Origin of the sequence: Cystobacter fuscus (assembly GCF_002305875.1) — a bacterium.
GTDB classification, from domain to species: domain Bacteria; phylum Myxococcota; class Myxococcia; order Myxococcales; family Myxococcaceae; genus Cystobacter; species Cystobacter fuscus_A.
Genome location: NZ_CP022098.1, coordinates 1,148,849 through 1,379,534, shown reverse-complemented (window position 1 = coordinate 1,379,534; position 230,686 = coordinate 1,148,849). Strand labels below are relative to the sequence as shown.

Annotated in this window: 192 protein-coding genes, 1 tRNA gene and 3 pseudogenes (2 of these 196 cut by a window edge); 94 read left to right on the top strand and 102 right to left on the bottom strand. The window is 68.6% G+C overall.

The window, feature by feature from the left end:
- Window positions 1-102 carry the beginning of a monovalent cation/H+ antiporter subunit A gene (locus CYFUS_RS05800; protein WP_095984320.1) on the bottom strand. The gene continues 2,790 nt to the left of window position 1, outside the view, so only the first 102 of its 2,892 coding nucleotides appear in the window; the start codon lies at window positions 100-102; the stop codon falls past the left edge of the window.
- A gap of 113 nt (window positions 103-215) precedes the next feature.
- Window positions 216-533, bottom strand: a complete 318-nt coding sequence (locus tag CYFUS_RS05795; protein WP_095984319.1) for a DUF1330 domain-containing protein — start codon at window positions 531-533, stop codon at window positions 216-218.
- Window positions 534-928: 395 nt separating this feature from the next.
- Here CYFUS_RS05795 and CYFUS_RS05790 point away from each other — a divergent pair, with 395 nt between their 5' ends.
- Window positions 929-1,747 (top strand): slipin family protein, encoded by an 819-nt coding sequence (locus tag CYFUS_RS05790; RefSeq protein WP_157758263.1) that lies wholly within the window; start codon window positions 929-931, stop codon window positions 1,745-1,747.
- A 47-nt stretch (window positions 1,748-1,794) separates the two neighbouring features.
- On the opposite strand, the gene CYFUS_RS05785 is transcribed toward CYFUS_RS05790, so the two are convergent.
- The 4 genes from CYFUS_RS05785 to CYFUS_RS05770 are packed head-to-tail and all read right to left on the bottom strand — an operon-like array spanning window position 1,795 to window position 4,753.
- Complete coding sequence (locus CYFUS_RS05785; protein WP_095984317.1) at window positions 1,795-2,337, bottom strand: GNAT family N-acetyltransferase; 543 nt, start codon at window positions 2,335-2,337, stop codon at window positions 1,795-1,797.
- 52 nt (window positions 2,338-2,389) lie between these two features.
- Entirely contained in the window at window positions 2,390-3,766 is a 1,377-nt protein-coding gene (locus tag CYFUS_RS05780; protein ID WP_095984316.1) for a sensor histidine kinase, read from the bottom strand.
- Window positions 3,753-4,430 (bottom strand): response regulator transcription factor, encoded by a 678-nt coding sequence (locus CYFUS_RS05775; protein ID WP_095984315.1) that lies wholly within the window; start codon window positions 4,428-4,430, stop codon window positions 3,753-3,755. The genes CYFUS_RS05780 and CYFUS_RS05775 overlap by 14 nt, the downstream gene beginning before the upstream one ends.
- A 23-nt stretch (window positions 4,431-4,453) precedes the next feature.
- On the bottom strand, window positions 4,454-4,753 hold the full coding sequence (locus CYFUS_RS05770) for a PepSY domain-containing protein (RefSeq protein ID WP_095984314.1): 300 nt from the start codon (window positions 4,751-4,753) through the stop codon (window positions 4,454-4,456).
- 405 nt (window positions 4,754-5,158) lie between these two features.
- Between CYFUS_RS05770 and CYFUS_RS05765 the strand changes: the two genes are divergently transcribed.
- Together CYFUS_RS05765 and CYFUS_RS05760 are read left to right on the top strand one after the other, a co-directional pair.
- Window positions 5,159-5,656, top strand: a complete 498-nt coding sequence (locus CYFUS_RS05765; protein ID WP_157758262.1) for a hypothetical protein — start codon at window positions 5,159-5,161, stop codon at window positions 5,654-5,656.
- An 85-nt stretch (window positions 5,657-5,741) separates the two neighbouring features.
- Window positions 5,742-6,224, top strand: a complete 483-nt coding sequence (locus tag CYFUS_RS05760; RefSeq protein WP_232537392.1) for a hypothetical protein — start codon at window positions 5,742-5,744, stop codon at window positions 6,222-6,224.
- Window positions 6,225-6,270: 46 nt separating this feature from the next.
- On the opposite strand, the gene CYFUS_RS05755 is transcribed toward CYFUS_RS05760, so the two are convergent.
- Both CYFUS_RS05755 and CYFUS_RS05745 read right to left on the bottom strand, forming a co-directional pair.
- Window positions 6,271-6,711, bottom strand: coding sequence for an isochorismatase family protein (locus CYFUS_RS05755; RefSeq protein WP_269770264.1), 441 nt, complete (start codon window positions 6,709-6,711; stop codon window positions 6,271-6,273).
- A 192-nt stretch (window positions 6,712-6,903) separates the two neighbouring features.
- On the bottom strand, window positions 6,904-8,007 hold the full coding sequence (locus tag CYFUS_RS05745) for a hypothetical protein (protein WP_157758261.1): 1,104 nt from the start codon (window positions 8,005-8,007) through the stop codon (window positions 6,904-6,906).
- A 119-nt stretch (window positions 8,008-8,126) separates the two neighbouring features.
- Here CYFUS_RS05745 and CYFUS_RS05740 point away from each other — a divergent pair.
- Window positions 8,127-8,393: pseudogene (locus CYFUS_RS05740) on the top strand (AAA family ATPase); the annotation flags it as partial.
- 176 nt (window positions 8,394-8,569) lie between these two features.
- Here CYFUS_RS05740 and CYFUS_RS05730 read toward each other — a convergent pair.
- The 4 genes from CYFUS_RS05730 to CYFUS_RS05715 all read right to left on the bottom strand — a co-directional run bounded on the left by CYFUS_RS05730 (window position 8,570) and on the right by CYFUS_RS05715 (window position 12,140).
- Entirely contained in the window at window positions 8,570-9,742 is a 1,173-nt protein-coding gene (locus CYFUS_RS05730) for an amidohydrolase family protein (RefSeq protein ID WP_157758260.1), read from the bottom strand.
- Between the two features lie 145 nt (window positions 9,743-9,887).
- The gene (locus CYFUS_RS05725) at window positions 9,888-10,280 is read right to left on the bottom strand and encodes a hypothetical protein (protein ID WP_157758259.1); all 393 of its coding nucleotides are present in this window, start codon (window positions 10,278-10,280) and stop codon (window positions 9,888-9,890) included.
- 382 nt (window positions 10,281-10,662) lie between these two features.
- Window positions 10,663-11,418 carry a DUF5953 family protein gene (locus tag CYFUS_RS05720; RefSeq protein WP_095991824.1) on the bottom strand — a complete coding sequence of 252 codons (756 nt, stop codon included), beginning with the start codon at window positions 11,416-11,418 and terminating at the stop codon, window positions 10,663-10,665.
- Complete coding sequence (locus CYFUS_RS05715) at window positions 11,415-12,140, bottom strand: DUF6310 domain-containing protein (RefSeq protein ID WP_232537389.1); 726 nt, start codon at window positions 12,138-12,140, stop codon at window positions 11,415-11,417. The genes CYFUS_RS05720 and CYFUS_RS05715 overlap by 4 nt, the downstream gene beginning before the upstream one ends.
- 454 nt (window positions 12,141-12,594) lie before the next feature.
- Between CYFUS_RS05715 and CYFUS_RS05710 the strand changes: the two genes are divergently transcribed.
- Complete coding sequence (locus CYFUS_RS05710) at window positions 12,595-14,940, top strand: recombinase family protein (protein ID WP_095984307.1); 2,346 nt, start codon at window positions 12,595-12,597, stop codon at window positions 14,938-14,940.
- A gap of 26 nt (window positions 14,941-14,966) precedes the next feature.
- On the opposite strand, the pseudogene CYFUS_RS52370 reads toward CYFUS_RS05710, so the two are convergent.
- A pseudogene (locus CYFUS_RS52370) lies at window positions 14,967-15,257 on the bottom strand (hypothetical protein); the annotation flags it as partial.
- Between the two features lie 531 nt (window positions 15,258-15,788).
- Complete coding sequence (locus CYFUS_RS05695) at window positions 15,789-17,786, bottom strand: S46 family peptidase (protein ID WP_232537768.1); 1,998 nt, start codon at window positions 17,784-17,786, stop codon at window positions 15,789-15,791.
- Between the two features lie 252 nt (window positions 17,787-18,038).
- Between CYFUS_RS05695 and CYFUS_RS05690 the strand changes: the two genes are divergently transcribed.
- Window positions 18,039-19,217: a hypothetical protein gene (locus tag CYFUS_RS05690; protein ID WP_095991822.1), complete on the top strand. Its 1,179-nt coding sequence runs from the start codon at window positions 18,039-18,041 to the stop codon at window positions 19,215-19,217.
- 91 nt (window positions 19,218-19,308) lie between these two features.
- Window positions 19,309-20,442 carry an esterase/lipase family protein gene (locus tag CYFUS_RS05685; protein ID WP_095984304.1) on the top strand — a complete coding sequence of 378 codons (1,134 nt, stop codon included), beginning with the start codon at window positions 19,309-19,311 and terminating at the stop codon, window positions 20,440-20,442.
- A 1-nt stretch (window position 20,443) separates the two neighbouring features.
- Here the strand turns inward: CYFUS_RS05685 and CYFUS_RS05680 are convergent, their stop codons facing one another.
- Window positions 20,444-21,229, bottom strand: a complete 786-nt coding sequence (locus tag CYFUS_RS05680; RefSeq protein ID WP_095984303.1) for a hypothetical protein — start codon at window positions 21,227-21,229, stop codon at window positions 20,444-20,446.
- Between the two features lie 138 nt (window positions 21,230-21,367).
- On the opposite strand from CYFUS_RS05680, the gene CYFUS_RS05675 reads away from it, so the two are divergent.
- The 4 genes from CYFUS_RS05675 (at window position 21,368) to CYFUS_RS05660 (ending at window position 25,076) form a co-directional block, all read left to right on the top strand.
- Window positions 21,368-22,087 carry an esterase/lipase family protein gene (locus CYFUS_RS05675; RefSeq protein ID WP_157758258.1) on the top strand — a complete coding sequence of 240 codons (720 nt, stop codon included), beginning with the start codon at window positions 21,368-21,370 and terminating at the stop codon, window positions 22,085-22,087.
- A 147-nt stretch (window positions 22,088-22,234) separates the two neighbouring features.
- The gene (gene dps, locus CYFUS_RS05670) at window positions 22,235-22,795 is read left to right on the top strand and encodes a DNA starvation/stationary phase protection protein Dps (RefSeq protein ID WP_198316469.1); all 561 of its coding nucleotides are present in this window, start codon (window positions 22,235-22,237) and stop codon (window positions 22,793-22,795) included.
- An 84-nt stretch (window positions 22,796-22,879) separates the two neighbouring features.
- Window positions 22,880-23,770, top strand: a complete 891-nt coding sequence (locus tag CYFUS_RS05665; RefSeq protein ID WP_095984301.1) for a CHAD domain-containing protein — start codon at window positions 22,880-22,882, stop codon at window positions 23,768-23,770.
- A gap of 52 nt (window positions 23,771-23,822) precedes the next feature.
- On the top strand, window positions 23,823-25,076 hold the full coding sequence (locus CYFUS_RS05660) for an Hsp70 family protein (protein WP_095984300.1): 1,254 nt from the start codon (window positions 23,823-23,825) through the stop codon (window positions 25,074-25,076).
- Between the two features lie 18 nt (window positions 25,077-25,094).
- Here the strand turns inward: CYFUS_RS05660 and CYFUS_RS05655 are convergent, their stop codons facing one another.
- From CYFUS_RS05655 to CYFUS_RS05640, 4 genes are all read right to left on the bottom strand, one after another.
- The gene (locus tag CYFUS_RS05655; RefSeq protein WP_157758257.1) at window positions 25,095-26,450 is read right to left on the bottom strand and encodes a hypothetical protein; all 1,356 of its coding nucleotides are present in this window, start codon (window positions 26,448-26,450) and stop codon (window positions 25,095-25,097) included.
- A 145-nt stretch (window positions 26,451-26,595) separates the two neighbouring features.
- Window positions 26,596-27,189 carry a peptide deformylase gene (gene def / locus CYFUS_RS05650; RefSeq protein ID WP_095984298.1) on the bottom strand — a complete coding sequence of 198 codons (594 nt, stop codon included), beginning with the start codon at window positions 27,187-27,189 and terminating at the stop codon, window positions 26,596-26,598.
- Between the two features lie 62 nt (window positions 27,190-27,251).
- Window positions 27,252-27,653: a helix-turn-helix domain-containing protein gene (locus CYFUS_RS05645; RefSeq protein ID WP_095984297.1), complete on the bottom strand. Its 402-nt coding sequence runs from the start codon at window positions 27,651-27,653 to the stop codon at window positions 27,252-27,254.
- A gap of 115 nt (window positions 27,654-27,768) precedes the next feature.
- On the bottom strand, window positions 27,769-28,347 hold the full coding sequence (locus CYFUS_RS05640) for a chalcone isomerase family protein (RefSeq protein ID WP_095984296.1): 579 nt from the start codon (window positions 28,345-28,347) through the stop codon (window positions 27,769-27,771).
- A 113-nt stretch (window positions 28,348-28,460) separates the two neighbouring features.
- Here CYFUS_RS05640 and CYFUS_RS05635 point away from each other — a divergent pair, with 113 nt between their 5' ends.
- The gene (locus tag CYFUS_RS05635) at window positions 28,461-29,240 is read left to right on the top strand and encodes an alpha/beta fold hydrolase (RefSeq protein ID WP_095991821.1); all 780 of its coding nucleotides are present in this window, start codon (window positions 28,461-28,463) and stop codon (window positions 29,238-29,240) included.
- An 87-nt stretch (window positions 29,241-29,327) separates the two neighbouring features.
- Window positions 29,328-30,185 (top strand): general secretion pathway protein GspE, encoded by an 858-nt coding sequence (locus tag CYFUS_RS05630; RefSeq protein ID WP_095984295.1) that lies wholly within the window; start codon window positions 29,328-29,330, stop codon window positions 30,183-30,185.
- Window positions 30,186-30,209: 24 nt separating this feature from the next.
- On the opposite strand, the gene CYFUS_RS05625 is transcribed toward CYFUS_RS05630, so the two are convergent.
- Together CYFUS_RS05625 and CYFUS_RS05620 are read right to left on the bottom strand one after the other, a co-directional pair.
- Window positions 30,210-32,489, bottom strand: a complete 2,280-nt coding sequence (locus CYFUS_RS05625; RefSeq protein WP_095984294.1) for a fused MFS/spermidine synthase — start codon at window positions 32,487-32,489, stop codon at window positions 30,210-30,212.
- Window positions 32,486-35,251, bottom strand: coding sequence for a hypothetical protein (locus CYFUS_RS05620; protein WP_095984293.1), 2,766 nt, complete (start codon window positions 35,249-35,251; stop codon window positions 32,486-32,488). The genes CYFUS_RS05625 and CYFUS_RS05620 overlap by 4 nt, the downstream gene beginning before the upstream one ends.
- Before the next feature lie 235 nt (window positions 35,252-35,486).
- Here CYFUS_RS05620 and CYFUS_RS05615 point away from each other — a divergent pair, with 235 nt between their 5' ends.
- From CYFUS_RS05615 to CYFUS_RS05600, 4 genes are all read left to right on the top strand, one after another.
- Window positions 35,487-35,957 carry an Lrp/AsnC family transcriptional regulator gene (locus CYFUS_RS05615; RefSeq protein ID WP_095984292.1) on the top strand — a complete coding sequence of 157 codons (471 nt, stop codon included), beginning with the start codon at window positions 35,487-35,489 and terminating at the stop codon, window positions 35,955-35,957.
- Window positions 35,958-35,960: 3 nt separating this feature from the next.
- The gene (locus tag CYFUS_RS05610; RefSeq protein WP_095984291.1) at window positions 35,961-37,172 is read left to right on the top strand and encodes a PLP-dependent aminotransferase family protein; all 1,212 of its coding nucleotides are present in this window, start codon (window positions 35,961-35,963) and stop codon (window positions 37,170-37,172) included.
- Between the two features lie 123 nt (window positions 37,173-37,295).
- Window positions 37,296-37,640 carry a hypothetical protein gene (locus CYFUS_RS05605; RefSeq protein WP_095984290.1) on the top strand — a complete coding sequence of 115 codons (345 nt, stop codon included), beginning with the start codon at window positions 37,296-37,298 and terminating at the stop codon, window positions 37,638-37,640.
- Between the two features lie 33 nt (window positions 37,641-37,673).
- Window positions 37,674-38,552, top strand: coding sequence for an ATP-grasp domain-containing protein (locus tag CYFUS_RS05600; protein ID WP_095984289.1), 879 nt, complete (start codon window positions 37,674-37,676; stop codon window positions 38,550-38,552).
- Between the two features lie 24 nt (window positions 38,553-38,576).
- Here the strand turns inward: CYFUS_RS05600 and CYFUS_RS50345 are convergent, their stop codons facing one another.
- The 4 genes from CYFUS_RS50345 to CYFUS_RS05585 form a co-directional block, all read right to left on the bottom strand.
- The gene (locus CYFUS_RS50345; protein ID WP_157758256.1) at window positions 38,577-39,044 is read right to left on the bottom strand and encodes a hypothetical protein; all 468 of its coding nucleotides are present in this window, start codon (window positions 39,042-39,044) and stop codon (window positions 38,577-38,579) included.
- Between the two features lie 335 nt (window positions 39,045-39,379).
- Window positions 39,380-39,742, bottom strand: coding sequence for a hypothetical protein (locus CYFUS_RS50340; protein ID WP_157758255.1), 363 nt, complete (start codon window positions 39,740-39,742; stop codon window positions 39,380-39,382).
- Complete coding sequence (locus CYFUS_RS05590; RefSeq protein WP_095984287.1) at window positions 39,708-40,976, bottom strand: hypothetical protein; 1,269 nt, start codon at window positions 40,974-40,976, stop codon at window positions 39,708-39,710. The genes CYFUS_RS50340 and CYFUS_RS05590 overlap by 35 nt, the downstream gene beginning before the upstream one ends.
- A gap of 154 nt (window positions 40,977-41,130) precedes the next feature.
- Window positions 41,131-41,421 carry a hypothetical protein gene (locus CYFUS_RS05585; RefSeq protein ID WP_095984286.1) on the bottom strand — a complete coding sequence of 97 codons (291 nt, stop codon included), beginning with the start codon at window positions 41,419-41,421 and terminating at the stop codon, window positions 41,131-41,133.
- Between the two features lie 127 nt (window positions 41,422-41,548).
- Between CYFUS_RS05585 and CYFUS_RS05580 the strand changes: the two genes are divergently transcribed.
- Window positions 41,549-41,764 carry a hypothetical protein gene (locus CYFUS_RS05580; RefSeq protein WP_002621833.1) on the top strand — a complete coding sequence of 72 codons (216 nt, stop codon included), beginning with the start codon at window positions 41,549-41,551 and terminating at the stop codon, window positions 41,762-41,764.
- Here the strand turns inward: CYFUS_RS05580 and CYFUS_RS05575 are convergent.
- The 3 genes from CYFUS_RS05575 to CYFUS_RS05565 are packed head-to-tail and all read right to left on the bottom strand — an operon-like array spanning window position 41,761 to window position 44,914.
- On the bottom strand, window positions 41,761-42,675 hold the full coding sequence (locus CYFUS_RS05575; RefSeq protein WP_095984285.1) for an AEC family transporter: 915 nt from the start codon (window positions 42,673-42,675) through the stop codon (window positions 41,761-41,763). The genes CYFUS_RS05580 and CYFUS_RS05575 overlap by 4 nt on opposite strands.
- A gap of 10 nt (window positions 42,676-42,685) precedes the next feature.
- Window positions 42,686-43,723 (bottom strand): serine/threonine-protein kinase, encoded by a 1,038-nt coding sequence (locus CYFUS_RS05570; RefSeq protein ID WP_095984284.1) that lies wholly within the window; start codon window positions 43,721-43,723, stop codon window positions 42,686-42,688.
- Between the two features lie 42 nt (window positions 43,724-43,765).
- Complete coding sequence (locus tag CYFUS_RS05565) at window positions 43,766-44,914, bottom strand: hypothetical protein (protein ID WP_095984283.1); 1,149 nt, start codon at window positions 44,912-44,914, stop codon at window positions 43,766-43,768.
- 157 nt (window positions 44,915-45,071) lie between these two features.
- On the opposite strand from CYFUS_RS05565, the gene CYFUS_RS05560 reads away from it, so the two are divergent.
- From CYFUS_RS05560 to CYFUS_RS05545, 4 genes are all read left to right on the top strand, one after another.
- A complete protein-coding gene (locus CYFUS_RS05560; RefSeq protein ID WP_095984282.1) occupies window positions 45,072-46,334 on the top strand; it encodes an MDR family MFS transporter in 1,263 nt (420 codons plus the stop codon).
- Window positions 46,335-46,528: 194 nt separating this feature from the next.
- Window positions 46,529-47,971, top strand: coding sequence for a TolC family protein (locus CYFUS_RS05555; protein ID WP_095984281.1), 1,443 nt, complete (start codon window positions 46,529-46,531; stop codon window positions 47,969-47,971).
- Window positions 47,959-49,212 (top strand): efflux RND transporter periplasmic adaptor subunit, encoded by a 1,254-nt coding sequence (locus tag CYFUS_RS05550; RefSeq protein ID WP_232537388.1) that lies wholly within the window; start codon window positions 47,959-47,961, stop codon window positions 49,210-49,212. The genes CYFUS_RS05555 and CYFUS_RS05550 overlap by 13 nt, the downstream gene beginning before the upstream one ends.
- 6 nt (window positions 49,213-49,218) lie before the next feature.
- On the top strand, window positions 49,219-52,395 hold the full coding sequence (locus tag CYFUS_RS05545) for an efflux RND transporter permease subunit (RefSeq protein ID WP_095984280.1): 3,177 nt from the start codon (window positions 49,219-49,221) through the stop codon (window positions 52,393-52,395).
- Between the two features lie 99 nt (window positions 52,396-52,494).
- Here the strand turns inward: CYFUS_RS05545 and CYFUS_RS05540 are convergent, their stop codons facing one another.
- From CYFUS_RS05540 to CYFUS_RS51600, 4 genes are all read right to left on the bottom strand, one after another.
- Complete coding sequence (locus CYFUS_RS05540) at window positions 52,495-53,643, bottom strand: Kelch repeat-containing protein (RefSeq protein WP_095984279.1); 1,149 nt, start codon at window positions 53,641-53,643, stop codon at window positions 52,495-52,497.
- Between the two features lie 256 nt (window positions 53,644-53,899).
- Window positions 53,900-55,027, bottom strand: a complete 1,128-nt coding sequence (locus CYFUS_RS05535; RefSeq protein WP_095984278.1) for a serine hydrolase domain-containing protein — start codon at window positions 55,025-55,027, stop codon at window positions 53,900-53,902.
- Window positions 55,028-55,132: 105 nt separating this feature from the next.
- Window positions 55,133-56,029, bottom strand: a complete 897-nt coding sequence (locus tag CYFUS_RS05530; protein WP_198316468.1) for an acyl-CoA dehydrogenase family protein — start codon at window positions 56,027-56,029, stop codon at window positions 55,133-55,135.
- Window positions 56,030-56,048: 19 nt separating this feature from the next.
- Entirely contained in the window at window positions 56,049-56,369 is a 321-nt protein-coding gene (locus CYFUS_RS51600) for an acyl-CoA dehydrogenase family protein (RefSeq protein WP_198316467.1), read from the bottom strand.
- Between the two features lie 208 nt (window positions 56,370-56,577).
- On the opposite strand from CYFUS_RS51600, the gene CYFUS_RS05525 reads away from it, so the two are divergent.
- From CYFUS_RS05525 to CYFUS_RS05495, 7 genes are all read left to right on the top strand, one after another.
- A complete protein-coding gene (locus CYFUS_RS05525; protein WP_095984277.1) occupies window positions 56,578-57,777 on the top strand; it encodes an aminotransferase class I/II-fold pyridoxal phosphate-dependent enzyme in 1,200 nt (399 codons plus the stop codon).
- 83 nt (window positions 57,778-57,860) lie between these two features.
- Complete coding sequence (locus CYFUS_RS05520; protein WP_095984276.1) at window positions 57,861-60,464, top strand: U32 family peptidase; 2,604 nt, start codon at window positions 57,861-57,863, stop codon at window positions 60,462-60,464.
- A gap of 264 nt (window positions 60,465-60,728) precedes the next feature.
- Window positions 60,729-61,718: a hypothetical protein gene (locus tag CYFUS_RS51595; protein WP_232537387.1), complete on the top strand. Its 990-nt coding sequence runs from the start codon at window positions 60,729-60,731 to the stop codon at window positions 61,716-61,718.
- 78 nt (window positions 61,719-61,796) lie between these two features.
- The gene (locus CYFUS_RS05510) at window positions 61,797-62,852 is read left to right on the top strand and encodes a prephenate dehydrogenase/arogenate dehydrogenase family protein (protein WP_232537386.1); all 1,056 of its coding nucleotides are present in this window, start codon (window positions 61,797-61,799) and stop codon (window positions 62,850-62,852) included.
- Window positions 62,853-62,866: 14 nt separating this feature from the next.
- On the top strand, window positions 62,867-63,397 hold the full coding sequence (locus CYFUS_RS05505) for a hypothetical protein (protein ID WP_095984275.1): 531 nt from the start codon (window positions 62,867-62,869) through the stop codon (window positions 63,395-63,397).
- Window positions 63,394-64,404 carry a M28 family peptidase gene (locus tag CYFUS_RS05500; RefSeq protein WP_095984274.1) on the top strand — a complete coding sequence of 337 codons (1,011 nt, stop codon included), beginning with the start codon at window positions 63,394-63,396 and terminating at the stop codon, window positions 64,402-64,404. Before CYFUS_RS05505 ends, CYFUS_RS05500 begins: the two co-directional genes overlap by 4 nt.
- Window positions 64,401-64,919 (top strand): hypothetical protein, encoded by a 519-nt coding sequence (locus tag CYFUS_RS05495; RefSeq protein WP_095984273.1) that lies wholly within the window; start codon window positions 64,401-64,403, stop codon window positions 64,917-64,919. Before CYFUS_RS05500 ends, CYFUS_RS05495 begins: the two co-directional genes overlap by 4 nt.
- 3 nt (window positions 64,920-64,922) lie before the next feature.
- On the opposite strand, the gene CYFUS_RS05490 is transcribed toward CYFUS_RS05495, so the two are convergent.
- From CYFUS_RS05490 to CYFUS_RS05475, 4 genes are all read right to left on the bottom strand, one after another.
- Window positions 64,923-65,999, bottom strand: a complete 1,077-nt coding sequence (locus CYFUS_RS05490) for a peptidylprolyl isomerase (protein WP_095984272.1) — start codon at window positions 65,997-65,999, stop codon at window positions 64,923-64,925.
- A gap of 29 nt (window positions 66,000-66,028) precedes the next feature.
- Window positions 66,029-67,132 (bottom strand): hypothetical protein, encoded by a 1,104-nt coding sequence (locus CYFUS_RS05485; RefSeq protein ID WP_157758254.1) that lies wholly within the window; start codon window positions 67,130-67,132, stop codon window positions 66,029-66,031.
- Window positions 67,133-67,303: 171 nt separating this feature from the next.
- Window positions 67,304-68,365: a DUF6929 family protein gene (locus tag CYFUS_RS05480; protein WP_198316466.1), complete on the bottom strand. Its 1,062-nt coding sequence runs from the start codon at window positions 68,363-68,365 to the stop codon at window positions 67,304-67,306.
- 50 nt (window positions 68,366-68,415) lie between these two features.
- A complete protein-coding gene (locus CYFUS_RS05475; RefSeq protein WP_095984270.1) occupies window positions 68,416-68,751 on the bottom strand; it encodes a TerB family tellurite resistance protein in 336 nt (111 codons plus the stop codon).
- 560 nt (window positions 68,752-69,311) lie between these two features.
- Between CYFUS_RS05475 and CYFUS_RS05470 the strand changes: the two genes are divergently transcribed.
- Entirely contained in the window at window positions 69,312-71,411 is a 2,100-nt protein-coding gene (locus CYFUS_RS05470; RefSeq protein WP_095984269.1) for a hypothetical protein, read from the top strand.
- Between the two features lie 37 nt (window positions 71,412-71,448).
- A complete protein-coding gene (locus tag CYFUS_RS05465; protein ID WP_095984268.1) occupies window positions 71,449-72,198 on the top strand; it encodes a hypothetical protein in 750 nt (249 codons plus the stop codon).
- Window positions 72,199-72,210: 12 nt separating this feature from the next.
- Here the strand turns inward: CYFUS_RS05465 and traC are convergent, their stop codons facing one another.
- Complete coding sequence (gene traC / locus CYFUS_RS05460) at window positions 72,211-74,019, bottom strand: outer membrane exchange accessory lipoprotein TraC (RefSeq protein ID WP_198316465.1); 1,809 nt, start codon at window positions 74,017-74,019, stop codon at window positions 72,211-72,213.
- 200 nt (window positions 74,020-74,219) lie between these two features.
- On the opposite strand from traC, the gene CYFUS_RS05455 reads away from it, so the two are divergent.
- The 5 genes from CYFUS_RS05455 (at window position 74,220) to CYFUS_RS05435 (ending at window position 78,106) form a co-directional block, all read left to right on the top strand.
- Window positions 74,220-74,462: a hypothetical protein gene (locus tag CYFUS_RS05455; RefSeq protein WP_095984266.1), complete on the top strand. Its 243-nt coding sequence runs from the start codon at window positions 74,220-74,222 to the stop codon at window positions 74,460-74,462.
- Window positions 74,463-74,703: 241 nt separating this feature from the next.
- A complete protein-coding gene (locus tag CYFUS_RS05450) occupies window positions 74,704-75,573 on the top strand; it encodes a PIG-L deacetylase family protein (protein WP_095984265.1) in 870 nt (289 codons plus the stop codon).
- Between the two features lie 38 nt (window positions 75,574-75,611).
- Window positions 75,612-76,421 carry an FRG domain-containing protein gene (locus tag CYFUS_RS05445; RefSeq protein ID WP_095984264.1) on the top strand — a complete coding sequence of 270 codons (810 nt, stop codon included), beginning with the start codon at window positions 75,612-75,614 and terminating at the stop codon, window positions 76,419-76,421.
- A 543-nt stretch (window positions 76,422-76,964) separates the two neighbouring features.
- Window positions 76,965-77,525: a hypothetical protein gene (locus CYFUS_RS52365; protein ID WP_232537385.1), complete on the top strand. Its 561-nt coding sequence runs from the start codon at window positions 76,965-76,967 to the stop codon at window positions 77,523-77,525.
- Window positions 77,522-78,106, top strand: a complete 585-nt coding sequence (locus CYFUS_RS05435) for a head protein (RefSeq protein ID WP_095984263.1) — start codon at window positions 77,522-77,524, stop codon at window positions 78,104-78,106. Before CYFUS_RS52365 ends, CYFUS_RS05435 begins: the two co-directional genes overlap by 4 nt.
- A 214-nt stretch (window positions 78,107-78,320) precedes the next feature.
- Here CYFUS_RS05435 and CYFUS_RS50335 read toward each other — a convergent pair whose 3' ends face one another.
- The 4 genes from CYFUS_RS50335 to CYFUS_RS05420 all read right to left on the bottom strand — a co-directional run bounded on the left by CYFUS_RS50335 (window position 78,321) and on the right by CYFUS_RS05420 (window position 83,291).
- Window positions 78,321-78,482, bottom strand: a complete 162-nt coding sequence (locus tag CYFUS_RS50335) for a hypothetical protein (RefSeq protein ID WP_157758253.1) — start codon at window positions 78,480-78,482, stop codon at window positions 78,321-78,323.
- Window positions 78,483-78,559: 77 nt separating this feature from the next.
- Window positions 78,560-79,723, bottom strand: a complete 1,164-nt coding sequence (locus tag CYFUS_RS05430; RefSeq protein WP_095984262.1) for a hybrid sensor histidine kinase/response regulator — start codon at window positions 79,721-79,723, stop codon at window positions 78,560-78,562.
- Window positions 79,724-79,731: 8 nt separating this feature from the next.
- On the bottom strand, window positions 79,732-80,181 hold the full coding sequence (locus CYFUS_RS05425; protein ID WP_095984261.1) for a response regulator: 450 nt from the start codon (window positions 80,179-80,181) through the stop codon (window positions 79,732-79,734).
- On the bottom strand, window positions 80,178-83,291 hold the full coding sequence (locus tag CYFUS_RS05420) for a PAS domain-containing protein (protein WP_095984260.1): 3,114 nt from the start codon (window positions 83,289-83,291) through the stop codon (window positions 80,178-80,180). The genes CYFUS_RS05425 and CYFUS_RS05420 overlap by 4 nt, the downstream gene beginning before the upstream one ends.
- A 167-nt stretch (window positions 83,292-83,458) precedes the next feature.
- Here CYFUS_RS05420 and CYFUS_RS05415 point away from each other — a divergent pair, with 167 nt between their 5' ends.
- Complete coding sequence (locus tag CYFUS_RS05415; protein ID WP_095984259.1) at window positions 83,459-85,468, top strand: TonB-dependent receptor family protein; 2,010 nt, start codon at window positions 83,459-83,461, stop codon at window positions 85,466-85,468.
- A 7-nt stretch (window positions 85,469-85,475) separates the two neighbouring features.
- Here CYFUS_RS05415 and CYFUS_RS05410 read toward each other — a convergent pair whose 3' ends face one another.
- Both CYFUS_RS05410 and CYFUS_RS05405 read right to left on the bottom strand, forming a co-directional pair.
- Complete coding sequence (locus tag CYFUS_RS05410; RefSeq protein WP_095984258.1) at window positions 85,476-86,210, bottom strand: Imm52 family immunity protein; 735 nt, start codon at window positions 86,208-86,210, stop codon at window positions 85,476-85,478.
- A gap of 12 nt (window positions 86,211-86,222) precedes the next feature.
- A complete protein-coding gene (locus CYFUS_RS05405) occupies window positions 86,223-87,965 on the bottom strand; it encodes a restriction endonuclease fold toxin 5 domain-containing protein (RefSeq protein ID WP_095984257.1) in 1,743 nt (580 codons plus the stop codon).
- 201 nt (window positions 87,966-88,166) lie between these two features.
- Here CYFUS_RS05405 and CYFUS_RS05400 point away from each other — a divergent pair, with 201 nt between their 5' ends.
- Entirely contained in the window at window positions 88,167-89,972 is a 1,806-nt protein-coding gene (locus CYFUS_RS05400) for an acyl-CoA dehydrogenase (RefSeq protein WP_095984256.1), read from the top strand.
- A 1-nt stretch (window position 89,973) separates the two neighbouring features.
- Window positions 89,974-90,783, top strand: coding sequence for a hypothetical protein (locus CYFUS_RS05395; protein ID WP_095984255.1), 810 nt, complete (start codon window positions 89,974-89,976; stop codon window positions 90,781-90,783).
- 45 nt (window positions 90,784-90,828) lie between these two features.
- Here the strand turns inward: CYFUS_RS05395 and argS are convergent, their stop codons facing one another.
- Window positions 90,829-92,607: an arginine--tRNA ligase gene (gene argS / locus CYFUS_RS05390; RefSeq protein ID WP_095984254.1), complete on the bottom strand. Its 1,779-nt coding sequence runs from the start codon at window positions 92,605-92,607 to the stop codon at window positions 90,829-90,831.
- Window positions 92,608-92,898: 291 nt separating this feature from the next.
- Here argS and CYFUS_RS05385 point away from each other — a divergent pair, with 291 nt between their 5' ends.
- Window positions 92,899-93,510, top strand: coding sequence for a hypothetical protein (locus CYFUS_RS05385; RefSeq protein ID WP_095984253.1), 612 nt, complete (start codon window positions 92,899-92,901; stop codon window positions 93,508-93,510).
- Window positions 93,511-93,573: 63 nt separating this feature from the next.
- Here CYFUS_RS05385 and CYFUS_RS05380 read toward each other — a convergent pair whose 3' ends face one another.
- The 6 genes from CYFUS_RS05380 to CYFUS_RS05355 all read right to left on the bottom strand — a co-directional run bounded on the left by CYFUS_RS05380 (window position 93,574) and on the right by CYFUS_RS05355 (window position 103,523).
- Complete coding sequence (locus CYFUS_RS05380; RefSeq protein WP_095984252.1) at window positions 93,574-98,118, bottom strand: PilC/PilY family type IV pilus protein; 4,545 nt, start codon at window positions 98,116-98,118, stop codon at window positions 93,574-93,576.
- A gap of 11 nt (window positions 98,119-98,129) precedes the next feature.
- Window positions 98,130-98,636: a hypothetical protein gene (locus tag CYFUS_RS05375; protein WP_095984251.1), complete on the bottom strand. Its 507-nt coding sequence runs from the start codon at window positions 98,634-98,636 to the stop codon at window positions 98,130-98,132.
- 6 nt (window positions 98,637-98,642) lie between these two features.
- Complete coding sequence (locus CYFUS_RS05370) at window positions 98,643-99,836, bottom strand: prepilin-type N-terminal cleavage/methylation domain-containing protein (protein WP_095984250.1); 1,194 nt, start codon at window positions 99,834-99,836, stop codon at window positions 98,643-98,645.
- An 11-nt stretch (window positions 99,837-99,847) separates the two neighbouring features.
- Complete coding sequence (locus CYFUS_RS05365; protein WP_157758252.1) at window positions 99,848-100,462, bottom strand: type IV pilus modification PilV family protein; 615 nt, start codon at window positions 100,460-100,462, stop codon at window positions 99,848-99,850.
- 15 nt (window positions 100,463-100,477) lie between these two features.
- Entirely contained in the window at window positions 100,478-101,179 is a 702-nt protein-coding gene (locus tag CYFUS_RS05360) for a pilus assembly FimT family protein (protein WP_095984248.1), read from the bottom strand.
- Between the two features lie 184 nt (window positions 101,180-101,363).
- Entirely contained in the window at window positions 101,364-103,523 is a 2,160-nt protein-coding gene (locus tag CYFUS_RS05355) for a M4 family metallopeptidase (RefSeq protein WP_095984247.1), read from the bottom strand.
- Between the two features lie 272 nt (window positions 103,524-103,795).
- Between CYFUS_RS05355 and CYFUS_RS05350 the strand changes: the two genes are divergently transcribed.
- Window positions 103,796-104,857 (top strand): DUF1615 family protein, encoded by a 1,062-nt coding sequence (locus tag CYFUS_RS05350; RefSeq protein WP_332468340.1) that lies wholly within the window; start codon window positions 103,796-103,798, stop codon window positions 104,855-104,857.
- 15 nt (window positions 104,858-104,872) lie between these two features.
- On the opposite strand, the gene CYFUS_RS05345 is transcribed toward CYFUS_RS05350, so the two are convergent.
- From CYFUS_RS05345 to CYFUS_RS05325, 5 genes are all read right to left on the bottom strand, one after another.
- Window positions 104,873-106,336 (bottom strand): M16 family metallopeptidase, encoded by a 1,464-nt coding sequence (locus CYFUS_RS05345; RefSeq protein ID WP_095984245.1) that lies wholly within the window; start codon window positions 106,334-106,336, stop codon window positions 104,873-104,875.
- Window positions 106,333-107,733, bottom strand: a complete 1,401-nt coding sequence (locus tag CYFUS_RS05340) for a M16 family metallopeptidase (protein WP_095984244.1) — start codon at window positions 107,731-107,733, stop codon at window positions 106,333-106,335. Before CYFUS_RS05340 ends, CYFUS_RS05345 begins: the two co-directional genes overlap by 4 nt.
- Before the next feature lie 43 nt (window positions 107,734-107,776).
- Window positions 107,777-109,423: a bifunctional 3-(3-hydroxy-phenyl)propionate/3-hydroxycinnamic acid hydroxylase gene (locus CYFUS_RS05335; protein WP_095984243.1), complete on the bottom strand. Its 1,647-nt coding sequence runs from the start codon at window positions 109,421-109,423 to the stop codon at window positions 107,777-107,779.
- Window positions 109,424-109,588: 165 nt separating this feature from the next.
- Window positions 109,589-110,332, bottom strand: a complete 744-nt coding sequence (locus CYFUS_RS05330) for an Imm52 family immunity protein (protein ID WP_095984242.1) — start codon at window positions 110,330-110,332, stop codon at window positions 109,589-109,591.
- A 9-nt stretch (window positions 110,333-110,341) separates the two neighbouring features.
- Window positions 110,342-111,277, bottom strand: coding sequence for a Tox-REase-5 domain-containing protein (locus CYFUS_RS05325; protein ID WP_232537384.1), 936 nt, complete (start codon window positions 111,275-111,277; stop codon window positions 110,342-110,344).
- 235 nt (window positions 111,278-111,512) lie between these two features.
- Between CYFUS_RS05325 and CYFUS_RS05320 the strand changes: the two genes are divergently transcribed.
- The 3 genes from CYFUS_RS05320 to CYFUS_RS05310 all read left to right on the top strand — a co-directional run bounded on the left by CYFUS_RS05320 (window position 111,513) and on the right by CYFUS_RS05310 (window position 117,310).
- Entirely contained in the window at window positions 111,513-113,450 is a 1,938-nt protein-coding gene (locus CYFUS_RS05320; RefSeq protein WP_095984241.1) for a fibronectin type III domain-containing protein, read from the top strand.
- Between the two features lie 65 nt (window positions 113,451-113,515).
- Entirely contained in the window at window positions 113,516-115,348 is a 1,833-nt protein-coding gene (locus CYFUS_RS05315) for a fibronectin type III domain-containing protein (protein WP_095984240.1), read from the top strand.
- Window positions 115,349-115,465: 117 nt separating this feature from the next.
- Window positions 115,466-117,310 carry a glycosyl hydrolase family 18 protein gene (locus CYFUS_RS05310; protein ID WP_232537383.1) on the top strand — a complete coding sequence of 615 codons (1,845 nt, stop codon included), beginning with the start codon at window positions 115,466-115,468 and terminating at the stop codon, window positions 117,308-117,310.
- 66 nt (window positions 117,311-117,376) lie between these two features.
- Here CYFUS_RS05310 and CYFUS_RS05305 read toward each other — a convergent pair whose 3' ends face one another.
- From CYFUS_RS05305 to CYFUS_RS05280, 6 genes are all read right to left on the bottom strand, one after another.
- Window positions 117,377-117,940, bottom strand: a complete 564-nt coding sequence (locus tag CYFUS_RS05305; RefSeq protein WP_095984239.1) for an RNA polymerase sigma factor — start codon at window positions 117,938-117,940, stop codon at window positions 117,377-117,379.
- A 165-nt stretch (window positions 117,941-118,105) separates the two neighbouring features.
- A complete protein-coding gene (locus CYFUS_RS05300) occupies window positions 118,106-119,881 on the bottom strand; it encodes a glycosyl hydrolase family 18 protein (RefSeq protein ID WP_095984238.1) in 1,776 nt (591 codons plus the stop codon).
- 203 nt (window positions 119,882-120,084) lie between these two features.
- Window positions 120,085-122,766, bottom strand: coding sequence for a family 20 glycosylhydrolase (locus CYFUS_RS05295; protein WP_095984237.1), 2,682 nt, complete (start codon window positions 122,764-122,766; stop codon window positions 120,085-120,087).
- Window positions 122,767-122,895: 129 nt separating this feature from the next.
- On the bottom strand, window positions 122,896-124,638 hold the full coding sequence (gene nagE / locus CYFUS_RS05290; RefSeq protein WP_095984236.1) for an N-acetylglucosamine-specific PTS transporter subunit IIBC: 1,743 nt from the start codon (window positions 124,636-124,638) through the stop codon (window positions 122,896-122,898).
- A 29-nt stretch (window positions 124,639-124,667) separates the two neighbouring features.
- The gene (ptsP, locus tag CYFUS_RS05285; RefSeq protein WP_095984235.1) at window positions 124,668-127,250 is read right to left on the bottom strand and encodes a phosphoenolpyruvate--protein phosphotransferase; all 2,583 of its coding nucleotides are present in this window, start codon (window positions 127,248-127,250) and stop codon (window positions 124,668-124,670) included.
- The gene (locus CYFUS_RS05280; protein ID WP_232537382.1) at window positions 127,238-128,149 is read right to left on the bottom strand and encodes an N-acetylmuramic acid 6-phosphate etherase; all 912 of its coding nucleotides are present in this window, start codon (window positions 128,147-128,149) and stop codon (window positions 127,238-127,240) included. The genes ptsP and CYFUS_RS05280 overlap by 13 nt, the downstream gene beginning before the upstream one ends.
- 251 nt (window positions 128,150-128,400) lie before the next feature.
- Between CYFUS_RS05280 and CYFUS_RS05275 the strand changes: the two genes are divergently transcribed.
- From CYFUS_RS05275 to nagA, 3 genes are read left to right on the top strand one after another with little or no spacing between them, the layout of a single operon-like run.
- Entirely contained in the window at window positions 128,401-129,192 is a 792-nt protein-coding gene (locus tag CYFUS_RS05275) for a GntR family transcriptional regulator (protein WP_095984233.1), read from the top strand.
- Window positions 129,189-130,247 (top strand): SIS domain-containing protein, encoded by a 1,059-nt coding sequence (locus CYFUS_RS05270; protein ID WP_095984232.1) that lies wholly within the window; start codon window positions 129,189-129,191, stop codon window positions 130,245-130,247. Before CYFUS_RS05275 ends, CYFUS_RS05270 begins: the two co-directional genes overlap by 4 nt.
- Entirely contained in the window at window positions 130,247-131,410 is a 1,164-nt protein-coding gene (nagA, locus tag CYFUS_RS05265; protein WP_095984231.1) for an N-acetylglucosamine-6-phosphate deacetylase, read from the top strand. Before CYFUS_RS05270 ends, nagA begins: the two co-directional genes overlap by 1 nt.
- A gap of 9 nt (window positions 131,411-131,419) precedes the next feature.
- On the opposite strand, the gene CYFUS_RS05260 is transcribed toward nagA, so the two are convergent.
- Together CYFUS_RS05260 and CYFUS_RS05255 are read right to left on the bottom strand one after the other, a co-directional pair.
- The gene (locus CYFUS_RS05260) at window positions 131,420-131,749 is read right to left on the bottom strand and encodes a hypothetical protein (protein ID WP_095984230.1); all 330 of its coding nucleotides are present in this window, start codon (window positions 131,747-131,749) and stop codon (window positions 131,420-131,422) included.
- Window positions 131,750-131,890: 141 nt separating this feature from the next.
- Window positions 131,891-132,628, bottom strand: a complete 738-nt coding sequence (locus CYFUS_RS05255) for an SDR family oxidoreductase (protein ID WP_198316463.1) — start codon at window positions 132,626-132,628, stop codon at window positions 131,891-131,893.
- Window positions 132,629-132,757: 129 nt separating this feature from the next.
- Here CYFUS_RS05255 and CYFUS_RS05250 point away from each other — a divergent pair, with 129 nt between their 5' ends.
- Window positions 132,758-133,663 carry a LysR family transcriptional regulator gene (locus tag CYFUS_RS05250; RefSeq protein WP_095984228.1) on the top strand — a complete coding sequence of 302 codons (906 nt, stop codon included), beginning with the start codon at window positions 132,758-132,760 and terminating at the stop codon, window positions 133,661-133,663.
- A 28-nt stretch (window positions 133,664-133,691) separates the two neighbouring features.
- Window positions 133,692-134,645 carry a sigma-70 family RNA polymerase sigma factor gene (locus CYFUS_RS05245; protein ID WP_095984227.1) on the top strand — a complete coding sequence of 318 codons (954 nt, stop codon included), beginning with the start codon at window positions 133,692-133,694 and terminating at the stop codon, window positions 134,643-134,645.
- A gap of 16 nt (window positions 134,646-134,661) precedes the next feature.
- Here CYFUS_RS05245 and CYFUS_RS05240 read toward each other — a convergent pair whose 3' ends face one another.
- Complete coding sequence (locus CYFUS_RS05240) at window positions 134,662-135,594, bottom strand: SDR family oxidoreductase (RefSeq protein ID WP_095984226.1); 933 nt, start codon at window positions 135,592-135,594, stop codon at window positions 134,662-134,664.
- Between the two features lie 100 nt (window positions 135,595-135,694).
- On the opposite strand from CYFUS_RS05240, the gene CYFUS_RS05235 reads away from it, so the two are divergent.
- The 4 genes from CYFUS_RS05235 (at window position 135,695) to CYFUS_RS05215 (ending at window position 140,606) form a co-directional block, all read left to right on the top strand.
- Window positions 135,695-136,324: a TetR/AcrR family transcriptional regulator gene (locus CYFUS_RS05235; protein WP_095984225.1), complete on the top strand. Its 630-nt coding sequence runs from the start codon at window positions 135,695-135,697 to the stop codon at window positions 136,322-136,324.
- A gap of 170 nt (window positions 136,325-136,494) precedes the next feature.
- Window positions 136,495-137,232 carry a transposase gene (locus tag CYFUS_RS53795; protein ID WP_095984224.1) on the top strand — a complete coding sequence of 246 codons (738 nt, stop codon included), beginning with the start codon at window positions 136,495-136,497 and terminating at the stop codon, window positions 137,230-137,232.
- A gap of 581 nt (window positions 137,233-137,813) precedes the next feature.
- Window positions 137,814-139,877 carry a 7TM diverse intracellular signaling domain-containing protein gene (locus CYFUS_RS05225; RefSeq protein WP_095984223.1) on the top strand — a complete coding sequence of 688 codons (2,064 nt, stop codon included), beginning with the start codon at window positions 137,814-137,816 and terminating at the stop codon, window positions 139,875-139,877.
- A gap of 432 nt (window positions 139,878-140,309) precedes the next feature.
- Window positions 140,310-140,606 carry a hypothetical protein gene (locus tag CYFUS_RS05215; protein ID WP_095984222.1) on the top strand — a complete coding sequence of 99 codons (297 nt, stop codon included), beginning with the start codon at window positions 140,310-140,312 and terminating at the stop codon, window positions 140,604-140,606.
- A gap of 469 nt (window positions 140,607-141,075) precedes the next feature.
- Here CYFUS_RS05215 and CYFUS_RS05205 read toward each other — a convergent pair whose 3' ends face one another.
- From CYFUS_RS05205 to CYFUS_RS05190, 4 genes are all read right to left on the bottom strand, one after another.
- A complete protein-coding gene (locus CYFUS_RS05205) occupies window positions 141,076-141,648 on the bottom strand; it encodes a prephenate dehydratase domain-containing protein (protein ID WP_095984220.1) in 573 nt (190 codons plus the stop codon).
- A gap of 7 nt (window positions 141,649-141,655) precedes the next feature.
- The gene (locus CYFUS_RS05200) at window positions 141,656-141,949 is read right to left on the bottom strand and encodes a Dabb family protein (RefSeq protein ID WP_095984219.1); all 294 of its coding nucleotides are present in this window, start codon (window positions 141,947-141,949) and stop codon (window positions 141,656-141,658) included.
- Window positions 141,946-143,241: a PLP-dependent aminotransferase family protein gene (locus CYFUS_RS05195; protein ID WP_095984218.1), complete on the bottom strand. Its 1,296-nt coding sequence runs from the start codon at window positions 143,239-143,241 to the stop codon at window positions 141,946-141,948. Before CYFUS_RS05195 ends, CYFUS_RS05200 begins: the two co-directional genes overlap by 4 nt.
- Window positions 143,242-143,441: 200 nt before the next feature.
- Window positions 143,442-144,095 (bottom strand): hydrolase, encoded by a 654-nt coding sequence (locus tag CYFUS_RS05190; RefSeq protein WP_095984217.1) that lies wholly within the window; start codon window positions 144,093-144,095, stop codon window positions 143,442-143,444.
- 148 nt (window positions 144,096-144,243) lie between these two features.
- On the opposite strand from CYFUS_RS05190, the gene CYFUS_RS05185 reads away from it, so the two are divergent.
- Both CYFUS_RS05185 and CYFUS_RS52355 read left to right on the top strand, forming a co-directional pair.
- Window positions 144,244-145,137 carry a LysR family transcriptional regulator gene (locus CYFUS_RS05185; RefSeq protein WP_095984216.1) on the top strand — a complete coding sequence of 298 codons (894 nt, stop codon included), beginning with the start codon at window positions 144,244-144,246 and terminating at the stop codon, window positions 145,135-145,137.
- 300 nt (window positions 145,138-145,437) lie between these two features.
- Complete coding sequence (locus CYFUS_RS52355; protein WP_232537381.1) at window positions 145,438-146,256, top strand: transposase; 819 nt, start codon at window positions 145,438-145,440, stop codon at window positions 146,254-146,256.
- Here the strand turns inward: CYFUS_RS52355 and CYFUS_RS05175 are convergent.
- From CYFUS_RS05175 to CYFUS_RS05145, 5 genes are all read right to left on the bottom strand, one after another.
- A complete protein-coding gene (locus tag CYFUS_RS05175; RefSeq protein WP_095984214.1) occupies window positions 146,251-148,359 on the bottom strand; it encodes a recombinase family protein in 2,109 nt (702 codons plus the stop codon). The genes CYFUS_RS52355 and CYFUS_RS05175 overlap by 6 nt on opposite strands.
- Window positions 148,360-148,957: 598 nt before the next feature.
- Window positions 148,958-150,103: an FHA domain-containing protein gene (locus tag CYFUS_RS05165; RefSeq protein ID WP_095984213.1), complete on the bottom strand. Its 1,146-nt coding sequence runs from the start codon at window positions 150,101-150,103 to the stop codon at window positions 148,958-148,960.
- 204 nt (window positions 150,104-150,307) lie between these two features.
- Window positions 150,308-152,773, bottom strand: a complete 2,466-nt coding sequence (locus tag CYFUS_RS05160; protein WP_157758251.1) for a hypothetical protein — start codon at window positions 152,771-152,773, stop codon at window positions 150,308-150,310.
- Between the two features lie 390 nt (window positions 152,774-153,163).
- Window positions 153,164-154,015, bottom strand: coding sequence for an alpha/beta fold hydrolase (locus tag CYFUS_RS05150; protein WP_095984210.1), 852 nt, complete (start codon window positions 154,013-154,015; stop codon window positions 153,164-153,166).
- 4 nt (window positions 154,016-154,019) lie between these two features.
- Window positions 154,020-154,430, bottom strand: a complete 411-nt coding sequence (locus tag CYFUS_RS05145; RefSeq protein ID WP_095984209.1) for a helix-turn-helix domain-containing protein — start codon at window positions 154,428-154,430, stop codon at window positions 154,020-154,022.
- A 612-nt stretch (window positions 154,431-155,042) separates the two neighbouring features.
- Here CYFUS_RS05145 and CYFUS_RS05140 point away from each other — a divergent pair.
- From CYFUS_RS05140 to CYFUS_RS05130, 5 genes are all read left to right on the top strand, one after another.
- Window positions 155,043-155,300 carry a hypothetical protein gene (locus CYFUS_RS05140; RefSeq protein ID WP_232537380.1) on the top strand — a complete coding sequence of 86 codons (258 nt, stop codon included), beginning with the start codon at window positions 155,043-155,045 and terminating at the stop codon, window positions 155,298-155,300.
- Window positions 155,301-155,515: 215 nt separating this feature from the next.
- Window positions 155,516-156,283: a class I SAM-dependent methyltransferase gene (locus tag CYFUS_RS05135; protein ID WP_095984208.1), complete on the top strand. Its 768-nt coding sequence runs from the start codon at window positions 155,516-155,518 to the stop codon at window positions 156,281-156,283.
- A gap of 163 nt (window positions 156,284-156,446) precedes the next feature.
- Entirely contained in the window at window positions 156,447-156,698 is a 252-nt protein-coding gene (locus tag CYFUS_RS50330) for a hypothetical protein (protein WP_157758250.1), read from the top strand.
- Window positions 156,692-157,354: a hypothetical protein gene (locus CYFUS_RS50325; protein WP_157758249.1), complete on the top strand. Its 663-nt coding sequence runs from the start codon at window positions 156,692-156,694 to the stop codon at window positions 157,352-157,354. Before CYFUS_RS50330 ends, CYFUS_RS50325 begins: the two co-directional genes overlap by 7 nt.
- Window positions 157,351-157,575, top strand: a complete 225-nt coding sequence (locus CYFUS_RS05130) for a hypothetical protein (RefSeq protein ID WP_095984207.1) — start codon at window positions 157,351-157,353, stop codon at window positions 157,573-157,575. The genes CYFUS_RS50325 and CYFUS_RS05130 overlap by 4 nt, the downstream gene beginning before the upstream one ends.
- 10 nt (window positions 157,576-157,585) lie before the next feature.
- On the opposite strand, the gene CYFUS_RS51580 is transcribed toward CYFUS_RS05130, so the two are convergent.
- A complete protein-coding gene (locus CYFUS_RS51580; RefSeq protein WP_095984206.1) occupies window positions 157,586-157,810 on the bottom strand; it encodes a hypothetical protein in 225 nt (74 codons plus the stop codon).
- 183 nt (window positions 157,811-157,993) lie between these two features.
- Between CYFUS_RS51580 and CYFUS_RS54465 the strand changes: the two are divergent.
- From CYFUS_RS54465 to CYFUS_RS05105, 3 genes and pseudogenes are all read left to right on the top strand, one after another.
- A pseudogene (locus tag CYFUS_RS54465) lies at window positions 157,994-158,206 on the top strand (hypothetical protein); the annotation flags it as partial.
- Window positions 158,207-158,730: 524 nt separating this feature from the next.
- A complete protein-coding gene (locus CYFUS_RS05110) occupies window positions 158,731-159,264 on the top strand; it encodes a hypothetical protein (protein WP_095984204.1) in 534 nt (177 codons plus the stop codon).
- Between the two features lie 56 nt (window positions 159,265-159,320).
- Window positions 159,321-159,536, top strand: coding sequence for a hypothetical protein (locus CYFUS_RS05105; protein ID WP_232537379.1), 216 nt, complete (start codon window positions 159,321-159,323; stop codon window positions 159,534-159,536).
- A gap of 86 nt (window positions 159,537-159,622) precedes the next feature.
- Here the strand turns inward: CYFUS_RS05105 and CYFUS_RS05100 are convergent, their stop codons facing one another.
- A complete protein-coding gene (locus tag CYFUS_RS05100) occupies window positions 159,623-162,022 on the bottom strand; it encodes a Kelch repeat-containing protein (RefSeq protein ID WP_157758247.1) in 2,400 nt (799 codons plus the stop codon).
- Window positions 162,023-162,219: 197 nt separating this feature from the next.
- On the opposite strand from CYFUS_RS05100, the gene CYFUS_RS51575 reads away from it, so the two are divergent.
- The 3 genes from CYFUS_RS51575 to CYFUS_RS05080 all read left to right on the top strand — a co-directional run bounded on the left by CYFUS_RS51575 (window position 162,220) and on the right by CYFUS_RS05080 (window position 163,512).
- Window positions 162,220-162,438, top strand: coding sequence for an ATP-dependent helicase HrpA (locus tag CYFUS_RS51575; RefSeq protein WP_198316461.1), 219 nt, complete (start codon window positions 162,220-162,222; stop codon window positions 162,436-162,438).
- 213 nt (window positions 162,439-162,651) lie between these two features.
- A complete protein-coding gene (locus tag CYFUS_RS50315) occupies window positions 162,652-162,999 on the top strand; it encodes a cytochrome P450 (RefSeq protein ID WP_157758246.1) in 348 nt (115 codons plus the stop codon).
- Between the two features lie 198 nt (window positions 163,000-163,197).
- Entirely contained in the window at window positions 163,198-163,512 is a 315-nt protein-coding gene (locus CYFUS_RS05080; protein ID WP_095984202.1) for a hypothetical protein, read from the top strand.
- A gap of 102 nt (window positions 163,513-163,614) precedes the next feature.
- Here CYFUS_RS05080 and CYFUS_RS05075 read toward each other — a convergent pair whose 3' ends face one another.
- Entirely contained in the window at window positions 163,615-164,160 is a 546-nt protein-coding gene (locus CYFUS_RS05075) for a WbuC family cupin fold metalloprotein (protein WP_095991810.1), read from the bottom strand.
- Between the two features lie 303 nt (window positions 164,161-164,463).
- Here CYFUS_RS05075 and CYFUS_RS54460 point away from each other — a divergent pair, with 303 nt between their 5' ends.
- On the top strand, window positions 164,464-164,739 hold the full coding sequence (locus CYFUS_RS54460) for a hypothetical protein (protein ID WP_420042702.1): 276 nt from the start codon (window positions 164,464-164,466) through the stop codon (window positions 164,737-164,739).
- Here CYFUS_RS54460 and CYFUS_RS05070 read toward each other — a convergent pair.
- The 5 genes from CYFUS_RS05070 to CYFUS_RS05050 all read right to left on the bottom strand — a co-directional run bounded on the left by CYFUS_RS05070 (window position 164,682) and on the right by CYFUS_RS05050 (window position 168,280).
- Window positions 164,682-165,158 carry a DoxX family protein gene (locus tag CYFUS_RS05070; protein ID WP_095984201.1) on the bottom strand — a complete coding sequence of 159 codons (477 nt, stop codon included), beginning with the start codon at window positions 165,156-165,158 and terminating at the stop codon, window positions 164,682-164,684. The two genes, CYFUS_RS54460 and CYFUS_RS05070, sit on opposite strands and share 58 nt — an antisense overlap.
- Window positions 165,155-165,877: a hemerythrin domain-containing protein gene (locus CYFUS_RS05065; protein WP_095984200.1), complete on the bottom strand. Its 723-nt coding sequence runs from the start codon at window positions 165,875-165,877 to the stop codon at window positions 165,155-165,157. The genes CYFUS_RS05070 and CYFUS_RS05065 overlap by 4 nt, the downstream gene beginning before the upstream one ends.
- Before the next feature lie 121 nt (window positions 165,878-165,998).
- Complete coding sequence (locus CYFUS_RS05060) at window positions 165,999-166,808, bottom strand: VOC family protein (RefSeq protein WP_095984199.1); 810 nt, start codon at window positions 166,806-166,808, stop codon at window positions 165,999-166,001.
- A 145-nt stretch (window positions 166,809-166,953) separates the two neighbouring features.
- Window positions 166,954-167,832 carry a sigma-70 family RNA polymerase sigma factor gene (locus CYFUS_RS05055; protein WP_095984198.1) on the bottom strand — a complete coding sequence of 293 codons (879 nt, stop codon included), beginning with the start codon at window positions 167,830-167,832 and terminating at the stop codon, window positions 166,954-166,956.
- The gene (locus tag CYFUS_RS05050) at window positions 167,819-168,280 is read right to left on the bottom strand and encodes a carboxymuconolactone decarboxylase family protein (RefSeq protein WP_095984197.1); all 462 of its coding nucleotides are present in this window, start codon (window positions 168,278-168,280) and stop codon (window positions 167,819-167,821) included. The genes CYFUS_RS05055 and CYFUS_RS05050 overlap by 14 nt, the downstream gene beginning before the upstream one ends.
- A gap of 116 nt (window positions 168,281-168,396) precedes the next feature.
- Between CYFUS_RS05050 and CYFUS_RS05045 the strand changes: the two genes are divergently transcribed.
- Window positions 168,397-169,008, top strand: a complete 612-nt coding sequence (locus tag CYFUS_RS05045) for a pyridoxamine 5'-phosphate oxidase family protein (protein WP_095984196.1) — start codon at window positions 168,397-168,399, stop codon at window positions 169,006-169,008.
- A gap of 3 nt (window positions 169,009-169,011) precedes the next feature.
- Here the strand turns inward: CYFUS_RS05045 and CYFUS_RS05040 are convergent, their stop codons facing one another.
- The gene (locus CYFUS_RS05040) at window positions 169,012-169,251 is read right to left on the bottom strand and encodes a hypothetical protein (protein WP_198316460.1); all 240 of its coding nucleotides are present in this window, start codon (window positions 169,249-169,251) and stop codon (window positions 169,012-169,014) included.
- 192 nt (window positions 169,252-169,443) lie between these two features.
- Window positions 169,444-170,334, bottom strand: coding sequence for an alpha/beta fold hydrolase (locus CYFUS_RS05035; protein ID WP_095984195.1), 891 nt, complete (start codon window positions 170,332-170,334; stop codon window positions 169,444-169,446).
- A 969-nt stretch (window positions 170,335-171,303) separates the two neighbouring features.
- On the opposite strand from CYFUS_RS05035, the gene CYFUS_RS05030 reads away from it, so the two are divergent.
- Entirely contained in the window at window positions 171,304-171,819 is a 516-nt protein-coding gene (locus tag CYFUS_RS05030; RefSeq protein WP_095984194.1) for an SHOCT domain-containing protein, read from the top strand.
- 72 nt (window positions 171,820-171,891) lie between these two features.
- Here the strand turns inward: CYFUS_RS05030 and CYFUS_RS05025 are convergent, their stop codons facing one another.
- The 4 genes from CYFUS_RS05025 to CYFUS_RS05010 all read right to left on the bottom strand — a co-directional run bounded on the left by CYFUS_RS05025 (window position 171,892) and on the right by CYFUS_RS05010 (window position 178,219).
- Complete coding sequence (locus CYFUS_RS05025; RefSeq protein WP_157758244.1) at window positions 171,892-173,244, bottom strand: right-handed parallel beta-helix repeat-containing protein; 1,353 nt, start codon at window positions 173,242-173,244, stop codon at window positions 171,892-171,894.
- 243 nt (window positions 173,245-173,487) lie between these two features.
- Window positions 173,488-175,110, bottom strand: a complete 1,623-nt coding sequence (locus CYFUS_RS05020; RefSeq protein ID WP_157758243.1) for an immunoglobulin-like domain-containing protein — start codon at window positions 175,108-175,110, stop codon at window positions 173,488-173,490.
- A 324-nt stretch (window positions 175,111-175,434) separates the two neighbouring features.
- Window positions 175,435-176,535 (bottom strand): fatty acid desaturase family protein, encoded by a 1,101-nt coding sequence (locus tag CYFUS_RS05015; RefSeq protein ID WP_095984191.1) that lies wholly within the window; start codon window positions 176,533-176,535, stop codon window positions 175,435-175,437.
- 217 nt (window positions 176,536-176,752) lie between these two features.
- Window positions 176,753-178,219: a peptidoglycan-binding domain-containing protein gene (locus CYFUS_RS05010; protein ID WP_095984190.1), complete on the bottom strand. Its 1,467-nt coding sequence runs from the start codon at window positions 178,217-178,219 to the stop codon at window positions 176,753-176,755.
- A gap of 292 nt (window positions 178,220-178,511) precedes the next feature.
- On the opposite strand from CYFUS_RS05010, the gene CYFUS_RS05005 reads away from it, so the two are divergent.
- From CYFUS_RS05005 to CYFUS_RS04955, 11 genes are all read left to right on the top strand, one after another.
- Entirely contained in the window at window positions 178,512-179,852 is a 1,341-nt protein-coding gene (locus CYFUS_RS05005; RefSeq protein WP_232537378.1) for an amidohydrolase, read from the top strand.
- A 347-nt stretch (window positions 179,853-180,199) separates the two neighbouring features.
- Complete coding sequence (locus CYFUS_RS05000) at window positions 180,200-180,874, top strand: hypothetical protein (protein WP_157758242.1); 675 nt, start codon at window positions 180,200-180,202, stop codon at window positions 180,872-180,874.
- Window positions 180,874-181,926, top strand: coding sequence for a type VI immunity family protein (locus tag CYFUS_RS04995; RefSeq protein ID WP_332468339.1), 1,053 nt, complete (start codon window positions 180,874-180,876; stop codon window positions 181,924-181,926). Before CYFUS_RS05000 ends, CYFUS_RS04995 begins: the two co-directional genes overlap by 1 nt.
- 260 nt (window positions 181,927-182,186) lie before the next feature.
- Entirely contained in the window at window positions 182,187-182,414 is a 228-nt protein-coding gene (locus tag CYFUS_RS04985) for a hypothetical protein (protein ID WP_002625854.1), read from the top strand.
- Window positions 182,411-182,800, top strand: a complete 390-nt coding sequence (locus CYFUS_RS04980; protein ID WP_095984187.1) for a type II toxin-antitoxin system death-on-curing family toxin — start codon at window positions 182,411-182,413, stop codon at window positions 182,798-182,800. Before CYFUS_RS04985 ends, CYFUS_RS04980 begins: the two co-directional genes overlap by 4 nt.
- Window positions 182,801-182,913: 113 nt before the next feature.
- Window positions 182,914-183,045 carry a hypothetical protein gene (locus CYFUS_RS53790; RefSeq protein ID WP_269770213.1) on the top strand — a complete coding sequence of 44 codons (132 nt, stop codon included), beginning with the start codon at window positions 182,914-182,916 and terminating at the stop codon, window positions 183,043-183,045.
- Window positions 183,046-183,360: 315 nt separating this feature from the next.
- On the top strand, window positions 183,361-184,035 hold the full coding sequence (locus tag CYFUS_RS04975) for a hypothetical protein (RefSeq protein WP_157758241.1): 675 nt from the start codon (window positions 183,361-183,363) through the stop codon (window positions 184,033-184,035).
- Window positions 184,035-185,087 (top strand): type VI immunity family protein, encoded by a 1,053-nt coding sequence (locus CYFUS_RS04970; protein ID WP_232537377.1) that lies wholly within the window; start codon window positions 184,035-184,037, stop codon window positions 185,085-185,087. Before CYFUS_RS04975 ends, CYFUS_RS04970 begins: the two co-directional genes overlap by 1 nt.
- A 40-nt stretch (window positions 185,088-185,127) precedes the next feature.
- On the top strand, window positions 185,128-189,051 hold the full coding sequence (locus CYFUS_RS04965; RefSeq protein ID WP_095984185.1) for a serine/threonine-protein kinase PknK: 3,924 nt from the start codon (window positions 185,128-185,130) through the stop codon (window positions 189,049-189,051).
- Between the two features lie 84 nt (window positions 189,052-189,135).
- Complete coding sequence (locus CYFUS_RS04960) at window positions 189,136-189,639, top strand: hypothetical protein (protein ID WP_095984184.1); 504 nt, start codon at window positions 189,136-189,138, stop codon at window positions 189,637-189,639.
- A gap of 13 nt (window positions 189,640-189,652) precedes the next feature.
- Window positions 189,653-190,702: a hypothetical protein gene (locus tag CYFUS_RS04955; protein WP_095984183.1), complete on the top strand. Its 1,050-nt coding sequence runs from the start codon at window positions 189,653-189,655 to the stop codon at window positions 190,700-190,702.
- A 9-nt stretch (window positions 190,703-190,711) separates the two neighbouring features.
- On the opposite strand, the gene CYFUS_RS04950 is transcribed toward CYFUS_RS04955, so the two are convergent.
- From CYFUS_RS04950 to CYFUS_RS04940, 3 genes are all read right to left on the bottom strand, one after another.
- Window positions 190,712-191,077, bottom strand: coding sequence for a hypothetical protein (locus tag CYFUS_RS04950; RefSeq protein WP_095984182.1), 366 nt, complete (start codon window positions 191,075-191,077; stop codon window positions 190,712-190,714).
- A gap of 52 nt (window positions 191,078-191,129) precedes the next feature.
- A complete protein-coding gene (locus tag CYFUS_RS04945; protein ID WP_095984181.1) occupies window positions 191,130-192,467 on the bottom strand; it encodes a hypothetical protein in 1,338 nt (445 codons plus the stop codon).
- 354 nt (window positions 192,468-192,821) lie between these two features.
- Window positions 192,822-192,894: transfer RNA gene (locus CYFUS_RS04940), tRNA-Phe, on the bottom strand.
- Between the two features lie 178 nt (window positions 192,895-193,072).
- Here CYFUS_RS04940 and nhaR point away from each other — a divergent pair.
- A complete protein-coding gene (gene nhaR, locus CYFUS_RS04935; protein WP_095984180.1) occupies window positions 193,073-193,966 on the top strand; it encodes a transcriptional activator NhaR in 894 nt (297 codons plus the stop codon).
- Between the two features lie 13 nt (window positions 193,967-193,979).
- On the opposite strand, the gene CYFUS_RS04930 is transcribed toward nhaR, so the two are convergent.
- Window positions 193,980-195,569 carry an amidohydrolase gene (locus CYFUS_RS04930; RefSeq protein ID WP_095984179.1) on the bottom strand — a complete coding sequence of 530 codons (1,590 nt, stop codon included), beginning with the start codon at window positions 195,567-195,569 and terminating at the stop codon, window positions 193,980-193,982.
- Between the two features lie 321 nt (window positions 195,570-195,890).
- On the opposite strand from CYFUS_RS04930, the gene CYFUS_RS04925 reads away from it, so the two are divergent.
- Both CYFUS_RS04925 and CYFUS_RS04920 read left to right on the top strand, forming a co-directional pair.
- Window positions 195,891-196,388: a helix-turn-helix domain-containing protein gene (locus CYFUS_RS04925; RefSeq protein WP_095991807.1), complete on the top strand. Its 498-nt coding sequence runs from the start codon at window positions 195,891-195,893 to the stop codon at window positions 196,386-196,388.
- 4 nt (window positions 196,389-196,392) lie between these two features.
- A complete protein-coding gene (locus tag CYFUS_RS04920; RefSeq protein WP_095984178.1) occupies window positions 196,393-198,930 on the top strand; it encodes a VIT domain-containing protein in 2,538 nt (845 codons plus the stop codon).
- A gap of 16 nt (window positions 198,931-198,946) precedes the next feature.
- On the opposite strand, the gene CYFUS_RS04915 is transcribed toward CYFUS_RS04920, so the two are convergent.
- From CYFUS_RS04915 to CYFUS_RS04885, 7 genes are all read right to left on the bottom strand, one after another.
- Window positions 198,947-199,219, bottom strand: a complete 273-nt coding sequence (locus CYFUS_RS04915; RefSeq protein ID WP_095984177.1) for a YkvA family protein — start codon at window positions 199,217-199,219, stop codon at window positions 198,947-198,949.
- Window positions 199,220-199,347: 128 nt separating this feature from the next.
- A complete protein-coding gene (gene gyrA, locus CYFUS_RS04910; protein ID WP_095984176.1) occupies window positions 199,348-202,110 on the bottom strand; it encodes a DNA gyrase subunit A in 2,763 nt (920 codons plus the stop codon).
- A gap of 160 nt (window positions 202,111-202,270) precedes the next feature.
- Window positions 202,271-203,425, bottom strand: a complete 1,155-nt coding sequence (locus tag CYFUS_RS04905) for a hypothetical protein (RefSeq protein ID WP_095984175.1) — start codon at window positions 203,423-203,425, stop codon at window positions 202,271-202,273.
- Window positions 203,426-203,447: 22 nt separating this feature from the next.
- A complete protein-coding gene (locus tag CYFUS_RS04900; protein WP_095984174.1) occupies window positions 203,448-204,269 on the bottom strand; it encodes a tetratricopeptide repeat protein in 822 nt (273 codons plus the stop codon).
- A 51-nt stretch (window positions 204,270-204,320) separates the two neighbouring features.
- Entirely contained in the window at window positions 204,321-205,004 is a 684-nt protein-coding gene (ung, locus tag CYFUS_RS04895) for a uracil-DNA glycosylase (RefSeq protein ID WP_198316457.1), read from the bottom strand.
- A 182-nt stretch (window positions 205,005-205,186) separates the two neighbouring features.
- Window positions 205,187-205,633 (bottom strand): hypothetical protein, encoded by a 447-nt coding sequence (locus CYFUS_RS04890; protein WP_232537376.1) that lies wholly within the window; start codon window positions 205,631-205,633, stop codon window positions 205,187-205,189.
- A 159-nt stretch (window positions 205,634-205,792) separates the two neighbouring features.
- Window positions 205,793-206,257, bottom strand: coding sequence for a hypothetical protein (locus tag CYFUS_RS04885; RefSeq protein WP_232537375.1), 465 nt, complete (start codon window positions 206,255-206,257; stop codon window positions 205,793-205,795).
- Between the two features lie 182 nt (window positions 206,258-206,439).
- Between CYFUS_RS04885 and CYFUS_RS04880 the strand changes: the two genes are divergently transcribed.
- From CYFUS_RS04880 to CYFUS_RS04840, 9 genes are all read left to right on the top strand, one after another.
- Window positions 206,440-210,138 carry a WGR and DUF4132 domain-containing protein gene (locus tag CYFUS_RS04880; protein WP_095984173.1) on the top strand — a complete coding sequence of 1,233 codons (3,699 nt, stop codon included), beginning with the start codon at window positions 206,440-206,442 and terminating at the stop codon, window positions 210,136-210,138.
- Window positions 210,139-210,149: 11 nt separating this feature from the next.
- Window positions 210,150-211,271, top strand: a complete 1,122-nt coding sequence (locus tag CYFUS_RS04875; protein WP_095984172.1) for an AAA family ATPase — start codon at window positions 210,150-210,152, stop codon at window positions 211,269-211,271.
- A gap of 4 nt (window positions 211,272-211,275) precedes the next feature.
- Complete coding sequence (locus CYFUS_RS04870; protein WP_198316456.1) at window positions 211,276-213,603, top strand: DUF5682 family protein; 2,328 nt, start codon at window positions 211,276-211,278, stop codon at window positions 213,601-213,603.
- On the top strand, window positions 213,593-214,711 hold the full coding sequence (locus CYFUS_RS04865) for a VWA domain-containing protein (RefSeq protein ID WP_095984171.1): 1,119 nt from the start codon (window positions 213,593-213,595) through the stop codon (window positions 214,709-214,711). The genes CYFUS_RS04870 and CYFUS_RS04865 overlap by 11 nt, the downstream gene beginning before the upstream one ends.
- Entirely contained in the window at window positions 214,708-216,732 is a 2,025-nt protein-coding gene (locus CYFUS_RS04860; protein WP_095984170.1) for a hypothetical protein, read from the top strand. Before CYFUS_RS04865 ends, CYFUS_RS04860 begins: the two co-directional genes overlap by 4 nt.
- An 84-nt stretch (window positions 216,733-216,816) precedes the next feature.
- Window positions 216,817-218,589, top strand: a complete 1,773-nt coding sequence (locus CYFUS_RS04855; RefSeq protein WP_095984169.1) for a CpaF family protein — start codon at window positions 216,817-216,819, stop codon at window positions 218,587-218,589.
- Window positions 218,590-218,682: 93 nt separating this feature from the next.
- A complete protein-coding gene (locus CYFUS_RS04850; RefSeq protein WP_095984168.1) occupies window positions 218,683-219,600 on the top strand; it encodes a hypothetical protein in 918 nt (305 codons plus the stop codon).
- Window positions 219,601-219,608: 8 nt separating this feature from the next.
- Window positions 219,609-221,153 (top strand): PE-PGRS family protein, encoded by a 1,545-nt coding sequence (locus CYFUS_RS04845; protein ID WP_095984167.1) that lies wholly within the window; start codon window positions 219,609-219,611, stop codon window positions 221,151-221,153.
- Window positions 221,154-221,240: 87 nt separating this feature from the next.
- Window positions 221,241-223,010: a serine/threonine-protein kinase gene (locus tag CYFUS_RS04840; RefSeq protein WP_095984166.1), complete on the top strand. Its 1,770-nt coding sequence runs from the start codon at window positions 221,241-221,243 to the stop codon at window positions 223,008-223,010.
- A gap of 19 nt (window positions 223,011-223,029) precedes the next feature.
- On the opposite strand, the gene CYFUS_RS04835 is transcribed toward CYFUS_RS04840, so the two are convergent.
- The gene (locus tag CYFUS_RS04835; protein ID WP_095984165.1) at window positions 223,030-223,794 is read right to left on the bottom strand and encodes a transglycosylase domain-containing protein; all 765 of its coding nucleotides are present in this window, start codon (window positions 223,792-223,794) and stop codon (window positions 223,030-223,032) included.
- Between the two features lie 59 nt (window positions 223,795-223,853).
- Here CYFUS_RS04835 and CYFUS_RS04830 point away from each other — a divergent pair, with 59 nt between their 5' ends.
- Window positions 223,854-224,546, top strand: coding sequence for an NAD-binding oxidoreductase (locus CYFUS_RS04830; protein WP_095984164.1), 693 nt, complete (start codon window positions 223,854-223,856; stop codon window positions 224,544-224,546).
- Here CYFUS_RS04830 and CYFUS_RS04825 read toward each other — a convergent pair.
- Both CYFUS_RS04825 and CYFUS_RS04820 read right to left on the bottom strand, forming a co-directional pair.
- Complete coding sequence (locus CYFUS_RS04825) at window positions 224,543-226,102, bottom strand: WD40 repeat domain-containing protein (protein ID WP_095984163.1); 1,560 nt, start codon at window positions 226,100-226,102, stop codon at window positions 224,543-224,545. The two genes, CYFUS_RS04830 and CYFUS_RS04825, sit on opposite strands and share 4 nt — an antisense overlap.
- 41 nt (window positions 226,103-226,143) lie before the next feature.
- Complete coding sequence (locus tag CYFUS_RS04820) at window positions 226,144-228,306, bottom strand: penicillin-binding protein activator (protein ID WP_095984162.1); 2,163 nt, start codon at window positions 228,304-228,306, stop codon at window positions 226,144-226,146.
- A gap of 296 nt (window positions 228,307-228,602) precedes the next feature.
- On the opposite strand from CYFUS_RS04820, the gene CYFUS_RS04815 reads away from it, so the two are divergent.
- Complete coding sequence (locus CYFUS_RS04815; RefSeq protein ID WP_095984161.1) at window positions 228,603-228,806, top strand: hypothetical protein; 204 nt, start codon at window positions 228,603-228,605, stop codon at window positions 228,804-228,806.
- A gap of 34 nt (window positions 228,807-228,840) precedes the next feature.
- Here the strand turns inward: CYFUS_RS04815 and CYFUS_RS04810 are convergent, their stop codons facing one another.
- Window positions 228,841-230,686: the 3' portion of a protein kinase domain-containing protein gene (locus tag CYFUS_RS04810; RefSeq protein ID WP_269770211.1), read on the bottom strand. 392 nt of this gene lie beyond the right edge of the window; the window shows 1,846 of its 2,238 coding nt (coding positions 393-2,238); its start codon lies beyond the right edge, outside the window; its stop codon occupies window positions 228,841-228,843.

Genomic DNA, 230,686 nt, shown 5'->3' with positions numbered 1-230,686 from the left:
GAGGCCCGAGAGCCCCGCCGCGCGGTTCCGGGCACTCGTGGGCAGCAGTGCCGCGATGACACCGGAGACCCAGGGAATGACCAGGAGAGCAAGGAGCGGCATCAGGAGCCAACCATCGCCCCAGCCTGTTGGTTTCCACCAGAGAAAGAAAGGCGACAGCCGTATGGCGTTGGGTACTTGGCAGATGGAAGGTGTCCCAGCGCCGCGACACGTGCCTAATTCTTGCTGGCGGGAGGCATCCCCAGAGGCAATCCCTCCACGAGCAGCAGGTGCGTGTGGCTGCTCGCCTGACGCATCGCCTTGGCGGGAGCGTACTCGGGAGAGTTCCACCACTCCCGGGCCCGTTCCACGGTGGGGAACTCGAGGAGGACGATCCGCGTCGGGCTCCACGTACCCTCGAGCGTCTCCGTCGCGCCCCCACGCACCAGGTATCGGCCTCCGTAGGCGGCGACCGCTGGCGGCGCGAGCTGCTTGTACCGCTCGAAGGTCTCCGCGTCCTTCACGGTAATGTCGATCATCAAATAAGCAGGCATTCGTTGTCCTCTTGTCGGGTCGGGAGCCCGTGTTCCAGGTGGCTGACGCCGTCAGGATACCCGCGACGAGCCGCGGCATCTCGTCATCGACGAGATGCACTGGCCTCTTCGAGGTGGAACCCGGCATGCCCGTGTCAGGGCCGCCGGGTCAGGTGCGTCCACGCGCGGCGGGGAGTCCTCTCCAGCGCCCGTGGACATCGGTCCGGGGGTGTCCTGGGCTCGGGGCCTCCCCTTCCAGGAAGCTCCAAAGGGCTGGGGTTCAAATCCCCAACGAAAGCTCCGGGAGCCAGCGCCTTTCGAGGCGCACCGTGCGGAACGGCCATGCGGGTGAACAGCCCCCGCCGCGCCGCCGGGGCTCCCGGAGCCGTCGTCTTTGGCTGAACGAGGTGGGACCGGTGGACATCTTTCGAATCTTCCCGCTGTTGATGCTGGCATTCGTGCTGGGGGCGTTGGCCTACTGGCTGCTCGTGCTCAAGGTGGTCGTCCCCGAGGGCTTCACCGCCCTGCTCTACCGCCAGGGCCGTTTCGTGCGCGTGCTGAACCCAGGAGCCCATTGGATGCCGCGCTGGGGCCACGACACGCAGCGGGTGGACATGCGTCAGCGCAACCTCACCGTGCCCGGCCAGGAGGTGCTCAGCCAGGAGCAGGTGGGCCTCAAGGTGAGCATCGCCGTGCGCTTCGCGGTGACCGAGCCCGAGCCAGCCCTGCACCGCGTGCAGGATTTCACGGAGGCGCTCTACCTGGTCGTGCAGCTCGCGCTGCGCGAGGAAGTGGGCCGTCATCCCCTGGAGGAGCTGGCGGCGGGCCGCGTCGACCTGGGCCAGCGGCTGCGCGAGCGGGTGGCCGGCGAGGTGCGCACGTTCGGCCTCTCGGTGGGGGCGGTGGAGGTGAAGGACGTGATGCTGCCAGCGGATCTGCGCCGCGCCTTCTCCGAGTTGCTCAAGGTGAAGAAGGAGGCACAGGCCATGCTGGAGAAAGCGCGGGGCGAGTCGGCGGCCCTGCGCAACCTGGCCAACGCGGCGAGGCTGGTGGAGCAGCATCCCTCGCTGCTCGACCTGCGCATGCTGCAGACGCTCGGTGGCGCGAGCACCACGCCCGGCAACACCTTCGTCCTGGGCGTGGGCGCGGAGCTGTCACCCCGCGCGCGCAAGCGTCCGGCCCCGGGGGGAGCGCCGGTGCCACCTCCCGAGGAAGACGAGCCCGGCTCCGCCTGAGCGTCGGCTACCGTGTCTGTCGCGCGAATTCTTTGACACCCTATCGGCTACTTCTTCCTGGCCCGCCAGTCCTCACGGCTCTGCCCCCAGAGTTCTATCGGAGAATTCTCATGGGGCGGCGGCAGCTTCCCAGGTCCCAGCAGGGGCGAGCCCAGGCGACGGGCAACCTCTTGCGAGGGTTTGTTGTCCGGAGCGATGGAGTGAATCACCCGCGTCCAGCCGAGGTGATCGAACGCCCAGTCCATGGACGCCGCCGCCGCCTCGGTGGCGTAGCCGCGCCCCCAGAACTCGCGCAGCAGACCCCAGCCGACCTCCGGCCCCGGCCACCCCTCGGGCATCCACGGACCCACCCGTCCCACCCAGCGGCCCGTCGTCTTCTCCAGCACGGAGAACATGGAGAATCCCTGCAGCGCCCACGCGCCCGCCATGGTGCTCATGACCCGCCAGGCCACCGAGCGCGGCTGCACGCCACCCAGGAAGCGCGCGGACTCCGGATCTCCACTGAGGGCTGCGAAGCCATCCAGGTCTTCCAGCGCGATGGGACGCAGGATGAGGCGCGCGGTTTCGAGCGTAGGTCCAGGGGCAATCACCTTCGGCCTCCAAAGCAGGCGGGAAAGAGCGCCAGGATCCCGCCGGAGTTCTTCAGTGGCAAGGACGGGATGCGAGCCGCTCCCCGGTGACCGTCACCTTCAAACCGGGCCGGTTGTCTCCGAGCGACAGCGAGAGACCGTGCAGGGAGGCGATGGCCGCCACCAGACTCATCCCCAGTCCACTGCCCTGGCGGGTGCGGCTCGCATCCAATCGGTAGAAGGGCTTGAAGACATTCTCGTACTCGGCCGCGTCGATCCCCGGGCCCGTGTCGGACACGGTCGCCGCGAAGCCCCCGTCCGAGACGTCCAGGCCCAGGTGGATGGCGCTGCCCGGCCCCGAGTGACGCAGGGCATTCTCCACCAGATTGGCGAAGAGCTGCGTCAACAAGCCGCGATCGCCCCGCATCTGGAGCGCGGGATGGATGTTCGCCGAGAGGCGCTGCCCGTTGTCCTCGGCAACGGGCTGGTAGACCTCCACGAGGCTCTCCAGGATGTCGGAGAGGCACACGGTCTCGAAGCCAGCGCGGCGTGAGCCGGACTCCACCTCGGCGATGCGCAGCAGGGAGGAGAAGGTCTCGAGGATGGCATCCAGTTGCCGCGAGGCCTCGTCAAGCAGCACCTTCCGCCGCTCGGGGGTCACGGAGTCCTCGCGCATCGCCTCCAGCTTCTGCCGCAGGTGCCCGAGCGGCGTGCGCAGATCATGGGCGATGCTGGTGCCCACCTGCCGCACGCTCTCCAGGAGTTGATGGATGCGGTCCAACATGCGGTTGATGACGGCGGCGAGCTGGTCCAGGTCATCCCCCGTCCCCAGGGAGGGAAGCCGCCCCGTCACATCCCCCTTGCCAATCCGGTCCGCGGCCCGGGTGATCTCATCCACCTGGGCCAGGAAGCGCTGGCCGATCCACAGCCCCCCCACGGCCCCCGCCACCAGGGTGAACAGGAAGGCCCAACCAAATGCCTGACGTATCGCCCGCTCGGCCTCGTGAAGCAGTGAGAGGTCGGCGGCCACCGCCAGCTTGTATCCCCCGTCCAACGTGAGCGCCCGGAGCAACACCGACGTCTTGGCGCCCTTCCCTCCCTCGACCCTCACCCGCACGGTGTGCCAGCCATCGGGAGTGGGAATGGCGCGCAACGGATCGAAGACCACTCGGCCGTCCGGGCTCTGCATGTAGTAGTGCAGCCGCCGGGCGGGGTTGGCATCGATCCGCTCCCGGATGTCATGGCTGAGCTCTTCCAGCCCGTCGTCCCGGTAGTCCATCAGGATCTGGCCGATCTCCGCGTCGATCTCGCCGCGCAACTGCTGCTCGAGGGAAGCGCGCACGCCGAAGAAGACGATCATCCCCAGGAGGAAGACGGACAGGCCGAAGACCGCCGCGTAGCTCAGGGCGAGGCGGAAGTTCGCCGTCCGGAGGACCCTAGGACGCCACATCGAGCTTGTATCCCGCGCCTCGCACCGTGTGGAGCAGCTCCGAGCCGAACCCCCGGTCCAGCTTGGCGCGCAGGCGGCTGATGTGCGTCTCGACGACGCTCGTCTTCGGGTCGAAGTTGAAGTTCCAGACGTGCTCCAGCAGCATCGTGCGCGTGACGACGCGGCCAGCATGGCGCAGCAGGTACTCCAGCAGCCGGAACTCCGTGGGTTGCAGCTCGATCACCTTGCCCGCCCGCACCACCGTGCGCTTGAGAAGGTCCATCTCCAGGTCGGCGAGCGTGAGGATGGTGCGCACCTCCTGCAGGGGCGGACGGCGGCACAGCGAGACGAGGCGGGCGTGGAGTTCGGAGAACGCGAAGGGCTTCACCAGGTAGTCATCACCCCCCGACTCCAGCCCCTTCACCCGATCCTCGATGCTCCCCATGGCGGTGAGGAAGAGCACCGGCGTCCGGGTGCCGCCCTCGCGCAACACCTTGAGCAGGGAGATGCCATCGAGCTTGGGCAGCATCCGGTCGATGACGAGCACGTCGTAGCCGCTACTCGTCGCCATCATCAGGCCCTCGTGGCCATCCTTCGCATGATCGACCCCGTGGCCGAGCTCGCCCAGGCCACGGCGGATGTACTCCGCAGTCTCCGTGTCATCCTCGATCAGCAGCACGCGCACCGGGAATCTCCCACCCGCGAGGTCTAATCCTTCACGTCCTCGCGGACACCGAGCACCTTACCATCCACGCCATCTACCCAGACGTCGAAGACACGGTTGTCCTTGACGATGCTGACCTCGTAGACAGGCTTGAAGCTCTCATCATCGATCGACGCCTCGAGCGCCTGCCCGCCCTGATGCCGCTGGGCGGCGTCAATGGCCTGCTGCAGGCTGATCTTCGTCTGCGCGAGCATCCTGAGCTCGCTCGCAGGGGAAGCGACGACCACGTCCGCCACGAGACCCACTCCCAGCAAGCACACGACAAGAAGGTTGTTCATCCGCATGATCCGACTCCTTCGAGGAACTGAAGCGGTCCGTGCTCCATGCCCGGACGATGGAATCATGCACACCCCGGTTTGCCGCTCCTCCGCCGCGCTCCATACGGATTCGTAAGGTGCCCGGCCTGGCCGCCCCCTCCCAGGAGCGTGACTGGCGAATGACTGGAATCACGCCGAGGGAGGACCCTGACAGGAACGTCGCGGTTCCCCGCGACACCGCCGTGCTCCGTCCTCTGAGCGCCCGATGGCATCTCGGTTGCTAAGGCGACCCGCGCATCCCGACGACAGTCTTCCCCCCCGGGAAGGAGCCCCATGATGCAGCCCCCTTCATCGAATCACTCGACGCCGTCCGTCCCCCGTTACCGCCGCTGGGCGGCGCACCTCGCCCTTGTCGTGGCGTGCATCGGCTCAGTGGCCACATCAGTTGCCTCACCAGCTGTCGTCTCGGAGTACGAGGGTCCGCCCCTGCACCTGACGACTCAAGCCCCCACCACGACGCGCCACCTCAAGGTCCGGCTCACCTCGGAGGAGTATTCCTTCAATCTGGCCGAGGTGAGCCTGACGGCCCAGCTCACCGTGCGCTGGAAGCCAACGGACCCCAACCGCACGGAGAAACCCCGGTTTCTCATGCGGCTGTACGTCCAGCCCGACCACTACGGCGCCGACGTTGCCGAGGTGCTCGTCCTCGAAGAACCCGGGCAACCCATGACGCTGCAGACCTACAGGTACATGAGCCCCGAGTGCAAACCCGAGCAGGACTGTGAATGGACCATCCCGATGGAACTCGAGCTCCAGCCGAACGCCGCCGAGGGCTCCGTCGATGTGGAATGGAAGGTGACGGCCGAGGCGAGCGCCAAGGGCACCTCCACACTGCCCAAGGGCTTCACCGTGCACGTCTCGGAGCAGTGAGGCTCCGCCCCCAGGCCTGTTCTTCAATGACAAACAAGGCAGCGACATCGAGGTCCTCCTGGTCCGCCCGCAGGAGCCCTGAACCATGACCGCCCCCGTTCCGGGCTCGTCGAGGCCTTTTCCCGGCAGCGCGATGCTGCACCCGCTCGTGCTCGGAGCGGTGACGGTGCTCATCGTCAATGACCACCTCCTCAAAGCCCACTGGCCATCGTGGTGGACGGGGAAGCTCTCGGATGTGGCCGGGCTCGCCATGTTCCCCCTGCTGCTCCAGGCGCTCTGGGAGCACGTGAGCGCGCGAGGTGAGCGGTCCTTCCGTCCGTCTCGCGCCGTGCTCGTGGGCTGCGTGCTGCTAACGGGACTGTGCTTCTCCGCGATCAAGCTCTCACCGCTCGCGGGGGCGGGATGGCAGTGGGGGCTGGGCGCGCTGCAGTGGCCCTTCCGCCTCCTCCATGCGCTCCTGTCGGGCCGTCCGCTTCCCCCGGTCCTGCCCGTCGCGCACACGCTCGATGTCACCGACCTCCTCACGCTGCCAGCCCTGCTCGTCTCCCTGCTCACGAGTCGAAGATGAACGGCTGACAGGAACGTCGTGGTATGAGGCAGCCCCCTTCACTGGCTTACCCGACGTCCACGACGCCCCCAGTCCCCGCCAGGAACTCGTCGGTGGACTGGGTCTTGGCATAGGCGAAGCTGAGCGCCGCCATGAAAGCGGCATGAACCTGAGCGGCGGGTACGCGCACGCCTCCGAATTCCAGATCGCGGCTGGCGCAGGCATCGTGGATCAGGGTGCAGCGGGAGCCCAGATCGGCCGCCGCCCGCACCCCGCCATCGATGCACATGTGGCTCATGGCGCCACAGATGATGAGTTCCTCGATCCCGTGGCGCTCGAGGATTGTCTTCAGCTCGGTTTCGCGGAAGGAGTTGACGAAGTGCTTCAGCACCACCGGCTCCGCCGCCGCCGGGGTCACCTTCTCATGGATCGCGGCCCCGCTCGAGCCTGGAGTGAAGAAGGGAGCGTCGGCGGGCTGGACACGGAGCGGGCGGCGGCCAACCGGCAGGCCCGCGCGGAGCTGGAGCTACAGGACGACCGCGAGCGCATCCTCAACGGGCGAACCCCGGCCAACCTCCAGGCGCGGCCGGTCGAAGGTGTCAAAGGACTCGTTCCGACATCTCGCCTCCTACGAATCGTCTGACACCTTCTTCGGAGGCCTCCCCCGCCTGCCCGCTGGGCCTGGGGCCGCACCCCGCATCTAATTCATGGCATGGATCTCAGTGAACCGTCCTGAGTCCTGCAATACCTTGTTCTCCTGGGTCACCAGATCATAAACACCGGTGATGGGATGACCCGTGCTGTCTTCCGCGAGATAGTAAACACGATTTTCACTCGTCGAAATAGAAGTGACGTTATAGCCTGACAAGATAAAGACAGGATTGGGTTCACCTCGCTTAACGACAGTCACCTTGCTGAGCTCGCGCACGATGAAATAATCACCGGTCTTATGCAGCACGGAATTCGAGCTGCAACTCATGCACGGGGAGCCGGGTTGGAATCCGTATTCATTGACAAGTGTGAGACCACCGTGAACGTCAACTTCACCGAGATAAAAAAGGTTGAAGTCGCTTCCCAACCCCTGAGCAAGCACCACGGCTCCGTTCTCACTGCGTACGCCCTCATGGTTCAACGCGCGGACGCCACCTTCCGTGCGCTCGCCGGTAGCCATGTCGATCACTGTCTTGGGTTGGCAATCATCAATCACCGCGTGGGTGGCATCCAAAGCCATGACATGCGGTCCGTTACAGCTCATGACGTTGTAGCGCACTCCGTCAACAGTGTTGAGGATCTGGTGAATGGACCTATCACTAATAATGACAAAGTTGCCAGACATGGCGTCCACGAGCGGACGGGTGAGCGTGGTTTGTATTGGCTCCAACGTCAAGGTCGACTTTCTAAGCACTGTGCTGGTGACAAATACAACATCGCCGTTATCGTTCTCCCCAATGAATCTCCCGATGTCCGCTGGGAGTTCGCCGGAGGTGTTGTCAGGCTTTACATAGAAAGTCCGGAGGTCATCCGTTCCTGTGGCACGAGTCGTGACTATCATGCCCCAGGAGATTGCATTGACCCTCACCACTTCCGATCCTTCAAGTACGGGAGTGACATCGCCATTCGCTTCAATCTTGAAAAGGTTTGATTCCGCAGCCTTTGAACGCCCGGAACTGATGCCCTGCTGGCTATAGAGAAGCGCCTTTGCACCCTTGAGGTTGAAGGTCAGGTCCGTGGATCCAGAGCCTTCATCACTGCAGGAGATGACAACGGCAGAAAGAACAAGAAGTGAGGCAAGAGTCTTTTTCATGGGTGTATGCAAAGGTAAGTCACGAAGGTGAGGGCTTGACTCTAGCACTACTGCGTCAGGGGTAGGCGAGCATAGGAAGGACAGGAGCCCTCTTGGGCGTAGCGGACGGGAGCAGAGCGTTCGTGGTCGCCACGCAGAACCCGCTGGAGTTCGAGGGCACCTATCCCCTGCCCGAGGCCCAGTTGGATCGCTTCCTCATGCGCGTGCGCGTGGGCGACCCGCCGCCCGAGGCGGAGTTGGACATGGTGCGCGCCTTTCACCAGCGACAGGGCCGCCCGCCCCAGGTGGAGCGCGTGCCCGACGCCCCCACGCTGCTGGAGTTGCAGGCGCGCGCGGCGAGCGTGGCGTGCGACGACTCCATCCTCGACTACACCGTGCCATCGGTGGCGGGAGGCGCCGTGTCCGGTGTGATGTTGAGCATCCTCGACACACGGTCCGTGGTGGTCGCGTCGTTGTGTTCTCCGAATGTTTCGAGCTCTTCCAACAGCTCGCGAAGGCCTGGAGGGTAGGAGATGGACATGGCCGAGACATCGCCCACGCGTCGCCCGTAATGCATCGGTACTCATCGATGGAGCGTGTCCTGGCGGAAGACGATCTTCCCCTGCCTCAACACCAGGCGCACGTTGGCGAGCGCCTCGATGTCCCGGGACGGGTCTCCGTCGATGACCACCACATCCGCATCCAGTCCCGGCGCGAGCCGACCAGTCCGCGCTTCCTGGCCAAACTGTGTCGCGGGGTTCGTCGTCAGGCTCGCCAGGATGTCCCGCAGGTCGAGCCCCGCTCCCCGCAGCAGCACGTACTCGCGCCGTGGATCGTCGTCGGTCATGTAGCCTACGTCCGTGCCGAAGAGGATGCGGCCTCCGAGCCGGGCGTGGTTGCGGACCTGCTCGGCTCCCGCCTGGGTGAAGCGCTCGAGCACGATGGGATCCTCGTTGGCGCGTTTCAGCTCCCACTCGAACAGGGCGAGCGTCGGCACCAGCGCCACCTTCCGGCGCACCATCGCCTCGTGGAGTGAGTCCGATAGCGGACCGGCCATCGGCGCCGTGTGCACCACCACGTCCACACCTCCCTCCACGGCCGCGCTCAGTCCCGCCGCGTTCGTCGGGTGCGCGAAAACGGGCTTGCCGTGCGCATGAGCTTCCTCGGTCACCGCCTGCACGATGGCGAGCGGCATCACCGGATAGGGTGGGTGTGCCGTGAGGGAGCCGGTGAAGAGCTTGATGGCATCCGTGCCGCCCCCGAGCTGCTCCTTCACGATCGCCCTGGCCTGCTCCGGCGTCCGGAGCTCCGGCAGCTTCACCGGAACGTACCGAGGTGTGCCATCCACCGGGGCCAGTGGAACACCCGCGGTGATGATGCTGGGACCCATCAGCTCGCCGGCCTCGATGCGCCGCCGCAGGGCCAGCGTCGCCTCCGGGAACGAGCCGGTATCGACGACGTGGACGAAGCCGTGGCGCAGCAGCATGTCCCGTAGGTGTTGCTCGAGCTCGGACGCGGGCAGGGTCGCCGCGCCCTGTCCCCATGGCTCGGTGAAGTGGACATGGCTGTTCCAGAACCCGGCCAACAGCGTCTGGCCCGAGGTGTCGAGGACGGTCGCCCCCGCTGGAATCTCCACCTCCGCCCGAGGCCCCACCGCGGAAATCCGTCCCGATGAGATCAGCACGACCCCATCCGCGATGGGAGTCGCCTCGGGGGACGGGTAGACCGTGCCGCCAACGAGCGCCAGGGTGGGCATTTCTGAGTCCGTGACCCTCCCAGAACTGGCTGGCGTCCTGCACCCCATGAGACCCAGCACTCCGGCGACGAACAACACCTTCCAATCCATGCGCTCCTGCCCTCCGAAGTCAATGCTCCGTCCTCCGTACGTCCACGGGGAGGGGTCATTTCCTGCGAGGACCGAGTGAGGGGATTGAGTCCCGTTGAAGGAACACGGAGGCGGTGAGTCTCACCAGCAGCGGGGCCACCTCCGCGCTTCCTCCGATCAGCCCCAGGGCCTCGTCGAGCAGCCGCGCCTGCAAGTCCTCCTCGTACCTCGACTGGCGGGGCGCCACGGGTATCTCTGCCTCCGGCACCTCTTCGAGCGCCTCATCCGGAGGCGGAGGCGGTTCCACCGGGTACAGCACCGGTGGGGGCTCCATCTGGAAGCGCCTCCCCGACGTCAGCGGAACGATGTCGATCAGGGAATCGCTCCGCGCCCCCACCCACTCCTCGATGGACGAGCGGCGCGCGGGGAAGACCCGGCCGAAGAGATGGGCGATGTCGAGATGATCCACGCGGAGCTCTCGCGCCACGAGGAAGCCGCGCAATGTGTTCGCGAACACTCGCGCCGAGGGAAACCGGATCTCGGGTTCGGCGGCGATCGCTGAAAAGGTGTCAAAGAACTTGGTGCGACATCTCGCGCTCGCCGAATCGTCCATCCGAGTCGTCTGACACCCTACGAGGACACCCTACGAGGGCAAGAGGCCCCCCATCGCTGCGAATGGTGCCGGTGCCGTTGCGTAGGCACCGAGGGGGAGCCCGCGCAACCCGGCTGCCCCTGCACGCTCAAGCTGTGGGAGGCAGGGGGGCCGCGCACTGTCACCCTCGGGAACGTCACATTCCCGGTGAGCCAGAAGGCGGAACCCTGAGTACGGCCATTGCGAGCCGTGCCGAGCCTCAAGGGGTGGAGCGCCCGCCGATCTCCGGGAAGCGCTCGTAGGCCCGTTTAAGTGCGTCCAGGTGGGCGGGGTTGTCCAGGTCGAGCGGCGCATCGGTGAGCTGCACGACCCACCCGCCCGTCGCGGTACGCCGTGCACGTGACAGCAGCTCCGCGTCGCGGGCCGGGTCCGGGAACCCGATGGCGCGTGCGGCAGCGGGCGACCAGTAGTTCAGCCACCCAAGGAACCAGGGAATCTCAGGCGCGGGAAGCTTCTCTGGCAGGTAGAGCATGGGAAGCCCATGGGGTGAACACTCTGGTCCATGAGGCGAGCGGCGAAACTGCTGTGCGACTTCCGAGCCGTGACCATACGGCGACGCGTGCCCCCAGAACGAGTGCACCCCCTCCGCCACGCCCTCAAGCAAAGCCGCCGCTGCCGCGATCACGGGCTCGTCCAGTGGCAGTTCTGCATGCACTTCAGACAGGGGCTGACCGCCTGGGCTGAGGAGTCCAGGTCTTCCCCTCCCGTTAACCGTCACGGGGTAACTCTCGTCCCCGTTGCACAGAAGAGGGAATCTCCCGTCCTCAACCCTTTCCGCGAGCCACGCATCGCGCTGCGGCAATGCGATGGGGCGCCCGCCGTCTGAGAGCCGCCACTCCAGGCGCAAGCCGGGGAGCGCCTTTTCCATTCCATGGACGCTATCGAGCGCGCGGCGGTCGTTGCCCACAAGCGCAGGCGCGTAGACGATGAGGGTGAGGGCTTTACGCTTGGTCATCGTTTGCACCCCGTGACGACGACGTCAAGCGAGGAATCCGCTTCGAGCAGCGCGTCTTTGTGCGCTTGGGTGCTCACCCCAACGACGAAGTCGTATCCACATGCCGCCGCAGCAGTTCGTTCCCTTATCATTTGCTCCAATTCCTTCTCAATCTCCCGCCTCCGGATGAAGTCAGGGTACGTGTCAAATTGATGGGTCTTGATTTCCCACAAAACACGCACGCCGACTTGCAGTGCATCGAAGCTCACGCCGTCCACGAGCACATCCATTCCTGGATAGCGGTTGGGCGGAAACTGATCGGCGCACTTGTTGTGCGCGTCATCCTTGCCCTCGTGCGGCACCGGGATGGGTTCGCACCTGCGACGGCGCTCTCGCTCCGTGACTTCGGTTGGCCCCACGGGAGGGAAATCCGGCCCTTTTGGCTCCGGCTTGGGCCTTTTTTGGGGCAAGGGCTTCGGCGGGGCGGGCTTCGTTACAGGCACGGGCTTCACTTCTGGCACGGGGCGCGTTTCAGGCACGGGCCACGCTTCCGGCACAGGCCGCGTCTCCGGCACCGGCAGCGTAGGCGGCGGCCGAACCTGGGGACGGCCCCTCTTCTCGTAAGCCTCCAGCGCCTCTGAGATCGCGAAGCCCACCACCACCACACCCGCCACAACTACCGCCCCCACGATGATCTCAGGTGCCGCCAGCACGCAGAAACCCATCTCAAAAGACCCCGTCATGGACGCAGCCGCCGTTAGATTCGGTGAGCATCACCCACCCGCTCCATCCATTCGCAGGCCGTGAGCTTGCGCTGCTGGGGTACCAGCGCAAGCTCGGCCGCCCCTGTGTCCGCGTGCTCTTCCCGGACGGACATCCGGCGTTGCTTCCTGTTGACTGGACCAACCTACGCCCCCGGCCACCGCCGCTCAAGGTCGGTAGGAAGTGTCCAAAGCTGCACCCGGGCGCACTGCGCGAACTACGCGCCCTCGTCGATGACCTAAGCAACAGGTCCGATGGGAAAGGCCAAGAGGCCAGCGCGGCGCACGAGCGGCACCGGGAGTCCGCCCCGGGCGGGCTCACCCGGAGCGCTCTACGCCGCACTCCCGGAACCGATGAAGCACGAGTGGCTCGGCGTCGTGGCCAGCGTGCTGCTGAAGGCCCTGGCAAGGCCCCACTCCCGACGCGAGGCATGCGATGAGCGAAAAGGTTCGGCCGAAGCACCTGGACAGGCCGGCGCTGGTGTACATCCGCCAATCCACCCTGATGCAGGTCCATGAGCACCAGCAGTCGACCGAGCGACAGTACGACCTGGTCGAGTTCGCCAAGAAGCTTGGTTGGGATGCCGCTCGGATAGAGGTCATTGATGAGGACCTCGGCCAGAGTGGCACCAGTGCCGCTCAGCGCGCTGGCTTCCAGCGGCTGGCCGCCGACGTCAGTCTTGGGAAGGTGGGGGCCATTTTCTCGCTGGAGGTGTCGCGCCTGGCGCGCTCCTCTGCCGACTGGCACCGACTGATGGACCTGTGTGCACTGTCGGACACGCTCATCGTCGACGAAGAGGGCATCTATGACGCCAGCGACTTCAACGACCGGCTGGTGCTCGGCATGAAGGGAACCATGAGCGACGCCGAGATTCACCTCATGCGCCAGCGGCTGCGGGGTGGCATCCTGCACAAAGCGAAGAAAGGCGAGCTGGCCTTCCCCCCACCAACAGGCTACGTCTTCGACAACGGCGCTCTCGTCCTCGACCCAGACGAACAGGTGCAAAAGGCCATACGCCTTCTGTTCGAGCGCTTCCGCCTGGATGGCAGCGTGGCCCGCGCCGTACGTTATTTCACCCGCCATGGGCTGCTCTTCCCCTCGCACCATGCCCATCGAGACGGCCACGCCGAAATCCAATGGCACCCGCTCACCACCCACCGCGCGCTGACCATTCTGCGCAATCCCACCTATGCAGGTGCCTACGCGTGGGGACGAAATCGCGAGCGGTGTGCCCTCATCGATGGAGCGGTGCGGTGCAAGCAAGAGAAGCTCGCCGCGCCCGAGCAGTGGCAGGCCTTCGTGAAAGACGCCCACCCGGCGTACATTACCTGGGAGGAGTACACGGAAAACTTGAAGCGCATCGAGGAGAATGCGACTCGCATCCCTGGAGTCTACATGCGCGGTGCGGCTCGCAGTGGCAAGGCGTTGCTGCAGGGACTCGTCCTCTGCGGCAGGTGTGGACGGAGGATGCACTCGAGCTTTCCCGTTGCCAGTACCCCAGTCTACGAGTGCATCCGGACTGAATACGGTGAAGGCCGCTGCTGGTCCACCGGCGCTCGCCGCATTGACGACAAGGTAGTTGAGACCTTTCTCGAGGCGATGGCCCCGCCCGAGTTGGACCTCTCGCTCGCCGTCCTCAAGGAGGTGGAGCGACAGGCCAACAGCCTGGCCCGGCAGTGGAAGCTGCGTCTGGAGCGGGCGCGCTACGAGGCCCAACGCGCCGAGCGCCAGTACAATGCCGTCGAGCCGGAAAACCGAATCGTCGCACGCACGCTGGAGGCGCGTTGGAACCAGAAGCTCCAGGAGCTTGCTCAGGTGGAGCAAGAGTACGAGGAGGCCAAAGGCAAGCAGAAGCTCGAGCTGTCGGCCCAGGACAAGAAGGCCATCCTCGCGTTGGCGCGAGACCTGCCAGGGCTGTGGAACGCCCCCACCACCACCACCGTGGACAAGAAGCGGATGCTTCGGCTCCTCATCCAGGATGTCGTGCTTTCGCCAGTGGACGCGCCTGAGCGAGCAGTCCGCATCCGCATTCTCTGGAAGACGGGGGCCATCAGCGAGTTGCAGACACCCCGGCCCACCGCGGCGGATTCCCGCAAGGCGCCCGAGCCAGTCATTGCTGTCGTGCGTGAATTGGCCGGCAAGAAGTACAGCGACCCGCAGATAGCGGCTGAGCTCAACCGGCTTGGCCTGAAAAACAGCCTGGGCCGTGCCTTCACGAGCACGACCGTGGGGCCGCTTCGCCGAGGACACGCAATCCGCGCGGGGCGCCCCCCTGGGGTGTCCGCCAGTCCCCTGCCCGAGCAAGATGAGCAGGGGCGCTATTCCATGCGGGGTCTGATTTCGCGCTACGGGGTATCGGCTCCGATGGTCCGCTACTGGGTGAAGCAAGGGCGTATCACACCGGTGCGCGACAAAAAGAGGGGTGCTTTCTGGTTCGAGATGACGCCCGAACTGCAATCGCTGCTGGCCATGGCGCGCAGTCGTGGCTACAGACCAGGAAGGCAGCCGGGCCGCTCTGGCAACCCGCGATTGCCAGCGCGCCTCCCAGATGGCCGTTACACCACCCGTGGGCTCATTGAGAAATACGGGGTTTCTGAAAGCACGGTGCGTTACTGGGTGAAGGCCCACATCCTCACTCCCGAGCGCGATCTGCCAGGGGGGTTTTTGTGCTTCCGGCTGACCCACGCGCACGAGCGGCGCATCAAGGAGGCTCTCGCCAGAGGACGGAGCGCACGAACTCGCAGACAACGCCACCGTAGTCACCCCCATTCCAACGAATAGAGGTATTTCAATGCAGGCTCCCAGACCCCGAGCCCCACGGCAGCGGCCCCAGCAGAGGCCACCGAGCATTTTCCCGTGAGGTCGTGAAACTCGATCCGGTCATGGTCGAGGGCCTGATAGCACCGCTCCGCCAGCACGGGCCAGGGCTCGGAAGCTTCGCGGACGGCGCACCGCCCCCCGTCCGTCCAAGGCAGCGTTGCCGCTCGCTGGAGGTTGGCATACCTCGGGCCCCAGTCCACGGGCATTTCCGGGCTCGGCGCTGACGTCGCGCAGGCGGAGACATAGAGCAGAAGTGCGATGCACGCTCGGAGACGCATGAACGGGTCCTCTCTCGGAGCTAGGACCCAAAGGGTCCTGGCGGGGCCACTCGGAGCATGACAGCGCGCCCCAACAGCCACGAACGAGCGCGCCAGGCTCACGGCAGGGGGCCGGGGTGCAGCAGCCGCAGCTCGGGCCAGGGCAAGCGCCAAAGTATAAGTATAGGACGGATAGGAGCCCTGTTGAGAGGAGGCGGCCTGGAGCGGAGGTGGCGAGGAGGGCCGCTGACGGGGGCCCGCCCGAGCAGTGAGCCAGGCGGGTGGAGAAGCCGCGTTGCCCCTTGGGGTACACGCCGGCCCAGGCCGCCCTCCCATGAGGTGCGCGGCAGGCGCCTGGCTCGCTTGTGGGGTCGAGGCCTACGAGAGCAGGGTGCGGAGGAGGGTCGCAGCCCGCGCCGGGTTGCCCTCCTCCAGGGCCTCCAACGCCGCCACGAACCTTCGGCCTTCAAGGCAGGCGGGAAAGGGCGCCAGGATCCCGCCGGACCTCTCCAGTGGCAAGACCGGTGGAAGACCGCGCCTTCCCCCAGGAACTCAGCGCTGGTGCTCGCGCAGTTCCTTCACGAGCCGCCCGGCTCCGTAGACGTGCTCGAGCGCGCGCAGCAGGCCCTCGCCATGGACTCCCACCGCGCGGTTGGTCTCCGGCACGTAGGCATACCGGCCACCGAGAGATGGCAGGTTGCCGTCGAAGATGAGTCCCACCACCCGGCCCTCGCGATCCACCAGGGGGGAGCCCGAGTTGCCGCCGATGATGTCGTTGGTGGTGGCCACGTCCAGCGGCGTGTCGTCGGGCACCTTGCCCTTGGCCTTGAGCCACGTGTCCGGCAGCCGGAAGGGCTCCTTGCCCGTGTGACGCGCATAGGCCCCCGCGAACGTCGTCAACGGCGCCACGGTCTTCGTGTCCTCCCGCCAGCCCTTCACCACGCCGTAGTTCAGGCGCAGGGTGAAGGTGGCATCCGGGTAGCCCGTGGTGCCGTAGGCCGCCAGCCGCGCCTTCGCGAGCAGCTCGCCATTCTTCTTGAGCATCGACTCCACCGTGTCCTCGTAGCGCGTGCGCACCTCGCGAGACAGGCCATCCACCCGGCGCGCCAGGAGGATCATCGGATCCTTCGACGCCGCGATCGCCGCCGCGCCACCCTCGAACAGCCGCTTACGCTCCTTCACGTCGAACAGCCGCGTGCCCTTCACCAGCGCGCGCGCCAGATCCTCCGGCGCCTCGCGGCCAAGCACCTCGTGCACGAAGGCGTCATCCGCCCCCAGCGTCTCGCGCAGCTTGTTGAAGCCGAAGGTGAGCAGCCGCTCCTCCAACTCCGGGGTGATGGGCGCCTCGCGCAGGAGCTGCTGGCGCAGGCCGGGCAGCTGGCCCTCGGTGTACTCGCGCAACCGATCGGCGTTGGGCTTGGGCAGCTCCTCCGCCGCGCGCACGAGCTGCCGGGCCAGGGAGAACAGCTCCGAGGGAAAGCCGTCTCCCGCCTCCTTCAGCCGGTAGCTCGCGAGCAGGGGCCGGTAGGACTCCAGCGCGCGCGCCGTGGCGTCCCAGGCGTCCGCCGTGGTGGCCTTGAGCGCTGGCGTCGCGTTCACCTTCGCGCGCAGGTCCGCCTCCGCCTGACGCTTGCCGACGAGCAGCGAGGGCTCGGCCAGGGCCTGATGCCGGCCGCGCAACGCCTTGAGGCTGTTCTCCACGGAGCGCAGCTTCGCCCGGGTCGTGCGCCAGCGCTCGGGCGAGCCCGCGGCGTACTCGCGCAGCATGCCGCGCATCTCCGCGAGGTGCAGGAGTGTGTACGGCAACGCCACGTCGCGCTGGAACTCCAGCTCCGCCACGGTGCTCTGGCGCTCGGTGCCGCCCGGGTGGCCGGAGACGAAGACCAGGTCGCCCTCCTTCGCTCCCTCCTTCGCCCAGGGCAGATAGGTGTCTGTCTTCAGCGGCTGGCCCGTGGTGTCCCATACGCGCAGGAAGGCCGCGTCGAAGCCGTAGCGGGGGAAGTTGAAGTTGTCCGCGTCGCCACCAAAGGCGGCCATGGAGAACTCGGGCGCGAAGACCAGGCGCACGTCCTGGAAGCGGCGGTACTTGTAGAGCTGGTAGCGCCCCCCGTGGAACAGCGTCACCACGTCGCAGCGCCACTCGGGCCCGGTGGCGCACTCGCCCTCGATGCGCGACATCTCCGCGTTGAGCGCGGTGTTGAAGGCCGCGCCCTCCAGGCCCTTCGTCACGCCCTGGAGCCGCGCGGTGACGTCCGTCATCTCCACGAGCTGGTTGGCCTCCACCTTGGGACAGCGCAGCTCGTCCTTGGGCTCCCTGGCGAAGAACCCCGTGGCGAGGTAGTCGCGCTTGGGCGAGGACAGGTCCTCCACGCACGAGCGGATGCAGTGGTGGTTGGTCATCACCAGGCCCTCGGGCGACACGAAGCTCGCGGAGCATCCGCCCGCCAGCCGCACCGAGGACAGCCGCACCCGGTCGAGCCAGTCCTGGGAGGGCTCGAAGCCGTAAGCGGCCTTCACCGCTTCCCGGGGAAAGGCATCATAGGTCCACATGCCTTCCTCCGCGGCGGCGGGGAGGGCCAACAACGAGCCAAGGGCGAGCAGACGTTTCACGGTGGGAGTTCCAGACTGTCGAGGGGGTGGAAAGGGAACCCGGTTCTTGCCTGGGAGGGCCGGGACGTCAACCAGAGAGGAGGGGGCGAGTGGGTGTCGCCGAGGAGCGAGCAGCGGCCTCCTCGGCGGAGCGCCCCCGGGTGCCGTGACCAGACAGTGGTGCGCAATCTCGAGTCACGGGAGGCGCGCGACATGGACACGGTGGAATACGGCATTGCCCACGCGAGCCGTCTCATGACGGACTTCGCCGAACGCACCGGACTGGTCGGCTCCCAGCAGTCCCCACGGCGCTACCTGTGGACAGACGCCTTCGCCGTCTGCAATTTCCTCGGGCTCGCACGCCTGACAGGCCAGTCGCGCTACCTGGAGCTCGCTCGCCACCTCGTGGATCAAGTGCATCATGTCCTCGGCCGCTACCGGGCGGACGACGCGCGCACCGGATGGCTCAGCGGCCTGGACGAGCAGGAGGGCGAGGCACATCCGACGCGAGGAGGCCTGCGCATCGGAAAGCCCCTTCCGGAGCGCCAGCCGGAAGAGCCGCTCGATCACCAGCTGGAGTGGGATCGGGATGGCCAATACTTTCACTACCTCACGAAGTGGATGCACGCGCTCGACCAGGTCTCACGCGCGACCGGTGACCCGCGCTTCAACCTCTGGGCAAGGGAGCTCGCCGAGGTGGCCCACGCCGCCTTCACCCACGGCCCGCCCGGACGACGCCAGATGGTCTGGAAGATGAGCACGGACCTGTCCCGGCCCCTCGTCTCGTCCATGGGGCAGCACGACCCGCTGGACGGGCTCATCACGTGCGTGCAGCTCGAGACCACGCGCGTCCTGCTCTCGGGCACGGCGGCGGGACCCGATCCGCGGCGAGCCATTGAAGACTTCGCCGCGATGCTCCACACCACGGAGCTGCGGACGGACGATCCGCTCGGGCTCGGTGGACTGCTCTCGGATGCCGGTCGCATCGCGCAGCTCGGGACCCAGGAGGCCTTCCAGGACGGCGCGCTCCTCGAGAGCCTGCTCACCGCCGCCCTGGAAGGACTGTCCCTGTATTCGCTGTACGGAGATAGGAGTCAGCCCGCGTCCCGGCGTCTGGCGTTCCGGGAGCTCGGGCTCGCGATCGGGCTTTCGTCCATCGGGTTGATTCAGCCAGCCGTGGACGAAAGGACAGCCCGGCAACTGAGGAGCGCCGCCGCGCTCGGAGCCGAACTCGTCTCGTTCTGGCTCGCTCCCGAGCACAGGGTCGTGCGCTCCTGGATCGAGCACCGCGACATCAACGAGGTCATGCTCGCCACGAGCCTCATCCCCGAGGGGTACCTGGTCCTCGAGGGGTTCGGCGGGTCGCGGGCGGACGCCACGGACCCCGCGTGAAGTGCCCGCGAGCGCCGGGACGTCAACCAGCGCAAGGGGAAATGCACATGGGACTTGAGTTGAGGGCCCGGACCCCTGAAGGTTGGGCGGAATGGCGACGAAGCATTACATCCTCTTGGTTCCCGGCTTCTTCGGCTTCGCCAACCTGGGAGAGCTGCTGTACTTCGGGCACGTGCGCGACTACTTCGTCGCGGAGATGAAGGCCCGGGGCGTGGACGTCGAGGTGGTGCAGGTCCTCACCCACCCCACCGGCTCCATCCGCACGCGGGCGGGGGACCTGCTCAAGTCCATCGAAACCCACGTGAAGGACGACGACTGCCCCATCCACATCATCGGCCACTCCACCGGAGGGCTCGATGCCCGGCTCTTCGTCAGCCCCGGGGTGCTCCTGGGCGATGACATGGACGTGGAGCGCTTCGCCCGCCGGGTGCGCACGGTGGTGACGGTGTCCACGCCCCACTCGGGCACGCCGCTCGCGTCCTTCTTCCTCGGGCTCTTCGGCCAGAAGCTGCTGCAACTGCTGTCGCTCTTCACCGTGTACGTGTTGCGCTTCGGTCGGCTGCCCTTGAGCGTGGCCTTCCGCTTCGGCAGCCTCATCACCCGGTGGGACGAGCAGCTCGGCTTCCGCCCCACCCTGTTGGATCAGCTCTTCGAGCAGCTCCTGGGCGACTTCTCCGCCGAGCGCCGCGAGGAGCTGGTGCGCTTCCTCGGGGACGTGGGCAATGACGCGTCGCTGGTCCCCCAGCTCACGCCCGAGGGCATCGACCTGTTCAACGCGAGCTGCCAGGACCGGCCCGGGGTGCGCTACGGCTCCGTCATCACCCAGGCCCGGCCTCCCTCGCTGCGCACGCGCCTGGGCGCGGGGTTGGACCCCTACGCGCAGATCACCCACACCGTCTATTCCTTCCTGTACGGGCGCACCCAGCGCATGCCCCTCACCGCCATTCCGCCACCCACGCCCGCGCAGACCGCGGCGCTGGTGGAGGCCTACGGAGCCCTGCCAGGCCCCCAAGCGTGTGATGGCATCGTCCCCACGCGCTCGCAGGTCTACGGCCGGGTGCTGGCGGCCGTGCGCGCGGACCACCTGGACGCCATCGGCCACTTCGATCAGCCCGCGCACCGGCCGCCCCATGTGGACTGGCTCATCTCGGGCTCGGGCTTCCGCCGGCTCCACTTCGAGCGCCTGTGGCGCACCGTGGTGGACTTCATCCTCCTGCAGACGTGAGTCAAACGAGGCGCCGCTGCCGCGACACGCCCGCGCCGCCTCCCGACTCCCGATGGATGCGCGCCACGGACAGGGCCAGGAAGACGAACAGCCCCACCAGCAATCCACCCCCGAAGGCGACGACGAGCAGCACGGGTTGAGCGGCCTTGAACATGCCCCGGACGAGTCCTCCGCCAATGGACTCGCTGAGCTGGGACATCCGCGCCTCCCTGCATCCCCGGGCTGCTTCCCCATCGAGCCCCTCGCACTCGGGGAAGATCGGGCCGAGCTCGTCCTTGGATTGCTGGATCACCGAGGCGGCCACCTGACCAGCCGCCGCCGACATGCTCCGGGCCAGGGGCCCCGAGCCATCCGCTCCGAGCTGGCGCTCGAATTCCGCGCTGAGCCCCCGGGCGAGCTGCGCGGACAACACGGACATGGGCCCCCGCGACCCGAGGCCCGAGCCGCCCGTTCCCGTGGCAGCCATCGCTCCGCCAGCGGGAGCCGGTGTTCCGCCCCCGCCGCCACCCGCCGCGCCTCCACCCGAGGCCACACTCCCGGGGTTCTCCTCGAGCTGTTGTGCCTTGGGCGGAGGCTCGCCGGTGATGAGCGCGTCCAAGGCGCCCCGGGTCACCTGTCCCGCCGTGCCCCGCGTGAGGGAGTCTTCATGCTCCTGGTCCACCTCTTCCTTCTGCTGGCGGATCGCATCCAGGGCCCCCCGGGTGCTCTCGCGCACCACCGCGGCACAGCCCAGGACCCCCGATAGCTGCACGAGCATGAGCAGACCCAGGAGGTTCTTCTTGGACATGAGCGTCTCCTCACCGGGGTTGCATCCGGCCAGCCCCCCGTGCCTTCAACATACGTACGGGTGTGTGGGAGGATGGACTGCATACATGATGAGCCCTTGCCTGCCTGGAGGCGCCCATCCCGGCCCGGAGAACCCCGTATGACTCCCTCCCGAACGCTCCCCGCTCCTCGTCACCCCCGCGGGATGTTCGTGGGACTCCTGCTCGCCACGCTCACCGGCTGCGCCACCCTGCCCGCCGTGCGCGCCTCGAGCGAGCCCGTGCCCGTGCTCTTCGTCCCCGGCACGGATGACAACGCGAACCGGCTCCATCCCATGCTCGACACCTTCGTGGCCGCGGGCTGGCCCCGGGACCGGCTCCACGCCGTGGACCTCTACCCCAACAATGGACAGCTTCCCATCGAGGCCATCGCCTACCAGGTGGGCCGCGCCGCCGAGGCGCTGCGCCGGCGCACCCACGCCGAGCGCGTCGACGTGGTGGCCTTCAGCCAGGGCGCCCTGTCCACGCGCTACTGGATGCAGTCACTGGGTGGGCAGCCCCACGTGCGCCGCTTCGTGTCCATCTCCGGGCCCCACCAGGGAACCTGGCTCGCGTACCTGCGCAGGGATCCGGCCCTGGTGCAGATGCGGCCGGACAGCCCCTTCCTGCTCGAGCTGAACCGGCGCGAGAAGCCCTTCGGCGACACCGAGGTCTTCTGCTTCTGGACGCCCCTGGATGGCGTCATCTTCCCCGCGGAGAACTCGCGCCTGCCCGGCACGCACGAGCGCGTCTTCCACGTCCCCTTCCACCCGACGATGATCACCCACCCCGAGGTCATCTCCGCGGCGGTCGAAGTGCTGGCGAGCCCCACGCCTCCCTGACGCACCATCCGCCTGCCCGCCCGCTCCCCTGCCGGGCCAACGGTGGACGCCCCCCAGCTTGGCGTCCGCCGCCGCCATCCACACCCTGTGGCTCTGAAGCGAACCGGCGGGCATTCCCTCCGGAAACACTCGACCAGGGGCCAGTTCATGACCACCAAGTTTCCCAGCCACATCAACCTGCCGCGCGAGGCCCGCTCCGAGCTGATCGATCTGCTCAACACCTGTCTGGCGACGGCCGTTGACCTGCATTGGCAGGTCAAGCAAGCGCACTGGAACATCCGTGGCAACCACTTCATCAGCCGCCATCTGCTCTTCGACAAGGTGGCGGACCACGTGCGCGACCACGCCGATGAGTTCGCCGAGCGCGCCGGGGCCCTGGGCGGCTACGCGGAGGGCACCATCCGGCTGGCCACCAAGAACAGCGAGCTGGAGGAGTACGACCTGAGCGCCGTGAACGGTGATGACCATGTCCGCGTCATCGTCGACCGGGTGTCGCGCTACGCGGCCACCATCCGCGACGGCATCCAACGCTGCGACGAGCTCAATGATCCGGTCACCGCGGACCTGCTCACACAAACCCTCGGCACGGTGGAAGAGGACCTGTGGTTCCTCGAGAGCCACCTGTATGGCTCGTCCAACATCGCCCGCGAGGAGACCGGCCCCTCCGCCATCCGCGAGGAGACCACCTCCTCCGCGCCCAACGCCTGATGAGTTGTCTACTCCATGAGCGGCCCCGCCAGACATGAGGCGGGGCTTGCACGGTGGATGGGGGCGGCCTTCTGATACGCCCCCATGTCCCCTGCCTCCCCTTCCCAAGGGCTGGACCGTGAGAGCCGGCGAACCAAGGCCGCCCGGTACCTGCTCACCTCGCGTCTGGACGACGCGCGCCGGGCGGAAGCCGCCCTCACCCGGAAGCTCACCCCGAAGCGCGTGCACGACCTGAGGGTGGCCACCCGCCGGCTGCGCGCGGTGCTCGAGGCGTTCCGTGACCTCGCAGACCTGAAGGCGCGCGAGCGCGAGGTGAAGCGGCTCCAGGACGCGCTCGGCGAGGTGCGGGATCTCCACGTCCAGGGGGCCTGGCTGGAAGAGGTGGCCCAGAAGAGCGAGTCCTCGAGACGCGCCGGCTTCCAGGCGATGCACGCGCGCCTGATGTCCCCACTGCCCGACAAGGAACGGCGGCTGCGGCGCGCGCTCTCGCGATGGGCGGACCGGACCGTCCCCGCGCTCGAGCGGGAGACGCGGCGGCTGAAGGGCCCGGGCAAGTACGGAGGGCAGCGCGTGCGCCAGGAGCTGAGCCACCGCCTGCGCCAGTTGGAAGCCCTCATGGAGAACCGCGCCAAGGACCTGACCCCCGCCATGGCGCATGCGCTGCGCAAGGACGTGAAGAAGCTGCGCTACGAGGCCGAGCTCTTCGTTCCCGCCCTGGGCCGCGAGGTGAAGCCCCTGCTCAAGGCCCTCAAGCCCTTGCAGGAGTCGCTGGGGGAGTTGCATGACTCAGACGTGCGGCTGCACCTGCTCCAGCACTTCGCCCTCCATGGCGCCGCGGCCCAGCGCGCCGCGGCACGCACGTTGCTCAGGGGCGCTCGCGCGGAGCGTGCCCAGCATGCCGCCCGGGCCGGACGGCAGCTCGGGGACTGGCACGACGAGAAGCGCACGCACGCACTGTGCGCACTGCTGGAATGAGCGGTACTCGGCGCTACCCATCTCCGTCATTTGCACGTAGAGGAAGCGCCCCATGCCCGCCTGCGGACTCGACTTCGGAACCAGCAACACGGCTCTCGCCCTCCCGGACGGAACGGTGCTCCCCGTCTCCCCCGGCTACAGCGACCCGCGCCTCTACCGCTCCGTCATCTTCTTCCCCGAGGACGAGCGCGACGCGTACACGGGCGCCCCCGCCATCTCCCGCTACCTGGAGGATCCCTCGGGCCGCTTCATCCAGTCCGTGAAGTCCTTCCTGCACAGCGCGTCCTTCCGCGCCACGCAGATCCGCGGACGCACCTGGCTCATCGAGGACCTGGTGGCGCTGCTCCTGCGCCGCGTGCGCGAGGCCGCCGCCCCCCACATCGGCGGCACCGCCCCCGAGTCCGTGGTGCTCGGCCGCCCCGCGCTCTTCTCCACCGACGCCGCCGCGGACACGCTCGCCGAGCAGCGCCTGCGCCGCGCCGCGGAGAGCGCCGGCTTCACCCGGATCCAATTCCTCATCGAGCCCATCGCCGCCGCGCTCTCCTACGAGGCGCAGCTCACCCGCGACGAGCTCGTGCTGGTGGCGGACTTCGGCGCGGGCACCACGGACCTGACGCTCATGCGGCTGGGGCCCTCGCGCCGGGGCAACCCGGACCGACGCGCGGACGTGGTGGGCTCCACCGGTGTGCGCATTGGCGGTGACCGCTTCGACGCGGAGATCATGCGCCACTCGCTCCTGCCGCGCTTTGGCGCCGGCTCCACCTACCGCGTGCGGGGCTTCAGCGACAAGCGGCTGCCCGTGCCCCAGCACGTCATGGCCAAGCTCCTGTCCTGGCACGAGATGTCCTTCATCCGCGAGAAGTCCACCCAGGAGCTGCTGGAGCTGATGCAGGAGTCCAGCGACAAGCCCGCCGAGGCCGCGGCCCTCTACGATCTCGTCATGGACAACCTGGGCTACCGGCTCTTCCGCGCCATCGAGGCGGCCAAGGTGCGGCTGTCCTCCGAGGAGGAGACCACGCTGGACTTCGAGGAGGCGCGCATCCAGCTGCACGAGCGCATCACCCGCGCGGACTTCGAGACGGCGTGCGAGCCGCTCTTGCGCGAGCTGAGCGAGGTGACCGAGGGACTGCTCGCGCGCTGCGAGGGGGCGGGCGAAGTGGACGCGGTGTTCCTCACGGGAGGCTCCTCGCAGATTCCCTCGGTGCGCCGGCTCTACACCCAGCGCTTCGGCGAGGAGCGCGTGCGCACCCGGGACGCCTTCACCTCCGTGGCCGAGGGCCTGGGACGGGCCTCGGCCTCCCTGTGAGGGACGCCCCCCTCCTTCTCAGTGACACGCGAGCCAGCTCACGATGCGCGGCCACACCAGCCTGTCCGCGTCGGAGGCGAGGAACAGGTCCGCGTGGCCGAAGTCCCCCGCGCGCTCGCTGTCCGTCAGGCGCTGCACGATGAAGGTGGTGACGTCCTTGCTGCCGAGCAGCGACAGGGTCGCGAAGCCTTCGCGGCCCACGCCCCCGGCGGCGCCCACGTACAACACCGGCACCTTCACCTTATCCAGCCGGTCGGTGTAGGGCTGGGTCGACGTGCCGCACCACAGCGCCAGCGTCTCCACCTGCTCGCCGATACTCTGGAAGGGCGAGGCCTGCTCCATCATGTCGAGCAGGAAGGACTGGTTCGTCCAGGTGAGGCCCGTGGGCAGCCGGCCCGAGAAGGTGCCGCCGGTGAAGTGGTACCAGGCGAAGACGGGGGTGGGTTGCAACGAGGAGGTGGCGGAGCCCGCCAGCAGCGCGGCCTCCCAATTGGTGAACCCATCCACGTCGTCCGAGGGCTCCGTGGGCCTGGACCTGGCCAGGGAGACCAGCTTCAAGAGGAACTGGCCACTGCTCTCCACATAGAGGCCCGACTGTTGGAGCGGGGAGAAGATGCTGTACCCCAGGCACGCGGCCTCGCGCTGGCTCGTGGCCTTCTCGTCGAGCACGAAGGCCATGTCCACGGGGACGAAGGCGCTCACCTGGCGCTCCTTCGCCGGCGACTTCGCCTCCGCGTTGAGCAGGGCGTACCCAATGGCGGCGCCCCGACTCCAGCCCAGCAACGGCATGGGCTCCACACTCGAGAGGCCCAGCGAGCGCACCTGGCTCGCCAGGACCAATCCGGCGCGCACGTCCAGGACGTGCGTCTCCAGGTTCCAGTTCTGCATGAAGGAGAAGTCGGCGGTGGTCACGGGGACATGCACCCAGCGCAGATCGATCCCCCACACATCCATCCCCTGGCGCGCCAGATAGATGGCGAAGGACTTCCCGCGCGGCACCGCGGAGCTCGCCAGGGTCGGCAGGAAAGCACCCCGGAAGCCCCACAGGTCTCCATGCACCAGGAAGACGGGCTTCTGGCCACCCCGGGGGATGTTCGGAAGCAGCTCCGTCACCACGCGGTGGACGGTGATGACGTCGTAGGCACCAGGGCCCACCCGCACGGTGTAGCTGTACTCGGCGATTCCCTCATCCACCACCCGCCGTGAGACATCCACCAACCGGCCCGCGCTGAAGCTCTCCGCGAGGCTCTCGAAGTCCGGGGGCGCGTCCGTGGAGGACACCTCCTCAGGCCCGGGCGGCAGGGCCTCGCTCGCCATCGCCGGGCCCACCCCACACAGCAAGAGACACACCATCCACTTGATTGGAGACCTCATCGCACACCCCTCCAGAGGGGAAAGTCGTCAATGAGGAAAAAATTGGCCTTCAAGTGAGTCTGGACAACCCAACCTGTGAACTTTTCGCGCCCGATTGTGGAGTGGGTCACGGAGGCGCGAGCTCACCTCTTGCCGAAGCGCGCCTTCAGGGCGTCAGACCCAGAGCCTGGCGGATGTCCGCCACCTGACGCGAGGCCCAGTGCCGCCGGTGGTTGTCCAGGGTGCTGAAGCTGCGCGACTCCATCCGGTCGATGTACAGCGTGCCGTCGAGGTGATCCACCTCGTGCTGGAGGATGCGGGCGTACCAGCCACGAGCGGAGCGGGAGAAGGGCCGGCCCTCTTCGTCGAAGGCCTCCACCCGCACGCCGCGCGCGCGACGCACCAGGGCGAGGAAGCCCGAGACGCTCAGGCACCCCTCCTGGAACTCGGCCGGCGTCGCGTCTTCCACGATGAGCCGCGGGTTGATGAGGACGTGAAAATCCACCGGCTCGCGCTCACGCGCGGCCAGCTCCGCGGCGGGCAGGCCCGCCATGTACTCCGCCCGATCCTCGATGACCACCAGCCGCACGTCGACCCCGACCTGAGGGGCCGCGAGTCCCACCCCCGGCGCGTCCCGCATGGTGTCGCGCATGAGGGAGATGAGCTGCCGCGTGGCGGGGCTCGTCATCTCCTCGAGGGTGAGGTCGCGCGCACGCTGGCGCAGGACCGGTTCTCCGGCCTGGACGATTTTCAGAACCATGGCCGGAGACGATACGCGCAAGCGTGGCGCCCGGGCGTGGGGAATCCGCGGAGGAGTCCGCTTCAATCCCCTGGCGGTGAGCGCTTGCCCGGGCCTCGCGTGCGCCAGATGTCCGAGGCGAGCGCCGCCAGGCACCGCAGCTCGCTCGGAGACAACTGGCGCAGGAGCGTGGCGAGGTGGAGCAGTTCCGCGGACATGTCCGCGTCCTGCGCCCTCATGCCGGCCTCCTGCTCCGGCCAGCCGGCGCCCAGCCCCAGCAGTTCGCTCGCCGATAGATGCAGCGTCGAGCACAACCGGTGCAGCGTGGGCACGCTGGGCAGCATCTGCCCGCGTTCGATCCGGCCATAGATCGCCGTGGCGATTCCTACTTGAGAGGACACATCCGCCTGGGTCAGTCCCGCCTTCTCCCGGGCCGCCAGGAGGGCCGCCCCCAGGTTGCGCTTCAGCGTGTCGAGGTCGTCCATTCCCCGGGGACACTACTTCTGAAAACAGATGGATGGAATCAACTTGTCTGGTTGACCCCCAATCCCCTCTTGGATCTTCCTACCCGGCGCCCATCACCCATCCCTCCGCGTGGACTCAGTCGCGGTCGTAGATGGGGTTCTCCTGGAGCCAGGCGTCGAAGAGCGCGTCGGCGAAGGCCTTGCCCGGAATCATCGCGCCCTGGGAGCCCTCGCCCGACACCACCAGCCCCTTCTCCGGCAGATAGGTGATGAGGAGCGAGTCCCCCGAGTCCACGGCGCGCAGCGACTGCAGCAACTGCTCCGACTGCCGCTTCATGTCCGCCGAGTGCATCACGGCGCTGTGGGACAGGAAGCCCCGGAAGGCGTTCGCCAGCTCGTCCCGCGGGATGCTGCGCTTGAAGTGCAGCTGTAGCTGCTTGGGTCCCTGGAACGAGATGGCCTCCCGGGTGGAGCCCGGCGTCTGCTCCAGGTACAGCCCCCAGACGTAGAGCTCGAAGAAGAGCAGCTTCTTGAGCTCGATGTGATCCAACAGCAGTTTCTTGCCTTGGAGCGAGATGGCGTCCGGCAGGCGCACGCCCCCCACGGCCCGGGCCTGGGCCGTTCCCGCGAACAGCGCCATCGCCACCGCCGCTCCCACCACCCACCGCGCTCCCCGTCCCCCGAACCCCACACCGTCCAGTCGCTTGGGCATCATGTGGTGAAATTGTTCATGGCCTCGAAGGGCGACCAGTCCCTTCTATTCCGGACATGGAACGAGGGCTCGCCTGCCCGCTTGCCGAGGGGAGCCCTGGGCGCTAGGTGATGGAGGTGATCCTCGCGAACTTCCAGTTGGGTGAAGGACAGCGGCCGACGGTGCTGCTGCATGGCTTTCTTGGCACGGGGCGCAACCTGCGTTCGTTGGCGGCGGCCTGGAGCGCGGCGGACCCGAGTCGCCGCTTCCTGCTGCCGGACCTGACGGGCCATGGCACCTCGCCCCCGCTGCCGCCCGGGGCCTCGCTGTCCCGTGTGGCCATGGACGTGGTGGAGACGGCACGCGCGGCGGGGTTCGAGGGGCCCCTGGATTTCGTGGGGCACTCCATCGGGGGCCGCGTGTCGCTGGCCGCGAGCCTGGCCACGCCCGGGGACGTGGCGAGCGTCACGCTGCTGGACATCACCCCGGGCCCCATTCCCCCGGGCCTGTCCGAGAGCGCCAAGGTGCTGGAGAAGCTGCGGGCGTCGCCCGCCCAGGCCGCGGATCGCAAGGCAATGCGCGAGGAGCTGACGGGACGGGGCTTGTCGGGCCCGCTCTCGGACTGGCTCCTCATGAACCTGGAGCCCGCGCCGGAGGGAGGAGTGCGCTGGCGCTTCGATCGGGAAGCGCTCGGCGAGTTCCACGCGCGGGTGAACCACGAGCAGTTCTGGGAGGTCCTGTCGCGCCCGGAACTGCCGGTGCGCTGCATCCGTGGGGGCCGGGCCGCCTACGTCTCGGATCTCGACGCCGCCCGGATGGAGGCCCTGGGCTGTCCGGTGGAGACGCTCCCCAACGCGGGGCACTTCGTCCACGTGGACGAGCCGGACGCGCTGCTGCGCTGGCTGCTGCGCGGCTGACCCGGCCCGGGCTCCTGGCGGGCAGAGGAGCGGCGGCTGAACCTGTCATCCATCGCGAGGCCCCCGCGCGGTGGTGACATTCGTTCCATGCAAGCCGATTCCAAGCGCATGCTCGGCGAGATCCTGATGGAGCTGGGACTGCTCGATCGTGCTCGACTTCGTCTCGGTCTGGTGCACCACCACGAGATGGGGGTGCCGCTCGGCAGGGCGCTGGTGCGCGAGGGCCTGTGCAGCGAGGCGGAGGTGTTGCGCGCGCTCGCCCAGCAGGCGGGCTTCCCCGCCATCGACCTGGACCGGGAGCCGCTCCACCCGAAGCTCACCCGGCTGGTGTCCAAGCGCGTCGCCCGGAAGTACCGGGCCATCCCCCTGCGGCTCGACCAGGGTGAGCGCGAGGTGCTGCACATCGCCCTGCCCGCTCCCGCCTCCCTGGAGGCCCTGGACGCCGTGCGGGCCGTCTCGGGCAAGCCCCGTGTCGAGCCATACGTCGCGTCGGACCCGGCCATCGCCCGGGCGCTCTTCGCGCTCTACCGCTTCCAGGAGCAGGCCGAGCCCCCCGTGAGCCGGCCCACCCCGGAGCGGGGACCCGACGCGCCCGTCCTCCTCTATGCATGGCCGCCCGTCACGGCGACCCTCATCTCCCGCTCGCTCGCCCGCGAGGGCATCCGCACCCGGGTCATCTCCCCGCTGGAGACGCTGCACACGACGGCCTCGGACCTGGTGTTCGCCCCCGTCCAGGCCATGGAGGGACTGCTCGCGGGAGAGGCGCGCATCGGCGGCACGCTGCTGCTCTCCGGCTCCTCGGACGACGAGGACCTCGCGCGGGCCCACCGCATCGGCGCCAAGGGGTACGTGGCCAATCCGCTCGACGGCTACATGCTGCTGCGGGCCATCCGCCGGCTGCGCCCTCGCGCCGGAGAGGGCTCGGGCGCCCAGGGCTCGGTGTGACGCGCCCCGGCTTCGCCCCTGGCATCACTCGTTGCTGAAGAACAGCCCGGCGGCACCTCCGCGCGACGAGTACTCCAGCAACGGCAGGTCATCCGTGGCGACCCGCGGATCGTCGAACAGGCTGGGAAGGTCCTGGGGCGAGAGTCCCTGGGAGAAGAGGCTTCCCACCGCCGGGGGCGCGATGACCCCGATGCCGCGCAGCGCCTCGCGAACGCCGGGAGTGGCCGCCAGCGCGTCGATCCTCGCCGGGTCGGCCACGAGCGGCCTGTCCGAGGCGACCACGTTGAAGCCATTCTGGTACGAGGGGAACAGGAGCACGTACTTGAATGAGCGCCCCAGGGTGCTGAGCACCAGGCGGCGCTCGGTGCCAAAGGCGTGCTGCAGCACGACGCCCCCCTCGTTGAGGTGCTGCTTGACGACGTCATAGAAGTCCGCGTGGAAGAGGCTCGAGCCTCCCGGCAGGCGGGGATCCGACACGTTGATGGACACGATGTCGAACCGGTCCTCCAACCGGGTGAGGTAGTGCCTGCCATCGTCGATCACCACGCGCACGCGGGGATTGCGGTGGTAGGCGAAGTTGTAGGGCACGAACAGGTCGGCCACGTCCACGAGCGCCGGGAGGATCTCCACCGCGTCCACCCGCTCCAGTTGGGGATACAAGCCGAGCGCGCCCGCCGTGATGCCGTAGCCACTGCCGAGCACCACCGCGGTCTTCGCCTCGGGGTGGAAGAACATCCCCAGGTGGCCCTGCATCTGCTGCACGTACGAGGTGCTCGCCGCCCCCAGGTAGTGGATGAGCCGGGTGTGGTTGTTGGTGACGCTGAGCATGCCATTGGGCAGGGCATTCACCTGGAACACGCCGTAGCGATCCTCGTCCCGGTACACCATCTGGGTGTGGGGCTCGTGGGTGATGAGCTCCTCGGGCAACGCCAGTGGCACGAGGGCGAGCACCCCCGTCACCCCCGCGAACCCCGCCAGCTTCCACGGACGCTCGCGCACGGCGGCCAGGAAGATTCCCGCGGCCACCAGGCAGGCCAGGGCCACCAGGTAGCCGATTCCCCGGTAGACGCCCACCGTGGGCAGCAACCAGAACCCGGCGAGCAGCGAGCCCGCCACCGAGCCCACGGTATTCACCAGATAGAACAGGCCGGCCGCGAGCCCCGAGCGCCGCTGGGTGAGGCGCGAGGCCGTGAGGCTCAGGGGGAACAAACAGCCCATGGCCAGCATCATCGGCGCCACCAGCACCAGCGTCTGGAGGATGCGCGCGAGGAAGAACACCCCGTTGCTCGCGGGCAGCGTGCCCTCGACCTCGGCCTGGTGTTGGATCCACCACTCCGTCATGGCCGAGCACCCCACCAGGAGCGCCGCCGAGACGACCAGCACCCCACCGAGCAGCTCCGGCAGCCGGCGGCCGAAGCGGCGCATCAACCGCTCGGCGAGCCACGAGCCCCCGGAGAGCGACAGGAGCACGCACGCCATGAAGATGCCAAAGGCATGGGCGCGGTTGCCCAGGAAGTAGCTCGACAGCCGCGTCCAGGCGACCTCCGCGCCCAGGGTGATCAGGCCGCTCGTGGCGGACACCGTCAACAACAGGCCCTGGGACAGGGAGAAGCGCTCGGAGTCGGACTCGGACTCGGACCCGGCGGACGCGGAGGACCCGGCATCGGGTGCTGGCGCGGGCGCGCCGCGCGAGAGCAACGCCGGCAGACAGACCACGGCCGCGAGCAGGTTGAACAGGGCCCCCAGCGCCACCGAGGTGCGCACGCCCAGCAGGGGAAGCAGCACGAAGCCACAGAGGAGGGTGCCCAGCGAGGCGCCCAGCGTGTTGAGCGCGTAGAGGATGTTCACCCCCCGCACCTCGAGCCCCACGCGCCGGGACGCCGCGACCATGAGTGGGAAGGTGGCGCCCATGAGCAGCGTGGGCAGCAACACCAGCGCGAGCACGAAGAAGAAGACGAGGGCCACCCGCGCGGCGCCCTGATGGTCTCCACCGAGGATGAGCGTGTCACGGCCCAGGAACAGCAGCAGGCCCGCCGCGCCCGCGGTGAACGCGATGGCCACCTCCACCCAGGCATAGGCACGCAGGGGATCCGCCAGGACATCCGCCTTGCGCCCGGCGAGCCAAGCGCCGAGCGCCAGCCCCACCATGAAGGCCGCGAAGATGGTCGAGGCCGCCTCCACGGTGGAGCCCACCATGAGCGACAGCGAGCGGATCCACAACGTCTCGGCGATCAACGCGGCGGCGCCCGAGAACACGGTCGCCACCTTCAACCCCAGCCACGTCCGCTTCAAGACGTCACTCACGGCGTGTTCTCCTTCAACAAGGTCTCGCGCAGCGCTTCGTCCTCGGGGCGCGGCGGCCCCAGCTGCCGCAGGAACTCGAGGTGGGCCAGCGCCTCGGCCTTCAGACCCCGCTGGGCCATGACCCGGGCGAGGATGCGCCGCACCTCGGGGACCAGCGGGCCCTGACGGTAGAGTCGCAAGAGCGCCTCGTCCTCCACCGGACGGCCCAACTGGAGCATCAACTCCAGCCGCAGCACCTCCGCGGCCAGCCCCGCCCGGGACAGGGCAGGCTCCGCCTCGAGCACCGACAGTGCCCGCTCCGGCTGGTCGTTGCGCACCAGCTCCTGCACCAGCGCCAGACGCGTCGCCGGCGAGGCCTCCGGATCCCAGCGCAGCAGGTAGTCGACATACGAGAGCGGCGGGGACTGGCGGCCACCGTTGGTGAGCAATTGCCGGCACAGCGGATCCATCGAGTGGCTCACCCGCTGCAGGACGGCGCAGCGCACCCCCAGGGTGTCGCGCGTGAGGGGCGCGCCCCCGAATCCCGGAACGGAGAGATCGACCTGGACGAGGCTCAGTGGAGACCACGGTCTGGCCTGGCCCTGGTTGAGCGAGACCGAGGCCATCACGAACTCCAGCTGCGGCCGATCGAAGGTATTGAGGGGCGCGTCCCAGTCGATGGCGAACAGCTCGTGCCGGCGCAGGATGAGGTGGGAGTACAGCTCGTTCAGGCTCACGCCGAGCCCATGCGCCGTGAACAGGGCCTTCAAGTCCTCGGGCCAGGCCTCCTCGGGAAGCGCGTGGGGCTCGAGCGGCCGGTTGCCGCACACCACCTGCGTGTACACGGACGTGAGGAAGACGAAGTGGCAGTCGGCGAAGCTCTGGCGCAACGTCTCGAAGATGATGCGCGCCCCGTCCTGGGTGACCCGCACGTCGAACCACATGGAGTACACCCCGCCCTCGGAGAGGCGGCTCTTGACCAGCTCGAAGAACTCGCGCGTGTACAGCTTGCTCGACGAGAAGTAGAGCGGGCTGGTGACGGTGTTGACGATGGCGTCGTAGCGCTCCCGGGAGCGGGCGAGCGCGGTGATGCCATCCTCGAGCAGCAGTTGGAACCCGGGACGCGACACCAGCCCGAGGTTGTTCGGCGAGAAGCGGGGCAGGGCCGCCGCCACGGCCGGATTGATCTCCACGCCATCCGTGCGCGCGAACAGGCTGGCGGTGGCGCCCGCGGTGATGCCCGTGCCCACGCCGAGCACCAGCGCCCGCTCCCGCCGGGGCGTGTAGAGCGCGGGCGAGGTGCCGACGATGAGCTCGCTGAGGTTGGTGCGCCCCGAGCGTGACGCGACCAGGGAGCGGTAGCCGTTGATGATGACCGACTCCTCGCCTTGCGTGTCACGCACCAGGCTGAGCGCGCTGTCGAAGCGCTTGAGCAGCTCCATCTCGCGCACGTTGGACAGGGTGCGCGAGAGGGTCTCGGCGGTGGCGAAGTCGCGATAGGACAGTTGCAAGAGCGCGTCCGACCACGTCACGGCGGTGAGGACGATGAGGGGCAGGGGCAGCAGCCGCGCGCCCCAGGACACCGCGTGCGAGCGCTCCCGGGCGACCAGCCCCGCCACCCACAGGCCCACCGGGAAGAGCAGCGCCAGGAGCCGGAACGACAGGTTCTCGTAGAGCACCGCGACGGCCAGCACATAACCCAGGCAGTTGCCGAAGCTCGACACGGCGAGCATGCGCCCCGCGGTGGTGCGCGCGCCGGACAGCTCACCGAGCAGTGCCGGCACCGTGGCGCCGAACACCGTCAGGGGCACCAGCCCCATGGCCGTGAGCATCACGCCCTTGCACACCGAGCTGAGCACGGGCGTCACGCCGAACGCCGCGTTGACATACCCCCACGCGTGGATGAGCGGCTGCAGGAGCCACAGGCTCGCGCCCACCGCGGCGGCGCCGAGCAGCAGCCAGGTCTCGAAGCGGGCCTTCCACCGGTGCACCAGCCAGGTGCCGAGAGAAATCCCCGCCAACCCCAGCGCCAGCACCAGGGCGAAGTTCTCATGGAAGGGCCCGAAGACGATCTCCGTCACCTTGAGGAGGAAGAGCTGGAACAGCCCGCTCAGCGCGCTGGCGGCGAAGAGCGCGCCCACCCACCGCGCGGGCACGGGCTCGCGGGCGTCCTGGAGCTGCTCCTGGGGAAGCGCGAGGGGCCGGAGCACCAACGCGCTCACCAGGTTGAGCAACGCCAGGAACATCAGTGTCTGCTGGATGCCCAGCGCGCGCAGCAGGCCATACTCCATGGCGAGCACGCACGCGGCTCCGCCCAGGTTGTAGATCCAATAGACGATGTTGAAGGCATCCGCGGGCCGCTCGGTGCCCAGGTAGTGCCGGGCGTAGAGCGAGAAGAGCGGCACCGAGAACCCGATGAGCAGCGCGGGAACGAACGCGAACGCGAACGCGGTGATCGCCACCGCCCAGCGACCCAGCCCCAGCACGGGCAACAGGAACTCGAGCACGGCCTGGGTGTCGCCGCCCAATGTCCAGGCGACCCCCAGCGCGTACACACCAATGCCGAGCTCCACCAACCACAACCCCTTGACGAACCGATGGGCCACCCAGGCGCCCACGCCGATTCCCATCAGGAAGCTGGTCAGGATGGCGGCGTTGACCTGGAACATGTCGCCCAGGTGGGCCGTCAACTCGCGCGAGTAGAGCAGTTCGTACGCAATGCCGCACCATCCCGACAGCAGCGCGACGATGGGCAGGACTCTGGGACGGTTGGAGGAACGCAAGGGGCGCAGCCTACAAACAGGAGCGGTTCACGCAAGGCGTTCGTCTCACCCCACGGGTCATGAACCCCGGGGAGACCGAAGCGTTCAATCCCTCCCCTTCTCCTGCGACCCACGGACGCAGCGCATGTCCGTCTGGCGACTCCTCCGTCAAGCTTCTTGCAAAAAAGACGGACTACATATACCTTATTCGTGGAGACCCACCGAGGCTTATAAAAATAAGGTCCACCCCGCCGCCATGGATGAGCTCGACTACCACCTCCTCGATCTGTTGCAGCGCGAGGGCCGCGCCACGCAGCTGGAGTTGTCGCGAGCGGTGGGGCTGTCCCAGCCGGCGGTGGCCGAGCGCATCCGCAAGCTCGAGGAGCGGGGAGTCATCACGGGCTACGCGGCGCACGTGGACGCGGCGAAGCTGGGCAAGGACATCACCGCCTTCATTGGCGTGAGCATCGAACATCCCAGGTACTTCGAGGGCTTCGCCAAGAAGGTGCTGGCGCTGCCCGAGGTGCTCGAGGCCCACCGCGTGGCGGGACAGGACTCGTACATCCTCAAGGTGCGCACCCGGAACACGAAGACGCTCGACACCCTGCTCGTGGAGACGCTGCGGGTCATCACGGGCGTCACGCGCACCCACACCACCATCGTCCTGACCTCCATCAAGGAGGGGACGCACGTCCACGTCTCTGAAGAAGAACTGAAAGGAGCCTGAACCATGCTCGCCGCCTCCCACACCAACGCTCCTCCGCCGTTCCCGCTCTCCCAGCGCATGTCGCGCATGAAGGCCTCCGCGGTCCGGGAGATCCTCAAGGTGGCCGAGCGTCCGGACGTGCTCTCCTTCGCGGGCGGCCTGCCAGCGCCCGAGCTCTTCCCGGTGGAGGCCATCGCCCAGGCCCACGCGGAGTCCTTCGCCGAGGAGGGCCGCGCCGCGCTGCAGTACAGCACCACGGAGGGCTACGGCCCGCTGCGCGAGTGGATCTGCGCGCACCTGGGCGAGCGCGGTCTGCGCGTGGGGGTGGATCAGGTGCTCATCACCAACGGCTCGCAGCAGGGCATCGAGCTGGTGGCCAAGGTGATGCTCGATCCGGGAGACCTGGTGGTGGTGGAGAACCCCAGCTACCTCGCCGCGCTGCAGACGTTCAGCGGCTACGAGGCCTCCTACGCCGTCGTGGGCAGCGACGATGACGGCATGCGGGTGGAGGAGCTCGAGCGCCTGGTCACCTCGCGCAAGCCCAAGCTCATCTACCTGGTGCCCAACTTCCAGAATCCCAAGGGCACCACGCTGTCGCTGGAGCGCCGGCGCGCGCTCGTGCGCTTCGCCCAGCGCCACCGCATCCTCATCCTCGAGGACAACCCCTACGGCGAGCTGCGCTTCCGGGGCGAGCACCTGCCGTCGCTGGCCTCGCTCGACGACGAGGGCGTGGTGGTCAGCCTCGGCTCGTTCTCCAAGACCCTGGCGCCCGGGTTGCGCATCGGGTGGATGGTGGGACCGCGGGACATCCTCCGGGCGGTCACCGTGGTGAAGCAGGCGGCGGATCTGCACACCGCCACGGTGGCGCAGCGGGCCACGGCGCGGCTGCTCACGCGCTTCGACTTCAATGCCCACCTGGAGCACCTGCGCGTCATCTACGGCGAGCGCTGCATGGCCATGCTCGCGTCGCTGGAGCGGCACATGCCCGCGGGTACCCGGTGGACGCAGCCGGACGGTGGCATGTTCGTGTGGGCGGAGCTGCCGCGCGGCATGAGCGCGGAGGCGCTCTTCCCCCTGGCGCTGGAGAAGCGCGTGGCCTTCGTGCCGGGCGCGCCCTTCTACGCCGCCGAGCCGCGCCACGAGTTCATGCGCCTGAACTTCTCCAACCGTCCGCCGGAGCTGCTGGAAGAGGGCATGCGCCGGCTCGGCGCCGTCATCGCCTCCCAGCAGCAGTGAGCCCATGAGGGCTTCGCCCGCTCGCTCGCCCGCTCCTCATCCACCCGGAGCGGGGAGGCCGCCGCGCGCCGGACGGGATGCCTAGCTTCTCCCCGCGAACCACTTCGACCGGAGGAGAGCACCATGGCGGCACAGGGCTGGAAGGCACGGGTGGCGATGGGCCTGCTGGGGATCGCGGGACTCATGGCCGGCTGCACCGAGCGTCAGGATCGCGAGCTGCGCCAGGACGCCCGGGAGGTAGGCAGGACGGTGGGAGACACGGCGCGCGACGTGGGCGACGCGACGCGGGAAGCCGTGGAGGGGTTCAAGGAAGGCGTGGGGGGCTCCGGGACCGGGCAGGATGACGGCCACATCGGAGACAAGAAGGGCGTCATCGACGACGGCGAGGGCCCGTTCGAACAGCCCGCCCAGCCCGGTGAGAAGAAGACCCTGCTCAACGATGGCGAGGGCCCGCTGGAGAAGAAGTAGCCGCGCCCCGCGCCACCCGATATCGAGGGGGACATGCCCTTCCCTGGCGCCCCTCTCGATATCGCCCTGGTCACCGCGTCCACCTACCCCGATTGCCGGCCCGACGAGCTCCTGCTCGCCGAGGCGCTCGCCGTCCGGGGCCTGAAAGCCGGGCCCGTCATCTGGGATGATCCGGCGGTGGACTGGAGCCGCTTCCGGCTCGCGCTCATCCGCACCGCCTGGGACTCGGACAAGCGCCGTGACGAGTTCGTCGCCTGGGCCGAGCGCGCCGGAGCCCAATGCCCCTTGTGGAATCCGCCCGAGGTGCTGCGGTGGAACACGCACAAGGGCTACCTGCGCGAGCTGGAGTCACGCGGTGTGCCCATCGTTCCCACGGCCTGGCTCGCGCGGGGTTCGACTCCGGACGTGGAGGCCCTGCTCGCCGAGCGCGGCTGGAGCGACGCGGTGGTGAAGCCGGCGGTATCCGCGGGCTCGCGCGACACGCTCCGGGTACGCGGGCCCGCGGAACTGCCCGCCGTGCGGGAGCTGGTGGCACGCGTGCTGCCGCACAAGGACATGATGGTGCAGCCCTACATCTCCTCGGTGGAGGGCCACGGTGAGCGCTCGCTGCTCTTCTTCGGCGGGGAGTACACCCACGCCATCCTGCGGCCCGCCGCCCTGTCGGCTCGCCCGGGCTATGATCCCACCCTCGCCGAGTCCCTCACGTCCTCCGAGGAAGAACGGGCCTTCGCCCGGAAGGTGCTCGCCGCCACCGGGTTCGAGTTGCTCTACGCCCGGGTGGACATGGCGCGGGATGAGCGGGGCGCGCTGCGGCTGATGGAGCTGGAAGTCACCGAGCCCAACCTCTTCCTGCACCAGGGCGGCCCCGGGGCCGTGCGGGCTCTGGTGGACGCGCTGATCGGCAAGCTTTGAACCGCTGGACATGAGCAGGGATTGTCACGGAGCCAGTCCCCCGTCCGCGGATAATCCCGCGGCGCGCGAGCGCCGCTCCTCGGCTTCACGATGAAGCCTGGCGCGGCGGCGCTCGGGCCAGAAAAAGTCGCAGTCGAGCACCTCCTTGCCATCCTCGCCGCATGCACTCACGCAGCGCTTCTCCCATGGGGTGTTGTCCGACAAGCGAGTTCCCTCGCACGTACGGAGTTGCCCGTGGGACTCACAGACAAAGCTCCAGCGCCCGAACACACACTCCCGGGTTCTACAACCCACCACGAAGCGAGGCAGCGCTCCGCAGCGGCCATCACCGGGGAAACAAGCCGACATGTCCTGAAGCGTGGCGGTACCGTCGCGCACCCGCTCCACCGTGCCGGCCGCCTCGGAGCCCTCGTACAGGCACTGCATGAGGGGTGCATGGATTCCCAGCGCGTTGCTGAAAGGCATCTCCTGCCGTTGTTCCCACCGCAGCACGTCCCAGGCATCCTCGGGCCGAGGGCCCGCGTCCGGCCAATCCCAGGAAGGATGGAGTTGGATGCGTGAAACATGGCAGCGGCCCCCGACCCTGCCGTGCACTTCATACTGGAGCGTCATTGGTACTTCGCTGACTGGCTCGGCCCAGTTCAAGGGGTAGAGACCGGCGTGCACCACGGTCGTTGGGAGACATTGCCGAGCACGGGCGATGTAACAATCGAGGTCCTCCTGACAATCCACCCGGGAGGACCCGGAGCCGGGCTTCTTGCAACCCGCGAGTGAGAGCATCAGCACCAACAGGGCGCGCCTACCCACCCAGGAGGGAGGTGCTCCGCTCATTCATTTCCTCGCGATTCGGGATCGGGTCCGAAGTAACGGACAGGCACATCGAGTTCGTGCAGCGGCAACCGCCGCAGCGCTGAACGCAATGTTCGATGGCCTTCCACTTCCGATTCTGGAGCGGTTTGAAGAAGCTTCAGGAAATCCTGACGCGTCTTTCCGGTCATCAGCGCGACTTCCATCTCCACGCCGTCTTGACTCAAGCCCACGGATTGCCGTTCAAGTTCCAACAAGAAGCTGAATAACGTCTTCCACCATGGGTGCCATCTCTGGCCATCCTCCGCGGAGATGAAGAAATAGGTGAACGAGCCCTTGTACTTGAGATTATCCGTCGGCAGGTCGACGCGTATGGTCGTCACGGGCCCCTTCATGGATCGAAAAATCCTTCCGGCAAGGTATCGATAAACGCAGCTTCCTCAGAGCATCAACGGCTCCGGGCTCGAAAATGGTCTCCAGGAGTCTTGGCATGTCCGGCACAGGCTGAGTCCTGAGCAATCCACTCTTCCGAAGTTGGTCCGCGACAGTACGAGGCAGGGTAATCACGGTGCCACCCACCCTCCCCCCTTCCCGCCCTACCGTCCGCCGCGAAAAGAGCAAGGCGACATGAATGTCCGTCGCCGTGAAAAGGCGCAGCCCGGCCTCCGGCTTGAACATCACGGCTCGCGCATGAGTCGTACCATGGATGAAGAACTCGATAGGCTCATCGAACTCGGGCTTGATTTTCTCGGCGATAAACTCCCTCACGCGGCTGCGGAGGACATCCGCGGAGGCATATGATTGCGCTCCACGCACCACGGACCGGAGCTCCGACGCCCGGGACGCCCGACTCCGCACGTCCACATTCCTCACCGAGGTGACGTGCAGCGCACTCGATTCCCGGGGGAAATCCACATCCTTCTTGGGAATACGGGCCAGCACCTCCTCGAACCGCACCGAGAGCCCTTCGTTCGTCTTGGCCACGGCCGTACGGAGCGAGGAGGCATCCGCTACCTTCTCGACCTTGAATCCCAGGCCCCTGGCACCTCGCACCACGTCATCCGCGTTCCGGCAGTTCCGCAGGATGAAAGCCATCCGCTTGAGCGCCATTGCTCCGGCCTTCACGAGGAGATAGCCCCCCGTTGGAATGGCCACCATGAGCAGCCCCTCCTGAGCACTGGTCGGAACGCCCAGCATCCCCGCGACGAGCACCATCCCATCGGCATACTGACCGGCGGATTTCACCCCGGCCCGGTTCAGCCGACGCACGTAGGCACGACCCTCCCATCCCGACAGAGCCAGCGCCTCCTCGCGCCGCACCTCAGTACCCGCCATGCGCAGGTGGGACAAGATGGTATCGCGCAGCACCACCCCGTAGTCGGCATCCCGTGAGTAGACATCGTCCACGATCACCAGATGACTCTGGAGTTCTTCCAAACGCTTGGGGCTGAGCAGACCCGCTGAATGCAGGCGAAGAACCTCGAAATACAGTTCCTCCGCGGAGCCATCCGAATCCACGTCAAAGGATTTGGAGCTTGCCTCTTCAACCTGGAGGGTTTCGTCAGACGCAGCGCAACCCGCCAGAAGAAGAGTGAGGGCCACACCCAGGACGGCCATGGCTCTGGGTGGCATACTTACACACATGGAGAGCAAGATACTGGGCCGCCCGCCGAAAAAACAAGGATAAACCGGAACCTGGCGACGCAGCCCCGAGCCATCGCGGAAGCAGGTCCCCCCTCCACCTCCGCCTGGGCTGCCCTGACGCCCGGTGCTACTTGGGCGCCGGCTTCGCGTCCGCGGGCAGCGCGGGCGTGGGCGCCGGCTCCGGGAGGCGCGGAATCACCCGCTGGCTGTAGCGGGCGGCGAGCGACTCGGACGTCAGCTCCTCCTGCGCCTGCTTGGGGTTGCTCGCCCACTCGAAGTCCTCGGGCACCTTGCCGCCGCCCTGGGTCTTGTAGCCCATCATGTCCGGGAACTTCGCGGACCACTTGCCACCGGGATCTCCCTCGCGGGTGACGGGCTCACGGGAGGGACGCGGGGTGTAATAGATGCCTTTTTTCATGAGGTCTCTCTCCTAGCAGGAGTGCGCGCGCCCTGGAACCCCTCGCCCGCCTCCTTGCTCTCCAAGGGAGCACGAAGAGTCGGCCCGTGTGACTTGTGCTCGCCGGAAGCTGCGTTACCAGTGGATCATGAACGGTTCACCTGATCAGAACACGGGCGAGGGCATCGCCGAATTCGTCCTCCCCCAGGGTTGCATGCTGTGTGGCGGCGCGGTGAACATCCGCAAGACGCCGGGGGGTGGCGCGCACAGCTATTGCCCCCACTGCCACTGGCTGTCTCGGCCACGGCTGCGCATGCGCGCGGACGGCCTCGAGCTGTCCTTCGCCACCGAGGCCTTCGCCTAGAAGAGCCCGCCTCCCATCAACCACAGGGCCATGGGCACCGTGAGCAACGACAGCGGGATGCCCACCCCCACCATGAGGGCGGACAGCTCGGGGTCCAACCCATGGTCCACCGCGAGGATGGCCCCCGTCACCATCGGCGCCATCCCCGCCTGAAGCACGGTCACCTCGAAAGACAGACGGTCCAGTCGCGGCAGCGCGAGCAGCAACAGCGCGATGCCGAGCGGGGCCAGTACCAACTTGTAGCCCAGCCCCAGACCCAGTGCTTTTCCCCGGCCCCGCAGGCCGGACAGCCGCAACTGGTAGCCCACGGAGAAGAGCGTGAGCGGGGTGAGTGTCGAGCCCAGCCGCGCCAGCACTCCGTCCACCCACGTGGGAAACGCCCACGGGTGGGTGAGCAACGCGAGCACCAGCGCCACCAGGGGCATGAAGCCCACCAGCTTCTTCCACAGCGCCGCCGGGTGGGTCTCCTTCTCGGCGGCGCGCGCGGCGTAGATCGTCGCCACCGTGGCCAGCGCCAGGAACGAGCCCAACTGGTCGATGACCACCGCCACCCGCAGGGCCTCGGGACCGCGCAGGCCCTCGATGAGCGGCAGGCCCACGAACGACGTGTTGCCCAGACCCCCCGTGAGCACCAGCGCCGCCACGCTGTCGGGCGCCAGCCCCAGCCGAGGCCCCACGGCCCGGAACAGCAACAAGGCCACGCCGAAGATGACCCAGGGCACGGCGGCGGACAGCAGCAGCTCGGGCACCAACGTGAGCCCGTGCACCGAGCGCAGCACCAGCGCGGGCAGCGCCACGTTGATGACATAGGCGTTGATGACGTGCGCCGTGTGCTCGTGGAAACGGCCACTGCGCCGGGCGGCCATCCCCAGCAGGAGGCTGGTGAACAGCAGGCCGAGAACGGAAATCATGACACCTGCCTCATGAAGGGCGTTTGAGCACCAGGGGCCACAGCTCCGCCAGCGCGGCACGCAGCTCGGTCGCGTTGCGGTAACGGTCCTCCGGGCGCTTCTCCATCAACTTCAACACGACGCGTTCGAACGGCTCCGGCAGCGCCGGACACAGCAGCCGGGGAGGCCGGGGCGCTTCCTGCACGTGCAGGAACATCAACGGCACGGGCTGCGAATGGCGGAAGGGCAGCTGCCCGGTGAACAACTCGTAGGCCACCACGCCCAGGGAGTACAGGTCCGAGGCGGGTGACACGGGGGGAGAGCCCATCACCTGCTCGGGCGCCATGTACTCCGGAGTGCCGAGCGTGGCCCCCTGGGTGGTGGTGCCCGGCACATGCGTGCTCTTGGCCAGGCCGAAGTCCATCAACTTGAGCACCCCCGTCCGGGTGATGAAGAGGTTGCCGGGCTTGATGTCCCGGTGCAGCACCCCGCGCGCGTGCGCGTGCTCCAGGGCCACGGTGGCATGGGTGAGCCAGCGCAGGGCACCGGCCAGCGTGGGCCGCCGCTCCTGCAGGAGCTGGCGCAGGTCCATGCCCGCGAGCAACTCCACGGTCAGGAAGTGCCGCTCCCCGTCCCACCCCACGTCGAAGACGCGCAGGATGTTGACGTGCTCCAGCGCGCGCGCGTGCTCCACCTCGCGGCGAAAGCGCGTGACCAGCGTCTCTTCCGCGTGTGGCACCGCCAGGACCTTGAGCGCCACATGCTGGTTCGTCTGGAGGTCCAGCACCTCGTACACCGCGGCGGTTCCTCCCGCGCCCAGCCACTTGCGCACCTGGTAGCGGTCCGCGATCACCTGGCCCGGCACCAGGCCACGCGCCGTGACGGAGGCGGGCACGGGCGTCGCCGCCCCCTGGATCAGCGTGCCACGAGGGGACACCGGTGGCGTCGCCGGCCGCAGGGTCCGCTCCAGTGACAGGCCCTGGGGCTCGCCCGGAGGCGACGCGGGATGCCCTGGCGACGAGTCGCTCAGGTACGTCACCCCACCGGCATCATCATCCATCGAGTGCACCGCATCCTCCTCCCGCCAGCGCCGCGGCTGGCCCGTCCCCGCTCACGTCTCCAGCAACGACACGTGGGACGGGGCCCCATTGCCCTCGATGTCCAGGTGGGGCGTGGGCAGGTTGTACTCGGCCGCGGCGGTGGTGGCCTCCACCATGATGGGGCCGGCGATCTCCGGGGGCTCGCCCTGGCACAGCAGATCCACCACGTGCTCCAGCGTCCACTTGCCCAGGCGTTTCACCACCAGGCGCGAGCCCTCGAACTGGGCCGTGTCCGGCAACTGATGGCTGGCCGTGAGCTTGGCCTCCACCGAGTCTCCCAGGTAGCCGCGCGCCAACGACAGCACCCGGTCCACCACCGTGTTCCAGGCCTGGAGGTGCGTGCGATCCTGCGCCTCGTCGATGATGTCCAGGCCCACCTGCAGCCGCTCCATGCGCTCGAGGAACTGCTGCACCAGGGGGCCCCGGATGATGCGGCCATGCTGCGGGGCGATGATCTCCACCGCGGGCGTCAGCTTGCGGATGGCCGCCACCGCGCGCGCCAGCGCCGTGTTCACCGGCATGTAGATTTGATGGAAGGCGCGGATGCCCGACCAGTCGGACTCGTCCGCCCACAGGCCCTGGGCCTTGGAGTCGGTGAGACCCCCGAAGAGGTCTCCCGTGAAGAGCACGCGCGTCTGCGGATCGTAGAGCATCACCGCGCCCCGGAAGTGGCAGAAGGGCGAGGGCACGGGCAGCAGCTTGTGGCCGGTGGGCACGCTCAGCCCCTGGGCGAACTTCTCCGTGGGGATGAAGCGGTTGCGCGGCAGGTTCTGGTGGACGATGAGCCTCCAGGTGTCCTCGGAGCACAGGATGCTCGCGCGCGGCGAGTAGCGCGCGGAGATGATGCTCGCCGAGGAGCCCACGTCCGGATCCTGGTGGTTGATGAACAGCGCCGACAGCCGCTCCATGCCACCAATGAGCGAGGCGACCTTGGTGTGGATGATGGAGAAGTCGCTGCTCGAACCCGGATCGATGAGGAGGTTGAACTCCGCTGGCTTCTGCGTCCTCGAGTCCGTGCCACGGAAGCGGCGCAGATAGGGGTTGGCGTAGAAGATGTTGCCGGGTTCGCGCTTGCCCACCCAGAAGGTCTCGGGGGCGATCTCCACGGGCACCCGATGGGGATCCTGGGGGTGGTTCGGCGTCAGGGTACCGCTGCTCATGACGTTCCTTCGCTCAAGAGGGGGCTCGACGGAAGCGAGATTAACAGCCCAGGCGCCGCCGCGATGGCCATCGCTCCAGACAGACGGCCTGGAGGGCGCTCCCCCCTGCTATCCCCTGGCGCTCGCGAGGTCCACTCCCGCAGACTCCCTTCCCGACATGAGTGACCTGGGCGGACGGTGGGCGAAGGAAGCGAGGGCGCTGGTGGGCGGCCTGCCGAGCACCTACTGGTACCTCTGGACGGGCACGCTGGTGAACCGCCTGGGCTCCTTCGTGGTGCCCTTCCTCGCGCTCTACCTCACGCGTGAACGCGGCTTCCGGGTGGAGGAGGCCGGAGGGGTGGTGGCCCTGCACGGCGCGGGCGCCGTGCTCGCGGGACTGGTGGGTGGAACGCTGGCGGACCGCATCGGCCGGCGCGCGACCCTGCTCGTGGGGCTGTGGCTCGGCTCGGTGGCGATGCTCGCGCTCGGCCTGGCCCGGGACACCTGGCAGATCTGCGCCGCCGCCTTCCTGCTCGGCCTGCTGGGCGAGCAGTACCGGCCCGCCGTGTCCGCGGCCATCGCGGACGTGGTCCCCCCCGAGCACCGCGCCCGCGCCTACAGCCTGCTGTATTGGATCATCAACGTGGGCTTCTCGCTCGCCCTGCCCCTCGGGGGATTCGCCTCGCGCGCGGGCTTCCTCACCCTCTTCGTCGCGGACGCCTGCACCACCTTCCTCTATGGCGTCATCGTCTGGTGGAAGGTGCCGGAGACGCGCCCCGCCCACCTGCCGCGCACCGAGGCCACCGCCGCGCGCTCGCCGCCCTCGTTCGCGCCCTTCCAGGACACGGTGTTCCTCGGCTTCGCCCTGCCCATCCTGCTCACCGCGATGATCTTCATGCAGTACAACGTGACGCTGCCCCTGGACCTGGCGGCGCGGGGCATGACCCCGGCCACGTTCGGCGTCGTGCTCTCGGCCAACGGCCTGCTCGTGGTGCTCCTGCAACCCTTCGTCGGCCGGCTCCTGGGCTCGATGCGGCGCTCCACGGCGCTCGCGGCGGCCTCGGCCCTCACGGGGCTGGGCTTCGGGCTGCACGGGCTCGGCGCGCACGTCCCCCTCGCCCTGTTCGCGGTCACGGTGTGGTCGATTGGCGAGGTGCTCCAGGCCCCCGTGGCCTCGGCCGTGGTGGCCGACCTCGCCCCGCCCCACCAGCGCGGCGTCTACCAGGGCGCGTACGCCACCCTGTGGGCCGGCTCCGCCTGCCTCTCGCCCCTGCTCGGCACCTGGCTGCTCGGACACCTCGGCCGCGCGGCCCTGTGGGGAGGCTGCCTCACGGTGGGCCTGTTCGCGGCCACCTGGCACCTGGCCGCCGCCTCCTCCCGCCGCCGCCACATGGACGCCCTGCGCCAGCTCTACCCCGACGTGAGCACCGCGCGCGACTGAGCCCCGTCGCGCCCGCCTTCCAGCCACTCACTCGAATGCCCGCTCGCCCCCCGCACCCCTGGCGCGGTGTGTCATCCACTTCGCTTCGCGTGAAGGAGTGCTCACCAGTCGGCACCCGAGATGTCCTCGAGTGTCAATGATCCACGGAACAGGCAGCCGAGAGCCCGGACAGTCACCACTGTGAAGTGCCTGTCATGAATCCCTACCTCCTCACCGCCTTCCTCTCACACGCCGTCCTCGTACCGGGAGTGACGCTGGCCCAGGCCAACCCCCCGCCCGCACCTCCCCAGGAAGCCGCCGCGCAGCCACCTCAGCCCGAGGTGTCGGACCCGATGCTGGCCCCCGTCCCCCCGGCTCCCGTCCAGGTGAGCACCTGGGACGAGGCGCTCCAGATGCTGCGCCAGCGCTCCACGGAGCTGGGGACCGCGCTGGCCCGGGTGGAGACGGCCTCGGGTCAGCGGCGCGTGGCGCTCGCGGGGCTGCTGCCCACCCTCAATGGCTCCGCCTCCGTCCAGCACAACCTGCTCGGCCCCACCGTGGCGCTCGGAGGCGTGCCCGGAAACGGAACGGGCGGCGGCGGAACGGGTGGAGGTGGAGTGGGCGGCGGCGTGGGCGGTCTCACGACGACCTCGCCCCTGGGCACCGCCAATGTGGCGGCCTCCCTGCCCCTGTTCGATCTCCAGGCGGTCCACTCCCTGCGCGCGGCGGACGCAACACGCCAGGCCGCGGAGTTCTCCCTCGACGAGACGCGGCGGCAACTCACCCGCACGCTCGCCCAGACCCTGGCCCAGGTGGCCGCCTCCGAGCGCCTCGTCGAGGTGAACCGCGTCAACCTGCGCTCCTCTCTCGAGCGGCTGGCGCTCGCGCAACGGCGGATGGAGCTGGGCGCGGGCACCCGCCTGGATGTCATCCGCCTGGAGCAGGACGCGGAGGCGGCACGCGCCTCGGTGGTGTCCGGCGACGAATCGCTGCGTCAGGCACGCGACGCCCTGGGCTTCCTGCTGGGCAGCCCCCAGCCGGTCGGGCTCGGCCGCGGGCTGTCCCTGGAGGAGTTGCTCGCCGGGGGCCAACGGGAGTGCCGAGCACTACAGGAGCTCCAGCAGCGGCCAGACCAGGCGGCGGCACGCGCCCAGGTAGAGGCCGCGGAGCGCTCGGTGTCGGCGGCGCGCTCCCAGTACCTGCCGACCCTGCAGGCACAAAGCAGCGTGGTGGCGCTCACGGTGGACCCGGGCTTCGCGCGCGTGCCCATCTGGAACATCGGCGCGGTGCTCACCCTGCCTTTCTATGACGGCGGCGTGCGCGAGGGTCGGGTGTGGCAGGCGCGGGCCCAGGAGGAAACGGCGAGACAGGCGGCGGTGAACGTGGAGCGCTCGGCCACGGTGGAGGTTCGCCGCGTGCGCCGCAACGTGGACGTGGCGGGCGAGCAGCAGCGCATCGCCCAGCGCGCGAGGGAGCTGGCGGCGGAGAACGACCGGCTCACCCGCCGCTCCTTCGAGGTGGGAGCGGGGACGAGTCAGGACCTGGTGGTGTCGGCGGCGGCGCTGCGGCAGGCGGAGCTGAACCTGGTGGTGAGCGAACTCCAGTTCTTCCAGGCGCGAATCGAGTCATTCTTGGTGGAGGCAGCATGCGACTGGTGAGTCGTGGTGTAGGGGTGTGGTTGACGGTGCTGGCCCTGGCCGGCTGCCAGAGTTCCGGCGGCAACGCGGGCGGCCCCCAGCAAGGAGCGGGAGGGCCCGGAGGACCAGGAGGCGCCGCCGCGGGCAAGCCCATGCAGGTGGAGGTATTGAAGCTCGAGCCCGGTCCGGTGCGCGACATCGGCGAGTACCTGGGCACGCTCATCTCCCGGCGCAGCATCAACCTCTACCCGCAGGTGGCGGGCTACGTGCAGCGCATCGCGGTGAGGCCCGGCGAGCAGGTGAAGCAGGGCCAGCTGCTGCTGGAAGTGGATCCCCGAATCGGACGCGCGGGAGTGCAGAGCGCCGAGGCCCAGCGCAGCTCGGCCCTGGCCCAGCGCCAGTTCGCCCAGAGCACGCGTCAGCGCGCCGAGCAGTTGCTGCGCGAGGGGCTCATGAGCCGTCAGGACTATGAGCAGGCGGTGTCGCAGGCGGCGGCCGCCGAGGCCAGCGCGCGCAACGCCGAGGCCCAACTGTCACAGCAGCAGGTGGAGCTCGGCTTCTACCGGGTGACGGCGCCCTTCGACGGCGTGGTGGGCAACATCCCGGTGAAGGTGGGCGACTACGTCACGCCCCAGGTGGTGCTCACCAACGTGGACCAGAGCCGCGCCCTGGAGCTGTCCGTGTTCGTTCCCGAGGAGCGCGTGGCGGACGTAGAGGTGGGACGCACGCCCCTGGAGGTGCTCGATCAGGACGGCAAGCCGGTGGTGAGCGCCCCCGTCTTCTTCGTGGCCCCCACGCCCAACCCGACGACACAGCTCGTGGAGCTCAAGGCCGCCTTCGACAACGAGGTGGGGCTGCGCAACGGCCAGGTGGTGCACGCCCAGGTGGTGTACTCCGTCCGCGAGGCCCTGCGCCTGCCCACGTATGCCGTGTCCCAGCAGAGCAGCCAGTTCTTCGCCACCGTCGTGGCCGAGGGGGATGGTGGCGTCAGCGTGGCACAGCGCACGCCGGTGAAGCTCGGTCAGCTCCAGGACAACCACTACGAAGTGCTCGGGGGCCTGAAGCAGGGCACGCCCGTCATCATCGGCTCGCTGCAGGCCATCCGCGACGGCCAGCCCATCGAGCCCAAACCGGCGAAGCCGAGGCCGGAGCAGGAGGAGCAGGGTGTGGGAGGCGCCGCGAACACGGGCACGGGCGAGCCCGCCGACGCGGGCACCGCGGGCCCTCGCGACGCGGGCACGGGCACGGACGGGGGCAGGTGACGACACATGTTCTCCGACTTCTTCATCAAGCGGCCCATCTTCGCGAGCGTCATCTCCATCCTCATCACGCTGGTGGGCGCCATCACCATCCCCAGCCTGCCCATCGAGCAGTACCCCAACCTGGCCGCGCCCCAGGTGACGGTGACGGCCAACTACCTGGGCGCCTCCGCCGAGACGGTGGAGAGCGCGGTGACGACGGTGCTGGAGCGTCAGCTCAACGGCCTGGAGGGCATGCGCTACATCTCCTCCACCAGCAGCAACAACGGCCAGAGCACCATCATCATCACCTTCGATCCGGAGCGCGACATCGACGTGGCGGCGGTGGACGTGCAGAACCGCGTCGCCACCGCCTCGGCGCGTCTGCCCTCGGAGGTGAACGCGCTGGGCATCGTCATCAACAAGGCACAGTCCCAACTGCTCGTCTCCTACGGCCTGTATGACAAGGAGAAGCGCTATGACATCGGCTTCCTGAGCAACTACGCGGACGTGTACATCCGCGACGCGCTCCTGCGCGTCAAGGGCGTGGGCGACGTGCGCATCTTCGGCGAGCGCCGCTTCGCCATGCGACTGTGGTTGGACCCCACCAAGCTCGCCAGCCGCGGCCTCACCGCCGCGGACGTGACGAACGCGCTGCGCGAGCAGAACGTGCAGGTGGCCGCCGGCCAGGTGGGCCAGCCTCCCGCGCCCACGGGCCAGTCGTTCCAGATCAACGTGCAGGTGCTCGGCCAGCTCTCCACGCCCCAGCAGTTCGAGAACATCGTCGTGCAGCGCGGCCAGGATGGCTCGCTCGTGCAGGTGCGGGACATCGGCCGGGTGGAGCTGGGCGCGGAGAACTACAACCAGCTCCTGCGCTTCAACGGACGGGAGGCGGTGGGCCTGGGCATCTCCCAGCTCGCCGGCTCCAACGCCCTGGAGGTGCGCGCGAACGTGGAGAAGGAGCTCGAGCGGCTCAAGGCCAACTTCCCGCCGGGGCTCGTGTACGAGCGCGCCTTCGACACCACGATCGCGGTGCAGTCCTCCATCGACGGGGTGATCCACACGCTGTTCGAGGCCATCGTGCTCGTCATCGTCGTGGTCTTCATCTTCCTGCACGGCTGGCGCAGCATCCTCGTGGTGGCCACGACCCTGCCGGTGTCGCTCATCGGCACGTTCGCCTTCGTGAGCGCGTTCGGCTTCTCGCTCAACATGCTGACGCTGCTCGGCCTGACGCTCGCCACGGGCCTCGTGGTGGATGACGCCATCGTGGTCATCGAGAACGTCGAGCGCGTCATGGAGCAGGAAGGGGTGGACGCGCGCGAGGCGACCCACCGGAGCATGAAGCAGGTGGGCGGCGCGGTGGTGGCCACGGCCCTGGTGCTCTCCGCGGTGTTCGTCCCGGTGTCCTTCTTCCCGGGCACCTCGGGCTCCATCTACCGGCAGTTCGCCCTCACGCTCGCCTTCTCCATCAGCCTGTCGGCGCTCGTGGCCCTCACGCTGTCGCCCGCGCTGTGCGCCATCCTGCTGCGGCCCCATGAGGGCACCAAGTGGCGCGTCTTCCGCTGGGTGGACCACACCATGGACGCCTTCCGCGACCGCTACGCGCGCTTCCTCGGCCGGCTGCTCGGGCCGCGCATGCGCTGGGCGCTGCTGGGCCTGTTCGTGGTGCTCATCGGCGTCACCGCGCTGCTCTACCGCATCACCCCCACCGGCTTCATCCCGGAGGAGGACCAGGGCTACCTCATCGTCGCGGTGCAGGGCCCCGAGGGCTCGTCACTGGACTACACCAAGCAGGTGCTCCTCCAGGCCGAGAACGTGCTCCAGCAGCAGAAGGAGGTGTCGGGCCTGTTCACCGTGGGCGGCTTCTCGGTGCTGGGCACCGGCCCCAACTACGGCACGCTCTTCGTCAACCTGAAGCCCTGGGAAGAGCGCAAGGAGAAGGAGCAGAGCCTGGCGGGCATCATCGAGCGGCTGCGCGGGCCGTTCGCCGCCATTCCCGGAGCGCGGGTGCTCGCCTTCCAGCCGCCCACCATCCGCGGCGTGGGCAGCGTGGGTGGCTTCGAGTTCGTCCTGGAGGATCAGCTCGGCACGCGCACGCTCGACGAGCTGTCCGCGGCCACGCAGCAGCTCACGGGCCAGGCCAACCAGGGAGGACAGCTGCGCGGCGTCTTCTCCTCCTTCACCGCCACCACCCCGCTGCTCACCGTGTCGGTGGACCGGGAGAAGGCCAAGGCGCTGGGCGTGTCCCTGGACTCGCTCTACTCCACGCTGCAGATCTTCATGGGCAGCCAGTACGTGAATGATTTCACGCTCACCAACCGCGTCTACCGCGTCTACGTGCAAGCGGCCACGCCCTTCCGCAACGAGCCACGCGACATCTCCTCCTTCTACGTGCGCTCCACCACGGGCCAGATGGTGCCCCTGGAGAGCCTCATCACGGTGAAGCCCGTCACCACCGCGCAGAACATCCAGCACTACAACCTGTTCCGCTCGGCCACCATCAACGGCCAGGGCGCTCCGGGCACCAGTACCGGCCAGGCACTCGAGGCCATGGAGACCGTCGCCCGGCAGAACCTGCCCAACGGCTACGCCTTCGAGTGGACGGGCCTGTCGCGCGAGCAGAAGGAAGCGGGCGGCAAGGTGCTGCTCATCTTCGCGCTGGGCATCGTGTTCGTGTTCCTGGTGCTGTCGGCCCAGTACGAGAGCTTCGCCCTGCCCTTCGTCATCATGCTCGCGGTGCCCGTGGCCATGATGGGGGCGCTGGGATTCCAGTTGATGAGAGGGCTCGTCAACGACGTCTTCTGCCAGGTGGGCCTGTTGATGCTGGTGGGCCTCGCCTGCAAGAACGCCGTGCTCATCGTGGAGTTCGCCGAGCAGCTGCGCCACCAGGGCAAGGGCGTGGTGGAGGCCGTCATCCAGGCGGCGGACACGCGCCTGCGCCCCATCCTGATGACGTCCTTCGCCTTCCTCCTGGGCGTGCTGCCCCTGTTGCTGGCGTCGGGCGCGGGCTCCTCCTCGCGCAAGTCCCTGGGCACGGCGGTGTTCGGCGGCATGCTCCTGTCCACCTTCATCAACCTCATCTTCATCCCCGTGCTCTACACGCTGGTGGAGACGGCCCGATCCCGGCTGCTCAAGCGCCACGAGCACGCCCGGCCGCCTCCGCCCTCGCGGCCCACCGGGGGCGAGGGAACACCGCACCCGGCGTGACGGGATTCACGGGACGAGGGTAAAGACAGACGGCGGCGGGTGGAGCCGAGGAGGCCCGCCCGCCGCCGTTCCCTTTTCAGCGGCCTTCCCGAGGCCGGCTCAGCGCGTGTAGCGCTGCACGGTGGTAACCGCGCCACCGGAGGAGCCACCCGTCACCAGCACCTGTCCCGTGTGCAGGAGCGTCGCGGCGTGGGCCGCGAGTGGGGCCGTCAACGTCCCCGCGGACAGCCACGCATCCGTCGCCGGGTCATACAACGACGCCTGGCCGGTGGAGTGCGTGACCAGCACCTCGCCCGAGTAGAGCCGCGTCGCGCTGATGACCGAGCCACCCGAGGGGAGCGAGGCGCCCGTGGTCCACCGGGTGGTGGAGTTGTACGGATCGTAGAAGTCCACCTCGTCATGGCCGCCACCGAGCACCATCACCTTGCCCGAGTTGAGCCGGACGGCGACATGGCCGGTGCGAGTCCTCGGCATGGGCGCAGGCATCGACCAGTCGTCCGTGTCCGGGTCATACACCTGCGCGTCCTGGAGCACCCAGTCGAGGAACCTGCCACCCGTCACCAACACCTTGCCCGAGTAGAGCAGCGTCGCGGTATGGCCGGCGCGAGGCATGAAGATGGAGGCCGCCGGGCTCCACGTGTTGGTCGCCGGGTCGTACAGATCCACGGAGTCCGTCTGGAGCGGGGCCTCCGGCTGGCTCCCATCCGTGGTGTCCCCCCCCACCACCAACACCTTGCCCGATTCGAGCAGGGTCGCCGTGTGGTTGCCACGAGGCACGCTCATGCTGTCCCCGGACGACCAGGTGCCCGTGGACTTGTCATACACCTCCGCGGTGCTGCGCCAGTAGAGCGGAAACCTGCCGATCCACCCGCCCGCCACCAGCACCTTGCCCGATTCGAGCCGGGTCGCGGTGTGCTGGGTGCGCGCCCAGGTGGGAGCCCCCGTGGCCACGGACACGTTGGTATAGGGGTTGAACACCTCCGCGGTGGTGCCACTCACCACCAGCACCCTGCCCGAGGAAAGCAGGGTGGCGGTGTGGCCGGAACGAGCCGAGGTCAGGTCACCCGTGAGGCTCCAGGAGCCCACGGCTCGCGGCTCCGGGTCCGTCACGGAGGAGGAGGCAGCGGGGGCGCTGGACAGCTCCCCGCTGCGAATGGCGAGCTGGGACGGCTCTTCGGCCGCGGGCCCGCCACAGGCTGGAAACAGCAGGGCGACAGCGAGGGAGGTGGTGAGGTTCACGATGCGCATGTGTTCGGCATCCTTTCGCCTCGTCTTTCCGAGGCAAAGCAGACATACCACCGCGTGGTTGGAGACGGGGGTAAAGGCATTCAGATGCACCCGACCATGAAACTGCTGCAAAGTTACAGAGCTGGTGGGTCCGCAAACGTTGCGACGAACCACCAATGATATCGAATTCTTCGTCCTTCACTTCATTTCACTCTTCATCCCAGGGCAAGCGCACTGATGTTTCCACGACAGGAGAGCAAAAGGGAGCCCGGGCTGCCTACCGCGAGCGGGCGCTGGCCGGCCCCGCCCGTTCGAAGCCGAGCGCCGCCGGCAGGACGTATTGTCCAAACAAGACGAGCGGCAGCACCGAACCGGAGTCGTTGTAATGGCTGGTGTTGAAGGCGGCGGTCAGGCCGAGCGAGGGCGCCACGAAGAGATACTGGCCCCCCGTACCGCGCGCGAACGTCACCTCCACCGGGATGTCCTGGAGGGTGAAGCGAGCGCTCCACCACAACCGTGCGTAGCGAGCGTCGCCCAACGTGCTGTGCGGTCGGCCTGACTCGGACACCCACGCCTCGGAAACCAGACGCTCGCCGTGCCACGTCCCGCCGTCGAGGAAGACCTGGCCCAGTTTCAGGAAGTCGCGCGGACGCAACCGCAGGTGCCCGCCCGTATCCGTCCCCCTCTGGCCCGCCGGCTGCCACTCGAAGTCCGCCACACCCAACGGGTGGAAGAGCCACTGGCGGGAGAGTTCCGGGATGGACATGCCACTCGCACGTTCCAGGACCGCGCCCAGCAGGACCACGCCCCCCGTGCAGTAGCGAGCCACGCTGCCCGGCTCCTCCTTCATGGGGACGTCCACCATGAAGCGGGCCCAGTCGTCCGCGCGATACATCTTCTCTTCATTCCCAGGCGAGTTCGCATCCCAGTCGTCGCACGCCAGACCCGTACGCATCTCGAGCAGGTGGCGCAGCGTCATGCGCTCCTTGCGTGGGTCTGGGTTGCGCACGGGGGCGAGGTCTGGAAGGAACGACAGCACGGGCACATCCAGGTCTGGCAACAGACCCCGCTCGTGGGCCATGCCCACCAACAGCGAGGTGATGCTCTTGGTGGCCGAGCGCAGATCATGCACGTTCTCGCGCGCGAAGCCGTTCCCGTAGCGCTCGTAGATGAGCCGACCATGGCGGGCGATGAGCACCGCATCCGGCTCCTCCTGCTTGCCTTCCGCCACGTCGCGCTCCAGCCACTCCAACCACGAGCGCCGCACGCCCTCTTCTTCCAGTGACGCCACGGCCCAGCCGTCGTCACGCGCATCCGGGGGTGAGCCGGGACCCGTGAGCGTGCGCCCTCTCCCACAAGCGCTCAGGAGCAACAACAGGCACTGCAGGACGGCCTTCCTGGACATGATCCTACCTCCTCATGACGGCTCGGCCCACCGGAATACCAGCGAACCAGGCTCCATCAACCATGAATCCGTCTCTTCGGCGAGTGGCCCCCACGCCTCACGTACTCAAGCGACCGACGACATCTTCCCGTTGGCCTCGGCGAGCAACTTCTCGGCGAGCTGACGCTTGCCGTCGGCGTCGAGCTTCTTCAACTCGTTGTTCAGCACGCGCTCGTTGAGCGACTGGTTCCAGTAGTCGAGCGACTGCGTGCCGAGCAGGGCCATCTTGCCAACGAATTGACGCAGCACCTCGTTGGTCGGGCCCATGACCCAGCCCGCCTTGGCGTCGCGCAGATAGCGCTCGATGCCGAGCGCCGGCTTGTAGCCCGTGCCCCCACAGGCATGCAGCATCTTGTCCGAGACGTGCGCGACATTCTTCGCCGCGATGAACTTCACCTGCCACATCCAGTGCAGGTACTGGGCGCGGGGCATGGCGCTCGGATCCTTGTGCAGGGACCAATCACAGTTGTTCGTGGCCGCGTCCATCGCCTGCCCCATCTGATAGTCCAAGGCGCGCGCGGCATTGGTGTCCATGATGCACTCGCCGATGTAGTCCTGGATGGTCGGGTAGTCGGCGACGCGCATGCCCACATCCACGTGGGTCTTGCGGGTCGTGTGGTTCTTCGCGATGTCAATCATTCCCATCGCGATGCCATTCCAGCAGGCGGACGAACACAGCAGGAAGAAGGGATCGACACACTCGTCATTGGACGTCGCGCCGTCCCCCACCGGTCCCACCAACCGGTTCCTCGGAATCTCCACGTTGTCGATCTCGATGGGGCCGGATTGATTGCCGCGCAGACCCAGGCCGTTCCAGTTGGAGGGATTGGACTTCACCTCGTCGGCCAGGATGAGGAAGCAGGAGAGGTTGGCGTAGTTGCCACCGAAGTCAGGGCTGGTGGTCTGCACGATATACCAGTCCGCGAAGCCCCCCGAGGTGGTCCAGGAGGCCTTCTTGCGCACGCGCCAGCCATTGGGTGTCTCACATGGCGGTGCTCGCACAGCCATAGCGCGCGAGGGTCTCGACGACCATGGCGGCACAGACATGGTTCTGCCCCATGCCCCCCAATTCCTTCGGCACCAGCAGGCCGAGCAGGCCGAGCTTCGCCAACTCCTGGAGGTTCTCGCGCGGATAGACGAGCCGCGCATCGCTCTCCACGGCGTTCGCGCGCAGGGTGGTCCGGCACAGCTCGATCAGCGTGGCCTGAAGCTTCTTCTGCTCGTCGGTGAGGATCCATTGAGGATCGAACTCGAATCCCAGACCCCAGAACTCTTCACCACCCCATGTCTTCTTGTTACTCATTTCGCGTCTCCCCTCTCGCCGTGCGATGACCGCGGCGGTTGTTTGACATTCAACAGTCTACCATGCACGGATGAGCCCCGGACGACAGAGCCCACATCTCGAGAGTTGAGAAAACAAGCGGTGGGAGCAGGAAAGAGGCCGCGCCGTCTCCACGGTAGGAGGCGCTCGCCCGCGGGTGTAGAAGCCCCGCGTACGCAGGAGGCTTCACATGGTGGTCCGCCCCGCCCGACATATCGAGAACGTCCGCTACGCCATCCGCAACGTCGTGGCCGAGGCGCATCGCCTGGAGACCCAGGGACAACACATCCTCTATCTCAACATCGGGGATCCGCTGAAGTTCGACTTCCGGACGCCGCCGCACCTCATCGAGGCGGTGCACCGGGCCATGCGCGACGGCCACAATGGCTATGCGCCCTCGGCGGGCATCCTCACCGCGCGCGAGGCCATCTCCCGCGAGTGCGCCAACCGGGGCATCCCCAACATCACCCCCGATGACGTCGTGGTCACCACCGGCGCGAGCGAGGCCCTGGAGCTGGCCCTCACCGCCCTGCTCGATCCCGGCGATCGCGTCCTCCTGCCCAGCCCCGGCTACCCCCTCTACAACGCCCTCATGGCCAAGCTGAACGCCCAGGGCGTGCTCTACTCGCTCGACGAGGAGAATGGGTGGTCGCTGGACCTGGAGGAGATTGATCGGCTGTGCACGCCCGGCACGCGCGCCCTCATCCTCTGCAACCCCAACAACCCCACCGGCGCGGTGCTCGACCGGAAGGTGCTCGAGGGGCTGCTGGAGATCGCCCGGCGGCGTGGCCTCGTCATCCTGTCGGATGAAATCTACGACAAGCTCATCTACGACAAGCCTCACGTGGCCACGGCCTCGCTCGCCACGGACGTGCCCATCCTGACCTTCAATGGGCTCTCCAAGGGCTACCTCGCCTGTGGTTGGCGCGTGGGATGGATGGTCTTCTGCAACGCCCACCTGATGCCAGAGCTGCGCGCCGCGGTGCAGCGGCTCGCCGACGCGCGGCTGTGCGGACCCGCGCCGCAGCAGTACGCCATCGCCCCCGCGCTCGATGGGCCGCAGGACCACATCCCCGAGATGATGGCTCGGCTGCGCCAGCGCCGCGACCTGATGGTCCGCCGCATCAACGCCATCCCCGGCCTGTCCGTGGTGGAACCCGCCGCCGCCTTCTACGCCATGCCCCGCCTGCAACTGCCCGGGGTGACGTCGGACGAGGCCTTCATCATGTCCCTCTTGCGCGAGACGGGCGTGCTGTTCGTCCACGGCAGCGGCTTCGGACAGAAGCCCGGCACCACCCACTTCCGCGTGGTGTTCCTGCCTCCCGAGGACATCCTCACCGCCGCCTTCGATCGGCTCGAGGCCTTCGTCCACGCGCACCACGCGCGCTGACCCGAGGCCCTCCCTCGCCGGGAGGAGGGGCGGGGGAGCGCAATCGGAACCCCACGCGGGGTCCGCGTGTTATGTGAGGCCCCATGCCTCCCCGACGCCCTGAAATCCTCGCGCCCGCGGGCGACCTCGAGTCCCTGCGCGCCGCGCTCGCCAGCGGAGCGGACGCCGTCTATTTCGGACTCGACGAGGGCTTCAACGCCCGGGCCCGTGCCGACAACTTCTCGCTCGCCCGGCTGCCGGAGACGATGGCGCTCGTCCACCGCGCCGGTGCCCGCGCCTACCTCACCCTCAACACCCTCATCTTCGAGCCCGAACTGCCCGGCGTGGAGCGGCTGCTGCGCGCCGTGGCCGCGGCGGGCGTGGACGCGCTCATCGTGCAGGACCCGGCCGTCGCCCTGCTCGCGCGCGCCATCTGCCCCCAGCTCGAGCTGCACGCCTCCACGCAGATGACCGTCTCCAGCGCCGAGGGCATGCGCTTCGCCCGGGGCCTGGGCGTCACCCGCGTCGTCGTCCCCCGCGAGCTGTCCACCCAGGAGATCCGCCGGCTGGCGGGACAGACGGACATGGAGCTGGAGGTCTTCATCCACGGCGCCCTGTGCGTGTCCTGGAGCGGCCAATGCCTCACCAGCGAGGCGTGGGGCGGGCGCTCGGCCAACCGGGGCCAGTGTGCCCAGTCGTGCCGGATGCCCTACGATCTCGTGGTGGATGGGCAGACACGCGAGCTGGGAGAAGTGCGCTACCTGCTCAGCCCCAAGGATCTGGCCGGCGTGCGCGCCGTGCCCGACCTGGTGGACATCGGCGTCCACAGCCTGAAGATCGAGGGCCGCCTCAAGGGCGCGCAGTACGTGACCACCACCGTGCAGGGCTACCGGCGGTGGGTGGATGGCGTCGTCGCGGGCCGGCCCGACGAGAAGCAGCTCGCGAGCGACCTGGCCGACATGTCCCTCACGTACAGCCGCGGCCTGTCCAATGGCTTCCTCGGGGGCTCGGATCACCAGACGCTCGTCGAGGGCCGCTTTCCCAAGCACCGGGGCCTGTTCCTGGGCCGCGTGCGCTCCGTGTCGGGCAAGGAGGTGCTCGTCACCCCCGAGGAGCGTCCGTGGACGGGCGCGCTCGGCCTGGGCGAGCAGCGCCCCCAGGGCCCCGAGGGCAAGGTGTCCTCGCCCCTCCCTGGCGAGCAGCCCACTCCCGCCACCGTGGAGCCCCGTCCGGGCATGGGCGTCGTCTTCGACGCGGGCACGCCCGAGGACAAGCACGAGCCGGGCGGCCCCATCTTCCGCGTGGACCGGCGCGGCAACGGCTGGGTGCTCGGCTTCGGGCACCCGGGGCCGGACCTCCACCGCGTGGCGCCCGGCCAGCGCGTGTGGCTCAACAGCGATCCGTCCCTGGCCCGCCGCACGGAAGCGCAGCTCGCCCAGGGTGAGCCCGAGGGCCGCATCCCCCTCACGCTCCAGGTGTCCGGCGCCGAGGGCACCCCGCTGCGCGTGCGCGCGAGCGCCTGGGGCCATGAGGCCTCCGCCGAGAGCCCCACCCCGCTCACGCCCTCCAAGGGCAAGGGCCTGGACGAGGCGCTGCTGCGCGACAAGCTGGGCGCCTGCGGTGGCACGCCCTTCACCCTCGCGCACCTGGACCTCACCGGGCTGACGCCGGGCCTGCACCTGCCCGTCTCCGAGCTCAAGGCGCTGCGCCGCGACGTCGTGGCCGCGCTCACCCCGCTCGTGGAGAAGGGCCCCGTGCGCACCGTGACGCAGACGCCGGTGCTCGAGTCCGTGCGCACCGCGTTGCTCTCGCGCGTCGCCGGCCAGGCCGTGGAGGAGGGAGCCCACGCGGGCCCGCGCCTGCTGCCCCTGTGCCGCGACGACGCGCAGTTGGAAGCGGTCATCGCCGCCGGCCTGCGCGAGGTGGAGCTGGATTGGATGGAGATGGTGGGCCTGCAGCGGGCGGTGGAGCGGGCGCGCGCGGCCGGGCTGCGCGTGACGATCGCCACCGTGCGCGTGCAGAAGCCGGGCGAGGAGGGCTACGACACGCGCCTGGACAAGCTGCGGCCCGACGCGGTGCTCGTGCGCCACTGGGGCGCGATGATGCACTTCCTCGAGCGCCCTTCCGGCCAGCCGCGCCCGGTGCTGCACGGAGACTTCTCGCTCAACGTCACCAACTCGGTGACGGCGGCGCACCTGCTCGGCCTGGGGCTGGACACGCTCACCTGCTCGCACGACCTGGACGAGACGCAGCTCTTCGGCCTGCTGGAGCACGCCCCCGCGCACCGCTTCACCGTGGCGCTGCATCACCACATCGCCACCTTCCACACCGAGCACTGCGTGTACTCGCACACGCTGTCCAACGGGCGCGACTACCGCAGCTGTGGCCGGCCGTGCGAGAGCCACCAGGTCTCCCTGCGCGACCGCATCGGACTGGAGCACCCGGTCATCGTGGACGTGGGCTGCCGCAACACGGTGTTCAACGCCCAGGCCCAGAGCGCGGCCTCGCTGGTGCCCAGGCTCCTGGAGCGGGGCGTGCGCCGCTTCCGCGTCGAGTTCGTCCGCGAGTCCCAGGCCGAGGCCGCGCGCGTGCTCGCCGCCTATCAGGAGCTGCTGGCGGGCCGGTGCGCTCCCGCCGAGGCGGTGCGGCGCGCGGCGGTGCACGAGCAGTTCGGCGTGACGCGGGGCACCATGAAGGTGCTCGGCTGAGCCTTCCCGCGGGGCCCCGGGTGATGACTCCTGTCACCACCTGATGACGGCGGACACCAGCCCGAGGGGGGGACTCCGCCGTCCATGTGCCCCCATGTACCCCCTGATCCACCCCAGCGGCATCCAAGGATTCCCGGGGGATACGACTCTTCCGCTCAATTCCTGGAGGCCGTCGGCATCTGGCCCGACTCCTGCTATGGCAGCAACTCGCACGCGCCGCTCGACGGCGCTCCGCTCTCCCCCTCCGCACGAGGAGCTCCCGCCATGGCCGTCAACTCCATCAATCCCCGCTCGCTTCAAGCGCTCCTCCTCACGGCCCTGAGCAAGGTGAACGAGACGACCTCCCCCCAGCCTCCCGTCTCGAACTTCCAGACGCCTTCGCCGGTGGAGGAGAACCCGTACCAGAGCCTGTTCTCGAACGACGGCTTCGACCCGTCGAGCACGGGCGGCACGCAGGATCTGACCCAGCAACTCCAGGCGCTCGTGCAGACGATGAAGGAGATCACCAACCTGCTCAACGGCGAGCAGGGCCCGGAGGAGCAGGGCGTGCCCGAGCTGGGGGGGACGCCCAAGAACGGCCCCACCCCGCAGCAGCCCGGCCCGACGCCCCCCGAGCCCACCAACTTCTTGTCCCAGCCGCCCTCCCCGGGCGCGCCGGAGACCCAGAAGCCCACGGGAACCCAGGCGCCCAAGGGCAACAACCCGACGGGTGGCGCGGGCAACACGATGGACTTCACCAACGACGGCGACAAGCCGATGACCATCACCTTCACGACCAACCCGGGTCAGCAGCAGATCCCGCCCCTGACGATTGAACCCGGCCAGACGGTGCGGCAGGAGTTCCCCCAGGGCTGGAGCGGCAACTTCCGCAGCGACAAGGGTGATGGCACCGCGGTCACGCTGGGCGAGGTCGCCTTCAACGGCGCCGGCAACCAGACCTTCTACGATGTGAGCTACATCGAGGGGAACAACGCCAGCATGACGATCGCGCCGGAGACCGGCCCGGGCAAGACGTCCGGCACCCTGGAGAACCTCGTCGAGGGCGCGCCCGAGAACATCCTGGCCCGGGACGCCAACGGCCAGGTCTACGGCATCAAGAAGACCACCACCTCCGAGGTGCGCGACCCGAACATCATCAACTACTACCGTGGCAAGGTCGGCGCGGACGAGGGTTACGTGGACCCCAAGGACGACCTGAGCACGCTGGGCACCAGCGACACGCACCTGGAAGTGCACCTGAAGGACGTGTTCTAGCCCACGCCCGTGTCCAGCACCCGAGGCCCGGCCGCTCCCGTCAAACCCGGGCGCCCGGGCCTCATGTACATTGCCGGCATGATGGTCGGCATCGTGGGATACGGACGTTTCGGCCGTGCACTCGGAGGACTGCTGGAGGAGGCGGGGGTGCCCTACCGGGCGCTGGACCCCGTGGCGGACATCCCCGAGCCCCACCGCTCCCCGTCGCTTCCCGCGTTGATCGCGGACGCCACCCACCTGGTGGTGGCGGTGCCCGTGGCCTACATGCGGGCGGTGCTCCAGCAGATGAGCCCCCTGTTGCGGCCCGAGCAGCTCGTGCTGGACGTGGGCAGCGTCAAGGTGAAGCCCGTGCACGCCATGGCCGAGGTGCTCGGTGCCCGGGTGCCCTGGGTGGGGACGCATCCGCTCTTCGGCCCCCTCAGCCTCGCCATGGCCGAGCGGCCCCTGCGCGTGGTGGTCTGCCCCAACCCGCTCCACCCCGCCGCCGCCCCCGAGGCCATCCGCTTCTTCGAACGCCTGGGCTGCGAGATCATCGAGCAGACGCCCGAGGGGCATGATCGGGTGATGGCGCATACCCACGCGCTCACCTTCTTCGTGGCCAAGGGCATGGTGGACGCGGGCTCGGGACTGGACGTGCCCTTCGCGCCCGCCAGCTTCCAGGCGCTCTCGCGCACCATCCAGCTCGTGCGCTCGGACGCCGGACACCTCTTCAGCGCCATCCAGCACGACAACCCCTTCGCGCGCGAGGCCCGGGGCCATCTGCTCGAGGCGCTCGGCAACGTCCACCGGGAGCTGGACGCGCTGCCCGCCGGGGAGCCTCCGCCCGACGCGCCGCCGCTCACCCTGCCCACGCTCGACTCGGGCCTGCCGGAGCTGCGCGAGACGCGGGACCTGATTGATCAGCTGGATCAGGAGCTGGTGGAGCTGCTCGCGCGGCGGGCGGAGCTGTCCCGGCGGGCGCTGCGCACCAAGGCCGAGGCGGGGCAGCCCGTGCCCGACCCGGCCCGCGAGGACGCGATGATCGCCTCGCGCCGCGCGTGGGCCTCCGAGCGGGGCCTGGAGCCGGACGGGGTGGAGGCCATCTTCCGCGCCATCCTGCGCTTCTCACGGCGGGACCAACATCGCCGCGAGTGAGCTAGGGTGGCCCCATGCGTTCCTGGTTGCTGCTCGCCGCGCTCCTGCCCCACGCCGCCCTGGCGTCCGAACACGGGCTGTCCCTCGGTGCCACGGCCGTGATCCTCACCAACGGGGCCAACAACGTGCTCAGCCCCCGGCTCGGGCTGGAGGCCGCCTATACCTACGGACGAGATGCATGGCGTCTGGGAGGCGGCGTGCGCTGGGTTCCCGGGGGAGGCGGCTCGCTGCCCGCCGAGGTCTACGCCCGCGTGCTGCTCACCCCCCCGTCGGGCACCTGGCGACCCGCGGTGGGTCCCGAAGTGGGGCTCAGCGGGCTGCCCATCAACCTCCCGACCCGAGGGGACCTGCCCAATGAACTCAAGGACGAAAGGGCCCGCAGGAGCATGCCCTTCTACATCGCCGTGCACGCCCAGCCCCTGCGCTTCGTCTTCCGCTCCTTCACCGTGAGCGCGCTGGAGTTGCAGTGGGGCACGCCCATCCACCAGCCGGGCTCGGCCCTGCGCCTGCAACTCGGCCTGCTGCACCTCGGAGTGGCTCTATGAAGTCCTGGTCCACCACCGCCCTCTTGGCCCTCGCCCTGGGCTCCTGTGTCTCGCGTCCCGCGCTGGACGAAGCCGCGCTCGCGCGCGTGCGGAGCTTCGGCGAGGGGGTGGAGCAGGCGCGCCTCATGGCCGACGTGAACGCCCTCGCCGCCGTGCACCTGGAGGACACGCCACTGTCGTGCGACCTCTTCGAGCCCGGGACGAACACCCGGTACATGCCCGTGTGCCACCTCACCCGGGATCGCAGCTTCCAGTGGATGCGCGAGCGCCTGGAGTCGCTCGGCCTGCGCGTCACCACGCAGAGCACGGACGACCCACGCTTTCCCACCACCAACCTCGTGGCCGAGCTGCCGGGCACCGAGCACCCCGAGGAGATCATCCTGGTGGGTGCCCACTACGACGCGTACTTCCAGGGAGCGGATGACAACAGCTCGGGCGTGGCCGCCCTGTTGGAGATGGCGCGACTGGCCTCGGGTCAGCGCTTCAAGCGCACCGTGCGCTTCGTCGGCTTCGATCTGGAGGAGCTCGGCCTGGTGGGCAGCACGCGCTATGTCCAGTCGCACCCGGGCGAGCGCATCGTCGCGTCGATCGTCTTCGACTGCATTGGCTACCGGAGCACGGAGCCGGGCTCGCAGCAGGGGCTGCCGGGCTTTCCCCTGCCCCCCCGGGGTGACTTCATCGCCGTCATCGCCAACGAGGCCTCGCGCTCGCAGATGGAGGAGCTGCACGCGCTGAGTGGCCGGCTCGAGTTCGTGCCGGTGATTGGCATCTTCACTCCCGGAAATGGCTCCGGTGCCGCCTCGGGCAACCTCATGCGCAGCGATCACGCCCCGTTCTGGCTCGCCGGGCAGAACTCCCTGTTCCTCACCGACACCGCCAACTTCCGCAACCCCCACTACCACCAGGACACCGACGTGCCCGCCACCCTCGACGCGGACTTCCTCACCGGCGTCACCCGGCTGTCCGCCGCCGGGCTCGCCTACTGGGCCGAGGGCCCCCTGCCATGACGCCCACCACGCTCCTCGTCCTCGCCGCGCTCGCCGATGCCCCGGCGGCGCCGCCCCCCGCGCACCAGCTCTCCTTCTATGCCCGCTCGGGCCTCACGGCGTACCTCTCCTCCGCGCGCACCCAGGGAGGCCTGGGCGGCGGCGTGGGCGTGCGCGACACGCTGCGGGGGCTGTGGTTGCTCCAGGCGGACGTGAACGGGCTCACCGGCCTGGGCTCGGTGCTCGAGGTGCGGCTGGGCGCGGGAGTCCAACGCCCGAGCGGCGGGTGGCGGCCCGCGGCCCTGGTGTCCCTCACCGGGCTCTTCGGCGATCAACTCGGCTTCGTCATGCCCGGCGAGTCCGTGTACGCGCGAGGCCCCGCGCTGGGCGTGGGCCTGACGCTGGCGCCCGCGCGCTTCTCGCTCGGGAGCGCCCAGGTGTCCCTGGTGGAGCTGGGGGTGGGAGTGGGCGGCGATGGCGTCGGCCGGGGCCCCATCTACAGCCTCACGCTGCTCGAGGTGGGCCTGGCGCTCTAGGCCTCAGGCGCCCGCGAAGCGGACCTGGGCCTTGCTCATGACGTACTCGACCGCCAGCAGGTGCCAGGCCGCCTGATCGATGCGGGCGAACTGGTGCGGCTCCTCGCGGAGGGAGGCGGCGGCCTGATCCAGCGGAATCCCGAGGGCTGCGGCCTCGGCCTTGAGGACCTCCTGCACCTTGGCCTGGGTGAGGGTGAGGCCGTCGCGCGCGCAGATGGCGCCCAGCGCCAGGCTGATGCGCAGCCGCTGCCGGACCTCGGCCCGGGTGGGCTCGTCCTTCAGCCACGTCTGCAGCGACTCCTCCTGCTGCTTCTCGGTGAACTTGAGCTCGGTCACGGCGCGGCCCTCGCTCGAGCCCCAGCGACGGCGGATCTCCTCGTCCACGAGCGACTCGGGGATGTCCACCTGCGTGCGGGCGGCCACCTCGTTGAGCACCATCTCCTGGGCCTGGAGCCGCAGCAACGCCACCGTCTCCTGCTCCAGTTCCTTCAACACGCTGTTCGTGGCCGCTTCCACCGTGTCCCCCCGGCCAAAGGCCTTGAGGAACTCCGGGCTCGTCGGATCCGGGAACTTCACCTCGCGCGCGGCCTGGATCTGCACCGCGAAGCGAGCGGGCTGACCGCGCAGCGCCTCGACGGGGTAGTCCTGGCCCAGCAGGATGTCCGCCAGCACGGTCTCTCCCGGCAGGTGACCCACCAGCTGCTCGTACAGACCGGGCAGCAGGGGCGCGGGCACCAGGGGAACCCAGACGTCGGCGCGCACGCTGAAGGGGATGAGCCGGCCGTTGGAGTAGCCCACGAAGTTGAGCAGCACCTCGTCGCCCCAGGCGATGCGCTCGGTGCGCGAACGCATGCGCTCGGTGGCATGCGCGCGCGCCAGATCCTGGAAGCGCTCCTGGATCTGCTGGGCGGTGATGGGCGAGGGGGCGGGCACGGTGATGGAGAGACCCTCCAGTGACGGCGCGGTCACTGGAGGCATCTGCACCGGACTGCCCAGCGCGGCCTTGCGGGCCAGGGGGAGGGAGAGCGGGACCTCGAAAGGCTTCTTGGCGGGAGGAGCGGGTTTCTGGGTGGAGTCCATGAAGGATCCTTTCGAGGCCGCAGGCTACATCAACCGCCGAGCAGCTGCTTGAAGCCCTGGGTCACGCTCTTGGCCGCGCCCGAGAGGCCCTCGATGGCGGGACCGGCCAGGCTGGCGACCGTGGAGACGGCCGCGCCGACCTGCGACACGACGGGGATGTTGGTGGCGGCGAGCACGGAGCCCCCGGCGGTGATGCCCGCGGTGACCTTCTGGCCCATGGTCGCGTTGGGATCCTTGAAGGTCTTCGCGGCATTGGCGACGTCCATGCCCGCCACGGCGATGTTGAGGCCCGGAGCGAAACGCCCGGCCGCCTTCGCCAGGGCACCGGTGCCGCCCTTGAGCATGTCCGCCATACCGGCCGCGCCGGAGAGGACGCCCTGACCCGCCGCCATGGCGGAGGACGCCGAGCCGGCCATGGCCGCCGGGCTGGACTGACCCGCGGCCTGGGTCGACGCGTGCCCCACCGGGCTGCCGTGTCCGAACCCCGGGGCCTGGTGCGAGCCACCGAGGCCCCCCAGGAGCTTCTGCGCGCCGCCCATCAGGGTCGAGGCAATCTGGCCCACGCCCCCCATCAGGGTCGAGGCCATCTGGGTCGCGCCGGCCCCGCTGATCCCACCCGAGGCGGCCGCCTTATTGATGCCGCCCAGCACGCTGGTGGCCAGCTGGTTCACGCCCGCCAGCGCGCTCGTGGCGGCCTGGTGCGCGGCGGCCGGTCCACCCTGGCCTCCCGTCAGGCCACCCAGGAGCTGCTGGAACGCGGCCATGGGCTGCTGGGCCATCGCGAGGGCCTGCTGGAAGCCGCCCGGAACGGTCCCGGGCTGCGCCGCCCCGCCCGCGCCACCGGACGCGCCCGCGCCACCGGCCCCGCCACTGGGCGACAGGCTCTGGGCCAGACTCACGCCACCCTGGGCCAGACCGACCGTGTTGTTGGCCAGACCCATGGCGTTGTTGGCCTTATCCATCCGACTCGTCTTGCCGGCCGTGAAACCATCGGCGGGCTTGGCGCCGGCCGGGGTGGTGGTGCCTGCCGTCGGGTTCGCCGCGGCCGTGGGGGTGGGGCTTGTCGTCGGCTTCGACGCGGAAGTGGCGACGGGAGGCGGAGCGGCAGGAGGCGAACGGACGCGACCGGGCATGGGATCACCTGAGATCAGAAGCGATTTCGATAGAATAACCAGAAAAGGACTGCTTCCTGGTAGTGGGGACAATGGATTATCGCGCCGCGCCTCGGGAAGTTGCGCCTTCTTATTTGCAAGGCGTTTGCCAATTCTCGAGAAAGGGAAACGCCACCTCGCCCGGCGGCCTGGCTAGCGGCCCGGAGACGAGGAGGGCGGAGGATCATCCAGGGTGAGCTCGAACAGGGGCGCGACGACGGAGGAGTCATCCGCGTCCGAGACGAGCCACAGGTGCAGACGGCCCTGCTCCACCCGCGCCGTCACGCCCTCCAGCTTCACCTTGCCCTCCACGTGCTCGAGCCACAGGGGCGTGCCGTCCTGGGCCAGCATGCCCACGGCCGAGCCCACCACGGCGCCATCGGCATAGGGGCCATGGGTGTCCTCGGCGGCGGCGGTGAAGACGACGCGACCGTCCGGCAGCGGCGCCGCGTCCGAGAAGGACAGCCGCACCGAGCGGGTCCGGCCCAGCTTCCAGCGCTTCACGTCGCGCACCAGCTCCGGGCCGGGAGGAACACCGGCCTCGAGGGCGCGCGAGAGGCCGTCGCCCGCGATCATCACCACGGCGTCCACGCCCTCGTCACTGTTGCCCCGGTTGAGCAACCACAGGTGCCCTCCCGTCCAGGCGGCCCCCTCCACGTTGATGGGGCCCAGCTCCCGGGCGAGCCGGGCATACAGGCCCGAGAAATCCACCTCGCGCACGGCGCCGCCCAGCCGCCCATCCTCCTGGAGGGGGATCAACGCCCCGCGCATCCGCGCCGGGGCGCTTCCGGAGGGAACCGCCAGCAGGGCCCCTCGAGGCGCCGAGGCGAGGCCCTCCACGAGACAGAGCGCCTCCAGGTCCGGCTTCACGGCCTTGCGGTCCGCCGGGTCCCGGGGCAGCTCGCCCGGAAAGAGCCGCACCCAGAGTCCGGGACCCTCGCCGTGGAGTGGAAAGGAGGCGAGTGACAGGGAATCGTCCGCGACGACATGCAGCCAGTCGCCCACCCGCACGAGGCCGCTCGCGGCGGAGACATAGGCCGCGCCCCCGGCCGTCTCGGGCGCCGGGAGGGTCAACATCCGCGAGCGGGTGAGTTGCAGCGGCGGTGCACGCCGGGGCCTTGGCGCCTTCGTGGCGTGCGCACGCTCCTGGCAGCCCGAGGACAGAAACAGCAGGAAGGCGGCGAGGAGACGGAAACGGAGAGCGGGGATGGGCATGGAGAGGGAGACCTGGGGGCTTTCTACACCCCCTCGACCCTCCCCGGGGCTCAGGACTCCGGGCTCAGGATGACGCGCAGCTCCTCGAGCAGCTCCTTCTCCTCGGCCCGGAGCTCGCCGTCGCTCGCGATGAGGGCGCGCACCGCCTCGAAGACCTCGTCCGGACGGTCGCGCAGCAACGCCAGGTCGGGCGCGGGGGGCGAGCCCCCACGCGCCAGGAGCTTCTTGAGGGCGGCGAACTCCGACTCCGGAACGTTCCAGCTGCGCGCCACGCCCTGGATGAGGCCCGACTCCCGCGCGTCGAGCCGCCCATCACTCCAGGCCAGCTGGATCATCAACTTGAGCACTTCGATATTGAATCGATCGTCCGCCGTGGTTTGGCTCATGGGTTCTCCCGAGCCCCGAGCCTCGCCCGTCCCGCCGCGGACCGCCACGACGTTCTTCCCGGTCGCGCCGCCGACAGTCCTTCCGTCTCCTGGTCCACATCCGCCCTCCGGCGGTGTCCACCTCCCGCCGATCACCACGGGCTCCCCCTCCCGTCGAGTCCACGTAAACCCTTCAATCCCAGCAATCCCTCTCACGATGGAGACGCTCATGCACATCTCCGACCCACAACTGCGGCGACGCTGCAGAACCGTCAGTCCAGCAAACTCCTGACAACCTTCGCCGCGCGCCCCTCAAGTCTTTGTTTACCCGTCTCCAGGCAGGGTCCGTTCTCTCGGAGAGACAGCGGGCTTCTGGAGTCCTGGCCGGGCGGAGCGGACTTTTCCATCCGCATCGCGATGCCCGCGCGCGGTGAGTAATGAATGGCGAGGCCCGCCTTGACGAAAGGGGGCATCGAGCGCTCTCTTTTCGTGCAAGGGATTGAGAGCCGCCCGGGACCCCCCTCCCCCTGACGGCCAGGCGCGAGCAACCCCGCGCCATCCCCCATGCGGGAGAAAGCGCCATGCGAGAACATCTGGAGACTGCAACGGGACTGGCCCTCACCGCCGGCACCTACTCGGGCTATTCGCTGCACGCGCACGAGCCCGAGCAGGGCATCAACCTCATCCTCTCGCAGCCCGGCATCAGCAGCAGCCGGGTGACTCGGCTGAGCCCCACCGTGGTGTGGGCCCTGCCGGAGCCGGGCACGGAGCTGCCCCCCCGCGAGCGCCCCGTGCAGCTGCTCCTGGACGACAACGGCCGCACCATCGGACCGCTGCGCGGGGAGCTCTTCTGGAGCGATCCGCGCCGCGCCGACGCGCCCTTCGGCATCCAGTTCGTCGACGTGACGCTGGAGCAGGGCCGGCAGATCCTCTCCGCGCTGGACTCGGCGGCGCGCGAGGGACGCGCCCTGCCCGCCGTGTCGCCGCGGCCCATCGAGGAGGCGATCGTCGATTCCGAGCGCATCCGCTCCATCCTCAAGTCCGTGTGTGTCATGCAACACCAGGGGCTGCTGCGCCAGCCGGGCCGGACGCTGCGCGTGTCCCTCGAGTACTTCGACGTCGCGGCCTCGCGGCTGCACTGGCGCATGGAGGAACCGTCGGCCCGGTGGGGGCAGGCACCCCATGACATCGAGGTGGTGGGCTACAACTCCGCCTTCCGCATGCGCGTGCCGGAGCTCGAGGTGCGCGGCGATCGGTTGGTGACGCCCATTCCCCGGCAGTTGTGGCGGGTGCGCCACCGCGCGCGTCGGCGCGTCCCCGCCCCCGCCGGCCTGCTGGCCCGCTTCCACCATCCCCTGTGGAACGAGCTGGGCCCACGCGAGCGTGAACTCCAGGACGTGTCCTTCACCGGCCTGTCCGTGTTGGGCTCCGCGGACGATCTCGTCTTCCCGGGTCTGCTCCTCCAGCCGCTCGAGCTCATCCCCGAGTACGGCGAGCCCCTCTCGATGCGCGGAGAGGTGCGCTACGTGGGCAAGCCGCGTCCGGACGGACAGCGGGTGATCGGCCTCCAGGTGACGCCCCAGACGCCCGAGGACGAGGCGCGCTGGATGCAGCTCGTCTCCCAGGCGCTCAGTCCCGACACACGCTCGGGCGAGGAGTGGCTCGAGCCGCTGTGGCAACTGCTCGCCGACGTGGGCTACCCCCAGCTCGCGGGCGACACGCCCGAGGACTTCGAGCAGCAGCGCGCCAGCTTCGTCGACACGAGCCTGCGCGCGGCGCGCGAGCCCCAGCTCTTCAGCCAGGCGGTGTGGCCGTCCGAGCGGGGCGTGGAGGCCACGCTGTCCTCGGTGCGCGCCTGGCGTCATGGCTGGCTCGTGCACCAGCTCGCCAAGCGCCCGGGTGCCCCCGTCCCCGAGGTGGCCCCGGGGCGGATCCTCCGCGAGCTGCACCTGCGCGCGATGGAGCACGCGCAGAACGCTCCCGACTTCCGCTGGCTGCTCGGCTACGTCGACTCGAGCGTGCCCTTCTTCGAGCGCGTCTACCTGTCCTACGCGCGCCGGCACGCCGACACGGGAGAGGCCCTGGTGCTGCCCGTGCACCTGTGGCGCGCGCGGTGCGACGAGCCGAGTGGACAGCCCTCGGACGGCGTCGACATCGGCCCGGCCACCGCCGAGGAGACGGCGTTCCTGGCGAGTGAGATCGCCCGCACCCGGCCCGCCTGCTACGTGGAGGCGATGGATCTCTCGCGCGAGCGGTTGGCGCTGACGGACGCCACCCAGGCCTGGCACGCGGCGGGCCTGGAGCGCGAGCGGCAGGTGCTGGTGGCGCGCCGCGAGGGCATGACGGTGGCCGCCATCGTGCTCGAGCGGGGACCGGAGGGCATGAACCTGCTGCGCATGCTGGACACGGCGCGGCTGTTCCCGCTCGCGCCCGGAGGGCAGGACACCTACGTCGCGCTGCTGGACGCGGCGCGCGCCTGGTACGCCGCCCGAAACCAGCCCTCCTTCGTCCTCGTGTCCGAGGAGGACGACGACGGCCCGCTCGCGGCCGCCCGGTTGCGCGAGGGGCCCGGCGCCAGCCCCTGTCTGTGGCTGCTCTCCGCGCACCTGCTGCCCGAGTTCCTGGAACACGTGAGCGAGGCAACGGTGGGCTGTCTCTCCTCCCCGGCTCCCAAGGCCTGAATCCCATACCCCGATTGCACACTGCGAAGGAGCCGACATGAGTCTGGTCAAAGAACTGTACGAGCCCTACGTCCTGGCCGCGCGCGCCCGTGTCGCCACGGATCCGGTGATGCGCAGGGTGGTGGATCCCGCCATCTCCCCGGAGCTGCTCGAGCGCTTCCTCCTCCAGTACCACGCCCTCGGCGTCTACCTGGCCGAGCCCCTGGAGGGATGGAACCGCCGAGCCGGCCACCGCAGCCTCCTGTTGAGCCTGGACGCGCTGGGCAAGAGCCTGCTCGCGCACGCCCGACAGGCGTCGGGCCCCGCCCAGACGATGACCGAGGACGTGCAGGTGCTCGTGCGCCGATGGAACCAGCGCTTCCGCCCGGTGCTCCACACCGAGCGGCTGCTCTCGCAATACCCCACCGACGCGATGCGCTCCTACCGCCGGCTCGTCGAGGAGACGCTCACCGGTGAGTTCCCGGCGGCGCAGATCGCCATCGAGTTCGAGAGCATCCAGCTCACGCAGATGATGGGGCCCCACCTGCTGGCCAACGTGACGCGGGTGCTCGGCCGCGAGGCACTCGAGGGGCTGTGCGCGCTCAAGGCCCAGTCCCAGCCGGATGCGCCACGCGCGATGAACCAGGCGCGGCTGATGGAGGACCTGGTGCGCGCGATGCCGGAGAGCGCCCGCGCGTTCGCGGAGCTGAGCGCCGAGGCGCTCGAGCTCCAGCTGCGCTTCATCGAGGACTGCCTGGAGTCGGCCGAGGCCTCGCTGGGCACGCCCGTGTCGGCCTTCGTGGCCTGACGCCGCGCGCCACTAGCGCCCGAGCAGGGCCTCGGGGTGCTCGAGGCCCCGGGCCTTGGCGATCGTCTGGAGGATGTCCTGGGGGGGCTCGTCGGCGGTGAGCAGCAGCGCCCGCACCGCCGTCTCCACCACGTCCTCGGAGCTGGGACGCACCAGGCCCCGGCGCGCGTCCTCCACGCGGCGCTGGCGGTAGGCGTCGAAGCGCTCCTTCACCCGCGCGGCGATGGCCGTGATCGCCTTGTCCCCCGCCTCCACGCGCAGCTCCGCCTCGCTGCGCAGCTGCACGGGGTCCGCCAGCACGCCCACCTTGTCATAGGCCTTGTTGGACGAGTCCTCGTGCAGCGCCGCGTAGTCCTCGGTGTGCGGCGAGGCGCCCGCGGCGTCCTTGGCCAGGTCCACCAGGCGCTCGGTGACGGTCGCCGTGAGGGTCAGCTTGTGCAGCTCCACGTCATAGGGGTAGTCCGCGTAGACGGGCTCCTCCACCGTGAGCGGCTCGCGGTACCAGGCGTCCCGGCCGCGCTGCACCTCGCGCCGCTGTGCCTCGGCGCTCTCCTGCGCGCCCTCCAGCCGCTGCTCCAGCTCCCCGGCCGTCGCGGCGCGCTGGGCGTAGGCGCGCTCCTCCTGCTCACACTGCGGATTGCACAGCGAGGGGTCACACTCGCGGGGCACGTGCCCGGGCTTCACGCGGGTGATGGCCTCGGTGCACTCGGCCAGGGCCTTGCTGCACGCCTTGCGCTCGCGGTCACGGCAGCGCCCGGCCACCTCGCGCGCCTGCACCAGCTCGTCCTGCCGGCGCAGGTACTCGCGCAGCACGCCTCCCATCTTGCGCTCCACCTCCTCCAGCTTGCGCTCCTCGGCGAGCAGGGCCGTCTCCAGCTCGAAGCGGCGCGGATTGGGCACGGCCTTGTTCGTGAGCAGGTAGCGCGTCGAGCGCTGGCCCTGCTCCACCGACTTCACCGGCAACACCCGCTCCAGCGCCATCCCCAGGCGCACGCCCTCGTGAGTCCTGGGCGCCTCGGTGGTGATGACGCGGATGGGCACCTCCTGCGGCAGCATCGCCGCGAGCCGTCCGGGCGACAGCCGCTGCGCCACGTCCGGCGAGCTGGCCTTGTCCTCGGCCGGCGCGGTCACCACCATGAAGGCCACCTCGTCCTGGAGCAGGCGACGCACCGCCTCGGCGCGCTCGCGCGCCTGCGTGGCCCCCGCGAGCTCCTGGTCCGCGCGCACGTACGCCAGGAGCGCGTTGCCCAGCTTGCCCTCGTCCTCCAGCCGCTTCGCCGTGGAGAACCACCGGCGCGCCCACGCCGTGCGCACCGCCGTCACGCCCTTGCGCGCCGCCGCGTGCTCGCCATCCACCGCCAGCACCGCGTCGAACTCCGTCCGGGCCTCCTGCAGCTTCTCGGCCTGGAGCGCCTTCTGGGCGCCCTCCACGCGCGCATCCAGCGTCTGGGCGAGCAGCGCGCCCACCTCGGCGTTGCCCTCGTCCAGCTCGAGCGCGCGCACCAGCAGCGGCGTGGCCGCGGCCAGGTCCCCCTCGGCCTGTCTGGCCCGGGCGGCCTGCAACACCTCGGCGCTCCACAGCCGGCGCATGTCGCGCAGCTTCACCTTCGCCTCCGAGTTGCCAGGCTCCGCGGCGAGCGCCCGCTGGTAGGCGGCCTCCGCCTGGCTCCATTGGCGCTGGGTGGTGAGCGTGTCGCCCTCCTTCACGGCGCGGGCGAAGGTCGAACATCCCGCCGCGGCGAGCAGGGCGAACAGCGACAGGGCGAGCAGCCCCAGCCGACGGGTGGGGGGACACGACGAGCGGGTAGACAGGGAACGCACGGGCGCATCTTCGGGGAAAGCCCGCTCTGGATGAAGCACGGAGTCTCGGCCCGCCTGCTCCCCGGGCGGCCCCTCGCGCCTCGAGTCTCATCTCGAGACAGGCGCCGTCCCGAGTCCCTCTGTCGGGAATGAGGAGATGTACCGGAGGGTAGGACCTTGTGCAGAGGGGGGACCCATCCAACATCAGGAGTTTTCGCCATATGGCCTGCTTGCCACCCAAGCCCAATCCCACCGAGCTCCGCTTGCCCGTCTGGGCGGAGCAGTACCGCATCGAGGACTACCGCAACGTGCACTGCCGCCTCTACGCCCGGTGCATCGACGCCGCCGTGCGTGAGGACTGGGAGGGCTTCACCTGCCAGAAGTGCGCCCTGTTCCACCGGGACGAGGCTCCCCACGCGGCGAGCCACGCCTTCGACCAACCGGCCGACAACGGCCGGCCGTAGCTCCGTTTCCTCCGGGGCCCGGCCCCGGGATGTGCTCCAGCACACGGGCCCGCGTCCGCCTCCGTGTACTGGCGCACGCGCCGTCTTCTCCAGCCCCTCCGCTTTTCCGGTCTCGTACTGGAGGCCCTGGTTTTTTCCGGGAGCACGACTGCAACTTTCCAGACCTTCGAGGGGGAAGCCAGGCAGGCTCGGGGGAGGGCGATGGTGAGGGTGAGACAACCAAACGGAAGGAGGTCCCGCCATGTGGCCTCCCGATGAATCCCAGCAACAGGAGCCGCGGGAAGGCGAGGACGGTGTGGCCGGAGTACTCGGACCGCTGCTGCCCGCCCAGGCCCTGCGTGGCTCCGCGCTCTTCGTGACGGCTCATCCGGGCGACGCGGTGCGCGGGGCATCCTGGCTGTTGCGCCGCAGCTCCCACGCACACGTCGTCCACGTCACGGAGCGAGCCTCTGGGGACGACACGTTCGCGGCCCCGGACACGCCAGAGGCCCACGCCCGTCTCTCCGAGCAAGCCTCCTTCGAGGCCCTGTCGCTCGCCGGACTGGGCCCGGAGCGGCTGTTGTCCCTGGGAACAATGGAGCGCACGGCGAGCGAGGAGCTCGTCCCCCTCACCGAATGCCTGGTGGCCCTGCTCAAGGCCCTCCGCCCGACCCTCCTCGTCGTCCACCCCTACGAGGGAGGACACCCCGACCATGACGCCGCCGCCTTCATCTCGCATGCGGCCGTGGCCCTGCTCGTGCGGGGCGGGCGCACACCGCCCTCGCTCCTGGAGATGGCCGTCCCCGCCTGCGGACACCTGGGGCTCCACCCCTTCGGCTTCCAGTCCACGCTGGACGACCAGCCCGTGGCCAGCGTGGCCCTGTCCGCGGGGGATCGCGCCCTCAAGCAGCGGATGCTCGCCTGCCATGCCTCGCCCGGGTGGGATTCGGGCTCCGCGCCGAGCGCGCCGGAGCACTACCGGCTCGCGCCCCGCTACGACTTCACCCGACCGCCGCGCGCGGGGAGGCTGCTGTATGAAGTGCCCACACCGGGGATGACGGCGGTGCGCTGGCGACGGTTGGCGCGCCGGGCGCTGGAGCAGCTCAAGCTCACGGAAGCTTCCGCTCACTGAGGAGCGTGGTAGGACAAAGACAACCGGCGGGGACTCACGTGCTCGAACATCGGGTGAAGAGCTGGGTGGAGTTGCAGGAGCTGCTCTTCGAGGGCTCGTGGAACGAAGCACTTCATCGCTTCCGCCCCACGCTCGCCTTTCGTGGCATGCCGGACTCCAGCATGGACCTGGCCACGGGGCTCAACCGACGGGGTGGGGATTACTCGCGCCAGGAGCACGTCATGCTGCGCGCCTTCCGCAAGTACGCGCGCGGCACCGCCTACCCCTGCGGCAGTGTCTGGGATTGGTTGGCGCTCGCCCAGCACCATGGACTGCCCACGCGGCTGCTGGACTGGACATTCAGCCCCTACGTGGCGCTGCACTTCCTGTCGGAGAACCTGGAGCTGTACGGCACGGACGGCGTGGTGTGGAGCGTGGACTACCGCGAGACGAACCGGCTGCTGCCGCGGCCTCTCAAGGAGCAGCTGCGGCAGGAAGGCGCGGATGTCTTCAGCGCGGAGATGCTCGAGGAGGTGGCCCCGAGGCTCAAGTCCTTCGATCAACTCACCCGCCGCTCCTTCGTGCTCTTCTTCGAGCCCCCCTCGCTCGACGAGCGCATCATCAACCAGTTCGCCCTCTTCTCGGTGATGAACGCGCCCTCGAGCCGGCTGGACACGTTCCTGGAGCATCAGGAGCGGGGGGTGCGCCGCATCATCGTCCCCGCGCAACTCAAGCACGAGGTGCGCGACAAGCTCGACCAGACCAACATCACCGAGCGGGTGTTGTTTCCGGGCCTGGACGGGCTGTCGCGGTGGCTGCGGCGCTACTACAATCCCAAGCCCCCTGGTTCTACTCCCGAGGGGCTCTAGCCCGGATCGGGCTCGCCCCGGTCACGTGGACAGCAGGGTCAAGATGCCAACTTCCGCGGCGGCGGCGCTGGAAAAGAACACGTCAGCCACCTCCATTCAGCATTCTCCTCGAGGCCAATTATAAAACCTGGCGACTTCATCTATTTCCAACGCCAATTCAACAGTGAGGGGCTTCGAACACGAGGGAGCCGGGAGACAACTCCTCGAGGTTCCACGGGAGCGGTTACGCAAGTTCACGCTGGAACCGCACTCCGACAAGACGCGACTCAACTGGGTTCTGTGCGGGGGAGGGGCTTCAGCCAAAAAACGGCGATGGGCCGTCCCTACCGCACCCGAGAACGGAAGATGACCACGGCGCGGTAGCGTATATTCGTGGCTTGTGATGCCTACATCACCGCACTATACTTTGGTCGCATGAAAGACGCGAATGACACCTTGGTCTCAAGGGCATTGGTCCTCTTGGGGATCATCGTGTCGGGCTGTGCATCGGGACCGGCTACCCTGGCTCCGACCGACGACGCGAGCACCCGTGAGTCCGCGGGGATGAGCGGTGGCACCTTTTCTCCCGCCGTCGAAGAGCTCGGCCGGTACGTGCTCGTCATCCAAGAATCCCCCAGCGGTCACGTCACGCACAGATGGCGCCCCGTGGAGGAGTTTGACCTTTCGCAATTCAGGCTCCAGCCCCGCGCCGAGAGAACATACGGACGCATCGTGCTTGCGGCTGCTCGCCAGCGAGATTGTCATGGAGAGTTCAACGAGTGCATCAACACGTGTGTGAAACGCCCCCTTTCCGAGGACTACTCACACATCGAGGCCTCGATTGGAGCCAAGAGGGCGCACTGCACGAAATCGTGCATGCAGCCCTATCTCGACTGCGAGGAGTTGCAGGAGCGTCGTCCCCAGGAGTTCTCAGCCACGGCCCGAGCAATTGATTGGCTGAAGCGCAATCGCAATGAGGCCTTGATGGGGAGTCTTGTCGTTGTCGCAGGAGTTGTCTTCGTTGTGGTCTTCCCTCCCGGGGCGCTCATTGCCCTGGTTCCAGCGGCAGCTTTGGCTTCATCGGAAGTTGTCTGCGAGCCCTACATCGCGACGGTGGCGCCGTGACGATTTTCGACCAAATCATCGAGGCGCAGGAGCTTCTCGGGAAGAGCCGAGAGCATGCTCAGTCCCTCAAGGAGAAAGAGCTGTTTCTCCTTGCCATCGACGCGCTCTGGTTCGTCTGGCGGAATGGTCAGTCCCATGAGTTCGAGAGCTACCGTAAGGATGTTGAGTCCAAGGCCCCTGACCGGGTGATCGCCACCTTCAACACGCGCGACGAGGCTTATTCCTGGCTTGGAATAGAACCCAAGCCATCCGATCTGGCCTACGTGCTGATCGCCGACGAATACCACGTCATCATGACATCTCGTGACGGCAAGCGCAGTTCGCTGGTGCCACATCCGGCTCTTGAACTCCATATAGAGGAGATGATGCGGGATGGCCTCCCGCCAGCGGCGGCCATATTCAACACCCGGGAGGAGGCAGACACTTGGTTTGACAGTCAGGCCGAGCCGCCAGTTCAAACCGTCATTCAGATTGGTGGGGAGCGCTATCTGGCGGTGTACTATCGAAACATCAATCACCGCGCCATCTATCCCTTCTCCATTGCCAGGAGGCTGGAGAAGAAAGAGGGACCGGGAGAATAGAAGCGGGGGACCCCGTAGCGGGCGCTCGGTTGCCGGGCTGCTACTGACCACCGGACCTATTCTCGCGCCTGCCAAGGACGAGCCCACCCCACCCAGCCCGAACTCGGGGCCTTGAGGGCAGAGATCGCCCCCCGCACGGAAGGGGGAGGTGATGCTCACGCCAGTTTTCGGTTGGTCCCCACGCCGTGTTCCCGCTTCCCGTGCTCAATCCGGGCTAGGGCACCACCGAGGCGCCCTGCTGCGTGGGCAGGCGCTGATCCCGCGTGGGACGCCCCTCCAACGCCACGCGCCGGTCTCCCAACTTGCTCACGCCTCCGAAGACGATGGTGAACAGGATGACGAGGAAGAACAGACCGAATCCGATGAGGAATCCCATGGAGCGACCTCCTTTCGGAACAAGGTAGGTCCCCCGACCCACCGGGGCAGCCCCACGGCCTTCACGCATTCCACGACTCAGATGCCCGCCAGCCCCTCGGGCGAGGAGCCGAGCGAGGCCGGAGCGGAGGGCAGCTGCCGCGGCAGGTTCATCCAGAAGCACGTGCCCTCGGCCTCCGTGGAGCGCACCTGCAGGGTGCCCCCATGTGCCTTCACGATCTCATGGGTGATGTAGAGCCCGAGCCCCAGTCCCGTGCGGGCCCGGGACACCTCGGCGCCGCGCACGAAGGGATCGAAGATGTGCGGCATCCGCTCGGCGGGGATGGGCGGACCGCCATTGCGCACCTCCACCCGCACGCCCGGACCCTCGTCGCACGCGCTCACCCGCACCACGCTGTCCTCGGGGGAGTACTGCACCGCGTTGCCCACCAGGTTGGAGGCCGCCTGGGCGATGCGGCCCATGTCCCACGTGCCCCAGCCGGTGCCGGACACGTTCAGCTCGAACTTGCGCCCCGGATGCGCCACCTCCAGCTCCTCCACCACCTGCCGCAGCACGTCGTGCACGTTCATCTCCGTGCGCTGCAGCGTGTAGCCCCCGCCCAGGCGCGTGCGCGTGAAGTCGAGCAGGTCGCCAATCATCCGCGCCATGCGCTCCGCGGAGTTGGAGATGCGGTGGACGGCCTTGCGCTGGGGCTCGGACAGGCCGCCGTAGCGCAGGAGCAGCGCGGCGTTGCCGGTGATGGCCTGCAAGGGATTGCGCAGGTCGTGCCCGAGGATGCCGAGGAACTGCTCGCGGAAGAGCGCCGTCTGGCGCGCGGCTTCCTCGCGCTTGAGCCCCTCCTCCACGCGCTTGCGCTCGATGGCGTAGCGCAGCGCGCGCACGAGCAGCGGCCCCGTCACCTGTCCCTTCACGAGGTAGTCCTGCGCGCCCGCGTGCACCGCGCGCATGGCGAGCTCGTCGTCGTCCGTGCCGGTGAGCACCACCAGGGGCAGCGTGGGCGCCGCCCGCACCATGCGCTCGATGTTGGCCAGGCCGTGCCCATCCGGCAGTGACAGGTCCAACAGCACCGCGTCCAGGCCGGGCTCGCCCACCAGGGCCTCGGCCTCCGCCAGGCGCATGACGTGGCGCACGTCGAACCGCACGGACGTCACCCGCTTGAGTTCCTCCTTGAACAGCCGGGCATCTCCCGGGTTGTCCTCCACCAGGAGCAGCCGCAGCACGCGCCCTTCGTCCATGCTCATGGCGGGCCTCAATCTCCTCCGGGCAACCGCACCACGGAGAGCCAGAAGTCATCGATGGAGCGCACCACGGAGATGAACTGGTCCAGGTCCACCGGCTTGTTGATGTAGCAGTTGGCGTGCAGATCGTAGGTGCGCAGGATGTCCTCCTCCGCCTTGCTCGTGGTGAGCACCACCACGGGGATGCGGCGCAACCGGGCATCCGCCTTGATCTCCGCCAGCACCTCGCGTCCGTCCCGGCGCGGCAGGTTCAGATCCAACAAGATGAGGTCCGGCCGCGGGGCGCTGGCGTGCGGCCCCTCGCGGCGCAGGAAGGCGAGCGCCTCCACCCCATCGCGCGCGACGGAGAGACGGTTGCTCACCTTGCCCTCCTTGAGCGCCTCGATCGTCAGGCGCACGTCGCCGGGGTTGTCCTCCACGAGGAGGATCTCGATGGGACGTCCAAGACTGTCGCCGTTCATGCGGTCGGCCCCTTGTTCACGGGGAGGGAGGGAAGCGCGGGCAGGGTGAACCAGAACACCGTGCCCTGGCCGGGGTGGGACTCCACCCCGATGCGGCCACCGTGGCGCTCGACGATCTTCTTGCAGATGGCGAGCCCGATGCCCGTGCCGGGGTAGTCCTCCTTGTTGTGCAGGCGCTGGAAGATGATGAAGATGCGCTCGAAGTACTGCGGCTCGATGCCGATGCCGTTGTCCGCCACGGTGAAGCGCCACGAGTCGCCCTGGCGCTCGGCGTCCACCCGGATGCGCGTGGGCTTCGGGCCCCGGAACTTCAGCGCGTTGCCCAGCAGATTCTGGAAGAGCTGGGTGAGCTGGCTCTCGTCCGCCATCACCTGCGGCAGCGGACCCTGGGTGAGGCTGGCGCCCGCCTCGTCCACCAGCGTCTTGAGGTTGGAGAGCGCCTTGTCCAGCGCGTGGCCCGCCTCCACGGGCTTGAACTCGTGGCCCTTGGTGCCCACGCGCGAGTAGGTGAGCAGATCCTGGATGAGCCGCTGCATGCGGGTGACGCCATCCACCGCGAAGGCGATGAACTCGTCCGCGTCCGAGTCCAGCTTCCCCTTGTAGCGCCGCGCCAGCAGCTGCGTGAAGCTGGCCACCATGCGCAGGGGCTCCTGCAGGTCGTGCGAGGCCACGTAGGCGAACTGCTGCAGCTCCTCGTTGGAGCGAGCCAGCTCCGTGGCATGGGACTGCAGGGCCAGCTCGGCGCGGCGGCGCTCGAGCCCCTGGGACAGCGCCTCCGCCACCGTGGACAGGGTGATGAGCGTCTCCTCCTCCAGCGGCTGCATCCCGAAGAGGGTGAACACGCCCAGGAGCTGCCCGCGCAGTTGCAGGGGAATGCCCACGAAGGACATGAGCCCCTGCGTCTCCAACCAGTCGCGGGCACGCGCCACGCCCGGGTGGCGCAACGCGTCGTTGGAGTACAGCAGTTGGCGGCTCTGGCCCACCCGCCCCGCGATGCCCTGGCCCAGCTCCAGCCGATCCGTCTGGATGGAGGGCGGGACGGCTGGCCCCGCGTGCCCCTTGAGCCGCAAGAGCTTCGCCTCCCGGTCCCACGCCCACAGCTGCGAGAGAGGGAACAAGGGCAGACAGCGCGTCATCACCTCGACGCACTCCTGCATCATCCGCTCGGGCGACACCTCCTGGGAGAGAACCTCGCTCACCCGAGCGCCCAGCGACTCGAGCTGACGGGTGCGCTGCTCGCTCTCCAGCCGGCGCGAGGACTCCTCCGCGAGGCGCTGGGCGGTGACGTCCAGGCTCGTGCCCACCCACTCGCGCACCTCGCCCGGAGCCGAGTACAGGGGCACGGCACGCGACAAGATGGTCGCATAGCTGCCGTCCTTGCGGCGCACGCGCATCTCCACCTCGTAGGGCCGCTTGAGCGCCCGCCCCGCCTCCCAGCCCCGCCGCACCCGCTCCTGGTCATCGGGGTGCACGGCGCCCAGCCAGCCAAAGCCCCGGTACTCCTCGTACGTCTGCCCGGTGAACTCGCGCCACGAGGGCGAGTCCTCGAGGGCCAGCCCATCCGGACGCGTCACCCACACGGCCTGGGCGGTGGCGTTGATGAGCGAGCGGAAGCGCTCCTCGGACTGGCGCGCGCTGGTGTACAGGCGCGCGTTGTCCAGCGCCACGGAGGCCTGCGCCGCGATGCCCTCGGCGAGCTGGGCATGCACCCGGGTGAAGCGCCCCGGCTCGGGATGGACGAAGAACAACCCGCCCAGCACCTCCCCCGAGCGGCCCTTCACGGGCACCCCGAGGTAGCTGCGCACCGGCAGGTGCCTGGCGGACAGGCTCTGGAAGGGGGTGCTCTTGCCGTATTCCGGATGCCGCGTCACGTCGTCGAGCAGCAGCGGGGGATCGCCGCGGAAGGTGGGCGCGAAGAGCGGGGTGCTCCGCGGCAGGGGCAGCGTGGACAGCCGCGAGGGCTCGCCGTGCTCCTCCACGCGCTTCTCGAGGAAGGCCCCGAAGGACGCGCCCGTGACGGACACCCCCGCGTCGGTGACGCTCTTGATGAGCCGGATGGGATCCAGCTCCGAGGCGAGCGACAGACCCATGCGGTGGAGCGTCTCGGCGACGCGCTGCTCCTCCTCCTTGCGCCGCAGGGCGACCTGGGCCTCGCGGTAGAGGCGCGCGTTGTCCACGGCCAGGGCGGCGCGCTCGGCGATCTGCTCGAAGAGCGCGACGTCCGCGGCGGAGAAGGTCCGGTGGGACTCGGCGGAGATGAGCTGGAGGGCGCCCAGGACGCGGCCGCGGGCCTTGAGCGGCACCGTCACGGACGAGCACAGGCCCAGCTCGCGCACGATGCGCAGGTGCTCCGCGTCCCGGGTGAGCTTCGCCAGCGCCTCCTCGGAGATGGTGGGCAACCAATCCGAGCGCCCGGTGCGGATGACCTCGTAGACCCCCGAGGGGGCCTTGGGATCCGGGGGGTAGCGCCGGTTGAGCTCCCAGGCGAGCGCCACCTTCGCCGCGGCCACGTGCGCGACCCCGAACAACTGCACCATGCCGTGCTCGCCCACCATGCGCAGGGTGCACCAGTCCGCCAACCGGGGCACCGCGAGCCGGGTGAGCGCATCGAGCGTGGCCTCGTAATCCAACGGGGACGCCAGGAGAGAGCTCGTCTCGGCGAGCACCTGCAGCGCGTCCACGGCCCGCTTCTGGTCATCGATGTCGGTGCAGGTACCGAACCACTTGACGATGCGGCCCTCGGCGTCGCGCATCGGCTGGGCCCGTCCGATGAACCAGCGGTACACGCCATCGTGGCGCCGGCAGCGATATTCCACGTCATAGGGCTCGCCGGTACGCAGCGAGTGTTGCCAGCGCCGCTGTGCCTCCGGCCCGTCATCGGGATGGAAGGGCAGTTGCCAGCCCTCGCCGTCCGTGTCGCCCGGCGTCCTCCCGGTATAGTCGTACCACCGCTGGTTGAAGTAGTCGTGGTAGCCGTCGGGCCGGGCAGTCCACACGAGCTGGGGAATGGCCTCGGCCATCTGCCGGAAGAGGGACTCTCCCTCGGGAGCGCTCGATACCAGACTCGACGACGAAGGCACTTCCGGGGCGTGTTGCTCGGGGGCGTTCATGACTGGGGCGCGAGGACGTTAGCAGTGTCGCGGCACCCCCTCACGAGAGTTGTCCATACACGTTCGTCCGGTTTCTATCACCCGGCGAAAAAGACGCTGTGGCGGAGCGCCCCGAAGCCGGGCAGACAGGCGCGACTCCCCCTGCTTCCGAACGAAGGTGTTCCCGGATGTCCTGGCTGCTCCCTGGCGCGCTCCTGTCTCTGGCCCTCGCACAATCCCCTTCCCCGGCGCCCGAGACGCCCCCCGCCCCCGGAGAGACGACGGTGGTGGCGCCCCGGGTGCCCACGCCCCTGAACCGCACTCCCGCGGCGGTGAGTGTCGTGGAGGAGGAGGACATCCAGACGGGCCGCCCCACCCTGGGCATGTACGAGGCCCTGGTGGGAGTACCGGGGCTCGTGGTCCAGAGCCGCAACAACGCCTCGCAGGATTTGCGGCTGTCCCTGCGGGGCTTCGGGGCGCGCTCGGCGTTCGGCATCCGGGGAGTCACCGTGGTGGTGGATGGATTCCCGGAGACCCTGCCGGATGGGCAGTCGAACGTGGACCTGCTGGACATGGCGATGGTGTCGCGCATCGAGGTGCTGCGGGGACTGGCCTCGTCGCTGTACGGCAACGCGGCGGGCGGCGTGGTGAGCCTCACCACCGAGGACGGCCCCGAGCGCCCCTACGTGGAGGCGCGCACGGTGAACGGGGAGTACGGCCTGTGGAAGTTGAACGTGAAGGGCGGAGGGACGAGCGGGCCGGTGCGCTGGATGGTGGGCGCGTCGCGGCTCGCGCAGACGGGCTGGCGGCGGCAATCGGCCACGGAGCAGGTGCTCTTCAACGGCAAGGTGGGCTGGACGCCGGGTGAGAACTCGGAGCTGACGGCGGTGCTGTCGCTGGTGGACGCACCCGAGGCTGGAGATCCGGGCGCGCTGACGCAGGAGGAGCTGGAGGCCGACCCCCGGCAGGCCGCGCCGCTCAACCTGGCGGCCCGCGCGGGCGAGGCGGTGCGCCAGGGGCGGCTGGGGCTGACGTACCGGCTGCGCCTGGGCGAGGCGCACGCGCTGGAGGCCCGGGGCTTCCTGTCGCTGCGGGGCTTCCAGAACGCGCTGCCGGGGGTAGTGGTGGCGTTCGACCGGACGTTCGATGGGGTGTCGGCGCGCTACGACAACCGGGCGCCGCTGTGGGGCCTGCGCAGCCGCTTCACCCTGGGGGCGGAGGTGCAATCACAGGCGGACCGGCGCAAGAACCACGACAACGTGGAGGGCCGGCCCGGCGGCGCGGTGCAGCTCGACCAGGACGAGAACGTGCTGGCGCTGGGGGTGTATGCCCAGGAGGAGCTGGCGCTTCTCGAGCACCTGACGGCCGTCGCGGGGGTGCGCTACGACGTGTCGCGCTACGCGGTGGAGGACTTCCTGAAGGAGGACGGGGACGCGACGGGAGCGCGGACCTTCCAGCAGCCCACGGGGCGGCTGGGACTCATCTGGTCGCCTCGGGAGGAGGTGTCTGTCTTCACGAGCTTCACCCAGGCCTTCGAGGCGCCGACGACGACGGAGCTGGCGCTGCCGCCGGGAGCGGGCGGAGGCCTGTCGCGGGAGTTGAGGCCCCAGCGCTCCAACGGGGTGGAGGTGGGGGCGCGGGGACGGCTCTGGAGCCGGCTGCGCTACGACGTGGCGCTGTACTCGGTGTGGCTGCGCGACGGGCTGGTGCGCTACGAGGACGAGTCGACACGGGCGTACTACCGCAACACGGCGCGCTCTCAGCACGTGGGGGCGGAGGTGGCGCTGGAGGCGCGGGTGACGGAGTGGCTGCGGCTGCGGGCGGCCTACAACGCCCTGCGGGCCACGGTGGAGGGAGGCAAGCGCGTGCCGGGCATTCCCACGCACCAGGTGAGCGCGGAGGCGATGTACCAACATGCGAGCGGCGCGCTGGCGGCGGTGGAGATGTTCAGCACCGGGGGGATGTACGCGGACGACGCGAACACGGTGCGGGTGCCCATGGCCTGGGTGGTGAATGCGCGGCTGGCGCACCGCATCCCCATTGGGGGGTTCGAGCTGAGTCCCTTCCTGGGCTTGCAGAACCTGCTGTCGGCACGGGCCATCGACAACGTGCGGGTGAACGCGAGCCGGGGGCGCTACTTCGAGCCGACGCCTCCCCGGTCACTCTACGGGGGCGTGGGCGTGGCGCATCGCTGGTAAGACAGACTCACGCATTCCGCATGGGCGGTGGCTGAACCACCAGACGGAGCAGGCCCCGTTCCTCCAGCAGATTCTGGACGCGCCATGCCAGGGCCACGTGCTCGGGGTTGCTCGGGTTGAGACGTTCGGGAGTGAGGATGACGAGGGTGCCCTTATCGCCTACCGGCTCCACCCGTACAGGCGATGGCAGGGCAGGAATCTCTCCCCGCGCGCGCGCGAAGTATGTCATCCACCCGATGAAGCAGCCGATCCGACTGCCGCCAGAGAGCTGCTGCCACAGTCCGTCTGCCGTCACGAGAGCCCAGTCCGGCTCCCAGGCCACAGCCATAGCGCGCATGACGCCCGCGAGTACCGGCGCCGTGAGCATGCGCTCGTGGCCAAACTCCTCATGCGGGAACTGCACGCGCACCACGTTGGACGAAAACTCGGCCTTCGACCCACAGTGGACCGAGACCGCGCCGCCCTGGTCCTGCGCCTCGTGGCCCGTCCAAGCGCCAAAGTGAAACCCATCCTTGCCGCTCTGGTACTTCCTGCGCCCGAAGAATCTCACGAAGGTCTCCTGCGTGAGCTCGAACCCAAGCTGCGGCAACTTCCGACCAGTGCTGTTCTTCTCATACCAACGGGCATAGCTCGGGTGGCACTCAGCCAAGAGCCGGAAGAACATCGCCGCCTGCTGAGCGCACTGCTCGGCAGACTCAGGACGGTGCCCCCAATAGGCTCCAGCTCCATAGGATTCACTCATGCGTGCTGGCCCTCATTGCACCGGCTGCGTGTAAACAACGTCTACTGCGTGAAGGTCATTCAGGTCGAAGTGCTTCCTGAGAATAGCCACCATTCGCGGCTCCGCGACATGCCAGCGCACTGGCAGCCCACCCGCCAATCGGAGCTGCCGTGCGGCTTGCTTGATCATCCCGTCCATCCCCTCAAATCCCCACTTGGGCGTGAGGCGCTCGTCGAACCACTTGTCGTACTCGCGCGCCTTGGCCTCGAGGAGAGTGCCCGTCTTCGGATCGTATCCGTCGTAATTCACGCACTCCCCCTCCCGACAGACCCTGTAGGCCCACCGCTTGGGTGCACCCGTCACCTGAGCCTGGTAGTCCCGGGCCTGCTCGGACATGCTGGAGGTGTCTTCCACCCACTGCCCAGGCCCGCCCACCGGAGGCCACCCGCCACCGCCTCCCGCGCCCTGGGTAGTGCTGGCCATGTGCAGCACGTAGGTGGCACTCAGCGCGTTGCCCGCCACGGCCACGGCACCTCTCGCGGATACCGCCACCAGGCGCACCGCCAGAAGACCGTCCCCCGACAGCGACAGCACGGGAACGGTCATGCTCCCGAGCCTCCCGCCCCACGAGGCGGCCTTCGCTGCCCCCGCCCCCGAGGTTCCCACCGTCAGGACGATGCCCGTCGCGAGCCGGGACACGGTGCGCACCTTCTCCGCATAGGGCTTGTGACGGAACTCCTCCCACAGCCGCGGCGAGTTCTCGTAGAGCTGGCGCACCGCGCCTGGAAGTTGCGTCAGCCCCTCGAGCGTCTCGCCCGTGTGGAAGGCGAGCCGGTAGAGGCCCTCGACCATGTCCACGACCGCCAGCATCGCGCCCTCGGCCACCGCGAGCCCGGCGTTGTCGTCCGGCTCGTAGCTGCCCGCTGGCCGAGCCCCCTTCGGCACCTCGAGCTTTTCATCCACCGGGAAGAGGCGCCCACCGTCGATCGCGTAGAAGGGGCCTACCTCGAAGCGTCCGGCTCGTAGCGTCCCATCCTCGGCCAGCACCACCTTACCGGCCTTCTGCACCGCCACCCCCGAGGTAGCCTTCACCAGGTAGCCATCCGGGCGTAACACCAGCAGCCGTGAGAAGCGCCGCATGCGCGCGTGCAACTCGTCGCGGGACACCGGAGCTTCACCCGTGGCCACCTCCAGGAGCAGGTGCGCCGCCATGCGTCGCGAACCGAAGTTGCCCAACGTCACGGGAGTGGAGAGCAGGTGCGGCACCAGCGCCAACGCCTGCCGCGGCGACAGCGTGCGCCCGTCCGTGGGCACCGCGGTGGTGGGCACCCCAGCCTGCACGAGGAAGCCCTGGAAGTAGTCCAGGGTCATGGGCACCTCGTACGGCCGACCGTCCCCCACCCCATCCGGCCATCCAACGCCCCTCCTCCCCAGGTCCTCCTGCTCGTCCACCTTGCTCGCGCGGCGGGCCAGGCGCCGAGGGCGCACCAGCCCCCCTTCGCCTTCGGCCGCGCGAACCTCCACCCCAGCACCTTCGCGGCCCTCCGCGCCGATGTCAGCGACCTCCAGGTTCTCGTGTACGCGCCCCCCATGGCGCTCAGTACCCACCAGCGTCCCCCTCATGGGGTGGCCGGAGGCACACGCCGCCTGCAGCCCGAGGCTCACCAGCGCCAGCGCGCCCGAGACCCACCAGGGTCGGCCACGCGACCTCCGCCGCGCCTCGAGCTGTGTACCGCCGCCCTCCCCCGCCCCAGGACTCCAGTACTCCTTCGCCATGACGCTGGCCTTTCCCCCAGGTGGAACCACCCTCCAACTCGCGCGAGATGCCCCATCACGCGATCTGGTATTTTCGCTGAGCCAGGGTTGAAGCGCTTCCCCGGCCGCTCCACGGAGGTGTGGGCGCCACCTACCGTTGGTGAGCACAAGGCCTCAACAGACTGCTGGCAAGAGCCCAGCCATGGGATAACGAGAGGAGCCATGACCGCTCCCGCCTCCAATCCCCTGCTCTCCGACCGTGACGTGGACTTCCAGCTCTATGAGGTGCTGGACGCGGAGTCGCTCTGCAAGCTGCCCGCCTTCGCGGACCACTCGCGCGAGACCTTCACCCTCTTCCTGGACAGCACGCGGCGCCTGGCGCGGGACGTGCTCGCCCCCACCTACCGGCTCATGGACTCGGAGCCGCCCACCTTCCGCGATGGCCGCGTCCACGTGCACCCGTTGATGCGCACGCTCTACCCCCAGCTCGTTGACCTGGGCCTGCTCGCGGCCACGCGCCCGGTGGAGGTGGGCGGCCAGCGGCTGCCGCTCACGGTGTACTCGCTGGCCTCGGCCTACCTGATGGCGGGCAACCTCAGCGCCTACGCCTTCATCGGGCTCACCACCGGCGCGGCGCACCTCATCGAGGCGTTCGGCAGCGAGTGGCTCAAGGACACGTTCATGGCCAAGATGTACGCGGGCCAGTGGACGGGCACCATGGCGCTCACCGAGCCCCACGCCGGCAGCAGCCTCGCGGACGTGCGCACCCGGGCCACTCCCGCCGAGGACGGCACCTACCGCATCTCCGGCTCGAAGATCTTCATCAGCGGCGGAGACCACGACTTCGGGGAGAACGTGGTGCACCTGACGCTGGGGCGCATCGACGGTGCGCCCGCGGGCGTGCGTGGTTTGTCGCTCTTCGCCATCCCCGCGCGCCGGCCCGAGGGCGGACGGCTCGTGGACAACGACGTGCGGGTGACGGGCGCCATCCACAAGATTGGCTGGAAGGGTATTCCCAGCCTGGCGCTCAACTACGGCGAGGGCGGCGACTGCCGCGGGTGGCTCGTGGGTCAGGCGGGCAAGGGCCTGGCCCACATGTTCCAGATGATGAACGAGGCGCGCATCATGGTGGGCTTCAATGCGGTGTCCACCGCCTCGGTCGCCTACCACGAGGCCCTGGCCTATGCGCGCAACCGGCCCCAGGGCCGCCTCTCCTGGGAGAAGGACGCCGCGCGGCCCCAGCGTCCCATCATCGAGCACGCGGACGTGCGGCGCATGCTCCTGCGCCAGAAGGCCATCGTGGAGGGAGGTCTGTCCCTCCTGGCGATGGCCTCGTGGCAGGCGGACCTGGCGGAGCATGGCGCGACGCCGGAAGCACGCGAGCGCGCGGGCCTGCTGGTGGACCTGATCACGCCGCTGGCCAAGACGTTCCCCGCCGAGAAGGGCTTCGAGGCCAACGCCCTCGCCATCCAGGTGCACGGCGGCTACGGCTACTCGACCGAGTACCTGCCCGAGGCGTGGCTGCGTGACCAGAAGCTCAACAGCATCCACGAGGGCACCACCGGCATCCAGGGATTGGATCTGCTCGGACGCAAGGTGGTGGCCGCGGGAGGCGGGGGCATGCGCGCCTTCGTCGAGGAGGTGGAGGCCACGGTGGAGCGGGCGCGCCGGGCGGGCGTGGAGCCCTCCTGGGGCGAGGCGCTCAACGAGGCGCTCCAGCGCGTGGTGGCGCTGACGATGGAGCTGGGAGCGGCGGGCATGACGGGCGACGTGGAGCGGATGCTGCGCCACAGCGCCGACTACATGGAGCTGTTCTCGGTGCTCGCGGTGGCGTGGCGATGGCTCGCGCAGGCGGCCGCGGCACGCGAGGGGCTCGCCCGGGGCACGGACGGCCGGGACTTCTACGAGGGGAAGCTCGCCGCGGCGCAGTACTGGATCCACACCGAGCTGCCGCGCGTGGCGCAACTGGTGGAGCTGTGCCGCTCGGGAGAGGACTCGTACACGCGGATGCAGCCCGACTGGTTCTGAGATGTCCGTCTCCTTCCACCTGTGCCAGCCCGGCCGGGGCGCCTCGTGTGGCGCCTGCTGCGGCCTCTACAACTTCCGCGACCACTCGCGCGCGAGCCTCACCGCGCGCCTGAACGAGCAGACGGAAGCCTTCGCCGCGCTCCCCCCGAAGCACGGCGCGTGGCGCGCCCAGGCCCTCGCCCTGCTCGAATCGCGCCGTGCCTCGCCGCTGTTCCCCGCGGTGCGCGTGTGTCCGCTGCTGGGCTTCGTCGACGAGGAGCACACCCGGGTGGGCTGCCTGGGCCACCCGAAGGTGACGGGGGGCGTGGACCTGCGCGACTGCGGCGTCTACCACGCCGAGCTGTGCGAGACCTTCACCTGCCCCTCCTTCACCTGGCTCACCGACGCCCAGGCCCGGCTCATCCAGGTGGCGTGCGCGGACTGGTACCTCTACGGCCTCGTGCTCACCGACGTGGAGTTCGTGCGCGGCTGTCTGCGGTTGCTCGAGTGGGAGCTGGCGGGGCCGGTGGACCCCGAGCGGCTCATCACCCATCCCGAGGCGCTCGACGCCGTACGCCGGCTCTTCGCGCTCAAGGAATCCGCGCCGGACCGGGGCACCCACGCCGCCGTGTTCGGCCGCTTCATCCCCGACACCGAGGGCGAGCCCCTCTCGCGCACGCTCGACTACGCGGCCCTGGGCGCACGCACCGCGCCCGAGGACGAAGTGGTGCTGTGCCTGGGGTACGTCCCCACCACGTTGGAGGCGCTCACCCGGGCGCGGGAGCTCGTCCGCGCGCACGTCCGGGCCGTGGCCGACGCGCTGTCTCACTGAAGGCCCGCGGGGGCCAGCGACGGCCCCCGTGTCCCACCGCCCCGCTCACTCCTCCTCGGGGGGAGCCTCCATGTACTCGGGGGCGTGGATGCCCAGCAGCGCGAAGGCACTGCGCAGGGTCTGCTTGAGCGCCGCCACCAGTGCCAGACGGCCCTGCGTCTTCTCCGCGTCCGCGCTGATGATCGGGTCCGTCTTGTACTTCGTGTAGTAGCTGTGGAAGTCGGTGATCAGCTCCTGGCAGAAGTAGAGCACGTGGTGCGGCTCGAGCCGCTCCGCCGCGCTCGCCACCACGTCGGGCAACTGGCTCATCTTCTTGAGCATCGCCAGTTCCTCGGGCAGGGTCAGCCGCGCGAGCTGCGCCGGCGTGAGGTGCTCCGCCCCGACGAACGGGGTGCTCTTCTCCGCCGCCTTCTTCAGGATGCTCGCGCACCGCGCATGGCCGTACTGGAAGTAGAAGACCGGGTTGTCCTTGGACTGCTTCTGCACCAGGTCCAGGTCGAAGTCGAAGCGCGCGTTCGCCGTCTTCATCAGGAAGAGGAACCGGCACACGTCCGGGCCCACCTCGTCGATGAGATCCTCGAGCTCGAACACCGTGCCCTTGCGCTTGCTGACCTTGACCTCCTCGCCGCCACGCGTGATGCGCACGAGTTGCACCAGCAGGAAGTCGAGCCGCTTCACGTCCAGCTCCAGCAGGCTCATCCCCGCCTTGATGCGCGGCGTGTGCCCCGCGTGGTCCGCCCCGAGCACGTCGATGAGGCGATCGAAGCCCCGGTCGTACTTCTCCTTGTGGTAGGCGAGGTCCGCCGTCAGGTACACGGGCGTCCCGTCGCGCCGGAGGATGACGCGGTCCTCGTCATCCCCGTGCTGGCTCGTCATCAGGAACGTGCCGCCCTTCTGGCGATCCGTGTACTGGGCGGCCTTGCTGTCCTCGCTGCGCACCTTCTCCGTGTCGCGCCGGGCCTCCGCGGCCTCGTACGTCGCGCCGCGCTTCGCATACTCCTCGGCCACCGCCTTCACCTTGCCCGCCGCGTGCAGCGAGGCCTCGCTGAAGAACACGTCGTGCCGGATGTTCGCCTTCTCCAGCGAGGCCCGGATGGCCTTCATGTTCTCGCGGATGGCCACCTCGGTCGCCAGCGGCAACCACTCGGACTCCGGCGCGCGCAGGTACCTGTCACCCACCTCTTCCTTCCAGGTCCTCGCGATGTCGATGACGTACTCGGCCGGGTACTCGCCCTCGATGAGCTCCACCTGCTCGCCGAAGAGCTGCCGGTAGCGCTTGTGCACCGTGCGGCCCAGCGTCTCCACCTGCTTGCCGTAGTCGTTGATGTAGAACTCGCGCGTCACGTCATGCCCCGCCGCATCCAGCAACCGGGACACCGCGTCGCCCATGAATGCCCCGCGTGCGTGGCCGATGTGCACCGGGCCCGTGGGGTTGGCCGACACGAACTCCACCATGATGCGCTTGCCCGTGGACTTCGGCGCCCGCCGCCCGAACGTCTCCCCGGCGCTCAGCACCTCGCGCGCCACCTGCTGGATGACCTGCTCCTTGAGCGTGAAGTTCAGGAAGCCCGGACCCGCCACCTCCACCTTGGCGACCATCCCCTCCTTGTCCACCAGGCCCTTCACGATGGCGTTGGCGATGTCGCGCGGCGGCTTGCCCTCGGGCTTGGTGAGCAGCATCGCCACGTTGACCGCCCAGTCGCCGTGGGCAGGGTTCTTCGGGGGCTCCACGGTGTAGCCCGGCACCTGCTCCAACTTGAGCGTGCCGGCCGACTTCAGCGCCGCGAGCGTGTCAGCAATGAGAGCGAAAACCTTCTGCCGCATGGGGACGTCTTCTCCGATGACGAAATCCGAGGGGCGCGCACTCTAGGGCCGAACCGGTGCGGGCTTCACGGCTTCCGTGCACCCACCGTCCCGGGAATCCGCGCAATGGAGCCCTGTCCCGACCCCACGGGCCGCCCAGGAGGGCCCGTGCGCTGTCGCGCCGGTGACATTCGGGGCACTCCCCTGTCATCTGGGCAGCCGGACGAGCAGGCACTCGAGCGAGGGACCTGTGCCAGATCGCCCTCGCGTCCCCACCCTGTCTCCACCAACGAATGACGGGGGAGGGGTCGGATGGTCGGACGGGTCATGGGGTTGATGATGTTGGGGTGTGTGCTGGGGACCACCGGATGCCGCAAGGCCGAGCGAAAGCCAGCCCCGGAGACGACCGAGACGGTGGCGACCCGGACGGAAACCACGGCGCCAGCCGCTCCGGCGAAGGCCGTCGAGCCGAAGCCCGAGGCCGCTCCGGTCCAGGCGGCGCCTCAAGAACCAGGGGACGCGATCGCCCTCCAGGAGAGCGCGACGACGGGGGAGCGGGAGGCACCCGCGCGCCCGGGGACGCGGGGGCTGATGGATGACGAGGATCGCATCTGGCTGAGCGAGAGCGCCGAGGCGGCTCGGGCCGCCAACGCGAACATCGCTCCGGACACGGCCACCGAGGACATCACCATCGCCAGCGGCACGGTGGATGGCCGGGTCAAGCGAGTGGGTGCCCGCACCATCGAGGTGAGCGATGGCGAGGGCAACGTCTACGAGCTGCGCATCGATCGTCGCAGCCGGGGTCTGCACCAGGGCCGCCGGGTTCCGCTGCGGGAGATCTCCGAGGGCACTCCGGTGCGCGCGTCGTTCGATCTCGTGGGAGGAGGCGACAGCCTCGCGCGCGACATCGTGCTGCGCCGCTGAAACAGCGGGGCCCGCCATCGCCGCGTGGCGAGGACGGGCCCCGAAGCGCACCCCGGTCCCTGCTCACATCCCGGAGGGCGCGCACGCGTCCTGGCCGCCGTTCTCGCGGTCGTGCCGGCACGCATGCAGGGTACGAGGCACGGGCAGCTCGTAGATGTACTGCAGCACGTCCGTGTCGGTGGAGACCTGCGCCTCGGTGGCCTGCGGCTTGCCGGGCTCGACGAACAGGGTGCTGTATCTCACCTGCCCCGTCTTCGACACCTGGATGGCCGTGGTCGGCTCGGGCGGAGGCGCCAGCACGGAGCGCGTCTGGTAGCGCGCGTAGCCGTCCTTGCCCAACAGGCCCGCGGCGCAGTTGGGGGCGCCGGTGAGGAAGTCCGCCTGATGCAGGCGGGCCAGGTTGTTGGTGGAGCCCGAGCAGGCACTGGTGGTGGTGGTCACCTGCGGGTACATGGAGTTCCACATCGTGCAGCTCGCCAGCACCGCCGCGCCGCCGGCCGTTTTGTGCTCGAGCCCCTCGTACTCGTAGAACCAGCCGGAGTCCTCCGGGCCCGCCAACAGCTTGCTGGGGCACACCTTTCCGGCCGCGCACGCGCACGCGCCGGAGGCGTCGCACTGGAGGTTCGTCACGTCGACGAGGCCGCCCGTCCCGTTGATGCCGCCGGTATCGCTCAGCCGCCGCCCATCGTAGTCCTTGGCCAGGTTGTTCATGGAGGGCGCCGCCGACAGGCTCTCGTCGAACATGCGCTCCGTGGAGCCGCCATAGACCCAGAGGCCATAGAAGCGGTTCTTGCCGAGCGTGCTCGGCGTGGTGGAGGCACTCAGGTCCAGGTCGTTCATGTTCAGCGTGTTGCCCGGGTCACGCACGCGGCAGTCGTAGACCCCATCCGAGTTCTGACCACACTCCACCCTCGTCCGGGCGAAATCGTAGCTGTTGGTCCCTCCACCGGTGGGCCTGGGGCACGAGTTCGCGTTACGGGACTCGAACTCGGCCGTGAGCAGGTTCGTGCTGCCCGCCGTGCCGCAGACGTTGGAGGCGGCCTCCTGGGAGAAGGGCGTATAGGTGCCCTGCGTGTAGAGCCGATCCGTCCACGCGTTGCTCAGCCGCTGGAAGTCCGTGCCATTGCGCGTCAGCTTGTAGCTGGACTGTGTCTGGCCGCACCCCAGCTTGGAGCACGCCTGCGGGTTGTCGAAGCGGCAGGTGCCCACGCCCGTCTCCAGCAGCGAGTAGCGATTGCCCGAGCCCACGAAGGCGCGCAGGGCCTGGTTCTCCGGCTGCACCGCCATGGAGGCCAGGTAGTAGATGGGCGAGCGGTTGCGGATGCTCTGCGCGTTGGAGGCGGACACCCCATCCCGGTCCATGGAGAAGGAGCGCGCGCCACTCCAGTTGCCGACGAGCCGGGTGGAGGCATCGATCACGCCGGGTTGGAAGAAGCGCAGCGTCCAGACCTGGCCGCCCAGGTCGCCCACCACGGCGGTGTCGAAGAAGCCGTCGAAGCGCGGCTTGTCGTTGGCGCCGTAGTCCACCAGGGCCGCTGGCGCCACGAAGCCGTACGTCATGGCCCTGCGGGGCTCATCCGTGCCACCGGAAGCGGACCCGGAGTATTCCCACTTCCACAGCAGGTTGTCGTCGCGGCCGTTCACGGTGCCGTTCCACACGTCCACCATGTACAGGCCACGCCCCTTCTCTCCTCCGGGAGACCAGCCACCCGACAGCATCGCCACCCAGCGCTCGGTGCTCGCTGGCCCCTTGTCGCCATGGCGCTTCTGGCCGGTGGTGGAGCTCATCAACACGGGCCCGATGGGGGGCGCCTTGGGGCTGAGACTGAAGAGCGTCTTGCCGAAGCGCAGCGACTCGTCCGTGCACGGCTGCGGGAACATCCACCGGAAGCCGGGCCGCGACTTCGCGGTGGCCGTCGAGCTGCCCGCCATGTCCCACAACACCTCCAGGGCGAAGTAGTGCGTGCCACCGCGGCCCTCGGCCACCACGGCCACCGTGTGGTACTCGTTCCACGACTTGCGGCCATCCCCGTTGTCGTCCGCCCAGATGTCGCGGATCATGACGTCGCCGTCGACGAAGTAGGCGTGGCCCTGGAGCATCTCCTGGAGCCGCGGCAGCATGTCCGCCGGGATGAAGGCCCACCGCTCCACCCCGCCCCCGGCCGCGTTGCTCAGGTACTTCACGTCACACGTCGACGCGTCCTCCTGGCCCAGCCCATCGCTGAAGGCGTGCAGCATGCCGTCGTTGGCACCCACCAGGATGAGCCGCTCGCGCTTGCGGTTGACGAACGCGTAGGCGTCATAGGCATCACGCCGCAGGGGCGTGGCGACGTTGCAGGAGGTGGGCAGGTCCTCCCGCGCATCCATCGGCGTGGACTCCACGCCGGTCTTCTGCTGGGTGGCGTAGAGGGTGCGCACGCACTGGGTGGAGACGCCCAGGTCGCACAGGAACTTGTCCGCCGGGGGATCCACCACCAGGGGCGAGGAGTGGAAGATGTCGCCCAGCACGGACGGCCGGGTGTCGTCCCGCTTGCCGTTGCCGTTCTCGTCGAACAGATCCTGGCCGCGCACGTACTGGATGATCAGCGCCGTGCAGAGCAGATCATACCCGTCCTGGGTGGACAGGCTGGTGGGCAGTCCCTTGAGGCCCGCGGCGAGCATGAGCGGCGCGGCCTTCAGGGCGAGGTCCGCGTACGCGGGCATCTGCATCCGGGTGAGGAGGGTGCCCGCCTTGTAGGTGGTGCCCAGACCGCTGGGGCACAGCGGCGCGCCATTCACGGCCAGGTACTGGCGCAGGTGGGAGATGTTATCGAGGTTGAAGGCGATGAGCCCGTCCTGCTGCGTCAGCAGCCCGTCCTTCGTTCCGCCACCACCCGACTGGCCGTTGTCCGTCACCGTCCAGATGTTGCGCTGGGCATGCCCGAGCTTCTCGAGCTCGCCACTCGCCTCCCAGTAGGGCTCGGCGGAACCACCGAAGAGCGGCGTGCCGTTGGGCCCGCCGTTGGTGGACAGCAGCTTGCGGTACTCGCTCGAGGAGTCCTCCGCGACCATGCTCCCCGCCTTGTCGACGAGGAAGAGGTCGGTGCGGTCGCCGTCGCCGTTCTTGTCCTGGTCCTCGACGAACTCGTTGAACTGCTCGTAGCGGTACAGCCGGCCCGCCCAGGTGTTGTCCTTGGCGGGCATCATGCGCGGGACGATGGCCGTGAGCGCCGCGTCCTGCGTCTGCAGGGTGCTGACGGCCGCCGTGGAGAAGGAGGTGTTGCGCGCGTTGATGTCATCCAGGATGGTGAGCATCGCGCGCTTGAGTTCGCTGGTGCTGCGGGCCGAGAAGAACCTGCCGCCCCCCAGCCGCGCCGTCTCCTGCAAGAGCTTGCTGTCCTTCACGTCCTCGGAGAAGCCGATGGTGTACGTGGCCACGCGCTGCTCGCCCGTCATGTCGAAGCGCAGATCCTTCCCCCACAGGAAGCGGGCCACGTTGTGCAACTGGCTGGGCGAGCACCCCTCACACGGCGCCGGATTGGAGGTGATGGCGGAGGGGAGCTTGACCACCGTCTGCTCGTCGAAGGGCTCGCCGTCCGTCAGGAGGATGACGGCGTTGAAGCCACACTCGAAGCAGACGCCATCCGTCGCGCTGAAGTTGGAGCTCGTCGGGTGGCTGCCCAGGTAGGAGGAGAAGGGCGTGGGGGAGGTCTTGGACTCGAAGAGATAGCCCGCCGCGTAGAGCGCATCCGCGAGCGGCGTGTTGCAGGCGTCCCAGCCGAGGCCGTTGCTGTTGTTGGCGTTGACGTTGGTGAGGCTGTTGAGCACCGAGTTGCGGTTGTTCTCCACCGAGCTGCTGTCCAGCGGGTAGGACTTGGCGCACGTGGGGCCCATGGGCTGCTGGATGCAGAGACACTGGTTGTTGGTGCCGGCCTTCTGGCCCCAGCACGTCCTCTGCGCGCGCGTCTGGAAGCCCATCACGCCAAAGCGCACCTCGCGCAAATCCCGGACGACGTCGGTCAGCACCTTCACCGCACCCGAGTCACGTGGAGCGTAGAAGTTGAGGAAGTTGCCCTTCACCCGCCGCGTGCTGCTGTCGTGGAGATAGTAGCCCCGCGTCTCGAGGCAGCTCTGGCAGGTGTTCAGGTCCGTGGTGCCGATGTAGCGGATGGACTGGCACGCGGCGGCCGCGCTCGTCCAGGTGGCGGTGTCCTGCGGGGCATCCCCGAAGATGACGCCGTACCCATTCTTGGGCGCCTCGTAGTACGAGGAGTTGGCGAACCAGTCGTCGGACTGGCTGTTGATGCCCGTCCACATCCGGTCGTACGTCTCGTCCTTGTTGTAGCCCAGATCATTGAGGAACGGGTCCGAGCAGCCCCGGGGGCCGGAGGGCCAATCCTTCGGCCAGTCATGCATCGACGAGGAGGTGTCGATGATGAAGAGGATGTTGGGAGGCCCGCCCTGACGCGAGAAGAACTTCTCGTCACCGCCCCGGACCGGATTCATCAACGCGTCCAGACGGGAGGTGGTCGGCATGCAGCAGGCCGCCTGATCGATGGCGGCCGCCGTGTCCGCCCTGAGCAACACCACCAGGAGCACGACGAGGCTGAGCGTCAGCTTGCGGAACATGGTGACCTTCCTCACAGACCGTACCGGAAGAGGAACTCGACCTCGGACTCACGGCCCGAGGTCTCCTTGCACTTGACGACCACGCGGTAGTACTGGCCGCCCATGAACCCGCCCGAGGCGGGGACGGTGTTGGCGATCTCCCGCGCCTGGCGGCCGGAGGCGCCCATGAACACCGGATCCACCCCCACCACCGTGGCCTGCGCGATGTCCGCCGCGGTGTCGTTGTAGTGGCCGGTCATGATGCGCGTGCGCGCGCTCGGATCCGGATCATCGATGAGCTTCGTGTCGAGGATCTGCAGCTCGTTGGTCGCGCGGAACAGCTTCAGGCGCGAGAGCAGGTGACGGCGCGCCGCGTCCGCGCAGGCGCCCACGCGGTCGCCCCGCAGCTTCTCCGCCGAGGCCTCGCGGTTGTAGTTGGAGAACTGGATGGCCCCCACCACCAGCAACAGCAGCACCGCCATGGCGATGACGGTCAGCATGAGGGCGTTGCCGCGTGGAGCCCTCTTCTCGAGACACATGGTGGATCAGCCTCCCCACACATTGAGACCGGTGGATTCGTCACCCACCGGAGGATTGAAGGTCGAGCGCGACAGCATGTTGGGGACGCGCACGGTGGTGGTCATGTTGGTGCGGTAGTAGCCATCCGCCGGCCCCGCCTCGCCCGAGTCCTCCAGATCCACGCGCTCGAAGGCGCGGCGCCCATTGGACTCGGGGGTGGTCGAGCGGATGCCGATGCTCAGGCGCACGGCGCGGATGTTGGCCGGGTGCCGGTTGTAGCGGGCCGGATCCTCGTAGGGCAGCTTGAGGACGGGGACCGGCAGGGCGTTGGGATCCGGAGTGCGGTCCGCGAGCGCGCTGCCCGTGTCCCCCAACACCCAGTTGGTCACCGGGGAGTTGAAGTCCACCGCCATCACCCCCGCGTTGGGGCTGCCCGGCACCGGCCGGTTCATCACGTAGGCCACCTGGAAGGACTCCACGTCCGCGGCCAGCGGCACGGCGCTCGACAGGTCCAGCTCGTCCAGGCCCTGGAACGCCATCAGGAACGGGCGGCCGTCCAGGGCCACGATGCGCAGGCGCATCACGTGGATCATCATCAGGTAGGGCGCGCTGTTGCCCGCCCTGGACAGGCACGGCGTATTGAGGGGGACGGACGAGAGGGCCGGATCCAGGATGAAGCCGCCGGACGCGTTCGCCTCCGCCGACACCCCCGCCGCGCCGGCCTTCATCACCACGTACTCCCGGCTGCCCACGCACGACACGAGCAGGAGCTGGCCCTTGTTGAAGCTCACGCCGAACGTGCTCCCAGGGTCCTCCAGCACGACGGTGGAGCCCGCGAGGTGCCCCCGGCGCATCCACGCCGCGTCCCGGTAGCGGAAGGCCAGGTCATCCGTGATGGAGTTGGGCTGGGAGCCACCGAGCACCACGGTGTAGTTGGACTTGGCGCCGTCCGGAATCACCGCCCCGCTGAAGTCGAAGGCGAAGCGCGGATCCACGCCGTAGCCCGCCATGCGCAGCCGCTGCTCGATGAAGCTCGTCGTCGTGCGCAACCCCTCCACCGCCACCTTCACGCGCGACTCGCGCTGGAAGGCCCCCTGCACGCCCATCAGGGCGGTGGCCACGGCCGCGAGGATGATCGTCGTCATCACCGCGCCCACCATGAGCTCGACGAGCGTGAAGCCGCGCGGTGCGGGGGTCGGGGGGCGATTCGAAGGAGGCATGGGGGGACCGGTCAGATCTCGACGTTGATTTCGTTCGCGAAGGGACCGGAGTCGTAGAAGCTCACGTACTGGCGGACGTACCGGCGCTGGGTCACCTCCATCCACGAGACCACGATGATGACCTGGTGGATGGGCACGCCCGTGGCCTCGTCCGGCTTGTCGATCATCACCAGCACGCGCCGGAAGCGGCCGAAGTCCGCCTCCGTGTAGCTGGGGAGCAACCGACGGGCGCCCGCCGCGCGCTCGTAGGCGTCCAGGTCGAAGATGCAGCGGACGGCCCAGGACTCGCCGCTGGCGGGCTGCAGCTTCTCCAGGCCGCCGGTGAGCGCGGCGACCTCCGCGCCGGGGTTGCAGTCCGCGCCGGTCAGCAGGCCGGTGTAGCCCGGCACGCCCACCACCCGGTTGCCGCCCAGCGTGTCCAACGCCCCGCGCACCTGCGAGGCGATGCCCGAGGCGCGCGTCGCCTGGTTGGCGTTGGCGTTCTGCCGGCTGGCCACGAGCAGCCCCTGGAAGACGCCCATCAGCCCGATGAGCAGCACCACCGCGGCGATCATCGCCTCGATGAGAGACACACCCCTCGGAGTGGAGCGACGGCTGCGGACACGGCGGCGGGAGGTGAGGTCCACGGTGGTTCCTCCGTTCTAGGTTTTGTCCGATGAAAAGGTGGCCATGAACCCAGAGGGTCCCGAGATGGCGAACAGGTACTGGCCCCCGCCCTGCGTACTGCTGAAGGCCAGTGACTGGTTGGTGGTGGTGATCCACCGGCCCGTGCCGTCCACGAAGCGCGCGCTCCCATCCGGGTAGAACCCCATGGCGCCGCTCGGACTGTCGGTGCCCGCGCAGAAGCTGCACGTCTGCACCGCGAGCCCCAGGAAGGGCGCGCCGAACGCATCCGTGATCCCGGGCGTCAGCGCCCCGAAGCGCACCTTCTTGCCGTGGTCATCCAGGTAGTAGATGGCGGACACGCTGCCCGTGCTGCCCATGACGTCCACCGTGAACGGCAGCGCGAAGAGCCCACGCGGGTTGCGCGCGAAGACGCTCTGGCGATCCTCCACCACCAGGAACGCGCCCTTGCCGGTGCTCAGCGTGCCGCGCCCCCCCGCCGGATAGAAGACAACCCACACCGGATGGCCCGCCGACGAGGCCCGCGTGCGCGCCGTGCTCAACACGCCCTGCAACTCGAACGCGGCGCTCTGCAGCGCCCCACGCCGGCCCACCGCCTCATAGGCCACCAGCGCCAGCCCGGTCGTCACGCCGATGATGGCCATCACGACCAGCACTTCGACGAGGGTGAAGCCTCCCGGGCGCTGTTCCCTCTTCGTTGGGCTCACAAGGTAGGGCATTCGACTACCCCTTCACGGGAGAACTCGGTCGCCGACTTACACTGTGGGCGAATAATTCTTAATTTATCAAAAAGCGCATTCTCGACACAATCCCCCCCCAGGAGCACTCGGAAATGCCTGAAAACACCACGGGCGGCCCTCCTCGTGGGAGAGCCGCCCGCGGTACGTCCGCCCGCCTTGTCGACTACGGCCGGGTGTAGTTGATGGCCAGGTTGTAGGTGGCCGCCGTGAAGCCATCCACCATGATGTACGCGCGGGTCTCACCCGCGGGCACCACCAGCTCGCACCGCTCGTAGGCGTTGGAGTAGTACGGGCGGCAGTTGTAGGAGGTGGTGGTGGGCTCGGAGCCGAAGCGGACGTACAGGTCGGGGTCGCCCGTGCCCGACATCACCACCTTGAAGGTCGTCCCCGCCACCACGCTGTACGGGCCATGGAAGATGCGCTGGCCCTGGCTCGGCGAGCCGCTGACACTCACGGACACGGGGCCCCCCGCCTCATGCGTGGCCTTGAGGCTCGCGCCCGAGTACGAGGTGTAGGCGTAGATCAGGACATACCAGGTGCCCGCCGCCGGGCTGGAGAAGGTGCAGTTCTCCGTATTGCCAATCTTGAACGAGCGGCAGTCATACGAGCCCGTCGTCGGCACCGAGCCCTGTTTCACATACAGGTCCGCGTCGCCCGAGCCGCCGCTCAGGTCGAACACCACGTTGGGCAGACCGGCGGGCACCTCCAGCGTGTAGTACTTCTTGTTGCCCGTGCTGCCGGACAGACCGCTCACGGGCACGCCATTGGTCAACGGGGTGGTGACGGGCGGCGGCGGGGGCACGCCCACGGCCAGCCACGCGGCGCTCACCGCGGCGGCCTCGGCCGAGCCCACGCCGAAGAGCGCCTCGGCGGCCTGGACGGTGTATGTCTTGGCCTGCTCGAAGGTGGTGCTGGAGGTGAAGAGATCCGTGTTGGCCTTGTAGAAGATGCGGCCGGCCTTCTCCGGACCAATCGCCGTCACGTTCTGGGTCGTCTTGCCGCGCGGGTGGGTGCCTCCCTTGGACAGCAGCGCGAACACCAGGTTGCTGATGCCCGAGCTGTAGTGCACGTCCACGCCCGGGGAGTAGTCCCCGTAGAAGTCGAGCGAGTCCCCATCCAGGAACGGATCGTCCATGTAGCGCAGGGCGTCATCCGCCGTGCCCGGCGTCCAGATGTCCTCGCCCACCTTGAAGACGTCCGCGTCCACGGACCAGCCACGCGACCAGCTCTCGCACACGCCGGAGAAGATATCGGACATGGACTCGTTGAGGCCGCCCGACTCCCCCGAGTAGACGAGGTCCGACTCGGAGTCCGTCACGGCGTGGGTGAGCTCGTGCACCGTCACGTCCAGATCCAGGCCGAGCTCGATGGAATTCACGCCATCGCCATCCCCGTACACCATCTGGGTACCATCCCAGTAGGCGTTGACGTACTCGGTGTCATAATGGACGGTGCTGATCAGCGTGGCGCCCGCGTTGTCGTACGAGTCGCGATTGAAGAGCGTCTTGTAACAATTGTAGGTGGTGCCCAGCATGTCGTAGTTCGTGTCGACATGGGCGTCACCCACGGCGGCCTGCCCCTCGGAGCGCTTGAGCGTGCCCGGCGTGGAGGTGCCGTTGTTGGCCGAGTGCACCTTGCGGTTGAGGGCCGAATGGACGCGGGGATTGACGAGCAGGATGACGCCGCGCCGCGCGTCCACGTAGACGAGATCATCGGCGGGCATGCCCGCGCGCGCCCCCGTCACGCGGACCTCATAGGCCAGCCGCGGCTCCTGGGCATGCTCGGGCAGCACGTAGACCAGCTTCGCCGGGCCCTGGGCCGCGGCACCGAGCGCGGACGAGCCCGCCACGGCCGCCTCGAGCGCGGCCTCGGGCGCCACGCTCGCCTTGGACGCCGCGGTCTCGCCCGGGCGGACGGTGCCATTGAGAGCGTAGAGGTTGCCCGTCTCATCCACGTGCACCACGAGCTCACCGCCCACCACGCGCAGCCCCCTCAGGGTCTGCTGGAAGCGCAGGTGTTGGTGACCCCGCTCGTCCACCCGGGAGCGCTGAAGCACCAGGTCCCCTCCGTCCACGCGAAAGATGGGGGCAAGCCGCGCCATCTCCTCGCGCAGCTCATCCTTCACGCCCGCCACGTCCAGACGTCCCGCGGACGACAGCTTCCCCAGACGTCCGGTCACGGCATAGGGAACACCCGCCTCACTGCCCACCACGCGCACGTCCTTGAAGCGAGACAACGCGGCCTGGATGTCCACATCCTTGTCGCCCGCGCGCACCGCCTCCTCGTTCACGTTCCCCGTCGAACCACAAGCCGCCAGGCTCATGCCCAGCCCTATCATGCAAAAATTTCTCAGAATTCGATTCGTCATGGCCCCCCCCTTCCTTCAATGAAGTGGCCACCTAGTTCTCATAGCGACTCTTCACGAATCAAGGGGACGTCATGGCTTTGAAGTCTTTCATCACATACACGTCTGGATGTGTCCGCTGGTATGCGGTGGCTCTGTTTGTCTGTGTATTGAGCGCCCTGAGCGGATGTGCCCATCGCCAGGCCTCGCGGACCGAGCCCCTTCCCGCCCGCGTCAGCGCGGAGGAGGCGGTGCGACTGGTACCCGCGAACGTGAAGGAGCGGGAGGGTTGGGCGGAGGACGTCCTGGCGGCCCTGGAGGCCCACCGCATCCATCCCTCGCTCGAGGCGGTGTGCTCGGTGCTCGCCGTCATCGAGCAGGAGTCGGGCTTCCAGGCCAACCCGGCGGTGCCGGGCCTGGCACGCATCGTCCAGCAGCGGCTGGACACCTATGCGGACAAGCTGGGTCCCTTCGGCCCTCCGGCGATCGCGGCCCTCCTCGGGGGCAAGGCGCCTGGAGAAAAGCGGACGTTCGCGCAACGCCTGGAGCAGGTGCGCACGGAGAGGGATCTGGACCGCGTCTTCCGGGAGCTGTTGGAGTACTACGAGACGGAGTTTCCCAGCACCTACACCGCGGCGAAGCTGGCCAGCGCCCTCTTCCAGTCCGGACGGCTGGAGGACCTCAACCCCATCACCACCGCGGGCTCCATGCAGGTGAGTGTGCGCTTCTCCGAGGAGCTGGCGGGAGAAGACGATGAGCGCGCACAGCGGCGGGTGCGAGAGGAGCTCTACACACGTGGGGGCGGGGTGTACTACGGCACCGCCCGACTGCTTGGCTACGAGGCCCACTACTCCGACCCCGTGTACCGCTTCGCGGACTACAACGCGGGCTTCTACGCCTCGCGCAACGCGGCGCTCCAGAGCCAGGTGAGCCGGCTCACCGGCATCGAGCTGGTGGCGGATGGAGATCTGCTCGCCTACGACAAACAGGGCGAGCCCCTGGACACGGACAGCCACAGCCTGGAGGCGATCCTCACCTTCCGGCGGCGCTACGCCCCGGACCTGAGCGAGCGACGGGTGCGCAAGGACGTGCGCGAGGAGAAGACGCTCGCCTTCGAGGAGACGGACACCTGGAGCGCCATCAAGCGCGCGTACCAGGAGGTGACGGGCCAGCCCCCGGAGTACGCGCGGCTGCCGTCGGTGGTCATCCGCAGCCCCAAGCTCAGCGGGGACCGCTCCACGGCGTGGTTCGCCCAGTCGGTGAACAAGCGATTCCAGCGGTGCCTGGGGCGCGCCATGCCCGCGACGAAGTAGCGCGCCCCACCCGCCTCAGCGGCCCGTCCGGAGAGGAGCGAAGACGGGATCGCTCAGGCGCATCTCGGTGACGGGGCCGTACTTGCGCGCCGCCTCGCGGATGTCCGCGGCCTTGCCGATGAGCACCAGGGTGAGGTCCTCCGAGGCGGGCACCACCCGCTGGAGCGCGGTGAGCACACGCTTCGGATCCGCGCTGGACACCCGGGTGGCGAAGTCGTCCACGTCCCGCGCGTCCAGGCCGTAGAAGGCGAGCTCGGAGAACTTCGTGGCCAGTTGCAGGCTCGTCTCCAGGGTGGGCGGGAACTGGCCCAGCATGTACTCCTGGATGGAGGCGAGCGCGGCCGCGTCCATTCCCTGCTCGCGGTAGCGGGTGAGCACCTCCAGGGTGAGATCCAATGCCTGGGCGGTGGACTCCGTCTTCGTGTACGAGGACACGGCGAAGACGCCCGGCTGCGTGGCGGTGATCACCGCGGAGCCCGCGCCGTAGGTGAGGCCGGATTTGATTCGCAGCGCGGTGTTGAGCAGCGAGGTGAAGCGGCCCCCGAGCGCCGTGTTGGCCAGGGACACGTCCACGAGCGAGGGATCCGTGCGGGAGATGCCGGTGTTGCCCACCCAGAAGTACGTCTGCGTGGCGTCGGGCTTGTCCACCAGCAGCACGCGCCGTCCCTTGGAGGGCTGGGTGGGAGGCGCCACGGGAGCCGGAGAGGCCGCGCGGGCCCAGCCGCCCAACGCCTTCTCGAGCCGCGACGCGAGCTGCTTCGCATCGAAGTCCCCCACCACGGAGAGGATGAGCCGATCGCCCCCCAGGTGCGCCCGGGCATAGGCCAGCACGTCCTCGCGCTGGAGCGGAGCCAGGGACGCCTCGCTGCCCCCCAGGGGCCGCCCGTACGGGTGCGCGCCGAAGTGGAAGGCATGGAAGTAGGTGCCGATGAGGCCGCGCAGATCTCCATCCTTCTCCGCGGCGAGCTCCGACACCATGCGCGCGCGCGTCTTCTCCAGTTCGGCCGGGTCGAACCGGGGCCGCTGGAGCATGTCCGCGAGCAGCTCCACCATGAGCGCGGTGTCGCGCGACGTGAACTGCCCCATCACGTCGAGCGACTCGCGGCCCGGGGACACCGCGAGCGAGCCGCCCACGCTGTCCACCGCCTCGGCGAACTGGCGGGCATCGCGCGTGCCGGCGCCCTTCTGGAGCAGCTCGGCGGTGAGCGCGGCCAGGCCCTCCTTGCCCTCGGGATCTCCCAGGGCGCCGCCGCGCAGCCGCGCGCTGAAGGACACGAGCGGCACGTCGTGTTTCTCCACCAACTGCACCAGGGCACCGTTCTTCAGCGTCAGCACCCGGGCCTTCGGCAGCTTCACCGAGTCGCGCGCCGCGTCGCGCTGGACCGTCTGGGGCTTCGGTGCGGCCGCCGGAGGCTGCTGGGCTCCCGCCATGGACGCCGTGAGTCCCAACACGAGCGCCGTCTTCGTCCACCCCTTCATCGCGCCGCCTCCTGCTTCTGCTCCGCCTCGCTCGAGGCCGTCTCGGGCACCAACACGCCCACCGTGCGGTTGTCCCGGCCGAACACCTTGGCGGCCACCCGCCGTACCTGCTCGCGCGTCACCGCCTCATAGCGCTCGGGCGCGCGGAACAGCTCCTTCCAATCGCCGTGGAACACCTCGTAGGTGCCCAGGGCCTGGGCCCGACCGCTGTTCGTCTCCAGGTAACGCCAGAAGTCCGCCACGGCGATGTTCTTGGCCTTGCGCAGCTCCGCGTCGGTGACCTCCGTGGTGCCCACCCGGGCGAGCTCCTCGTCGAGCAGCGCCTCCACCCGGGCCGGATCTCCGCCCGGAGGCAGGTCCACGAGCACCCAGGTCAACGACGGGTCGAACCCCGCGCCCCGGGAGCCCTGCACGCGGATGGCCACCCGCTCCTCCTCGACCAGCCGCCGGTGCAGCCGCGAGGAGTCGCCCTCGGTGAGGATGCGCACCAGGAGATCCAACGCCGGAGCCTCCGCGTCCCGGCCGCGCAGACCGTGGAAGGCCATCTGCACGAGGGGGGCCTGCGCGAGCTTGCGCACCACCACCCGGCGCTCGCCCTGCTGCACGGGCTCCACGGTGTGCACGGGCTCGGGCGCGGGCTGGGCGGGGATGGGCTCGAGGTACTTCTCCGCCAGGGCGAAGATGTCCGAGGGTGTCACCGCGCCCACGACGAGGAGCGTGGCGTTGTTGGGCGCGTAGTAGGTGCGGAAGTAGCGCTCCAGGTCCTCCTGCGTCCAGCCCTCGATGTCCGAGGGCCAGCCGATGACGGGAATCTGGTAGGGGTGCGCCACGAAGGCGGTGGCCTGCACCTGCTCCATGAGCAGACCGGAGTTGTCGTTGTCCACGCTGGAGCGCCGCTCGGAGTAGACGACGCCCCGCTCGCTCTCCACCACCTTGGGATCGATCGACAGACTCGAGAGCCGATCCGCCTCCAGCTCGAAGATGGTCTCCAGCGCCGAGCGCGGAAACCAGTCCTGGTACACGGTGACGTCCTCGGAGGTGTAGGCGTTGTTGCGGCCGCCATGCGCCTCCATGACCCGATCGAACTCACCGGGCCCATACTTCTTCGCGCCGTTGAACATCATGTGCTCGAAGAAGTGGGACAGGCCGGTGATGCCGGGCCGCTCGTTGCGGCTGCCCACACGGAACCAGTTATAGAGCGAGACACTGGGATTGGCGGGCACGGGCCAGACGATGACCTTCAAGCCATTCTTCAGCGTCCGCTCCTGGATCTGCTCCCCCGCCTTCGCCGCGGGGGTGGAGGCCGCCGTCCCGGCCGCCGCGGCCCGTCCCTGCGCACACGCCGACGTCCCGGCGAGCAGGACCAACCCCGTGATGTACAACTTCTGTTTGAACATCCGCTCTCCCTTGAGTCAGTCGAACTTCCCGCACCCCACGCCCTCACCCCGCCGAGGAGCTGGCTCCCGACAGGGGCGCGGGCAGGGGCTCCACGAAACGCAACGGCCCATGCACCCGCCGACGCAGGGCCGAGGCCAACCAGGCCAGGTGCGTGCCCCGGACCGCGCCGAAGAGGTAGCGGTCGGGGCGCAGCACGGCGATCTCCACCTGGTGCTGCTGGAACCACGCCTCGAGCGCGCCGTCACTGTCCACCACCTCGCCCAGCCGGGCCTTGCTGGAGCGCGGCGCACGGAAGCGCAGACACCGGGCGCCCAGGCTGTCGGCGAGCACCTGCGCGGCTCGCACCGAGGCCTCCTGGGTGTCCGGATGGACGAGCACCGCGAAGCCCGGGCCGAGCAGCTCATCGAGCAACACCCGGCCGCCGGGGCCCTCCACCCAGGGCTGGGGAAAGTACGTCCCCTCGGGCGCGTGCCGATGGCCCCGGGAGTCGCCCAGGATGAAGCCCCGGGGGATGAGGGGCCGGGGCTTGAACTCGAGGTTGCGGATGAAGCGATGGACGCGCGGGATGCGGTCGATCGCCTGGAAGACCCGGTCGCGCAGGAAGGCGAGCGGACGGCTGCCGGTGAGCACGAGCCGGCCCATGTTCACGCTGGCCTGGAGCATGGCCTCGGCGTGGGGGCGGCGCTCCAGCTCATAGGTGTCCAGGAGCGACTCGTCGGCCTGGCCGTGGAGGACGGCGGCGAGCTTCCAGGAGAGGTTGGCGGCGTCGCGCAGACCGGAGCACAACCCCTGGCCGAGCACGGGCGGCATGAGGTGGGCGGCATCGCCGAGCAGGAACATCCGGTCATCGCGCCAGCGCGCGGCCACGCGGCGGTTGAAGATGTAGGGGGCGGCGCGCAGGACGGTGACGCGATCCGGATCCACGTACGGAGAGATGAACTCGCGGATGCGCTCGGGCCGGATCATGTCCTCGGCCTTCTCGTCCTCGCGAATCATGTACTCCACGCGCAGCTCGTTGCCGGCGCACCGGGTGACGAAGACATGGCGGTGGGGGTCGCACACCATGCGGCACACGGCCGGGGGCTCCTCGGGCAGCAGGAGGGAGACGGCCACCATGCCCTCGTCATAGGTGGAGCCCACCATATCGATGCCGGCCAGACGGCGCAGGGTGCTGCGGCCCCCGTCACACGCGAGGAGGTAGCGGGCGCGCACGGTGTGCTCGGTGCCATGGCGCACGTCCCGGACGGTGACCGTGAGGCCCTGCGCGTCCTGGGTGTAGCCTTCCACCTGCTGGCCGAGCCGCAATTCCACGTGGGGGAAGCGCGCCACGCCCTGACGCAGCACGCGCTCGACGTAGGGCTGGCTGAAGAAGCGCAGGGCCGGGTAGCCGTTGCCGAAGTCCGTCTCCTGGATGCCGAGCCGGGCGAAGAGCTCGCCCGAGGCCCCCACGAGCTCCACCTCGGGGCAGGTGTACATGTGGGCATCCATGACCTCGGCGAAGCCGACGGACTGGTAGATGCGCAGGGCCTCGTCGTCACAGGTGATGGCGCGGGGCTGGCCATGGTGGACGAACTCGCGCTCGAGCACGAGCGTGCGGACGCCATGCTGTCCCAGGAGGTTGGCCGTCAGGGCGCCCACCGGACCGCAGCCGGAGATGAGCACGTCTGTTTCTTGTACCGATGGCATCATGGAAGTCTCGACATCGCTGCCCCGGCAGCCCGGGAGTGCGGCGGCGGCAATGTAGCGGATGCGAGGCGTCCCACCACGTTCGATGTGAGGGGCCTACCTGCCTGTCACACCATCGGCGGGTGGGGCGGTGACCCGGAGTGGACAGAAGGGGAGGCACACCTCCCATCATTCCTCACCGGTCACGGGGTCCGGACGTCGGATGAGACCGGCGCGGTCGAGCAGTTCGCGCACACGAGAGGTGAAGGCCACGTGCTCGGGGTTGCTCGCGCTCATGGGCTCGGGGGACAGGACGAGGAGCCAGCCCAGAGTCCCCACCGGCTCGATGCGCACGGGGGCGGGCAGAGGTGGCACCGTGCCCAACCGGCGCGACAGGTACGTCAGCCAACCCACCCGCACTTCCCCTTTCCGTTTCCGGACGAGCCGTACCATCTCGTTCGAACCAGCGATGGCGAAGTCGGGATCCCACGCGGTGGCCAGACTGGTGAGCACCTCGGCCAGCAGCGGGGCACTCAGGATCCGCTCCCGCAGCGGGCCGACCTCGGGCGGCCTGAGCAGGCACGTGTTCACCGCCCCACGGGAGTAAGCACCGCAACTGAATTCAACGCGAGTTCGCTCCCTGGTCTTCGCATTCCAGACGTATTCCACGAAGCCAAACTCCTCGATGACCTTCTTGCCGACGTCCGTGCGAAGCCTTCCGCGCAGGAACAACTCCTCCCACTCCGCCACCTCTGGGCGAACGGGGTGGCCTGGCAGCGAACGAGGGGCGCCACGTCCCCCCCGGTACCACTGGGTGAAAGTGGAGTCACACCGCGCCAGCATGTGAAAGAAGAGTTCCGCGCGCCGGGCACACTCCAGCGCCGTCTCCTTCCGAGGACCCCAGTATCCTCCCACGTAGTACCATTCGTGCATGCGTGCTCCTCACCGCGCTGGCGGTGTATGGCGGACGGTGATGTTGTCCAACCCATCACTCTCGAAGACCTCACGGAGGAAGTTCGCGAATTCGGCCTCGGCCACGTACCACACCAACGGCAGTTTCAACCTACTGGCAAGCCGCGACTGCTTCCTGGCTTGTTCCATCAGCCCCTTGAACCCCTTTCCAGCTTCGAACCAGGGTTGGGCTGTACCATCCTTCGTGAGGAATTTCTTGTAGCTGGTGCCCTTGGCCTCAAGCAGTTCCTTGCCATTGAAGCCATCGAATTCCACCTCGCCAATCATGTACACGTACCAGGCAGGTCGTCCCGTCACCTGCTCCTGATAATCCAGGGCCTGCTTGGACTCGGTAGTGGGTTTCTTGTACGTCCACTTGCCGGGCCCCTTCGCCGAAGCCGTCTGGGAGGACTTCCCCGCCTTGCCACTTGTGCCACTGGTGCGTCCCGGGCCTTTCCCCGCCATGTGGAGGATGGAGAGGGCTCCCAAGTCCATTCCCGCGGTGGAGGTCACCGTCCCTCCCGCCACCACGGCGCCGCCCAGCACCAGTTCGCCCCGAGCCGAGAGCGACAGCACCGGCAGCTCCGCCCCCAGTCCGCTCATGCGCCCCAGGGAGGCCTTCGCGCCCCCGAGCATCATGAGGATGTGCGTGGACAGGCGCGCCGCCTCGCGGATCTGGTCCTCCCGGGACATGGCGCCGTAGTGCGCGAAGTATTCCGGCGACGAGGCAATGAGGCTCGCCACCGTGCCAGGCAGTTGCGTCAGGTCCTCCAAGGTACGGATGGGGTGCAGGATGGACTGGGCGAGCGCCACCGCCATCTCCCCCACGGCATCCTGGGCCCCGTCGAGCGCGGCACTGAGCGGGTCTCTCCCCAGGCCCAACTCGCTCAGGGGCAGGCCATCCCCACGCCGCAGTGCGTCGTTCACCGCATAGAATGGACAAGCCGCACCTCCTCCGTTGCCTCGATTGAAAACAGACACCGCGAGTGTGGCCCGGGAATTGGGGCGGGAGGAGTCCCCCGGCGTTCAAAACAGCACGGCCCCCACTTTTCGGGGACAATCCGAATAATGGGTTGACCCGAAAAAATGAGTCCCACGCTCTTCCTGGTACGCCGCTCCGGTCCCATCCCGGCCGGAGCCCCCATTCCAAGGAGAGCTGAACATGTCCGTCCACCCGTGGAAGGCCCCGCGATGGTTGCGACTGCTACCCTGTGTCGCCCTGGTGACCTCCGCCTGCCAACCTGGCACGTCCTCCGACGAGAGCGCCGAAGCGGAGGGAGCCGGCACGGCCCTCGCGACCCTGGAGAACTGCACCGGCGTGTCCGAGTGGAACGCCAGCACCATCTATCCGCCGGGCAGCCGGGTCGTTTACAAGGCCAACCTTTACGAGGCCCTCGTCTCCATCTGGTCCGCGGACCCCGTCCTCGGCACCGCGAGCGGTTGGTACAAGCTCATCGGCCCGTGCACGACCAGCGGCGGTGACACCCTTCCGCCCTCCCAAGTGACGGGCTTGAAGGCCACGAGCACGACCAGCACCCAGATCTCCCTCGCCTGGAACACGGCGACCGACAACGTCGGGGTCACTGGCTACCTCGTGTTCCGCAATGGCACCCAGGTCGGTACGGCGACCAGCACCTCCTATACGGACAGCGGCCTCTCCCCCTCGACGCAGTACAGCTACACCGTCAAGGCCCGGGACAACGCGGGCAACCTGTCCACGGTGAGCAGCACGCTCTCGGCCACCACCGCGCCCGGGACGACGGAGCCGCCTCTCCCCAACGGCTCGTGGCACCCGAGCTACCTCGCCCTCGGCACCGTCTACGAGCCCTTCACCGGTACCGACAAGTTCTTCTCCAAGGTCAACCCGCTCTTCCCCGCCGGCAAGCGCCTCGACTACGGCTACCTGTACCTCAACGGGGGCTCGCAGATCTCCGAGTGGCATGACCGCGCCGTGCGCCTTGCCAACAAGAGCAAGGAACAGGGCATGACGCCCATCTACGTGGTGTATGGGATTGGTGGAAACACCGACAGCCCCGCGGCCGTCTGGAACAACCTGCAGAGCGCCGCCTTCCTCACCACGTACTTCCAGGGCCTGCGCGACGTGGGCCAGACCGCGACGGGCATCATCGGAACGGGCCGCATCGGCTACGTCATCGAGCCCGACACCCTCGGCTACATCCAGCAGCAGTACGGGCCGCAATACGGCAATGATCCCGCGCAGATGCCCGCGGCGACCTACGCCGTATACGACTCGGGCGTGCTCCAGCGGGGCGTGGATCCCACCTTCCCCAACACCCTGACCGGCCTCGTCCAGAGCATCAACTACACCCTGCGCAAGTACACCCCCAAGGCCTTCCTCGGCTGGCAGCTCAACCTCTGGGCCGCTCCCGGCGCTCCGAGCACCGGCATCGTTCACGCGACCGAGGTGTATGGGCTCGAGGCGGGCAAGACGCGCATCCAGGAGAACGCGCGCGCCAACGCGGGCTTCGCCCTGAAGGCGGGCGTGAAGTACGGAAACGCCGAGTTCATCTCCATCGACAAGTATGGACTGGATGGGGCCGGGGCGGCGGGCGCCAATCCCAATGATCCGGCGAGCTCGCTGTGGTTCTGGAACGCGGACCTCTGGAACAACTACCTCCTGTTCGTGCGGACCCTGAAGGAGACGCTGTCCCTGCCCGTGGTGCTCTGGCAGGTGCCCGCCGGACACATCAACGGCACCCTGCAGAGCAGCCCCACCGCGTACAACGCCTCGGGCACGTTCCCGCTCCTCTCCAACGCCGTGCAGCAGTACGAGGAGTCCGCCGCTCCCTACTTCTTCGGAGACCGGATCACGCTCTCGGGCAACCGGCTGGCCTGGTTCTCCAAGAACCTGTGGGGCGATCCCAAGGTCTCGGTGAGCGGCAGCACGGTGACGTGGGGCTCGCACATTCCCGAGGCGGCCAACGCGGGAGTCGTCGCCATCCTCATGGGCGCCGGCGTCGGAGTGAGCACCCGCGGCATTCCCCAGCCAGGGAGCTACCCGGAGGATCAGCCCACCGAGGGCTACTACTGGATCAGCCGCGTCCAGGACTACTACCGCGCTCCGGTCATCCTGCCCTGATGCCTCTCACATTCCATTCACCGTCCAATCCCCTCACACCGCATCCCTCCAGGAAGGATTCATCCATGTATTCGTCGAGTCGAACCCGCGGGTCCCGGCCGGGCTCCTTCATCCTGGCCGCCGCCATGGCGCTGCTGTTTGGCCTGTCCCCCACCCTCGCCTCCGCCGCGGCACGCGGTGAGTGGGCGCCCAACGTCGGCTACGCGCAGGGCGACAGCGTGACCTACAGCGGCAAGGGTTATGACTGCCGCCAGGCCCACACGTCGCTGGTCGGCTGGGAGCCGCCCAACGTCCCCGCCCTGTGGCTGGAGGGGAGCAGCGTCCCCACGGACACCCAGGCGCCAACGGCTCCCTCGAGCCTGCGCTCCACCGCCACGAGCAGCAACAGCGTGTCCCTGGCGTGGACGGGCTCGACGGACAACGTGGCCGTCACCGGCTACGAGGTGTCCTTCAGCGGCGGCGGCGCGTCCGGGACCGCCACCAGCACCACGACGAGCGCCACCATCTCCGGCCTCCAGGCCAACACCACGTATACCTTCAGCGTGAAGGCCCGGGACGCGGCCGGCAACCGCTCGGCGGCGAGCGCGGCGCTCAGCGTGACCACGCCCCCCAACATCGCCGATACCCAGGCGCCGACGGCTCCCTCGAGCCTGCGCTCCACCGCCACGGGCAGCGACAACGTGTCCCTGGCGTGGACGGGCTCGACGGACAACGTGGCCGTCACCGGCTATGAGTTGTTCACCGGCGCCTCCACGACCGCGTCCGCCACCAGCACCACGACGAGCGCCACCGTGTCCGGCCTCAAGGCCAACACCACGTATACCTTCACCGTGAAGGCCCGCGACGCGGCCGGCAACCGCTCGACGGCGAGCAACAGCATCTCGGTGACGACGACCAACACGCCGCCCGCGAGCACCGGCAAGGTCATCGTCGGCTACTGGCACAACTTCGACAACGGCTCGACCAACATCCGCCTGCGCGACATCTCGCCCAAGTTCAACGTCATCCAGGTCGCCTTCGCCGAGCCGGTGGGCGGCTCCACCACGGGCAACATGGCGTTCTCGCCCTACAACGCGACCGTCGCGGACTTCAAGGCGGACATCGCCTACCTGAAGAGCCAGGGCAAGAAGGTCCTCATCTCCCTGGGCGGCGCCAACGGCACGGTGGATCTGGCCACGTCCACCGCGAAGCAGAACTTCGTCACCACCATGCAGTCCATCATCGACACGTATGGCTTTGACGGCATGGACATCGACCTGGAGGGCAGCTCGCTGTCCCTCAACGGCGGGGACACCGACTTCCGCAACCCGACCACGCCGAAGATCACCAACCTCATCGACGGCGTCCGGCAGATCCTCAGCCGCTACGGCTCCGGCTTCCTGCTCACGATGGCGCCCGAGACGGCCTACGTGCAGGGTGGCTACTCGGCCTACGGTGGCCCGTGGGGCGCCTACCTGCCGGTCATCTACGCGTTCCGTGACCGGCTGACGTACCTGCACGTGCAGCACTACAACACCGGCACCGTGACGGCGCTGGATGGCCGCGCGTATGCCCAGGGCACCGCGGACTTCCACGTGGCCATGGCCGAGATGCTCCTGCAGGGCTTCCCGGTCGGCGGCAACGCGAGCAACATCTTCCCGGCGCTCCGCCCGGATCAGGTGGTGATTGGCCTGCCCTCCTCGCCCCAGGCCGCTGGCGGTGGTTACACGACGCCCGCCAACGTGCAGAAGGCGCTCGGCTATCTCATCAAGGGCCAGTCGTTCGGCGGCGGCTACGTGCTGCGCAAGTCCTCGGGCTACCCTGACTTCAAGGGCCTGATGACCTGGTCCATCAACTGGGACAAGTTCACCAACTACGAGTTCTCCAACAGCCACCGCGCCTATCTGGACAGCTTGTAGTCGCGTTTCGCCAGGAGCCTCTGGCGACACGGAACATGGAGACGGATTGACCCGAAAGGGCATGTTTCAGTCTCTCTAGGTTGTCTGTCTTCATGTTCCCGTGGTCCCGGAGGTTTCATGCGTCGTTCGTCGAAATTCGTCGTTCCTGGCCTGTTGAGTCTGTTCACCGCATGCCAGGGGGTTGAGCCGGAGCTGCCCGCGTCGGCTCATTCCCAGGTGTCCGAGCTGGCGGCCACCGCCACGGGGTTGACGGCCACGGTGTCCACCAGCTCCAGCTGGGAGGGGGGCTTCAGCGGCGTGGCCGTCATCAAGAACACCACGAGCAGCCCCATCACGGAGTGGGCGCTCACCGTGAAGTTCAATGGCGCCGCCGGCATCGTCGGCTCGCCGTGGGGCGCGGGCGGCTCGGCCACCAAGAACAGCGATGGCTCGTGGACCGTGCAGCCCAACACCTGGGGCGGCAACGTCGTGCCCGCCAATGGCAGCGTGACCGTGTCCTTCGATGGCAGCGGGACCTACAGCGGCGTGGCCAGCTGCTCCATCAATGGCTATGCGTGCTCGGGCGCCACCGACCCCTCGGACAAGACGCCCCCCACCGTCACCCTGACGGCCACCCCCACCCAACTCACCACCGCGGGCAGCGTGAGCCTCACCGCGCCCGCCAGTGACAACGTGGGCGTGAGCCGGGTCGAGTTCTACAAGAACGGCGTGATCTTCAGCACCGACAGCACCAGCCCCTTCACCGCGTCGGATGACTTCAACTCCAGTGCCCAGAATGGCACCTACAGCTACACCGCCAAGGCGTATGACGCGGCGGGCAACTCCGCCACCTCGAGCGGCGTGAGCGTCCAGGTCAACCTGACGGGCACCCCACCTCCGGGCCCCAACGGGCGCATGTACATCGGGTACGCCAGCTCGTGGAACACGAGCATCAATGACCTGACGACGGCGAACATCCCCAGCTACTACACCCACCTGAACCTCTCCTTCGTCCGGCCCGACATGGCGTACACCAAGGGCTCGTACGAGTTCGATCAGGCCGTGGCGGGCTTCGAGTTCGCCGAGGGCGCCACGACGAACAGCGGGCAGAAGAAGTTCACGCGGGAGCAGGCCCAGACGCTCATCAACAACATCCAGGCGCTGCGCACGCGGGGCACCCAGGTGTGGATCTCCGTCGGCGGATGGAGCTACAGCCAGGGAGACCAGTGGTCGCGCTTCAACGCGGGGCACGTGGTGGACCTGGCGCAGGACCTGGGCGCCGACGGCGTCGACATCGACTGGGAGTCGAGCGGCAGCAGCTGCAACAAGCTGACGGCGGACCAGTTCAGCTGCAGCAAGGACGGGGAGATCGCCAACATCATCACCACCCTGCACAACACCATCCGCACCCGCGGGCTGAACCTGGGCATCTCCATCGCGGGCTGGTCCACGGGCGCCTACTACGTGAAGGGCACGCCCTTCGAGGAAGGCAAGGTGCAGTGGGGTTCGCCCTTCGGCGGAACCATGTACAGCGTGGTGAAGAACCACGGCGCCAAGCTGCACCACATCAACCTCATGTCCTACGACGGGGGCGACTACTACGACCCCCGCGAGGGCTATGAGTCCTACCGGGCCATCTACAGCGGCCCCATCGCCATGGGCCTGGAGATCGCCCCCGAGGGCGCGGGCGGCGCGACGTTGAAGCTCAACGCCGAGCCCGGCACGGTGTACGACGCCGAGATGCTCACCGGGCAGAACAACATGGCGACGAAGTATTACAACGTCGAGACGCTCGCCACGTACATGAAGAACAAGGGCAAGCCGACGGACGGAATGATGGTGTGGCAGATCTGGAAGGAGCGGGTCCACATGCCCGCTCCCACCGGCGCGGCGTCGGTGAACGCCACGGGCCAGAAGGTCTGCCAGATGCTCGGCATCATCAGCAACTGCAACCAGAGCATCCCCAGCCTGCCGAAGTACTAGGAGACGGCTCCCCGGGTACGTGGGTGGTTGACGCGTACCCGCTGGGACGTCTACCGGTGGAGCCCGTCAGGGAAGGACCTGCTCGTGGCCCACCTGGCGGAACAGCAGCTCCCGGAGGTGCGCCTTGCCCAGGCGGAGACGACTGCGGACGGTTTCGAAGGGAACCTCCAGCTCCTCCGCCATCTCCGGCACGCTCATCCCCATCACATGGTGCAGCACCAGGGCCCGCCGCTGCTCCTCGGAGAGCTTGTCCAACAGCTTCTCCATCCGGCGCCGCAGGATGCAGTCCTCGGGCGGCGCGTCGTCGGCCAGCAGCGGAGCCGACTCGTCCTCCTCGTCCTGCTTGAGCCGCGTGCGCTCGACGCGCGCGCGCTTCGAGGCGGCGAAGGTCACCCGCCCCACCACGCGGTCCGCCCAGGACGCGAAGGCGCCCTCGCCGCGGTAGGAAGGCAGCCCCCGCAGGATGGCGATCAACGCATCCTGGGTGATGTCATCCACGTCGGAGTCCGCCCGGACCGAGTAGCGCACCAGGTTGCGCACCCGGGGAAGCAGCTGTGCCACCAGTGCCTCGGCGTCTTCACGCCGTCCTTCCATCACCGCGCGGAGGCGAGGCTCCTCCACATGGACCATCACCGGACGACGACAAGGGGCATTGGCTCTCATCATTTGCATGGCGGGAACAGGACTGTGGGGGTGGGGGGGGGTCTTGGAATGGAAACCGACGAACGAAAGCCGGTGAGGGCATTCATCCCCCCACCGGCCAAAGACAGACGTTCAAGGGAGCGCGAGGCGCTCCTACTTCAGCTTCTGGTACAGCGTGTCGAGCAGCGTGCCGTCATCCGAGCTCAGCTCCCAGGCCATCGCGCCGCCCAACCCCTTGCTCAGGATGTAGTCCGCCTTGGCCGACATGGACTGCGCGTCGTCGTAGGCGATCCAGATCTTCGTGTTGGGGTTGTAGACGTAGGCCTCCTTGGCCTCCGCGTGGAAGTACTTGGTGTAGCCGTTCTTGCCCTCGTACTTGTTCTTGATGTCCTTGAAGTCGAACACGCCCGTCGGCCCGGAGGTGCCATCATCCCAGGTGCCATTGACCGGGGTGCCGCTCTGGAAGAGGCCGTTGTTCGTGGAGGGCACGTTGCCCCAGCCGCGGCCGTAGAAGGGCACGCCCACGACGATCTTGTTGGCCGGCACGCCCAGCTCGAGCATCTTCGCCACGGAGCCATCGGTGTAGAAGCCGGAACTCGCCGCGGGGTCACCCGTGACGCGGTTGAGCGCGGACTGGAAGTTCGTCGAGCTCTCGAAGGCCCCGTGGTAGTCGTAGGACATGACGTTGATCCAGTCGAGCACGTTGGCCAGGTTCTTCGTCTCCTGCTTGTTCGCGAGCAGGTCCGGCGAGGCGCCCGAGGCGATCGTGAGCAGGTACGACTTGCCCGTCTGAGAGGAGACGGCGTTGAGCTGGTTGCGGAACTCCTGCATCAGCAGCGTGTAGTTCTGCTTGTCCGCGGGGCTGGTGATGTTGCCGGGCAACCCGCCGCCCACCGGGTACTCCCAATCGATGTCGATGCCGTCGAAGACGCCCGCGCCGTTGGCCGCGTCGACCCCGGGGAACTGGCCCTTGATGTACAGGTCCACGCAGGACTTCACGAAGGCCGAGCGGGAGGCCGAGGTGGCCGCCACCTTGGAGAAGTACGTGGACCAGCTCCAGCCACCCACGGAGATGAGCAGCTTGAGGTTGGGGTAGCTCTTCTTCATCTCCTTGAAGGCGCGGAAGTTGCCGCGCAGCTGGCCGGGGTCCCACTCGTTCGGGTAGCCACCGCCCTTGTCGATGTCCGCGTAGGAGTCACCGAGGATGCACTTGCCGTCCGCGGAGATGTTGGAGAAGGCGTAGTTGAGGTGCGTCAGCTTGCCGGCGGGGACCTGGGACGGCTGGTAGTTGCGGCCGTAGATGCCCCACGCGGTGAAGTAGGCCACGATGCGCTTGCCGCCGGTAGGAGGCGGGGGCGGCGTGCTGCCGATCGCCACGGTGACGGTGACGGTCTGGGAGCCCACGTTGCCCGCGGCGTCATAGGCATTCACCGTATAGGTGTACGTGCCATTCTGGCCCGAGGCGAAGGTGCGGCTGTAGGTCTTGCTCGAGGAGACCACGGCGCCGTTCTGGAGGATCTCCACCTTCGTCACGCCCACGTTGTCCGCGGCGGTGGCCGTCAGGTTCAGCGTGCCCGCGGCCGTGAAGTACGTGGAGCTGGCGCTCAGGGTCGCCGTGGGGGCGGTCGTGTCGCCGCCCGTCGGGGGAGGATCGGTGGGACCCGTGGAGACCGCCTTCCAGAGCGCCGGTACCGCCGAGGGCTCCCAGCCCAGCAGCGAGGTATGGGCCTGGAGGCACTCATAGGAGCCGCCACCGTAGGAGACCCGCGCCCCTTGAGCGTAGGCCACGCCCGGCGCCCAGGCCGGGTCCGCGAGCGGGGCCTTCATCACACTGCCAGCGCCCTCGCCCGTCGGCGACAGGCCTTCCGACCCACACCCCGCGGACAGCGCGGAAAGGACCAGACCCACGGCCCATTTGTTGAGACGCATGTTTGAACTCCTGGTTGCTTGGAATGAAGCGGGGCGAAGCGCGCGTCCACCTCGCGCTCGCGATGCCCCGCGCCCGAATCGCGCGGGTTCATCTTGATAGAGTGGACATTCTATAAATCCGGGTCAACACGTCCAAAACCCAGATTCATTTTTTTCTCACTCTTCCCAGTCCAGCAGTTCTGTCGGGTCTGGATATTCGATTGTTACTTCAGCTCGGCGATGCGGCTCGTGCGGCCGTCGCTCGCGCGGGCCCGGACGGACACCGCGCCCGAGACGGCGACGGGCTCCGTGTATGGCTTCCAGTTGGCGCCCGCGTCCGTGGAGTACTCGATGTCCAGGCCAGGAAAGAGAACGTTTGCATTCAGCTTTCCGTCGATGAGCTTCGCGCCCGGCAACGGGATGCGGTAGTTCACGCCCACGCGGCTCGGGAACTCCGAGCGCAGGTCCACCGCGCGGTAGCCGTCCAGGCGCGGCAGTACGAACTGGCCCAGACTATTGGTGAAGTGGGCCCAGAGCGCGGCCGGATCGCCATCGGTCGGGAACTCCGGGTTCCAGGCGCGCTCGGCCACGCCGAGCATCTTCGGGAACGCGAAGTACTCCAGGAGGGCGGGGCTCTTCTGGTTCTCGGCCCAGAGCAGGCCGTGCATGCCGAGGATGTTCTTCTTGCCCTCGGCCGTCAGGCGAACCTTGTCCTTCAATTCCGACGGGTCGATGGGAACGCCCATCCGGTTGTGGGTGGCGTTGGCGTAGACGTCGAAGGGCCGGTACCCGAACGTCTTCTTCGTGTCGACGAAGTTGGCCCAGTAGTAGCCGGGCTCGTCCGGATCCTTGTTGTACGCCAGGTCCAGGTAGAGGTTGGTCGAGTGGGAGAGGATGACCTTGTAGCCCTGGTTGGCGAACTTGTAGGCATCATCCTCGCGGCCCCAGCCCCACACGTTGCTCCAGGGCATGGGGAGGAAGCCGGGGAGATCCTGACCGTTGTGGATGATGTCATCCCAGCCCGTCATCTGCGTGCCGCCCGTGGTGGCGATGATGCCCTGCCACTTCTTGAAGAAGTGGTTGAAGAGCTGGATGTCGGTCAGCTCGCGCGTCTGGGGGTTCTGCTTGCACAGCGGCGAGCCCTGCCACCACACGTGACCGTTGCTCAAGGAGGGCAGCTCGTCACCGCCGCCGTGGATGGCATAGAGCGGGGCGCCCACCGCGTCGAAGCGCGCCTTGATCTCCTGGACGACCTTGGTCAGGAAGGCATACGACGTGTCCAGGCAGGGATTGATGAAGTTGTCCGTGTACATCTGGACGCTCTCGTGCTTGGACGTGTCCGCCGGGTCCACCAGCCGGTAGGCGGCGGCCTGCGCGGGGTCCGAGTCCTTGAGCTTGCGGTAGCGGTACTCCATGGCCTTCACGGCGGCGCGCGAGTGGCCGGGGACGTCGACCTCGGGAATCACGTCGATGTGCCGCTCCTTGGCATAGACGAGGATCTCCTCGAAGTCCTTGACCGTGTAGTACCCGCTGCCCTTGCCCAGGAAGTTGAGCGTCTCGGGCACGAAGCCCTGCGGGGCGTCCTTCACCGGATCCGCGCTGGTGGGCGCGGACGGCTTGAGCGAGATGCGATCGCCCTCGGCGAGATCGTTGGACGAGCCAAACCCGGCGTGGAGCATCTCCTCCTCGCCCAGGTCGAAGCCGCGGCGGGAGCCGTAGCTCGTCAGCTCCGGGATGCCCGGGATTTCCAGGCGCCACCCCTCGTCATCGGTCAGGTGGAAGTGGAACTTGTTGATCTTGTAGTGCGCCAGCACGTCCAGCAGCCGCTTGACGGTCTCCTTCGTCTGGAAGTGACGCCCCACGTCCAAAGCCATACCGCGGTAGACGAAGCCCGGAGCGTCGGCGACGTGCACCCCGGGCAGGATGATTTCCTGGGCACGCGTGCCCTTCTTCGCGGCGGCATAGGCCTCCGTGGGGATGAGCTGCCGGAGCGTCTGGATGCCATAGAAGACCCCCGCGGCGTCCTTGCCGCGAATGGTCACCAGGCCGTCCTTCACGTCGAGCTCATAGCCCTCGGCGGTGCTCAGGTCGGGCTTGAGCTCCAGGCGGATCTGCTCACCGCCCCCCGTGGCCCGCGAGGTGATGTTCGCCGCCAGCACATCCTTCAGCGCGGCGGCCAGGTAGGAGGCCTCGTCCTTCAACCCCTCGACGAAGCCGATGGCGAGGTCGCCCTTGAGCGACACCGTGCCCTCGACCGCCTCGACGGTGCGGGGAGCGGGCAACAGCCGCGCCTTGAGGTCCAGCGTCTGGCGGGCCGGGTTCTCGTCGTAGCGCAGCCCGGACGTCTGCACGGGCATCACGTCGCCCTCGAAGCGCGTGGTCTGCTTCGGGTCGTTCGCGTCCAGCTTGACGGTGGAGGGGACGGCGAACGCGGTCTTGTCGGAGAACTTCTCCCCGGTGAAGACGATGTGGAAGCCCGCCGGCGCGTCCGTCTTGAGGATGGCCCAATCACTGGCGAGCACGTCGATCGCGCGCCGCTCGCCCGGGGCGATGGGCTTGAAGTCCGGGAGGGGCTCGATGACGTAGTAGTCGCCACTGGCCGCCTTGGAGATCTTCACCCCCTGCTTCGCGAGGGCCTGCACGCCCGTCTCGTCGCCCTCACCCTCGTTCAGGATGCGCCGCACGAAGTTGAAGTAGAGCTTCCAGCCCTGGTTGCCCAGCTCACCGGGGCCCTTGTTCTCCAGGGTGAAGGTGGAGCGGAAGAACTTCCAGCTTCCCACCGAGTTGTCCGTGGGCTCCCACTCCACCGCGAGCGCGGCCGGCCCGGGCGCCGGCGGCTCATTGGGGTCGGTACATCCCGAAGAGAGAATCGCCATGAGAGGAAGAGACGTCAGCAAACGTTTCATGTTGCCTCCGAAAGGAAAACCCACCCGTGGGTGGTACTCGAGACAGCCCTCCCCCTACCCTGGGGAAAAGGCTGTCGCCATTTTCCCCAGGACACCTGGACGGAGGGCTGTGAAAGAAGGGGCCGTGCGTCAGCGCAGCAGCGCACGCAGCTCATCGGCCACGCGTTCCGCCGTGGGTCCGATGATCACCTGGATGGAACCCGCGGAGGGCTTGGCCACTCCCCGCGTTCCGAGCCCCTTCAGGGCCGTGTCGTTGACTCGCTGATCATCGACGACGATCAACCGCAGACGGGTGGAGCAACAATCCACCTCGCGCACGTTGGAGGCCCCTCCCAACGCCTGGAGCACCCCCCGGGCCAGCGTCTGTTCGGCGCTGCCGGAGACCGGAGCGCCCTCGCGGGCACCACCGCCGCGCAGGACCTCCTGGATCTCGGAGGAGACCTGATCCGCTTGCGGACCGATGATGACCTGGACGCTGCCGGGCGACGGACGGATGACGCCTCGCGAGCCGAGCGACTTGAGCGCCGGCTCGTCGATGCGGGCGTTGTCCGCCACGGTCAAGCGCAACCGCGTGGTGCAGGCATCGACGGTCTGGAGGTTGCTCGCGCCGCCCAGGGCCTTGAGCCAGGCCGCGCCCCGGGACAGGGCGGGAGCCGGCAGGGAGCCGCCATCGATGGAGGCGGTGTCAGCGGCCGGAGCCTCGTCCTCCCGGCCCAGGGTCTTCAGGTCGAAGCGCGCGATGCAGACGCTGAACAGCCCGTAGTAGAGGGCGAAGTACGCCGCGCCCACCGGCAGGAGCAGCCAGGGCTGGGTGGACTGCTTGAAGTTGAGCACGTAGTCGAACAGACCCGCCGAGAAGCCGAAGCCGAGCTTCACGCCCAGCACATCCATGGCGACGAGCGCCACGCCCGTGAGCACCGCGTGCAGCAGGTAGAGCGGCGGCGCGAGGAACATGAAGGCGAACTCGATGGGCTCGGTGACGCCCGTGAGGAAGGACGTCAGCGCCATCGACGTGAGCAGGCCGCCCACCTTGGCCCGGTTGTGCGCGGGCGCCGCCCGGTACATGGCCAGACACGCCGCGGGCAGGCCGAACATCATCACCGGGAAGAAGCCCGTCATCATCGCGCCCGCGCTGGGGTCACCCGCGAAGAAGCGCTTCAGGTCTCCCGTCACGCCGTTGTAGTCGCCCAGCAGGAACCACGCGACGTTGTTGAGGATGTGGTGCAGGCCCGTGACGAGGAGCAGGCGGTTGAAGAAGCCATACAGGAACAGCCCGAACCGGCCCGCGCTGAACACCGAGCGGGTCACCGCGTCCAGACCCGCTTCAATCACCGGCCAGCCAAACCCGAACACCACCGCGAGCACCAGACAGGCCAGGCCCGTGATGATGGGGATGAAGCGGCGCCCGCCGAAGAACGCCAGGTACTCCGGCAGCTTGATGTCCTTGTAGCGGTTGTACAGCATGCCCGCGAACAGGCCGGACAGGATGCCGGCCGGCATGCTGATCTTCGACTCCAGGCGCGCCTTGTAGCCCGACACCGCCAGGTCCCGGGCCGCTCCCACCAGCCCCTCGAGCACCGCCGGAGGCACCTGGACGAGCGCCTTCGTGCCCTCGATGGTGATGAAGAAGCCGACGGCGCCCGCCAGTCCCGCCGCGCCATGGTTCTCCCGGGCGAAGCCCACCGCCACACCCACCGCGAACAGCAGGCCGAGGTGGTCGAAGATGGCGCCACCGGCGGCCGCCATGAAGCCAATACCCAGCAGGTCTGGCTGACCCAGACGCAGCAGGAGTCCCGCGATGGGCAGCACCGCAATGGGCAACATCAAGGCGCGCCCAAGCTGTTGGACTCCCGCGAACTTGTTGCTCACCATGCTTCTCTCCGTTGAAACAGTGCGACCGGTCACAGGCCCGGCCAGGTATTCGTCACGAGGGCACGCACTTCGTCACCGCTCTCCAGCTCCAGGGCCTTGCGCGCGACATCCGCGCACACGGACAGCGAGAGCGTGCGGATGAGGGCCTTGTGGCTGGGAATCACCGCGGGAGCCACCGACAGCTCGCTGACGCCCAGTCCGATGAGCAAGGGGGCCGCGCGCGCGTCCGATGCGATGCCGCCGCACACCGCCACCGGGCGGGAATGCTTGCGCGCGCCTTCCACCGTCTGAGCCACCAGCCGCAGCACGCCCGGGTGCAGGCCGTCGAGCTGCGCCGCCACGTGCGGATTGCCCCGGTCCATCGCCAGCCCGTACTGCGTCAGGTCATTGGTGCCGATGGAGAGGAAGTCCGCCTCGGCCGCCAGGCGCTCGGAGAGCACCGCGGCCACGGGCACCTCGATCATCGCGCCGAGCTGCACCGGCGTGGAGACGCCCAGCGCCCGGCGCTCATCCTCCAGCATGGCGCGCACCGCGCGCAGCTCGTGCGCGGAGGTGACCATGGGCACGAGCACGCGGCAGATGCCCTCGGGCTTCACCCGGAGGATGGCGCGCAGCTGGGTGCGCAGCATCTCCGGGTAGCGCAGCGACACGCGCACGCCGCGCAGGCCGAGCACCGGGTTCTCCTCGCGCGGCAGGGGCAGGTAGGCCAGGGGCTTGTCACCGCCCACGTCGAGCGTGCGGATGACGAGCGGCCTGCCGGCCAGGGCCGTGGCGATCGTCTGGTACTGCGCGGTCTGCTCGGCCTCGCTCGGCGCGGTGGTGCGCTCCAGGAAGAGGAACTCGCTGCGCAAGAGCCCGCACCCCTCGGCGCCCTGGCTGGCGGCGGCCGCCGCGTCACCGGGACGCCCGAGGTTGGCGAAGACCTCGATGCGCGCGCCATCCAGCGTGTGGCATCCCTCGTGAGCCTTGGCCAGGTAGGCCTCGCGGCGGGTGGCCCGCTCGGCGAGTGCCCGCAGGGTGGCCTCCTGCTGGGCGGCGCTGGGGTGGACCTGGACCTCGCCCCGGTCTCCATTGACGATCAGCGTCGCGCCCGTGGGCACGCGCAGGGCCGAGTCTCCCGCGGCCACCACCGCCGGAATGCCCAGCCCCGCGGCCAGGATGGCCACGTGCGAGGTGGGGCCGCCCTTCGCGGTGCAGATGGCCGCCAGCCGGCCCGCCGGCACCTCCGCCAGGTCCGAGGGCAGCAGCTCATCGGCGACGAGGATGGCATTGGACGGCAGCTCGGTGGGAACGCGCGAGCCGTTCTTGCCCGTCAGCAAGGCGATGACGCGCCGGCCGATGTCGCGCAGATCCCCGCCGCGCTCCGCCAGCAGCTCGTTCTCCAGCTCCTGCAACAGCCCCACGTGCAGCTCGGTCGCCGAGCGCCACGCCCACTCGGCGCTGTGTCCGGCCGACAGGGAGCGGCTCGCGGCGTCATTGAGCTCGGGATCGTCGAGCAACTCGAGGTGCGCGCGGAAGATCTCCGTGTGCGCCCCGTCCGCCGTGGAGCGCTCGATCATCAGCTCGATCTCGTGGCGCACGCCCGCGAGCGCCTCGGCGAGGCGGCGCTGCTCCTCCGCGAGGCCCCGGCCCCGCTGGTTGAGATCCACCTGATCCTCGAGCACCCGGATGGCGATGCCCACCGCCACGCCCGGAGCGGCCGACGTGCCCTGGAACAGGGCCGGATGGTCGGACGGGAAGAAGGACACCGCGGAGGGCGCGGACGCGGACGCGGGCGCCACGATGGGCGTGGAGGACTCGGCGATGGGCTGGACGGTGTCGCCCAACCCGCTGGTCACCAGATCCACCAGGGCCTGGACGCGCTGCTCGGCCTGCGCTCCCTCGACGGTGATCGTCAGCGTGTCACCATGGCGGGCGCCCAGGCTCATCAGCGCCACGACGCTCTTGCCGTTGACGGTGCGCTCGCCACACGACACGCGCACCACGCCCGGGTGCATCGCGGCGTGCCGGCTGAGCACGGCGGAGGGACGGGCATGCAGACCATGGGGGATGAGCAGCCGCACCCGGCGCGCGGACGAGTCTCCCGCCACCTCGACCACCGGCTGTGCCGTGCCCCCCTCGACCTCCAGCAGGGGCTCGCCCACCGCCACCGCGCGATCCTCCACCTTCTGCTTGATGGTGTGCGTGTCCCCGTTGACCACCACCATCACCGTCAACAGGCTGCGCGCCTTGCGGGCCACCAGGTCCATGTCGAAGCCGATGAGCGGCTCGCCCACCCGCACCCGCTGCCCCTCCTGGACATGGGCGATGAAGCCCTCACCGCGCAGGTTCACGGTGTCGATGCCGATGTGCAGGAGCACTTCCGCGCCCGTTCCCGTGCGCAGCGTGCAGGCGTGGCGCGAGGCATGTACCGACACCACGACGCCCTCACACGGGGCGCGCAGCTCGGACGAGGTCGGGTCGACCGCGATGCCATCACCCACCATGCGCTGGGCGAAGGCGGGGTCCGGAACCTCTTCCAACGGGGTCGCCCATCCGGCGATCGGCGCGACGAGTTTCAACGTGGACAAGGCTTGCGTCTCCACGGGTGAGCTGACTCTCAGCGAGGACATGTTTCGCCCTTCTCCTTGGATGCGCTCTCCAGAGCGGCGCGCAGGTTACCCCCCGAGCGAACGAGGGCTTGATCGGCATCGGCCGGGGACAGGCCCGCGAGTCCGAGGACGGCGCGGGGGATGTCTCCGTGGCGGGCGAGCGCGTCCGCGGCGGCGGGCTCCCCGACTCCGGCGATGTGGGAAATGATGGTGACGCAGCGCTGGCGCAGCTTCGCGTTCTCCGGCCGCACGTTGCACATCATGTTGTCGAAGACGAGGCCCAGGCCCGTCATGACGGCCGTGGAGAAGAGGTTGAGCACCACCTTCTGGGCCGTTCCCGCGCCCAGCCGGGTGGAGCCGGCGATCACCTCCGCCCCCGTGTGCACGACCACCACGTGCTCCGCGGCGGCCACCAGCGGCGAGCCCTCCACGCTGGCGATGGCCACCGTCAGGGCACCCCGGCGCCGGGCCTCCTCCACCACGCCCACGGTGAAGGCACTGCCGCCACTGGCGGAGACCCCCAGCACCACGTCCGTCGGACCGGGGTGCAGCTCCGCCACCCGGGCGCGGCCCGTGCCCGCGTCGTCCTCGGCCCCCGCGTCCAGGCCGCGCGCGAGGTCCAACCCTCCGGCCAGCAGGACCGAGAGCCGGGTCGACGGCCAGCCAAACGTTCCGGGCAGCTCCAGGGCATCCAGCGCCGCGAGCGCACCCGCCGAGCCGGCTCCCGCGTAGATCAACCGTCCCTGGGTGCCCGCCAACCGCGCCCGGGCCGCATCCACGGCCCGCCCCAACGCGGGCAGCGCGGGCAGGCAGGCGGCCACCGCCCGCGACTGACCGCCCCACAGCGTCTCGAGCACCTCCGCGGTCCCCCAGCCATCCAGCCCCTGGAATCGCCGGGCCGCCGCTTCCGTCTCCTTCATCAACGTGGCCTCCCCCGGGTCAACTGGTATTAGATTGGACTGCTGCACCATACCAGCACGATTCCTGATTTCAACGCCGAAGTTGCCATTTCGGCGGGCAAGCAAGCTCCACGCAGGTGGATTTTCATGAAACTTCCTGTGATTCCAGCCACTTAACTTGTCTAATACAACCTGGAAGTCGCGATTCAGACTTGCGTCATGGTCTTAAAGTGGTATCTTCATGGTATTACGAGCCCAAGGAAGAAGGAGTCATGTCGATTCATCAGAGCGGAGTGGAAGTCCTCGATCGGGACGCGCTGTCCAACGACCTGCCGCTGCCGCTCTACCTCCAGCTCGCGCGCTACCTGCGGGGGCAGATCGTCAGCGGCCGGTTCGGCCATCGGGACGCGCTGCCCGGCGAGCGGGAGATGGCGGAGCGCTTCAGCGTGTCGCGCGTCACGGTGCGCAAGGCGATCAAGGAGTTGCTGGACGAGGGGCTGCTGCAACAGCGCCAGGGCGTGGGCACCTTCGTCACCCGCGGCTCCAGCCCCTATGTGGAGCAGCGCCTGTCCACCCTGACCAGCTTCTCCGAGGACATGAGCTCGCGAGGCCTCACCGCGGGCTCGGTGTGGCTCAATCGCACGGTGACGGTAGCGACCCCCGAGGAGACCCTGGCCCTCGGGCTGAGCCCGGGCGCCACCGTCAGCCGCATGCAGCGCCTGCGCACCGCCAACGGCAACGCCATGGCCCTGGAGATGGCGGTCATCCCCACGCGCTTCCTGGCCGACCCCCAGGATGTCCAGGGCTCGCTCTATGAAACGCTCCGGCGCAAGGGCTTCACCCCCCACCGCGCCCTGCAGCGTCTGTCCGCCATCAGGCTGCCCGCCGAACAGGCCGAACAGCTCGGAGTGCCCGAGGGCTCCGCCGCCCTCTACATCGAGCGGCGGACGCTGCTCGAGGACGGCACCCCGCTGGAGTTCGTCCGCTCCCAATACCGGGGCGACGCCTACGACTTCATCGTCGAATTGAACCTGGCCGCCCCGGCCCGAGAGGTGAACCGATGAGCCTCACTCCCCAAGCCGTCCATCCCGTGGTCCCGCAGGTGCCCGCCATGGCACGCGAGGCCGCCCAGGCCGCGGACGCCGCGCGCCAGCAGATTACCCGCTGCGCGGGCACCTTCGCCGAGCTGGGCGAGCGGCTGCGTCAGCACCCGCCCCGCTTCATCATCACCTGCGCGCGCGGCAGCTCCGACCACGCGGCCAGCTATGGCAAGTACCTCATCGAGACCACGCTGGGCCGCGCCGTGGCCTCGGTGGGGCCGAGCGTGGCGTCCGTCTACAACACCCCACTGGACTGGAAGGACAGCCTCTTCATCGCCGTGTCGCAGTCGGGCCGCAGCCCGGACCTGCTGCGGCTGACGGAAGCGGCGCGCGAGGCGGGCGCGCTCGTCGTCGGCTTCGTCAACCACGAGGACTCCCCGCTCATGCGCATGTGCGACGTGGGCATTCCGCTGTGCGCCGGCCCCGAGCAGAGCGTGGCCGCCACCAAGTCCTATCTGCTCTCCGGCCTCGCGTTCCTGCAGCTCGTGGCGCACTGGTCCCGTGAGCCGGAGCTGCGCGACGCGGTGACCCGGCTCCCCGAGGCCCTGGAGGCGGCGCGCGCGCTCGACTGGTCTCCCGCGCTCCTGCGGCTCGCCGACGCGCGCGGCCTGTACGTGCTCGGACGCGGCATCGGCCTGGGCGCCGCCCTGGAGATGGCGCTCAAGTTCAAGGAGACGTGCCGGCTGCACGCCGAGGCCTTCAGCACCGCCGAGGTGCTCCACGGCCCGCTGGCCCTGGTGGGCCCCGGCTTCCCCGTGCTGGCGCTCGGCCAGGAGGACAACTCCGCGGGCAGCACCCGGGACGTGGTGCGCCGGCTCGTCGAGCTGGGCGCCGAGGTCCGCTCGGTGCTCGACGTACCCGGGACGGAAGCACTGCCGTCCGTCCCCGGCATCCCCACCGCCATCGCCCCCCTGTGCCAGGTGCAGAGCTTCTACATGGCGGTGCACCGGCTGGCCGTGGCGCGCCGGCTCGACCCGGACGCGCCCCCCCACCTGCGCAAAGTGACGGAGACCGTGTGATGAAACGCGTGCTGAGTGGGGCCCGGGTCTTCACGGGCGAGCAATTCGTGGACGGCCACTGCGTGGTGCTCGAGGACGGGCACGTGGCCGCCGTGGTGCCGGCTCCAGCCGCGCCCACCGACGCCGAGCTGGTCCGGCTGCCCGGGGACGCGCTGCTGGTGCCCGGCTTCATCGACACCCAGGTCAACGGCGCGGGGGGCGTGCTGTTCAACGACACGCCCACCGTCGAGGCGGCGCTCGCCATCGCGGCGGCCTCACGTCGCTCGGGCACGACGGGACTGCTGCCCACCTTCATCACGGACGAGCAGGTGAAGATGCAGCGGGCGTGCGAGGCCACCCTCGAGGCCATGGCCCGTCCCACCAGCGGCGTGCTCGGCATCCACCTGGAAGGCCCCTTCATCAGCGGCGACCGGCCCGGCGTGCATGACCCGCGCTTCATCCGCACGCCCTCTCCCCGGGACATCGACTACCTGATGGCGCTGCCGGAGCGGCTCGCCACCCACTCGGGCCGGCTATTGCTGACGCTGGCGCCCGAGCGCGTGGAGGACGGCCTCCTCACACGGCTCGCCTCGGCGGGAGTGCTGCTCGCGGCGGGCCACACGGCGGCGCCCTACGAGCGCACCCGCGATGCCCTGCGCGCGGGCGTGCGCGGCTTCACCCACCTGTTCAACGCCATGCCGCCCTTGACCAACCGCCAGCCAGGCCCCGCCCTGGCCGCGATCGAGTCCGAGGAGGCCTGGTGCGGCGTCATCGCCGATGGCATCCACGTCCACCCGTCGCTGCTGCGCATGCTCGTGAAGAGCAAGCCGCCCGGCAAGGTGTACCTGGTGACGGACGCCATGCCGCCGGTGGGCACCGACGCGCGCTCCTTCACCCTCTATGGGCAGACCATCCTGCGCCGGGACGGGCGGCTGGTGACGGAGAACGGCACCCTGGCCGGCGCCGACATCGACATGATGACGGCGGTGCGCAACTGCGTGCGTCAGCTCCGGCTGCCCCTCGAGGACAGCCTGCGCATGGCCTCGCTCTACCCGGCGAGCTTCCTCGGACTGGAGGGACAGCTCGGACGGATCGCGCGGGGCTACCGCGCGGACCTCGCCCTGCTGCGGCCGGACCTCACCGTGCTCGCCACGTGGGTGGCGGGTCAGGCGCAGTGGTACTGAGAGCCCCGCTCAGGGGCTCGAGCACCTGAGCTGGAGCGGGTAGGACTCCATCACGACACAGCGGGCGCCGTCCGAGCACGACAGCAGCTCGGAGCAGGCGGTCGTCGCATCGAGGCACCGCGCCTGCCGCTCCCCCTCCAGGGTGAAGGCGATGCAGCTCTTGCCCTCGGCGCACGCCGGAACCTCCACGCCACACACGGGTGCTTGCTCCAGCGAGGCCCCCGAGCGCACGCTCAGGCTCGCCTCGCGCGGCGCGCCCTCCCGCGGCGCGCCCTCCTGCGTGGTCCGGCATGCGCCCAGCAGCCCCAACATCAACAGACCGCCCATCAGTCTCGACACGCTTGTAACTCCTCTCGACGAGGGACGGGTTGCTCCGCCCTCACGAGTCTCGAAGCTACCAGCGCGCTCGCGGCGCGGACGCATGGAGTGAGGGGCCCCTCCGAGCCACTGTCCTGGAGGCGTCACGAGGAGGCCCGGCGGTCAGAACGTCTGGCTCGTGGGCCGGACGACGAGTTCATTGACGTCGACATCCGCGGGCTGGCCGATGGCGAAGGCAATCGCGCGGGCGATGGCGTCCGCGGGGATGATGTTCTTGCGGATCTCCTCGATCGCCAAGCGCTTCATCTCTGGATCCGAGATCGACTCCGCCAGCTCCGACTCGGTCACGCCGGGAGCCACGAGCGTGACGCGGATGGAGCCGCCGACCTCCTGACGCAAGCCCTCGGAAATGGCCCGGACGGCGAACTTCGTCGCGCAGTACACCGCGGAGGTCGGCACCACCACGCGGTCGCCCACGGAGCTGATGTTGACGAACTGCCCCGAGCCCTGCGCCTTGAACAGCGGCAGCGCGGCGGCGATGCCGTAGAGCACGCCCTTGATGTTGACGTCGACCATGCGCTCCCACTCCTCGACCTTGAGGTGCTCCATCAGGGAGAGCGGCATCACGCCGGCGTTGTTGACGAGCACGTCGAGCCGGCCGAAGCGCTCGACGGCGAACCCCACGAAGCTCCGCACGTCCTCCCGGCGGGTCACGTCGAACTGCCGGTACGCGGCCTCGCCGCCCTGACGGCGGATGTCCTCGACGAGCGCCTCGAGACGCGCGGTACGCCGAGCGCCAACGACGACCCGAGCCCCCTGCGCGGCGAGTCTGCGAGCCGTGGCCTCGCCAATCCCACTCGACGCTCCCGTGATTGCAACGACCTTGCCTTGGATTTCCATGACGCACTCCCCGGGTGTGGACCCCATTCGCCGGACGTCTCCGTGACGTCCAGACACGCGAAACATAGAGATCGACCTCTCATGCCACCACCTCATAGGATTCAGTCCTTGGATGACGGGGAGTCATGCATGGCCGTTGATGGAAAACTCCTGGGAGGCATGGGTGTTCTGGCCGCGGTGGTGGACGCGGGAAGCTTCATCCGAGCGGCGGAGAGCCTCGGCATGACGCAGTCGGGAGTGAGCCGCGCGGTGGCCCGGCTGGAGCAGCGTGTCGGGGTGCGGCTGTTCGATCGCACCGCGCGAGCCGTCAGCCTGACGGACGAGGGACGGCGCTTCTACGAGCAGGTGGCGCCCCTGCTCGCGGGCATCGAGGACGCCGCGGCGACGGTGTCCGACGCGGCGGGCGCGGTGCGGGGCCTGTTGCGCGTGAACGTCGACTCCGCCTTCGGCCATAACGTGCTCGCGCCTCGCCTGGGCGAATTCCTCGCGCGTCACCCGGCGCTGTCGGTGGAGCTGGTGGTGCGCGACCGCATCGGAGACCTGGTCGCCGAGGGATTGGACATGGCGGTGCGCTTCGGCGAGGCCGAGCCCTCGGGCCTCATCTCCCGCCAGCTCGCGCGCTCCCGGGTGCTGACCTGTGCCTCTCCCGAGTACATCGCACGGCATGGACGGCCCAAGCATCCGAGCGAGCTGGCCCAGGGCCGTCATGAATGCATCCGCGTCCGCAATCCCTTCACGGAGAGTTACTTCGAGTGGGAGTTCCAGCGCGGGGAGGAAATCATTCCCGTGAACGTCCAGGGACGACTCGTGGTGAATGACTCGGGCAGCCTCATTGGCGCCATGCTGAGCGGCCATGGCATCGGCCAACCCTTCGAGTTCAGTGTGCGCGACCTGCTCGAATCAGGACGGCTGGTGAAGTTGCTGCCCACCTGGTCGGACGAGAGGTATCCGGTCTACGTGTACCACCGCTCCCGTGAACTGCCCGCCGCCCGGGTGCGGGCCTTCATCGACTTCCTGTTGGAGATCGCGAAGTAAGCGGGCGGACCTGATAGTTACCGGAGCGATGGACACCGCCCACGCCCTCGAGGAACACCGCGCCGCGCTGACCGGCCACTGCTACCGCATGCTGGGCTCCGCCGCCGAAGCCGATGACGCCGTCCAGGAGACGATGGTACGGGCATGGCGCAACCTGGACCGGTTCGAGCAGCGCGCGTCCCTGCGCACCTGGCTCTACCGCATCGCCACCCGCGTGTGCCTCGACGCGCTGAGCGAGAACTCGCGCCGCATTCGCCCCATGGAGACAGGGCCCGTGGGCACGGTGAATGACACCCTCACCTCGCTGCCGGGCTCGCATTGGCTCGAGCCCATTCCCGACGCGCTCGCCGTCCCCTCGGACGCGGACCCCGCCGAGCGCTTGATGCTGCGCCAGAGCATCCGTCTGGCCTTCGTGGCCGCGCTCCAACACCTGCCGCCCAAGCAGCGCGCGGTGCTGCTGTTGACCGAGGTCCTCGGCTGGTCCGCCGCCGAGGCCGCCGAGAGTCTCGACACCTCGGTTGCCTCGGTGAACAGCGCCCTCCAGCGGGCGCGGGCGACACTCGCCACGCACGATCTCACCCAGGCCCGCACGCCCTTGTCCGATGCGCAGTCCACGCTCGTGGATCAATACGTCGAAGCCTTCGAGCGGTATGACGTGACCGCGCTCACGCAATTGCTCCACCAGGACGCGACCCTCTCGATGCCGCCCTATTCGCTGTGGCTTCGCGGTCACGAGGCGATCAGTGCCTGGCTATTGGGGCGGGGCTCGGGCTGCCGTGGCTCCCGATTGGTGCCGACCTTGGCGTGTGGTTCGCCCGCCTTCGGACAGTACCGGCCGGGGAGCGAGCCGGGACAGCCCCACCAGCCGTGGGCGCTGATCGTGCTCGAACTCTCGGGTGACCGCATCGCCGCGATGAACTCGTTCCTGGACACGGCGGCGCTGTTCCCGCGCTTTGGCCTTCCCATGGAACTCGCACCGTAGACCGAGCGCGATGACGTCAAGCCGCCGCGTTTCCAGACGACGGCGAAGGCTCGAAGTAGTGACGCTCGGCGAGATCGGCGAGCAGCCCTGGGTGCGTCGGCTGCCAGCGCAGGAGTTCCCGCGTGCGCGCGCTGGACGTGGGGTTGTCGAGCTGCGCGAAGGTGGCAAGGAAGCCGAGGTGCTTGTTGGCATCGTCCGCCGAGATGCTGGTCGCCGGTAGCCCGAGGCCACGGCCGATGGCTTCAGCGATGTGGCGGAACGGGACGCCCTCGTCGACGACGCCGTGGAGGCGTGAACCCGCCGGCGCCGCTTCCAATGCCAGGCGGTACAGACGCGCCGCGTCGAGTGTGTGCAGCGCGGGCCAACGGTTGGACCCTTCTCCGACGTAGGCAGCGAAGCCGTTCTTACGCGCCATCGCGATGAGCGACGGGATGAACCCGTGGAGATCCAATGAGCTATGCACCGTCGGTGCAAGACGGATGACCGAGGAGCGGACACCGCGCTGACCGAGCGCGATGACGGCGTTCTCCGAATCGACGCGCGCTCCGCCCTCGAGGACGTCGTCTTCGGTGCCGATACGACCGCGCACGCCAAACGCCAGCGGGAGCGTTCCCCCCGTGCTCACGAACGGCTTGCCGGAGCCCTCGAGCGCCGCACCGACGGCCTCGATGGCACGGAGATCGGCCGCCGCCGCCCCCGCGTAGTCGCCGGTGAAGGCCACGTCGTGCTTGAACGCGAGGTGGATGACGCCATCCGCGGCGGCGGCGGCCTCTCGGAGAGCATCGAGGTCGTCGAGGGTGCCTCTGCGCACCTCGGCGCCGGCGGACGCCAATGCGGCGGCCGAGGTGTCGGAGCGAGCGAGGGCGACGACCTTGTGCCCCGCGGCGAGCAGCTCGGGAACGACAGCGGAACCAATGTGACCGGACGCACCGGTGACGAAGACGCGCATGGAACCTCCTGATGTCAGGGTCTGACATCACATCTAGCAGCTGATGTCAGTTCCTGCAATCAGATGATGTCAGTTCCTGAAATCAGCTAGGCTGGAGCGCATGAGCCGCTGGGAACCCAACGCACACGAACGGCTGCAGCAAGCCGCGATGGAACTCTTCCAAGAGCGCGGGTACGACCGCACGACCGTGGAGGAGATCGCCGCGCGCGCCGGGCTCACCGAGCGGACCTTCTTCCGCTACTTCGCCGACAAGCGCGAGGTCCTGTTCTCGGGCTCGAAGGATCTCGAGAAGCTCATCGTCGAGACCATCGCGGGTGCTCCACAAGGGATGGCTCCGCTCGACGCCGTTGCCACCGCTCTCGAAGCCACGGCGCCAATGTTCGAGGAGCGCCGTGCGCGGGCGCGCACGCGACAGGCCCTCATCGCGGCGCATGCCGAGCTTCGAGAACGCGAGCTGATCAAGCTCTCATCGCTCGCATCGGCGATCGCCGAAAGCCTGCGAGGGCGAGGCGTCGCCAGGCCGGCCGCCACTCTCATCGCCGAGGCGGGGATCGCCATCTTCAAAAGCGCGTTCGAGCGCTGGGTCGAGGACCCCCAGGAGCACGACCTCTCACATCACGTCCGCGGGGCGCTCGAGGAGCTCCGACTCGTCACGGCCGCAACGGGCGCGGCGTCTTCGGCCCGGCCCCAAACGAAAGCGACGCAACGCAGTCGACGGAGTTCCCCGTAGAGCCGAAGCGCGCGAAAACCTCCCGAGGTCGCTCGGCGATGACGTAGCGCTGCGTGCGCAACCTCGGCGTGTTCCCCAGGGCTCGTGAAGGGGTAAGGGGCGAGGGGTGTGCCCCTCCTGCAACGCGAAGCGGGCGCATGTGACCGGCGGTGCACTTGGTGGAGCGGGTGATGCCTCACGTGCCCTACCGTCAGTGGACGCTGTCCTTTCCGCACCGGGTCCGGTGGGTGCTTCTCAAGGACGTGGGACTGCTCTCCGACGTCCTCACTGTCTTCCTGCGCGCGGTGTTCGCCCTACAACGTCGGAGAGCGCGGAGGCAGGGCCTCCGTGGTGGGCAAGCAGGGGCCATGTCGTTCATCCAGTTCTTCGGCTCGGCCTTGCAGGTGACGCCGCACTTCCACTCGCTGGTGCCAGACGGTACTTTTGTGCAGAGGGAGGGCGGCGTGCACTTCGAGCCGTTGCCGCCACCCACGCAAGACGAGGTGGAGCGTCTGCTGAGGGGGGTGCGCCACCGGGTGCTGCGCCTCATGGAGAAAAGAGGGGCCCTGCCCGCCCAAGGGCCCGAGGACGCGCTGCACGTACCAGGCGCACTCCCTGCAGCAACGGCTGCGCTGGACGGAGGTGGACGTCCGGCCCCCTCACAACAAGCAGCCGCGGTGCGCATTGCTGGAGGGTTTCTCCCTGCACGCCAACACGCACCTGCATGCCGAGTGGACCAGGCAGAGATGCTCAGGAGGACGTTCGACTTCGACGTGTTCGCCTGCGTGAGGTGTGGAGGCCGGCGGAGTGTATTTGCGTACGTGAAGGGGGCTTCCGGGGTGCGGGCGATTCTGGAGCACCTGGGCTTGCCCACGGCAGGTGCGAGCCTGGCCCCGGCACGAGGGCCACCCCAGCCCGCGTGGTGTTGAGGCTCAAGACAGCCCACAGTCCCCTGCCACGCACCTGAGAGGAGCGCGGCCTGGGCAGACGTGTACCCCAAGGGCGCTGCGCGGCCTTTCCACCGGCCGGGCGCATCGCTCGGGCGGCCCCGTCAGCGGCCCTCCTCGGCCCCTCCGCACCCTCTCTCCCCCTCAACAGCGCCCCCATCCCTCTTATGCGCTGACGCAACCCAGGCCAGGACCGTCGAGCGTGGCACGTCCACACTCTCGGCAGCAGCGCCTCTCAAAGGACTACGAGCGCCAGGAGTCTTCCTCCGAAGCATTCATCCATCTCGGAATGATTGACCTCATGCTCCGGCGCCTCGCCTGACTGCCCCAGTTCAACACCCTCTGAGACCACGGCGGTGGGGAGGCCCGCTCAACCAGAGCGGGCCTCGAGGGCATTGGGTTCTTGCTACGCCTCTTGATAACGTCCGCGCGAACGTCGCGGTGTTTTCAGGAGGCACGGAGTGGCGGAGCATCGAACCAAGCGAAGGTCAGCCCTGGGGCGGGGGGGTGGGACCGCCGTGCTCAGCCGATGGCTGAAATGCCTGGGGAGACACAAGGCAATCGTGCTCTTTCTGTTCGTTGTCCTCATGTCGACATCCGTCGCGGCTCAGCCAGACATCGTCATGGATGGCACACGAGACAACTGGCCCGTCGGGACGCATATGTTCTTGATGGAGGACGCGTCCCGGACGCTCACGATCGAGGATGTCTCGCGAGGCGAATTCGCCCATCAGTTCACCCGGTCGTCAACGGCCACGCCGACTTATGGCTACTCGCGCAGTGTCTGTTGGGTGCGCTTCTCCTATCTTCAAAAGGACCTGACACCGGACCAGAAGTGGTTGTTGGCCCTGGGAGATCCGACTCTCGAGCGGGTAGACATCTATTTTCAAAACCCGGACGGGTCCTTTGATGTCCGGCACGCGGGCGCACATGTGCCCCTGGTACAGAGGGAGATCGCCAGCAGGTTTCCTGCCTTCCTCCTGCGCGAGGCCAGTACCGCGCCCGTGACCGTCTATCTTCGGCTCGAGACCTCGTTGCTCATGAGAATTCCCCTCGTCATCATGACCAACGAGAGGTTGATACAAGAAGCCGCATTGAGCTTGATCCCGTGGTGGATCTACATCGGCTTCCTGGCCAGCATGGCGCTGTACAGCACATTCCTCTATTTCTTCCTGAAAGACGGTGCCTACCTCTACTATACCCTCTATGTTGTTTTCAACGGCACTGGCATTGGACTGTCCTTCTCAGTGGTCGGCTACGAATATTTTCCAGATGGCGCCCTGTGGTTGGAGCGACTCTCGCCGATGTTGTTGCATCTGGGAATCTTCGTTGGCTCTCTTTTCGTGCGCTCAGTCCTGAATACCCGGAGGATGGTGCCCAGGATTGACCGGCTGATGCTCGTCCTGGTGGCGGTCAGTGGTGTCTTCGCGGTGCTTGCCGCATTCATCCCGGCTCGTCTCTCACAGCTCATGGTAAACGTGTTGGCGCAGGCGCTGGCGCCGTTGCTGCTCGTGGTCTCCGTCGTGATCTGGAGACGTGGCTTCCGGCCCGCGCGCTTTGTTCTCGCGGGCTGGAGCGTGCTTGGCGTGTCGTTTGCTCTCACTCCTTTCTATACTCATGGGTTGCTGCCCACCAACATCATCACCCATCACCTCCTGATGATCGGCTCGACCATCGAAATGATTCTATTTGCGCTGGCTTTGGCCAGTCGAATCAACGAAGCCGAGCGCGCAAGTGAGTTGGCCAAGCGCCAAGCGCTTGAGGGCGAGATTCATCGACTGCGGAACATTGAACTGCGCCAGGCCAACGAGGAGATCCTCCGGAAGCAAGGCCAGCTTGTTCACGCCGAGAAGATGGCCTCATTGGGCGAGCTCACGGCGGGAGTCGCGCATGAAATCAAGAACCCGCTCAACTTCGTCAACAACTTCTCTCTCTCGCTGGTCGAGCTGACGGATGACCTGCTGCAAGAGCTCACGAGGCTGCCCGCGAACCAGAAAGCCGTCCTCGAGGCGCTCGCCGTCGACTGCGGACTGACGGCCAGGAAGATCGCCGAGCATGGGGAGCGCGCGAATGGGATTGTCCGCAGCATGTTGGATCATGCCTCCATTCGGCCAGGAGAGCGCCGCATGACGGACATCAACCAACTCGTCGAAGAGCACATTCAACTCGCCCACAGCGCATGGAGCCAACGGTCTGGCTCACCCGTCTCGATCCGCAGGGACCTTGAGCCGGGACTGTCCCTGGTCGAAGTCATCCCCCAGGAATTGGGGCGCGTGTTGCTGAACCTCCTGAACAACGCCTTCCATGCCGTCGACGAGCAATGCAAGAAGGGGCTCAACGGCTATGATCCGTTCGTCCGTGTCTCCACGCACGGCCAGGACGGCAGGGTGCGGATTCTCATCCAGGACAACGGAGCCGGGGTTCCCGCGGAGCTTCGTGAGAAGATCTTCAAACCCTTCTTCACGACGAAGCCTCCCGGGCAGGGGATCGGACTGGGACTGTCGCTCAGTTATGGAATCATCACCAAGCGTCATTCGGGGACCCTCGACTTCGAAAGCATCGAGAACGAGGGGACCACTTTCGTGATTGCCCTGCCCATTCATCCACCCAGTGCGCCTCACGCATGAAGCCGCTATTCGACGAGCGCGAACTCGATGCGGCCCAGGTGCTCCTGCGTGGAGACCCGCGTGGCGCCGACAGTTGCTCGACGCGCTCGACGTGCTCCGTCCAGGAGGCGCGGTAGTGCGCGATCCAGTCGAGCCGCAGCTTCATCCCGCGCGGCTCCACCCGGAGTAGAAGCAGCTGTTCTCGCGCCGGCTCGTCACCCGCGGGGAGGCTCCACTCGCCCGTCGCCGACTCAATCGGGGCCCCGGGAAGGGGGAGGGATGGAGCGGAAGGACTGGCTTTCCCGATGGACGGCAGGACCTAGAGTCCACCCGCGAGACCCTCCGGCAGTTCGTCGCGTCCCCCGCGCGTCCGGGTGGGCACATTGCAGAGGGGGGGCCACGGATGGCATAGAAGGCGTGCCTCGTGCGCGTTTTCGCGCCGTGAGGGGGAGCATGAAGATTCAGTCCTGGGCTGCTGCGATGCTGACGACGTGCCTGCTGGGGGCGCCCGTCGCGTTCGCGGAGAGTGGTGCGGGTGGTGAAGCCCGCGCCGCCCACAATGCAGGAACCGAGGAGACGGGTCCCGAGGTGGACTGGACGCGAGGCCCCGCGCAAGTGGATATCGGCAACGACATCGCGCAGATCGAGCTTCCGGAGGGTCTGGTGGGTCGCCCCCAGTCCCCGGCCGGTGTCGCCGTGGAAGTATTCGTGGAAGAGCACCAGCTCGCGCCAGTTCCCTCAAGCAGGTGAGGAGGAGGCGAGCGCGGGGCATGAGGCAGCGGCCAGGAAGGAGCGGATGAAGGAGAGGACACCGCGAGTGGACCAGGCAGAGATGCTCAGGAGGACGTTCGACTTCGACGTGTTCGCCTGCGTGAGGTGTGGAGGCCGGCGGAGTGTATTTGCGTACGTGAAGGGGGCTTCCGGGGTGCGGGCGATTCTGGAGCACCTGGGCTTGCCCACGGCAGGTGCGAGCCTGGCCCCGGCACGAGGGCCACCCCAGCCCGCGTGGTGTTGACATTGGTACGAGTCAATGTATGCAACCCATGTCTCGGAAATCACATGAGCCGGCCGGGCACGAGCAGCCAGACGCGTGGCTCGACATTTCTCCGCCCTCCAGCAGGAGGCGCGGGCTCGCACCTTGGCGCCACGCCGCAACGGCATCACCGCGTCGGTGGGGCTGCGGACGTCGTTCGACCAGTCGTGCCACATGGCCCGGACTTCAGGAGCGCACGAAGACCGACCACACCATCCGGATCGGACGTTTTCGGGAGATGAACTCCAGGCCATAGAGCGCCGCCGCGGGCTCCGTGGTCAAGGCCAGATCGAACGCTCCCTCGGCGACGGCCTTCGCGGCGCTGCTGGTCGAATCCACGCTGACGATCTCTCCGACCCGGAATCCGCTGGGGAGGAGCTGGGCCACCAGCGGCTTGGGTGATGGATGACTCGCGATGGTCGGCACGGCGGACAGCCCCTCCCGGTCCTGTCTCTTCGCGATGCCGTAGAGAGGGGTGTCCATCACGAACACGTCCGACAGCACGAGCGAGTCATCCATGTAGAAGCGGTGGATTTCCTTGTAGGCATTGGCGACGACCACGTGGGTCAACGCGCCCGAGCGCAGCTCTTCGTACGCCTGCTCGTACGTCTGGTACAGCTCGGTGCGGGACTCCCGCCGCAGCCTCGAGCGGAGCAGATGGGCCGCTTGTTCGCTGCTGGTGCCGGGGGGTCCCAGTGTACCGACCACCACGTCGGCCGTGTGCCTGTCCACCAGGCTCACCCAACCAAGGTTCGTCATGGCGCTCTCACTCCTCGATGTCCGCGATGACCCAGGTGCTGATCTCGCGCCACCGCGCGGCCGACTCCTGGTGGAAGGGGTGATCCAGATAGCGCTGCAAGGCCTCCTGGTCATGGAGCAGGCCGATCACCGCGAAGTCATGCGCGATATCCCGGCGGCTGATGTTGCGCCCCGCCTGCCAGTGCAGCAGGTCCGGCACCCGTTCCCCGACCTGGTGCGACGACTGCTCGGCGGCGAGCGCATCGGGCTCCCGCCAGGTGATTCCCGGTTTGAACTTGAACAACACGATGTGTCTGATCATGGCAGCTTGGACTCCGCGGCGACGAACCCGGCCAGCCGATCCAGTCCCTCGTCAATCAATTCCGGGGTGAGCAGGCTGAAGGACAACCGGATCTGATGGGAGTGGTCCTGGTTCGCGTAGAAGTGGTGCATCGGCGTCCAGATGACTCCGTGTTCGCGTGCCGAGCGCTCCAAGGACTTGTCATCCACCGGAAAGGGCACCGTCACCACGATGAAGAACCCTCCGCCCGGCGTGTTCCAGCTGACCGGTCCGCCCGCGGGGAAGCGCCTGGCGAGTCCGGCGAGCACTCGCCGGAGGTTGAGCCGATAGATTTCGATCTCGCGTTTGTTGGCGGCGAGCATGCTGTACCCGTTGCGCAACAGCTTTCCTCCGACGATCGCCTGCGCGACCGGTGAGGTGTTGAGCGTGACATTGCTCTTGATCAACGACAGTTGATCCGCGAGCGACCCCACGACGACGCCCTCCTGCGTCACCGGCTGATCGGCGATGACGAAACCCACACGAGCACCGGGCAGTCCCGTCTTGGCGAACGAGCCGATGTGGAGCACGACCCGCCCGGTGTCGAGCGCCTTGAGCGTGGGCAGCCGGTTGTTGGGATCGGCGTGGAACAGGCCATAGGCGTCGTCCTCGATCAACAACAGCTCGTGTTCCGCGGCGATGTCGAGCAACCGCCGCCGGGTGGTCAGATCGAGGCTGATGCCGGTCGGGTTGGAGAAATCAGGAACCAGGTACAACGCCCGCGTCCGCAGGCCCCGCTTCCGCGTGGCGGCCAGCTGGCGCCCCAGGTCGTCGAGATCGATGCCGTGGGGGCCGCTGGCGACCGGGACCACGGGCATGTCGAGCAGCCGCGCCGCGCCCGTGAGCCCGAAATAGGCCGGCATCACGGCCAATACGGCGTCACTCGCATCCGTCCGCAGGGCCCTGAGCACCAGGAACATCGCTTCCTGGGCGCCCACCGTCACCACGATGGACTCCGGATCGACCCGGATGCCCTCGTCGACCTCGAGGTACTTCGCGACCAGATGGTGGATGACGCCCTTGGTCCGTCCATACTGGTACAAGGTGCGCCGCACCTGCGCGGCGCTCTGCTCGAGGTCCTGGGTCAGGTGGGCCACGAAGGCATCCAGGTATTCGTGCAACTGATTCACCTGGAACAGTTCCTCGAAGGGTCTGCCCGCGGCGAATGAAATGGCATCCGGATGATTGCTCGCGATGTCATTGAGCAGATTCATTGACAACAGCACCGGGTCGGCCAGCGCCCCGTGCAGTGTGTCCAAAGGCAATTCGAGCATGACGGCACAATCTCCAGCAGGAGTCGGGAAATGACATCGCGCGGCGCCGGGCGAAATGGATTGCGTGACTTCTCGGACGTGTCCGAGAAGTACATCAAGGCCTGACGTGTCGGCTGAACGAGGGCCGTCCGCACCGCACAGGCCGGCCTTGCCGGTGACGGGGATGCGAGGCCCGATGAGCCGTCACCCCCCCGCCCAGGTCATGCTGCCTTGCCAGGCACGGGCGTGTTGAGCAACTGCTGCTCCCACAGGAACGCAATGCCGAGGCCAGCCGCATGCTGCTTGAGCAGGTCGACGAATTCAGCCACGTGCGCCGTCCGAGCGTGATCGCGCTGCCATTCGGACACGAGTGCCAGCCACGTCATCATGTTGGCGCCAGCCGCGATCATGCGTTGGATGGCCACCTGATGCGCCTCCACCGAAAAGGCGCCACACGCATCGGTGATCACCGTCACATCCCAGCCCTCGCCGAGGGCATGGATCACCGGCATGGCGACACAGACCTCCGTATACAGGCCCGCGATGATCAGCTGCTTGCGCCCCGTGGCCTTGACCGCGTCCACGACCTTCCGGTCCTCCCAGGTGTTGATGAACGTCCGGTCGATCACCTTCTGGCCCGGGAAGACATCGGTGATCTGCGGGAAGAGGAGGCCGCCTCGCTCGGCGATCACGCTCGTCAGAATGGTCGGGACGCCATAGGCCTTGGCGGCCTTCGCCAAGGCCGTTGCATTGTTGACCACCAGGTGCGGATCGTGGCTGTTCACGTTCGCGAGCTGGAACGGCTGGTGGTCGATCAGGACGAGGACCGAGTCCTCGGGACGAAGAAGCGAAGAGAGGCCGTTGCGGAAAGTCATCGGAGCATCCTTGTGCCGTTGTGGCGAAGTGGGTGATGGAGTGGTGCGCCAGCGACAACGCCGCTGGGAGACTCAATGTGGCGTTCTGGAGCTCGACGCGGTAGTACGACTGCGTGGCGAGCTGTGTCGCGGAAAGTGGAACGCTGAGTTGGACGACGAAGATCTGCGAACGTTTGTGGAGGTGGCTGATGCCGGCGGGGTCTCGCCCGCGGCAGTGCGGCTCGGCGTGTCCAAGTCGATCGTCAGCCGTCGGCTCGTCCGTCTCGAAGGGGAACTCGGCGTCCAGCTGCTGACCCGATCCACCCGGGGGGCTGCGCTCACGGAGGCCGGGGCCACGTTCCGTGACCACGCCGCCAGGGTGTGCGCCGAGCTCGACGCGGCAAGGGAGACGCTCCTTCCCGCCGGTGACCTTCGCGGACGCCTTCGTGTGGCCGCGCCACTGTCTTTCGGCCTGACTCATTTCGCTCCCGTGCTCGCGGAAATGGCGCGACGCCACCCCCAGCTTCACATCCAGACCTGCTACAGCGATCGCTTCGTCGATCTCATCGCCGAAGGGTACGACTGCGCGATACGGGTGGGATACATCCAGGACTCCAACCTGATCGCACGACGCATCGCCACGATCCACGCGAAGCTCGTCGCGAGCCCGGCCTATGTCCAGGCGCACGGGTCGCCCGAGACCCCGCAGGAGCTGCTCGCTCACCAGTGCCTGATGCAGGGCACCGAGACCTGGCAGTTCATGGACGGCGACGAGGTCATCACGGTTCGTCCGCAGGGACGCTTCAAGGCCGACAACGGCGTGGCGCTGCTCGCGGCTGCGACAGCGGGCATCGGGATCGCGCTCCTGCCCGACTGGCTCACCGACAAACACGTGGCCTCCGGAGCCCTCGTGCCCGTCATGACGCGGCATCCACCACCCGCGGCGGGTGCGTACGTGGTTCGACCGCCGGGTCAGCATCCCGCACGGAAGATCCGGGTGCTGACCGAACTCCTGATCGAGCATTGCGACCTGTCCATGCGCTCCGCGGGATTCGCCCCTTAGGAGCACGACCGCCCTTGCATGTCGTCAGGCGTGCCGGGCGACGGCCGGCATCCCGGCCGTCCGCTGCTGGCCGGTTGCGATCCTTTCTTCATCGCCGCCGCGTTGGCGCTGACGGTGAAGTGGGGGCCGCCATGGCAGTTGGCACAGCCGGCGGATCCGAACACCGCCTTCCCCCCTGGACGGCCTCACCGGTCAGCACGCCGTTGGCCCTGCGGTACGGCGAGGAGGCGAAGGCATCTTCCGCGGTCACGTAGGCGGCGAGCGCGGAGGCAGGGTATCCGTCGTGGGCAGGTCGGGGCCGTGTCGTTCATCCAGTTCTTCGGCTCGGCGTTGCAGGTGACACCGCACTTCCACTCGCTGGTGCCGGACGGTGTTTTCGTGCCGCGGGAGGGCGGCGTGCGCTTCGAGCCGTTGCCTCCGCCCACGCAAGCAGAGGTGGAGCGACTGCTGCGGGTGGTGCGGCACCGGGTGCTGCGCCTGCTGGAGAAAAGAGGGGCCCTGCCCGCGCAAGGGCCCGAGGACGCGCTGCAGACACACCAGGCGCACTCACTACAGAAGCGGCTGCGCTGGACGGAGGTGGATGTGCGGCTCCCTCCCCGAAAACAGCCCCGGTGCGCCTTCCTGGAGGGCTTTTCCCTGCACGCCAATACGCACCTGCATGCGAACGACAGGCACGGGTTGGAGCGGCTATGCCGCTACGGAGCACGCGGTGCGCTGGCACTGGAGCGTTTGTCACGAGCGGAGGATGGCCGCATCGCCTACCGCATGAAGCGCCCGCTGCCGGACGGCACGACGCATCTGCTCTTCACCGGGCTGGAGCTGCTCCGCCGGCTGGCCAGCCTGGTGCCTCCTCCGAGGGCAAACCTGACGAGGTTCCACGGCGTCTTTGCCCCAGGCGCGAAAGTGCGTCCATTTCTGCTCCCTCAAGCAGGGGCGGAGCCGGGGCTGGAGGAGGAGAGCCCCGCCTTTGCCGCGACGGTGCAGGAGCGGAGGAAGGAGCCCACACCCCGTTTGGACTGGGCCGGGCTGCTGCGCAGGACGTTCGCCCTGGATGTGTTCGCGTGCTTGAGGTGTGGAGGCAGGCGGCGGGTGTTGGCGTACCTGATGGCCTCCTCATAATGCCCCACCTTCCTCCACACTTATTTGAGCAGCTCCGCGTCCGCTGGAGCCATTTCCCTGGGCCTTGGCGGCCCTCAGCCGCTTGAGTGTCGAGCGATCGAGCTTGTACCACCGAGGGGTGCCCGGACCGCCGCCCTCGACACATCGCAGCCAGCCCTTCTCGACCCAGGTGCGCACCATTGTCTCAGTAACATCCAGCAGTGCGGCGACACCGTGCGTTGAGTACAGGCCGTCAGCCCGGCGCTCCGGCTGTCGAGGCCGTCCTCGCCGTCGTCCCACCGGCTGGCGGTGGATGCCGTAGCGCCTGCGCACCCAGCGCACCGCTTGCTTGTCCCAGGCGCGCTTGACTCCGGAGAGCAGCCCCCTTCGGTTCAGCTCAGCCGCTATCTCCCTATCGGTCCTCTTCTGCTCCACCAGTGTGCCAATGAGCTTGATGGTCTCGGGTGAGGTAGCCCTCGTGTAGGAAGGGCGGCGTGCAATGGTCAGGTCGCTGCACGCACCGGTCTGCCATAGCACCTGGATGTGAATCCCGCGCTCCGGGACTTCCACAGGGCTGAGCGCCACCTCTCGCACCAGAATCCGCAGCAGGTTCTTGCGCTCGGCATTCGTCGTGCTCCGTGCGTGCCAGACGTACGACAAGTCCTTGGCCAGTTCGAGCAGGCGTGCTCTGTCCTGGCTCGTGAGTTCCACCTTCTCGCGCCGCAGTACCTGCTGGTGCTCGCGCTCGAGCACCTCCAACTCGCCCAGCTTCTCGTTCCACTCACGCTCCAGCGTGCGGGCCACCACGCGGTTGTCCGGGTCCACCGCCTTGTAACGGCGCTCGGCCAGTTGCGCCTCGTAGTGCGCCCGCTCCAGCCGCAGCTTCCACTGACGCCCTACCTCCTGGGCCTGCCGTTCCACCTCCCGGGTGATGGCCAGGCCCAGCTCAATCTCCGGAGGCTGGACTGTCTCCAGAAAGAGTCGGGCGACTGCCTCGTCAATGCCTGCGGCCGACACCGTCCAGCACATGCCCTTGTCGGTGATGCGGCGGCACTCGTAGTACGGATGCCCGGACTCCCGGTAGGCCGTCTGCATCCGGTGACCGCACCGGCCACAGAGCACCAGCCCCTGCAACAGAGCGCTCCCTTCGCGGACAGCACCGCGTTGGTCCGGCTGCTGGTAGCTGGGATGGTTGGTAGCGAGCCTCTTCTGGTTGGCTTCGTATTCCTCCCAGCTGATGTAGGCCGGGTGGTGGTTCTTCAGGCATACCTTCCATGCTTCCCGCGGCAAACGCGTACGGCGCTGGCGCCGCAACTGTCCGTCCACCAGCGCCATGTGCCTCTCATTGCGCCCGAAGACATAGGCACCGGCGTAGGTGGGGTTGTGGAGCATGGAGAGCAGCAGGGTGTAGCGCGGTGGCTCCGGGTGCAATTGGTGCGTGCCCGGCTCTCGCACGGGCAGCTTCAACCCGTTCTTCATGAAGTAGCGCAGCACGGCATAGGCGCTGCCCTCCAGGCGAAAGCGCTCGAAAACAAGGCGCACGGCTCGCTGCACCCCTTCGTCGGGGTCGAAGCGAAACCGGCTCGTTGTCTCCTCCCACTCATAGCCCACGGGCGGCGTGATGTGGAGGGCACCACGCCGTGCCTTGGACAGCTTGCCGCCCTGCAAGCGCAAACGCATCCAGTACAACTCGGCTTCGCTCATGGTGCCCTTGAGGCCCAGCAGCAGCCGGTCATTGTAGTCGCGCGGAGTGTAGACGGCCTGTTCATCGACCAGCACCACGTCGGCCAGGCCGCACAAGTCCAGCAGCCGGTGCCAGTCCGCCGAGGAGCGCGCCAGGCGAGAGACTTCCAGCGAGAAGATGGCGCCGACGCGTCCGTGCGCGACCTCCTCGGCCATGCGCTGGAAGCCCGCCCGCCAGTCCGCGCTCGTACCGCTCTGGCCCATGTCTTCATCGATTATCTCAATGCGCTCGGGCGGCCAGCCCAGCTCCAGAGCACGCTGGCGCAGGGCGTACTGACGGGCCGTGGACTCACGATGCTCATGGACCTGACTGAGCGTGGACTGGCGCAGATACACCACCGCTCGACGCTCCAGATGCGTGGCTCGAACCTTGTCGTTCATCGCCTTCCTCCGCGTCTACGGTTTCGGCGCGCAGCGCCTTGTGCAGCAGGGCGGCCCACGTGCCGAGCAGTTGCTGCCTTGCCGCCACGGGCAGTGCCGACCACGGCGGGCCGGATTTCTGGGGTGGACACGTTGGCATGTGTCAACGTAGGTCCACCGTGGGACAGGGGCGCGGTTGATGAGCCCTGGGGGCGACCGAGCGCCACCTGCACTGCGCTGGCAAGCTTGAGCAGAACGGGGACGGAGAGGCGGACTGCGCGACCACCGACGCTCGGCGGAACGAGGGGTGGGGAGCGGTCCGTCCACTCGAGCGGCAGTCGCATGTACCGGCCGGGAGGGTACTCCACGTCGACGTAGCGCCGACCGTCCTGGCTGCGGATGAACCGGGCGACCGGCAGCATCACGCCCTTGAGGGGGTGGACCGGCAGCGTTACGGCCACGTGCTCAAATAAGGGTGGCGGACCCGTGGCAGTGTGTCGATGCCGTCCTGAAGGGAGCAGGAGGGGCGAGAGCGATTCTGGAGCACCTGGGGTTGCCCACGGCGAGTGCGCACCTGGCCCCTGCGCGAGGGCCGCCCCAGAGCGCGTGGTGTTGAAGCTCAAGCCGCCACAGCCAGCCATGACAGCCAGGCACCTGCCGCGCCCCTCCTGGGAAGGCGGCTGGGGGAGGCGTGTACCCCACAGTGGCTGCGCGGCCTCTCCACCGGCTTGGCACACAGCCCACATGTCCCCCTCTGCGCTCGTCCTCGGCCCTCCTCGGCCCCTCTGCACCAGCCCTCCCCCTCAACACGGCCTCTATCCTGCCTATACGCGAGACGGGCCATGTGTTGGGCGTTGGCCAGCCCGTGGGCGGAGATGACGGCCGCCGCCGTGAGCAGTTCCAGATGATGCTCGGTGAAGGCGTGGCCCGAGGCGGTGTCGAAGTAGAGCAGGCCCAACGGCCCCTGGCGGCCCGGCAGCGGCGCGCACAGCACCGAGCGTACGGCGGCCTCGTGCAGGCTCTCGGCCTCGCGCAACCCGCCGTCCGTCACCACGTCCGTGTACAGGCACCCCACCTTGCCTTCCAGGACGCGGCTCACCAGCGTGGTGCTGACGGGAAAGGACGTGCCGCGGACTTCGCGCCGATCGTGGGAGGCGGCGGCCACGGTCTCCCGGGTCCCCGGCTCGCACAGCAGGACGCTGCCGCGCTCCGCTGGCAGCACGGCCAGGAGCAGCTCGAGGATGCGCGCCGCCAGATGTTCCACCTGCTGGAGCTCGTGCACCGCGGTGCTCAACTCGAGCAGGGCCTGGAGGTCCGAGGCGATGAGGCCGGGGCCCGGGCCCACCGCCTCGGCCAGTGCCGCCCGGAGCCGCCGCGGCTGGAGGTACAGCACGTCCTCGGGCCGTCGCTGCACGGTGCTCCACGAGGCGGCGTCCGGGGGGGCGGCCACCGTCCCGGTGGCGGGGGCCGGCACGTCGTCACAGAGGAAGAGGAAGGAGCTGTCTCCCACCTGGACGACATCGGTGTGCTCCAGCCGCCGCTCACGCGTGGGCACTCCATTGACGAAGGTGCCGTGGCGGCTGTCGAGATCTCGCAGCAAGCAATGCTCGCCCGTGGTGCGCAGCTCGCAGTGGCGGCGCGACACCACGGGGGCGGTGAGCCGCACCTGGCAGTCAGACTGGCGGCCGAGGACGAGGGGCTCGAGCCCGAACTCCCAGGTGGAGCCCCGGAGCGATCCACTCAGCGCGATGAGACGAGGGGTCAACCGTCACACTCCTTGGCGACGGAGGCGAACCATAGCCCAGGAGCCCGCGCGCCGCCGTCCCTCCGCTCGGCGCTCGTTCCGCACGAACCGCGCCTGCCGACAGGATGGGGGCCGTGTTGGGGGAGGGGGAGGGGAAAGGAGGGGGCGAGGACGGCGGCTGAGGGGGGAGCTCCCCCTCGGGCGATGCGTCGCTGGCCGACCGCGTCACAAACACTCGGACGCGGGGGCCAGGTAGTCGAGGGTGTAGCTACTCTCCGGCAGGGTCCGGGCGGAGGCCCGGAACATCGGCGTGGGGGGGTTGAAGAACGTCGCGCCGGTAAAGGCGGCGTGCGGGGCCGGAGTCTTGGGCGTGTAGTTCGTTCCCAGGTCGGAGTGCATCCAGAGATAGATGCCGTTGTCCCGGTGGCGCGAGGTGAGCCGCACCACCTTGGAGCCGGCGGCCGTCGCCGTGTGATTCCAGACCAGGTTGCCAGGCGGCCAGAACGCGTGACTGGCCTGGGTGGCGCGGGTCGGCGTGCCCGTGGCGCAGACCGGCCGCAACGTGAAGGTGAAGGACTTCTCGAACTTCAGCTCGACGCGGACCACCGACATGGGCGGCACCGTCACCGTGAAGGGATTGTTCGAGGTGAGCAGCTCACTGGGGACGGGCTTATCCAACGGCGGGTCGTAGGTGAAGGCCTCCTGGGTGTAGTCCGTGCCCTTCAGGGTGACCACCGACTTGCGCCGCATGCCCGCGACCTCCACGTTCTGGAAGCCCACGGACGCGCTCGCCGCCGAGGCATTGTGGCGGTTGATGAGGAAGACATAGAGCGAGCTCATGTCGGCATTCCATCCGGCATGCGCGGTGAGGAAGTTCACGGGCGCGTTGCTCGGCAGGCATTTGAGGCCCGTGCAGCTCGCCATGCCCGGAGGCAGGGTCCAGTTCGCGGCGGGCGCGCTCACCGTGGTGGGTAGCATCGTGCCGCCCGCCAGGACGCTGGTGTGCTTGAAGGCGGCGCCCTGGGGATTGAGGACCGCCGTCGCGCCCGCCCCCGTCGAGATGCCACAGCCCCCCGGCGCGAACGCATGGTAGTTGGACGAACCCACGCCCGCCCGCGCCATCCGCAGGTACGAATCCGCGACCATCAGCCCATGCTCGACGGTGGAGACGGCATCCAGGGGAGGCCGCCAATTCTTGTCCTCATAGAGCTCCACGTCGTCCACGTAGAGGTCCACGCCGGAGGGGTCACGCGTCCAGTCGCCGCCTGGCTTGAAGATTCTCAGCACCAGTTGGAGCTGGCTCGTGTCCGAGAAGGTCGTGCCCGCGACAGACACCCCCTGCCACACCCCTGGCTGGATGGCCGTCATCTGGCCCGCCCCGATTTCCCTCCACTGATTCGAGGGACTCGGGTTGGTCTGCTGGAGGACGAGCCACGCATACACCGGCTTCGATGTCTTGAAGTAGGCCGTCGCCACCACCCTGCGGCTCGCGGGAACCGCCGCGACCTGCTGGACCTGGACCGTGTCGTAGGTGCTTCCCGCGGCGGTCGACTTCGAGGTCAGCGAGATGTGCAACGCGCGGGTGTCAGTGTGATGCTCGGTGGTCACGATGCCCCACGAGGCGCCCGTGTCGGCGTGGTTCTTCCAGAACGACCAATTGGCGGCGCCACTCTCGAACGACCCATTCAGGACTCTGACGTTCGTGGTGTCGCGACCGCCGGTCTCCCAGCACTTCATGTTCCATTCGGTGAGCGCGAGCGACGACCCCGCGTAGTCCGTGGCGCGCTTGCTGATGATGGTGGACAGGCCCAGCTCGGGCCAGAAGGCGCCCATCCCCTTGAACACCGAGGCACTGTTGTCCGCCAACGGTGAGTAGCCGGCGTAGCTGTAGACGTGGTCCGTGACGCCGTTGAAGCAGGGCAGCCCCTGGCAACTCCGGTCCGCGAGCAGGCGCTTCACCATCGCGGTCCACGCGATATCCACGTCCGTTTGGGCATCTCCGTTCATGTTGTTGCCCGTGGTGGGATGCCCCACCAGCAGGATCCGGACGCCTGGGTCCAGCGCCTTCAGCTCCCGCGCGAACGTGAGCGCGACGCTCGCGTACGCGTCCGGCGGCCAGCCTTTCATGCCTGCGTTGTTGGGGTCGAAGCTCCCCCACGGCTCATTGCCCAGCTCGAACGTGCGAAGGACGCTCCCATGGCGGCGGAGCAGCTCGCGGGCATCATCCAGTAGCTTGGCCGTCTTCTGCGCCTCCGTGAGGGAGCGATCCGGGTACCTGGGAAGCCACCCACAGGGATTGCCGTACCCGCGCGTCTCCACGTTGAGCTGGAAGACGGGCTCCGCGCCAAGCTCGGCCGCGATGGCCAGGAAGTCCGTCACTGGCATCACAGGGAAGTTCTTCTCCTGCCCTCCGATGATGAAGGACATCTTGTTCGCCCGCCAGTCATAGCCATCGCCATGACAGCCGCCGGGGAAGCGGATCTGCTGGATGCCCATGCTCGCCAGCGCATCCCTGCCCTTGTTCGGGTCTTCGCCAAAGATCTGGTAGAACTCGGCCTTCGTCGTCCTCGTCGAACCAATCAGGTTCATTCCCCAGATGGGGCGGGAGACATATCGGGCCCCCGTCCCCTGGACGGTGACGGTCGCGGGGTAGTTCGCGGGGATTGTCGGGAACCGCGCCTCCGAGGTCATGGACGCGAGCGGCACGTCCTCGCCCAGAGCTTCACTTCCGGGCTCCCCTTCGCAGCCAACGAGACTGGTCGCGAGCAGCCCTGCCCAAATCCATTTCACGTGGAACCCCTTCCTGAGGTGGCCAATCCTGGCAGTTTCAGGAATAATGATCTATTCCAGATATTTTAGGCAATGCCGCCACAGCAGACCACAGTCCTCCACATCCGCGCTCCTGTGCGCCGGGCCGGTGGAGGGGGTGTCGCTCTCTTGGGGCACATGCCGGCCCAAGTGGCCCACACAGCGGAGGGCGGCAAGGAAAAAGGACGCGCGGGAATTGAACCAGGTCGCGCTGTGACCGGCCAACGCCTGGGTGGTCACGGCGGTCATGTGGGCAACCACGTCGATCTGGCGTCATCCACCCCGCAGAAAGTCCAGCACCGCCTCGCTCTGGTCGGGAATGAAGTGCGGCGCCTCGGGCAGATATCGCATGGTCAGACGGGTGACGTTCTCCTCGAGGCGGTCCCGTGTCCGTGGCGCATCGATGAAGACATCCTTGCCGCCGAGGATCGCCATGACTGGCATGACCAACCGTCGTAGCTGCTCGGTGGTGGGCTGCGGCAACGGTGACGTGCGTGGTTTGAAATGGGCGAAGATCGTTTCGGTCAATGCCCCCATGGGGCTGTTCGTGAACGAAGCCGCCGTCAATGTTGCCCCGCCGATCCGCTCCTGCATCTTCCTTCGCCCCCAGCTGCCCAGCAGCAATAGCGGCAAGGCCCAGACGAGGATGTTCCGGTTCCGGCCGATCCCGCCAGGGCTGAGCAGCACGAGCTTCTCCACCCGCTCCGACCTGCGAATGGCATAGTCCAGCGCCACCCAGCCGCCCAGCGAAAGCCCCACGAACGATGCCGAGGAGAGGCCAAGCCCCTCCATCACGTCGTCCAGCCACTCCGCATAGGCTTCCGACGCGAGAGGCGGGCGCGACGGTGCGCTCAGCCCCGGCTCACCGATGAGGTCGACCGCGAACACGTTGAAGGATTGGCTCCAGAGCGGCACATCGGCCACCCAGCTCGCCGAATTCGACGCCGAGCCATGCAGCAGAACCAGGGCAGGCTTGTCTTGCGAACCGCTGGCGAGCACGAAGGTCTCACCCTGCCGGGTCGGCAGGCGCAGGTGCCGGTTGTGAACGGGCCACTGGTCGAGCATGGCCTGATAGCAGGTCTTCACCGCCTGCTCGCCCTGCGGCGTTTTGAAAAGGGTGGTCATCTATTTACTCCTCCAGACAAGCGTCGACGAGCTTGAACAGCATGGCGAGATCTCCAGGCGACCCCACCGCGATCACCTTGGCCGCGCGGCGGATTGGATCATGCGCGATGTCGATGGACATCGGCTCGGCCTGTGGATCGTGGCCTTGCCGCGCTCCGAGCAGGATCGCCGAAAGACGTCGCAACAGTTCCTGATCCACGTCCTGGACATCGACAATCCCCGTCGCGCGGGCCCGCGGCGACACATTGCGCGTCGGCGCCCCCGCCAAGGCGTCGAGATCGGACCGCAGAATTCGGTATTGCTTGCCGACCTTGGTGGCCCGCAGCCTGCCTTCGCGGATGAAGCGCAGGACCGTTTTCACGTGCAGGCTCAGCGCTTCTGCGGCGGCCTCGACCGTCAAAAGCTCTTCCGGCATCTCTATCTGCTCCTTGTTGCTCCCTATTGCTCCTTGTTTAGGTACTATAGGGAACAATGGAGAGTCAAGAGGGCGCCTCCATCCCGCCACTACGACTTGGGGAATTCATGAGTCATGCGCCCCACTCAAGCGCTCTGGGCTCGCATCCAGTCGGAGTGAGCATCGAGGTGCTACCCTGCCCGCGCTGCGCGTGAGGTTTCCCCATGCATTTTGAGTCCACCGTCCCTTCCCGGTTCTTCGTCCTGAGCGAGGGAGACAACACGTCTCGGTATGATGTCGAAGCCGAGAAGGTGGAACCCATCAATAGAGGAGATGCCCCCCGTTGCTCGCGGTGTGGTGAATTCGTGGGGATGCTGACGTGGTTGCCCCCCCTACCGCGTCGATCTGATTCTACACGGAGAGGACCATGGCGATTGCATCAGGATCTCCGGCGATGACCTCCTCATCTCCGAGCGGTTCGCGAATGCCTTCCGCCAGGATGGTCTCACCGGGCTCTCGGGGTTTCATCCCGTCGAGGTGCGGCGCGTACGCAGGGAGGTCAAGGGCCCCAGGCCGCCCCATATTCCTCGCTACGTCATCGCCACGGTCTGTGCGGGTCGTGCCGCCGTGGACGTGTCCCGCAGCCAAGTCCTCTACATCAAGCCCCCCGTCTGCGAGGAATGCCGCTACGAAGGCTATGACGCCGTGAAGGGATTCACCCTGGAGCCCGAAACGTGGCGCGGAGAAGACATCTTCGTCCCTCGGGGATTACAGGGGTTGCTCGTCGTCTCCGAGCGGTTCGCGCGGTTCGTCATCCGCCATGGTTTCACCCCATCGCGGCTGACCCCCACCGAGGAATTCGTCTGGAACCCGCTCGGCCGTGAGTCTTGATGAAGGCCGCATCGCCTCTTCTGCTGCCCGAGAAGGCGCCCGGACACACCCTCCGTCTATGTCAACCACCGGTCTGCGGGCGCGCTCCGTCGCCGCCCCCCCGGGACAAAGCGATTGACGGCCCCTGGGAGCCGGGGGATGCGTGGGGACATGGACAACGACGCGGCCGTATGCGCTGGTGACGGACGCGAGCCACGAATAGGAGCCCCTCCGCCATGACGAGCCCTTCCTCCACCGAGCGCTTCACGGATCGCGTCGCGGACTACGTGCGCTTCCGGCCCGATTACCCGGCGGCGCTCGTCGACTTCCTGCACGGGCCGTGCGCCGTTGCCCCCACGGCCCCGGTGGCGGACATCGGCGCGGGCACCGGCATCTCCACCCGGATGTTGCTCGACGCCGGGCACCCGGTGGTCGCCGTCGAGCCCAACGCCGCGATGCGCGCCGCCGCGGACGCCTGGCTGGGCGGCCTTCCCGGCTACCGGAGCGTCGCCGGCACCGCCGAGGCCACGACCCTGGAGTCGGGCAGCGTGGGGCTGGTGACGGCCGCGCAGGCCTTCCATTGGTTCGATCAGGACAAGACCCGTCAGGAGTTCGCCCGCGTCCTCGCGCCCGGGGGCCAGGTGGCGCTCTTCTGGAACAGCCGGTTGCTGGAGGGCTCGGCCTTCCTACGCGACTACGAGGCCCTGCTGCGGCACTACTGCCCGGACTACGCCACCGTGGCCGAGCGCTACCCGAGCGACGAGGAGATGGCCACGTGGTTCCGCGGCGGACTGCGCCACCAGGCGCGGATCCCCCATTCCCAGCGGCTCGACTACGAGGCCCTGCGCGGGCGGCACCTGTCCTCGTCCTTCGTCCCGAAGGAGGGCCACCCGATCCACGCGCCGATGATGGAGGCCTTGCGCGAACTCTTCGAGCGCGACAGCGAGGGCGGCCAGGTGGTGTTCGCCTACGACACGCGCATCTTCGTGGGCACGGTGGGGTGAGCGCATGGCCAGCATGTTGCTGGCTGCCTGCGCGGGAGTCCCTGGGCGTGGTGCTCCGGAGCGCTACGCCCAGTCCTTCGACTCGGCGACGAGCGCGTGTCGGCAGAACCCGGCGCTCCGTGCGCAAGTGGCTGGGGAGGAAACCGTGGTCTTCGTAGGGGCCATGCGCGCGAATGCTTCGCTGCACCGTCCGCGCGCACGCCCGGGCCGCTGGCCCGTCACCGGCCGACTGCTCACTCGAGACATCCCTCCGCCCAAGCCCGAGAAGCTCGCCCAGGACAAGAAACTCCCCTGGCTGTCCATGAACCGCACTCTGTATGGAAAGCCGACGCGGGTGCAGTACAAGGAACTGGTGGCGCGCTGGTCACATCCCGCTGGAAGGACATTGGACGGGCTCAGGAGGAACTCATGCTGAAGAAGTTGATCGGGGCGTTGGTGCTCGCGCTCGCGGGCTGTGCTGGGAGCCCGACAGTGCTCAACCAGGCCCAAGCAGTGCCCGTCGTGTTACCTGCGCCCCCACCATCCTTTCCTCAGCCACGTTACACCCCCGCGGGGGCCGGGGCGTCTCCGCTTGGCATGCCCTTGCAAGCGCCAGAGTCTCAGGTGGAGCGTTCGCCGAACAAGCGCGTGTTGCCGGTGGACCCAACAGACCCAGCTCCAGGGCTTTGGGCGGCGGACGAAGTGAGGAACTCGACGACAAAGTACCCCACTGTCGCGGACGTCGAACTGCCGTTGCCTGCTTCAGACGACAGCAATCTTGAAGCGCCCTTCTGTGCGCACAACATCAACCAGCTCTTGAAGAGCGAAGGCCAGATGAGGCCACTCATGGAACTCTCATTCGACGACCGGAGGTGCGTCATCGCACGGCTCTATACATACTGTTGGAACAAAGCGCTGACCACGGCCACGTCTACTCCGCGACGGGGCCGCATCGAGGGTGCAATGGACGAAATACAAAACTTCCTGGCATACGCATGTCGAAACACACGCCCGGGCAAGCGCAGTCCCGAGAAGATTTGGAACGCCGTCACAAGCGTCTGGGACATCGCGAACAAGGGGAAGAAACGATGAGCCAGACATGGGATGACTATTGCCTCGAGTGCGTCGAAGAGGCCCGGGAATATGCAACCAACAATGGCACGACGATTCAGACGGCCATGTTGCACATTCTGTCTTTGCTCATACCCAGGGCGATGGCACGGTTTCCCGACCTCGACCTGCGCGTGGCACTCCACGAGCTGGCATGGTGGGCCGCCAGGGCCGACAACGGCGCTCTTGGGAAGTCAGGCTGAGAAAGCCCAGCTACACCAGCACGTGCTTCGCGGGTGACGGTGGCGGCACAGCATCCGGCCCCCGCCAGTAGGGCTGAATCCAGATGAGCTTGCGCTCGGCCAGCCCGGGCCCGTGTGCCTGGCGCTTCCAATGGTCTTGCACCAGCGTTCGTACCTGCACCGGGGCTCCCTGTCCCTCCGAGTCCTCCAGGAGCGGCACATCCGGCCCCAGGACGATCCGCCGCTGCCTGTCCATGCGCAGGCACCTGCCGCGCACCTCATGGGAAGGCGGCCTGGGCCGACGTGTCTCCCAAGGGGCTGCGCGGCCTCTCCACCAGCCTGGCTTACTGCTCGGGCGGCCCCGTCTGCGGCCCTCCTCGGCCCCTCTGCACCAGCCCTCCCCCTCTACATCGCCTCTATCCCTCCTATGCTGGATTTCGATGGAAATGTCTGGGCTTGGGGGAGCAATTCGTCTGGCGAGTTGGGTGATGGTTCTACGATTGTTCGCGCGATGCCTGTGCGAGTGAATGGTCTTTCTGGTGTTGTGGTTTTGACTGCTGGGTTTGCTCACTCTCTGACTCAGCGCTCCGATGGCTCTGTCTGGGCTTGGGGGGATATAGCAAGTAGCTCGCCTGTCAGATGTGGTTTTTAGCGAGCTGCCAGGATGCCGCCTGTCACGAGGCTGCGTCCCGGCTCCGCCTCCGCCTAAAGAGGGAAGGGGAGGAGGGGGCGATCCGCCTCTCTGTGTACTCGGCTACATGCCGAGTCCCCCCACTGCGTGGCTGAGCATGTTCATTGCTGGCCTGCGGAGGGCTGCCACCCGCGAGAGCGGGCCAGTTGCTGCAGCGCCTCGTCCACGACCCCAGAGAGGGAGGCCTTGTCGCGAGCATGCTCCTGGGCCTCCCGCAGGAGGTAGGCGAGGGCCTCGAGGCCAAGGGCCGTCAGGGTGGTAGGATGAACCCGGCCGTCTGCCGAGAGGCCACCGTCCGCTCCTCCTGATGGCGCGCCATCGGCACGTGTGCCCGTGGGCTCTCCCATGCGCGTCGCCATGCGCTGTCCTCGAATCCTGGAAATCATGTCCCAGGAGCGTGTACCCAAACGCGTTTTTCACTCCACTTCGGGCCCCAGCCGCACTAGGAGCGCACCTGCTGTTCCACCCCACATGAGGAGTGCTGAATGTTTCGACTGAGTGCCCTTGCGATCTTCCTGGCGGTCACCACGGGCTGTGCCACTGGCGGTCGGGCGTACATGGACGCGGGTCTCTCCAACCGCGCGGAGCCCGCCTCCGTGTGGAACCGTCCTCAGGAGGTGGGGTTCGACTGGGGCGCGGAGATCACGGGCGCGGCGACCTATCAGTGCGTGGTCCTCTTCATCTGCTGGGGCGCCGAGGACGGCGGCGCGCTGGAGGGCGTGGGCACGCTCATCGGCACCATCACGGGCCGGGGCGGCGCGGTGACGGATCCGCTTGTGCGGGCGGCGGCGGCCAACGCGGTGAAGAGCACGCCGAAGACGGATGGCATCTATGTCGTGGCCCACGAGACAGATTCCCTCAACATCCTCATCTACAAGAAGCGCACGGCCACGGTGCGCGGCAAGGCGATCACCGTGAAGACCCTGGGGGAGGTCAGCCAGGATCGCGCCGATCGCAATCGCAACATGAACGCGCTGGGCGGCGGCCTGGTGAACGTCGGCCAGGATGCCTTGAAGTAGGGCCCCCAGGCGACGCACGCCGCCGCCGGAACGGCGACGGCGACACCCAGGGCCGTGTGTCCTTCTGCCACAGCTTCGACGTGGGCTCGGTGCGCATGACCGAGCGCTACGTGACGTCGGATCCACTGACCGCCGAGGACCGGGCCCGCGTGGAGGCCCACCTGCGCGAGACGTTCTCCGCCTTGCCCCCCTGCCCTCCGGGCGCCCGACTCGTGGGCATGTCCGGTTGTGTTGGGGCCTGCTCGCGCACCGTTTCGGAGCACTCTTCGTGAGCGCTCACCGGGCCTCGTCGTGCTCGGTCAGAAGGGGCGCACGACGAGCCCGGCGGGTTCTTCACTTCACACGCATGGCGGGTGGCTCATGGCGTGTAGATGACGGAACTGGTGAGGCCTTGAACTGACCAGTACCCTCCCGTGACCAGCACCTTGCCATTGGGGAGCAGGGTCGCCGTGTGGGCGTACCGGCTCTCGGGCATGCTCGTGGTATAGGCGGAGAGACCCGTCGATGGATCGAAAAGCTCCGAAAGGATGGAGGTGCTGCTGGATCCTCCCGTCACGAGCAGCTTGCCAGAGTTGAGCCTCGTCACCGCATGGTAGCTGCGAGTCTGGAGCAGGTTGCCAACGGGCGTCTGGGTGTAAAGCACCGGGTCGTACAACGAGAGGCCACTACCCGAGGCCAGGAGCACCCGTCCACTGGCCAGGAGCTGGGCGTAGCTCCAGGAGTCCGTGAAGCCGGTTGCGATCGTCCAGGAGTCGAGCGACGGATCGTAGCGCTCGACGGCTGGTGTTCCTCCACCCAGGACCAACACGTTGCCGGTGGATTGCAGGAAGGCGAAATGGCCGAAGCGGCTACTGCTATTCATGGTCGACACCGGGAGCCAGCTATTCGTCGCCGGGTCATAGAGTTCCGGAATGTCTCCGCCGTACGAGGAGGCAGCGCCTCCGATGACCAGAACCTTGCCGTTGGGGAGCCGCGTCGCCGTGTGGCTGTAGCGCGCGAAGGTCATCGGCGCCGCCGAAGACCAGGTGTTCTTGGCCGGATCGTAGATTTCCACCGAGTTGAGGCCGACAGGGTAGCCATCTCTACTGCCGTTGCCCCCGATGACCAGCACCTTGCCAGAGGGCAGCAGTGTCACTGAATGAAGGGCACGTGCCTGGGCCATGTTCCTCGCGGAAGACCAACTCCCCGTGGCCGGGTCGTAGAGCTCCGCCGAGGCCAGGGGATAGGTATTGTTATATCCGCCAATGACCAACACCTTGCCGGAAGGCAGCAAGGTCGCCGATTGGAAATACCGGCCGGCGAGCAGGTGACCGGTGGGCGTCCACAGAGCGACCGTTCCAGGTGTCGACGGATCGGTGCCGCCGTCCCCGTTGCCCGTGCCGCCGTCCCCGTTGCCCGTGCCACCGTCCCCGTTGCCCGTGCCGCAGTCCGTGCCGCTCACCACCGGAACGTAGAAGGTGTGCGAGGCGGTGAACCCCCGGGTGTTGGTCACGGTAACGGTGATGCTCGGCGGACCACCCACGGGCGAGCACGTGGGGGCCGTCCAAACGACCTCGCTCGAGGAAAGGCTGTTCACACGCGCGCCCAGCGCTCCGCTGCTCGCGGCCCACGAGAAAGAGAGCGCGCTCCCATCACCGTCCTCGGCCACCACGCGCAACACGACGGACCCCCCGCCCGACACGGAGCTGGCGGACTGGTGGGTAAGGACGATGCGCGGAGGAAAGCTCACCACGGGGCCGTTGCCCACGCAGAGGCGCAAGGTGCCCGGCGTGCGGCCACCCGCGGAATCCGTGACGATGACGGTGACGGGGCAGTTGCCGCAGGGCTCCCCCGCGGGCGCGGCGCTCGGAGTGAACTGGGCGGTGGCCAGATTCGAGTCCGTCCACGTGCCTGGGCAGGTGGAACTCCAGGCGTAGGACAAGGAGTGAGCCTCGGCATCCACCGCGGTCACCGTGAGGGTGGCCGTGCCGCCCACTGCCACGGGTGAGTGCGACGTGGTGATGCGCTGCACGGTGGGCGAGCTGTTGAAGCTCACGCGTACCTCGGCGTTGCCATAACCCGGGCCCGGAGTCGTGTTGATGACGGTGATCACCACACTGATGGAGGACGATGCGCCGCGGGAGTCCGTGACGGTCAGCGTCACGGTGATGTCGCCCGCCGTCGCGGGGGCCGTCCACGTGGTGGACGTGGAGGAGCTGGCGCTGAAGCTACCGGCGGTGGCGCTCCAGGAGTAGGTGAGCGTGTCGGTGGGATCCGGGTCGTGGGCGGTGGCGATCAGGCTCACGCTGCCTCCTGGAAGCACCTGGCTGGCCGAGGCAATGAGTGAGTCGATGCAGGGCGCCGTGTTGTCGAACACGTCTCCGGTGGAAGCCACCGTCTGGAGGGTGAGGGCCACCACCTGTGTCGAGCCCTCCGTGATGGGGACTCCCATGGCCTCTCCCCGGAAGCGCAGCACGCCGGTCGCGTCGAAGGCTTCGGCGGTGAAGGTCCGGTTGGGACCCGCGGGGATGCGGTACATGGTCCCGCTCCAGGTCCCCTCCATCCGGGTGAGCGAGAGGGATCTGGCGGCGAGGTCGGGCGCGGTGAGGGTGACCACGACCCGCGTGACATTGTCACCGGTGAGGGCCTGTGGAACGGAATTCACGAATTGCACGTCGCCCGTGGGCTCCTGCGACTCGGGATTCTGGGTACACCCCATGGCGGCCAATAGGAGGCAGCTCACGAGCCAGAGCATCCTCTGGTTCAGATGGCGTTTCATTGACAGTCCTGTGTCTGGATGGAAATGAACCATGCCGCGTCGGCGCGGATGGCGGGCGGAGCGTAGGGGCTCCTTTCGATGAAGCAAGTAACGGACCTGGGAAGACGGGCCGCCGGTTGTCGGCGGATACCTGGCTCCCTCAAGCAGGTGCGGAGGAGGCGAGCGCGAGGCTTGAGGTAGCGGCCAGGAAGGAGCCGATGAAGGAGAAGACGCCGCGAGTGGACCAGGCAGAGATGCTCAAGAGGACGTTCGACTTCGACGTGTTCGTCTGCGTGAGGTGTGGAGGCAGGCGTCGGGTGCTGGCGGACGTGAAGGGAGGGGGTGGAGTGCGAGCGATTCTGGAGCACCTGGGCCTGGCCACGGCAGGTGCGGGGCTGGCCCCGGCGCGAGGGCCCCCACAACCCCCGTGGTGTTGAGGCTCAAGCCGCCCCAGCCAGGAGAGTCAGTCCCCTGCCTCGCACCTCATGCGAAGGCGGCCTGGGCCGACGTGTCTCCCAAGGGGCTGCGCGGCTTCTCCACCAGCCTGGCTTACTGCTCGGGCGGCCCCATCAGCGGCCCTCCTCGGCTCCTGTGCGCCAGCCCTCACCCTCAACATCGCCTCTCTCCCGCCTATACGCAATCCCCTCCTCATGCGCACGTGCCACGAGGACTACGTGCTCGCCCGGGGAACGGACCGGGAGATGCAGATTCCGAAGGGCACGCTCGTCATCGCCTCGACACTCTCGGCGATGTTCGACCCTGAGGTGATGCAGGAGCCGGACGAGTACCGGGTGGACCGGCCAGCCCAGGGCTACATGCACTTCGGCCGGGGATTGCATACCTGCTACGGAGAACGCATCAACCACCTCGTCCTGCCCGAGGTGCTCGGGAGCCTGCTATGCCTGCGCAACCTGCGGCGCGCGCCCGGAGGCGAGGGACGGATGAAGTTCGAGGGCCCCTTCCCGAACCGGCTGGTGGTGCAATTCGACGCGGCTTGAGCCGGACCGCCGCGATTCATCACTCCGCTGCCAAAAAACGGCACCCAGCCCGAGGCCTCCGAACGCGGGAGTCAGTGCCTCCAGGGGATTGTCCGTAACCGAACAATTGGTGTTACCCTTGCAACCGGCTATCGCCCCCGCAGTCATCGGGGCGTGGGCCGGTGTGTTCGGACATTTCCCTGAAAACGAGGAGTATTGATGATGCGTGGCTTGAAGTCCCTGGTGTTCGTGGCGGGCCTGGCGTTCGCGGTGGGCTGTGGTGGAACCGAGCTGGAACCTGAGCTTGATAGCTCCGAGCTGGGCAAGAAGGAGTCCGCTCTGGGTACCTGCCCTGGTTACACGTCTGCTTGCGGCACTGGCATTTGTTGCCAGTACGAGGGGTGGAACGGCTGGTACTGCGCAACTCCGGATGCGCCGTGCGGTGATACCTGGTGCCACCCCAAATCGAAGTGCTTCACGGTCGGCGGGAACTCCTTCTGCGAAGTCGCTATTGATTGCCAGCCCGCGACGTGATCGCAGGCAATCGTGACAAGCCGCGCTCGCATGGCGGCGCTCCGTCACGGTAGCCAGGGCCAGGAGTTGACGCTCCTGGCCCATCTCCGTTTCCCAGGGCCGTCATGAATGCCGGCCCGCATGCTCCGGAGGCCTCCGCCGGAACTCCTCGCGCAGGAACGCGAGGTACCCCGCGGCCTCCGGCGTGCCCTCGGCGGGAGCCCAGGCCGCGAAAGCCTTGTCATTGGCCGGGGCATACGGCCCGTTCTCCACCTCGAAGATGACGGTGTCCGGAGCCAGGGCGACCAGCCCATGGAAGATGCCCGGCGCCAGATCCACCCCGAAATTCTCGCCCCCCGCCTCCAATGACAGACAGTCGCGCACGAGCCCGTCCTCCTCGAAGGTGAAGAACGCCAGCGCACCGCGCAGCAACACCCACGCCTCCGCCTTCGGCGGCTCCAGGTGCCAGTGCGGCCGCACGTAGCTGTCCGGCTGGATGACATTGAGCATCCGGTGCAGCAGGTCCGCGTCGCTCTTGTGGAAGGGCTGGATGATGCGCCGGCGGGGACTCGTCCGGGAGGCCACCACCACCTCCTCCACCAGGGAGCGCGAGAGGACCACCAGCTCCCCCTCGGGAGCGTCCAGGGCACGTCGGTAGGAAGAGCTCATGGCCCCGAGCGGAGCACAGGCGCGCTCCGCCGGCCAGCCCCGGACGCGGCCCTCCCTCACGGGTGCTGCGGGTGGGCCTCCTCCGAGGGCCCCAGGCGAAGCAGACTCGCCTGCGCCCGCTTCTCATAAAGGACAACGCTGGGTAGGGATGGGGTGGCCTCCGAGGTCCTCACCCCTGACCTTCAGACAGACTCACATGCTAAATACTCACAACGGATTTTCTCTCGGACGAGTGGCGATCGCCATGACCGCGCTCGTCCTCTTGCTTGTTCCTGGAGCTGATGTTTCTGCGGAGGCGCCACCATTCAGCCGTGGGTTGTGGATGCGAACGTGTCGTATGGATTCGCGGCCGCGCGCTTGAGTGGCAAGTCGGAGAGCGATTGGCCCTGTGCCTGTTATGCGTTGAAATTCACCAGCGGAGCCGCGAAGGGCAAAACGTTCGTGGCCCAAGTGGAAAACTGGTTGCGTGCGCAAGGATGGATGAGAGGTTGGCATTTTCTTTCAGGCGCCCCCGCTGAGCCTCAGCAGGTTCTATCGGGTTGGCTGTGTCGCTCATCCCCGGGCACCCGCTTGCGGTAAAGCCGTGAGTCGACCGCTACAGGTCCCGGCCCGGTCAACAGCAGGAACAGAGTGCCGAGCAGCATGGCCCAGTCTGTGCGGGCCTCGTGGGCCATCTTCCAGAAACCCTCTTGGAGAAAGATCGGGACTTTGGTGGTCGCAATCGCCACCAGCATGTCGATGATGAGCGGCACGGCGGCCAGGCGCGTGAGGAGCCCCAAGAGGATGAGGAGACCGCAGAGCATCTCCACAACCCCGACGAAGGGTCCCATCACCTGGGGGAAGGGGATTCCAATCTTCACGAAGCGCCCCACCCCCAGCGCGTCCGGGAAGAGAAATTTCTGGATACCCTCGGACAGAAAGATGGCCCCCACTGCCAGCCGGATCAGGAGGGCAGCGGGGGGAGCGCTCGTGAAGAAAAGGCGGTTGAGCCGTGTCATTGGGGCGTGAAGGAGGACAGCTCGTAGATTCCCAGGGCTTTCTCCAGCGTGGCGACTTCCTCCACCACCCCCTCGAAGCCGCCCACCCCGAACAACTCGTGTTCCTTTCGCTCGAAGTCCTCGCCCAGCGCGTCGTACTCGCGGGAAGAGACGACCTGCCGCAGCGCAGGGAACAAGACCGTATCCTCTCGTGCTGCGTGGGGGCGGTACATGCGAATGAAGAGTTGGAGGGTGCGGGTCAGCGACGCCACTGAATCAGGGCTGCTCAGGCTCTCAGGCGTCGCGAGGCGCAGCACTTCTGCCGTGAGTTGCCGCCCCTTCGCGTGCTGGTCGCGCAGGACACCTACCAGTTCCAGGAGCTTTCCTGCTCGTTCGAAGCGAGGGAAGAGGAACTGTTCTTCGAGCTTCTCGTGGTAGTCCTCAATGAAGCGGCGGATGATCTGTGCTCCACCCGCGAGGGTCCGCGGTGGCACCTTCTCACCACCAGCAAGCCGTCGGAGGCTCTCCTCGTAGATGAGCAGCACCCGGCGTAGGACGCCATGCTCGCGCATGAGATCCTCGGCGGGAGAAACCTCCTCTTCTTCCTTTTTTTCCCCCGATTCCTCCGGGGCGTGCGTGCTCCCGGTGGATGTGGTCGCGCATCCAGCCAGCATCCAGCCAGCGCCGGCGCTTGCCGCTGTCACCAGCAGGAACCGTCGCGAACTCTCTTTCTCGGCCATGATGTGCCTCCTCCTTCAATCGTCTTCCAGCAACCCCCCGAACAACTCGCGGACCTTCTCCTTCGCCGCAGCCAGCGGAATCCAAAGCGATCGGAAGTAAAGCGCCTCGACTCAGCCCCCCTCACCGCGATGTCGGCGGAGTGGTGAGCGCGAACGCGGCGCCCTGCGGATCCATGAGCTGCACGATGCGCTGGCCACCGGGAACCTCCATCGGGCCGTTGAGCACCCGCGCCCCCTTCGCCGTCGCGCGGGCAACCGCGGCGTCCAGGTCCTCGACCGTGACGTAGTACATCCACGACGGCGGCACGTCGCGACCGTCGGGCGTCTTCATCCCCTTCGGCAGGGTCAGCATGCCGCCGAGCTGCTTGCCGTTGCGACCCCACAGCAGGTACTTGCCCATCGCGCCCATGTCGAACTCGCCGAGGCGCTCCCAGCCAACGATGCGCTCATAGAAGGTGAACGCGGCTTCGTGGTCGGTCGTGTACAGCTCGTGCCACGAGAACTCGCCCTGCTTCGCGACGTCGTGCGACTGCACGTCAGCCGCGGGCGTGAAGACCGCGATGACCGCCCCCTGCGGGTCCGCAATCACCGCGATGCGTCCCACGGAGGGGACATCCTCTTTCACGTAGACCTGGCCGCCGAGGCGCTTCACCTCCGCGACGGTTTCGTCGACGTTCGCGACCTGCACGTTCGCCTGCCAGTAGGACGACGCGCCCAACTTCTTCGCGGGCTCGGGCAACGCGGTCACGCCGCCGAGTGGCCCCTGGCCGCCGACCCACATCCTGTAGTCCCCGTCCCCTCCGACTTCGAACGGCTGCGTCTTCCATCCCACGACCTCGACATAGAAGGCGAGCGCGCCCTGCGGGTCGGTCGAGAGGAGTTCGTACCAGACGAAGCGGCCAGTGTCGTTCTTGCTGCTCGGCTCGGTCATGGCCCGTGAACCTAGCGTACGGCACCAATGCCGAGAAGGGTGTCCGAGAAGGGTGTCAGACGACTCGTAGGAACGACTCGGAGAGCGGAAGGTGTCGGAACGAGTTCTTTGACACCTTCTCTGAGACACCTTCTCTGGAAGCCTCCTACGACGACTCGCCCACCACCGCGCGCCGGATGCCCTTCAGCTTGTCGGGGTTGCGCGTGACGTAGAGGGCGACGATCCGGCCGTCCTCGATGGCAAACGCCGTGGTCTGCAGCATTCCATCCGGATCCAGCGTGACGTACGCGGGCAGGCCGTCGATGGTGCCCTCGTGCACGAGCTGCGCCGAGCCCACGGCTGGAATGCGCCACACCCCTTCGAAGAAGCGCACCAGCTTCTCCCGGCCGTAGATGGGATTGAGGACCGCCTTCGCCTTGCCGCCGCCGTCGGCGTACAGGATGGCGTCCTGGGCCAGCAGTGCCTGGAGCGCCTGCGTGTCGCCGCTCCGGGACGCGGCATGGAACGCCGAGGCCAGCTCGTGGCCCCTCGCCTCCGTCACGGGGAAGCGGGGCCGGGCCTCCTGCACATGGTCCCGCGCCCGGCTGGCGAGCTGGCGGCACGCCGCGGGAGCGCGGTCGATGGCCTTCGCCACCTGCTCGAAGTCCATGCCGAACACGTCGTGCAGGAGGAACGCGGCGCGCTCCAGCGGGGACAGGCGCTCCAGGGCCATCATCAGGGTCAGCGTCAAGTCATCGCCCTCCACTGTCTCGATGATGGGCTCTGGAAGCCAGGTCCCCACGTACTCCTCGCGCCGGACGCGCGCGGACTTCAGGACGTCCAGGCACAGGCGCGTCACCGTGCGGACGAGCACGGCCTCGGCGTCCCGCACGACGTCGCGGTTCGTCTGGTGCCAACGGAGATACGCCTCCTGCACCACGTCCTCCGCCTCCGCGACGATGCCCAGCATCCGGTACGCGATGCGGAGCAGCCGGGGGCGGAGCGGGTCGAAGACGTCCGCGGGATTTGAATCAGGCGGCTTCACTGCGAGGGGTCACCGGGTGCACGGCCCGGAAGCCGAGGACGAGCCGGTTCGCGGTGTTGATGACGCCAATCATGAGGGTCAGCTTCACGATCTCCTCTTCGGTGAAGTGCGGCTTGAGCGCAGCGTAGTCCTCATCCGGGGCATGTGTCGTGGAGACGAGCGTCAGGGCCTCGGTCCAGCCCAGGGCCGCCCGCTCGCGGTCGGTGTACAGCGGCGACTCACGCCAGCCGTCCAGAAGGTAGATGCGCTCCTCGGTCTCCCCATGTGCGCGGGCGTCGCGGGTGTGCATGTGGATGCAGAAGGCGCAGCCATTGAGCTGGGACGAGCGGATCTTGACGAGCTCGCGGAGGCTCGGCTCCAGCCCCAGGGCCTCCACCTTCTGGCTGAAATCCACCATGAGATTGAGGGCGTCCGGCGCGACCGCGAAAGCATTCATCCGGGGCTTCATGTGTAGGTCCTCGTTCTGGGGGGCGAAGTGCCCTCCCCTGCCCAGGACGACGCAGCCGGTGCCGCGTGTGACATGGCCATTTTAAATGCGTAAAAGGACCCAGGAGGCACCCCCGGATGAAGACCGTGAACGATGTGGAGACGCTCGAACGCCTGTACGGGGTTCCCGGGAAGTCGTCCGTGCTCAAGGAGGTGGACCACCTCCACCCTGCATACCGGCCCTTCATCGAGCGATCGCCGTTCATGGTCCTCGCCACGTCCGGCCCTGGAGGGCTGGATGCCTCGCCGCGAGGAGACCCCGCCGGGTTCGTGGTCATCGAGGACACGCGCACGCTGCTGCTGCCCGACCGCCGAGGCAACAACCGCATGGACTCGCTGCGGAACATCCTGGCGGATCCGCGCGTCGCGCTGCTGTTCTTCGTCCCGGGCGTGAACGAAACCCTGCGTGTCAACGGCCGGGCGAGCATCGTCATCGAGCCGTCCATGCTGGAGCGCTTCACCTTCGATGGGAAGGCGCCGCGCTCCGTGCTGCGCATCACCGTGGAGACGGTCTACTTCCAATGCAGCCGCGCGTTGGTCCGCTCCAGGCTTTGGGACCCGGCCCGGCACGTCACCCGCACCGAGTTCCCAAGCCCCGGCTCCATCCTCGAGGCGCTGAGCCCGGATGACTTCGACGGCGGCGAGTACGACCGCGAGTTGCCCGGCCGGGTGAAGGCGACGCTGTACTGAGCATCAAGCGCCCGCGTCGAACACCGTGGCCTCGCGCACGCGAACGCGAAGCGTCTGCCCTGCGCGCACTCCTTCCAATGCAGGCCCGATGACGCGCAGGAACGCGTCCCCCACTGGGAAGCGGTACTCCGCGGTGTGTCCCAGGAACAGGCGCGCGGAGAGCACCAGCGGCGTCCCGGTCTCCCCCAGCGCCAGGTCCTCGGGGCGCACGACGAGCGTTCCCAGTCCGGATTTCGCCTGCACGGGCGGGTCGAAAGCGGTCTCATAGCGCAGCGCGGATGAAGTGAGCCGAGAAGGGTGTCAGACGACTCGTAGGAACGACTCGGAGAGCGAGAGGTGTCGGAACGAGTTCTTTGACACCTTCTCTGACACCTTCTCTGCGGCTTCCTCCCCCATCCTCAACAGCGCCCCCATCCCGCCTATACGCCGAGGGGGCTAATTCTCTTGCATGAACTCGCGAATGTACTGCGTGAGGAGCTCCGGCTTCTCCAGGGTGACCGAGTGGTCCGCATCGGGGATGCGCCGGAAGGTGAGGTTGTGCACGTACTCCTCCAACCCCTCCTGGCCAGACGGCAAGAGATAGGGGTCCATCTCACCGTGGACGAAGAGCACGGGCAGGCACACCTGAAGCTGCCGCGGCTCCAGCCCGTCCACCAGGTTGCTGCCACCCTGGCCGCCCTGGCCAGCAGGAGGACCCATCTCCGCCGCCCGGTAGTAGTTGAGCCCGCCGGTGATGGCGCCCGGCTGCTTCCAGGCAGCGATCATCTCGGCCTCGTCCTCGGCGGAGATCTGGGCGCCCATCTGCCGGGCGGCTTCGATCATCGCCTGCCGCCCGAAGGCGTAGTCATCGGCCATGATGAACTGCTCGGCCTCGGGCGAGCGGAAGAGCAGCATGTACTGGCTGGCCTGCTGCTGAGCGGCGTTCTCGCGCAGGTCCCGGTTGAGGAGAGCGGGGTGCGTGATGTTGATGGTGACGAACCGGCGCACGTACTCGGGGTGGCGCAGCACGAAGCTCCAGCCCACCAGCGCGCCCCAATCCTGCGAGACCAGGGTGAACTTCTTGATCTTCAGGTGGTCCGCCAGCGCGCGGATGTCCGCCACCAGGTGCTCGATGTGGTACTGCTCGACGCCGGCCGGCTTCGAGCTCAGGTTGTAGCCACGCATGTCCGGGGCGATGACCCAGTGGTCCTTGCCCAGCGCCTCAAGCGGCTTCTTCCAGACGCCCCAGTACTCGGGGAAGCCATGGAGGAAGATGATGGGTTCACCGGCTCCGTGCGTCACGTAGTGCATGCCGATGCCGTTGATGTGTGCGTACTGGTGTTCCATGGGCAGCCTCGCCCGGGCCTGTTCTGGAACGTGGGAGCGGCCAGCTTCAGGCCCTTGCTCCCACACCGCCTTCTCCCGCAAAGCCTCCGCGAACGCGGGCGTGGCACACACGAGCCATACGGCAACCAGGCCAGAACTTTTCAAACTCATGAATGTCTCCTTGGGGGGAAACACTGCGGGGAACTGCAGCCCGACGGTGACTGGAGTGGCCACCGCGCTCGAGTCAGACATCAAGCAGAGTACATGCCAGCCCTCAAGTCAGTGAAGGAGCGGTGAAGCCTGATTGCCAATAGCAGAGGTATACCGAAGGTACGTGCACAAGATACGAAAGGCGCTCGGCCCGCTCTGTGACCGGGCTCTCATGGATCATGTGAACCTGATCACAGGGCATTCAGGCCAAGAGCGCGTTTTGAAAATGGAACAGAAGAGTCAGGTGACACGACCCAATTTCATGGCTTGGTTCATAAATGAACCTTGGAAGTCAGGGGGATGACATCTCAGGAGATCCGCCAGCTTCGTGGTTACGGGGGCCAGGAACTTGAGCTTCGCGGCCGTGTACGTGGAGTCATAGGGTGGCCGCCGCGCCCGCCGGTGAGACGCCATTGCCTGGAGCGCTGCCCGGCCCGGAGCTGCTGGCGCAGCTACTGGTGGACTTGTCGACGCCCCGTCCATCACACGGCCACCGTGCCACGCTTCTTGATGGCCCACACCATGGGCTGGATCCGAGGCTCACGGCGGGACTGAACGCGCCGGATCATGGGACTCCGCGTGCTGCTGGCCGGGCAGGTCGCGCGACAGGTGAGGAGCTCCGCGCGGTCGAGCGGCCCGGAGGAAGCCTCTGGCCAAAGAGCGTCCGCCATGGCTGACCGGAACACCCGCCCATGGTTGACGCATCGAACCGCCCAGAGCGTCGCGGGACAGTGGTAGACTGAAGGAATTTCATCAAGGTGATTCGTGAGTATCTCCCTCATGACCCTGTTCCTGATTGGGTGCCTCCTGCTCCTCGGCTTCGGCGTCGCGGCATTCGTCCATCCGAAATGGGGACGTTTCTTCTCTTTGCGCTGGACGACGCATCATCTCCGCCAGCATGGAATACCCGCTGAGGCCACCATCCTCCAGTTGGAGCGCACGTTGATGCAAATCAACAGGAGGCACGTCTACGACATCCTGCTGGACGTGAAGCTGCCGGGCCGCCCCGCGTACCAAGTGTGGCACAAGAGCCGGATGCTTGACTGGAATGCCTTCATCGTGGAGCCCGGCTTGCGCCTCAAAGTGAAGGTCGACCCGGAAGACCCTCAACGGCTCGTCGTCCTGGAGCCCGTCACGCCGCAGAGACCTCTGAGCATCCACGATCTCCATCCGGGCCCGGATCGCCCCTCGGACCCGGTCAAGGCGCTGAAGGACCTTCAGTCGATGATGGACAACGGGCTCATCACGCCGGACGAGTACGCGCGGAAGAAGGCGGAGATTCTCGCGCGCCTCTGAAGGTATGCAGAGCGAGAGGTGTCGGAACGAGTTCTTTGACACCTTCTCCGGGACACCTTCTCCGGGTGGGAGCTAGTTCATGGACGGAGCCTTCCACGCGAACGCCCCCAGGTCATACGGACCCGAGCCACGGGCCACGCCGTCGTAGTCGAAATCGACCACGCCCGACAGGTTCACACCCGCGCCCACGGCCGGAGAGGTGGCCTGGAGGTGGAAGTCCCCCGCCGCCGGATTCACGAAGCCCGCCGCGCTCAGGTTGGAGGTGAGCAGGTTCGGTCCCGTGAGCGACTTCACGCAGGCAGTCGTCCCCCCGTTGGCGGCGTAGGGAGTGGGCGCGCCCGCCACCAGGTTGTTGGCGAAGGTGAGCGTGCCCAGGCCACTGCAGAAGAAGTACAGCCCCTCGTGCGCCGGGTTCACCACCGTGTTGTTGTCGAAAACGAGGGTCGAGAGCGTGCTCGCCGCCTCCATGTTCGCGGCGGTGTTGCGCAGGAACATCGCGCCCCACCTGCCTCCGACGATCACGTTGTTGGTGATGACGGAGCCACCCGTTCCCTGGAAGACGATGCCCTGCGTGCGGTAGGGCTGGGCCGCCTCGATCCAGTTCGAGTCGATCAGCCCCTTGCTGCCTGGGTTCACCGTGATGCCGCCCGAGTGGCTCTCGATCTGGTTCAGCCCGTAGTTGCGGATCACGTTGTGCTGGACGGTCATGCCCCCAGTCGCCGCGCCGATCTGGATTCCGTCGTTGCCGATGTTCTCCACCCGGTTGTCGACCACCTCGAGGCCGATCACCTCGGCCTCCCACTGCCGGGAGGTGCCACAGTCATAGCCCGGGGTGTAGCCGTTGGCCGTCACCCAGCCGTAGTGGGAGGGGCCGATGTACATCCCCTCGTATTTCGTGTCGTGGACGTAGGTGTCGTGGATCTTCGTGTTGTACTGAGCCCACTTGCCGCGGCTCCAGGTTCCGTCACACTGCGGGTAGGTACGGAAGGCGATCCCCACTCCGCCGTTCCCATCGCCGCGCACCTCCACATGGCCGATCTCGACGTCGGAGACCCCTTCCCGGAGATCGATGTGGGCCTGGTTGCCGCCCGAGGTCCCCGCCACGAGCCCATAGGGATGGGCCGAGTTCCCCGCCCCCGTGATCTTCAGGTAGCGGCTGCCGCCACCGATGTAGACCGGACTGCCGGTGGTGGAGTTGAAGACGGCCTGCCCGCCGCAATTGGTGATCACCGCCGGCTGCGCCGCCGTTGCCACCACTCCATAGAGGCCGATCCCCGTATAGGTCCCCGGCTTGATGCAGAGAGTCTTTCCCACATAGCGGGAGGCGGGTTGGGACCGGCCATCGATCCAGATGTAACCGGAGCCGTTGCCGATGAACTCCGAGCAGCCTCCTGCCTGGATCGTACAAGCCAGGTCCGCTGCCACGACGAGATTCGTGGAGTCGACGGGCGCTTGCTCCCGCTCTGGGCCGCCACAAGCCAGGAGAGCAACGGTGAAGAGTGCTGCGACGGAGGGTGGGCGTGCATGATGAGCCATAGATGACTCATCATGCGGAATTTCCTGTTTTTCTCAACACTCACAGAGTGCCCAGATTTCACTCCTATCTGTTTTCCTGCCCCGATGTCTGTCGAAGTAGGACAACGTTTGGAGACCCGAGCCCCGCCGTGTCTACTGCGCGAGGACCGTCACCGTCCGGGTCCGGGTGGTCGTGTGGCCCGCGAGATCGGTGAGGCTGTAGGTGATGGGATAGGTGCCGGGGACGTGGCTGTTGACCGTGCCGGAGATCTGGATCCGGCTCCAGCCGGAGTCCCAGGGCGCATAGCCCCCATCACACGTGTCCTCGCCCCGGGCTCCCTGCTCCTGGTAGGGGGCGTGCAGGGGCAGGGTGAGTGCCTGCGGACCATTCAAATACAAATAGGGCGCGAGGGTGTCGACGACCGTCCACTCCGTGAAGCACGCCGTGGTGTTGCCGGAGAGATCCCTTGCCGAGACCGAGCCGATGAAGATTCCCGGAGAGCCGTAATACTGGGGCTGATTGCCGAGGTCCCACAGGCCGCAGTTGTCACTGAAATCGACGTCGTCCGTGTCGCTCAGGCCGCCGTAGGTGCATTCCAGCTGCACGTGCGCGGGGCAGGTCAGGATGGGCGGGGAGACATCGTTCGTGCACGAGTTCTCGGTGACGAGCCGGAAGTAGGTACGGTTCCGGTGCACGTCCCGAGCGTCATACTGGGTGTAGGCGACCAGGAATTGGGAAGGCGCCTGGGCGGCGATTCCCACCCAATCCAGTGACGAGTCCTCGTGGAAGCCGGAGAGCCAATCCTCCGCCTTGGGTTCGAGCGTCCCCAGCGGAGACACCCGCGTGGTCATCAACCTGCGGCGGCCATGAGCACCCGTGGTCTGCCAGAGCACCCGGTAGTCCTGTCCGTCGTAGGTCACATCGAAGGGAGCCTTGAACCAGGAGTCATTCGGCACGGGCAGATCGACCGGAGAGCCCACGGGGATGTCCGCCGGGTCGAGCAATGCGCCGTCCGAGGCGCGTACCCGCCGGGCCTTCAACGTGTTGCCCTCGCTCCAGAGCACGAGGAACTCTCCCTGCCGCGCGGCAACGCGGACCTTGCCCGCGACCGCCGGGGAGATGGACAGGGGAATGGGGTCGAGCACCTGCCCCGCGGCGTCGAGGCGTGCCGCATTCACTCCTCCGTCGTCATCGGCCCACACCACGAGGCTGCTGCCGCCATGGGAAGCGGTGTGGAGCGAGGACGCCCCGGAGGTGTCACCGATGGCGATGGCTCCCGACTCGATGTAGGTCCCGTTCGAGGGGCGGATCCGCACGCCCATGATCTGGCGCTTCACGTCCTCGGCCACGGGATCCCAGTAGTAGCCGGAGAAGGCCACCAGGTAGTTCGTCCCGTCGAAGGTCACGGAAGGCGTTTCGTGGGGCAGGCCGTAGGGATCCGGTGGGCTGATGACCAGGGGAGAGGGATCGACGACCACTCCATCCGAGGCCCGTACCCGCGCGCCCCTGAGACGTGGTCCGATGATGGGATCCATCCAGGTGACCAGGAAGTGGGTGCCGTCGAAGGCCACCGAGGGCAGGTACTCGACCGAGGGGCTCGCGCCGATGCGGAGGGGAGTGGCGTCCAGCTGCACACCGTCCGACGCCCGCACCCGGACCCCGAGGATGTCCGGCCAATCCCCATCCTCCACCCAGACGACGAGGTAGATGCCCTGACCCGCGGCTACCGTGACCTGGGTGTGATTGATCGCGGAGGAACTCGGGAGGGTATTCACGAGGGTTTCGGCCCAGGGCTGGATGAGAGAGCCAACACCAAGGGGCTTCTGGGTCTGGCTCGAGGAGACGGGCCCCCCGGGCATGGTGGCCTCCGTTGGACCACAGGCGGAAAGCAGGCCCAGGAGGGGAAGGCCGCGCATCAGCGCGCGCCAGGGAGCGTGGAGTCGAGAACCGCGGGGGCAGATCGGCATGGACATACCTCGTGACCGTCCGGCGGGGGGAGCGAGGACGGAAGCCATACCCTACACACTCTCCGTCATCCCCGCATATGCCGGAAGTCATGGATGATGGATCCGGGAGCGGGGCGTCAAGGCGAGAGCCCATCACATCTTGGGGGCGAGCCTCCGCATGGATCTCTTGCCCACCGCGACGTCCACCATCTTCCGCAAGCGCGTCCAGACACTCTCCTGCACATAGGGGATGCCGTACTTGTGGCACAGCGCGAGCACCTTCGGCTGCACCCGCTGGTACTGGAGCATCGACAGGTCCGGGAAGATGTGGTGCTCGATCTGATAGTTGAGCCACAGGTGGAGGAAGTCGTTCAGATCGCCCCCGGTGCGGTAGTTGGCGGTGCCGATCACCTGCTGGACGTAGCGCGCGCCCTTGCCCTCGGGTGCGGAGTCGAAGCGGTACAGGTCCTCGCCGGTGTGGTTGGGTCCCCCCACCATGAAGGTGTGCAGGTTGGAGAGGATCTCGGCCATGAGCGAGTTGCACAGGGCGCTGAAGGCGGCCCAGGTGCCCAGCGGCAGGAAGAGCGCGGGCAGCAGGACGAAGTTCCAGGCGATGTAGGGCGCGTAGCCGCGCAGCAACACCTCGCGCCACTCCTCGCGGGTGAGCGGGCCATCCGGGCGGCGCTTGCGCCGGAACGAGGCCAGTGTCGTTGGAGCGTAGTAACTGGCCCGCCAGGTGCTCGCGAGCAGCACGAGCCGGAGGTAGCGCAGCGCGAGAGGAAGTCCGGTGCCTCGCATGAAGCCCTCGGAGTTGCGCTCGTGCACGTCCGGGTCCGCGTCCTCGCCGGTGTGCGAGTGGTGGAGCACGTTGTGCTCGAACACCCAGGCTTCGGGGAGCATCCAGTCGAACCAGTCGAGGAAGCGGCGCTTGCCCTTGGCGAACTCCTTGCTCGTGCGCTCGACGGGGATGCCCGGGACGCGGTCATAGCAGCGGTGCCCCATATGGTGCATCAGCATCCAGCGCGAGGAGCGGCCAAGGCTCAACGCCGCGGCGCTCAGCGGGTTGGGAATCAGCCAGCACGTGGCCAGGCCAATCACCGTGGCCGTGCGGCCCCAGCGCTCGATGCGCCGCAGGTGTGAATGGTCCGCCTCACTGACGGAGGCGTCGATCTCGGCGCGCAGCGCGCGAATGTCTGCCAGCAATCCCTCCACGTCCACGGACGCGGGATCGAAGTCGGCGGTGGCGCGGGACACGCGGGAGGACCTCGGTAGCTCGGGCAGGCACGACGAGGAGAAAGTCGCGATGAGCGGGCCCGCGGGGAAGTACTGGGGAACACACGGTACCCCTGGGCCGGTGGTCCGAGGAACGGGTTCGCGCGGGGAACGTCTCCTGGGACACCGAATGGTTTGAAGATACCGGAGCAGTCACCGGCTCGAGCCCACCCGAACGATAGGCGGTGTCCAGGGCCTCTCAGGGAGTCCAGTTCGCCATCGCCTGGGTGACGTAGGGCGTCACCACCGCGGGCCGACCCTGGCGCAGACTCTCGAAGAAGGGGGTGAGCGCGCTCGGACCATTGTGCGCGAGCATCGTCGCCTGCGCGGCCTCGCGCGCGGAGAGCGGACGCCCCAACACCTGCGCGCCCTGCGCGGTCACCTGATCATAGTTGTCCTGGATGAGCAGTCGCGACATGGGGATGCCACCATTGTCCGTCATGGCATCGCGCAGCGACTGTCCATGCTCGCTCGAGAGCAGCGCTCGGGTGATGAAGCCCTCGCGGTTCTCCCCGTGGATGGCGGGCCGGCGAAGGTAGGCGGAGACATCCGACTCGCTCAGGTCGAGCGCCTGGATGTTCGCGGCCACGTCGGGGCGGTTCATGAGCGTATCGTAGGTCTCCCCGCTGTTGGCCTGCCGCGGCAGCTGCGCGCGCAGTTGCGCGGCCCGGAACATGTTCGCGATATCCGCGTCCCCGAGCCCCGTCCGGGTCCGGAAGTCCGCGCCCTGCTCGGAGCTGGTGTACTCGGCGATGCGGCGCTGCAGGCCCTCCTCGGTGTCCCCCCCGGCGGGGATCTGCGCCGAGATGGCCCTGTAGGCCTCGCGGGTGCTCTGGGCGATGTTCCCCAGGTCCTGGAGTTGCTGGGTGTCCAGACCATAGTGGCGTGCCGCATCGGGGTGCCGGGTGAGCACGTCCAGCGCGGTGCCTCCGATGAGCTGCCCCCGGCCGAACGAGGCGGGCGTCCCCGAGGCGTTGCGCAGCAGCGCCGGGCTCTCGCCGAGGACGGCATTCGCGCCGGTCTCCGCGGCCTCGACGGCCTCGACGATCTGCGCGACGGGACGCGGGAGCGTCGACACGGGCAGGCCGGCCGTGTCGTCCGCGGCCCCGGGGTTGATGGTGCTCTGGGTGCCGTACGTGGGGTCCGCCAGGGCTCGCGCCGTGATGCCCCGAGGAGAGATCTTCCCATCGCTCTGCCCCGCCACCTCGCGCTGGAAGCGGCGCAAGGCGTCCATCGTTTGCGGCATGGCCTGCTCGGAGATGGGGTCCGTGCCCGAGGCATCGACCTGCTCGGCGGCGTGATCCGCCTCGCTCAGGTAGCCGAGTTGCTGCAACCGATCCTGCACCTGGCGCACGTCGCCGGGCTGGTTGGAGCCCCGGGCGCCCACCGAGGCCGTCAGGTTCAGGGTGACCGGGGAGGGCAAGGTCCGGGTCTCGGCGGCGGGGGTCGCGACCTCCACGGGGGCCGTGGCCTGAGCCCGGACCGGCGCGTCGAAGCCGTCCCGTCCCCGGAGCGCCTCGAGGGCGGGCCTGGTCTGGGTCGCGTCCTCGGCGGGGCGCTGGGGAGTGATGCGCCCGGTCCGGGCCAGTGGAGGGGACTCCCGGAACACCGTCTCCGGGAGGCGCGAGAGCGTGGACGGGTGCCGCGACTCGGTTCGCGTGCGCATGGGTGGGCTCCTGGCGCGTCACCGGATTCCCGGTCGCGCCCATCTAAGGGAAGGGAGGTTCACGAACACGGCACGTGAACCGTTCGACGATGCAAGGGTTGTCGGCCCACCCCCCCACCGAGTTGTTTCTCGGACCATGAAAAATCACGAAAAGGTGCGCTCCCGTGACCCCACGCCCTGGATTCCCTCCTGGGTGGATGATTCCTGTCTGGATGAAGGCCAGTACGCCGGGTGGGTGGGTCATCGCCCGTCCTTCCTCCGTCCGGGGTGAAGTCCTATGACCGGCATCGCCATGAGCCCTCCTTCCTTCCGTGTGATTCCCTCCCCCCGCGCCCTGCTCGCCACCGCGGCGCTGCTGCTTCCCGCGCCCGTCCTCGCCGATCCGCTCGCGGAGCAGATCAAGGCCGAGCTGCCAGGCCTGCTCACGCTCTACCGCGACCTGCATGCCCATCCCGAACTGAGCCTCCAGGAGAAGGCGACCTCGGCCCGGCTCGCCACGGAGGCGAAGAAGCTCGGCTTCACCGTGACTCCCGGGGTGGGGGGGCATGGCGTGGTGGCGGTGCTCGAGAACGGACCCGGCCCGGTGCTCCTGGTGCGCACGGATCTGGACGGGCTCCCCGTCGAGGAGGCCACGGGGCTGCCCTACGCCAGCCAGGTGAAGGCCGTCACGCGCGAGGGCGCGCAGACGCGGGTGATGCATGCCTGTGGCCACGATCTCCACATGACGGCCTGGGTGGGCACCGCGCGCCGCCTGGCCGCCCTGAAGGATCGCTGGTCCGGCACGCTCGTCATGATCGGACAGCCGGCGGAGGAGGTGGGCGTGGGGGCCCGGGCCATGCTGGCGGACGGGCTCTACACGCGCTTTCCCAAACCCCAGTTCGCGCTCGCCTTGCACGACGTCGCGGATCTTCCCGCGGGCACCGTGGGCTACTCGCGGGGCCACATGTCGGCGAACGTCGACTCCGTCGACATCCTCGTGAAGGGCGTGGGAGGCCATGGTGCCTCGCCCCATACGACGAGGGATCCCATCGTCCTCGCCTCGCGCATCGTCGGGACGCTCCAGACACTCGTCAGCCGGGAGATCGCACCCCAGGAGACGACGGTGGTGACCGTGGGCAGCTTCCTCGCGGGGAGCAAACACAACATCATCCCCAGCGAGGCCCGGCTCCAGCTCACCGTGCGCAGCTACTCGGCGGAGACGCGCCGCCATCTGCTCGAGGGCATCGCCCGGATCGCGCGCGGCGAGGCCATCGCCGCCGGCCTCCCCGAGGACCTCATGCCCGTCGTGACGACGAAGGAAGAGGAGTTCTATCCCTCCGTTTTCAACACCGGGCCCCTGACGGACCGGCTCATCGGCGCCTGGACCCGGCGCTTCGGCGCGGAGCGAGTGGTGGAGGTGCCACCCACCACCGGAGGGGAGGACTTCAGCCGCTATTCCCTGTCCGACAAGTCCATCCAGAGCATGCTCTTCGTGGTGGGCGGCGTCCCGCGGGCCCGGTGGGACGCGGCCGGAGGAGACCCCACGAAGCTGCCCTCGCTCCACAGCCCCCGGTGGGCTCCCGATGCCGAGCCCGCCCTCCAGACAGCCATCGAGGCGATGACCACCGCCGCGCTCGATATCCTGGCGAAGTGATGTAAATGGACCCGGCGGAAGCCGCGAAGTAAGCCATGCCGACGGCGCTTCGCCTGTAACATCACTCCCCGAGGTAAGTGGTGTCCTCTCTTCGAATTGGCTCCCCTTGGAGGCAGGCCCTGCTGCGGACATGGCGTCTTCTCTCTGTCTCGGCCGCCGCACTCCTTTGCCTATCCTGCTCCACCACGCACTGGTCGGCTCGTGGCTCGCCGCGATTGGAGAGCCGCCCGCAGCGCCTCACCCCCCCCTTTCCAGCCCACCTCCAGCCTCAAGCATCCTGGGGCGGGCCTCTCACCGGTGGGAACGCTCAACTCCACCAATCCTGCGGCGCGGCTTGTGCCGCCCCCATGAATGCGAGCACTGGAGAACTCCTCGCCCCCACGGCCACCCGGCTCGGTCCGGTGACCGAGAAAGTCGTTCGCGCCGTCGAAGCCGTAAAGGGCTTGCTCACCCTGGAACGCGCGCTCACTGGAGCGGAGTTGGACCGCCTGGAGGGCATCGTCAAGGAGTGCGTGGCGCAGGCGCACGCGGACGTCAACAAGACCTACCAGCAGCAGAACGGGGGGTTCAAGTTCAAGAATGGGAAGTTCCCGAACGACGCCGAGTGTGATCGGATCGTGCAGTTGACGGAGCAGGGACAGTCCACCACCCTCGCGCAGGAACTCGGCATCCTGAAGCACGGAGCCGCCTTTGCCTGTATCAAGAGCCACCTCTCCAAGGAATTCGGAGACAACTTCTCGGTCGAGCCCCGCTATAAGGGCAACCCTGGCTCCAACGGCGTCGTCCTCACGAATGAGGGACCCCAGTCCCTCGTGCCTGATCTCGTGATCCACGCCACCCGGAATGCCACCAACATACAATGTGTCTACGAGTTCAAGTTTCCCTGCCATGAGCAACACCGGCTCAGTCCCATTAACGCGCCTGGAGTGAAGCTTCAACTAACAAACTACCAGGAATTGTCCCATCGGTGTCCCGTGGCACTCATAACCCCGGTCGGGCTCAAACAACTTGGTATTGATTGATGACCAGCCATTACCCCCGTCTGCGTCTTCGTGGCACGACTTCGGACCGTTGGAAGTTCTACGACGGGGAGCCCCCACGTCCGCCACGAGAGCTGCTCGCACGCGAAGTCATCCGCATCGCGTTCTACATGCCGCACGACCACCCTGAACTCGCTTCGGGGGTGAGCCACGCCATCGACAGCTATATACGCGCGGTAGGACAGGGGCCCAAGACCATCAACTACGTTCATTTGTCCCATGATGAAGGCTCCCGCTTGACCGCGGAGCGATGGAGCTGGGTGCACCGCATTCTCCAAGCGACGAAGCGATGGTCCTTTCCTGATGATTATGAAGCCCCGTATCGAAGGGAGATTGAAAAGCGAGGTTTTGAGAGGGGCTTACTATTCACCGGGAGCGACAACAGTCGGAATGGATACCAACTCGAGTATCAGGCCCGCATTCCATGGCGGCCTGCCCCCAAGGAGACGATTGCGAGCTTGCTCACCGCAACGCTTCCCATTGAGTACCTCGAAGAACACGGACCTGCGCGCGTGCGCGAGTTGACGCTCGACATGGCCTCCAAGCTGATGTTCGCCTCCGGGCACGCGGGACTGGCCCTTCACCTGTACCAGAACCTCCGGGTCAAGGACGTCGGCTTTCGCGCCGAGGTCATGCGCCATCCCGGCATCGACCTCCGGCCCGCCTGGTTCCATGAGCAGTGGGTGGGCCTCCGGGTGGATGGAGTCCATTGGCTCAACTTCCTCGGACCGCCTGTTCTCACGCAGCTCGGTGGAGCGACGGCCCTTCGTTCCCGGCTGCATTCACCCGGAACAACCCTGGTGGAACTCACCGAGGATCGCGTCGTTGTCTCTCTTGGGGAGCGACCGGAGGCCGGAGACCTCACCACCGGGGAGACCCTTCCCGCGTACCGTGAGTTCGCCCGGGTGATGGAACCCTGGTTCGAGCCACTCTTCCTACCGCGAACCACGGCGTCCGTTGATCCGCCCCGCTACACCACGCTTCGTGTCACCGAGGACGAGGCCCGGCGTTGGTGGAGACGATTCCTCGATTGAGACCCACCCGGGCCCGAGCGCTCCTGCCCAATCTGTCGATGCCACCCTACTCGCTGGGGCTTCGCGGTCACGAGGCGATCAGCGCCTGGCTGCTGGGACGGGGCTCGGGCTGCCGTGGATCCCGGCTGGCGCCAACCTCCACTTGCGGCTCGCCCGCCTTCGGGCAATTCCGGCCAGGAAAACCGGGGCAACTCCACCCCCCCTCCGGGCGGGTACCACCTGCGTTCGACCGTTGTTATAACGAAGTGGCGAGGTGCTCCATGCGGAAGACCCTGACGACCATCGGTAACAGCCTCGGGCTCATCATCGACCGTCCGATTCTCGAGCTTCTTCACATCGACAAGGACACGCCCCTGGAGATCGAGACCGATGGGAAGTCACTCATCATCCGCCCCGTCACCCCCGAGGCTCGGAAGAGCCAGGTGCGTGACGCGACGAAGCGGATGATGGACGCTCATGATGAGACCCTGCGCAAGTTGGCGAAATGAGCCCGGTCTTCCTCACTCTCGAGGACGTGCTCGAGATTCATCACGTCCAGCTCGAGCGGTACGGTGGACCTCCAGGATTACGCGATCCGGGCCTCCTCGAATCCGCGCTCACTCAGCCGATGGCGACCTTCGCTGGTGAGTTCATCCACCCGGATCTGTTCACCATGGCGGCCGCGTACCTCTTCCATCTCGTCTCGAACCATCCGTTCGTGGACGGGAACAAGCGGATCGGCCTTCTCGCCGCCCTCGTCTTCCTCGACCTGAACGGCGTGTCCATCATCACCTCTTCGGACGCGCTCTATGATCTCACGATGGAGGTCGCGCAGGGACAAGCAGGCAAAGAACGGGTGGCATCCAGGCTCCGGCAACTCGCAGGAGGAGACTGAGCATCATCGACCGCCCGATTCTCGAATCAAGACGATGAGCACCGCCGCGCTCGATATCCTGACGAAGAAGTGACACCCGCCCCGCTCATGCATCGGGGAGGCGAGCCATCCGCGTGCTCGACGAACTCTCGGGCGACCGCATCTCGTTCCTGGACACGGCGGCGCTGTTCCCGTGCTTCTGCAGGGCCGCGGTTCCCGCCGGTTGGGAGGTGATGAAGATGGACCCGGCAGCGGTCGCGAAGTAAGCCATGCCGACGGCGCTTCGCCTGTAACATCACTCCCCGAGGTAAGTGGTGTCCTCTCTTCGAATTGGCTCCCCTTGGAGGCAGGCCCTGCTGCGGACATGGCGTCTTCTCTCTGTCTCGGCCGCCGCACTCCTTTGCCTATCCTGCTCCACCACGCACTGGTCGGCTCGTGGCTCGCCGCGATTGGAGAGCCGCCCGCAGCGCCTCACCCCCCCCTTTCCAGCCCACCTCCAGCCTCAAGCATCCTGGGGCGGGCCTCTCACCGGTGGGAACGCTCAACTCCACCAATCCTGCGGCGCGGCTTGTGCCGCCCCCATGAATGCGAGCACTGGAGAACTCCTCGCCCCCACGGCCACCCGGCTCGGTCCGGTGACCGAGAAAGTCGTTCGCGCCGTCGAAGCCGTAAAGGGCTTGCTCACCCTGGAACGCGCGCTCACTGGAGCGGAGTTGGACCGCCTGGAGGGCATCGTCAAGGAGTGCGTGGCGCAGGCGCACGCGGACGTCAACAAGACCTACCAGCAGCAGAACGGGGGGTATAAATTCAAGAATGGCAAGTTCCCGAACGACGCTGAGTGTGATCGAGCCGTGCGCTTCACGGAGCGCGGCCGGCCCATCACCCTCTCTCAGGAACTCGGTATCTTGAAGCACAGCGCGGCCTTCGCCTGCATCAAAGACCATCTCTCCACGGAGTTCGGTGACAACTTCTCCATCGAGACGCGCTACAAGGGAAACGCTGATACCAGTGGAGTGGTCCTCACGAATGGTGGGCCCGAGTCTCTTGTACCTGACCTCGTGGTACACGCCACCCGGAACGCCACCGATGTGCAATGTGTCTATGAGTTCAAGTTTCCCTGTTACGAAAAACACAGGCTCGACCCCATGAACGCGCCTCTAGTGAAGGAACAACTGACGGGCTACCAGAAACTCTCCAACAGATGCCCCGTGGCACTCGTGACCCCGGGCGGTCTCAAACAGCTCGGTATTGACTGATGACCAGCCACTATCCGCGCCTTCGTCTTCGCGGCACGACGTCAGACCGTTGGAAGATCTACGACGGAGAGCCTCCGCGCCCACAGCGGGAGTTACTCGCACGAGAGGTCATCCGCATCACCTTCTACATGCCGCACGAGCACCCTGAACTCTCCTCTGGAGTGAGCCATGCCATTGATAGCTACATGCGCGCGGTGGGTCAGGGGCCAAGGACCATCAATTACGTTCACTTCTCCCATGACGAAGGCTCTCGTTTGACGGAAGAGCGCTGGGGTTGGGCTCACCGCATTCTGAAGGAGGCGAAACGCTGGTCTTTCCCCGATGATTATGAACCTTGGGAGCGAAGGGAGATCGAAAAGAAAGGATTTGAGCGAGGCCTCCTCTTCACCGGGAGCGACAACAGTCGGAATGGATACCAACTCGAGTATCAGGCCCGCATTCCATGGCGGCCTGCCCCCAAGGAGACGATTGCGAGCTTGCTCACCGCGACGCTTCCCATTGAGTACCTCGAGGAACACGGGCCAGCGCGCGTGCGCGAGTTGACGCTCGACATGGCCTCCAAGCTGATGTTCGCCTCCGGGCACGCGGGACTGGCCCTTCACCTGTACCAGAACCTCCGGGTCAAGGACGTCGGCTTTCGCGCCGAGGTCATGCGCCATCCCGGCATCGACCTCCGGCCCGCCTGGTTCCATGAGCAGTGGGTGGGCCTCCGGGTGGATGGAGTCCATTGGCTCAACTTCCTCGGACCGCCTGTTCTCACGCAGCTCGGTGGAGCGACGGCCCTTCGTTCCCGGCTGCATTCACCCGGAACAACCCTGGTGGAACTCACCGAGGATCGCGTCGTTGTCTCTCTTGGGGAGCGACCGGAGGCCGGAGACCTCACCACCGGGGAGACCCTTCCCGCGTACCGTGAGTTCGCCCGGGTGATGGAACCCTGGTTCGAGCCACTCTTCCTACCGCGAACCACGGCGTCCGTTGATCCGCCCCGCTACACCACGCTTCGTGTCACCGAGGACGAGGCCCGGCATTGGTGGAGACGATTCCTCGATTGAATCATGAGGAAGGCCACCGCACTCGTACGCGGGAGGATCCATGGTAGCCTGCCCGCCCTCACGACAGCGGTTCAGGAGACGAACGATGCTGTTGCAGACGAAATCCTCGTTTCAAGGGAACAGCCGGTTCGAACTCCGTCGCCCCTTGGGCTCGGGAGCTTTTGGCTCCGTGTACGAGGTCTGGGACAGCCATTACAACACCGTGGTGGCCCTCAAGCTGCTGCACGAGACCCGCCCGTCCGCCGTCTTTCGCTTCAAGCACGAGTTCCGGCTACTCGCGAACCTGGTGCACCCCAACCTGGTCACCCTCTACGAACTCCACTCCGAGGGAGACCAATGGTTCTTCACCATGGAGTACGTCGAGGGGCGCCACTTCAACGCCTACGTCTCCAATACGAGCAGCGCTCGGGTCAACATCAGCAACCCCCTGCTGTTGTCACTCAAGCCCGAGATCACGGCGCTGTCGGAGGCTCCCACGGAGACCCAGCAACGCCTCTCCGCATCCTCCAGCGACGAGACCGTCAGCTTCGTGCAGCCAACGGCTGTCGCGTCTTCCTCTTCGTCCTCCGCCCAGCAGGAGCCCCGGTCCGAGTCCGAGCCCGGCACCTTCACCGGAGATCCCGAGCGCCTGCGCTCCGTCTTCTTCCACCTCGTCCAGGGCGTCCACACGCTGCATGCCCAGGGAATCGTCCATCGCGACCTCAAGCCATCCAACGTCATCGTCACCTCGAGCGGCCGCGTGGTGGTGCTCGACTTCGGGTTGGCGAAGGAGCTCGAGCCAGCCCCGCTGGACACCACCCCCGAGGAGTTGGCGGGCTCACCGCCATACATGGCACCCGAACAATGGTCCGGGGAGCAGGCCTCGCCGGCGAGCGACTGGTACAGCCTGGGGGTGATGCTCTTCGAGGCGCTCGTGGGAAGGCGGCCCTTCCAGGGCCAACCGCACGAACGCCTCGCACAACAACGGGTGGGCGCTTCGCGTCCATCCACCCTGCTGCAAGGCATTCCCCAGGATCTGGACGACCTCTGCGTGCGTCTGCTCGACCCGGATCCCAGCCGCCGTCCCGGCCATGCCGAGTTGGTGGCGATCCTCCAGCCCCAGGGGGGAGAAACCCAGCCGGGCGTGCGCGCCACCTACTCCGGGCAGGAGCTGATCGGCCGCGAGGCCGAGCTGAAGCTGTTGACGGAGGCGTTCCAGCGGACCGAGGCGGGGACGCTCTCCCTCGTGACGCTGGAAGGTGAGCCCGGCATCGGGAAGAGTACCCTCCTGCGTCACTTCACCCACTCGCTGCACGCATGCGGCGCCGTGGTCCTGTTCGGGCGCTGCTACGAGCGCGAGTCCGTGCCGTACAAGGCCCTGGACGACTTGATGGACTCGCTGGGGCGTTACCTGCTGCAACTGCCACGGGAGCAGGCCCGGAAGCTCATTCCCCCGCGGATGCACGAACTCACACGCTTGTTCCCGGTGCTGGTGCTGAGCGCGGAGCTGCAGCCAGAGGCGCCGCTCCCGGCCCCTCCCGCGGAGCCATTCCAGGCACGCCAGCTCGCGGTGTCCGTGCTCCAGGAGTTGCTGCTCCGGCTCTCCCAGCACGCGCGGGTGGTGCTATGCCTGGACGACCTGCAGTGGGGCGACGTGGACAGTGCGCGCTTCCTGGCCGAGTTGCTGTCACCACCCGGGGCGCCTCCGTTGCTGCTCATCACGAGCTACCGCGCCAGCGAGGCCCGTCGCAGTGCCTTCCTCGTCGAGTTCGAGCAACTGCTGGCGGGCTCCACCTGGCAGATGGCCCGGAGCGAGCTGCGGCTCGAGCCCCTGCCGCCGGAGGTCTCCGCACAGCTCGCGATGCGGCGCCTGGGGACCTCGTCCCTCGAGGCCCGGACATGGGCCGAGCACATCGCCCGTGAGTCGCGAGGCAACCCCCTCTTCATCGAGGAGCTTGCCCGTGCCCCCATCACCGAGGCGACCCGGGGGGTGGGGGCCTCCGGGGCCGTCTCGCTCGGGGACGTCCTCCGGCGGCGCCTCCACGGCCTGCCCGAAGAGGCCCGCCACCTGCTGGAGTTGCTCGCCGTCTCCGGGCGGCCCACCAGCGAGGAAGTGCTCGTCGAGGCGTCGGGGAACTCGGGCTCGGCCCTGTCCTCGCTCATCCTGCTGCGGGCCCACAACCTGCTGCGTTTCCACCTGGGTGGGCACGCCCGCCTGGAAATCTCTCACGATCGGGTTCGAGAGAACGTGGTGGGGCAGCTCGGCGCCTCGGAGCTGACCACGCGTCACCGCCGGCTGGCCGAGGTGCTGGAGACACGTGCCGACGCGGATCCCGAGCAACTGGCGGTGCACTTCCATGGGGCGGGAGAGCCGCGCAAGGCGGCCCTCCATGCCCTGCGCGCGGCCGAGCGCGCCCAACAGGCGCTCGCCTTCCATCGCGCGGCGGAGCTCTTCGGGGCCGCGCTCGAATGGAGCGGCGGCGCACCGGAGCCCGCGCTCGGGACCCTGGGCTCGCTGAAGCGGCGCCGCGCGGAGGCGCTCGCCAATGCCGGTCGGTGTCGCGAAGCCGCGCCCCTGTTCCTCGAGGTGGCGGGCCTGGGTGGCTCCCCGGAGGAGGTGCTGGACAACCAGCGCCGCGCCACCGAGAGCTACATGCTGGGCGGTCAGATCGACGAGGGTCTGGCGCTGGTACGGCCGATGCTCTCCCAGGTGAAGCTCGCCTACGGGGACACCCATCGAGGCGCGCTGGCGAACATGCTGTGGCACAGGAGCCGGCTCCAGCGACGGGGGACGACATTCCAGGAGCAGCCCGCCCTGGCGATTGCTCCCGGGCATCTCCACCGGGTGGACCTGGGCTGGTCACTCGGCAAAGCGCTGGCGAACGTGGAGTGGATCCGCGCCTCGGGCTTCCAGCTCCAGAGCCTGCGGCTGGCACTGGAGTGCGGAGAGGCCTCCCGCATCGCCCGCTCGCTCATCGCCTTCGGTCCCGTCATGGTGTGGGAGGGCAGCCATGCGGCCCTGGAGAAGGGGTCCCGCTACCTCCTGGAGGGGGCGGCCATCGCCGAGCGGCTCCAGCAGCCCGCCCTGATTGGCTTCGCCGAGGTGTATCAGGCGGCGTGTTCGCTGGTGCAGGGAGAGTTCGCCAGCGGACGGGCCCATGTCGAGAGGGGAATGCGGCTGCTGCAGCAGCACGGGGTGGATGTCATCTGGGAGCTCAACGTCGGGCGCAGCCTGGGCTGCAACCTGCACGATGCGCAGCGGAGCATGCACGGGCTGGGGCTCCGTGCGTCGGAGTGGCACCGCACCGCCACCGAGCTCGGCGATTCCTTCTCCCGGGTGATGTCTTCCTTCTACTCGGCCTTCTGCCTCGTCGCCCGGGATGAGCCGGACAACGCCCGCGAGCTCGTGGACGAGGCCATCACCGGCTGGTCCCGAACGGGGGCCATCCAGCAGTACCACGCGTTCCTGAGGACATCCCAAGCGGACCTCTATCAAGGCAAGCCAGAGAGTGCCTGGGCGCGGCTGGAGAAGACCTGGCCCATGCTCACCGCCGCGCAGATCTTCCGTGGCCAGCCCAGCCGGATCGAGAGCCATACCCTGCGCGCCCAGCTCGCGCTGGCGATGGCGGCCGAGGCGCCAGAGCGCCGGCCGGAGCTGCTTCGGCAGGTCGAGGAGGATGCACTCCAACTGGAGAAGGAGATTCGCAAGGACTGCCCCTTCCTCGCCCAGCTTCTTCGCGCGGGAGTGGCCCGGCAACGGGGCCAGCTCGAGCAGGCACTCGTGCACCTGTCCTCGGCCATCGAGGGGTACCGGGGCCTGGGGATGTCCAACCTCGAGGCGTGTGCGCGCTGGTGGAAGGGCGAGTTGGTGGGCGGGGAGGAAGGCCATGCCCTCGTGCAAGAGGCCACCACCCTGCTCACGGCGGACGGCATCCATCGCCCGCGCCAGTGGGCGGCGATGGTGCTCCCCGGTTGTGCGCCGTAGCTCCGCTCGCCGCGCCACGCACGCGTTGCTGTCTCGGCAGCCATTGGATAGCGTCACGAGGGTTTTCTCCAGAGAGGGAAGCCCTTGCTCGTCAAGCTCATCGCGGATCTGTTGAACAATTCCGACGCCCAGCAGCAGTTCAGCCGGGATCCTCCCGGAGTGATGGACTCCTATGAGCTGTCTCCCGACGCGCGACAGGCCCTGGAGCACGGGGACCGTCAGCGGCTCCTCGAGCTGATCGGGCAGGAAATCTCGCAGAGCGCGCTGTTCGGGGCGCTCTGGAGCAAGCCCGGGGGCGTCGTCATCCACTCCGTGTCACCGACCACGGGCGAGGCCGGGACGCAGCTCGAGCTCACCCTCACCGGGGACTACTTCGCCTCGACCGCGTTCGTGACCTTGCAGCGGGAGGATGGCAATTACCTTGCCCAGACGATCCGGGTGACCCAGCCGGATGCCCAGGGATCCACGCTGACCGCGCGGCTCAACCTCCCGGTGAGTGCCAGCCCCGGTGTGTACTCGGTCACCGTGTCGAACCCGAGCGCGTGGTTCTCCATCCTCGACAACGGCTTCACGGTCGTCACGAAGTAGCCGGGGGCCACCGGTGATCGTCCACGTCGATGAGTTGTTGCGCCCGTTGAGCACCCGCATGCCCCGGGAGCTGGTCTCCGAGGAGGCGCTGGCCACCGCGAGCGAGGTGGCCCACCTGCTCCCGAGGATGTCGGGTGGAATCTCCCTGGAGTGCCGGCTGGAGGAAGGGGCCTCCCAGGTGGACTTCATGGCCTGCGGCATGCTCAGCGATGGGAGCGCCCAGGCGCTCGCGGACATGCTCGCGAGCGCGGGCGAGCGCCTGCGGGGTCCGCTCTGGGACGGCGTGCGCGCGTTCTCCCGGGAGTGGTTGGATGCGCGCTCCCCCCTGGCGAGAGTGCCCTTCCTGTGGCTCGAGTACGATCTGCCCAGGCCGCTGAACGGCGTTCCCCAGCCCTTCGCCTTCCTGTGTGTCGAGCCTGAGTTCCTCAAGCCGCCCGGGCGCGCGTTGGATCACCACAAGGCCGTGGACGCGGCGCTCCAGTTGGCATCGCGGGGCCTGGAGGTGCTGCGAGGCAAGCCGATGACGCCGGCCCTCGCCCGCACCGTCGCTCGTTGCTTCGAGCTGCTCCCCGAGGGGGGAGTGATCGAACACGTGGCTCCGCTGGACTGCCGGGGCCGGGATGCGGTGCGCCTGGTGATGGGGGTGCCGAGGCTCCATCTGGTGGACTATGTGGAGCGGATCGGTTGGCCGGGACCGCGCGCACAGGTGGAGGAGCTCGCGCGAACGTGGCTCTCTCCCCTGAGCTTCGCGGAAGTGAACGTGGATGCCGGACCCGAGGGCCTCGGGCCCACGATTGGCTTCTCGCTGCCCCTGCCCGACGAGCCTCGCAAGAGCTGGGCGAGCGAGGTGCTTCAACGGATGGTGGAGCAGAAGCTGTGTACACCCGCGAAGCGTGACGCCGTGCTGGACTGGTCGGGCTCGGACCGGGTCATCCTGGAGGGGTACCGCTGGCCCAGCAAGCTGTGCCGGACCATCGGGCTGAAGCTGGTGTGCCGGCCCAACGAGCCCCTCTCCGTGAAGGCATACCCCTATTTCGAGTGCCGCTTCTCGCTCTGGATGTGAGCCGCCGGCCTATCCCTGGGAGAGTTCGAAGATCCGCACCCCATCGAAGTCGTAGGAGACCCCTTGCGGGTCGGTGACGAAACCGAAGTAGCCGACCCGCACCCGGGTGACCTCCGCCGAGGGCACGAAGAGCTGGGTGGAGCCGCTCACGTTCAGGCTGGCACCCGCGGGGGGCGGGGTTGCGTAGTTCTGGATGACACACGGGTTGAGGTAGATGTTCCCCGTGGAGGGATCGTCAACCCGCACCAGGAGGAGCGAGATCGCAGACGAGGGATCCGTCGGCACCACCTCACAGCGCACCACCAGCGCTCTGCCCGAGTAGCTCACCTCCAGGGTCGTGACCCGATACCTGGGAACCACCGTCTTCATCGCCATCTGCGCTCGCCTTCTTCCCGTTGCAGCAGGAACCTTCGGAGTCTGGGGCATGCTAACGGGCCGTGCCCAGGATGAAGCTGAAGTCCGCGAACCCGCCGGTCGAGTTCGTGGCCGTGGCGTGACACTTCATGCAGCTGGAGCTGACATGGGTGGAGAGGGGCTTGTAGGGCTGCTTGCCGTGTGTGGGCTTATCGGGCCCCTGGTCGAAGGTCTCCAACGTGGTGTTGGCGGCGAACTCCGGCGTGATGTTTCCCTGATGGTCCACCCACTGGGTGGACACCAGCTCGTAGTTCTCCCAGACCGAGCCCTTGAGCAGCGTTTGGAATTGCTTGTTCACCAGGGCATTGGAGATGGGCAGGACGCGCGTGACCTGCGTGGGGCGGTTCAGCGGCTCGCCCGCCGGGCTCAGCTCCACGTAGGTGTTGGTCTTCGGGTCCTTGGCCGCCGTCTGCGAGTTGGGAGGGCAGCACGTCTGGGTACAAGGCACCGGCGCGTTCGGGTTGTAGGCGGGCGTCTGGGGACACCGCGGGTTGTTGAAGAGCTTCGTCACGTTGTCCACGTGTTCGAAGGTGGCCCAGATCCACTTCTTCTGGGAGGAAGTCTTGTGGGCGATGTGAAGGCCCACCAGTCCCAGCAGGGCGGGCTGAGAGGCGTCGAGGAGATGGGCCTGGAGGGTATAGAAGCGGCGCTTGTCGTCGTTCTCGCCCAGGACCTTCCAGGAAGCCTTCACCATGATGGCGCCCGTCGAACCGCAACACTGGCCGTCGCACAGCAGGTCGTTCGGACCGGTCGGCATGTCGATCCGGGCATTCCGCTGGCCGGCCTTGTTCCAGAGATTGTTGGTGACGAGGTAGTTGTACACATCCTCGTTCAACCGGGTCTCGTGGCGGGAGAAGCGGCCGTTCTGGTCGATCAACACCCCGCCCACGGACAGCAGGGTGTCCCTGTATTTGAAGGTCTGGGTCTCCTTCGTCCGCGAGTCCGGGCACCAGGCCGAGGGCGTGGAGCCGTTGGGAACCATGACCTCCGAGCCCAGCAACCAGGTCTGCCAGACCCGGGGTCCCGAGCTGTCGAGGATTGTCTTGTCGAGATCCGCGCCGCACGTGCTGGGATTGGCGGGCCAGTTCAACGCGATGAATTCACGCCATGCGTAGAAGTCGAGGTTGGCCTGGACCGGCATTGCACAGTAGTCCGGAGACAATTGGGCGAGGTCGCTCGTGATCCTGGTGGTGAAGTTGGGATTGCACTTCGCGGCCTGACACGAGATCTGCGTGGTGGGCGTCACCCCGGAGGCGTACTGGATGGACGGGTCCGCGAACGCCGGGGAAGACGCACAGAGGGTCACAGTACCCACGAGCACGCCAACCCAGGTGGGACAGGACTCGAGCATGGAACAGACCCCCAGGGAGACAGGAATGTGATGCGTTACCATGGGAAGATACGTCTTCCGCGAGCCGCTGGGAGTGAATGACTTCACACCTTCCTGGTGAAGTCGCTCACAGTGTCTGAGTCGGACAGCCGACAGGATTCATTCCAAGCCAGACCGATATCCTTGCACTCCCAGTTCTGTCTCCAATCCATCCGATGCCGCGAAACCACATGAAGCAAGGGAAAGTCATGAAAACGTGGCGGGCTCGGATGACGTAGACCTTCTGGCCCTTCGCATCGAGTGGACCCTGAGCTTCGCGGGCAAAAAGAAAGGGCGTCAGACCGAAGCCTGACGCCCTCGAACTTTTCGACTCTGTGCCCAGGGGCGGAATCGAACCACCGACACGGGGATTTTCAGTCCCCTGCTCTACCAACTGAGCTACCTGGGCGTGCCTCGCGGCCGCGTGAAGCGAGGGGCGGTTTACGGGGACTCGGCCCTCACGTCAAGCGGCTTCTTCACTCCCCTCCTCCTTCCCCCTCTTCTCCCTCGCCCGCCCTCCTTGCTTCTCCCTCCCCACCGCCCACACGCTTGCCCCCTCCCGCCCCCCCACCCGGCAGGCCCCTCCCGTGAGCTGGCTCAACTACCACCACCTCCTCTACTTCTGGACCGTCGCCCGCTCCGGCTCCATCGCCAAGGCCAGCCAGGAGCTCCACCTCGCCCAGCCCACCATCAGCGCCCAGCTCAAGCTCCTCGAGGAGTCGCTCGGTCACAAGCTCCTCGAGCGCCAGGGCCGCCGCCTCGTCCTCACCGACGTCGGCCGCACCGTCCTGCGCTACGCCGACGACATCTTCCGCCTCGGCAACGAGCTCAAGAACGCCATCCACGGCCTGCCCTCGGGCCAGCTGCGCGTCGCCGTCGGCGTCACCGACGTCGTCCCCAAGCTCGTCGCCGAGCGCCTCCTCCAGCCCGCCTTCGACGCCTTCCCCAACATCCACATCACCTGCCGCGAAGGCTCCCTCCCCCAGCTCCTCGCCTCCCTCGCCCTGCACGAGCTCGACGTCGTCCTCGCCGACACCCCCTCCTCCGAGCCCGTCAGCATCCGCTCCTTCAACCACCTGCTCGGCACCTGCGGCATCTCCTTCTTCGCCGCCCCCCGCCTCGCCCACCTCGCGCGCGGCTTCCCCGGCTCCCTCGAGGGCGCTCCCCTGCTCCTCCCCTCCGAGGTCTCCTCCCTCCGGCGCGCCCTCACCGCCTGGTTCGACGCCCAGGGCATCCACCCGCGCGTCGTCGGCGACTTCGACGACAGCGCCCTGCTCGAGGCCTTCGGGCAGCGCGGCCACGGCGTCTTCGCCGCCCCCTCCATCATCGAGGCCGAGGTCTGCCGCCAGTTCAATGTCTCCGTCCTCGGCCGCACCGAGGACATCGAGACCGGCTTCTACGCCATCTCCGTCGAGCGCCGGCTGCGCCACCCCGCCGTCGTCGCCATCGCCGAGAGCGCTCGCGCCCAGCTCTTCGGCTGAGCGCCCCCTCGCGTCACGGCGCCCGGTACACCTCGCGGCCGTCCACCACCGTGGCCACCACCCGCGCGTCCACCAACGCCCGCGGTGCGTCCTCCACCGGGTCCACCGACAGCGCCGTGAAGTCCGCCTCCATCCCCACCTTCAGCCGCCCCCGGCGCTCCTCCGCGAACGACGCCCACGCCGGCCCCAGCGTGAAGCCCTCCAGCGCCTCCTCCCCCGTCAGCCGCTCCTCGGGCCTCCACCCGCCCTGGGGCTGGCCCCTCGCGTCCTGACGCGTCCTCGCCGCGTACAGTCCCGCCAGCACGTCCGGGCTCTCGATGGGGAAGTCGCTGCCCAGCGCCAGCACCGCCCCCGCCTCCTTCAGGCTCTTCCACGCGTACGCGCCCTTCAGCCGCTCCGCCCCCAGCCTCGCCTCCGCCCACCCCATGTCGCTCGTCGCGTGCGTCGGCTGCACGCTCGCCACCAGCCCCGCCGCCCCCAGCTTCCGGATGTCCTCGGGCCGGAGAATCTGCGCGTGCTCCACCCGGTGCCGCAGCCCCTGCGTCTTCGTCTTCGCCGCGGCGCGAATCAGCGTGTCCACCACCAGCGTGTTCGCCCGGTCTCCAATCGCGTGCACGCACACCTGGAAGCCCCGCTCCATGAAGGCCTCCGTGCGCGCCTCCAGCTCCTCGGGCTCCATCAACAACAGCCCCGTCTCCCCCGGCGCGTCGCTGTAGGCCGCGTGCAGCGCCGCGCCCCGAGAGCCCAGCGCCCCGTCCAGCAGGAACTTCACCGACTTCATCTCCAGCAGCCGCCCGCCGAACGTCCCCAGCTCCAGGTACGTCCGCCGCGCCTCCCCCTGCCCGTCCGCCATCGCGTACACCCGCACCGGCAGCCGCCCCACCATGTCCCAGCGCTGCAGCAACCGGAACGTGCGCGGGTCCATCCCCGCGTCGTGCACCCCCGTCAGCCCCACCTGGGCGCACCGCTCCAGCGCCGCCGCGAGCCGCGCCTCGAGCTGCTCGTCCGTGGGCGGCGGCACCCGGGGCGCCACCAGCTCCATGGCGTTGTCCACCAGCACCCCCGTGGGCTCGCCCGCCGCGTCCCGGAGGATTCGCCCCCCCGCCGGGTCCGGCGTGTCCCGGGTGATGCCCGCGCGCCGCAGCGCCTCGCCATTCACCCACGCCGCGTGGTGGTCCACCCGCGTGAGGTACACCGGCGTCGTGGGAAAGCGCGCATCCAGCTCGGCCCGGCCCGGGAACCCGCCCCCCGGCCACCCGTTCTGATCCCACCCCTTGCCGATGAGCCAGTCGCCCTGGAAGCTCGTGGCCGGTGCCTCGGCGAGCCGCCTCACGGCCTCGTCCACCGAGCGCGTGCCCTCCAGCCGGGCCACCGTCAGGCTCAGGCCCAGCCCCGCCAGGTGCGCGTGCGCGTCCACCAGCCCGGGCACCACCACGGCCTTGCCCAGATCGACGACGCGAGCCCCCTCGCCCGCCGCCTCCAGCACCTCCCGCTTCGTCCCCACCGCCACCAACTGCCCCCGGCGCACCGCCAGGGCCTCGGCTTCCGGCCGCTCCGCGTCCAGGGTGCGGATGCGGCGTGCCACGTAGACTGTCGTCTCCACTCGCGCGTCCTCGGGCACCCGGCGCGCACAGCCTGCCCCCAGCGCGAACAGGACCGCCCCCCAGAGGGCGAGCCGTGCCGCGCCTCGGGCCCGGGCACCATCATCAACGTGTTCATCAACGTGTTGGGATGACTCTCCCCGCATCGGCGGGCCCTGCCTTCCCTGCGTGAAACAGCGCGGCGCACCGTAGCCCCGCCGCCCCCACCCCGCCCACTCCCGCACGACTCCTCGCTCCCCCAGCCACCCTCCCGAAGAACGTGACAGTGGCGAATCGACAGCGGCATCTTGACACTGAATGTGTCGAGTTCTACTGTCATGTTCGTGAGTCAGGCGAAAACATCCCGGGAGTGGAAGCTCTCGGAGCTGGCCGAGGCGGTGGGGGTGACCCCGAGGACCGTGCGCTACTACGTGCAACGGGGCCTGCTGCCCGCTCCGCCCTTCAAGGGTCCCGACACCGTCTATGGCGAGGAGCACCTGCTGCGCCTCAAGGCCATCCGCGTCCTCCAGGCCCGCTTCCTCCCCCTCGATGCCATCCAGGTGGAGCTGGCACGGCTCACCCCCGAGGCCCTCCAGGCGCTCGCCGAGGCCGAGCCGTCCGCACCGCCCCCCGCGGGGACCTCGGAGCCATCCCCGGCGGTGCCCGCGCCGGCCCCCGTTTCCCCGCCCGAATCGGCCTCCCCTTCCGCCGCCCCGACGAGCTGGCGACGATGGGAGCTGGCACCGGGACTCGAACTGCACCTCGCCGACACGGCGGATGCGAAGACCCGGGCGCTCGCGGAGCACCTGCGCGCCCTCCTCCAGCAGTCCCAGGAAAGGTAGAGCCATGCACGACGAGAAGGCCGGTCTGTACACGCGCGGCGGCACCCAGGTGGCCTTGCAGGGGGTGGACGTCACCGGAGAGCTGCTCGGAGGCCATGCCCGGGTGCGCGTGTGCCAGCGCTACCGCAACACCGAGCCGCGGCCCATCGAGGCCGTGTATGTCTTTCCGCTGCCCTCGGACGCCACCCTCACCGCCTTCTCGCTCGAGTGCGCCGGGCGGCGCGTGCAGGCCGTGCTCCAGGAGAGGGAGAAGGCCTTCCACACCTACGACGACGCGGTGACGGCCGGCCATGGCGCCGCGCTGCTCGACCAGGAGCGCCCCAACGTCTTCACCGCCCAGGTGGGCAACCTGCTGCCCGGGGAGGAGACGCGCGTGGAGGTGGAGTTCCTCCAGGTCCTCCAGGTGGAAGAGGGAAGCCTGTGCTGGGTGCTGCCCACGCTCGTCGCCCCCCGCTACATCCCCGGCACGCCCTCGGGAGACCGTACCTCTCACGGCGTGGCCGAGCCGACGAGCCGGGTGCCCGACGCGGACCGCATCACCCCGCCCGTGGGCGACGCCCCCTATGGCCTCACGCTCGAGCTGCTCGTGTCCCTGGGCCGCGAGGTGGTGGTGGAGAGCCCCTCGCACGCGCTCCAGCTCACGCGCACCGGAGGCGACACGCGCGTGACGCTCGCCCGGCCGGGCGTGGTGCTGGATCGAGATGTCGTGCTGAACATCCGCGGCCCGGACACGGATACGGCCTTCACTCCGCTCGTCACCCACCGCCAGGGCGACGCGCCGGGCACCTTCGCCCTCACCGTGGTGCCGGACCTGCTGGGCATGGCCGGCGCGCCCCGGCGGCAGGAGGTGGTGTTCGTGGTGGACACCTCGGGCTCCATGGATGGCGAGAGTCTGCCCCAGGCCCAGGGCGCGTTGAGGCTGTGCCTGCGCCACCTGCGCGAGGGGGATCGCTTCAACATCATCGCCTTCGAGAACAGCTTCCACCTCTTCTCGCCCCAGCCGGTGACCTTCACCCAGAAGACGCTGGAGCAGGCGGACCGGTGGGTGGCGGCGCTACGAGCCCATGGCGGCACGGAGCTGCTCGAGCCCCTGCGCGCCGCGGTGGAGGCCATGCCGGAGGGCGTGGTGGTGCTGCTCACGGACGGACAGGTGGGCAACGAGTCGGAGATCCTCCAGGCGGTGCTGGCCGCGCGTCGGACGGCGCGCGTCTACTCCTTCGGCATCGGCACCAACGTGAGCGACGCGCTGCTCAAGGATCTGGCGCGACAGACGGGCGGAGCGGTGGAGTTCATCCACCCCGGCGAGCGCATCGACGACAAGGTGGTGGCCCAGTTCTCGCGGGCGCTCGCCCCGCGCGTGACGGACGTGCAGGTGCGCTTCGAGGGCGTGGAGGCCACGGAGCTGGCGCCCGCCGAGCTCCCGTCGCTCGTGGATGGCACGCCCTGGAGTCTCTTCGGCCGGTACACCACGCCGGGCACGGGCACGGTGGTGCTCAAGGGCCGCTCGGGGGCGGAGCCCTTCACCCTCGCCATCGCCGTGAACTTCCCCGCGACGAGCGACCGGCCCGCGGTGGAGAAGCTGTGGGCCGCCGAGCGCATCCGCGGATGGCAGGCCGCCGCGCTCGTGGGCCGGCGGGCCGAGGCACTCAAGGAGCGCATCCTCCAGCTCGCGCTCGCGCACGGGCTCGTGACGCCCTACACCTCCTTCGTCGTGGTGGAGGAGCGCACGGGCGAGCGCCGGGCCTCGGGTCAACCCGAGACGCGCGTCATCCCCGTCCACGCCCCCGCCGGCTGGGCCATGTTCGGCACGGCGGACCAGGACACGGCGAAGAAGGAGCTGAGCAAGCCCGGCATGCCCCGAAAGGCCGTCGCTCCCATGCCCCCCTCCGCCGCCAGCGCACGCGGGGCCGCGGCGCCCACCCTGGCGGCGCCTCCTCCGCCTCCGAGAGCCCCGGCCCCCGCGCCGGCCGCGCCCCGGCCCCTGGCCAAGAGGAGCCGGAGCGGCGCGGTCCATGGCCCGCCCGGCGAGGAGGAGACCACGGGTTCGAGGCTGGCTCGCATGGAGGAGGCGACCGACTCCCTCCAGGAGGCACTGAGCGCCCCTCCGTCCATGGCGGACATGGCGCTGGACGACGAGGGGGGCGCGGATGGGGCCTCCCGGGAGGCCCCCGTGGAGCTGCTCGGCCAGCAGCTCGCCAGCGGCCTGTGGGCGGGCACCGGCCCGGGGAGCGAGCCCGTGCGGCAGGCACGTGCCACCGCGCTCGCCCTGCTGGAGTTGCTGCGCCAGGGCATCACCAGCGGCCATGCGCTCCATGGCAGCCAGGTGAAGAAGGCCGTGGAGGCCCTGCTCGCGCTGCTGCCCTCGTTGGGAGAGGCCACCGAGGTGGCCGAGCTGGCCCTGGGCGTGGCGTGGCTCGTGTCCGCGGGCCCTCGCACCCGGGGGCGCATCTCCCAGGCGGCGCGCCCGCTCGCGGAACTCAGCGCCCGGTTGGCGGATGAGGGGAAGCTGCGCCAGCACGTGGACGCCCTGGCCACGCGCTGACTCCGGTGGCTCCGCTTCAGCGCTCGCCGAGCGGAGACCGGCCCGTGCGAGGCCCGTCCACCGGCGTGGGCCACCCCATGGGCTCGGGCCGGTAGTTCTCCAGCTCCCGCGTCATGAACCAGGCCACGCCGGCCAGCACCCCGAGGTCGTCCAGCCAGCCCAGCAGGGGCAAGAAGTCCGGCACCACATCCATGGGGAAGAGGAAGTAGGCCACGGCGAACACCCCCATCAGCCGCCGCCACCGCGGCACGCGAGGATCTCGCACGTAACGGAAGAACCGCGTTCCCATGACTCGAAGACCGGCGACGTTCATGCCCCTGCTTACGAAAAGGGGCGTGAAATCATTGCGCGACCCGGTCGTAGGAAAGGCGGGCCGCTCGTGTACCAGGCGGCCCGCCCTCGCGCTGCATCAGCGGCTCAGCCCTGCTCGGGCTCGGAGCCCTCGGGCGATTCAGAGTCCTCGGACGACTCGGCGCCCTCGGGCGGCGCGGACTTCGCGGCGGACGCGGACTCGCTCGCCACCGCTTCGCCCGTCTCGCCCGCCTCGCTCTCGTCCTCCTCGGACTCGGGCAGCTTGGAGATGCCCGTCACCTTCTCCTCGGCGCTCTCCAGGGCGATGAGCCGCACGCCCTGCGTGTTGCGGCCGATGACGGAGATTTCCTTGGCCTTCATGCGGATGAGCATGCCGCCGTTGGTCACCAGCATCACCTCGTCCTTGTCCGTCACCGGCACGAGGCCCACCACCTTGCCATTCCGCTCGGTGGTCTTGATGTCGATGATGCCCTTGCCGCCACGGCCCTGCTGCCGGTACTCGGCCTCCTGGGTGCGCTTGCCGTAGCCGTTCTCCGTCACCGTGAGGATGGTGGTGTCCTTCTCCACCACGTCGGCGCCCACCACCTCGTCGCCGTCCTCCAGGGTGATGCCCTTCACGCCGTAGGCCTGGCGGCCCATGGAGCGCACTTCCTGCTCGGGGAAGCGGATGCTCATGCCGAGCGCGGTGGACAGGAGGATGTCCTTGGAGCCGTCGGTGATCTTCACCGCGACGAGCTCGTCCCCCTCGTCGATGCCCAGCGCGATGATGCCGCTCACGCGCACGTTGGCGAACGCCGACAGGTCCGTGCGCTTGACCACGCCCTTCTTCGTCACGAAGAAGACGAACTGGTTCTCACCGAACTCGCGCGTCACCAGTACCTGGGCGAGCCGCTCGCCCTCGCCGAACTGCACCAGGTTCACCATGGCCTTGCCGCGCGAGGTGCGGCCGGCGAGCGGCAGCTCGTGCACCTTGAGCGAGTAGAGCCGGCCCTTGTTGGTGATGGGCATGAGGAAGGCGTGGGTGCTCGCCACGAACATGTCGGTGACGAAATCGTCCTCCTTCGTCGTGGCCCCCGTCTTGCCGCGCCCACCGCGCTTCTGCGCCCGGTACTCGGACAGCGGCGAGCGCTTCACGTAGCCGGTGTGCGAGAGCGTCACCACCATGGTCTCCTCGGCGATGAGGTCCTCGCTGGTGATCTCCTCCACCGCGCCGGTGATCTCCGTGCGCCGCTTGTCGCTGTAGCGCTCGCGGATCTCCTTGAGCTCCGTCTTGATGACGTTGAGCAGGCTCGTCTCGTGGGCGAGGATGTCCTCCAGGCGGAGGATTTCGCGCACCAGGTCCACCAGCTCGCGGAACAGCTCCTCGCGCTGCAGGCCGGTGAGCCGCTGCAGGCGCATCTCGAGGATGTTCTTGGCCTGATCCTCGCTGAAGCCGGCGCCCTCGTAGCGGTGCTCCAGGCCCGAGTAGTTGGGCTCCTCGGCGCGCGCGCGCGACTCGAGCAGCGCCATCTGCGCCTTGGCCTGCGCGTAGTCGATGCGCTGCAGGTTCTTGAAGCGCTCCTGCTCGTAGAGCTCGGGCGACAGGATGTGCATGAGGCCCCAGCGCGCCTCGTCCGGGTCCCTCGAGGCGCGGATGAGGCTCACCACCAGGTCGATGAGATCCTGCGCGACGAGCAGGCCCTCGACGATGTGGCGGCGGGCGCGCGCCTTGCGCAGCTCGAAGCGGCTGCGGCGCGTGACCACGTCGCGGCGGTGCGAGATGAACCGGTCGAGCAGCTCCTTGAGGGTGAGCGTGCGCGGCTGGCCGCCGTCGATGGCGAGCATCACCGCCCCGAAGGTGGTCTCCATGGGGGTGTTGGCGAACAGGTTGTTGAGCACCACGCCGGAGATGGCATCGCGCTTGAGCTCCACCACGATGCGCATGCCCTGGCGGTCGCTCTCGTCGCGGATGTCGCTGATGCCCTCGAGCTTCTTGTCGCGCACCAGGTCGGCGATCTTCTCGATGAGCCGCGCCTTGTTCACCTGGTAGGGGATTTCCGTGACGATGATGCTCTCGCGGTCGCCCTTCTTGGAGGTTTCGATCTCCGTGCGCGCCCGGATGGTGATCTGCCCGCGGCCCGTCTCGTAGGCGCGGACGATGCCCTCACGGCCGGTGATGATGCCGGCGGTGGGGAAGTCCGGACCGGTGATGAACTGCATCAGATCACGCACGGTCGCGGTGGGGTGATCGATGAGGTGCAGCGTGCCGTCGATGACCTCACCCATGTTGTGGGGCGGCACGTTGGTGGTCATACCCACGGCGATGCCGGAGCTGCCGTTGACCAGGAGGTTGGGGAACTTGGTGGGGAGGACGAGCGGCTCGAGCAGCGAGTCGTCGTAGTTGGGACCGAAGTCGATGGTCTCCTTCTCGATGTCCGCGAGCATCTCCTCGGCCAGACGCTCCATGCGCACTTCGGTGTAGCGCATGGCCGCGGGGGAGTCGCCGTCCACCGAGCCGAAGTTGCCCTGGCCATCCACGAGCAGGTAGCGCAGGGACCACTCCTGCGCGAGCCGCACCATGGCGTCGTAGACGGAGGAGTCGCCGTGGGGGTGGTACTTACCGATGACGTCGCCCACCACGCGCGCGCTCTTCTTGTAGGCGCGGTTGTGGAGGTTGCCCAGGTCGTTCATCGCGTAGAGCACGCGGCGGTGCACGGGCTTGAGGCCATCGCGCACGTCGGGCAGGGCGCGCCCGATGATGACGGACATCGAGTAGTCGAGATACGAGCGGCGCATCTCGTCTTCGATGTTGACTTGGATGAGTTCTCCCACGGCGCCCGAAGGAGGCGCGGGGGGCGTTGCCGGCTTGTCGGTGGTGTCGTCGGCCATGAATTCGTGGGTCAGGGGAGAGGCCCGCCCGAGGGGACCTCTCCAAGAGATTGGGTGTACGTAACCCCCGGATTTTCCAGCGTCAACAATGCTGATGCCCGGGACGTGGGGGGGAGCCAGAAAGAGGACCCGGAGCCCGCCCGGTTGGCGGGCATTGAACTCAACCCAGGACCTCGCGGGCCTGTTGTACCAACCGGGTCAGACGCGAGGGCGCCCACCATCCGCGCGACACCCGCGTGCCCATTCCATGGCGTTGGATCAACTCCCGGAGTGCCTCGCACACGCGCTCGCCGTCCGGGCCATGACGGCCTTCATCCGCCTGCCCGGCGAGCTTGTCCAGACGGGCCCAGCGCGCGGGCGTCCAGCACTCGTCCTCGGGAATGTCCGGCCGCTGCGCGTCCCAGAGCTCGTAGGCCACCTCGAACAGTGCCGCCCGGGCGTCCTCCAACACCCCCGAGGCGTGCAGGCGCACATGAGGCGCGTATTCCCGCTCGAAGAGCCACCACATCACCGCCAGACACTCGGCCGGGTCGGGCTCGAGCGGGGCGAGCCGCAGCCGAGCCATGTGCAAGAGCCGGCTCCGGGCCTCCTGGTACCAGTACTCCGCGTGAAGCAGACGCTCGGTGCCGGTGCCCGGCGGGCGGCGCGGCGCGAGGGCGGCCCGCTCGCGCAGCTCCGCCACCATGAAGCCCCGTGCGTCCACGCCGGACAGGCGGCGCCAGAGCGCGGCCAGCGCCGCCTCGCCCCGGGCCCACCCCAGGGACAACTCCTCTCGCTGCAGGCTCGAGAAGGGCAGCCGCCCGGAGAGCAGCACCGGGTGCGCGAAGAGCGGCTCGAGGCGCCCGGCGAACAGCACGGCCTCGCGCAGCGCGGGCAGGGAGTCCGGCAACAGCTCCGCCGCGGTCTGCTCGCGCAGGTGGACGGGCACGTCGCGGGGCAGGGTGATGAGCCAATCCTCCAGGGAGCTCATCAGGCCGGCCAGCGACTCCTGGGCGCTGCGTCCGAGCTTGCGCGCCACGTCCCGGGCGAGCTGCTCGCGCAGCGAGTGCACTTCCCACAAGGTCCGCACCGTCGGGTGGCTGGTGGGCCAGTCCTCGGCCTGGGCGCGGCGCAGCGCGGGGCCGAGCAGGGCGTCCAGTGCGTCCTGATGGGTCCGCACCTCGCGCAACAGGGGCAACTCCTGCCGCAGCCGCTCCTGCCATCGGGACTCGGCCAGCGCGAGCACCAGGCGGTAGTAGCGCTCCCGGGCGGGCGCGAGCAGAGCGGACTGGCCCTCCAGACGGATCTGGAATTCGTCGTCGATGGGCGCGGCCATGAGGAGGAGTATACCTCCGGATTCACGCCGTCTGGGTGGCGACATCCTTGGGCCGCAGCGGGGCGGCGAGCCGCTCGGCCTCGGCGCCCAGGGGGCCCTCGGGGTCCAACGCCCTGGCGCGCTCGAAGGCGGCGAGCGCGCCCTCGCGATCTCCCTTCAGCTTGAGGGCCACCCCCACGTTGAGGTGCGCACCGCCATTGTCCCGGTCCATGGCGAGCGCCTCGCGGAAGGCGGCGAGGGCCTCGTCCAGGTCTCCGGCGAGCAGGGCCTCCTTGCCGGCCTGCACGCGCTTGTCCGCGTCGTTGACGAGCTCCACCTGGAGCAGGCTGCCCCCGGCCACGGTGACGATGAGCGCGCGCAGGATGCCGCCCCAGTAGAAGGTCAGGCCCTCGGCGGCGGCCACGGCGGCGATGGGCAGGTCCGGCAGCAGTTGCTTGCCGCGGAACTTGAAGCGCACCTTCGTGTAGCGGCCCTTGTTCGCCCAGTGGATGACCTCCCCGCGCAGCTTGTTCAGGCCCTCCTCGATGCGCTTGGGATCGATCTCGAAGGGGAACGCGACGCCGCCCGAGGCCTCACCCGAGGGCAGCGCCTTCTGCTCGGACACGGACTCCGCCACGGGTTCGGCCACGAACTCGGGGAAGGAGGAGGCGGGGGGAAGCACCTCCACCGGAGCGGAGGGCGGCACCGGGGCCCGGGCCTTCTTCTTCGCCGCGGCCGGCCGCGCCGGGGCCACCGGCTTCTTCACGGACGAGGGGCGCTTCTTCGCGGAAGCGGCGCTCTTCTTCGGAGCCGCGGCGGCCTTCTTCGGGCTCGCCGGGGCCTTGCGGGGTGAGGTCTTCGCCATGGTGAGGGGACTCTAACCAGTCGCGAGGCAACACGCTCGCGGGGGCGCCCCTCACCCTGGCAGCCGCCAATCCACGGGCGCGCGCCCGCGCTTCTCCAGCTCCGCGTTGGCGAGGCTGAAGGGCTTGCTGCCGAAGAAGCCCCGACTGGCCGACAGCGGCGAGGGGTGCGGACCCTTGATCACCGCATGTCGGCGCTCGTCGATGAGCGCCTCCTTCTTCTGGGCATAGCTGCCCCACAGCACGAACACGACCGGCTCCGGCTGCTCGCTCACCGCCCGGATGACCGCGTCCGTGAAGGCTTCCCAGCCGCGTCCCGCATGGGAGTTGGGCTCGGCCTCGCGCACCGTCAGCACCGCGTTGAGCAGAAACACGCCCCGCTCGGCCCACTGCACCAGCGAGCCCTCCTTCGGCCGGGGCAACCCCAGGTCCGACTGGAGCTCCTTGAAGATGTTCACCAACGAGGGCGGAGGCTTGACGCCCGGCCGCACCGAGAACGCCAACCCGTGCGCCTGTCCCGCCCCGTGATACGGATCCTGCCCGAGGATGAGGACCTTCACCTGGCCGTACGGCGTCAACCGGAAGGCCGAGAACAGATCCTCCTCGGGCGGATACACCTTGTGCTGCTGGCGCTCGCGCGCCACGAACTCCTCCAGTTGCCGGAACCCCGGGCTCGCCAGGACATCCCCCAACGCCTCGCGCCACTCCTCGGGGAGCAGGCTCTTCAACGAACTCATCGTGCCTCCACGACTCACGTGTCGATGAGGCCCCTCTACCCGACTCGCGCGGTCAGCTCGTGCCCGAGTGCCTGAAAAGTCGGATGGAGGACCCTCGGCGCCCAAGCAGTACCCCAAAACACGACGGGCCCGGAGAGGAAATTCCTCCCGGGCCCGTGGGTGAGAATGCTGGCGCTCTGGATTTACTGCAGCAGCATCTGGGCCATGCGCTGGGCGGCGAGCTCCGTCGCGTTGTTCAGGCCGAGCTGGCTCAGGCCCTTCTGGGCGAAGTTGCCCATCAGCTGGCCCAGCACGTCCGTCACGCCCTTCTTGCCGGTGGCCAGGTTGAGCGCGGAGCTCAGGATGCTGTTGCCGCCCGCGCCGTCCAGGAACCCCGCGGCCCCGCCGAACTTGCCCAGCAGGTTGCCGAACACTCCTGCTCCGCCGCCACCTCCGGGGATGAGGCTGGAGGCCGCGCTGAACAGCGACTGCGTCAGGCTCTTGCCGCTCGCGAGGTTGCCCGCGAAGCCCAGGGCCGCGCCCGCCAAGGGGTTGACCATGGAGACGATGGGAGCCGCGAAGCTGGCGATCTTGCCGAAAGCCTTACCGAGTCCGCCGAGGAGACCATCCTTGCCGCCGATGAAACCCATGATGAAATCCTTTTCGAGGGGCCGCCGCAGCGGCCGTAAGTGCTACTGACAAAAGGATTCTCGCGCGCCCTGATTATTTGTTTCCTGATCCCCCGAGAATTTCGCCTTTTTTGAAAATGCTTGGGAGATCAAGGGGATGGGCATGCTCCCGCGAGAAGCTCAGGGCTTGAACTTGGGCTTGGGGCGCTGGAGTTCCAGTTCCTGAGACAGCTCCTTGGACGCGGCGTCGGACTTCGGGGGAATCTTGTAGGGGACGGAATCCTCGCCGCCGAGCGTGCGCTGGTACTGCGCCGGCGTGGGGCCCTTGTTGAAGCCATCCGTCGCCTGGCCGGGGATGATGGGGATCTCTCCCTTGACCAGCTTCTGCATGTGGTTCTCGACCTCGGCGACGGTCGGAATGCTGGGGTCCTCTTTCTTGAGCGCCTCGTCCGGGACGATCATGATCGCGGGCGGCTTCTCCGGATGGGAGGCGTAGTCGAGGATCTTCTCCACGTACTGCTCCACGGGGATCTGGAGCAGACGGGCCTGCTCCTTCACGTCCGGATCCTTCAACAGCTCGTCGCGAACGTCGTCGATGGGGCGCCGCAGCTTCTTGCCTTCGGGCTTGCTCTTCTCTTCGGACATAACGAGGTGCTCTCCAGAGGGAATGAGGGCCGGAGCAGGGTCGAGCGTGCGTCGCCACGTCCAGGCCCGGGCGGAGGGCCGTATTGCTAGCCCAGTCGCGCCCCGGATTGCAAAAAGGCATCCCCTGGCCCGCCGCCGGGTGGGGGTGGTGCGCTACGGTCTTGGTTCTCGCGGAGACTGCAATGCGTCGCTTCGAACTGGTCGAGGGCTCGTCGAGGAAGTTCTGGGAGATTGAAGCGGGGGACACCGGCTTCACCGTGCGATGGGGGCGCATCGGCACGAGCGGGCAGACCCAGCAGAAGTCCTTCCCCTCCGCCGAAAAGGCCCGGGCCGAGCAGGACAAGCTCATCGCCGAGAAGCAGAAGAAGGGCTACGCGGAGGTGGGCAGCACTCCCAGCGCCGCGGCACCGCCCTCCGCGAGTCCGCCTCCACCCGCGCCCGCGAAGAAGGCCAGGGCCGCCGCGTCCCCGCCTCCATCCGAGGCACCCGCCTCCACCGCCCCCGAGGCACCGGTCCCGCCTCCACCCGCCGCCGACCCGGACGCCCCCATCGCCTGGACCGAGGCCCTCCTGCGCCGCGTGTATCCCCGCCGGGGCGGTGTCGCCGCGCCGATGCGTCCGCTCGCCCCCGTGAAGAAGTCCTGGGCCCTGGTGCGCGAGGACTTCCTCGAGCGCGTCCCCCCCGGGCTCATCCCCGAGGACACGCACAAGAACAACCGCACCGCCGAGACCCGCGCCGTCGCCGAGCGCATCTCCCGCCCCGAGCCCTCGCTCGGCACGCCCGAGGAGGACGCCGTCCTGGTCATCTTCCTCCAGTACCAGGAGTCCTGGAACAAGGTCCCCCGCCACGAGCCCATCATCGATCTGCTCTTCGCCCTGGGCGGGCCCGTCCACGCCACGCGCGCCGCGCTCCTCTCCCTGGACCTGTATCTGACGGGGGCGAAGGCGCTCCAGGCCCGGCGGGGCGTGAACACCCAACCCCAGCACCAGCACTACAACCTCCTGTCGCGCGGCCACCTGCGCGGCCTGCCCCGCCTGCGGGCCCTGCTCGCCACCCAGACGGATGACGCGGGCTACCAGGCCGCTCGTGACGCCGCCGCCCTCCTGCGCGACTCCAAGGTGCGCCGCGACGCCTCCGCCTTCCTCTTCCCCACGGAGACCTCCTGGGTGCAAGAACAGGCCGAGGAGTTCATCACGGCCCAGGAGCCTGGAATCCCCTTCATCCTGAGCAGCGTCTCGGAGCCCGACACGCTCTCCCCGATCATCCCCCAGGTAGACGTCTGGAATCTGCTGCGCGAGCCTAATGGCCACCTGGCCTCGCTGCTCGATGGCATGGGCGTGCACAGCCTCGCGCTCCTGCGTGAACTCCAGCCCAAGCCCATGGGAGCCGAAGCGGTGCGGGTCTGGGCCGAGATCACCGCGAGCATCAACACGGACGAGGCGATGCAACTGCTGCTCGACGCCGAGAAGGAGGCGCTCCCGTTCCTCATCGAGGCGACCGTGCGCTGGCCCCACCGCGCGCTGCGGCTCATCACTCCCCGGGCCTCCCTCCGGGGCAAGGAAGGCGATCAGGCGCGCTCCATCCTCGGCCACCTGCTGCGCCGCGAGCCCGACGCCACTCGAGCCGCCCTCCCCCTCCTGTCCGACGAGGCACGCGAGGTGGTGGCCCGCCTCCAAGCCCAGCTCGGCCCCGACGTCCCCGACGCGGCTCCCGAGCAGCTCCCTCCCGTTCTCGCCCGTCCCCCCTGGCGCTCGAGCCAGAAGCCCGAGGCGCTCCCCGTGCTCGACGGAGTGGTACCCCCCGCGCTTCCCGACGCGCTCGTGTGGCGCGAGGGCGAACAGGCCGAATGGTCGCGGCGCAAGGGCTGGGAGTACAAACCCTACGGCAGCACCCCGGAAGAGCAGGCGCTGCTGAGCGGAAAGGTGGACCTCGCCCGCGCCAAGGGGCGGCTGGACATCCGTTTCTTCGTCTACGCTCCGGAAGCGCTCGCCCTCGCCCACCTCGACGGGCTCCAGCTCAACCGCTACGAGGAGCAGTGGCTCCCCGCCATCATCGCGCGGCTGGGCCTCGCCGCGCTCCCCACCATCGCCGACTTCGTCACCACGCACGGCACCGAGACCTACGCCCTGCTCACGCCCTATGCCGTGACCCGGCTCGCCCCCCAGATGGCCGAGGCCTTCCACCGCACCAAGAAGGCCCGCCCCACCGCCCGCGCCTGGCTGCTACGCCACCCCGAGCACGCCACCGCCGGACTCCTCGTCCCCGCGCTCGGCAAGCCCGGCAAGGCCAAGGACGCCGCCTGCGCCGCCCTGCGCCTGCTCGCCTCCAACGGCCAGGAAGCCACCGTGCTCGACGTGGCCGGCCGCGTGTCCCCCCAGGTGCGCGAGGCCGTGGGGCGCATCCTCGCCTTCGATCCGCTCAACCTCTTTCCCGCGAAGCTCCCCACCCTGCCCGAGAACCTCGGCCTCGATGGGCTGCCCCGGCCCCTGCTCCGCGATCGCTCCGCGAAGCTGCCCCTCGCGGCCATCCGGGAACTCGCGACCCTGCTCGCCATCTCCTCCCTGGATGCGCCCTACGCGGGCCTGGAGCAGGTAAAAGCCGCGTGCGACCCCGCCAGCCTCGCCCGCTTCGCCTGGAGCCTCTTCGAGTCCTGGATGGCGGTGGGTGCTCCGAGCAAGGAGTCCTGGGCCTTCCAGGCGCTCGGCCCGCTCGGCGATGACGACACCGCGCGCAAGCTCGCCCCGCTCATCCGCGTGTGGCCCGGCGAGACCGCTCACGCCCGCGCCGTCATGGGGCTCGACGTGCTGGCCACCATCGGCACCGACGTCACGCTCATCTACCTCAACGGCATCGCCGAGAAGGTGAAGTTCAAGGGCCTGCAACAGAAGGCCCAGGAGAAGATCGAGCAGATCGCCGAGGCACGGGGCCTCACCCGCCAGGAGCTGGCCGACCGGCTCGTGCCCGACCTCGGGCTGGACGAGAGCGGCTCGCTCGCCCTGGACTTCGGCGAGCGCACCTTCACCGTGGGCTTCGACGAGCAGCTCAAGCCCTTCGTCAAGGACGCCTCCGGCGCCCGGCTCAAGGACCTGCCCAAGCCCGGCCAGAAGGATGACGCGGAGAAGGCGAACGCAGCCGTGGAGCGGTGGAAGGCCCTCAAGAAGGACGCCAAGACGGCCGCGACCACCCAGATCCTCCGCCTGGAGCTGGCCATGTGCGCCCGGCGCCGCTGGAGCCCGGAGGTCTTCCGCCGCTTCTTCGTCGAGCACCCGCTGCTCATCCACGTGGTGCGCCGGCTGGTGTGGGGCACGTACTCGCCCGAGGGCACGCTGAAGGACACCTTCCGCGTCGCCGAGGACCGCACCTTCGCCGACCCGAGCGAGGACACCTGGACACTGCCCGATGAGGCCCTCGTGGGCCTGCCCCATGCGCTGGAGCTGGACGGGAAGACGGCGGGCGCGTGGGGACAGATCCTCGCCGACTACCAACTGCTGCAACCCTTCGCCCAGCTCGGCCGCCCCACCTTCGCGATGGAGCCGGCGGAGCGCGAGGCCAGGAAGCTCGAGCGGGTGAAGGGCGTCAAGGTCCCCACCGGAAAGGTGCTGGGCCTGGAGGCGCGCGGCTGGCGGCGTGGCGCCCCCCAGGACGGCGGCGTGTCGTGCTGGATGGAGAAGCCGCTGGGGGACGACCACACGGCCGAGCTCGATCTCAATCCGGGCCTCTACACGGGCATGCTCTCCGAGTCCCCCGAGCAGGAACTCGGCGTGGTGCAGGTACGCCGGGACAACACCTGGGGCGACGAGGGACTCCAGGCCTGGGGCACACTGGATGCCATCCTCTTTTCCGAGCTGGTGAGGGACCTCGAGGGCCTGCGCCCCGCGTGAGGACGACGACCATGGCGACGACCCGGAAGAAGAACACGCCGACGACGACGGCGGCGGAGATCCAACGGCCTCCCGCGGAAGTGCTCCACGCGGAGGAACTCGCGCGGCTGCGTGACGCGGACAACGCCCCCCGCCCCCCGGGCTGGAACCTGTCGCTGCACGCCGTGCGCCGCTTCATCCTCGGCGACGAGGCCCTGGGCGTGCAGCGCAAGTTCGTGGGCAACCCGAGCCTCGTGGACCGCGCCATGGTGACGCTCGCCACCAACCGCGGGTTGATGCTCGTGGGTGAGCCCGGCACCGCCAAGAGCCTCCTGTCCGAGCTGCTCGCCGCCGCCATCTCCGGCACCTCCACCCTCACCATCCAGGGCGGCGCCTCCGTCACCGAGGATCAAATCAAGTACTCGTGGAACTACGCGCTGCTCGTCTCCGAGGGCCCCACGCCCCGCGCGCTCGTGCCCGCCCCGCTCTACACCGGCATGAAGGAGGGCCGGGTGGTGCGCTTCGAGGAGATCTCCCGCTGCCCCATCGAGGTGCAGGACTCGCTGCTGTCCATGCTGTCCGACCGGGTGCTCGCGGTGCCGGAGCTCAAGGACGCGGACGCCATGGTGTTCGCCCGCGAGGGCTTCAACGTCATCGCCACCGCCAACACGCGCGACCGCGGCGTCAACGAGATGAGCGCGGCGCTCAAGCGGCGCTTCAACTTCGAGACGGTGTTCCCCATCGGCGACTTCGCCACCGAGCTGGCGCTCGTGCGCGACGAGACGGCGCGGCTGCTCCAGCGCTCGGGCGTGCCGGTGACGCCGCCGGAGGACTTGCTGGAAGTGCTCGTCACCACCTTCCGCGAGCTGCGCTCGGGCGAGACGCGCGAGGGCCAGGCCCTGGAGCGGCTCAGCTCGGTGCTCTCCACCGCGGAGGCCGTGTCCGTGGCCCACGCGGTGGGCGTGCGCGGCTACTACCTGCGCGGTGATGGCGGCTCGGCGGCGGACCTCGTCGAGTGTCTGGCCGGCACCGCCGCCAAGGACAACGCGGAGGATCTCAAGCGCCTGCGCGTCTACCTGGAGCAGCGCGTGTCCCGCCGAACCGGCCCCCACTGGCGCGCCCTGTACGACGCCCGCCACCTGCTGCCAGGGTGAGCGCGTGAGCGGGCGGAACGACTCCCGGATCCACGTCGTCGGCGTGCGCCACCACAGTCCGGCCTGCTCCCGGCTCGTGGCCCACACCCTCGAGACCGTGCGGCCCCGCCACGTGCTCATCGAGGGGCCCGTGGACATGAATCCCCGGCTGGAGGAGCTGCTCCTGCCGCACGAGCCGCCCCTCGCCGTCTTCAGCGCCTGGCGCGACGAGGAGCGCACCCAGGCCTCGTGGACGCCCTTCTGCGCGTACTCGCCCGAGTGGGTGGCGCTGACGCGGGGACACGCGGCGAGAGCCCAGGTGCGCTTCATGGACCTGCCCGCCTGGGACAAGGCCTTCGAGGGCGTGCGCAACCGCTACTCGGATGGGGAGCGCCGCACCGCCCGGGCCATCGAGGCGCTCTGCCAGAAGCTGGGCCTCGAGGGCATGGACGCCCTGTGGGATCACCTCTTCGAGCAACCCCTTGGCATGGACGTGCTCGCCGAGCGGCTGCGCGTCTACTTCGACTCCCTGCGCGGCGAGGAGGAGGCGTCCGAGCGCGACACCCAGCGCGAGGCCTTCATGCTCGCCCACGTGGAGGCGGCGCTCGCGCGAGACGAGGGCCCCGTGGTGGTGGTGTGCGGCGGCTTCCATGCCCCCGTGCTCGCACGGGCCCAGGCGCGACCCGGAGCCGATTTCCCCCCCTCGCCGAGCCATCCCTCCGCCAGGAGCTACCTCGTCCCCTACAGCTTCCGCCGTCTGGACTCCTTCGCCGGCTACGAGTCCGGCATGCCCTCGCCCGCCTTCTATCAAGCGCTCTGGGAGTCCGGCGCCGAGGCCGCTCCCGGACTCCTGCTGCGCGAGGCCGTCGGGCGGCTGCGCGGGCGGGGCCAGCACGTGTCGTCGGCGGATCTCATCGCCGCCTCCGTCATGGCCGAGGGCCTCGCCCGGCTGCGCGGCCACGCGGTGCTCTCGCGCACGGACCTGCTGGATGGACTCGCCTCCGCGCTGGTGAAGGAGTCGCTGGACGTGGCCCTGCCGTGGACGGGCCGGGGCGTGCCCTCGCCCGACACGCACCCGCTGCTCGCCGAGGTGCTGCGCGCCTTCAGTGGCGAGCGCACCGGACGGCTCAGCCCCCTCACGCCCCGGCCACCCCTGCTCACGGACGTCGAGCACACCCTGCACGCCCACGGCCTCACCCCCGGCCCGAGCCCCCGCACGGTGCGGCTGGAGCTGCGCGAGCCCGGCGACGTGGAGCGCGGCCGGGTGCTCCACCGCCTGCGGGTGCTCGGCCTCCCCGGCTTCACCCGGAACTCGGGCCCCACCTTCCCCACCGAGCCCGTGCTCCAGGAGACCTGGACGGTGGCGCCCGCGGAGGACTTCCTCTCCTGGGTCATCGAGGCCTCGGGCTGGGGCGCCACCCTGGAGCAGGCCGCCACCGCGCGTCTGGAGGAAGCCCTCCTCCAGGCGGGGCCGAACCTGGAGCGGCTCACCCTCCTGTTGGCCGAGAGCTTCTTCATCGGCGCGAAGCACCTGGCCCGGCGCGTCCTCACCGCGGTGGCCGCGCAGGCGGGCAACGAGCCGGACCTCGCGCGGCTGGGCGCGGCCCTGGAGCGGCTACTGGCCATCTGGCGGCATGACGTGCTGCTCGGCGCCCAGGGCTCCGCCGAGGTGGGACAATTGCTCGCGGCGGCTGTCGAGCGTGGCCTGTGGTTGCTCGAGCAGCTCGATGGACCCTCGCTCCCCGCCGATGAGGGACAGCTCCGGGCGATGGCCGCGCTGCGCGACACGCTGCGCTTCGCCGCCCAGCCCCTCGCGCTCGACGTGGCCCGGGCCAGCGCCGTGTTCGAGCGTCGGCTCGCCTCCCTCCATGCGCCGCCCGCGGTGCGCGGAGCCTCGCTCGGGGCGCTCTGGTCCCTGTCGCGCTTCCAGGACGAGGCGAGCGCCGAGGCCACGGCCCTTCGCGCCACACGCGCCGCCGCGCGTCCCACCACCCTCGGGGACTTCCTGGCCGGGCTGTTCCGACTCGCCCGCGAGCAGGTGGTGCACACGCCCGCCCTCACCGCGGTGCTGGACGAGCTCATCCGCCAACTGACGGAGGAAGACTTCCTCATCGCGCTCCCGGCGCTGCGGCTGGCCTTCGGGTTCTTCCCTCCCCGGGAGAAGGAGGGCATCGCCCGGACCCTGTTGCCCCTGCACGGGAGGGATGCCTCGGGCGCGCGGGCCCTGGTGCGCCTGGACGTGGACCCCGCCGTCATCCTCGCGGGCGCGGCGCTGGATGACGAGGTGGAGCAGGTACTCGAACGCTTCGGCCTGCATGGGCCCCATCGGAAGGAGGAGCGCGATGCCCCTTGAGCCCCTGGCGCGCTGGCGCCTCGTGTTGGGAGATGCCTCGGACGGGGCGCTCGGCAACTGCCTGGACGAGCGGGGACGGGCGATGGACTCGGCGCTCTCGTGGCTCTACGGCCGGGAGGGAGATCTCTCCGAGCGCGGCGTGCGCCAGGGCGGCTCGGGGGAGTCCGTGCTCAGCGTTCCGGAGTGGATCAACGACGTCCACACGCTCTTTCCCAAGGAGACCATCGAGCGGCTCGAACAGGACGCCGTCGAGCGCTATCAGATCGACGAGGTGGTGACGCGCGCCGACGTGCTCGAGCGCGTGGAGCCCAACGAGACCCTGCTGCGCGCGGTGCTGCGCACCAAGCACCTGATGAATCCCGAGGTGCTCGCGGTGGCCCGCCGCATCGTGCAGCGGGTGGTGCGCGAGCTGATGGAGAAGCTGGCCCAGGAGGTGCGCCGCACGTTCTCGGGGGTGCTCGACCGGCGCAGGCGCTCGCCCCTGAAGGTGGCGCGCAACTTCGACTTCCGGCGCACGCTGCGCGAGAACCTGCGCCGCTACTCCCCCACCGAGCGGCGGATCGCCATCGAGCGCGCCGCGTTCTACTCGCGCACCCGCCGCCACGTGGACCGCTGGCAGATCATCCTCCTGGTGGACCAGTCCGGCAGCATGACGTCCTCGGTCATCCACTCGGCCGTCACCGCCGCGTGCCTGTGGGGACTGCCCGGCATCCAGACGCACCTCGTCGCCTTCGACACCGCCGTGGTGGACCTCACCCAGGACGTGACGGACCCGGTGGAGCTGTTGATGAAGGTGCAGCTCGGCGGTGGCACGGACATCCAGCTCGCGGTGGCCTACGCCACGGGGCTCATCGAGACGCCCCGACGCACGATCGTCGTCCTCATCACCGACTTCTTCGAGGGCGGACCCCCGGGCATGCTCGTGCGCCGGGTGAAGGAGCTGTGTGACCAGGGCACGAAGGTACTGGGGCTCGCGGCGCTCGAGCCGGACGCCACGCCGAACTACGACCGTGACTGCGCCCGAAAGCTGGTGGACGTGGGCGCGCACGTGGCGGCGATGACCCCGGGCGAGCTCGCCGCGTGGATCGCCGAGAAGGTGCGCGCATGAGCCGCGCGGATCTGCTCGCGCTCACGCCCCAGGCCATCGCGAGCCTGTCCAATCTGGGACTCGTCAAGCGCGCCCAGAAGGATCTGGAGCAGGGCAAGGGGCCGCGCCTGGAGGAGCTGGCGGACGGCACGGTGGTGGGCACCTTCGAGGACGGCATCATCACCCGGCTCGTTCCGGGCAAGGCCTTCAAGGACAATCCCTGTTCCTGCGGCGCCGCCACCGTGTGCCGCCACCGCGTGGCCACGGCCCTCGCCTACCCGGCGTTCATCGCCACGAGCGCCGTTCCGCCTCCGGCCGAGGTGAAGGCGGAAGCGCCCTGGTCCCCGGGAGCGGTGGACGACGCGGAGCTGGCGCGAGTGCTGCCCCGCCGGGCCCTGGATCGGGCCGAGAGATTCCGGAAGCGCGGCTACCTCGCGCAGGTGCGGCGGGGGACCTTCGAGGGGGAAGACATCCCCTCGGTGGCGCTCGCCACGTGCACGGTGCGCTTCCTCGTGCCGCGGGACTTGAGCCACGCGCGCTGTGACTGCTCGCTCGGGACGGGCTGCGAGCACCTGCCCCTGGCCATCTGGGCCTTCCGCGCCGCCGACGAGAAGGACCCCACGCGCCGCGAGGTTTCCGTCGAGGTGGCCCGGGGCTCCGTCACCTCCACCGTGGGCGGAGCGGCGCTGGACACGGCGGGGGACCTCGTGCGCTACCTCTTGTTGGAGGGAGTCCAGCACGCCAGCCAGGGGCTCGCGGGGCGCTTCGCCGTGGCCCGCGCGGGCCTGGAAGAGGCGCGCATGATGTGGCCGCTCCTGGCGCTCGAGGAGCTGGAAGAGCTGCTCGGCGCCTACGTGAGCCGCGCTGCCCGCTATGACGCCCCACGCTTCACCTCCGTGCTGACGGAGTTCTTCGCGCGCATGAGGGCCTCCCGGAAGCCGGGCCCGGTGCCGCCCCGGGCGGTGCTGGGCATGGACGAGGCGCCGGAAACGGAGCTCGACTACGTGCGGCTGGTGTCGCTCGGCATCCGCCTCTTCGCCGAGGGCCGGGAGCGCCGCGCGGAGGTGGTGCTCGCGGACCCGGACACCGCCGGCCTGCTCGTGGTGCGTCGCGCCTTCACCTACGCGGAGGACCAGACGCCCGAGGATGGCGCGCGGCTCGGACGCCGGCAGGGCGCCCCAGGTGTCACCCTGGAGGCGCTCGCGAGCGGGCTGGTGCAGGCGTCGGGCGCCAAGCGGTGCACCAACCGCCTCATCCTCTTCCCCTCCTCCACCCAGGGATTGCAACGCACCTCGATGACGCCCCAGTCCGGGGACTGGAGCCAGCTGCCCGAGCCCCTGCTCGTGAACGACGTGCGCGCGCTGGAGTCCGCCTGGCGGGCCCGCCCCCCGCGCTTCCTCCGGCCCCGGCTGCTCGCGGAGAACGTGCATGCCTTCGCCATCTCCCGCGTGGGAGAGGTGACATACGCCCCGGGTGCCCAGGAGGTGCACGCGGAGTTGGAGGACTCGCGAGGCCATGGCTTCCGGGTCGAGCTTTCCCACCGCTCGGTGGCTCCCGGGGCGCTGGACGCACTCGCCGGGGCGCTCACGGGCAAGAATGGACCACCGCACTACGTCTCGGGTGAGGTGCGCCGGACGGCCCGGGGGCTCGTCGTCGAGCCCATGGCCCTGTCCTGTGAAAACGGCGTGGTGGCGCTCGACGTGCAACCCGCCGCCACGACGGGCAAGCTGTGCACGGCGGCGGACGCGCCCGCGCTGCCCCCGCTGGCGGCGGCCCTGGCCGAGGTGGAGGGCTGCCTCGCGGACTCGGTGCACCAGGGCCTGCGCCACGTGCCCCCCGCGTGGACCACCCGGCTCGACACCGTGGCCACACGGGCGCGGGGGCTGGGCCTGAAGCGCCTGGCGGAGGACCTGGGCGCGCTCGGCGCGGCGCTCGCGAGGGCCCGGGCCTCGGGGGCCGCCGGGGACGAGGCCGCGCTCGCCGAGACCTGGGCCAGCGCCGCCCTGCGCACCCAGGTGGGACACGAGCAGCTCGGCGGGTAGGGAGCGCCTCGCCCCCCTGCCCGGACGCTTCTCCGGGCCGCTTCTTGGGCTTGGAGCCCCACTCGGGCTAGCCTCCAGGCCGCCATGTCGATGTACAACGAGTCGCTCCGCGCCTTCCTCAAGCCCGTGCTGCCCCATCTCGACGACCCCACGGTCTCCGAGATCATGATCAACGGGCCCACCGACATCTGGATCGAACGCAAGGGCAAGGTCACCAAGATCGACGCCTCGTTCACCGAGGAGGGCCTCCTGGGTGCCGCGCGCAACATGGCCCAGTTCGTGGGCCGTCTGCTCAACGACGAGCGTCCGCGCCTGGACGCGCGCCTGCCCGACGGCAGCCGCATCCACGTCGTCATCCCGCCCATCGCCCGTAAGGGCACCACCATCTCCATCCGCAAGTTCTTCAAGGACAAGCTGACGGTCGACTCGCTCATCAAGTTCAAGTCGATGACGCCGCAGATGGCGCGCCTCATCGACGCCGGCATCCACACCAAGCTCAACATGCTGGTGTCCGGCGGAACGGGCTCGGGCAAGACGACGCTGCTCAACATCGTCTCCTCGCTCATCCCCGACGAGGAGCGCATCCTCACCATCGAGGACTCGGCCGAGCTCCAGCTCAACCAGTCGCACATCGTCCCCTTCGAGAGCCGGCCCCCGGACAAGTTCGGCAAGGGCGGCGTGGACATGGGAGACCTGCTCAACTCCGCGCTGCGTCTGCGTCCGGACCGCATCGTGGTGGGCGAGGTGCGTGGCGGCGAGGCCTTCTACCTCGTGCAGGCGATGAACACCGGCCACGGCGGCTCGCTCGCCACCACGCACGCCAACACGCCCACGGACACGCTGCGGCGCATCGAGTCGCTCTGCCTCATGTCCGGCATCGAGCTGCCCCTGGTGGCCATCCGCGCCCAGGTGGCCAGCGCCATCAACTTCGTCATCTGCTGCGAGCGCCTGCACGACGGCAGCCGCAAGACGATCGCCCTGTCCGAGGTGCTCCCGCTCAGCGAGAAGGGCGAGTACCGCACCCAGGACATCTTCGTCTTCACGCCGGTGACGAAGGACGAGGAGGGCCACATCCTCGGCTACCACGCGCCCACCGGCATCATCCCCAGCTTCGTGGACCGGGCGCGCGCCTACGGCTTCAACGACCTGGACGAGTCCTTCTTCGACCCGGCCACCTACGGCGTGCCCCCGCCGCCCTCCTTCCGCCTGGGCGAGTCGTACAACGTGCGCTGGGTGCCCTCGCTCAAGCACCGCGAGCGCGGCGAGCCGGATCCCTCCACCTTCAAGAAGGAATGGTTGGCGTTCGAACAAAGGCTCAAGGACGAGGCGCACGACGCCAGGGGGGACAAGCCCGCCGCGCCCGCCGTGCAGGTGCAGGTGCCCGCCGCGCGGACGCCCGCGCCGGTGGCGGCCCCGCCCGTGTCGATGGCGACCCCGCCGGCCCGGCCCGCGCTCCGTCCCAGCGCGTCCGCCCGTCCCGCGCTGCCCGAGGAGTTCGACGCGCCAATTGGGGACGACGACAAGACGCCGCCCCCCACGCCCAATCCCTTCGCCCTGGACGGGGAGGAGGAGCCGCCTCCCATGGAGGAGCCCAAGGTGCAGGTCGCCGCGGACCTGCAGGAGGAGATGGAGGCCACCCGGAGCCGGGCCGCCCCGCTCCCGCGCGCGTCCCGTCCCACGCCTCCCGCCCGGCCCGCGGCGTCCGTGCCCCAGCGCCCCACGTCGGCGCCCGTGCGCCGTCCGCTCGCGTCCCGGCCGCCGCCGCCCGTGCCGGACGAGGACCTGGTGGATGACGCGTCACAGGACAATTCAGAGAAGACGGCCATCCGGGCCATGCCCGAGAAGCCGCGCCGCTGACTCGCGCCCCGTGGGGCCGGGCATCAGGAACCCGACCCCACGGAGAGGCCGTGTCCTTGCGGCAAGCACGACATGAGGGGAAAGTGACACCCCGTGTTCCTCTCCCTTCTCACCACGCTCGTCGTGCTCGGCCAGGCCCCCGCCTCTCCTCCCAGTGCCTCGCCGCTCACCGTGCTGATCGCCCCACCCGATGCCGCGGGAGTGCCGTCCCACATCGTCTCCTTCGCCCAGGAGCACGTGTACGAGCAGCTCAAGACCGAGGGTCTACAGGTGATCCGCACCTCGGAGCTGTCCCAGGGGCTGCCGCCCGCGCAAAGAAAGGCGGTGCTCGGATGCAACCGCCTGGAGGCCGCCTGCCGCATCACACTCGGGGAAGCGGCCGTGGCCGACGTGGTGGTGATCGCCGAGCTGGTGCAGTTCCTCAGCGGCTACCGGGTGGGGCTCAAGGCCTACGCCACGCGGGACGGGGAGCTGCTCGCCGAGTACTACGTGCCGGGCGTGCACGAGGATCAGCTCCTCGACGCCTTCACCGAGGCGAGCAACAAGGTGCTGCCGCCGGTGCTGCGCGCGCTGCGCCCCGCGCAGGAGCCCGTGGCCCAGACGCCCACCGTGACGCCGGGAGCGCAGACACCGGGCGCCACCGGGCCCCAATCCCCAGGGGCGGCCACCGTCCGCCAGGGCACGCCGGAGTGGGCGTGGATGCCGGCCGCGGGAGGCGCGGTGATGCTGGGCCTGGGGACGTTCTTCACCATCCAGGCGGGCAACAACCACTACCGGCTGACGAACGGGAATTTCAACACGCCCCAGGACGCCCGGAACGAGCGGGACGCGGGCATCCGCAACCAGACGCTGGGCACGACGGCCTTCGTGCTGGGCGCGGCCGGAGTGGCGACGACGGGCGTCCTCTATCTGCTGAAGGGCAAGAGCCCGCGGGACGTCCTCCCCGTGCGGCCCACCGCGTCGGTGGGGCCCTCGGGCGGCTCGGTGGGACTGGTGGGAACGCTGCCGTGAGAGAGCACATGCGAGACAACAAGAGCTTGTGGATGCTGGGCGTCGGGGCGGCGCTGGCGGCGGCCTGGGGCTGCTTCGACTTCAACGGTGCCTTCAAGGCATGTGTGGAGCGGGGCGACTGTCCGGTGGAACCCGGCACGTGTGACCCGAGCTATCGGGACGTGCCGGACGACAAGTTCGCGGATGCCAACTGCGATGGCATCGACGGCACGGCGAGTGAGGCCATCTTCGTCGACGCGACCACGGGGGATGACGAGCGCCTCAACGTGGGCGAGAAGATGACTCCGTTCCGCACGCTCGGGGCGGCGCTGGCCCAGGCCGTCCAGTCCGGCAAGTCCATCTACCTGGCCCGGGGGGACTACACCGAGCAGAGCATCCAGTTGGACAAGCCCATCTCCATCTACGGCGGCTACTCGGGCACGGAAGGCAACTGGGCGCGTGGTCCGCAGTACACCACGCGCATCACCGTGGGTGGCATTGGCCTGACGGTGATGAACCTGGGCGAGGACGCGGGCGTCACCCTGGACCGACTCACCGTGCAAGCCACGACGCTCCCGGGCACGGCAGGCGCCCCGTGCATTGGCGTACGGGTGATGGATTCGGGTGGGGTGCGGCTGCGCAATCTGGCGGTGACGGCGGGCGCGGGCAGCCCGGGAGTCTCGGCCTCCGACACGCCTCCGGCCGCGGACGGCGGGGCGGGCTTCCCCGGAAACAATGGAGCGACGGGCGGCGCGGGAGGCCAACCCGGCCCGAGTGACTGCAACCCTCCCGGGTTCGGACGGGGAGGAAATGGAGAAACCAACGAGAGCCGCTCGGCACCCGGACAGGCCGGCGCACCGGGCGTGGATGGCGGGACCGCTGGCGAATACGGCTGTGGCGGCGGCAGCGTTTGTGGACTGGGACTACCGGGCGGGCCGGGACAGAACGGCCTGAATGGTGACGCCGGAACCCCCGGCATCGAGGGCGATGGCGTGGGGTTCGTGACACAGGGCCTGTGGAGCGCGAGTGTCGGCGAGGTGGGCAGGCCGGGTACGGCGGGAACCCTGGGCGGCGGCGGGGGCGGCGGCGCGGCGGCACTGAGCGGCGTCCCATTGAACGGCGGGGGTGGAGGTGGCGGCGGGGGCGGCGGCTGTGGAGGACAGGGGGGCCAGGGAGGCCAGGGAGGAGGCGCCTCCATCGCCCTGCTGCTCATCAACGGGCAGGTCTCCGTGGAACACTGTGCCCTGCGCACGGCGGGTGGAGGCAAGGGCGGAGTGGGCGCGCAGGGAGCCGAGGGCGGCGCGGGTGGACCCGGCGGCCTGAATGGAACCGGCGAGACCCTGGGCGGTGGGAGGGCCGGAGATGGCGGCAAGGGGGGAGAGGGAGGAAAGGGCGGCCGGGGCGGCAATGGTGGCAGTGGCGGAGGCGGGCCGTCCGTGGGCGTGTGGTGCCAGGACTCGTCCGTCAGCGCCCAGGACACCACCTTCATCCTGGGGGACGGGGGCGTGCCGGGCGCGCCCTCGGGCAACCCGGGGGTGCGCAAGGACTACCATCAGTGTCCGGGCCTCCCATGACGGCGAAGGGGGACCAACCACCCCCCTGAACGCCCGCCCGCTTGTGGGAATCCGGCTCAGGTCTGATAACCTGGGAATAACTCCCCAATGGCTGACTCCCGTAACTGCGAAACCTGCGGCGGCACCGTGCCCGTGGACACGGACATCTGTCCGCGCGACGGCACCGTCCTGCTCGATTTCTCGACGGCGCCGCGCCTGGCCGACCCTGGTAGCACCCGGGAGACTTCACCCGGCAAGAACGTGCACGTCATGGAAGACGTCTCCGCTCAAGACACCCTCGTCGGATTGAAGGTCGGTGAGTACGAGCTCGGCCAGCGCATTGGCGTTGGCGGCATGGGGCTCGTGTACGACGGCATCCAGCCGCTCATCGGCAAACGCGTGGCGGTCAAGGTGCTGCGCCCCGAGCTCGCCGCCGCCGAGGAGCAGGTGGCGCGCCTGCTCGCCGAGGCCCGCGCCGTCAACGCCATCCGCCACCGCGGCATCGTCGACATCTTCGGCTTCGGCCAGGTGCCCGACGGCCGCCAGTACATCATCATGGAGTACCTCGAGGGCGTGGCGCTCGACGCCCACCTCGCCGAGCGCGGTCGCATCCCCGTGCCCGAGGTGCTCGACATCCTCGACGAGGTGCTCAGCGCGCTCGGAGCCGCGCACGGCGCGGGCGTCGTCCACCGCGACCTCAAGCCGAGCAACGTCTTCCTCGTGAAGCAGCCGGATGGCTCGCGCTACGTGAAGCTGCTCGACTTCGGCCTCGCGAAGATGGGCCTGCCCGCCGGGCGCACCGCCCAGACGCGCACCGACATGGTCGTGGGCACCCCGGAGTACATGGCCCCCGAGCAGGCCCGCGGCCAGCCCGTGGGCCCCATGACGGACCTCTACGCGCTGGGCGTGGTGGCCTTCGAGATGATCACCGGCCGGCTGCCCTTCACGGGCACCTCTCCGGTGGACCTGCTGATGAAGCACGTGGACGCGCGGCCGCCCAAGCCCTCCGAGTTCCTCCCCGGGCTGCCCCCCGCGCTCGATGCCTTCATCCTGCAGATGCTCACCAAGGATCCCGAGGCCCGCCCCGGCTCCGCCGAGCAGCTGCGCCGCCAGCTCCAGCGGCTGCGCGACAGCATCCAGGCGCCCGTCGAGGCCCCCGCTCCTCCTCCCGCGCCCTCCGCGCCCGTGCGCCAGTCCAAGCCCACGGTCGTCGAGTCCCAGCTACCCGCGCTCCCGGAGCCCCCGCCCCTCGATGCGCAAGAGCCGCTGCCCACGCTCGAGCCGTTGAAGACGACGCCCTCCGTCGAGATACCGCGCGAGGCAGGCTCCTCGCGGCGCTGGCTGTTGCCCCTGGGCCTGGGTGCGCTCGGCCTGGGCATCGTGGGAGGTGCCGTGCTCGTCCTGCGCGAGCGTCCGTCGCCGCCCGCGCCCCCCGTCGTCGTCACGGCCCCGTCCCGCGCACAGCCCAAGCCTCCGCCCCAGGTGGCGACGGCCCAGGTGCCTCCGGCGCAGGCTCCGGCCACGGCTCCCGACACGGGCCCGTCCACCGAGGCCCAGACGCCGACTCCCACCGGAGAGGCCACCACCCCGGTGCCCGCGGTCGCCCACGCCGACGACGCGCAAGGCTCGACGCAGAAGGGCCGGGTCGTGGCCGCCGCCGCCCAGGCGCCCACCCAGTTCATGCTGCAGGGCCGCATCCGCAAGTTCTATCGCGACGTCGAATCGCGGGAGGCCAAGGGCCAGAAGCTCAGCCCCGCCATCCGCTCCACCCTGGAGACGATCCGCAGGAAGGCGGACGGGGCGGCGAGCGCGGAGGAGCGCCGCCAGGTGGCCACCGAGCTGGATACCTGGGAGAAGCTCTTCCTGCCCCGCCGATGAGGACGGGGCGGCGAGCCCGCTAGTGGCAGGTGACCGGCTGGGCCATCGCGTTGCGGGCCCGCTCCACGGTCACCAGCTTGTAGTCGGCCAGGTCCGCTAGCAGCACGTCCCGGTTCTGGCGGATGATGCTCTCGTTGCGGCACTGCACGGCGTCCGTGTAGAAGCCGTGCGGCGGCAGGGTGAGCGATAGCTCGGCGAGTTGCGACAGCTCGAGCGCGTCCAGCTCCTTGCCGAAGAGCTTGTACGCCGCGTCATCCACCCCGACGATGCCCCGCTCGAAGTAGATGCTGGCCAGATCGTAGGCGATGAGCTGATCCTTCTGGAGGAAGGAGTGCAGGCGGTGGGCGGCCACGGTCTGCTGCAGCGGCTCCTCGATGCCCAGCGCCATGGCGAGCCGCATGGCCAGCTTGCGCTCACAGGAGCCATCCCCCGCGAGGTTGGCGCCCGCGGCCACCTTCACCAGCAGGCGCCAGGCCCACTTCGGCCCGTCCTCGCGCTCCGTCTGGAAGAAGGTGGGGCAGCCGAGCTGGGAGATGTAGAGGGCGACCAGATCCTTGGGCAGGCGGGAGAAGTCCGGCCGGGCGAACTCCACGGAGCGGCCCTGCTCGAAGGTGCCGGCGCGGATGCTCATGCGCTCGCCCTCGATGGAGTGGCGCAGCTGCTTTTCCAGGTCGAACTCGGTCTCCAACTGCGGCAACTTGCTGGCCGCATGGAGGTAGGCGGCGGGCAGCGCGACCCCCGTCAACCCGATGAGGAACAACACCAACCAGAGCACGGTCTTCACGTCCCCCACGCTATCAAAGGGAGACGGCGGGACGGGTCCACGTTAAACCTTCTTTTCACATGAACGACTGGCACCCCACCACCGTGGCGGCCGTGCTCCCCGCCGCGGAGGACCTCACCGAGCTCGTCCTGGACATCTCGGGCACCCCCCTGGTGGGACACCACCGGATGCCCGGGCAATACGTGCGCCTGTCGCTGCCCGAGGTGGGCGAGAGCATGTTCGCCATCGCCTCGGCGCCCGAGCCCTCCGGCACCCGGTGGGAGTTCCTCCTCAAGGGGGGCAGCCCCCTGTCCGAGCGGCTCATCACGCTCGAGCCCGGGGCTCGGGTGTACAGCAAGCAGCCCGAGGGCAAGGGCTTTCCCCTGCCCCTGGCACGTGGACGGGGGTTGCTGCTCTTCGCCGTCGGCTCGGGTATCTCCCCCATCCGCTCCGTCATCGAGAGCATCCGCCGGGAGCGCGGGGCCTACGGGCGGGTGACGCTCTACTTCGGGGCGCGCACCCCGCGCGCGTTCGCCTACGAGGACGAGCTGCGCCACTGGGAGGAGGCGGACATCCGCGTGGTGCGCACGGTGAGCCAGCCGGGAGACAGCGACTGGCAGGGGCTCACCGGCTACGTCCAGGCCCATCTGAACGAGGAGCCGGTGGAGGACACCGAGGCCTTCCTCTGTGGCCAGTCGAGCATGGTGAAGGGCGTCATCGAGGCACTGTGCGCGCGGGGGCTGCCCCGCGAGGCCATCCACCTCAACTACTAGCGCCGCTGGACGCTGGGGGCGGCGTAGCGCACGGAGAAGAGGGCGGCGGAGGGATCGCTCTGCTGATCTCCCGTCACCTTCTGCGGCGTCCACGCGGCCACGCCCACGAGCCGCCCGTCCGGACCAAAGCGCGCCCGACGCACGGACCAGCCCAGGCGCCGCTCGGCCACGGGGGACTCCTGCCCCTCGCGCCAGAGGAGCAGCCGCTTGTCCCAGCTTCCACTCACGAGCGCGCGCCCGTCGGGGGAGATGCCCGCGGAGGCCACCACGCCCTCATGGCCCGTCCACTTGCGCAGCACCTGGCCCGAGCCCGCGTCCACCACCGCCGCGGCGTTCCAGGCCGAGGGCGGCTCGACGAGCCCCTTCTTCTCCCGCTCGTACACGGCGCGGGTGCGCTCGGCCTTCGCCGCCGAGAAGGCCACGCCCAGGCGGCGCCCGGCCGCGTCGACGGTGACGTCGTTGACGTGCGCCTCGAAGGAGAACGTGGCGCGCGGGGCGAGCACCAGCGCCCGCTCTTCCACCGGAGCCGGAGGCGCGGGGGCCTTGAGGGTGAGGACGGCCTCGGCCGTGGCCTCGTCGAACGCCACGTCCACGCGCTCGGCGAAGGGCGCGCCCAACACCCCCGCCACGTCCGCGGGGAGGCACGCGTCACACACCGCCACGTCCACGCCCTCGAGCACCAGGCCCTTGAAGCGCAGGCGCTGGGCGCGCACGAGCCGCGCCAGGGTGGAGCCGAGCGCGGTGGGCAGGGACACCGTCTCCTGGACGAAGGCCGGGTCGATGCCCGCCTCACGCGCCGCCGCCGTGCCGAGCACGAGGGCGGGCGTACGCGCATCCAGCGCGAAGCGCACCAGAGCGCCGCCATTGACGGTGCCCACCACCACCGCGTGGCCCGAGCGCCGCTCGAAATGCACCCGCGCGCCATCGCGCCGGGGCGCCTCCTCGCGCGTGCCGAGGACGTGGATGCGCTTGTCCCAACCGCCCGAGTACAGCGTCCCGTCCGGCGCGAAGGCGAGCGCGCTCACCCGGTCCGCATGGGGCCGCGCCTCGAAGGAGAAGCCCAGGTCGGCCGCGCGCAGCACGGTGACGAGTCCCCGGGCACTGCCCACCACGAGGTAGCCGCCCGCGGGGTGGAAGGCCACGGCGGTGAGGGGCTCCTCGGTGCGCAGGCTCGCCCGAGGCGCTCCGGTGGCCGCGTCGAACAGGCGCACCACGCCGTCCCACCCCGCGCTCGCCAGGAGCGCGCCGTCGGCGGAGAAGGCCAGCGCCTCCACGTCGAACTCGGAGGGGTTGAGGGAGGCATCCACCACGCGCGCCGGCGGGGGCCCCAAGGACCAGAGCCCGAGCCGGTAGTCCTGCCCGGCCAGGTGCGTGAAGGCCACGCGCGCGCCGTCCGGCGAGAAGTCGAGCGTCCAGACGAAGTCACGGCGCTCCAGCACGTCCGCGTCCTCGAGGCCCACCGCGTCTCCCGCGAGGTAGCCCCCCGGCGTGGACTCGAGCCGGGCGGAGACGTCGGGGGCGAGCACCGGCGCGGCGTGACGGCAGGCCGCGAGCATCAGGACTCCCGCGGCCCACCAGGCCCGCGGCGTGCCCCGGCTCACATGTCCCCCACGGAGGCCCTCTGATCCGGAGTCACCTCGGTGACGCCCTTGTTGCTCACGGACAGCAGGAACAGGGGCTTGCGCGCCTCGCGCTTGTCGTCGAAGGACGTCTTGCCGGTGGCCCCGTCGAAGTCCTTGAGGTTGGCCAGCGCCTCGCGCAGCTCCGCGCGGCTCTGCGGGGCCTGCTTGCTCTCGAGGAGCTGCCGCAGCATGCGCGCCGAGTCATAGCCGTAGGCCTCCAGGAGGCTCGGATCGCCGTTGTACGTCTGGCGGTAGGACTTCACGAAGCGCTGCGTGGCCGGCCGCTGCGAGTCCACGAAGAAGCCATCCACGTACACCGAGCAGTTGACGAACTTGCCCCCGCGCTCGACGAGCTCGGGCAGGCCGCTGGCGCCCTTGGCGCTGCTCCACGCGTTGGTGCCCAGCAGCATGACCGTCTTGAGGGTCTTCTTGCCCGTCGTCTTGCGGATGCGCTCCAGGTCGCGCGCGTCGCACGCGTTGGTGACGATGTCCTCCACGGCGAGCGCCGGGGCCACCAGGCTCACCCGCCGCCACTCGTCCGGGATGAAGATGGCCTCGAAGTCGACGATGGGCTCCACGCTGCCCTTCATCTTCTCCATGGCCTTGCGCTTGCGGAACGCGTCCTGGCCGGTCGTCTGCTCCTGCACCTCGCGCACGCCCTCGACGTAGTCGCCCCGGTCCTCCAGGTAGTAGCGGCCCACGAGCTTCTTGGCCTCGGAGGTGAAGGTCGTCTGATCATGCGCGTACGTCTCGGCGCCGCGCACCTGGCCGCCGTTGTCCACCACCTGGTCCCAGAAGTCGTTGGCCAGCTCCACGCCGTAGGGCAGGTTCGGATAGAGCATGGCGAAGCTGCGCAGCCCCTTCTCCTTCATGGCGTAGTCGGCGATGGCGCGCGCCTGGGCCGAGTTGGTGAGCATGTTGCGGAAGACGTACGGCCCGATGGCGGTGATGTCCTCCTGGCGCGTGAACGTGAGCAGCGGCACCTGGAGCTCCTCGGCCAGGAGCGCCGCGCGCCGCGAGTCCTCGGAGGCGATGGGGCCGAGCACCGCGATGGCGCCCTCGTCATAGGCGAGCTGCTCCATCGCCTGGCCGGTGAGGTTCACATCGCCCTGGGTGTCCTTGACGATGAGCTCCACGTCGCTGCCGGACAGGCCCAGCTTCACGCCCCGCAGCACCGCCTCGCCCCAGGCCTTGTACTTGCCCGTCATGGGCAGCAGGAGCCCCACCGCCCGGGGCTGCACCTCCACGCGCCGCGTGGCGCGCGTGAGCAGCTCGCGGGCCTGGGGGGCGAAGGGATGGGAGGGGGCCTCGGCGAGGAAGCGGTTGAGCGTCTCCTCCAGGCGCGTCCAGTCACGCAGGTGGTAGTGGATGCGCGCCAGCTTGAAGGTGAGCACCGGCCACGCGGGATGCGAGGCGGGCAGGCCCTCCGCCACCCGGGCCACGTCCACGAAGCCCGCGCGGCCCTCCACCAGTTGCTGCACCCGGGCCACCGCGGCCTGCTGCTCCTCGGGCGTCTGCGCGCGGCCGGCCAGGTCCACGGCGATCTGCAGGGCCTGCCCATAGAGGCCCGCCTTCTCCGCGGCCTTCGCGGTGTCCTGCCACAGCCGCACCTGCTCGGCGCCCTCGGCGCGCTCGGCGAGGCTGGAGAGCATCAGGTAGGCGTCGCGGTAGGCGCCCACCTCGAGCGCGGAGCGGCCCAGCCGGAGCTTGGCGTCCGCGGCCTCGGGATGGAGCGGGTTCTCGAAGAGCAGCTCGTTGAAGGACTTGCGCGCGTTGACGTAGTCCTGGGACTCGTAGAAGAGCACGCCGGCGCGGTAGAGCGCCTCCTGGCCCGCGGTCGTCTCGGGGTAGGCCTTGCGCACCGCGAGGAAGAGCTCCGCGCCCTTCTTGCCCGGCGCCGACTGGGCCTGCTGGGCCGCCTGCGCGAGCGCCGCGTCCGCCGCGGAGTCCTGGCGCGCCTTCACGGTGGGCCTGGTCGGGAAGGGGTTTTCCTGGGTGACTTCACCCGGAGAAGAAGGGGTGGAGTCGGTGCCGGAGCTCGCGGCGGAGGGCGTCTTGCAGGCGACAATCAGCATCGTCAGCGCGAGCAACAGGGCGCGGCACGGAGAAAGGCGGGCATCCATGGTAGGGGCGTGCATAGCAGTGGGGCGCTTCTGCGTCGACAGCCGAGCGGGGGGAAGATTCCCCGGGGAGCGTGGCCTGCCGTGCAGCCAACGTGCCGTCACCGCTCCCCTCTGGGTCGCCCGGAAGCGCACGTGAAGTGTGGAGCAGGGGCCACGCGGGTGCGTCCCCAGGGACTCGCCCGCTGGAACAGCGAGCGGGAGAGCCGGCCCCGGAGAGGGAGGGGGAAAGAGGTCCGGGCCGGGCATTGCGTCCCCCCTTCCCCGGCCCCAACGTCAACGATCCGAGGTTCTCTCCAACCCAGGAGCACACGATGGCGGACAGGCCGACGAGGACGCGAGAGGGGTATGGGAGCACGAGCGAGCAGCGGCAGCGCAATCTGGAAGGGGACGCCTTCCAGGAGCGCGCGCCCCAGACCCCCGAGGAGAGCGAGGCGGCGCGCAGCTCACCCGACAAGGGCGGGCAGGTCATCCAGGTGAACGCCCTGCCCGAGCCGCTCGACGGCACCCGGGATTAGAGGGCGTCTGCCCCGCGAGGCTCGCGGCGGAGGCTCATGACGAGGCGGCCGTCGCGGAGTTCACGGGAGCGGGGACGAGCGCCGGGGCCCGGACGCCCTTGGACCCGGCGGTCACCCGCGCCACCACCTCCGTGCGAAGGGCCTCCAGAGCGAGGGGGGGCAACCGTCCAGCCGCGAGCAGCCGGGCGAGGGCCTGGGACACGTCCGAGGCTCCGAGCAGGGCCGGGTCCGTTTCCTCCAGGAAGGCCACCGCGGCGGCCAGGGCCAGCACGGCCTTGGGGGTGGTCGCCGGGAGAGGCGGCGCGTCCCGGGCGCAGGCGTCGATCAGGCCGTCCAGCTCCTCCGAGTCCCGGCCCAGGATGGCGCGCACGGCCTCGAGCGAGGGCCGCGTGAAGCGCCCACCGGACTCCTGGAAGGCCGCGAGCGCCAGGGCATACGCCACCGCCGAGGCGCTCTCGGCCTCCGCGGGAGCCGCGCCCAGCCGGCCCGCCACATCCCGGGTCAGACTGGCGAGCACGGAGCCCCACGCCCCCGCTCCTCCCAGCATCGCGAGCGCCGCGTCCACCACGCGCGAGTGCCACCGCGCCGCGCGGCTCATCTCTCCGGTCCCGCCCGGGGCCGCCTTCTCCATGTCCCCGGCCCCACCGCCCGAGGTGGCGCCCCCCTGATGCGGCTCCCCGGCCTCGCCCCGGTAGAAGCGCTCGATGGCGCGGCGCAGACCGCTCTGGGTGGCGTAGATGCCGCGCACGGCGTGCCCGGTGATGGACTTCAGCTCGTCCAGACGCGCCAGGTCGCGGGGCTCGCGCATGGCGCACACCAGCTCCCCGGCCTGCTGGGACACCGGTACCACCTCGAGCCGCTCGGCCTTCTCCAGCGACAGCAGGGGCAACAGCACGCGGGGCACGGGCATGGTGCGCAGCACCCGATCCGAGATGAAGGGGATGCCGCTCTGCTCGCTCAGGGCGCGCACCACGTCCTCCTCGGACAGCAGCCCCTCGGCGACGAGCAGCTCGCCGATGCGCCCGCCGGTGCACCGCTGCCGCTCCAGCGCGCCCCGGAGCTGCGGCTCCGACACCTTGCCGAACACCAGGAGCATCTCGCCCAGCTTGCGGTGCGCCGGACGCCTCGCCCGTGGGGCCAGCTCCAGGACGCCCGTGCTGGAAGGGGGAGTCGGGACGGGAAAGCGGCCCGACTCCGCTTGCGTCCGTACGGGGGCGGGCGTGCCCAGCCGGGGCCCTCCGAGGAACGGCGGGCGCGAGCGCACCGAGGTGAGCGGCGTCGGGCGCTGCAGCCCCACGTCCGAGCCCAGGCGGATCTCCTCCCCGAGCGCCTCGTGGGAGCCGCCGTCCACGCCCTCCAGGAGCGAGCGACGTCCCGGGAGGCAGCGCTGGAAGAGCGCCGCCACGTCCTGGGGCCCCACGCGCAACCGGTGCTCGAAGAGGAAGTCGCGCAGCGCGTCCGCCAGGTCGCGCGCCCGCTGGAAGCGCGCCGCCGGCTCAGGCGCCAGCGCCCGGGTGATGATGCTCCAGAGCGCCGCCGGCACTCCGGGCAGGGGCACGAGGCGCCTCACGTCGAACTGGGCGATGGCGCGCAGCGTCTGGAAGTAGTCCGTCCCCTGGAAGAGCTGCCGGCCCGAGAGCAACTCGTAGAGCAGCAGGCCGGTCAGGAAGAGGTCCGCGCGCTGATCCACCTCGGCGCCCTTGACCTGCTCGGGTGCGAGGTAGCCCGCCCTGCCCTTCACCACCCCCACCTGGGTGCCGCTCTGCGCGTTGAGGGCCTTGGCGATGCCGAAGTCGGCGAGCTTCACCTCGCCGCGGCTGGACACCAACACGTTGGACGGGTTGACGTCGCGGTGGATGATGTTGAGCGGCCGGCCCGCC

Coding starts and splice junctions, on each gene's coding strand:
- CYFUS_RS05795 (WP_095984319.1), bottom strand. CDS start 533: ATGCCTGCTTATTTGATGATCGACATTACCGTGAAGGACGCGGAGACC.
- CYFUS_RS05780 (WP_095984316.1), bottom strand. CDS start 3,766: ATGTGGCGTCCTAGGGTCCTCCGGACGGCGAACTTCCGCCTCGCCCTG.
- CYFUS_RS05770 (WP_095984314.1), bottom strand. CDS start 4,753: ATGCGGATGAACAACCTTCTTGTCGTGTGCTTGCTGGGAGTGGGTCTC.
- CYFUS_RS05760 (WP_232537392.1), top strand. CDS start 5,742: ATGACCGCCCCCGTTCCGGGCTCGTCGAGGCCTTTTCCCGGCAGCGCG.
- CYFUS_RS05745 (WP_157758261.1), bottom strand. CDS start 8,007: ATGAAAAAGACTCTTGCCTCACTTCTTGTTCTTTCTGCCGTTGTCATC.
- CYFUS_RS05730 (WP_157758260.1), bottom strand. CDS start 9,742: ATGCCCACCCTGGCGCTCGTTGGCGGCACGGTCTACCCGTCCCCCGAG.
- CYFUS_RS05720 (WP_095991824.1), bottom strand. CDS start 11,418: ATGACCAAGCGTAAAGCCCTCACCCTCATCGTCTACGCGCCTGCGCTT.
- CYFUS_RS05715 (WP_232537389.1), bottom strand. CDS start 12,140: ATGACGGGGTCTTTTGAGATGGGTTTCTGCGTGCTGGCGGCACCTGAG.
- CYFUS_RS05710 (WP_095984307.1), top strand. CDS start 12,595: ATGAGCGAAAAGGTTCGGCCGAAGCACCTGGACAGGCCGGCGCTGGTG.
- CYFUS_RS05695 (WP_232537768.1), bottom strand. CDS start 17,786: ATGTGGACCTATGATGCCTTTCCCCGGGAAGCGGTGAAGGCCGCTTAC.
- CYFUS_RS05690 (WP_095991822.1), top strand. CDS start 18,039: ATGGACACGGTGGAATACGGCATTGCCCACGCGAGCCGTCTCATGACG.
- CYFUS_RS05685 (WP_095984304.1), top strand. CDS start 19,309: ATGGCGACGAAGCATTACATCCTCTTGGTTCCCGGCTTCTTCGGCTTC.
- CYFUS_RS05680 (WP_095984303.1), bottom strand. CDS start 21,229: ATGTCCAAGAAGAACCTCCTGGGTCTGCTCATGCTCGTGCAGCTATCG.
- CYFUS_RS05675 (WP_157758258.1), top strand. CDS start 21,368: ATGACTCCCTCCCGAACGCTCCCCGCTCCTCGTCACCCCCGCGGGATG.
- dps (WP_198316469.1), top strand. CDS start 22,235: ATGACCACCAAGTTTCCCAGCCACATCAACCTGCCGCGCGAGGCCCGC.
- CYFUS_RS05665 (WP_095984301.1), top strand. CDS start 22,880: ATGTCCCCTGCCTCCCCTTCCCAAGGGCTGGACCGTGAGAGCCGGCGA.
- CYFUS_RS05660 (WP_095984300.1), top strand. CDS start 23,823: ATGCCCGCCTGCGGACTCGACTTCGGAACCAGCAACACGGCTCTCGCC.
- CYFUS_RS05655 (WP_157758257.1), bottom strand. CDS start 26,450: ATGAGGTCTCCAATCAAGTGGATGGTGTGTCTCTTGCTGTGTGGGGTG.
- def (WP_095984298.1), bottom strand. CDS start 27,189: ATGGTTCTGAAAATCGTCCAGGCCGGAGAACCGGTCCTGCGCCAGCGT.
- CYFUS_RS05645 (WP_095984297.1), bottom strand. CDS start 27,653: ATGGACGACCTCGACACGCTGAAGCGCAACCTGGGGGCGGCCCTCCTG.
- CYFUS_RS05640 (WP_095984296.1), bottom strand. CDS start 28,347: ATGATGCCCAAGCGACTGGACGGTGTGGGGTTCGGGGGACGGGGAGCG.
- CYFUS_RS05630 (WP_095984295.1), top strand. CDS start 29,328: ATGCAAGCCGATTCCAAGCGCATGCTCGGCGAGATCCTGATGGAGCTG.
- CYFUS_RS05615 (WP_095984292.1), top strand. CDS start 35,487: ATGGATGAGCTCGACTACCACCTCCTCGATCTGTTGCAGCGCGAGGGC.
- CYFUS_RS05610 (WP_095984291.1), top strand. CDS start 35,961: ATGCTCGCCGCCTCCCACACCAACGCTCCTCCGCCGTTCCCGCTCTCC.
- CYFUS_RS05605 (WP_095984290.1), top strand. CDS start 37,296: ATGGCGGCACAGGGCTGGAAGGCACGGGTGGCGATGGGCCTGCTGGGG.
- CYFUS_RS05600 (WP_095984289.1), top strand. CDS start 37,674: ATGCCCTTCCCTGGCGCCCCTCTCGATATCGCCCTGGTCACCGCGTCC.
- CYFUS_RS05590 (WP_095984287.1), bottom strand. CDS start 40,976: ATGGCCGTCCTGGGTGTGGCCCTCACTCTTCTTCTGGCGGGTTGCGCT.
- CYFUS_RS05585 (WP_095984286.1), bottom strand. CDS start 41,421: ATGAAAAAAGGCATCTATTACACCCCGCGTCCCTCCCGTGAGCCCGTC.
- CYFUS_RS05580 (WP_002621833.1), top strand. CDS start 41,549: ATGAACGGTTCACCTGATCAGAACACGGGCGAGGGCATCGCCGAATTC.
- CYFUS_RS05575 (WP_095984285.1), bottom strand. CDS start 42,675: ATGATTTCCGTTCTCGGCCTGCTGTTCACCAGCCTCCTGCTGGGGATG.
- CYFUS_RS05565 (WP_095984283.1), bottom strand. CDS start 44,914: ATGAGCAGCGGTACCCTGACGCCGAACCACCCCCAGGATCCCCATCGG.
- CYFUS_RS05560 (WP_095984282.1), top strand. CDS start 45,072: ATGAGTGACCTGGGCGGACGGTGGGCGAAGGAAGCGAGGGCGCTGGTG.
- CYFUS_RS05555 (WP_095984281.1), top strand. CDS start 46,529: ATGAATCCCTACCTCCTCACCGCCTTCCTCTCACACGCCGTCCTCGTA.
- CYFUS_RS05550 (WP_232537388.1), top strand. CDS start 47,959: ATGCGACTGGTGAGTCGTGGTGTAGGGGTGTGGTTGACGGTGCTGGCC.
- CYFUS_RS05545 (WP_095984280.1), top strand. CDS start 49,219: ATGTTCTCCGACTTCTTCATCAAGCGGCCCATCTTCGCGAGCGTCATC.
- CYFUS_RS05540 (WP_095984279.1), bottom strand. CDS start 53,643: ATGCGCATCGTGAACCTCACCACCTCCCTCGCTGTCGCCCTGCTGTTT.
- CYFUS_RS05535 (WP_095984278.1), bottom strand. CDS start 55,027: ATGTCCAGGAAGGCCGTCCTGCAGTGCCTGTTGTTGCTCCTGAGCGCT.
- CYFUS_RS51600 (WP_198316467.1), bottom strand. CDS start 56,369: ATGAGTAACAAGAAGACATGGGGTGGTGAAGAGTTCTGGGGTCTGGGA.
- CYFUS_RS05525 (WP_095984277.1), top strand. CDS start 56,578: ATGGTGGTCCGCCCCGCCCGACATATCGAGAACGTCCGCTACGCCATC.
- CYFUS_RS05520 (WP_095984276.1), top strand. CDS start 57,861: ATGCCTCCCCGACGCCCTGAAATCCTCGCGCCCGCGGGCGACCTCGAG.
- CYFUS_RS51595 (WP_232537387.1), top strand. CDS start 60,729: ATGGCCGTCAACTCCATCAATCCCCGCTCGCTTCAAGCGCTCCTCCTC.
- CYFUS_RS05510 (WP_232537386.1), top strand. CDS start 61,797: ATGATGGTCGGCATCGTGGGATACGGACGTTTCGGCCGTGCACTCGGA.
- CYFUS_RS05505 (WP_095984275.1), top strand. CDS start 62,867: ATGCGTTCCTGGTTGCTGCTCGCCGCGCTCCTGCCCCACGCCGCCCTG.
- CYFUS_RS05500 (WP_095984274.1), top strand. CDS start 63,394: ATGAAGTCCTGGTCCACCACCGCCCTCTTGGCCCTCGCCCTGGGCTCC.
- CYFUS_RS05495 (WP_095984273.1), top strand. CDS start 64,401: ATGACGCCCACCACGCTCCTCGTCCTCGCCGCGCTCGCCGATGCCCCG.
- CYFUS_RS05490 (WP_095984272.1), bottom strand. CDS start 65,999: ATGGACTCCACCCAGAAACCCGCTCCTCCCGCCAAGAAGCCTTTCGAG.
- CYFUS_RS05485 (WP_157758254.1), bottom strand. CDS start 67,132: ATGCCCGGTCGCGTCCGTTCGCCTCCTGCCGCTCCGCCTCCCGTCGCC.
- CYFUS_RS05480 (WP_198316466.1), bottom strand. CDS start 68,365: ATGCCCATCCCCGCTCTCCGTTTCCGTCTCCTCGCCGCCTTCCTGCTG.
- CYFUS_RS05475 (WP_095984270.1), bottom strand. CDS start 68,751: ATGAGCCAAACCACGGCGGACGATCGATTCAATATCGAAGTGCTCAAG.
- CYFUS_RS05470 (WP_095984269.1), top strand. CDS start 69,312: ATGCGAGAACATCTGGAGACTGCAACGGGACTGGCCCTCACCGCCGGC.
- CYFUS_RS05465 (WP_095984268.1), top strand. CDS start 71,449: ATGAGTCTGGTCAAAGAACTGTACGAGCCCTACGTCCTGGCCGCGCGC.
- CYFUS_RS05455 (WP_095984266.1), top strand. CDS start 74,220: ATGGCCTGCTTGCCACCCAAGCCCAATCCCACCGAGCTCCGCTTGCCC.
- CYFUS_RS05450 (WP_095984265.1), top strand. CDS start 74,704: ATGTGGCCTCCCGATGAATCCCAGCAACAGGAGCCGCGGGAAGGCGAG.
- CYFUS_RS52365 (WP_232537385.1), top strand. CDS start 76,965: ATGAGCGGTGGCACCTTTTCTCCCGCCGTCGAAGAGCTCGGCCGGTAC.
- CYFUS_RS50335 (WP_157758253.1), bottom strand. CDS start 78,482: ATGGGATTCCTCATCGGATTCGGTCTGTTCTTCCTCGTCATCCTGTTC.
- CYFUS_RS05430 (WP_095984262.1), bottom strand. CDS start 79,723: ATGAGCATGGACGAAGGGCGCGTGCTGCGGCTGCTCCTGGTGGAGGAC.
- CYFUS_RS05425 (WP_095984261.1), bottom strand. CDS start 80,181: ATGAACGGCGACAGTCTTGGACGTCCCATCGAGATCCTCCTCGTGGAG.
- CYFUS_RS05420 (WP_095984260.1), bottom strand. CDS start 83,291: ATGAACGCCCCCGAGCAACACGCCCCGGAAGTGCCTTCGTCGTCGAGT.
- CYFUS_RS05415 (WP_095984259.1), top strand. CDS start 83,459: ATGTCCTGGCTGCTCCCTGGCGCGCTCCTGTCTCTGGCCCTCGCACAA.
- CYFUS_RS05410 (WP_095984258.1), bottom strand. CDS start 86,210: ATGAGTGAATCCTATGGAGCTGGAGCCTATTGGGGGCACCGTCCTGAG.
- CYFUS_RS05405 (WP_095984257.1), bottom strand. CDS start 87,965: ATGGCGAAGGAGTACTGGAGTCCTGGGGCGGGGGAGGGCGGCGGTACA.
- CYFUS_RS05400 (WP_095984256.1), top strand. CDS start 88,167: ATGACCGCTCCCGCCTCCAATCCCCTGCTCTCCGACCGTGACGTGGAC.
- CYFUS_RS05395 (WP_095984255.1), top strand. CDS start 89,974: ATGTCCGTCTCCTTCCACCTGTGCCAGCCCGGCCGGGGCGCCTCGTGT.
- argS (WP_095984254.1), bottom strand. CDS start 92,607: ATGCGGCAGAAGGTTTTCGCTCTCATTGCTGACACGCTCGCGGCGCTG.
- CYFUS_RS05385 (WP_095984253.1), top strand. CDS start 92,899: ATGGTCGGACGGGTCATGGGGTTGATGATGTTGGGGTGTGTGCTGGGG.
- CYFUS_RS05380 (WP_095984252.1), bottom strand. CDS start 98,118: ATGTTCCGCAAGCTGACGCTCAGCCTCGTCGTGCTCCTGGTGGTGTTG.
- CYFUS_RS05375 (WP_095984251.1), bottom strand. CDS start 98,636: ATGTGTCTCGAGAAGAGGGCTCCACGCGGCAACGCCCTCATGCTGACC.
- CYFUS_RS05370 (WP_095984250.1), bottom strand. CDS start 99,836: ATGCCTCCTTCGAATCGCCCCCCGACCCCCGCACCGCGCGGCTTCACG.
- CYFUS_RS05360 (WP_095984248.1), bottom strand. CDS start 101,179: ATGCCCTACCTTGTGAGCCCAACGAAGAGGGAACAGCGCCCGGGAGGC.
- CYFUS_RS05355 (WP_095984247.1), bottom strand. CDS start 103,523: ATGAGCCTGGCGGCTTGTGGTTCGACGGGGAACGTGAACGAGGAGGCG.
- CYFUS_RS05345 (WP_095984245.1), bottom strand. CDS start 106,336: ATGAAGGGGTGGACGAAGACGGCGCTCGTGTTGGGACTCACGGCGTCC.
- CYFUS_RS05340 (WP_095984244.1), bottom strand. CDS start 107,733: ATGTTCAAACAGAAGTTGTACATCACGGGGTTGGTCCTGCTCGCCGGG.
- CYFUS_RS05335 (WP_095984243.1), bottom strand. CDS start 109,423: ATGATGCCATCGGTACAAGAAACAGACGTGCTCATCTCCGGCTGCGGT.
- CYFUS_RS05330 (WP_095984242.1), bottom strand. CDS start 110,332: ATGCACGAATGGTACTACGTGGGAGGATACTGGGGTCCTCGGAAGGAG.
- CYFUS_RS05320 (WP_095984241.1), top strand. CDS start 111,513: ATGTCCGTCCACCCGTGGAAGGCCCCGCGATGGTTGCGACTGCTACCC.
- CYFUS_RS05315 (WP_095984240.1), top strand. CDS start 113,516: ATGTATTCGTCGAGTCGAACCCGCGGGTCCCGGCCGGGCTCCTTCATC.
- CYFUS_RS05310 (WP_232537383.1), top strand. CDS start 115,466: ATGCGTCGTTCGTCGAAATTCGTCGTTCCTGGCCTGTTGAGTCTGTTC.
- CYFUS_RS05305 (WP_095984239.1), bottom strand. CDS start 117,940: ATGGTCCATGTGGAGGAGCCTCGCCTCCGCGCGGTGATGGAAGGACGG.
- CYFUS_RS05300 (WP_095984238.1), bottom strand. CDS start 119,881: ATGCGTCTCAACAAATGGGCCGTGGGTCTGGTCCTTTCCGCGCTGTCC.
- CYFUS_RS05295 (WP_095984237.1), bottom strand. CDS start 122,766: ATGAAACGTTTGCTGACGTCTCTTCCTCTCATGGCGATTCTCTCTTCG.
- nagE (WP_095984236.1), bottom strand. CDS start 124,638: ATGGTGAGCAACAAGTTCGCGGGAGTCCAACAGCTTGGGCGCGCCTTG.
- ptsP (WP_095984235.1), bottom strand. CDS start 127,250: ATGTCCTCGCTGAGAGTCAGCTCACCCGTGGAGACGCAAGCCTTGTCC.
- CYFUS_RS05280 (WP_232537382.1), bottom strand. CDS start 128,149: ATGAAGGAGACGGAAGCGGCGGCCCGGCGATTCCAGGGGCTGGATGGC.
- CYFUS_RS05275 (WP_095984233.1), top strand. CDS start 128,401: ATGTCGATTCATCAGAGCGGAGTGGAAGTCCTCGATCGGGACGCGCTG.
- CYFUS_RS05270 (WP_095984232.1), top strand. CDS start 129,189: ATGAGCCTCACTCCCCAAGCCGTCCATCCCGTGGTCCCGCAGGTGCCC.
- nagA (WP_095984231.1), top strand. CDS start 130,247: ATGAAACGCGTGCTGAGTGGGGCCCGGGTCTTCACGGGCGAGCAATTC.
- CYFUS_RS05255 (WP_198316463.1), bottom strand. CDS start 132,628: ATGGAAATCCAAGGCAAGGTCGTTGCAATCACGGGAGCGTCGAGTGGG.
- CYFUS_RS05250 (WP_095984228.1), top strand. CDS start 132,758: ATGGCCGTTGATGGAAAACTCCTGGGAGGCATGGGTGTTCTGGCCGCG.
- CYFUS_RS05245 (WP_095984227.1), top strand. CDS start 133,692: ATGGACACCGCCCACGCCCTCGAGGAACACCGCGCCGCGCTGACCGGC.
- CYFUS_RS05240 (WP_095984226.1), bottom strand. CDS start 135,594: ATGCGCGTCTTCGTCACCGGTGCGTCCGGTCACATTGGTTCCGCTGTC.
- CYFUS_RS05235 (WP_095984225.1), top strand. CDS start 135,695: ATGAGCCGCTGGGAACCCAACGCACACGAACGGCTGCAGCAAGCCGCG.
- CYFUS_RS53795 (WP_095984224.1), top strand. CDS start 136,495: ATGCCTCACGTGCCCTACCGTCAGTGGACGCTGTCCTTTCCGCACCGG.
- CYFUS_RS05215 (WP_095984222.1), top strand. CDS start 140,310: ATGAAGATTCAGTCCTGGGCTGCTGCGATGCTGACGACGTGCCTGCTG.
- CYFUS_RS05205 (WP_095984220.1), bottom strand. CDS start 141,648: ATGACGAACCTTGGTTGGGTGAGCCTGGTGGACAGGCACACGGCCGAC.
- CYFUS_RS05200 (WP_095984219.1), bottom strand. CDS start 141,949: ATGATCAGACACATCGTGTTGTTCAAGTTCAAACCGGGAATCACCTGG.
- CYFUS_RS05195 (WP_095984218.1), bottom strand. CDS start 143,241: ATGCTCGAATTGCCTTTGGACACACTGCACGGGGCGCTGGCCGACCCG.
- CYFUS_RS05190 (WP_095984217.1), bottom strand. CDS start 144,095: ATGACTTTCCGCAACGGCCTCTCTTCGCTTCTTCGTCCCGAGGACTCG.
- CYFUS_RS05175 (WP_095984214.1), bottom strand. CDS start 148,359: ATGAACGACAAGGTTCGAGCCACGCATCTGGAGCGTCGAGCGGTGGTG.
- CYFUS_RS05160 (WP_157758251.1), bottom strand. CDS start 152,773: ATGACCTCGGAGGCGCGGTTCCCGACAATCCCCGCGAACTACCCCGCG.
- CYFUS_RS05150 (WP_095984210.1), bottom strand. CDS start 154,015: ATGACCACCCTTTTCAAAACGCCGCAGGGCGAGCAGGCGGTGAAGACC.
- CYFUS_RS05145 (WP_095984209.1), bottom strand. CDS start 154,430: ATGCCGGAAGAGCTTTTGACGGTCGAGGCCGCCGCAGAAGCGCTGAGC.
- CYFUS_RS05135 (WP_095984208.1), top strand. CDS start 155,516: ATGACGAGCCCTTCCTCCACCGAGCGCTTCACGGATCGCGTCGCGGAC.
- CYFUS_RS50330 (WP_157758250.1), top strand. CDS start 156,447: ATGCGCGCGAATGCTTCGCTGCACCGTCCGCGCGCACGCCCGGGCCGC.
- CYFUS_RS50325 (WP_157758249.1), top strand. CDS start 156,692: ATGCTGAAGAAGTTGATCGGGGCGTTGGTGCTCGCGCTCGCGGGCTGT.
- CYFUS_RS05130 (WP_095984207.1), top strand. CDS start 157,351: ATGAGCCAGACATGGGATGACTATTGCCTCGAGTGCGTCGAAGAGGCC.
- CYFUS_RS51580 (WP_095984206.1), bottom strand. CDS start 157,810: ATGGACAGGCAGCGGCGGATCGTCCTGGGGCCGGATGTGCCGCTCCTG.
- CYFUS_RS05110 (WP_095984204.1), top strand. CDS start 158,731: ATGTTTCGACTGAGTGCCCTTGCGATCTTCCTGGCGGTCACCACGGGC.
- CYFUS_RS05100 (WP_157758247.1), bottom strand. CDS start 162,022: ATGAAACGCCATCTGAACCAGAGGATGCTCTGGCTCGTGAGCTGCCTC.
- CYFUS_RS51575 (WP_198316461.1), top strand. CDS start 162,220: ATGAAGGAGAAGACGCCGCGAGTGGACCAGGCAGAGATGCTCAAGAGG.
- CYFUS_RS50315 (WP_157758246.1), top strand. CDS start 162,652: ATGCGCACGTGCCACGAGGACTACGTGCTCGCCCGGGGAACGGACCGG.
- CYFUS_RS05080 (WP_095984202.1), top strand. CDS start 163,198: ATGATGCGTGGCTTGAAGTCCCTGGTGTTCGTGGCGGGCCTGGCGTTC.
- CYFUS_RS05075 (WP_095991810.1), bottom strand. CDS start 164,160: ATGAGCTCTTCCTACCGACGTGCCCTGGACGCTCCCGAGGGGGAGCTG.
- CYFUS_RS05070 (WP_095984201.1), bottom strand. CDS start 165,158: ATGACACGGCTCAACCGCCTTTTCTTCACGAGCGCTCCCCCCGCTGCC.
- CYFUS_RS05065 (WP_095984200.1), bottom strand. CDS start 165,877: ATGGCCGAGAAAGAGAGTTCGCGACGGTTCCTGCTGGTGACAGCGGCA.
- CYFUS_RS05060 (WP_095984199.1), bottom strand. CDS start 166,808: ATGACCGAGCCGAGCAGCAAGAACGACACTGGCCGCTTCGTCTGGTAC.
- CYFUS_RS05050 (WP_095984197.1), bottom strand. CDS start 168,280: ATGAAGCCCCGGATGAATGCTTTCGCGGTCGCGCCGGACGCCCTCAAT.
- CYFUS_RS05045 (WP_095984196.1), top strand. CDS start 168,397: ATGAAGACCGTGAACGATGTGGAGACGCTCGAACGCCTGTACGGGGTT.
- CYFUS_RS05035 (WP_095984195.1), bottom strand. CDS start 170,334: ATGGAACACCAGTACGCACACATCAACGGCATCGGCATGCACTACGTG.
- CYFUS_RS05030 (WP_095984194.1), top strand. CDS start 171,304: ATGACCCTGTTCCTGATTGGGTGCCTCCTGCTCCTCGGCTTCGGCGTC.
- CYFUS_RS05010 (WP_095984190.1), bottom strand. CDS start 178,219: ATGCGCACGCGAACCGAGTCGCGGCACCCGTCCACGCTCTCGCGCCTC.
- CYFUS_RS05005 (WP_232537378.1), top strand. CDS start 178,512: ATGAGCCCTCCTTCCTTCCGTGTGATTCCCTCCCCCCGCGCCCTGCTC.
- CYFUS_RS05000 (WP_157758242.1), top strand. CDS start 180,200: ATGAATGCGAGCACTGGAGAACTCCTCGCCCCCACGGCCACCCGGCTC.
- CYFUS_RS04995 (WP_332468339.1), top strand. CDS start 180,874: ATGACCAGCCATTACCCCCGTCTGCGTCTTCGTGGCACGACTTCGGAC.
- CYFUS_RS04985 (WP_002625854.1), top strand. CDS start 182,187: ATGCGGAAGACCCTGACGACCATCGGTAACAGCCTCGGGCTCATCATC.
- CYFUS_RS04980 (WP_095984187.1), top strand. CDS start 182,411: ATGAGCCCGGTCTTCCTCACTCTCGAGGACGTGCTCGAGATTCATCAC.
- CYFUS_RS04975 (WP_157758241.1), top strand. CDS start 183,361: ATGAATGCGAGCACTGGAGAACTCCTCGCCCCCACGGCCACCCGGCTC.
- CYFUS_RS04970 (WP_232537377.1), top strand. CDS start 184,035: ATGACCAGCCACTATCCGCGCCTTCGTCTTCGCGGCACGACGTCAGAC.
- CYFUS_RS04965 (WP_095984185.1), top strand. CDS start 185,128: ATGGTAGCCTGCCCGCCCTCACGACAGCGGTTCAGGAGACGAACGATG.
- CYFUS_RS04950 (WP_095984182.1), bottom strand. CDS start 191,077: ATGGCGATGAAGACGGTGGTTCCCAGGTATCGGGTCACGACCCTGGAG.
- CYFUS_RS04945 (WP_095984181.1), bottom strand. CDS start 192,467: ATGCTCGAGTCCTGTCCCACCTGGGTTGGCGTGCTCGTGGGTACTGTG.
- CYFUS_RS04920 (WP_095984178.1), top strand. CDS start 196,393: ATGCACGACGAGAAGGCCGGTCTGTACACGCGCGGCGGCACCCAGGTG.
- CYFUS_RS04915 (WP_095984177.1), bottom strand. CDS start 199,219: ATGGGAACGCGGTTCTTCCGTTACGTGCGAGATCCTCGCGTGCCGCGG.
- gyrA (WP_095984176.1), bottom strand. CDS start 202,110: ATGGCCGACGACACCACCGACAAGCCGGCAACGCCCCCCGCGCCTCCT.
- CYFUS_RS04905 (WP_095984175.1), bottom strand. CDS start 203,425: ATGGCCGCGCCCATCGACGACGAATTCCAGATCCGTCTGGAGGGCCAG.
- CYFUS_RS04900 (WP_095984174.1), bottom strand. CDS start 204,269: ATGGCGAAGACCTCACCCCGCAAGGCCCCGGCGAGCCCGAAGAAGGCC.
- ung (WP_198316457.1), bottom strand. CDS start 205,004: ATGAGTTCGTTGAAGAGCCTGCTCCCCGAGGAGTGGCGCGAGGCGTTG.
- CYFUS_RS04890 (WP_232537376.1), bottom strand. CDS start 205,633: ATGGGTTTCATCGGCGGCAAGGATGGTCTCCTCGGCGGACTCGGTAAG.
- CYFUS_RS04885 (WP_232537375.1), bottom strand. CDS start 206,257: ATGTCCGAAGAGAAGAGCAAGCCCGAAGGCAAGAAGCTGCGGCGCCCC.
- CYFUS_RS04880 (WP_095984173.1), top strand. CDS start 206,440: ATGCGTCGCTTCGAACTGGTCGAGGGCTCGTCGAGGAAGTTCTGGGAG.
- CYFUS_RS04875 (WP_095984172.1), top strand. CDS start 210,150: ATGGCGACGACCCGGAAGAAGAACACGCCGACGACGACGGCGGCGGAG.
- CYFUS_RS04865 (WP_095984171.1), top strand. CDS start 213,593: ATGCCCCTTGAGCCCCTGGCGCGCTGGCGCCTCGTGTTGGGAGATGCC.
- CYFUS_RS04860 (WP_095984170.1), top strand. CDS start 214,708: ATGAGCCGCGCGGATCTGCTCGCGCTCACGCCCCAGGCCATCGCGAGC.
- CYFUS_RS04855 (WP_095984169.1), top strand. CDS start 216,817: ATGTCGATGTACAACGAGTCGCTCCGCGCCTTCCTCAAGCCCGTGCTG.
- CYFUS_RS04845 (WP_095984167.1), top strand. CDS start 219,609: ATGCGAGACAACAAGAGCTTGTGGATGCTGGGCGTCGGGGCGGCGCTG.
- CYFUS_RS04840 (WP_095984166.1), top strand. CDS start 221,241: ATGGCTGACTCCCGTAACTGCGAAACCTGCGGCGGCACCGTGCCCGTG.
- CYFUS_RS04830 (WP_095984164.1), top strand. CDS start 223,854: ATGAACGACTGGCACCCCACCACCGTGGCGGCCGTGCTCCCCGCCGCG.
- CYFUS_RS04825 (WP_095984163.1), bottom strand. CDS start 226,102: ATGCTCGCGGCCTGCCGTCACGCCGCGCCGGTGCTCGCCCCCGACGTC.
- CYFUS_RS04820 (WP_095984162.1), bottom strand. CDS start 228,306: ATGCACGCCCCTACCATGGATGCCCGCCTTTCTCCGTGCCGCGCCCTG.
- CYFUS_RS04815 (WP_095984161.1), top strand. CDS start 228,603: ATGGCGGACAGGCCGACGAGGACGCGAGAGGGGTATGGGAGCACGAGC.